Consider the following 230,686-nt stretch of genomic DNA (forward strand, 5'->3'; position numbering starts at 1 on the left):
AGCATCGACATGAAGATGAACAAGGTCAGCAGACGCGCTTCCGGATCGTTCCAGACCTCCGCGATACTCTCCTTGAAACTTCCGGCGTTCTTTCGATCCTGGTCGCTGATCAGTGTCGGCTGCTTCTCGATCCCGGCGATGGCGAGTGCGGAGATCGACAAAACGACCAGCCCGGTTAGCGCGGTCACGGCGACAAGCCGCACATGGGTGTAGGGATCCAGATTGATGCCCGTCACGATCGATGTGACGACAATTCCCGCGATCATCAGCATCCACGTGATCGTCGCCGCCGACGCGCGCCGTTCAGGCGCGGTCTTGGCTGCCATCAGGGCGAGAAGAGACGTTCCGCTTGCCCCTATGCCAATGCCGATCAAGGTGTAGGCGGCGATAGCTGCGGCAAGCCCGACGGCGTAAGACGTTTCGAACAAGAATGTTGTCCCGGCAGCGGCGGTTCCGCTGACGGCCAACAGAGCCAGTCCGCCGAGGATCCAGGTCGTTCTTGACCGTCCGACATCCGACCGGTGACCCCACAGGGGGCGAGACAACTGGACTGCATAATGAATGCCGACCAACAGGCCGGGAATGATTGCTGCCAGGCTCAGTTCCACGACCATGACCCGGTTGAGCGTCGAATTGGTCAGCACGACAATCGAGCCAAGCGATGCCTGGACCAGGCCAAGGCGAACGATCGCAAACCAGCTTAATCCCTGGACTTGTTGCTGTGACGCTGCGCGACCAGCGACTTGGCGAAACATCGGAATTCTCCCCTACATCACAGAAAGGCGGGTTGCGAGAGCGTGCGCAGTCCAAAAGCCGAAATCATCATGCCGGTGACATAAAGTCCGACGCCGATCGCCGAGTACCAGACGGCAAACCTGACCGGATCCCGTACAAAACGGACCATGCAACCGATCTGCAATGCCAACAGCACCCCGATCGCGATCGCGAAGAGCGGCAATCCGACGAACACCAGCAATGCACAGACACCTGCCTGGGTCGCAGCCATGATGATGCTGGCAATCGTGGCGGCCGGCCGCGCGCCATGGAGAACGGGAAGGGTGTTGATGCCCATTTCCCTGTCACCCGCGATTGCCTTGAAGTCGTTCAGCGTCAGGATGCCATGCGCCCCAATGCCGTAAAGCAGCGCGACAATCCAGATCATTGCATTCGGGGACACTCCGGTCATGACGGTCGCCGCCGTCAGCCAGGGCAAGGTCTCGTAGCTGAAGCCGACGACACCGTTTCCGATCCAGCCGTTTTGTTTGAAACGCAGGGGCGGCGCGCTGTAGCCCCAGGCAAAGCACAATCCGATCAGCGCGGCTGCAAAGATGAGCGCACCCAGCATCGCGGCGACGATCATCGACAGCGCCGACATGATCAGGGCGACATAGAGCCCCCATTGGCCGGGCATGCGCCCCGAGGGAATAACGCGATCAGGTTCGTTGATGGCGTCGACATGGCGGTCAAACCAGTCGTTGACGGCCTGGCTGGTTCCGCAAAGAAGCGGACCTGCGAGCAAAACGCCGCAAAGAACAAAAAACCATCGGTCACCGAAGTTTGCGCCGGTTGAGATCGCGCCGCAGGCGTAGGCCCACATCGGCGGAAACCAGGTGATTGGCTTGAGCAAGGCAATGACAGCGCCGGATGAGGGCCAGCTGTCTTGCGGTCGGTGCCGGGTCAGTTCCATGGCGAGAATGGTAGGCCCGCTGCCCAAAAGTGTCAATTAAAATTGACACTTTTGGGCAAGGCATTCTGCCTTTTGTCATAAGGAATTTACAGCGTGGATCTTCGGAACGGCGGGGCCCGGGTTATGAGCCGGGGCGGTAGTTTTCAAGTCCGTGCCTGCGGAGCTTGATGTAAAGGCTCTGCCGGGAGAGCCCAAGCATCTCGGCCGCACTTGCCCTGTTTTTGTTGGTCTGGTCGAGGGCCGCCTCGATGCAGATCTTCTCAACGACGTCCAGGGACTCTCTGATCAGCTCCTTGAGGGGAACCTTTCCGACAAGGCTTGCAAAGCCTTCGGCCTGCTCCGGGGTTGCCGGGGTGCGCAATCCGACGCGCTCGGTCTTGGCCGCGTGCGGGACGATGATCAGTTGCACCGTTTCCGATTTCGGATCGCCATGAGCGGAGACGGTCACCGTCTGTTCACCGCCAATGCTGTCATTCAGGACAGTCGAATACCCGCGCACCGTTCGCTCGTCGCTCGTCCTAGCATAAAGCACGTTCAGGTCCACAGCGGACTTGCCAATCCAGTTGCTGGCATTCCTTCCCAGAACCTGATTGAGCGTCGGTGCCTGAACAAGATCCAGAAACAGTGCATTGGCCGAAATCAGATTGCCGTCATTGTCGGTTTGAATTGCAGCTTCGGGAAGGGCATCAAGATCGACAGCGGCAAAGCCGGGTACGCTTTCGCCTGCATGGCGCTCCGACTGGGCGGCGTCATCTTCAGACCAGAGCGTCAGAATCAGGTTGGCCGCGCCGTTCTCCCGATACGCGCGCAGCTTTGCCTGCAGTTTCGTGCCCCTTGCGCTCGTTAGCGCATCAACGAGAACGGTTTCGCCGCTGTGCCTTGCCTCGCCGATGGCATCTCCCAGTCTGTCCCGGTCCTGCTTGTTGAACAATTCGCGCACGGGCTTGTTGATCAGGTTGCCGGAGTTGCCGGCCAGGAGGGCTATTGCGGCGGAATTGGCTTCAAGAACCGTTCTCTTTTCACCGTCAAGCATGATGTCGGCGGTTTCCGCGAGCTTGAAAGCGGTCCGGTACCTTGCCTCGGCCTGCCGCAAATCGCGATAGTCGGCCTCCATGGCGATCTGCGCTTCGACCAGCCGCTGCTGGTCCTGCATCTGTTGCTGCATCTCGCGGCCGACGACGATGGTGAACGGCAGTCCCTTTTTGGAAAAAGAGGAATAGGCGACCGGCAAATCCGGTTTGCCCGGCGCGCTGTGGTTGACCTGGTACCCGCGGGCCGGGCGCTTCCGACCCGGCTTGAGCATGGCGTCAATCTTGGAGACAGATTCGATCGTAACGCATTCACGGAGCGTCTTGCCCACGAAGCTATCAAGTCCGTAGGCGTCAAAATCCGGGTTCTCGAAATGTGAGTGGGTAATTGTCCCGTTCTTGTCGACCAGAAAAACGATATCCGTACCCAGCCCTATCAGCGAAACCAGCCCTTCGGCCTCGAGTGTTTTCTGCAGTTCACCCGCAACCGCAATGCCTTGCTGTCCGCTATTAGGGGCGCGTGGGGTCATGGGTTTCGCCAATCAATCCTTCTTGTTTTTGCGTAGTGTCCGCTGTGGACCTTGGGCGGGACAAAATCCATTTTTTCCAAATTGTTGAAATTATCCGCAATTTTAACCGCTGAATACGCAGTATCGCAAATGCAGTCAATCCCCATTTCCACAAGGAACTCAACCGATTCGAGTGCGGCAACTCCACCTGCAATCAAAGATTGATTTCGATCGGGTGCATACAACCTGATATCGTCAACTAACTGCCTTACCTGTGGTCTGAGGCGTGTGTTGCTCCAGCCAATGCAGATTGCGTCGGCCCTGCCAACGACACCTGCGAACTCCTGCCGTGACGGCTGATCATGCGTAAGCACCTGATGTTGCCACCCGAATGCCTGAAAAAACGCACCCGTCAAATGGGCCATCAGGCTGTGCTGCTCGTCCCTGGGAAGAAGAATCGCCGCGAATGGAGCGGGATGGGCGCTGATACGGTCAGCGGCCTCCATGGCCAACGCCTGAGCGAGATCCTGCAATCTCGTGGAGGCGATTGTGACATCAATGAAACTGGATGTGTCATCAGACCATTCCCGGCCCAGCTGTCTCGCAACGGCCTCAACTGCAAGGACCTTGAGTGCTGGCGGTGAATTTGCCGGCAGTGCGTTTTCAAGGCAGGAGAGCAATTGATCGAGCCGGGTGCCGGGTTCCAGAATAAGTCGGTGGAGACCGGCAATCGCCTGCTCGTAGCGGGGATTGTTTTCAAGGCCTGTGTCCAGGTCAACAGACAATTGCTCAGCTGTCATAGCTGCCACCGGCCCTTCAATAAGGTGACGAAGCTTGTTCTTGTCGCTTCTGTGCAAACGGTCCCGTTTTAGCACCTGTGCGTCACGATTGACAAAAGTTTCAGCGCAGGCGTCAGTTCTCGACTGTTCGCGCTCTTCACCCGATGTGGAACCAATTGTGCCGGTTATCCTCACTTTGCATCGGGCCTCCCTGACCGTTGCCGTTGGGACATGCACGCAAGTGTGCCCCTCTTGCTTGCTGCAACTGCGAGCGGCCTTAGCATGACTCTGTTGTGCGCGAGTGTAAATAAAAATATACGTCATGTTTAGTTGACACTTTTGCGCCAGAAGCGTTACGCTTCCTTATCTGCCGGACCCTGCTCTCTGGGTTCGGGGGGAGGAGCACATGTCGTTGAGCGAAGCAGGTAAGGTGGTCGAAGCCACGGTGCTGTATACCGAGCAGGAGCGGAAACGGCGTGACGCGAGCGTTTGGACACTGGTTCAAGGAATACTCGCTCCGGTCCAGTTCTTCGTCTTCCTGATCAGCCTCGGATTGATCCTCTATTTCCTGACAACCGGCAAAGGGCAGGGGCCCGCGGAGATCTCTGTCGTCATCAAGACGTTCACGCTTTATGCCATCATGGTTACGGGCTCGATCTGGGAAAAGCATGTCTTTGGCTGCTATTTGTTCGCGCGGCCCTTCTTCTGGGAAGATGTCTTTTCGATCCTCGTGCTGGCGCTGCACACAGCCTATCTGGTGGCGCTCTTTACCGGCAGCCTTGCTCCGGCGCATTTGATGTGGCTCGCGCTTGCTGCCTATGCGACCTACGTCGTCAATGCAGGTCAGTTTGTCTGGAAACTGCGATTGGCCCGCCTGGATCAGGCTTCGCGGGAGGCGGCCAGAGAGCGTGAAAACGCCTCCGCTCCGGGCGGCCTGCAGGTTGCGGGGTCGGTGCAATGAACCAGCCCTTCAGACCTGGATGCGACAGGCCTCTCCCCATTCGAGAACGCGGGCAGCACGAGGTCTTCTGCGGACTGACATCGATCATCTGGCTGCACCGCAAGGTTCAGGATGCCTTCTTCCTGATTGTGGGATCCAGGACCTGTGCCCACCTGATGCAATCGGCTGCCGGCGTGATGATCTTTTCGGAGCCGCGCTTTGCCACCGCGATCATGGAAGAGCGGGATCTGGCCGGTATGGCCGACATGCACGATGAACTCGACGGCGTTGTCGAAAAGCTGCTGGCGCGGCGGCCGGATATCAAGATGCTTGTCCTGGTCGGCTCCTGTCCGTCGGAAGTGATCAAGTTCGACCTCGGCAAGGCCGCGGAACGTCTCAATCGTGTTTACGCGCCGCAACACCGGGTGATCTGCTATTCCGGCAGTGGAATCGAAACCACATTCACGCAGGGCGAAGACAATTTCCTTGCAGCCCTCGTTCGCGATGTACCTGCCTCCGGCGCGCGGACAGACGGAACTCCGCTCGTTGTCGCCGGTTGTCTGCCCGATGTTGTCGAAGACCAGTTCCAGCGCCTTTTCAGCAATCTTGGCATCGAGCATGTCCATTTCCTGCCTGGCCGGACAAGCGGCGAGATGCCGGTTGTCGACGCGTCCACGCGATACGTGCTGGCGCAGCCCTATCTCGGGGCGACCGCGCATGCACTGGAGTCGAGCGGGGCGCGCAGGATCAATGCCATTTTCCCGCTTGGGGAAGAGGGAACCACCTGCTGGCTGAAAGCCATCGCCGATGCCTTCGGTGTTTCCGATGCGCATTTCGAGGCCGTTGTCGCGGCGCCGCGCACACGCGCGCTGTCAGCCATGGATCACTATCGGCATCTGTTGTGCGGCAAGCGTATCTTCCTGTTTCCCGACAGTCAGCTCGAACCTTCGCTGGCCCGGTTTCTGAGCCGCGAAATCGGCGCGGAGATTGTCGAGGTCGGTAGCCCATATCTGCACCGTGACCATGTTGCGGGCGAGCTTGCGCTCCTGCCGCCGGGCGTTTCTCTTTCCGAAGGACAGGATGTCGACCTGCAGATCGACCGCTGCCGCGCGGCCGACCCGGACCTGATCGTTTGCGGTATGGGTCTCGCCAATCCCTTCGAGGCAGAGGGCCGGCTCACGAAGTGGTCGATCGAGTTCGCGTTCACGCCGATCCAGGGATACGAGCAGGCCGGCGATCTGGTCGAACTCTTTGCGCGCCCCCTGATACGCAGGACCGCCCTGAATGACGAAACCGCGAGAGAGGAGGGCGCGCCGTGCAGCTGAGCATGTGGACCTATGAAGGCCCGCCGCATGTCGGTGCGATGCGCATTGCGACCTCCATGGAGGGTTTGCATTACGTCCTGCATGCGCCGCAGGGCGACACCTATGCCGATCTTCTGTTCACGATGATCGAACGCCGGAAATCCCGTCCGCCGGTAACCTACACGACGTTCCAGGCGCGCGATCTGGGCGCGTCCACGGCCGACGTTTTCAAGTTGGCCTGCCATGATGCCGTGGAGAGGTTCAAGCCGGAGGCGCTCCTGGTCGGCGCGTCCTGCACTGCCGAACTTCTGCAAGATGACCCTGGCGGGCTCGCCAGAACGCTTGATCTCGACATCCCGGTCGTGCCGCTCGAGCTGCCGTCCTACCAGAAAAAGGAAAACTGGGGCGCGTCGGAGACCTTCTACCGCCTGGTCCGTGCGTTCGCCGGCAACCGGCAACGGCCTGAAAACATTCCTCCAAACAGCTGCAACATTCTGGGGCCCACGTCGCTGGGGTTCCGCAACCGGGATGATGTCCGCGAGATCACGCATTTGCTGGGCGAAAACGGCCTTGATGTCCGGCTTGTCGCTCCACTTGGCGCGCGGCCCGTGGATCTTGCGCATTTGCCGGACGCTGCCTTCAATATCGTTCTTTACCCGGAAATCGCCGAGACGGCGGCGCGCTGGCTTCAGAAGGCGCACGGCATGCCATTCGTTTCGACCGTGCCGATCGGCGTGGAGGCAACACGGCGTTTCATCGGTGAAGCGCGTGCGCTCGCGGGTCAGGATGACATGCCGCTCAAGGGTTTCGAGGCGGACCGGCTGAGCTGGTACTCGAAATCGATCGACAGCAATTATCTCACCGGCAAACGTGTCTTCATTTTTGGTGATGCCACACATGCCATTGCAGCAGCCCGGATCGCCAGCAACGAGCTCGGCTTCAAGGTCTGCGGTCTCGGGACCTACATGCGCGAATTTGCGCGCGATGTCCGGGCCGCGGCACGGGAGTACGATGTCGAGCCGCTGATCACGGACGATCATCTTGAAGTCGAAGAGGCAATCGTCGAGGCCCGCCCCGAACTGGTGCTCGGAACGCAGATGGAACGGCACATTGCAAAGCGGTTGCGCGTACCCTGCGCGGTGATTTCGGCGCCGGTACATGTCCAGGACTTTCCTGCACGCTATTCGCCCCAGATGGGCCTTGAAGGGGCGAATGTCATTTTCGACAGCTGGGTTCATCCGCTGATGATGGGCCTTGAGGAACACCTTCTGTCGATGTTCCGTGATGATTTCGAATTCAACGATGGTGCGACCGCGTCGCATCTTCATGCGCACAGTCCTGCCACGGACGAAGTTCGGGCAGGGCACGACGTTCTTGAGACCGGAGCGGTTGGCGAAGAGGCGATCAACATTCCTGTTACGGCATCGCTCTGGACCGACGAGGCCGAACGCGAGCTGAAAAAAGTGCCCTTCTTCGTGCGTGGCAAGGCCCGCCGCAACACAGAAACCTTTGCCGCTGACAAAGGCATTCACCCGATAACCGTGGAGACGTTGTACGATGCGAAAGCCCATTTCGCCCGATAGCGACCGCTCCATTCGGGTGGTCTTCGTCACGTTGGACAATCATGTCGTTGCTGCGGTCGATGACGCGCGTGCACGTTTGAACAATGAACTTCCGGGTCTCTCGTTCACTGTTCATGCTGCGACCGACTGGGCTGACAATCCCGAAAGCCTGGCCACGTGCCGAGAGGCGATCCGGACCGGCGACATCATCATCGTCTCCATGATTTTCGTCGAGGAACACGTCAAGGCCATCGCCGATGTCCTTGAGGAGCGCCATCTGAACTGCGACGCCATGGTCTGCTGCATGTCCGCCGGCACGATCATGAAATACACGGCGATGGGCCGGTTCCGCATGAGCGGTGAGCAGAAAGGCCCGCTCGCGCTGCTGAAGAAATTGCGCGGCAGCAGTTCCCGCGGTGGCAAGGAAAGCGGCCGGACGGCCGGAGAGCGGCAACTTGCCATGCTGCGGCGCTTGCCGAAGCTCCTGAAGTACATTCCGGGGACCGCGCAGGACGTCCGCAACTATTTCCTGACGCTGCAATACCGGATCGCGGCTTCAGATGAAAACATCGCCAACATGGTGCGCCTGCTGGTCAGCAAATACGCGTCCGGCGAGCGCAAGCCGCTGCGGTCATCCGTTTCCGCCAAGTCGCCTGAAGAGTATCCGGACATGGGTCTCTATCACACCAGGGCAACGCCAAGGGTGGTCACAGAGCTGAAAGATCTGGCAAGGGTTTCGAAGGCCAAAGGCACAATCGGTCTGCTCCTGCTGCGCACCTACATCCTCTCCGGAGACACCGGCCACTATGATGGGGTGATTGCAGCGCTGGAGGCTCGTGGCTTCAACGTGGTTCCGGTGTTCTGCTCGGGGCTCGATATGCGAGCGGCGATCGAGCAATACATGACGGATGGCAGCGGGAATTCGACCGTTGACGTCTTGTGCTCCCTGACCGGTTTCTCGCTTGTCGGTGGCCCGGCCTACAGTGATGCCGCCGCAGCTGCAGATACGCTTCAAAAACTCAATGTCCCCTATCTTTCCGCCTGCGTCACGGAGTTTCAGACGCGGGATGGCTGGCAGGCGTCAACGCAAGGATTGACGCCGATTGAGACCACTCTGATGGTCGCGATTCCCGAACTTGATGGTGCCGTCGGGTCGATGGTCATCGGTGGACGCAGCGCCTCGACCAAGTCTTCGGAAGCCTGTATTTGCGCCCGCCAGCTGGGAATCTGTCCTTCGGGCCGGGCCTGCATGCGTCCCGACGACGAACGGGTTGGTCTTCTGGCTGATCGCATAGCGGCAATGGCCGGGCTGCGCCGGACGCCGCGCGCGAAACGCAAGATCGCGGCGACGCTGTTCAACTACCCGCCCAATGGCGGCAATATCGGCACAGCGGCTTTTCTTGCCGTTTTCGAGAGTCTTCTTGAAACCATGAAGCGGCTGAAGGCGGAAGGCTACGATGTCGACGTGCCGCAGGATGCCGAGACACTCAAGGACATGCTGCTGACCGGCAATGCGGCGCAGTTCGGAACAGAGGCCAATGTCCACGCGACGGTCAGCGCCGACGATCACGTCCGCCAGGAACAGTTTCTTGCCGATATCGAGGACCAGTGGGGACCTGCACCGGGGCGTATCCTCAGCAATGGCCGCGGCATTCATATTCTCGGCCGTCAGTTCGGCAATCTGTTGATCGCACTGCAGCCACCCTTCGGGTACGAGGGCGATCCGATGCGTCTCCTCTTTGAAGGCGGTTTTGCCCCGAACCATGCCTTTGCCGCCTACTACACCTATTTGCGGGAGACATTCGGGGCGGACGCGGTTCTTCATTTCGGAACGCACGGCGCACTGGAATTCATGCCCGGGAAGCACACCGGATTGTCCGGAACATGCTGGCCTGACCGTCTGCTTGGCAGGTTGCCGAATTTTTATTTCTATGCGTCGAACAATCCCTCGGAAGGCTCAATTGCCAAGCGCCGCTCGGCGGCGACGCTGATTTCCTACCTGACGCCGTCAATCACCGAAGCCGGTCTCTACAAGGGGCTGCACAGTCTCAAGGCGAGCCTGGACCAGTACCGTTCGACAGCACCCGAAGCACAGGCTGAGCGCGAGCGCCTGCTGGAGGTCATCCGAGTCCAGGCCGAGGAACTGGATCTTGCCGGCGAAACAGCCGGGCTGTCCACGGAAGCCTTCATCCAGCACCTCGTGAATGCGATCACGGAAACGGAATACGCGCTTATTCCGCATGGATTGCATGTTGCCGGTCGCGGCATGGAACAAAGCGAGCGTGCTGAAACGCTTGCCCATATCGCCTCCGCGATGCCGGAAAATGAACGCATCGGCGACGCGTCCAACCTCTGCAGGCTGATTGTTGCCGACGACGATGCGGCTCTTCAGGAAGCCGTCTCGGATCTTGACGATCAGGCACGCGAAACCGTCCGGCACCTGAAGGCAATCAACGACAACCTGAAATCCAACGAGGAACTTGATGGTCTCGTGGGCGCACTGGACGCCAGCTTTGTGCCGCCTGCGCCATCAGGCGATCTGTTGAGAACACCGGATTTGCTGCCGACCGGACGGAACCTGCACGGATTTGATCCCTTCGGAATACCGAGCAAATTCGCGCTGGAAGACGGCGCGCGGCAGGCAGCTCGCATCCTGGATCGGCATCTTAAGAGTGATGGCCAGCTCCCTGAAACAATTGCGATTGTCCTGTGGGGGACCGATAACCTGAAAACCGGCGGTGCACCGCTCGCTCAGGCCATGGCACTCATGGGAGCGCGGCCGAGGCTGGACGCCTATAACAGGGTCTGCGGCGCCGAACTGATCCCGCTTGAGGACCTGAACCGACCGCGCATCGACGCAGTCATGACGCTTTCCGGCATTTTCCGCGACCTGCTACCGATCCAGGCAAGCATGCTGGCGGAGGCAAGTTACCTTGCAGCGACGGCGAACGAGCCCTCGGACCAGAACTTCATCCGCAAACATGCGCTTGCCTATTGCGAGGCCAACGGTTGCGATCTGGAGGCCGCCGCATACCGTGTCTTTTCCAATGCGGACGGTGCCTACGGGTCGAATGTCAACATGCTGATCGGGTCGTCCGCCTGGACCGATGACGAGGAGATCGCGGAGACCTACACCAGCCGGAAAAGCTATGCGATCAACCGCAAGGGTAAAACCAGTCATCAGGCAGAGTTGCTCGACGCCATACTGGGCGACGTCGACATGGCCTACCAAAACCTGGAATCGGTCGAAATCGGTGTGACGACCATCGAGCAGTATTTCGACACGCTGGGGGGATTGTCCAAGGCGGTTTCCAAAGCCAGGGGCGGTGCCGAAATTCCGGTCTACATTTCGGACCAGACACATGGAGACGCCAAGGTCAGAACCTTGGGCGAACAGGTGGCTCTGGAAACAAGGACCCGGACCCTCAACCCGAAATGGTTCGAGGGCATGCTTCGGCATGGCTATGAAGGTGTGCGGCACATCGAGGCCAACGTGACCAACACGCTGGGCTGGTCGGCGACGACCGGAGGTGTCGATCCCTGGGTCTATCAGAAGATTACCGAAACCTACGTTCTCGACGAAGACATGCGCCGGCGCCTCGCAGACCTCAACCCGGCTTCGGCGGCGCGTGTCGCCTCACGGCTGATGGAAGCGCATGAGCGCAACTACTGGCAACCGGATGCTGAAACGCTGGAAGCCCTGCAACGGGCCGGCGAAGAACTGGAAGACCGGCTGGAAGGCCTGGTGACGGAGGCTGCCGAATGAATATCTACACCCATCCGAAGACCGCCGAGCAAGAGGCGCGCCAGGCCGCGAAACTGCGCGAACGCGCGGACGGCGAAGGCAGTGTCCAGGTGCATCTCGATCCGACGATGGAAATTGACGGGGCCAAGGTCTTCGCGATCTACGGCAAGGGCGGGATCGGCAAGTCGACGACGTCATCGAACCTCTCCGTCGCCTTTTCCAAGATCGGCAAGCGGGTTCTTCAGATCGGCTGCGATCCGAAGCACGACAGCACCTTCACGCTGACGAAAAGCCTGATCCCGACCGTGATCGACATCCTCGAGCAGGTCGACTTCCACACGGAGGAACTGCGCCCCGAGGACTACATGGTGGAAGGCTATAACGGCGTGCAGTGCATCGAAGCCGGCGGGCCGCCTGCCGGGACCGGTTGCGGTGGCTATGTGGTCGGCCAGACCGTCAAGCTTCTGAAGGAACACCACCTTCTGGACGACACCGACGTGGTCATCTTCGACGTGCTTGGCGATGTCGTCTGCGGCGGCTTTGCCTCACCGTTGCAGCATGCCGAACGCGCGGTCGTGGTCGCTGCCAATGACTTCGATTCCATCTTCGCCATGAACCGCATCGTTGCGGCGATCAAGGCGAAGGCGAAGAACTACGAGGTACGCCTCGGCGGCGTCATCGCAAACAGGTCACGCGAAACGGATCAGATCGACCGGTACAACGCTTCCGTCGGGCTGAAGCGACTGGCACATGTGCCCGACTCCGATCACGTCCGCCTGAGCCGCCTGAAGAAGAGCACGCTTTTCGAGATGGGCGACACGGCGGAAATCGCCGCCATTCAGAATGAATATCTCCAACTCGCCGAACAGCTTTGGGCGGGGACGGAGGCCTTGAGCGCTGAACCCATGAAGGACCGCGAGATCTTTGAATTTCTCGGATTCGAGTAAGAGGGCTGACACGACGATGACACGGGCCAACTACCTGCAGCGGATCGGTGAGATCGAACATTATTTTGATCGTACCGCGCTGGATGCCTGGAAAAAGCTGACGGGCGATCAGCCGGTCAGCGGCATTCGTGCAACCGTGCGGCAGGGCCGGGAAGACATGCGCAACACGCTCGCCGGATGGCTGCCGCAGGATCTGACCGGCTGGCGCATTCTGGATGCCGGATGCGGGTCCGGGGTGCTGTCGCTCGAACTCATGGCCCGCGGCGCGGATGTCGTTGGCATCGATCTGTCCGCCCGCATGATTTCCTATGCGCGGCAACGGGTGGCGGACCAGCGCACTGCCGGCAGCTTGCCGCAGACAGGCTCGGTCGAATTCAAAAGCGGCGACATGCTTGATCTGACGCTCGGCTCTTTCGATGCCGTCGTCGCCATGGATGTCCTGATCCACTACGCGCCGGATGATGCCAAGCGGGTCCTGGAAAGCCTGGCGATGCGCACCCGGCGCAGTCTGCTGTTCACGCTCGCGCCCAGCTCCCATCTGCTGCGGGCCATGCTGTTGGTTGGCAAGGCCTTTCCGAGGGGAGACCGGGCGCCTGCCATTTATCCGACCCATCCCGAACGGCTTGTGCACCAGCTCGTCCAGCAACCGCATATGACCGGCTGGCACGCGGGCCAGACACACCGGATCTCCGTCGGGTTCTACACCTCTCAAGCCATGGAGGTGGTCCGGTCGTGATGCTGAACGCCGCAAACAGAAAGATGATCGCGCTCTGGCAAAAGGCCGGAACGCGTTTCATGCCGTTTGCGGATGCGGCCTCGGAAGACGTGCCCCTTTCCCGCCTGCTGCGGCTCGCCCTGTTCCAGGTTTCGGCGGGCTGTGTGCTTGTTCTTTTGACCGGAACGTTGAACCGGGTCCTGATCGTCGAACTCGGCGTTTCGGTTGCGCTTGTCTCCGCCGTGGTCGCGATACCCGTGCTCGCAGCCCCGCTGCGCCTTTTGATCGGACACCGGTCCGACACCTACAAGTCAGTGCTCGGCTGGCGGCGCGTTCCCTATATCTGGTTCGGCAGCCTGCTGCAGTTCGGCGGTCTGGCCATCATGCCTTTTGTTCTGCTGCTGCTGCACACCCAGACCGTTGGTCCCGGCTGGGCTGGGCCAGTTGGCGCAGCGGTTGCCTTCCTTCTGACCGGGTTCGGGCTCCACACCGCACAAACAGCGGGTCTGGCACTCGCAACGGATATCGTGCCGTCCGCGAAACGGCCGCGGGTCGTCGCGCTGCTCTATGTCATGCTGCTTGTCGGCATGATCTTGGCCTCGGTTTTCTACAGCATTTTCCTCGTCGATTTCTCGCACAAGCAGCTCATTCAGGTGATCCAGGGAACGGCCCTGTTGACCCTTGTGCTCAACGTTATCGCGATCTGGAAGCAGGAAGCACGGGACCCGAGCCGGACCGCGTCCGACAGGAAGCTGGTCGGGTTCTTCGAAGCTCTCTCGGACTACCGTGCGCACCCCGGTACCATGCGGCTGTTGCTGGCCGTGGCGCTCGGATCCGCAGCCTTCTCCATGCAGGACATCCTGCTCGAACCTTATGGCGGCGAGATCCTCGGAATGAGCGTTGCGCAGACGACGCTGCTGACAGGCCTCTGGGCTGCAGGAACCATGGCCGGTTTTGCCTGGGCCGCCTACAGCCTGAATCACGGCGCGCACATGTACCGCGTGGCAGCGCGCGGACTGCTGATCGGAATAGCCGCGTTTTCAGCCATCATTCTCGCTGCGCCGCTTGGCATGGACGCGCTGTTCTTTGCAGGTGCGGCGGGGGTCGGGCTTGGCGGCGGGCTGTTTGCGGTGTGCACGATGCTGGCTGCGATGGGAATTTGCAAGACATCCGACAGCGGCATTCTTGTCGGGGCCTGGAGCGCGGTCCAGGCGACGGCGATCGGTGTCAGTCTGCTTCTGGGCGGGGTGATCAAGAACGTCGTTAATGCGCTTGCATTCGAAGGCGTTCTCGGTCCGGCGATGAACACGGCCGGCACGGGATATCTCTTTGTCTATCACCTTGAAATCGGGCTTCTGTTTCTTTGCCTGGCGGTTCTCGGGCCTCTGACCGGCCTTCGCTACAGGCAAACCCAGGAAAATGACACGCGATTTGGACTGGCCGAACTGCCGGGGTGAACCCGCACGGCCGAGAACTGAATGGAGGAATTGACATGACCGGTTCCCTCGGCGGCAGCCTGGATGTCGCGCAAGTGGTGCTCTATGCGTTCTGGATCTTCTTTGCAGGCTTGATCTGGTACATCCGCCAGGAAGACCGTCGTGAAGGCTATCCGCTGGAAGACGATGTCACCGGCAAATACAGCAAGGACCCCTGGCTGTTCGTGCCGGACAAGAAGACCTTTGTTCTCCCGCACGGTCAGGGCGTGAAGAAAGTCCCAGATCTGCAGCGGGATGAACGCCCCCTCAACGCCAAACGAACGGCGAAGGGGCCCGGTTACCCGCTCGTGCCGGAAGGCAATCCGCTCCTTGCCGGTGTTGGGCCAGGGTCATGGGCCGAGCGTTCCGATACGCCCGATCTGACCGCCCATGGCGATGCCCGGATCGTGCCGATGCGCACGGCGGAAGGCTTCGATATCGCAGAAGGCGAGACCAATCCGATCGGGCTCACGGTCATCGGCTGCGACGGCAAGGCTGCCGGCACGGTCAAGGATGTCTGGGTCGACCGCGCGGAACATCTGATCCGCTACTACGAAATCGAGGTTGAGGGCGGGTCGGCCAGCACTTTGTTGCCGAACAATTTCGTCGTGATCAAGGGCGGCAATGCCCGGGGCAGGGCGCCTCATCTTTACGTCCATGCGATCACGTCCGGACAGTTTGCGGATGTTCCTGCACGGGCCAAGGACGAAACGGTGACTCTGCTCGAGGAGGACAAGATCGCAGCCTATTTCGGTGCCGGCCTTCTCTATGCGCTGCGTGACCGTCAGGAGGCGTTCCTGTGAAACAGTTTGTCACCCGGGAACATGAACTTGAGCCCGTGCCGGGTTTGCCGGGGACCCTTCCGGAGGGCGAGCAAATGCTCTGGCAGGGTCGCCCGTCCGCGCGCCTTGTGGCAAGGCACGTTCTCAAAAACCGCTGGATTGCGGGGTATTTTCTTGTGCTTGCGGTCTGGGCGGTCGTCGGCGGGCTGTATGATGGCAGGCCTCTTGCCGGCATCGTGTTTTCCGTTGCGGTCCTCACTGCGCTGGCAGCCATCGTGATCGGCATGCTGGAACTGTTTGCATGGGGGGTTCACAAGACGACCCTCTACACGATCACATCAAGCCGGGTCGTGCTCCGGTTCGGTGTGGCGTTCTCGATTACGCTCAACCTGCCGTTCAAGCAGATTGGCGCGCTCGCTCTGGCTGACCAGGGCAACGGCGCGGGCAATGTGGCGATCCAGCTGTTACCCGGGCATCGCCTGTCCTGGCTGGTCCAATGGCCGCATGTGCGCGGCTGGCGGTTTGCCAATGTCGAACCCAGCCTGATCTGCCTGACGGACGCGAAGAAAGCCTCGGATGTTCTGGCGCTGGCCCTCAGCCAGCATGCCTCGGTGCATTCAGGACACGCGCGGCTGACACAGGCCGGCCCCGCCAAGGGGACGCACGCCGGACCGGCAGCGGTGGAAGCAGCGGAGTAGGAGTTGGAAATGGGATCGGTCTCGCAGCTTGGATATTTCGGTGAACGCAAAGGCAAACGCACCAACACGTTTCCCAAGGGCGTTCTGCTGGGTGCCGTTGCGCTGCTGGTCTTCGCGGCAGGAGCCATCGTGTTCGGCCAGACAACCGGTATTGGTGTCATCAAGCATCGTGCCGGGTCACCCGTCGCAATCCGCGACGTGACGATTACCAGAACCGCCGACGACAGCGTGATGGTCAAGGACGCACGCAGCGGTGCGCTGATCGCTGCCTATGAAAAAGACAGGGGCGGCTTCGTGCGCGGCTCGCTGCGGGCGTTCGAGCGCATGCGCATGGTCGCCAAGGTCTCGGAAACCGCACCCTACCGGATCATCAAATGGGAGGCGGGGACCGTCAGTCTGTCGGACACGGCAACTGGCGAACGTATCTACCTGGAGGCCTTCGGCAAGGACAATGCCGCGGCCTTCGAGGTGCTGCTTGGTCAAAGGAGAGGAGCAAGCCAATGAAACCGATATTTGCATTCTTGAGATGGAAGGAGAACGTCGACTGCACCGTTGAGATCAACAATACGTTTGATCAGCTAGGTGCGCATGTCCGCTTTGACAACGGTGTTGTCGTGCACCCGGGAGACGAGGTGTTCGTACATGGCGCTCCGATCTCGATCCCCTACGGCGAAAGCGAGAGCTTCCGACGCAAGGCGACCATCCGGCGTGCCGGTGCGCTTGAGCGCGCCTGGACCCGGGCCACGGGCGATTTCGAATTCATGGAATTGTGCGAATTCAGCTTCACAGAAAGGGCATTGTCATGAACAAGACCGTATCGCCGAAGGAGCTGGCCGCCAACGAACCGACGCTTGAAAAGCGCATGGCTGCCCAGAACGACACGACGCGCAGCGCCATGGTGTCCACCATGCTGACACCGCGTTTCTACACAACCGACTTCGATGAAATGGACAAGATCGATGTCGAACCGGTGCGTGAGGAGTGGGATGCGCTTATTTCCCAGATGCGCAGTGATCCGAACCGGGGCCATTTCAAGCGGAACGAGGAGTGGGAAGACATCGACATCGATGCTCTTCCGGATGAGCTTCGCGAGGAGCTGATCGACTTCCTCGTCTCATCGCTTACATCGGAGTTCTCAGGCTGCGTTCTCTACAAGGAGATGAAGCGCCGCGGAAAGAACAAGGAGATCTGCGAACTGTTCGGCTACATGAGCCGGGACGAATCCCGTCACGCGGGTTTCATCAATGATGCGCTGAAGGATTTCGGCATCGGCGTGAACATGGGCTTTCTCGCCAAGGCGAAGAAGTACACCTACTTCAAGCCGAAATTCATCTACTACGCGACCTACCTTTCCGAGAAGATCGGCTATGCGCGTTACATCACCATCTACCGGCATCTGGAGCAGCATCCCGACAAGCGCTTCCACCCGATCTTCAAGTGGTTCAAGCAGTGGTGCAATGACGAGTTTTCGCACGGAGAGGCGTTTTCGCTGATCATCCGTTCGGACAGGCGGCTGCTTGAGGGCCGGAACAAGCTCTGGATCAAGTTCTTCCTGCTTGCGGTGTTTGCGACCATGTATGTGCGCGATCACATGAGACCGGCCTTTCACCAGGCGCTGGGCGTGGATATCGACGACTACGACATGAAGGTCTTCCGGCTGACATCGGAAATCTCCCGGCAGTGTTTCCCGCTTGTGCTTGATCTCGACAATCCGTCGCTGGTCGAAGGGTTCCGGCGCATGGAACGCATCAACCGGAAAATGCAGGCCGCCACCGAAAAGGGCGGGTTGACCGGTGCTGCCGGGAAGGCCTGGTGGGGCGCGGCGGCCGGGCTGAATTTCCTGCGCATGTACATGATACCGGCGAAACAGAACGACCTGCCGGAAACGTCCCGGCTGCAGCCTGTCTGGTAAGGAAACCGCGATGAACCTTGCGAACCCGGTCACGGCAATTCTGGTAGCCATCGGCGTCTGGTGGCTGTCGACCGGGCTCGTGCTGGCGATGGTTCACTGGTCGGCAAAGCGGAAGCTCGAACCCTGGCAGCTCCTGCCGATGGTGACCGTTTTCGGCGTTGCCGGGTTTCTGCTCATGCTCTACGGCAGCCGGAACCTGACGCCACTTGGATCTTATGCGGGCTTTTTCGGTGCCCTGCTTGTCTGGGCCTGGCACGAAACCACGTTCCTGACCGGTATGGTCACCGGCCGCCGGAAGGAGGAATGTCCGCCGGGCCTGGCGGGCTTTGACCGTTTCAAGGCGGCCTGGAAAGCGGTTTGCGACCACGAAATAGCCATCCTTGTAACGGGCGTCTTCCTTTGGGCGACGCTGTCAGGCGGGAGCAATCTGTTCGGGCTTGCCACTTTCGGCCTTTTGTGGGGCATGCGCATCTCGTCAAAGGTTCTGATTTTTCTTGGCGCGCGCCATGCGGTCAGCGGCCTGATGCCACCGGCGATCCTGCACCTGCGGAGCTACTTCAATACCGGCAAGACGACACGGTTGTTTCCCGTTCTTCTGGCGATCGCCACCGGTCTGTTTGCGACCCTTGTGGTGGGCGCCGCGCAGGCCAATCTCGACTATTCAATTGTCGGCCATATTCTGCTCGCAACCTTTATGGCACTGGCAATCTTCGAGCATCTCATTCTGGTTTTGCCTTTGTCCGATACGGCGCTCTGGCGCTGGGCGGTGCCGAAGGCAGTCCCGGCCGAGGCTGCGTCAACAAATGCGACACAGTCAAACCTGTCATCCGTGCATGTAGCGGCCAAGGGCCGCGCCGATGCGCAATGACCGGAACGATTTCTCAGGGAGAGGAGAGACCGATGAACATTTTTGAGCACATGGAGACCGCCCTTTCCGATTTGCACACTGCCGGAAACTACCGTGTCTTTGCAGAACTGGAGCGGCATTGCTCTGCTTTCCCGAAGGCAACCTTCCATGACGAGGACGGGGCGACACGGGACGTGACGGTCTGGTGTTCCAACGACTATCTGGGAATGGGGCAGAACCCGGTGGTCACGGAGCGCATGACCGAGATCATCCAAAAATGCGGTGCAGGTGCGGGTGGAACACGCAATATTTCCGGCACGAACCACTATCACGTTCTGCTGGAGCGCGAGCTCGCCGACCTGCATGCCAAGGAAGCCGCGCTGATTTTCACCTCCGGCTATGTGTCGAACTGGGCGGCGCTCGGAACGCTGCTTGCCAAGATCCCCGGGATCATTGTCTATTCGGATGCGCTCAACCATGCCTCGATGATCGAGGGCATTCGCCACTCACGATGCCAGAAGCGCCTGTTCCGGCACAACGACCCGGGCCATCTGCGGGAACTCATGGCAGCCGACGATCCCGAGGCTCCGAAGCTCGTCGCCTTCGAGAGTGTTTATTCGATGGACGGGGACATCGCGCCGATCGAGGAGATTTGCGATGTCGCGGATGCGTTCGGGGCCATCACTTATCTCGACGAAGTCCATGCCGTCGGCATGTACGGTGCGCGCGGGGGCGGGGTTGCCGAACGCGAAGGCCTCATGGACCGCCTGACGGTTATCGAAGGCACATTGGGCAAGGCCTTCGGGGTGATGGGCGGTTACATCACCGGACCGGCCGTCCTGATTGATTTCGTGCGCTCCTTTGCGTCCGGTTTCATTTTCACCACCGCACTGCCGCCGGCGCTTGCGGCTGGCGCGACCGCGTCGATCCGGTACCTGAAGGAGAGCACCAGGGAACGGGAAGCGCATCAGGCCGTTGTCGCCAAGGTTCGCGCGGCGCTTGATGCGCGGGGCATTCCGCACATGGACAACCCGAGCCACATTGTTCCGGTGCTCGTCGGAAATGCCTCCAAATGCAAATGGATTTCCGATGTTCTTTTGAGCAGCTTCGGCATATACGTGCAGCCGATCAACTATCCGACGGTTCCCGTGGGAACCGAGCGGCTTCGGATCACGCCGACACCCCTTCACAGCGATGCCGATATCCGGCAGCTCTCCGAGGCGTTGTGTTCGCTCTGGTCGCAATGTGCCCTGGCGCGTGCGGTTGCCTGAAACCTAAAGGTGGAATCTGGATTAGATGAACAGGCACATAATCATTCCGGCGGTCGCCGATGATGGCTCGCTGTTTCCGGTCGAAAAAATGGCCGCGCATGTCCAGGGCCTGCTGCATCTGGCTGTCTCGGTGTTTGTCTTTGACGGGGACCTGCTTCTCATTCAGAAGCGTGCGGCGATGAAATACCATTGCGGCGGGCAGTGGGCCAACACCTGTTGCAGTCATCCGCACTGGGACGAGACCGTCGAGGCCTGCGCGGAACGCAGGCTGCAGGAGGAGCTCGGGTTTTCCCTGTCCCTGACGCGGCACCAGACGGTCGAATATGAAGCCAGCGTTGGCAACGGCCTGAGCGAGCATGAGCGTGTTACGCTGTTCACCTCAGAAGTCGACCGGACGAGGCTCGACATAAAGCCCAACCCCGAAGAAGTCGATGACATTCGTTGGGTTGATGCGAAGACGTTGCATGCCGAAGTCGCCGAGACACCGGACGCGTTCACGCCCTGGTTCCGCATCTATCTGGAACGTTTTCCGGACCTGAAATTCAGCGCCTGACGTCATTTGTTTTCGTGACAGACGCAGAGAAGCGGCAGACCGGTGGTCCACCGCTGCCATTTGCCATTGCGCCAAAACCGGTTCACACTGAATGCGAAAAAGAAAGGGAGCCCGAAAGGCTCCCTTTCAAGTAACGGTCCCGCCGGCGCGGGGTTAGTTTCCTGCATCCGCGACTGTGGTTTGGAGAGGCAGCGCGGATGAATTTGCCGGCGTTCCCGCACCCATGACCTGGGTTTCCCCCGGAACATATGTGGAGAAATCAGGTACGTCGGTCGGTCCCTTCTTGTCGAGCGCGTCGACATAGTCCTGCAGCATCGACTGGCCGTAGAGCGGTTTTTGAACACCGTTGTGGCAGGTCGAGCAGCCGATCTTGAGAACGTCGCCCTCCGGCCCCAGCCGGTTTTCCGGGAAGACGGGTGTCAGCCCGACCATGTAGTCGACGTTCAACGCCCTGGTCATGTTGATCCCGTGCCAGGCCGTGACACGCTGGGGCGGGCTCTGATCCCAGTCATTGAAGGCACGCGAATTGTGGCAGGTCACGCAATTGACCCCCAGACCCTCGGACATGTGCATCATCAGGGCCCAGGTGCTTTCGGTTTCCTTGGTGCCGGCCGGGTTCGGACTGTCCGGATCGGGCAGGGCGGTCAGAGAATGCACGCGGATCGACTTGTCTTCGAGCAGATAATCCATGAGCGCGTTTTGCGGCATGGAGGTGTTGCCGACGAATTTGCCGACACCGCCGTGGCGGCTCATGGCGCTCGCCGGTTTCGGCTCCTGATCGTCGTACCAGTAGTTTGCCGGTATGTGCTGACCGCGGTGGCAGGTGTAGCAGGTCACGCCGACATCGCCGACATGGTCGCCCCAGTCCACATTGATGGTCTGGTTCATCTGGATCATGCGCCGGGCGACAACCTTCGTGTACACCTCGTCCGAGGCGAAGTTCTCTGCGTTGTGGCAGTATTCGCAGCCTTCCTCGGGTGAGATCCATTCCGTGATCGCGGCCATGAACTGGTTGAACTGATCATCGGAAAGATCCCCCAGGACCTGGACGTTCTCGTACAGCTCGCTCGCGCGGTCTCCTTCGGGATCAGCCTCCCAGGGAGCTTCGGGGACGACGTTCGCCGCCATGAGCGCCTTTTCCTTTTCAATGTCCTTTTCCAGGTACATGCCGGTGCCGCGGTAACCGATCTGGACCGATTCAACCGGCGGTGCGTCCCAATCCGCACCGACAAAGCTGGCGATGGCAAGGAGCGTTCCGGCGGATGCTGCAAATGGTATCCAAAGTTGCATTTTCCCTCTCCTTACTGCGCCATCGGGTCAACGACGTCCGGATAAATGTCCGGCAAGGGTGCGACGATGCCGTGCTCGATGCCCCACAGGTACCAGTTGTCGACAACGGTGCCTGTCAGAAGAATGCCGATGCCGCCGGTCAGCGGTGTCAGGATGGCGAACCACCAGGCCCATCTGTGAACAGATTCCATGGTCGCGTTGAAACCCATGGTCCAGCGCCAGAAAAGTGCTGCGCGCTCAGAGGCGGTGCCCCGGTCGGTGATCTGCTCCAGCTCCCGTTCACCGCCGTATTTTCCGACGGCCAGGATGGTTGCGCCATGCATGGCGAAGAGCAGCACCGAGCCGTAGAGGAAGACGATCGACAGACAGTGGAACGGGTTGTAGTAGAGGTTGCCGTACCGGATCGAGAAAGCGGCGGTCCAATCAAGATGCGGGAAGATCCCGAACGGCACGGCCTCGGAGAAATTGCCCATCAGGATCGGCCGGATGAAGCCGAGAACGAGGAACAGGAAGATTGCCGAGGCGAAGGCCCAGGCAACGTGCGTTCCCATCTCGAGTTGCCGGGCCCGCCGGTAGACGCGTACCCACCACAACAGGATGGACGCGGTCAGGAAGAAGCCGGCGATCAGCCACCAGCCACCGTCGTTCAGGGGCGGCATGGACAGGCCGTACTCGGCGGGCGGCGGCTCGAGGCCGAGCCAGAACAGCTGGCGGACGAACTGGATGGGATCCCAGCCGACCGACGCCCACATGTTGAGGCCGATGATCTCGAATGCGATCAGACCGAAAACGAGTGACAGTGTTCCCAGATAGCCGAGATAGATGGGACCGAGCTGGGCGTTGCCGATCCAGCCCAGCAGTCTCGACATGATGGGCGTTCCGGTGCGCGGACTGTCATCCTTGGGGAGCGGCATGCCCTCTTCGGCAGGGCCGCTGATTTGAACGATCGTGAGAATGTTCTGGTATTGGGTCATGACGTTTCCCCTCAGTTCCAGATCGGCAGGTCAAGCCACCAGTTCCACCATTGCGGCCAGCCCTGGTTCCAGAAAGGTCCGCTGATGACGATGCAGACAGCACTCCAAAATCCCGCGTTCAACGCCAGGATCAGACCAAGCCGGTGAATGCCGAGCGTGCCGATGGAGTAGCCGATGATGTCGCGGAAGAAGGTGTCTTCATATTCAGGTGTCTTCACCTCGGCCTGCTGGCCGCCGCCTTCCATGGACGCGCCGGGATTGGCAGCCGAGAGAATGAGACCGCCATGAAGCGAAAGCGCAAGCGTCGTCGTGAAGAAGAACGTCACGGCGATCATGTGCGCAGGATTGTAGTGGAAGTGCAGGTACTGGTAGCCGACGTTGGACACCCAGTCGAGATGACTGAAAATGCCGTATGGAAAGCCGTGGCCCCAGGCGCCGAGAAGCAGCGGGCGAATGACGACAAGTGTCACGTAGGCGAAAATCGCGAAGGAGAACGCAATCGGGACATGGTATCCCATCCCGAGTTTGCGGCAGATCTCGACCTCGCGCAGTGCCCAGGAACCGAAGGCCCCGATCGCGCAGATCGTTATGATCTGCCAGAGGCCGCCTTCCTTCATGGGGGCGAGGGCGAGACCATAGGAAAGATCGGGAGGGGCGATCGAGATTTGCCAAATGTTCCAGGTTGGTCCGATCGCTGCGCCGTAGATCACCAGGGCTGTGCCGAGAATAATGAAAAAGGCACCGGTAATACCAAAGAAGCCGACATAAAACGGGCCGACCCAGAAATCGAAGAGATCTCCGCCAAGCAGCGTTCCGCCGCGTACGCGGTACTTTCTTTCAAAGCTGAGCAAAGCCATGAAGTCCTCCTTAGCCGCTGCATAACGGTGCATCAGCGCAGCTACTCTCTTGAAGCAGGGCTTGGTGGCGGAAGACGCTGAACGCCGCGTGAGCGAGGGACTGCGGGACCCTCCGCCACCGATGATGTTGAACCGTCCTGGTCGTTCAGACCAAGGCGGTGTTCTGGTCCGGATGAAGCAATTCGATTTGCGATCCGGGTCCCCAAAGAGCGGCGTTGTCCAGCCAGTTGTACTTTTCCGAGCTCAGCAGGATGAAGTGAATCAGCACTGCCAAGGTGAAAAGGAACACCGCGAGGCCAACGAGCACTCGACGCGGATCGAAGAGGAGCCAAACTCTCCACATGTCTTCACATCCTTATCTGGTGTGGACCCTAGAGCCACGGTTGGTAGAGCCACATCGAAATGTGGGCTAGGAAGGGAAAGAGCGACATCAAGATCGCGCTTTTGACGAAGTATCGATGAAACTCCTGCGCCTCCTCGTGCGAAATCCCCGTCAGGGACTCTTTGTCTGAAGCCATTGAAATGACCTCCGATGCTTGCCTTTCGGCGGTTACCGCGCACAACCCTCGCGGCAGGGGTCCAGTGAAGTCGGTAAACCGGTTCCTCTGGGCTTTTGCCAACGCCTTAGGCGCCGGCAAAACGGGGGGCTACACGTGAAAGGCGTAACCCAAGGCTGCATAGGCCGATGCTTTGGCTTCCTCGAAAACGGAGCCCTCGGCGCGGCCGTCCCGCGCGCTGAATACGGTGCTGATACGGACCAGTGCGATCGCGATGAAGCAAATCGGAAAAACAAGGAAAAACAGGCGCTTCATCATGAGACGGTCGGCCTCTCGCTCCTGATACCGGCTGCGGACAACCTGTTCCTGGTGTGTTGTCGAAACCATGCTACTTCTCCTTGGTCTTTTGAACCGGATGTGACGTTTCGTTTCTCATGCCGGAGCTCCGGCCGTCTTTGCGATCCTTGCGACATGGGCGAATGTGACCTCGGTCGCGTTGTCGGCCCATGCTTCCAGTTCGGCTGCCTCACGCAGACGCTTGGCGGCCGATATGCGCGCGAGTACCGGTTCCCGGTTGATCCGCGCGTCGAGTGCGGCGAGGGCATCCGGATGCCACTGGTATTCGGTCTTCTGGCGCGCGGAGGTCGCCTCGATCGCGTCGAGCTCACCGGCGCGCGGAAGGATTTCGAAAAGCACGTCGAACAGGGCGTTGCAGATTTCCTGAATCAGCCAGCAGGCGCCCGAGTAGCCCATGACAGGCGTCCCGGTGTGCCGGCGAACAATCGCCCCCGGATAGGAAAGCTGGATAAATTTACCCCGAGAACCCGCCTCCGCCATGTACATGCGTTCATTGAAGGAACCGAACATGATCATGGGGGCATTGCTTGCGGTGAGTTCCGCGACTTCCGGATTGTCCGTCTTGGTGCCGGCCTTGCGGGCAACTGCAAACGTGCAGGGCAGTCCCATCTCGCCTTCAAGGAAGTTCTGGACGCCGCGCACGTAGGTCTCATTCGCGACAATCGCGAAATTAGCGGTCGCAAAGAAGTCCTGGGTGACGGAGCGCCATAGATCCCACAGGGGTTTGAGCGTTGTGTGCTTTTCCTGTTCGATGAAGGGCTGAGGGTCGAGATCGAGGATCTCGCCGAGTGTTTCCAGGAAGGCGGTCGTGGAGTGAATGCCGATGGGGGCTTGCAGGTAGGGCCGCTCCATTGTCTCGCAGAGCAGACGGCCGAATTCGCGGTAGAGGCAAATGTTTGCGTCGGCATCGCCAAGCTTCCGCAGGTCTTCAACATGGCTTCCAAGCGGGAAAACCATGTTGATTTCCGCACCGATCCCTTCAACCAGCCGCCGGACCTCGTGAAGGTCGGAAGGCATGTTGTAGGTGCCGTAGATCGGACCGATGATGTTGACCCTCGGCTTTGCGCCTTCCTTGCGCTTGCGCGGTTTCGGAACACGTTTGGGTCCGAATTCGGTCCAGAGCCATTTCAAGGCGCGATCCGCGCTTTGCCACTGGTCTTCATCGATTGTACGCGGCAGGAAGCGCTTGATGTTTGAGCCTTCCGGCGTAACACCACCGCCGATCATTTCCGCAATGGAGCCGGTCACGACGACAGCCGGAAGATCCGGATCGAGCACCTGGCGGGCGCGCTTGATCGCGCTTTCGGTGCCATGTTGACCGAGCTCATCCTCGGAGAGGCCGCTGACCACGATCGGCAACTCGTGTGGTGGCAGCGCATCGGTGTAGTGCAAGACCGAGGTGACGGGCAGGTTCTCGCAACCCACCGGGCCGTCGATGATGACTTGGAGCCCCTTGATGGCCGTGAAGGCGTAGACGCTTCCCCAGTAGCCGCCAGCCCTGTCATGGTCGAGGATCAGCATCCGACGCTCTCCCCGTTATCGACCGCGTTCTGTGACTTCTTGAGGCGTGCGGCATATTTCTGGCGATAGCCGCTTTTGTCTTCCGGTACCCCCTGCCAGATACCGGATGTGTCCCCTTGGCCAACCCCTTCAAAGAAGTCCTGCATCTTCAGGAACCGGTCCTTGTTGGCGATCGCGGTGGAGATGACACCGGGCAGCGACGCGGTCCCGGCCGGCCCCATCAACGGCCGGGCCGAGATGAGGTTCGTGAAGTACAGAGAAGGTGTTGCACTTTCCTTCGCCTTCTGGACGACCGGCGTCGTGCCGATTGCCAGGTCAGGCTCAAACGCCTCGAACGCGTCCAGATCCTGTTCCAGCGACGCGCGGAACCGAACCTCGACGCCATGTTGTTCCAGCCACTGGGCATCTTCCTCGCTGTAGGGGGTTCTGGGGCAGGCGGTTCCCACATAGCGCAGATCGGCGCCGAGTTCGACGAGCAGGCGGCCGACGAGCAGTTCGGATCCCTCGTAGCCCGAGAGGGTGATACGTCCGTCGATCCGATTGGCACCAAGGGCAGCGGATATCGCACCGCGCATCGCGTTGCGGCTGGCGTTGGTCCTGTCTGCAGCAATGCCGCACTTTTCACCGATCGCCGAAAGCCAGGCATCGGTGCCTTCAAGGCCGATCGGAGCAGAGCCGACGATTTCGCGGCCCGCGGCTTTGAATTCCCGGAAACTTGCGGTGTAGAACGGATGAATGCCGGCAACCACCGCACAGTCGAGCGCCGAATAGAGTTCGCGCCACTCGCGAACAGGAACGGTTGGTCCGGCGGCCAGTCCCATGGGCTCGAGCATGCCGCCGATGACAACGGGATCGGCCGGGAAAACTTCACCCACAAGCGTTACTGTCGGTTTGTCCTTCAATCCGTCACGCGGCGGCAGGACAGGGCCTTCGGCGGCTTCCTGCCGCGCATAGGCGAGCATGGCAGCTGACAGGACGTCCTTGGCTTCGGCGTGTGTCGGCACTCCGAAGCCAGGCACGTCGATACCGACAATGCGCACCCCGTTAATCTGGCGCGGCAACATCTGCAACGGCACGCCGGATGCTGTCGGAACGCAGAGATTTGTCACCACAACAGCGTCGAATTTCTTCGGATCCGCCATTGCATGAACCGATTCGACAATGTCCTCGAAAAGCTTGCCGGTCACCAGCGTTTCGGAATCGAACGGCACGTACCCGACGGACCGCTTGGCACCGTAGAAGTGGGACGTGAAGGTCAAGCCGTAAACGCAACAGGCAGAACCGGAAAGTATGGTTGCAACCCGGCGCATGCGCAGACCGACCCGCAGCGATCCAAAGGCCGGACACATGGACTGTGGCTGGTCGTGCGGACCCTTGGGATAGTCTGCCTCCAGCCGATCCATGAGGTCCGCATTTCCAAGAGAGCGTGCGGAGGCTTTTGAAAACTCGGCCTTGCTGTGGCAACCGGCACCTTCAGCCTTGAGATCCGAGGACGCATCCGGGCGCGCGGCCTCGTCAGCACCGGTGGCGTCAGCGCTTCCTGCATGATCCGGCTCGCGTTCCTTCGGGTGCGTTTTCATGATCCTGTCCGGTCTTAAATCGTGTCGTAAACCACCTCGAGAGATGGCTTGTCGGCCGCGCCGGCCGCACACATGTCTTCGGGTGTCGCGGGTTCGAGTTGATAGTCGGCACCGGTTTCGCTGGAATCGAACAGGTTCAGCAGGCCGTCCTGATCAAGCGGGTCGGGCAACACCGGCGGCGCTTCCGCCAGGTTGATGGACAGCGACTCAAAGAGTGGTCCCCAGGTCCCGCCCGGCATGCCGATGATCTGGTAGTTCGCGCTTTTTCGGCGAATGTCCTCGTCCTGCGGGATCGACGCCAGAACCGGAATGCCGACGGCGTCCGCGAAGGCATGGGCTTCGCCCGTGCCGTCGTCCTTGTTGACGACAAGTCCGGCGACACCGACATTGCCACCAAGCTTGCGGAAATACTGCACGGCCGAGCAGACATTGTTGGCGACATAGAGCGACTGAAGATCGTTGGAGCCGACAACGACGACTTTCTGGCACATGTCTCTGGCGATCGGCAGTCCGAAACCGCCGCAGACAACGTCACCGAGGAAGTCCAGCAGGACGTAGTCGAAGTCCCAGTCGTGAAAGCCGAGTTTCTCGAGCGTCTCGAAGCCGTGAATGATACCGCGTCCACCGCAACCGCGTCCGACTTCAGGACCGCCGAGTTCCATCGCGAACACGCCGTCCCGTTTGAAGCAGACGTCTGAAACTGCGACCTCAGCCCCGGCTTCCTTGCGGGTCGATGCCGTCTGGATGATGGTCGGACAGGCGCGTCCGCCGAAGAGGAGCGAGGTGGTGTCGCTCTTGGGATCGCAACCGATCAACAGGACCTTCTTGCCAAGTTGTGCAAGCATGTAAGACAGGTTGGCCAGGGTGAAGCTCTTGCCGATGCCGCCTTTGCCGTAAATCGCTATGATCTGCGTTTCCTTGGTAACCGGTCCGGTTGCCGGGGCATCCGGTTCCACCGCGGCCTCCTCCCGGAGAAAGTCCTGCATCCGGTAACGCTGACCGGGCTGGTTTTCGAGGATCATGAGGGCTTCCTCCAGTCGATGACCATTTTCAGACAGGAAGGATCGTCAAAGGCGGTTCGATAGGCCTGCGAAGCTTCCTTCGGATGTGCGTGATGGGTGATGAGGCCTTTCAGCGAAAGGCGTCCGTCCGCGACAAGATCCAGAACGGCATGGGTGTCTTCCGGCGTGAACTCGGCGGAGAGCGCGATATTGACTTCGCGCATGAATGCAGGCGGGAAGGCGAACCTCACCGTATCCCCGTAGAAGCCGGCGAGTACCAGGACGCCATTTCGGTGCAATCCCGCGATCGCGCTGTCGATGGCGCTGGGGTCACCGCTCGCGTCGATGGTGCAATAGCTTGCCGCTTTCGAGGCGTTGCCGGCGGGGCTCAGAACGTCATACCCTTCCGCGCCCCTGCGCCGTTCGGGACTGGACTCCACCACACGCGGTGGCGTCTGGCCTTGCGCAATGGCGATCCGCGCCATCAAACGTCCAAGGACCCCGTGGCCAATGATCACATCGACCGGCTCCTGCGCCCGGCTGAGGGCGCGATGCGCCGTCGCGGCCAGCGCGAGCAGAACGGCGTCCTCCGCAATGTCTTCCCGGACCGGTATGGTCCGATTGCCGGGCACAACAAGGCGGTCCGCGGAGGCTCCGAAAAGGCCGGCGGCATTGGCGTAGCAGTTCGCTCCGGGGACGAATACGGTCTCGCCCGGCCGCCGTCCGGACCCTGATCCAGCCTCAACGACGGTGGCAATCGATTCGTAGCCGGGCACCAGCGGGTAACCCATGCCGGGGAACTGCGGCATGGAGCCTTCGAAAAGCATTTTCTCGGTGCCGGTGGATATTCCGCTGAAAAGAGTTTCGACAACCACGTCGCACGTGTCCGGCGGTGTCAGTGCCAATTGCTTCACGCTCAGCGTGCCTGGCTCTTCAAAGACAATTGCCGTGGTGTCCATCTTTGTGCCTCCCGCACATCGGATCCAGCAGTTACAACTGTCATTTTAAATTGACGCTCAAAAGTGTCAATTAATATTTACACATTTTGCAACAATGGCCATGAAAATCAGCGTTCAGCGACCACCAGAGTTGCCAGCAGGGGATTGTTGGTCTTGATTGTGCGCGGCTTGTTGAAGCCGCATTCAACAAGCATTGCCTTGATGTCCGCGTCGCTCCTGCACCGCCCGGACCCCATGGCGAGAAAGTAAAAACTGAAATAGACGGCCGCGAGCCGGGCGCCTTCCGATGGGCCGGACATTGCCTCGGCAATCATCAGTTTCGTGCCGGGCCGGAGCGAGGCATGCAGGTTCCTGAGGATGTCCCGAACGCGATCGTCATCATGGTCGCACAGGATACGGACGAGGCTGACGCAGTCGGCCGTGTCCGGGATCGGACTGCTTACAAAGTCTCCGCCATGCACACTGGCCCTGTTTGCCAGTCCATTCGCGTTCAGATTTCCGCGTGCCAGATCGGCAACGACCGGCAAGTCGAACAGATGCAGATGCAGGTCCGGGTGCCGCGCGGCGCAGGCCGTGAGGAAACTGCCGTCTCCGCCTCCGACATCGAGGATTGATCCGTATTTGCCGAAGTCGTGCGCATCCAGAATGCAATCGGCGAGCATGCTCTGGCTGCTTCGCATCAGGGCAGAATAGTCTTGTGCCGTATCTTCGTTCAGGTCGAGCGTTTGCCTGCCGCGCGCATATGCCCAGAACGATTTCAAGCGTGTCTCTTTTTCCGGGTTTTTCAGAAGGTCTTCGGGCGAATCAAGGTCCCGGTAAAGCATCTCATGGTGCAGGACCATCTGTCTGATACCCTCATCGCCGGCCACGACCGCACCGGCATCGTCAAGCATCCAGGATCCCGGCTCAACTTGGGTTACGAGATCCAGCCGCTCCGCTTGTTCGAGGAGGAGTTGCATTTTGTCGGGCAGGGTCCCGCTTGCGTGTGCCAATTGCTCCGCTGACCGGGGGCCTTTCTCAAGCTGCTCGAAAACACCCAGCCTGACGCAGGTGCTGAGCACCTGAGTGAAGACGAAACCTGCCGTTAGACGAAACAGTGCTGCGGCTTTGCGGTTGGCAATGACGCGCAAGCCCGGGATGCGCATGATCCAGTTCCGAAAGCTTTTCGATGCGATTTTGCGGTTGCGCCAGTGCCGAAAGCGAACGGCGCGCCGGGACAAGCGCTTTCCTGCCTCCTGATAGAGGGGTGCAGTGGATGGCAGGCTCAAGTCGGGGGCTGTGCCTTCGTCGTTTCTGCTTGTTGCCACTTTCTGCTCCGTTTGGCGGCCTCAGGCAGCGCTTGCCGCGAGTTTCTTCGGCATCAGTCTCTTCGCTTCCTTGTGGATCATGGCTCTGAGCATGTCGGACCCACGGCAGTCGGGAACACTGTCAGCGGCCTGCAGAACGAGGTTGTGCAGCTGTTTCATCGCACCTTCCAAGCCCAGTTCCGCCACCAGATTCGGCTTTCCGTTCGCCTGATCCTGTCCCGCCGGTTTGCCCATGCTGCCATCGTCATCCATGGCGTCGTATAGATCGTCGGCTGCCTGATAGGCGGCTCCGAGGGCGTCGGCCAGGGCGTACCATTCGAGTGGGTTTCCATTGGAGGAAAGTGCGCCGGTTGAAACCGCACCGGTGAAAAGCGATGCCGTTTTCGCGCGATGATAGGCGGTTATGTTGATTTCCGGTTCACTCTCCCAGGCCTGCCCGGCGACCAGCCCATAGGGGGAGCCGACTGCGTTCGCGATGGTCGAGATGAGCGGGGCGGTCAGTTCCGGGGCATGCTGGGTTTCCCGCGCGACGGTTTCAAAGGCGCTCACGATCAAGCCATCGCCGACCAGTACGGCGATCTCTTCGCCAAATTCAATATGGACCGACGGTTTGCCGCGCCGCGTTGCCGCATTGTCGAAGCAGGGCAGATCGTCGTGGACCAGCGAGGCGCAATGCAAGAGTTCGATTGCCGTCGCAGCAGCCGTTGCCACTTTCGGGTCGCGGTCACCGCATGCAAGCGCAACAGCGATAGACAGTCTGGGGCGGATGCGGGCGCCTCCAGGGAAAACAGCATATCGGAAAGCATCGGAGAGTTTTTGAGGGCACCCATTCGCGGTGGCGTAGCGTATGGCTGCTTGCATCCCGGTTTCGATGCGATCCGACAGGTCCATGGAGCCACTCCTCAATTTAGCATGGATGTCAATTTTGTTTGACGTTATACTGTCAATTAAGAGTGACACATTGCTTTGAAATGTCAACTTCAAGGACCGCGTTGTGGGCAATATGCCGGAAACCAGGGTCGTGATCATCGGAGCCGGTATGGGCGGTCTTGCCGCGGCATTGCGCCTGGCCAATACCGGTGTTTCCGTAACGGTGCTTGAGGCCGCGGCCGCGCCGGGCGGGAAAATGCGTCAGGTGGCGGCAGGTGGCCAGTCCTTCGACGCCGGACCGACGGTTCTGACGATGAAGTGGGTCTTCGACGACGTGCTGTCGGACTTGGACACCAGTCTGAAAGACGAAGTCACACTGGATAAGGCGGATCTGCTTGCCCGGCACTATTGGACCGATGCCGCCGCGCTCGATCTTTATGCCGATGTGGAGAAAAGTGCAGATGCGATCGGAGCGTTTTCAGGACGGGAAGATGCAGCGGGCTATCGAGCCTTTGCCGCGGACAGCAAACGGGTTTTCGAGACCCTGAAGGACACGTTTATCAGCGCGTCCAGGCCCAATCCGGTGACATTGTCCCGGCGGATCGGATTTCACAGGTTTGCGGACATGCTGGCGCTGCGTCCGTTCTCGACATTATGGACGGCCTTGGGGGGCTATTTCTCCGATCCGCGTCTGAGACAGCTCTTCGGGCGCTATGCAACCTATTGCGGGTCTTCTCCCTATGCGGCGCCGGCGACACTGATGCTTGTCGCACATGTTGAACAGGCCGGTGTCTGGATCCCGAAAGACGGCATGCACGGGATTGCGCGCCGTTTTCAGGCCTTGGCCGAATCCTATGGTGTGCTGTTTCGTTTCGGTGCCCGCGTCGATCAGATTGAAACAGATGGGTCTGACCGCAAGGTCACGGGTGTCCGCCTGTCATCCGGCGAGGTGATCGAGGCAGATCGGGTTATTTTCAACGGCGATGTCAGTGCGCTCCAGGACCTTCTGACGCCGGCGCGCGGAAAGGCCTACAAGAGAGTATCTGCCGCGAAGCGCTCCCAATCGGCGCTGGTTTCGTGCGGCCTGGCGGCAACGGAGGGTGTGCCGCTGACACATCACACGGTCTTTTTCTCAGATGATTACGACGCCGAGTTTCAAGCCGTCTTTCGAGATCGCGCAGCCCCGGCAGATCCCACGGTCTATGTTTGCGCACAGGACCGCAACAGCTCTGGCGACATCCAGTCTGCCGGCCCGCAATCAGGCCATGAGCGCATTTACTGCCTTATGAACTTGCCGGCCGACGGCGACACCCACAGCTATTCGACAAGCGAGTTGGAGCAATGCCTCACAGCGATGGACCGCCGGTTGGCGAAGAACGGATTGACGCTTCACAGAGACCGGAAAGCGCAGGTTCTGACAGCGCCGGACGGGTTCAACAAGCTCTTCCCGGCAACCGGAGGCGCACTTTACGGTCAGGCCTCTCACGGCTGGATGGCGTCATTCAGCCGGATGGGGGCGAAGGGCAAGCTGGTGGGGCTCTATCTGGCCGGGGGCAGCGTCCACCCGGGACCGGGGATACCGATGGCCGCGCTGTCGGGGAAACTGGCAGCCGAACAGCTGATGGCGGATACCGCTATGACCGGTCGGTTCCGCCGGGCGGCTATCAGTGGTGGTATGTCGACGCGACCAGCGACTGCGGCACCTACGCCCTCACGGTCATTGCCTTCATAGGGTCCGTGTTTTCTCCCTACTACCATCTTTCCGGCCGCAAGCAGCCGGAGAACCACGTGGCATTCAACGTGGCGCTCTATCAGCCCTCCGGAAACATCTGGGCAATGACTGAACGCGGCTCAAAGAGCCTCGCCCGCACCTCCAGCAGCCTCTGGATCGGGAGTAGCGGCCTGGGCTGGTCCGATGGCGGATTGGAACTGGAATTCGAAGAAACGGCGCTTCCCTGGCCCGGACACAGACTGTTGCCCCGGCGGTTCGCGGGTCGCATCCGTCTGGAGCCGGAGTTTCTGCACTTGAAGCCGCTCGACCTGGATGCGGATGGCCGTCACGTGTGGTGGCCATTGGTCCCGCAGGCACGGCTAAAGGTGGAGTGCGATCTTCTTCCGGGCGGCGGCTGGGAAGGGGAGGCGTATCACGATCTCAACTTCGGGTCCCGTCCGCTCGAAAGCGATTTCACGTCCTGGGACTGGGCGCGTGGACGGGCGCTGGGCGGGAGGACGATCGTTCTTTACGACGCCAAGATGCGCAACGACGAAGAGCGCACGCTTGGTCTTGCTTTCTCCGCCGGGCGTGATGCCGAACCGATCGCTTTGCCGAACCGACAATCCTTGCCGCGCGGGGCATGGGGCATACGCGGCAACATACACTGCGAGGAAGCGGCCAGACCAAGCAGGTCAAGACGGTTGGAAGACACGCCGTTTTACACACGGTCGCTGGTCGAGACGACGCTGAAGGCAGAGCGACTCCAGATGGTGCACGAGACCCTTGATTGTACGCGCCTTGCCAATCCGTTCGTACGGATGATGCTGCCTTTCAGGATGCCCAGAAACACCAGGAGTTAAGTCCGTCAGTGGCTGGATTTGCCGCGTCTCACGTCAGCCTTGCCGCGCGCTGCCGCGCCGCCAGTTTGTGGAAGCGAACATCCTGCCGGCTTTCGTTTTGTAGCCGGATCAAGAGGCACAGCAACCGTTCAGACGAGGAAACGTCCGGCAGCTCGTTTGACTGAAACGATTTTTTGGCCTTGGCGATCGAGAAGGAGCGGGCAGCTGCATTGACGAGCCCGGCTGCCGCGGGATCGGCTGCTGTCTCCCTCGCTTGCTTTGCGCTGGCGCTTCGGTCTGTAGCGGGCCTGCGCGCAGCCGCCAGGAGCGAAACTTTGCGCATCAGACTTGTGTGCGCCCTTTGCGTCACGCTGTCATACCCGTTCGCCACGATCTCCGTGCCAATCTCTTCATAGATGAGAGCTGCAGAACGGATCGCGTGCCGGCAATCTGACGGAAGAGCGGAAATGCCTGCATGGCCCAGGCGATAGTGACGGTTGGCTTCCTGCAACAGGCGCTTCACGACCTGACCGATCTCGGGGGAAAACCGGGGAGATACAAGGAATGTCTGCGGATTGATCCCGTGCTGGTCGAGCCAATCCATCGGCAGGTAGATACGCCCGTTTCGCGCGTCTTCACCGACATCCCGGGCAATATTGGTGAGCTGCATCGCAATGCCGAGGTCCGCGGCCCGGGCAAGGTGTTCCGGCTCGCCGGTGCGCATGAGAAGAGCCATCATCAGGCCGACGGTTGCTGCAACGCCTGTTGCGTATTCCTTCACGTCTTCCAGTGTCCGGTAGGTTCGCTTGGAAATGTCCATTTCAAAGCCGTCGAGCAATGCGGCGGGGATACACTTGGGTATAGCGTAGTCTCTGACGGTCTTCTGAAAGGCACGGTCGCAGGGATAGTCTGCCGGCGCACCCCGGTAGATAAGGTCGAGCCTTTCTCGCAGTTGCTGAAGCGAGTGCCTGTCCGAACGAGGATCGTCGATCAGGTCATCCGAATGGCGGCAGAACGCATAAAGTGCAACGGCTGCCTTTCGGGTTTCGGGGGGCAGGAGCAACGAGGCAAGGTGAAACGACTTGGAGCCTTTGCGAATCGATGCGGTGCAGGCATTCAGGTCGCTCCTGTAGCGTGAGAGACCGTAGCGCTTGTCGGAGGAGTCCAGTGCGCTTTTTGCGTGAAGTGCAAAGGGTTCGAAGCCTTCCAGCGCACTCTGACTGACCTTGTTCATCCCGATTCCCCCGCGCTTTGCCCGGATTGAACCAACGATGCGGGATCGGGCACGAGGTCCGCCACGATTTGCGCCGAACAGACAACGCCGGGCAATCCTGCTCCAGGATGTGTTCCGGCTCCACACAGGTAGAGGTTCTCAAGTTCCTCGCTTTTGTTGTGCGGCCGGAACCAGGAACTCTGGAGCAGTTTGGGCTCAAAGGAAAACGCAGCGCCCTGCCAGGACAGGAGGCGCTCGCGAAAGTCCACTGGTGTCAGAACACGCGAACTCACCACATGCTTGGAGAGCTCCGGCAACACCGTTTCTTCAAGCTGCGCTTCAATTTTCTTTCGGTAGGTTTCGGCAAATGCCGTCCAGTCCGTGCCGCTCGCCAGGTTGGGAACGGGGCTGAGAACATAGAACGCGTCACAGCCCTGCGGGGCGACCGACGGATCGTTGGCCGAAGGACGGTGCAGATAGAGGCTGAAATCTTCCGCCAGGTGTTTCTTGATGAAGATATCTTCCAGCAGCCCCTTGTAGCGTGGCCCAAAGAGCATCGTGTGATGACCGACATCGTCATAGCGGCGGTCGGTGCCGAAATACCAGACAAACAGGCTCATCGAGAAGTCGCCGCGCTTGATCTTGCGGTCGGTCCAGCGTTTGCGCGGGTGGTCTTTCAGCAGTTTGCCGTATGTCATCGCGGAATCGCAGTTGGAGACGACGATATCCGCAGGAACAGTCTCGCCGGACGCAAGACGGACACCCGTCGCCCTCTTGCCGTCGGTCAGAATTGTTTCAACAGTCTCGTTCAGACGGAGGGTGCCATTGTTCCTTTCAACGAGGCCCGCAATTCCGTGGGCGAGCTTGTTCGTTCCGCCCATCGCATAGTGAACGCCGTGCTTGCTCTCGAGATGCGCGATCAGGCAGTAGAAGGACGTTGTCGTGAAGGGGTTGCCGCCAATGAGAAGCGGATGAAATGAGAAGACCGACCTCAGTTTGTCGCTCTTGAAGTGCTTCTTGACGACGCTGTAGACCGATCGGTATCCCCCGAGCCTGACGAGTTGCGCAAATGTGCTCAGCGTGAAAGCCAGGCTGTGAAACGGCTTGTCGGCAAGTTCCAGAAAGGCATACTCGTATATCTGGCGGCTTTCTTCCATGAAGCTGCGGTATCCGGCCACGTCATCGGGCTCGAAGCGCGCAATCTCCGCTTCCATGGCGGCTTGGTCTCCCGAATAGGTGAACACCGAGCCATCGGAGAAACGGATCTTGTAGAACGGGTTGTTCTCGCGAATGTCCAGATCATCTTCCAGTCTGCCGCCGCAATCTGCCCAGAGCTTTTCGAACAGCCATGGCGCGGTGATGATCGTCGGCCCGGCATCGAAGGTGAACCCGTCCTGCCGGTAGGCGTAGGCGCGCCCGCCCGGTACGTCCAGAGGATCGAAAACCGTTACCCGGTAGCCCCTTTTGCCCAGGAGGGCCGCGGCGGACAGTCCGCCAACGCCCGCCCCGATCACGACGGCGTGGGGCGCTCGTGCCCTGTCCGGTTCCGCGATCGTTGATGGAATGTCCGGGGCAATGTTCACGTTTGTGCTCCTTTCCCCATCGATCCGGCCTGGCTGGACAACAGCATGTCAATCAGGCTCTTCCCTTGTGTAAATTTTAGTTTACACTTTTCTGTCTCAGAAAGAAGACCCTTTCAGATTATTCTGCGGCATCCAGGTCGAGAGGCCTGCCGCTGGGAGGTCTTGCAGTCCTGTTCAGGAAACGACGGCTGACTTGATAACGATGGTAGAAGATCAGTGCCAGACCGGTTGCAAGAGGGATCGCCCAGAGCCCGGGCGCGAGCGCGAGTTCCGGCATGAGGCGCACGGCGCCGAATGCAAAGAAGGCCGTGTAGACCGAGATCCCGGTGCCCACGATCGCCTTGATATGTTCCAGCAGCCACTCGACCGGGCCCGGATTGCGTTTGAGCAGGAACCAGACATTCGTCGCAACCGTCGCAAATCCGACCATGGAAATGCCAATCATCATGGGCTGCGCGATCAGGACTCCCTGCAGCGCGCAGTTTGCGGAGGCAATGAACAGCGCGGCCTGCAGTCCCCAGTTCAAAGGCGTCTGGTTTTTGCGCTGGTCCCGTTTGTTGACGGCGCAAAGCCAGCCGTACCAGGCAAGGTTGACTGTCAGAAGCCCGAGATAAAGCATCATCCAGCCGAATATCCCGCGGACCAGAACCGGATCGGAGAACTCCGCGTGGTGGACGAGATGGGGGTGGGTCGCCATCGGGGCAATCAGCGTGAGCGTCGCCATCAGCATGGCGACCGTGCCGGTGAACAGCATGGCCGCGGCGAAAAGCCGGCCCCACCACCGGTGTCTTTCCCCGCCCTTCTTGGCAAAAACCGGCACCCAGAAACCGATCAGTCCCGGCGCGCCCGTCGCGATATGAAGGGCGATGAACACTTTGAAGAGGTCATAAACGGTCATGGGTGGAGATCTCCCGTGATGGCCTGCAACACCTTGAGGCGCGGAGGAAAAAATGTCGGCAGCTGAGATCTACGTTCCCCCGCGCCCGTCGCGTTTGCCGCCTGTCATGGCGCTTTTGCGCACGGTCTGGAACGGGGAGGGAGACCTTCTCAGTCTTCTGCCCGGTGCCGCCTTTGCCATGGATGCCGGGGAACTCGGCTATTCGCGGCGTTCGATCAAGTTGTTCAACGATCCTGAACTTGTGCGTCAGATCCTTCACGATGCAGACGGCATCTTTCCCAAGAGCGACCTCATGGTGGGGGCGCTGGAGTCTCTGATCGGCGACTCCATTTTTGTCTCGGACGGGGCCAAGTGGCGGCGGCAAAGGGCCATGATCGACCCGGCCTTTTCCAAGATGCGCCTGACGCACGCCTTCACGGCGATGCAGAAAGCCGTCGACGCCTATATCGAACGCCTGCGATCGAGCGCCGAACGCGGCGAAGTCCTTTCGCTCGACCGGATCATGAGTGAGCTGACGGCGGACATCATCTGCAGGACGGTGTTTTCGACATCTCTCGACACCCAGATTTCCAGAGACGTCTTTGATGATTTCGAAGTCTTTGAACGCGGTGTCGCGCAGGTGAAGATCTGGCGGCTGATCATGGACCCGGCCTGGACAAAGGTGCCCCAAAGCTCCGAGGTGCTGGCCGCGTGTAAGCGCATCCGCCATCATCTGGGCGGTCTGATCGATACGCATACCGGCCCTGATGCCAACCGCTTCGATGACATCGCCAGCGCGGTCATTTCCGCGCGGGACGCGGAAACCGGTGAGCCCTTCACGCGTGACGAGCTTATCGACCAGCTTGGGGTCTTTTTCCTCGCCGGGCACGAAACAACGGCGAGTGCGCTCACATGGGCTTTTTACATGCTCGCGATGTGTCCCGACGTGCTCGCGCGGCTGCGGGGTGAAGTCGACGCTGCCGCCGAGGGCCGGGAACTCACCTTCGAGGCGACGCGCTCGCTTACCTACACCAGGGCCATTTTCCGGGAATCTCTGCGGCTTTACCCGCCAATCACCTTCATGCCTCGCGTTGCTCTCAAGGCAACACGGATCGGTACCTACAAAGTGCGCAAAGGCGCGCTCCTGATGATTTCCCCCTGGACGCTTCATCGGCACACGCGCTACTGGAAGGATCCCGATCGCTTCGATCCCGATCGTTTCATGCCGGAACGGGAGAAGGAGGTTTTGCCCGGAACCTACATTCCCTTCGGCTCCGGACCTCACACCTGCGTCGGTGCCGGCTTCGCGGCGATTGAAAGCGCATTGATCCTGGGGCGCTTGACGCGCGCGTTCGACTTTTCTCCGGTCGGAACCGGAGAGGTGAGGCCGGCGGCGCGCCTGACAACGCGGCCGTCGCAGGAAATCCAGGTGCGGGTCAAGAACAGGAACCATGGGCACTAACGGGTTTGACTGCCGGCGATGAAGCGTCGCTCCGGACGGATCTTTGCGGCGGCCAGGCTATGTCGCGTGTTGCAGCTTCGCCGAAGGTTCGGCCGCGAAACATCACCTGTTTGAGAACGGGCCAGGAGTAGGGTGTCATGAGCGCAAAAGGGGCGGGGTCGGCAAGGGACCAAAGGACGTCCCTTGCGCCCAGCATCGCGCGAAGATGATGCAGAGCCTTCTTTGGCCGGAAGATGTTGCCATAGACCTGCAGTAGCGTCGTGTGTCCTTCCTGAAACCTCTTTTCTGCCTTCAACCCGACTTTTGCTACCGTATCGAAGCCGATTATCGCCTCGGCTATATCGGCGGGCTCCATGAAGTGGATTCCACTGGTGAGGCGCGGATTGCATTCCAGCGGCCAGGGTCTCCCATCGTCATCCACGATGAAGTCGAAGGCCACGAAGTAGGACCAGTTGCCGGACCGGGCGAAGTCCGCGACCCATTGCTCCACCTGAGGCAAATCGTCTACGCGTTGGAAACAGACCGCAACCGTGCCGGCGAAGACGTTGCCTTCGTAGGTGACATGCGCGAGCACTTCGCCATTTCGGCAGAGGCTCAAGGTGCTGACCTCCCGCCCGAAAATCCGCTTTTGAATGATGGTGTCCGCGTTTCCAAGCGGCTCCTTCGGGAGGCTGTCGGGTTTCAGCATGCGCAATTCCTGTCCGGAGCAGCCGAGCCTCGGTTTCAGGACAGTGTCGCCAGACTCTGCAAGGCGCGATGCCTGCTCGTCGGAGGCAAGATACGTTTCGGGGACTTTTAACCCTGCGTTTTCAACAGTCTGGGTGAAAGTATATTTGTCATGGAGGGCCTGAAGAACTTCGTTGGATAACGCGAAGAGCCGGGTTCCTTCCGGCAGCCGGTTCTTCAAGAGGCTGACATGAAGTGCTTCTTCTGAAACGGGAAGGACAAGGTCGACCTTCTCGCGCGCGACTATATCGAGCAGGCCGGCAAGGTATTGTTCCTGGTGGCTGTGCGGCGAAGGCGTTTTACAGGATCTTTCGACAGCGTTCGACGCGCGGCAAAGGTGAAAGCCGAAAGGATCGGCAACCAGCACCCGGCATCCGGCTGCAGTGAGCGCACGCGCGAGTTCGAGCGCTTTCGGCAAGCGCCCAAGCGTCAGCAGAACGGTTATGGATTTGCCGCGCGACATCACGCACATCTCCAGCAGTGCGTGCGCCTGGAAGATCTGGCTCTTTTCAGCGGCGTTTCGAAGGGGGGGCTTTTGCGCCTCATGCTGCGTCCGCCCCATTCGACTGGCCGTTCGGGACGATGGTTTCGATCCAGTCGACAACGGTCTGCGGGTGGCATTCGTGGACCAGGTGCCCGCCTTTGGGTGTCAGGGTGAGACTGCCGTGCCTTGCAAGGCTTGCTGCTCTCTTCGAGCTTGTGGCCGGAACCATCGGGTCGTCTTCTGCCGCAAACAGATCGAGCGGCGTTGGAAGGCGCCGAAGCATGGCGTTGAGATGGGACAGGTCCCAGGAGGCCATCATGCCGAGCGCGCCGCGCACGTGTCCGGCCGATCCCAGCAGCCGGCGATAGATTTCTTCACCGTGTGCATCGATCGGAGACCCAGTTGCCGTCAAGAGGTTTTGACCCAGTGGCGTTGACTTTGCCAAAAGGGAAAACATCGAGGCCGATAGCGGGTTCGCGAAAAGCGCTTTTGCCATAGGAGACAGGACACGATTTCCACGGATCGGTTTGAGCGCTCCGTTTATGCCAAGAACGCGGTGCGAGTGTCGGTCGTGCTCCATGGATTTTTGAGCGGCAGAAACGAGCGAGACACCAATGACTGCGCCCGCCGAATGGCCGATGATGGTAAGCGGTTGGAAAGCCAGCTCATTCAGGAGAGACCGGATCGAGGTTGTCATGCCTTCAAGGGAGAGGTCCGGGGTCGCAGTTGGGCGCGTGAAACCATGGCATGGGAGATCCGGTACGATCAGCCTGAAACGGTTCTCCAGAAGCGGCACCACATTGCGCCATGAAAACGAGGCAGCACCGGTGCCGTGGATCAAAAGGACACAGGGCGCGTTCGGCTGTCCAAGATCCTGAACATGCCAGCGATACCCTGCAACCTCGACAAACCGGCTGGCATTGCGAAACGGCCAATCGGCTCCGTCTCTTTCCCAGTCCAGCCAGTCACGATCCCGCGTCATCCTCTTGCCTCCTGCAAGGAAGCATCGACAACGTCCGACATCGATCCGGCATCCGCGTGGCGCAGGACGTGCAGGTCCGCTCCCATGGTTTCGGCGAGTGAGGCGACGGATTCGCGCGGCCGGCGGGCAATGTCGATGCAGATCGAGCGCATTTCCAGGCTCCGGTATTGACCGGCGACAAGCCCGAGTTCTTCTTTGGCGCGGTTCCTGTCCGGTTCCCCGTTCCGCGCAATGTTTCCGCGACCATCGGTCAGCAACACCATGACCGGCGTGCTGCCCTGCCGGCGGACGGACAAGGCAAGTTCCAGCCCCTTTTCCAGTCCGGAGACCAGGGGTGTCGGGCCTCCACCCGGCAGACCCGCAAGTTTGCGTTTTGCCATGACCAGTGAGCGGGTCGGCGGTAGTACCGTTTCTGCGCTCCTGCCGCGAAATGCAATCATGGCGACCTCGTCGCGGCGCACGTAGCACCTGGACAGCAACTGCTCGATCGCACCCTTGGTTTCACCGAGGCGTTCAAGAGCCGTTGATCCCGATGCATCCACCATGAAGATGGCGGTTGAAGGCGTTTCATGACGCAAACGCTGGAAGCGATAGTCATCCCGTGTGATCAGCGCGCGAGGCTGTTTCACCTGCCGTTTGTCCTGATCAGACAGACGCGCGAGCAGCACGGCCCGGTTCTGGCTGCGGATCACCTGCCAGGGGGCTGCAGCGCGCAGCGTCGCAATAATGCTCGGCCGCGCGTCCGGGAAGGGCGCTGTACGGGAAACGGCAACCGGCCGGCCGCGACGGGCGTTCTTCTGAGGCGTTCCCGCCTTCCCCGTCCGGGAAGTGCTGGACCGCGCCGGACTTTTGCCCGCAAGCTCGGGCAGTCCAGAGATGGTTCCGGCCTCGACCGCGGATAGCAACTCCGTCAATTCGGTCAGGTCCTGCGGCGAGTTGGTCCGGTCCTCATCTTTCAACTCGGGCTCGGCCGGTTCGGACTGTTCGGCCTGGCATCCATCGGGAGACGGTTGTGCGCGATCTTCTGGACCCTGACCTTCTTCCTCAACTGGCTGCGCCTGCAGACTTACACCAAGGCACAAGCGCAGAGCTCCCAGCGCATCAGCTTCGACAACACTTCCTCTGCTTTCCATGGCCGCCAGCATGCGAGCGACCATTGTGAGGTAGCGCAATCGACGTAAAGAAGAGCTGCCGACCGCACCGGCGACCTGGGCCAGCAGTTCTGCGATTGCGGTCGAGATTTCAACGTCTTGCCAGCTCAGATATGCATCTTGCCGCGCGCCCGGGCTTGTTTCGAAAACTTCGCTCCAGGAAACGGCATGCAGATCCACGATCAGCCCGAGACGGTCCGAAAGCGCACAAGGCAGATGCTCGTCGGGTGAGGCTGATTCATCAATTGCAATCACCTGAAAGCGTGTTTTCACCTGCATGGCGCCACGATCCTTCGACTGCAATGGCGAGCGGCACACTTTCGTGTCGATTGCGTCGCCGATGACGGCTGCAGTTGCAGCGTCCAGTCTTTCGGCCATGGGCAGGAGCAAAATGCCCTGGTCTGCGCGTGCCAGCAGGCCTGGCATCGTGACAACCCGTCCAGTCTTGGCAGTTCCCGGGATGTCGATGCTGCCCTGGAGGGCGGAGTGACCGACGGAATTGGGAACCCTGATCCAGTGCGTTCTCGAGCCGAAACTTTCCTTCAGGTGCGCAATGTAGGCGTCACGAACGCCGCCGGCACGCGCTTTCAGCCACAGGCCACCCAGTTGACTGCCGCCGGTCTTGAGAAGTCTCGCTGCAAGGAGAGCGTCGTCCCAGGCACCGGACCGATCGGGGCCCGGAACGGGTTCAAAGCCGCATCCTGCGCCGGATTCAGCCATGGACGGCGTCCGCGCCGACAGCGGCAATAGCCCGCTCCACGCGTGGCGCACTGCCGGCATCGTCAAGTGGATCGCGGCGCAGGCGGTGGCAAAGCACGAGCGGAGAGATCTCGGACACGTCGCTCCAGGAGACTTCCAGACGTCCGCCAAGTGCGGCAGTGGCTCTGCAGGCGCGCATCAGGGTCAATTCACCGCGCATCCCGTCTATGCCAAGCCCCATACACAATTGCGACATGCGGGTCAGGACATCGTCGGGAATGTCCACGTCGCGCAGGATCTTGCGTGCCTTTACGACGCGGTTACGGATGGCGGCATCCTTGCGCGCCCAGCTCTGGCAAAACCCATCCGGATCCGCCTCGAAGGCGTCCCTGCGCCGGATCACCTCGATCCGCTGTTTCAGATCATCGATGGTGCGCACATCCACGGCGAGACCGAACCTGTCCAGCAACTGCGGTCGCAGGTCGCCTTCTTCCGGGTTGCCGCTGCCCACGAGTGCGAAGCGTGCGGCGTGACGGATGCTGAGGCCTTCGCGTTCAACAACGTTGACACCCGAGGCGGCCGCGTCGAGCAACAGATCAACAAGGTGATCTTCCAGCAGGTTGACCTCGTCGATGTAGAGAAAGCCACGGTTAGCGCTTGCGAGCAGTCCCGGCTCGAAGTCTTTCTCGCCCGCTACGAGGGCTTTTTCCAAGTCGAGCGCGCCGCAGATCCTGTCCTCTGTTGCCCCAAGCGGCAAGTCGACCATGGGCGTTCGGGTTTTGGTCACTTTCGGCGTTTTTGGAGCGTTTGGTGCACTACAAACAGGGCAGGCGTCCTGTGGGCGCCCGGGCTCGCAGTTAAACCGGCAACCGGCGCGGGTCTCGATTTTCGGAAGCAACTCCGCAAGGGCGCGGACCGCAGTTGATTTGCCGGTGCCCCGGTCGCCAAAAATGAGGACGCCGCCAAGAAGGGGCTCAACCGCTGCCATCAGCAGTGCCTTCTTCATATCCTCCTGGGCGACGATTGCCGAAAAGGGAAACGGTTTGGACATGGTTCCCGCCTGTCTTGAGTGTCAATATAAGTTGACACATTTTGAGCGCAGAATGAAGTCTATTCTTTGTAATGAGGGTTTTCGCCGAGCTGGCCGCACTCACGTCGCGGCCGGGAAATGTTGGTTCCCCACCAGAAGAATTGGGACGCGGCCGAGGAGCGCGCGCTCGCAAACACCGAAAGATGCCAGAGCGTTGATGTGTTCACGCCAGCGTTTGTGGATTTCGGCGTGCGACAATCTTTGGGAGACAGTTGCGTGACAATGGGGTCAGCGACCCGGTTTGCATTTCCCGAAGGCCGTCATTGCGAGCCGGCAGAACTTAAATCCAAGCCCAAGTGAAAAAAGAACCCGGCAAAGGGCCGGGTGCAGGTGGGCTGCCTTGGGAGGCGGGTTTGTTCGAGGGGGGCGGGCGTTCAGTGGGTGAGCACCTGTTCGAGGAAGGTCCTTGTTCTCGGATTGGTGGGGTGGTCGAAGAAGGAAACGGGATCCGCCTCTTCGACGATCTGACCGGCATCCATGAAAATGACCCGGTCGGCGACCCGTTTTGCGAAGCCCATTTCGTGGGTGACGCAAATCATGGTCATCCCCTCTTTTGCAAGCGTCTCCATGACATCCAGGACCTCGCCGATCATTTCGGGGTCGAGCGCCGAGGTCGGTTCGTCGAAGAGGAGAATGTCCGGCCGCATGCACAGCGCCCGCGCGATCGCGACGCGTTGCTGCTGACCGCCCGACAACTGCCCCGGATACTTCTGCGCCTGGTCGGCGATCCGGACTTTCTCCAGGTACTGCATGGCATGTGCCTCGGCATCCGCCTTGCTTTCCTTGCGCGCCAGGACCGGCGCGAGCGTGCAGTTCTCCAGGATCGTCATGTGCGGAAACAGGTTGAAATGCTGGAACACCATGCCGACGTCGCGGCGGAGCAGTTCGATGTTGTGGGCCTCGGCGTAAATCTCGTCGCCATGGATCAGGATCTTTCCGGACTGGTGTTCTTCCAGCTGATTGATGGTCCTGATCATGGTTGATTTTCCGGATCCGGACGGTCCGCACACGACGATTTTCTCGCCCTTCGTGACGGACAGATCGATGTCCTTCAGGGCATGGAACTCTCCGTAGTACTTGTTCACTTGTCGGAGTTCGACAGCCGGCATGTCCATGTCATGATCCCTCCTTGATGGCGGCCGTGACGATAATCTCGACCTTGAGCACGTCGCGCGCGAGACGCGCCTCTCCACAGGCGCGCGCCGGGGCGAACCCTTCCGGAACCCAGTCGTCCCAGACGGCGTTCATCTCCGCGAAATCAGCCATGTCCGCGAGCCAGACGATGGCCTGGAGAATGTGTTCGCGATCCGACCCCGCTTCCAGGAGAAGCGCGTCGATGCGCGACAGGCAGTCGCGCGTCTGGTCCGCCACGGTTTCGCCTGCACCGACCTGGCCGCACAGATAGGCAGTGCCGTTGTGCCTGACGATCTTGCTCATGCGCTTTCCGGTATGAAGCCGTTCGATCATGCCGTTCCCTTTCCATAACTGCGTCTTGAGAGTACGCCGGATATCTCGTCGAGAATGGCCGGATCGTCAATCGCCGCGGGCATCTTGAAGTCTTCGTTGTCGGCCAGCTTCTGCATCGTGCCGCGCAAGACCTTGCCGGATCTGGTTTTCGGAAGCCGCTCGACTTCCATCGCGGTTTTGAAAGCCGCAACCGCGCCGATCTTTTCGCGCACCAGCGCAACCAGTTCCCGTTCCAGTTCGCCCGGATCGCGCCCGGCTCCGTCGTTCTGGACAAAGAACCCGATCGGCATCTGCCCCTTGAGCGCATCAGCAGCGCCCACCACCGCGCATTCGGCAATGTCCTTGTGGGCGGAAATGACTTCCTCCATCGCGCCCGTGGACAGGCGGTGCCCGGCGACATTGATGATGTCGTCGGTGCGGGCCATGATGAAAACATATCCGTCCTCATCGATGATCCCGGCATCGGACGTGGCGTAGTAGCCCGGAAACTCTTCCAGATAGGCCTTGAAGAAACGATCTTCGGCGTTCCACAGCGTCGGCGTGCCCGAAGGGGGCAGCGGCAGTTTGCAGACGATGTTGCCGAGCGTTCCGGCGGGCAGGGGATGTCCCTCGTCGCTGAGGACTTCGATCTCGTAACCCGGCATCGGAACGCCGGGCGATCCCGGTTTCACCGGAAGCGTACCAAGGCCGACCGGGTTGCCGGACATCGGCCAGCCAGTCTCGGTCTGCCACCAGTGATCGATCACCGGACGCTGCAGTTTCTGCTGCGCCCATTTTATGGTTGCCGGGTCGGAGCGTTCTCCTGCGAGAAACAGCGTGCGGAACCGGCTGAGGTCGTGACGGCCGATCAGTGCGCCGTCCGGATCTTCCTTGCGGATCGCGCGAAACGCGGTCGGCGCGGTGAAGAGCGCGACGACATCGTGATCGTCGATCACGCGCCAGAAGGCACCGGCGTCCGGCGTCCCGACGGGTTTGCCCTCGTAGACGACCGTGGCGCATCCGTGAAGCAGCGGTGCGTAGCAGATATAGGAGTGTCCGACGACCCAGCCGACATCCGAAGCCGCCCAGAACACTTCGCCCGGCCTGACATCGTAGTGATGTTCCATGGACCACTTCATGGCGACCATATGTCCGCCGGTATCGCGGACGACACCCTTTGGCTGTCCTGTCGTGCCGGAGGTGTAGAGAATGTAGGCCGGATCGGTTGCCTTGACGGGGACACAGTCGGGCAGCGTTCCCCTTGCCGCGGCGACCTCTTCAGCGAAATCGAGATCCCGGGCCGGGTTCAAGTCCGCCACAAGAGCGTCGCGCTGCAGAATGAGGCAGGTCTCGGGCTTGTCCGCCGACATCTCGATGGCGGCATCGAGAAGCGGTTTGTAGGCCACGATCCGCGTGGGTTCTATGCCGCAGGATGCGGAGACAATGACTTTCGGCCTGGCGTCATCGATGCGCGTCGCGAGTTCGGCCGCGGCGAATCCCCCGAAAACGACCGAATGGATGGCGCCCAGCCGTGCGCAGGCCAGCATGGCGAAGATCGCCTCCGGCACCATCGGCATGTAGATGATGACCCTGTCACCCGTCTCGACGCCGTTCCGACGGAGAACCTCGGCCAGCGCCCCGACTTCAGTTTGCAGTTGCGAAAAACTGAAACGCTGAACGGTGCCGGTGACCGGACTGTCGTGCACAAGGGCGAGCCGATCCCCGTGCCCGGCTGCCACATGCCGGTCGACCGCGTTCCAGCAGGCGTTGCAGACGCCGTCCGGGAACCATCGCCCATAGGCACCGGCGCCCGGATCGAAGGCCGTTTCGGGCTTCCTGATCCAGTCGATGTCCTGTGCCGCCTTCATCCAGAAGGCGTGCGGGTCGGCGGACCATGCGGCGTAGGTTTCCTTGTACTGGCTCATGGATCAGACCGTATAGTTCAGGCCAAGGCGGCCGCCATCGACATAGATGGTCTCGCCGGTGATGTAGCTCGCCTTGTCCGACGCCAGGAACGCGACCGTGTCGCCGATCTCCCGCGCCGTTCCGACCCGGCCGATCGGTGTGCGGGACATCACCTTGGCGAGCGCTTCCGGGTTTGCGTTGACGCCCGCCATCATGTCCGTGTCGATCGAACCGGGGCCGACCGCGTTCACGCGAATACCGTGCGGCGCCAGCGACAGCGCGGCTGCCTTGGTGAGCTGGTTCACACCACCCTTGGACGCGCAATAGGCCGGAATGGCGGGAATGGCGACCTGGGCATTGATCGACGACATGTTGACGATGGAACCGTGAATGCCGTTCGCGACCATGGTCTTGGCGGCACGCTGGGTCGCGGCAAAGACGCCGACGAGGTTCACGTTGATCACCCGGTTGAAGTCCTCGAGCGCATAGGTCAGGAAATCTCCGGGCTGCGCGATGCCGGCGTTGTTGACAAGCACCGAAACGGGGCCGATCTCGGCTTCGATGCTGTCGAACATTGCGGCAATCCGGTTCGTGTCACCCATGTCGCAGACATATGCGTGGCCGTCGAGTTTTGAGGCCGCCTCGTGCACGGTCTCCTGAATGTCGGACAGGATGACCCTGCACCCGTCTTCGGCAAGCGCCTGGGCGCAGGCGAGGCCGATGCCCTGGGCTGCGCCGGTTATGAGGGCGATTTTCTCGCTCATGAGTTTTCTCCAGAATATCCGTAGTCTTCGGCAGCCTGATCGGCAGAGACCAGTCCTGCCTCGACGTCTGCCTTCACCTGCGACCTGTCCCGCCTTGCCGGGTCGCCAAATCCGCCGCCTCCGGGAAGGCTGAGCCGCAACCGCTGACCGTTGCGCACCAATTGCCTGCCTTTGGATTTCAAGGGGGTGCCGTCGGTCAGCTCCACGCGCCCGGGAGCACCCGGTCCGCCTCCGTCGCGTCCGCGGGCAGGATTGTCGACCCTGTCGAACATGGCGTTGAACCAGAAATCATATCCCGCGCGCGCTTCGATTTCGATGACCTGACCAAGGCCGCCGCGGGTCTCACCTGCGCCTCCGGAGCCTTCGCGCAGATCCTTGCGCCAGACCGTGATTGGTCCGACATGCTCTGTCGCCTCGACGCTCATCGTGGACACACCGGACGGGAACGCGGTGGCGGAAAGACCGTCCACGAAAGGACGGGCGCCGGTGCCGCCGGAGTTGAACATCAATATCTCGGCGCTGTTCAATCCGCTGTCCGGATCGTTGGGGCGGGCCGAAATCTGAATGTTCCAAAGGGCTGAGGCGCCCTCGGCAGGAACCGTGCCCGGCATGGCCTGGTGAAGAGCACCCAGGACAACGTCGGGCACGAGGTGTCCCAGGACATGCCTGACGGAGACCGGGGCCGGTCGCTTCGCCGCCAGAATGCAGCCTTCCGGCGCCGATATTTCAAAAGGCTCAAGGGACCCCGTGTTGTTGGGAACGCCGGGGGCAATGGCGCATTTCAAGCCGTAGCACGCATAGGCCCTGGTGTAGACTTCCGGCACGTTGACACCGAATGCGCTCATTCCGCTCGTGCCGGTGAAATCCGCGCTGACGCGGTCACCTTCCACCTTGAGCGTGACGACCAGTTCGACCGGCCGGTCATAACCGTCAACCATCATCCTGTGCCGGTAAGTTCCGTCGGGAACTTTTGAAATGGCTTCCCGGGTCGCCTTGCGGCTGGCTTCGGTGAGAAAGCCGGACAGACCTTCCAGGTCATCAATGCCGAATTCCTCCAGCATCGCCTGCAGACGCCGGTCGCCCGCCTCGTTGCAGGCCGCAAGGGAGTACATGTCGCCGACCGTCTGGTCGGGGGTCCTGACATTGGCCCGGATGATGGAGATCAGAAGCGGGTTGACCGTTCCCCGTTCCGCGAACTTGGTTATCGGGATCAGCAGGCCTTCCTCGTAGACCTCGCCCGCATCGGGGCCGAACCCCCGCCCGCCGATATCGACGACATGCGCCGTGCAGGCAAAGAAGCCGATATGCAGACCCTTGCGAAACACGGGCGTGACCACGGTGATGTCATGCAGGTGTCCGGTGCCGAGCCAGGGGTCGTTGGTGATGAAAACATCTCCGTCGAAGATGTTCTGCATTCCGATCTCGCGAACGAAATGCGTGACGCTTTCCGCCATCGCGTTGACATGTCCGGGCGTGCCCGTGACCGCCTGGGCCATCATCCGGCCCTTCCGGTCAAACAGACCGGCCGACAGATCGCCGGCTTCGCGCACCGAGGTGGAGAAAGCTGTCCTTATGAGCGTTGTCGCCTGTTCTTCGACGACGGCGATCAGCCGGTTCCACATGATCTGATAGTCGATTGCGCTCGGCATCAGCTAACGTCCTTTCGGATCAGGAGGAGGCAACCGTCCGGTTGGCGGATCGCCCGATAGGCGGATGTGACGATTGTCGTGGTTTCGGCCTCGACGATTGCCGCGGGACCGTCAACCACCGTGCCGGTTTCCATTGCATGGCGCTCGACCTCCCGTGCGTCGACATTCCGGCGCAAGGCAGCATCGAAGATGGGCCTGGTGCGCACAGCTTCAGCCTCCGTGCAGCCGTCCCGGCGGCGGACTGCATCCGGTTCCGGCAGCACGGATGTGACGATCAGCGACCAGTTGGTGATTTCGGGCGCAAGCCCATCAATGGTGCGGCCGAAGAGCGTTCGATAGGCCTCCTCGAAAGCCGCAAGGATGGCCGGTGTGTCGCTGCGGGAAAATGCCCTGTAGGGCAACGGCACGGGTATTTCCCAGCCTTGTCCGGCATAGCGCATGAACGCGGTGAGGCGGGTGGTTGTCCGGCCTTCTTGAATGCCCTGTTCCACGAATTCTCTTGCCTCGGCTTCCATGGCCTGTAGCGCGGCGTTCACCGCCTCTGCATCGAAATCCGTGAGAGTCTGGAAGAGGCCCCGCGTTGCCTCGTAACTGAAGGGAGCGCGCAGGAAACCAATCGCGGAACCGACACCCGCCCCGGGAGGAATGAGCAGGGCGCGGATCCCCAGTTTCTCGCAAAGCCGGCAGGCATGCAGCGGGGCGCCGCCGCCAAATGCGATCATGGTGAAGTGCTCGATGTCGCGGCCGTTTTCGACGGTGTGGACCCGCGCTGCGTTGGCCATGTTCTCATCGACCATCTCGGTCACGCCGAAGGCCGCCTCGGCGACGTCCATGTCCTGCATCAAGGCGATCCTTCCGGAAAGCGCGGACGTTGCGTTCTCAACGGAAAGGGGGATTGCGCCACCGGCGAAATTGTCCGGATCCAACCGGCCAAGAACGAGGTTCGAATCCGTGACGGTCGGTTCGACGCCGCCACGCTGGTAGCAGGCGGGACCGGGTTCTGACGCAGCCGAACGCGGTCCGACCTGGATACGGCCCATCTGGTCGATCGACGCGATTGATCCGCCGCCGGCTCCGATCTCCACCATCTCCACCACAGGTGTGGACACGGTCATGCCGGAGCCTTTCTTGAAGCGGTAGGTTCGGGCGACCTCGAACGTGCTCGCCGTTTTCGGCGAACCATTCTCGATCAGGCAGATCTTTGCAGTCGTTCCGCCCATGTCGAATGACATGACCTTGTCGAGCCCATGCGCGCGTGCGAATTCCGCGGCGAAGATGGCGCCACCGGCTGGCCCGGATTCCAGTAGGCGCACCGGCTGTTCGGACGCCGTTTCGACCGAAATCAGGCCGCCGCCCGAGTGCAGCATGAAGACCGGCGCTGCAATGCCACTGCCGTGGAGCCTGGTGACAAGCCGGTTCAGATAGGTCGAGACCTGCGGCTGCACATAGGCATTGGCAATCACCGTGTTGAAACGCGGCAGTTCCCGCATTTGCGGGGAAATCACGGATGACAGCGAAACGGAAAGGTCTGGAGACAGGTCTTTCAAGGCCTCCGCCATCATCTGTTCGTGCGTATCGTTCGCGTAGGAATGCATCAGGCCGATTGCCACCGCCTCAAAACCACCTTCCACGATGCGTTGCGCCATCTGCCTCGCCTCAGCCGGATCAAGCGCGAGCAGCACGTCTCCCTTCGGTCCGATCCGCTCGTTCAGAGTGAAACGGTGCTTCCTTTGCACCAGCGGCCTGGGCAATTGCAGGTTCAGGTCATATTGCTCGAACCGGTTTTCGGACCGCATCTCGATGACGTCACGAAATCCTTCCGTCGTGATAAAGGCCATGTCTGCGCCGCGGCGCTCGATCAGTGCGTTCGTGACCAGGGTGGTTCCATGAATGACCTGACCGATATCGGAAAGCGGGATGCGCGCGTTTCGGGCGGCCTTTTCAATGCCTGTCAGGATTGCCCGTTCCGGCTCGGCGTAGTCCGTGAGGACCTTGCACGTTTCCGTGCCGCCCGGATGGTCGAGCGCGACGTCGGTAAACGTGCCGCCAATATCCACGCCAACGCGAATGTCGGACCTGGTCATGCTTGTCAGAATCCCTTGATGAACTGGTTGGCCGTGAAGGCGATATTGTAGAAGCGGGACATCACCGGCGCGCTGGCGACAGCGGCCATATCGGTTGTCGGAAGCGGCAGGTCTTCCAGTTCCATGCCCGTCAGAAGGCCTGCAATGCCCTGTCCGAAAATGGTTCCCGTGGTAATGCCGCGGCCGTTGTAACCGATCGGCGTGAACAGGCCTTCGTCAAGCACGTGAATGCGCGGCAAGTGATCCGGCGTCATGGCGATCTGGCCGTGCCAGGCTTCTTCAAAACGAATGTCGCCCAGGTCCGGAAACAGCCGGGAAAGCCGCTTCCTGGCCCACCTTTGGGAAAGCCCCCTGGACTTGTCACCATGTACCTTGCCCATCGATCCGATGATCAGCCGGTTCTTGTTGTCCCGCCGCAGCGAAAACATCACGGGCGCGGTGTCCCAGAGCCCCTGCAGGCCTGGTAGAATGTGCGCCGCCCGTTCTCCCAACGGCTCGGTTGCCAGCTGGAAGTAATGGATCATCGTGTAGGTCCTGTTCAGCCCGGGCCAGAGACTGTCCGTATAGGCGTTCGTGCCGAGTACAACCGCCTTGGCGCTGATCTGCCCATTGTCGGTGAGAACGGCCCAGCCGTCCGCCGTTTTCTGCAAGGATGTCACCTTGACTCCGGTGCTGATGGACGCACCTGCGGCCTTGGCCGCCCGGGCAAGACCGCGGCAATATCCCATCGGGTTGATTGTGCCTGCGCGGTGGTCGACAAGCCCGCCGTGAAAGGCACTGGTTCCGATCTTTTCCGAAATTTCCTCACGGCCGAGCAGATCGACCGGTTCACCCATGGAATTCCATTCCTTCCACCTGGCTTCCAGATCTCGAAAACCGGAGGGGGCATGGGCTGCGTGAATGGTTCCGCTGCGTGTCGCTTCGCAGCGGATCTGGTATTTTTCGATCAGATCGAACACCATTGAAGGTCCGTTGCCGAACCGCTGCAGGAAACGCGGGCCGTAGGTGGTGCCGAGCTTTTCGCGGACCTGCGTGGGAGGAAGCCAGATGCCGGCGTTGACAAGACCCACATTGCGGCCCGATCCGCCAAAGCCGACATGATTGGCCTCGATGACACAGGCCGACAGTCCGGCCTCGCTGCAGTGAAGTGCGGTCGACAGGCCGGTGAAGCCGCCGCCGACGATCGCGACGTCAAACCTTTCTCCTTCCGGCAATTGGCCTTCGAGGTCACGTTCCTCAGCAGAAACATCCCAAAGGGAAACAGGCATTGTCCGGGTCAAAGCGACAGCCTCCTTTTGCAGCCTTCGAAATTTCGGGCCTTCTGGATTACTTGCAAACAACCATACTGCGTGTCAATATAAGAAATAAATGTTTTATATATCGGAACAGAGAGCGGTATGAAAAAACTTGCCAGAAGTGCAGCGAGCATGGTTGCGGACGCGCGGTCGCGCATTGAAGAAGTCGAAATTCAGGACCTGATCGCGGCAATGGACGACCCAGGTGTGGTGATTGTCGACATCCGCGACGTGCGCGAGCGACAGCGCTCCGGCTTCATTCCCGGAAGCGTACATGCCCCCAGAGGCATGGTGGAGTTCTGGGTCGATCCGGAAAGCCCCTACTTCAAGGACGTGTTCGGTGAGGACAAGAGGTTCGTCTTCCACTGCGCCTCCGGTTGGCGTTCGGCGCTGACGGTGGCAACGCTGCAGGACATGGGCTTTGACGCGGCGCATCTGCGCGAGGGATTTTCCGAGTGGGTCAAGCAGGGCGGTCCGGTCGAGATGCCTGAGCCGAAGTCCTGATCCAAACGTCGGCAGAAGAGGGCGGCCTTGCCAAAGGCACCCGGCCTCTCTTACCCGGCGCCAGTTGGCCGGGTTCACCGGCCGGCTGCGGGGTATTCCGTGTTTTCGATGGGGCTACACCCTCGAGAGTTTGCGGGAAATCGCTTCAGCCGCATGTGCGGAAAGCGAGCCGAACCGTTCTTCCCCGTTGTCGGGCAGGTTGACATTCGGAACCGAGATGCCGATGGCGGCGACGGCTTCGCCGTCGGGGAGTTTGATCGCGGCGCCGAAACTCAGGATCCTGTCGCGAAACTCTCCGGTATCATAGGCATACCCTCTCATCCGCGTGGCTTCGATGTCCTCGTCGAGCTGGCTCAACGTCGTCAGCGTCTTGTTGGTGAAGGCCTCGAAGGGTTCGGAAAGCTTCTCGCGCAGGCTGATGTAGTTTGCCGCAAGGATCGCCTTTCCGGTGCCGACACAATGGATCGGCGCCGATCCCCCGATCGGGTTCCACGAGCGGATCGGTTTCCTGCTTTCGATCTTGTCGATATAGACCACGTTGAACTGTTCGGGGACGGCGAGGTAGATCGTTTCTCCGGTCTCGTCGGCAAGGTAGGCCATCTCGGGCGCGGCCAGCTCCCTGAGGTTGAGACTGTCGACGGTGCTGCGTCCCACTTGCCACATCTTGAGGGTGGCCGCGTAACCACCGTCTTCCTTCTGCGAAACATAACCGAGCCGTGAAAGTGTCTGCAGCAGGCGGAAGGTGTTGGACTTGGTGAGATCAAGAGACCGCGATATCTCGGTTACACCGAGCGACTTGCGCGCTTCGGCGAGTTTTTCGAGGATCGCCAGGCCTTTGGAAAGCGTTGAATCAACTTTTGCTTCAGTCGGTTTTTTTTCGGACATATTCAGTCTTCGTTGGCGTTTGTGCGCAATGTAACGGACGATTTGGCAAAGGTAAATCTCGGCGGCTCGTGCGCTTCGACGTCACCGGGATCACTGTCAAGCCGTCTCAATCCGACCTGGGTCGAGTGCGCTGCGGTGCTCTGGGTCAGGGATGATGTCCGCAGATCATGCGTCAGCACATTGGGGTTGCCGTGCCGGTCGCGGTGATCAGGTTCGGCAAAATCCGGATCATACCAGGCTCCCGTCCACAGAAAGACGCACCCTTGCCGGATGTCGTCCGTGACGCGTGCGCCTGCGAGGCAGCGGCCGCGATTGTTGAAGAGCTCGACCACGTCGCCGTCCGAGATCCCGCGTTCGGCCGCGTCGAGAGGGTTGATCAGCACGGGCTCCCGCTGCCTGACCTTGGCGGCAAGGCTTGTCGCGCCGTTGTCGAGCTGGCTGTGCAGGCGTGTTCCGGGCTGTCCCGAAAGCAGCGCAAGCGGATGTCCGTCCAGGTCGGCCGTCTGCCAGTCTCTTGGTTCGAACCAGCTTGCGTGGCCGGGGCAATCGGGAAGCCCCATCTCGGCGATCGTCCTTGAAAAGAGTTCGATGCGCCTGCTTGGCGTCGGTAGCGGAGCGGCGTCCGGGTCTTCGCGAAATCCGGCGAGGAAGACCTGATCCGGGGAGGGGTCCGGCAGGGTGACGACGTCACCGGCAATGAACCTGTCCCAGTCCGGCAGCGCGATGCCATGCCCGGCCGCGGCGGCAACGGTTTCGTCCCAGAGCCGCAACAGCCAGCCCTGTTCGTCCAGCCCGTCCGAGAAGGCATCCAGGCTGCCGAGGCGCTTTGAAAGCGCACGGTAGATGTCGAATTCGGTTCTTGCTTCGCCGGGCGGGGCGACGCTGGCGGGCATTGGAACGAGGGCATTGTCGGATTTGCCTGCGCCGAAATCGGTTCGTTCGGGCGGCGCTGCGACGGGAAGGACGATATCCGCGTGCCGCGCTGTGGCTGTCCAGTTGATCTCGTTGACGACGATGGTGTCCGGCTGTGCGAAGGCCTTGCGAAGCCTGTTGAGGTCCTGGTGGTGGTGAAACGGATTGCCGCCCGCCCACCAGACCATCTTCGCGTCCGGCAGCGTGCGGGTCTTTCCAAGGTAGGAATAGTCCTTGCCCGGATTCAGCAGCATTTCGGAAATCATGCCGACCGGTATGAAATCCGGTATCGGGTTTTTGCCCTGCGGCATCGCTCCCGGCCGGAACAGGCGCTCGATATTGCCGATGTTGCCGTTCACGGCATATCCGATCGTGAACCCGCCTCCGGGCAATCCGATCTGTCCCAGCATGGCTGCAAGCGCCACCGTCATCCAGAGGGGCTGCTCGCCATAATCGGCCCGTTGCAGGCTTGCGGCACAGGAAATCATGGTGCGCCCGCCGGCCATTTCACGCGCCAGCCGGCGCAGCCGCTCCGCCGGAATTCCGGACCTCAGTTCCGCCCAGGCCGCCGTCTTGGCAACGCCATCGGCCTTGCCGAGCAGATAATCCTCCAGCTGCCGGAAGCCGACCGTGTAGCGCTGGAGAAACGCCCGGTCATGGAGATCTTCTTCCAGGAGCGTGTGGGCCAGCGCCATCATCACCGCCACATCCGTGCCGGGTCTTGGAGCAAGCCATTCCGCGCCGACCGTTTCGGAAACATCGCTTCGCAGCGGACTGAAGTTCACGAACCGGACCCCGGCGTCTGCGCATTTTTCCAGATTGCCGGCTTTGCGATGCCGGGCAATCCCGCCGTCGCTTACCTGGCTGTTTCGGAGAGCGAGCCCGCCGAAACACACCACCAGCCGGGTGTGTTCGGCGATGACCGACCACCGCGTCGCGCGGGCGACGTGATCGCGAAAGTTTCCGAGAATGAACGGCATCAGGCCGAGAGCGGCGTTGTAGCTGTAGTTTCCTTCGGAGCGGACAAATCCGCCCTGCGTGTTCAGGAACCGCTTCAGCTGGCTTTGCGCATGATGAAACCGGCCGGCGCTCGACCAGCCATAAGAGCCTGCGAAAATCGAACCGTTGCCGTAGCTCTGCTTCACGCGTGTCAGTTCGGTGGCGAGGATCTCGATCATCCGGTCCCACGAAACTTCGACAAACGGGTCCCTGCCTCTTTCGGCGGGGCCGGGTCCATTCTCGAGCCAGCCCCTGCGCACGGCCGGGCGCAGGACGCGCGCGCGTCCGTTCAGGCTGGAAGCGATGTTTCCGTTGATAGGTGAGGGAGCCGGATCGCTCGGGTGTGCGGCGACCGCGACAATCCGTCCGTTGTCGACCTCGACCTGGCCGATACCCCAGTGGTTGGATGTTAGATGCATTTCTGTTTCATTAAATAGAACGTATTTTCTGTATATTGACACAGAAAGACTCGAGTGTCATCAATTCCAGCCACACTCTAATGGAGGAATGTCCCAGAATGAATTCCGCACGGCTCGCCGATACACTTGTTCACGGCGGAAGACCTCACGGCCCGTCGGGCCGGCAGGTGAACTGGCCTGTGGAGATGGGCTCTACGGTTGTTTTCGATACGCTCGATGCGTTCGAGGCCGCGCGGGATGCGCGCTATGAAGGCGGTACGCCCTATTACGGCCGGTATGGGAACGATGCGACGTTTTCACTGGAAACCCTTCTTGCCGAGCTGGACTGTGCGGACGGCGTCACGCTGACGTCTTCCGGCGTTTCGGCGATCACCTCGGCCCTGCTTACGGTCGCCAGGCCGTCGATGCATGTGCTTGTCGCCGAGAACCTTTACGGAAACACGAGAGTGTTCTGCGACGGGCTGCTTGCGGCACTGAACGTGGATATTGAACCGTTCGATCCCCTCGAAGGGATTGGCGGCAGGCTCAGGGACAATACCTGTGCCGTCATGGCCGAAGCCCCGGGCTCGGGCACATTCGAGGTCTGTGATCTGCTGGAGATCTCCAGGGCCGCCCGGCAACGGGGCATACCGGTGATCTTCGACAACACCTGGGCCTCTCCCGTCTTTTGCAAACCGCTGGCACTTGGAGCGGATATCGTCGTTTATTCCGGCTCGAAGCATCTGTGCGGCCATTCCGATGCCATGCTGGGTGTGATTGCGGCGAACGGGGATTACCACGCGCAGGTTCGCCGAACGGTCATGTCCCTCGGTGACAAACCCGGCGCGCAGGAGGTCTTTCTGGCCCTTCGGGGTGCGCGGACGCTGAAAATGCGCATGGAACATCAGGACAGGGCGGGCAGGGAGATCGCCGCCTGGCTGGCGGATCAGGACTGCGTCGCACGGCTGTTGCATCCGGCGTTCGACAGCTGTCCCGGGCATGAGACTTGGAAGCGGGACTTCACGGGGGCTGCCGCTCTGTTCTCCGTCATATTCAAACCCGTGCCCGAAGACCGGTTCCGCACGTTTGTCGACAGTCTCACGTGTTTCGGCATCGGCGTCAGCTGGGGCGGTTTTGAAAGCCTTGTCCTGCCAATGACTTCCGAGCGGAGCCGCCGCATCGCCGATGGCCCCCTGCTGCGTTTCAGCATTGGTTTCGATGACTTGGAAACGCTCAAGGCCGACCTCACCCAAGCCTTCAAACTCCTTCAGGATTGATCCCGGCAATGCACAACAAAATCGACCATTTCGCCATCGGATGTTCCAGCCTCGCCGCCGGCGTCAAGGACATGGAAAACGCACTTGGCGTCACCGTGCCCGGAGGCAGCAAACATGCCGCCATGAGCACCCACAATTGCGTGATGCAGGCCGGAGACGAGAGCTTTTTCGAGCTTATCGCGATCGACCCGGATGCGCCCGATCCCGGCCGGGCAAGGTGGTTTTCACTGGATGATCCCGTCACGCAGGTCCGGCTCACGGAGCGGCCCCGGGCGCTGACCTGGGTCGTCAACACCTCGGATCTTGACCAGGTGCTGGAAAACAGTCCGCTCGATCTCGGGGAGGTCGTGCATTTTGCGCGCGGGGACAGGACCTGGCGGCTGACCGTGCCGAGGGACGGCAGCCTTCCAGGTGACGGCCTGCTTCCCGCTTTCATCGAATGGTCGCCAGGTCCTCACCCGTCGACGGGACAGCAGGATCTTGGCGTGCGCCTGCTGTCGGTCAGGCTGTCCCATCCCGATCCCGATCGCATCAGGAAGTATCTCTCGGCCCTGAACGTCGATCACCTGGCGGACGTTTCCGCAGGTGAGACGGGTCTGAGCTTTGAACTGCGGTCCCCAAACGGAACCGTGGTTCTGGACTGAAGATGGGTCTCTCGCCGATATCTCCGGTACGGGAATAGGTGTTGCCGCGGCCCCCTGATGTCGTTCCCCGCAGCAAGGGGCGGTCCTGAAAGTAACGCAACTGCAGCTTCTTGATCGAATGAACGGCACCCGCCGCACCCGGCGCTGCGGATCGCGTGGCGCTGCACGATACCGCGTTGTGCAGCGCTTGGGCGTTTTTGTTCCGGGCTGCCCACTCATCAGTCATTTCGATGAAAATTTGGCCTGTTCCCCCGTGAGTACGAGAATTCACTTGACTCAAAAGCGCGTGCTCGTAACCTATTAAATGGAACACGTGTTCCGATATATAAAACAGGGAACAGCAAAATGGCAACCAACATTGCTAAATTCGCCTGCGCGGTTGCGTTCGCAGCAGGTGTTGCAGCCCCCGTTACCGCTTTTTCGAAAAGTGCAACGGTGGCGGCGATCGAAGAGCGGGGAACCCTTCTTTGCAGCGGCCACAACGGCAGCTACTTCGGTTTCGTGGAAGTCAATGACAAGAATGAGTGGAAGGGGCTGGACATCGACATGTGCCGTGCCCTGACGACCGCCATACTGGGTGATCCCGAGAAGGCCCAGATTGTTCCCTTGAGCTGGGCACAGCGCTTTCCGGCCCTTCAGTCCGGCGATGTCGACGTCATCATCAAGGCGACCGGCTGGACGATGGGACGCGATACCGAAGTCGGGCTTCAGTTCAGCCTGCCTTATTTCTTCGGCGGTACCCAGTTCATGGCGCATGGCGATCTCGGGATCACCGAGGCAAAGGACCTCGAAGGCGGCACGATCTGCGTGGAGGCGGGCACGACAATCGAGAGACTTGCCGGCAACTACCTCAAAACCATCGGTGTCGAGCACACGATGGTGTCCTACGAAAAGGCATCCGAACTGCGCGCTGCCTATCTCGCGAACCGCTGCGATGCCTTTGCGGCGTGGGGACCGTTTCTTGCCGTGTTGCGGGCAACCGAACTCGAAGAGCCGGATGCGCATGTCATCCTGTCGGACCAGTTGTCCAACGAGCCGATCGCGGCTGCCATGCGCCAGGGCGATGAGGAATTCGTCGACATGGTCAACTGGATGATCGCTGCCCTTCTGATTGCGGAAGAAGAAGGCGTCACATCTGCAAATGTCGAGGAAATGACCGCAAATCCCCCCAACCCGAAAATCGCGCGGCTTCTCGGCGTCGATCCCGGCATGGGCGAGCGTCTCGGTATCCGCGATACCTGGGCGCGCGAGATGATTGCCGCTACCGGCAATTTCGGCGAGATCTATGACCGGAACCTTGGCGAGGGGTCTCCCTACAAGCTCGAGCGGGGCCTGAACAATCTCTGGAGCCACGGCGGCGTCCTTTACGCACCGATCCTCGACTGATCACCACTCCCCGTGCGGCGAGGGTTCCGAACCCTCGCCGTCTCACACCCATGTTGCGGTCAGGAGGCTTCGGAAATGGATGCTGCGGCTCTCAAGGCGAAGCGGAAGCGACGCGATCTGTCTCTGCAGTTGCTGCTGATTGCGTCAGTGGTGCTGGTCTTATGGGTGGCGGTCACGACCGCCCAGACGAAGCTCACGGAACTCAACATGGCGAGCGGCTTCGGTTTCCTGGAACGGGCGACCGGCTGGGCCTATTCCTTTTCACTGATCGATCGGAGCATTGACGACAGTTACGCCAAAACGCTGCTCATCGGGTTCATGAACACACTGTTCCTCGGGCTGATCTGCATCGTGCTTTCCACCATTCTCGGGTTTGCGATCGGAACGGCACGCGATGCCCGCCAGCTTGGGTTCAACGCGCTGGCGACGGTTTACATCCAGCTTTTCCGTAACCTGCCGCTCATTTTGCAGCTGGTGTTCTGGTATGCCGTTCTCATCCATATGCCAGGGCCCCGCCAGGCGTTTTCGCTGGGCGATACCGTCTTTCTGTCGAACAGGGGCCTGATGCTGCCGGCGCTGAATGTCGCCCCAGGTGTCGTTCTGGGAATTTTCGCGGCCGTCGTGGGTCTTGGCATCATCATTTTCCGGCTCAAGAGCCTCCAGTTTCTCAGCAAGCTGGTGCTCTGGCTTGCGGCCTCTGCCGGCTTGACACTGGTTGTTGCAACGATGTTCGCTCCCGCGGATGCGTCCGTCTTTTCGATCCCGGCACAAAAGGGGTTGCGCTTCCAGGGCGGTCTGACCGTCTCGATCGAGCTTGTGGCCATGATCGTCGCGATCACGCTCTACGGCTCCGCCTATATCGCGGAAGTCGTTCGCGGCGGGCTTCACGAGGTTCCGAGCGGCCTGACAGAGGCGGGCAAGGCCCTTGGCCTGTCGGCGAGATCCATCTGGTTCCACATCAAGATGCCGATGGCGCTGCGCACGATCATGCCGCCGCTCGGCAATCAATGGATCTTCATCATGAAGGCGACGACACTTGGTGTCGCCATCGGCTTCAGCGATCTGTTCTATATCGTGTCGACATCCATCACCCAGTCCGGCCAAACGCTGGAGCTCATGGGACTGCTGATGCTGTCGTTTCTTCTGATCAACTATTCGCTGGCGCAGATCGTCAACTTCATGAACGCGCGCCTGGCGCTGAAAGGTCACTGACATGGCGATGGCAATCGATTATCCCGGATCGCCCGGCCGGTGGGGTCAGCTCGCCAACACCATGAAGAGACGCGCATTTCGCAGCCCGAGCGATACGTTCACGAGCGTTTTCATTTTTGGACTGATGCTTTACATGGCCTGGCTGCTGCTCGACTGGGCCCTCTTCAGCGCTGTCTGGCGCGCCGAAGATGTCGGCCAGTGCGCGGAAGCGGACGGTGCGTGCTGGTCGGTGATCGCGGCGCGGCACCGGTTGATCCTGTTCGGTCTCTATCCTTACGATGAGCACTGGCGGTCCACGCTCGCCTGTGTGGCGATCATCGCCACGGTGGTGCTGTCCTGCCTGCCGTATTTCTGGAGCATGGGCAAGCTAGTCGCGCTCTGGATCGCCGGTTTCGGAACTTATGTGCTCTTGATGGACGGGACGCTGATCGGGCAGGCGCAAGTCACCACGGATCAGTGGGGCGGTCTGGCGCTCACGCTCTTCATGTTTGCAGCCGTTGTGCTGCTCGGCATGCCCATGGGATTGCTGCTCGCGCTTGCACGGCGCTCGAAACTGCCGGCCGTGAAAGGCGCGGCCTCGCTTCTGATCGACTTCATCCGCTCGTTGCCCCTGCTGACCACGCTGTTCGCGGCTGCCGTCGTCATTCCTCTGCTCCTGCCGGATTGGCTCAACGGAGACAAGATCTGGCGTGTCATCGTCGGCTTCGCGCTGTTTTTCGCCTGCTATCAGGCGGAAGTCTTCCGGGGCGGGTTCCAGGCCATTCCAAAGGGCCAGTTCGAGGCGGGCAAGGCCCTGGGCCTGACCTCGTTCCAAATCCTCTCGCGCATCGTGATGCCGCAGGTTTTTCGCCATGCGCTGCCGTCGACCATCAACATGGTCGTCGTCACGTTCAAGGAGACCGCGATTGTGATCATCATCGGATTTTTCGATGTGCTCGCCTCGGCAAACGCAGCCTTCGGCACAGTCGAATGGGCGCCTTACTACATCGAGGTTTATGCCTTCGTCGGTGCAATCTACTGGATCTTCATCTTCTCGCTGAGCCAGTACGGCGAGTATCTGAAAGGCCGCATGGCCGTTGCCAAGAGATAGGCCGGGTGCACCGCGCGCAGGCAGGCTGTCAAAAGAGCCCTGTCTGCCCTAGATCCAGACCGCAAAGCCCACGCATTCATGCAAAGTTGCCTGTGGAACCCGGTCCCTTGTTGCACGGCCTCGCGGTAAGGACGCAGAACGGGAAGCGGGTTTGCCATGCCCGACCCAAGTGTCGAATTTTCAATTTTAAATTGAATCTCATATTTAAGCAATCAAGAGGGATGGGGCGATCGGTGAAACGCGCTTGAGACCGTAAAAAATGCAGATCCTAAGCGATATTACTTACGTTCTTATTCGTGCTATGTTGTGCTGTTAAATTTTCGTTATTTCGATGCTAAAGTCGAAGCGGTTCGACACAAAACAACGCTTCTTTTTCTCGATCTGATTTTGTGTTGCGCTATGTGCCTATCGTTCTAATCTTTATTTTGATTTTTAAATCAAAATCCAAAAAAATTATATCTGAAACTCCTGCGAGTTCTGCCTAACGGGCAGGCCTCCCCATTTCGTATCGATAGGTTATCGATTGTCGAATCGGGGAATGATCGTGGCACCGGCAAAAGGAAGCCTTGTTTCGAACAGGAATACGCGGATCGCAGAAGCGGTCCGATGCGTTCATACCTGTTCCGGATACCGTGAAAATGCCGGTCCGTTTCGCGGGCGAAAGAGCCCGGACGCGGTCACACCCGACGTCAATCAAATTTGCTTCGAAACCGGTTCTTGTCCTCACGCTGCGGCGGCGGATGCGGAAACGATGCGCACTCGCTCGAGTGCCGATCCGAGGTTCGACATGGCGTTGCATGACCGTTGCGACCTTCTCGCAAGGGGGGCGTGCGGGGGGCGTCAGGTCGGATGTCGCCGCCCATCCGGGCAATGCACAGGCTCTCATGAGAAAGGTCCCCCACACCTGTCTAGGTCCTGTGGTGCCCGGGTGGGCGGTCCGTTCAACCGCCTTGCCTTTCCGCCTTCTGGCCAGCTGCGGCGAAGACCGGCTGACGTAAAGGCAGAGGCGCCGCGCAGCGGTTTCCTTCGATCCCGTCAGCCTGAAATGTCGCCGGCACGCCTGTCCGCCGGCGCATTTGGCCGCCTTGGTCCGGACACGATCGCGCGTCGGAACATATCCGGTTTCGCGTGAAAGACCCGGTGTCTGGAGATCCGAAGCAAACCCGATGAGGTGAAGAACGTCATTCCGAAAGTGGTTCGATGAATGAGCTGGTTGAATTCAATAAACTTGAAAAGTTCGAAGAGCTGAATGTCGATTCTTCTGTTCTTTACAGGTGTGACAGCAATGATCTCGAGCACCATGCGAGCCTGTTCAACGGTATAGAACTGGAGAGTATTCAGCTCAGCCCCGGAGCTTTTGAAAGCAGCGTCATTTTTGCTGTTGTGGATCGGATCTCGATCCACGTGTCCAAGAGCATGCAGGCCATCGAACAATGCCTGAAGGTCGATGCCGACAAGTTTCTTTTCTGCATTTGCCTGTGTGAGGCTTGTGAGGAAACGGTCTTTGGCGTTCAGGGGGCAGGCGCCTGGGTTTATGTCCTGCCGCCGGGCGGCGAGGCGATTGCGCCGACGCCGACACAGTGCCCGCTGCTTCTGATGACAGTGGAATGCGAAGCGCTCCTCGAAAACGAAAATCTGGTTCCCGAAGTGGGCAACTGGTTCAAGAGACTGAAGCAGGACGGTGAATTCGTGAAGTCTCGAAGATTGGCGGGGCGGATCCAGGATGACGCGCTTATGACGCTGCAAAGCGCGAAGGGCATACCTCCAGCCAACGAAACAAAGACCGCCAGGATCATTCACCAGGCGATGATATCGAGCATCACGGCGGGTTTCTCGCTGGAATGGCTGGAGCGGGGAGGCTTTGCCGTCATCCATCGGACACCGGCACTGGATCGCTTTCTAAAGGCCAGAAATCTGCTCGCCGCGCGGGATTTCTACCAGGGCAGCGAAGGCAATCACGCATTGTCGAAACTGGGTTCAAAGCGATCCGTCGAACAGGCCTTTTCCGAGCACGTGAACATGGGACCGCGATCCTACGCCCGGATTGTGCGGTTGCACAACGCACGGCGAAAACTGCGAGAAGAACGCTATTTCGATGAATCGATCGGCAACATCGCCGCGCAGGAGGGGTTTTGGGACTGGAGCAGATTCACGGCCTATTACAGCAAGCATTTCGGTGAATTGCCTTCGGCGACGCGACGCAAGGCCATGTCCAGGAACTGAAGGTCAAGATGCGATGTTGACCTCGGCGCTCCAACGATTGAACGCGTTGTCGAACACTGAAACGGCAAGTCGCGGGGGCGCCGTTTCAAATCCAGTATCTATAGTATTCGAGAGTATCAAGATAAAATGCACGGCAGTATACTCATGTCTTATACCTGTGTTAATATAGGTGTTGTACATCTCAAGATGTGTGGGGGACGTCTGACAATAGAGGCGTCCAGGCATGTCTGAAATCTCCCGAATTTGTTGTCACCTCAATCCCGGGATGTTCCGGTTACTTTCAGCCGGACGCTGCGTGTTCGGTCGCGAGGCGGAGCTTGCGCTATGCACCTACGTACCGCTCGAAACGCTGAAAGCGGCAAAAACGTGCTGCTTTTACAACGCCTTTGCCGGTTGTAAACCGAGACTTGTCCCGGGAATGCGGGCACAGGGGTGCAGGCCCAACGGGCAGGGTCCCGAACGAGAGATCTTGCCCATCAGCAAGTGTCGATCTGGCGTGGGGCAAAGATGAGCAGGATCGCAATCGTTTCGGCTGATCGTGTCAAGGCAGCGCGGCGCTATGGGATCATCGCGTCCCTCTTTCCGATTGATTTTCTTGACGTGAAGGGGCTTGCCTCTTCTCCGGTCCACCCCGGAACCGTCTTGATCGTGGATTTTCTTGGGCTCAACGAAGACGATGTTCAGTCCCTCAAGGCTGCACTTGACTCGGGGAGCAAGCTGTCGATCTCGGTCCTGGACCAGCGGAACCGGAAACAGGTGTTCCAGGCGCACGAATTCGGGTGCCAAAAGCTGGTGGACCGGCGAGAGAGCTTGTCCGTGCTGCTTGCAACTCTGCGGGAAGCCGTTGGCGACTACTACAAGCCAAACCTGTCAACCGACTTTCCCGAAGACATCCGGAAAGCCCTGGACGGGGCGTGCCGGACGCTTGCCACGGTCTCCCTCTCCGCGGTTCTGGGCAGGGATCTGCCAATTGCCAAACTGACTGACGCGGCAAGGAGCGTCACCGAAACGATTGCGAAAGAAGGCGTCGGGGCATGGCTGGAAGCCGCGCAAGCGCATCACAGCCACAATTACCGGCACATTCTGTTGGTGACGGGACACGCGGTCTCGTTCGCAAGCGACCTGGGGCTTTCCAAGGAACAACAGATGCTTGTTGCCCTGAGCGCGCTTGTCCACGATTTGGGGAAGGTGAGAATACCCTTGTCGATCCTCGACAAACCCGGCCGGCCAACCACCAAAGAGCAGGCGTTCATCAAAAGGCACCCGGAGTTCACGCGCGAGATCCTCAAAACGAACAAGACTCTTCCGAAAGCCGTGGTCGATGTTGCAGTCTGGCACCACGAAATGCTGGATGGGACGGGGTATCCCGACGGGTTGAAAGGCGACGAGATCCCTTTTCTGGTGCGGATGCTCACACTGTCTGACATCTTTGCCGGTCTCACCGAGAATAAGGGCGGCAAGGACGGCATGTCTCCGCGGCAGGCGATCCAGGAGATGGCAAAAATGCCGGAAAAACTGGATGCCAACCTGTTCAAGGTTTTCAAGAAGTCGGTGCTCGATACGGGCTACGGCCGGATCAGGCGCAAAAAGATGCAAAAGGTCGCGATTTGATCCGGGGAATCCACAGGCGGCCGATCCCGGGCCGCAATCATCGGGCTGTGCGCGTTCCCTGATTTTGGGCACCCCCTGTCAATCTGCTCCTCTGCCCGCACAAGCGGTCGAGAAAACTATTTTTTTCCATACGGTTGGACAGACGCGAGCAGTCCGGGGTTCCGGAATAGCGCTCCGGCCCGTATGTTGCCGTTCTGCTGATTGAGGCAAATGATCGGGTTGCTGCCATCCATGGCGGCACGCCCGGTTTTTCCTGTTCTCCAGGGTTTTCTCGTGATTTTTAATGATGCCTTTGAGGGCGCGCTGCCGAGACCCGTTTCTAAGTATATGTTTTATTAACCATAACGAACAAAAATTCTCATATCAAACGTGTGGGGGACGTCCGACTCAAGAGACGTCCGGAATGGCAAAAACATTATGTTGGCCCTGGCTGACATCGGCTTGTGCCGGAGCGCTGCTTGTTGCCCCGGCACCATTTTCACGCGCCGGCGAGGTCATCACGTCGCCTGTCACACACACGCAGGTTCTGCTCGGCGATACGCGCCTCGTGATCACGGAGACCGGCAGCGTCGCGACAACTGCCGTGCTGGACAATGCCGTCGAAAGTCTTGGCGACAGAAACGTCATCACCAATCTGGGACACATCGCAACAAGCGGAGTGAGTTCCTTCGGGATCTTCACGGTGGGAAACCACGGTACGATACTGAACATGGGGACAGTTCGGACGACTGAAGACCTCGGTTTCGGCATCACGAATTTTGGCACCAATACCAGGATCATCAACACGGGTACCGTCGTTACGGCCGGAGCGAACACCTCTGGAATAGCAAATTTCGGCAGCGATACCACGATCTCAAACAGCGGTGCGGTCAGAAACTCCGGGACCGGCAGTGCAGCGATCTTCAGCCAGGGCACAAGCAGCAAGATAGTCAACACCGGTCAGATCATCTCGGAACGGGCCAGCGCCATCCAGATCGAGGGCGTCTCGACAGGGACTTCCGTTTCCCTGAAAGCTCCCGGCTATCTCGGCGGGGCGATTACCTTCAATTCACCTGCGTCGCTCGATATCACCACCGGCGCATCTCACTCCGTGTTCTGGAAGCTGCCGACGAATCTTGCCGGTGGTCGGGCAAATCCGGCCGGCCCGGTTCCCTGGTTCTACAATCCGGCGACGGGACAGTTCGCCACATTCGATCCGACCGGTCCGACGGCGCGCTTCAATCAGTTCGCCGATACGGCAGATACCTTGGCGCGGCTTGGACGGAATGGTCTGGAAATGGCGGACACGGGCGGGACTGGCGAAGGCGCACCGGGAGCGCTGCCGGCATCAGATCCAAGGTCGGAAACCAGTTACGGTCTTCGGTTCGGGCGCTTCTGGATCAGCGGTTTTGGCGGCACCGCTCACTATTCCGGTGACGACACCACGCTCGATCAGGCGATCAGCCAGGTGGGCGCCGCAGCCGGTTTTGCGTGGCAACACGCGCCTGCGACGCGCCTCGGTTTGATGGCCGGCTACCTCAATGGAACGATCGCCGCGCAAAGCCAATGGGCTGATGCACAGGATATCAAGAGCCATGGCGTCTTTGCCGGCGTTTTTGGCGATCACCGTTTCGGGGCGGTCACTTTCGGCACGGGTGTCGCCGGGGGCTGGCAGGAAAACGACAGCAGCCGCTTCATCAATGACAACACCGCGACGACAGGCGGGCTCACCGTCGGCGAGAGCAGTGCCGCTGCTTCTTATGACAGCTGGTTCCTGACCTCGGAAGCCACGCTTTCCGCCGATTTCGATCTCGGAACGACCGGTCTCACCGTCATCCCGGGCCTGCGCGGACGCCTCGGCCTGCAGCACACGGGCGTCTATTCGGAGACCGGCTCGGACGCCAATGCCAGGGTTGGCGCGCATACGCTGGGACTGATCGAAGCTGATCTGGAAGTCGCGGTCTCCAGGCACATCGGTCCGGCAACGTTGACCGGTCGCTTCGGATATCTTTTCCGCAGCTCCTTCGGCAATGACGATGTCAGGGTCACGCTTCTCGGCATCTCGAATTCCGTCGAGGTCGTGCCCTCGGGCCGCTCGGCCGTGAGCCTTGGTGGGACGATCGATGTCGACCTTGGATCGCAGGCGCGTTTCACCGTGGACGGCCGGGGAAGCTTTTCGAATGATGCCGAGGTTCTGCAGGGCACGGCACGCTTTGCGATCCGCTTCTAGGAGGCCGTACCGTCCGGGTCGGGAAACCCTGTCGAATTCACGTCGGTGCCAGGTCGGGATAGGGAATTGTTTCCCGGCTTGCCGTAGAAGCGGCAAGATCGGCGTCCGGTTCGCCCAGTGGCCGGAGACTAAGAGAGGCGGGGAAATCCTTTGGTTGCCGGGTTCCGGCCGTCTGCTTTGCTTCAGCCGGAATGACACCTGCACTCACTGGCGATCGCCTCGCGAGGTCCGCTTGGAGTCAAACTGCAGAGTGTTGCAACCAAGTAGAAGTGTCACCAAATGGCGTGACGGCAGCGAGGCTTAGCAGCCCCGAGACCTCAAATATCGCAGGGCTGAAAAGCCTTGCGGGGCACAGAGCTTTATCAATCGATGAATGTCATGGCGGGCCGCATTCTTTCGGCAGGAAAGCCTGTTTCATCAGAGATGATCTTCGTCATTGCCGCCCAAACATCAGCCGCTTTCCACTTCCCACCTTCGGATACAAGTTGGCCGATGTTTTCCTCAGAAGCTTGCGTTGAGAGATCAGCAAGCGTCCCTCTGAATATCCAGACGCGCTGATCGATAGTTGTGACGAACTGCCAGACCGCGATGTTCAAACCGAAGATTAGGATTCCAAAGGCAATGGCATAGAAACCAGAAAACAAAATTGGCCCGGCTGCCCACGTCCCGAGGACTGACCAGCCGAGCATGCTCACCCAAGCGCTTGAGGTCGTTAGAAACGGAAGTTGCAATCCGCTTCCTTCCTCTAATTGCTGCTGAAATTCTCGCGGGCGCATTGCTTCAGGTGCTTCGACGCGTTCGGACGGCTTGGCCTTTCCATGGTCCTGCATTGCACGGTTCAATCTGTAGTACGCCATGGCAGTGAGACACTTTGTTTGCTCGTTCTCGTCATGTGGCAACTTGGAACAGATCACCGAATGTGCGTCTTCCAATGTCCGAATGCTCTCAGCTTCGTTGTCCATAATCGCAATTTTGAAAACATCTTCGATGGCTTCGATGATGGCGACATCGTCACCGTCGCCTACAACGCCGACGGACTTTGGCTGTTTGTCGCGGTTAAGCATTCGCAATCACTTATACTTCGACGCTTTTCTCGTTGAGGATACTCCCTCCACGATCCTAAACCAAGGTCATTGCGTGTCCGCGCCGGACTGACGTTCAGGACAAAATACGCCCTATTTGCGGAAAGCGCCCTCGGGCCGGTACTTGTCCATCACCCTGTCGAGCCGCTCGTTGCTGATGGCCGGGCTGGCATTTTGCAGGCATGGCAACAGGATTGCCTTGTTGGCGCGCTGCTCCTGCCCGGAGGGGTATTTGTCGGGTTCCGGATTAACCGGTTTGAAGCATTCGATGAACACGTCTTCCTCGATCCCGAGATCCGCCGCGATCCTGTCAGTCGGCCGGTTCGGATCCTGATCTGCAACGACCGGCGTTACAAGGAAAAAGACCAGTATGAAACAGAAAGCCCGGAGCTTTTTTGCACGGTTCAGCGTGACCTGGGACTGGTGCTGCGCGAAGCAGGTGACGCTGCTGCGGTCGCGAACGGCGTGCAGTCTCCTGCGGCCTGCAAGCCCCGGTTTGGCAGGCTCAGTCACTTAGCGCCAAATGTGCAAGTAGCTGTTTCGACTTCCGCGTCAGAGCGAGTGTCCGTTTGCCACGGGTCTTCGTCAGGTATCCCCGCTCCGCGAGGGAGTTGACCTTGTGATGTATCGCCACGGCACTTTGCGAGAGAGTCTCTCCGATCTCTGCCAGCGATGGGCTGTGACCATTCTGGCTGATGTAGTGTGAGATGCACTCAAGACATTCCTTTTGCTTAGGAGTAATACCCGTCACAACAATCTCCGTATCTGGAACGCGAATCTCTGGCTCGTTCAGACCGTATCGGAGCATGGAAACCTGCTGGAGTGTTATGCTTTTAGCGCAGGATGGGCCCCGTCGCCGCGTCATCTGCCGCGCCCCGGCGCCGTCAAAAAGGGGTCTGTCCGGTTCAGTCCGCTGGCCGGTTGCCGAAATTTGCTATCCGGCAGAAACGGGTATGGGCCGGCTTGCCAACCTGTCTTGCGCAAATCGCGCCTGATCTCAGGGTGGCAGGCAAGTCGACGTCTTCTTAGGGTGTATACGGGTTTGCCTAAACCACAGATTTAGCTCGGGCCGTTTTTTCGACCGATGGCCGATTTTTTGCGCTAACTGCATAACCGGTCTGCTGGGTTCGACTTATTCTCGTGTTAATAATTTATGAAAAAACAGAGCTGCTGAAGGTGGCGGTGCCGCCTTTGATGAGCGATATGTTGTGCGAGAATGCGGCCTGATCGGTCATGATCGGGTCAGAGTTGGTTCCAGAGCGTTCCGCAGGACTGTCGCAAGCGACTGATCGACTGTGGGAACGACAATGTTGGCTAACTGGTTTCCGGCAACCAAATTTTCGGACAAACACGACTTCATTCACGATGAAGAGTTTTTTGACTGCGACCAACAGGCGGTGCGTTTCGGGAACAGATCCGGCTACGTGCAACTGGGTGCAGGGCCGTTTAGCGGCCGCTTTTTTTCGGCCGATGTCGGCGCTGTTTCGATCTATGTCGAGTACAGCAATCAGCCCCTCGAAAAGGAGGTGCTGATTTCTCCGGATCACTTTTCTTTCGTAACGGCGATAAGCCGGAGTGAACCGGACGTCGCATTCGGGGGCGTGACGAAATCCACCGACTGGCTGCAGGTTGCCGCGCCCGGGGGCGAGCACGTCGCGCTCGTTCCGTCCGAGTGCGTGCTGGTGCTCGCGCGGATTGAAAAGGACTGCCTGCTCTCTCATTCCGCCTTGCTGCCCGAGGTTGCCGACTGGCTCCACACTCTGCCCAGACATCCCGTGTTCGTGAATTCACCCTGGCTCGCCCGGCGCTTCCGGTCCGATGTGCAGGTGGTGCTCGAATGCGTGATTTCCGCAGCGGGCGGGGTCTGCCGGGCCGCGGCCGACAAGGCCTTTGTCTCCACGCTGGTGAACAGCTTCAACATGGAGCTGCTGCGGCAGAACACGATTGCGACACACAAGATTTCGCGCGCGCGCGAGCGCTTCCTGCTTGCCAGGAAACTGCTGCTGGAGGCGCACGAAGACGTAACGGAACATTTCAGGATTGCCTCACGGAAACTTGGCTCGCAGCGTCTCGTCGAACAGGCATTTTCCAACCAGGTGAACATGGGGCCCCTGTCCTATTCGCGGGTGACGCGGCTGCACAATGCCCGGCGGAAACTGCTCGACAAGACCCTCGTGGAGGAAAGTATCGGCGATATCGCGGCTGAAGAGGGCTTCTGGGACTGGAGCAGGTTCACGTCTTATTATCGCCGCCAGTTCAACGAGCTCCCCTCCGAAACGCGCATGAGAGCCGATTGCCCGGCCGGCTAGGAACCCCTTCCGGTTCCAAAGGCAGACCCGTTCCCCAAAAAAGGCAAAACCAAAGCCAGGCAAGCTTCGGCAAACGAAAAGAACCATGCTGCATAGCGAACAATTTCATTCTATCGCTCACGCACCGACTTGCCGGGGGATCCCCGGCACCGGAAAAAGACGTTGTGCTACAGGCTCGGCGGGGTGGGGGCTGACAGCACATCGCTCGGTCCCGCCGGTTCCGCGCGCGCAGGCAGGGAGCACCTGGCCATGAGCGACATCTGGTTTCCGCCTTCGGCCCGGTCGGGGCACCATGACTTCGTCTCCTATCTCGAGCTGAACGACAGTCATTCGCAGCTTGATCTCATGCTGGACAACTACAAGTCCATTCAATTGACGCCCGGCCGGTTCAAGGGGCGCCTGCTTGCCGCGCAGACCGGCCAGGTATCGGTATTCGTGGAGAATTACAGCCGGGCGCTTGAGGTGGAAATGCTGTTGCCCGACGGCGCGTTCACCCTTGTGGCGGCCGTCAGCGGATTGACGGGCGACGTGTCCTTCGGCGGTGTCACCGACGCGACCGACTGGGTCCTGGTCGGGCCGCCGCGGACGGAACATCACACTGTTCTGCCACCTGACTGTCTGGCCGTTGTCGTGAAAGTGGACATGAACGCGCTCCTCAGGCATCCGGTCCTGCTTCCCGAAGTATTCGACTGGTTCGGCAGCATGCGCGATCGGCCGGTGCTGGTAAATTCGCTTTGGCTTGCGGAACGGTTCCGCGAGAATGCCCATGCGGTACTTGAAAGCATGGTGTCAGGCCTTGCCGCCGACCTGCGCCAGGTTGTGGATCAGACGTTCCTTCTGGGGCTAGTGACTGGGTTCAATCTGGAGTGGCTGCGGCAGAGCAGGTATTCGACCTACACGGCGTCCAGGGCGCGCGAACGCTTTCTTCTGGCGCGCAGGCTGCTGCTCGACGCGCAGGAAGACATGTCGCGGAGTTTCAGAACCTCAATCAGCAAACACGGGTCGCAGCGGCTTTTCGAAAAGGCCTTTGCCAACCAGGTGAACATGGGGCCGCTCTCCTATTCCCGGTTGGTGCGGCTGCACAACGCGCGGCGGAAACTTCTCGACGAGACCCACGGGGAAGAAAGCATCGGCGACATAGCGGCGCAGGAGGGTTTCTGGGACTGGAGCCGGTTCACGTCCCACTATCGGCGGCAGTTCGGCGAATTGCCTTCCGAAACGCGGCACAGGCCGTCGAGGCCGGTCGGGTAATCGGCGACAAAAGGCACTTTCTGTCGGTCGCGTTCATGGACGCGGAACGTCTTGCGCCGGCGGCTGCGTCATCGCTGAAGACGTTTGCAAATTGATGCATCCCGGCGCAGTGCCGGGATCCAACACAGCGTGCCGCAAGATGGCTGCTGGGGTGATGGAGCAAGCGGCGCGCCGCGCGCATTCAGCACATGCTCTGCAAACGCGTGGACCCCGGATCTCCGCTGCGCTGCGTCCGGGGTGACGACCGAGGGGAGGGTGACCGCTCACGTCCCCTGACCTCATCCTGAGGAGCGCGAATACGCGTCTCGAAGGATGGGCCGCGAGTTCTGAGCCTGCCGCCCATCCTTCGAGACGGACCGCTGGTCCTCCTCAGGATGAGGGTGGTGTTGAAACCGGGGTGAAGGTCAGGTGGAAGGTGCCTACACCCACCGGCGTCATCCCGGACTTGATCCGGGATCCATTCCGATTGGTTTCCGCCGCGAGGGGCATGTGGTTTTGGTGTTCGCTTCGCTCACGCTCATGTCTGGATTCCGGCTCGGCGTCCGGCTTCGCCGTCCTTGTCCGGAATGACGGGCGTGCTGGCCTCGCCACCTCCACCGGCGTCATCCCGGACCTGATCCGGGATCCATGCGGTTTAGTGTCCGCATGCCAGTGCGTGCGTGGTTGAAGCGGAAGGGCATGGATTGCCGGATCAAGTCCAGTAATGACGGAGAGGGACGGTCTGTGATCGACACCGGTCATTCGTCACCCCGGCCGAGCGGAGCACGTGCCGGGATCTGGGAGGCACAGGCGATAACGTTCTGGCCGGAAGCAGTCGCCGGCGCGGCGGCTCTCCGGCCCCGGATCTCCGCTGCGCTGCGTCCGGGGTGACGACCGAGGGGAGGGTGACCGCTCACGTCCCCTGACCTCATCCTGAGGAGCGCGGATGCGCGTCTCGAAGGATGGGCCGCGAGTTCTGAGCCCACCGCCCATCCTTCGAGACGGACCGCTGGTCCTCCTCAGGATGAAGGGGTGTGTCAAATCCGGGGGAAGGTCATGGGGAAGGTGCCCATATCCACCGGCGTCATCCCGGACGTGATCCGGGATCCATGCCGCGTCGCATCCGCTTGTGGGGGCGCTTGTGGTTTTGGTGTTCGCTTCGCTCACGCTCATGTCTGGATTCCGGCTCGGCGTCCGGCTTCGCCGTCCTTGTCCGGAATGACGCCCGCGCAGACCTCGCCACCCCCGAGCGGCGTCATCCCGGACGTGATCCTGGATCCAGTCCGGTGCGCCGCAACCTGGGAGAAGGTGTGCTTCAGACCGATGCCGGCCGCAAGCCGGGACGGCCCCTTCTAACGCAGGAAGACCGTCGGGTTTTTCGGCAGCACGTTCTGGGACGTGTTGATGCTGATGATGTCCTTCAGGATGGCCAGGGACTGCAGAGTGAAGCTTTGCGGATCTTCCCGCAGTCCGTGCGTTCGAATGCCGAAACGCTCGCCGTCGACCTTGACCTCGATCGCGCTGCCAGGGCCGAAGGGGCCGGTCACCACCTCGAAGACCGGTATCTTCCGCCCGTCCGGCCCGATCAGCCTCGGGCCCGACCTGTGCCGGTGCATGGCGCGGACGGCGCTGCCGAGATATTGCAGGATCTCGTTCGGGGAGCGGAGCGCATAGTCGCTGTCCTTGCCGAAAATCAGCGTTGTCGAGGACGCGTCCTGCCGGCTCGGCCGGGCTGCCGATTTGGCCGCGCCGCTCGTTGCAGCTGCGGCAGTTGCCGACGCGACAGTTGCCGATGTGTTCCCGGCCGTCTTCTCCTGGTGCAGCTGCTCCTGCGCGATCAGCGTGATGGCGCCCGGGGCGCTGTTGCGCAGAAGGGCGGGCTGCAGGATCGTGATGGCTTCCATCAGATGCCGAAAGCGCACATGGGAACAAGGGTTGGTCGGATCGCTCCGCAACAGCACCTTTTCCCGGCTGTTCGCCCGCAATGTGCCAGCGCAGGCGGCATCAGCCACCGTTTGCGGATAGGCCGCGCAGACCGCGCGCAGTTCCCGGGAATAGGTGTGGGCTTCCCGGCTGCAGGCCTCCAGCGCCGATGTTCTGATGCGCATGACGGTTGCCTCCGGTATCAGGATCCACTTCACCGCGAGCACGGACAGAAGATCGAGCCGCTGGCGCGAGCGTCCTTCCGCCAGAAGAAAGAACAGCTTCGGGCTGAGCGGCGTCAGCATCGCCTGTACGAAGGTTTCCGATTCAAGGGAGGAAACATTCGCATTGCGGCCGAAATCGCGGCTCGTGCTGGCGCTCAGGTCGAGATCGCTGAGCAGGAGTTCTCCCAGTTCGCCGCTGACGGAAAAGTCGCTGCTGATGGATGTGTCAGCGTTGGCCGAGTAGTCGCCGACGGCGGAAAAATAGGTCGGCAACCCCTTGGCGGAGCGGATGACATTGGCAAGCAGAAGGTCGTTGTAGGACTGTTCAAGGCCGCGGTTATAGTAGACCCCGCTGTCGGTGACGATATTGCCGGCGCACGCACCGAGGAGGAGAGAAGCGGCCAGCAGGCCCGGCAGGGAGCCGCGCAGCCGTTGCCGTTCAGGCCCGCGCCGCAACCGGAACAGCTCCCGGATCCCGTTCAGGTGGTTCGTTACGCCTGGATATCCGCTCATTCTCAATTGCTGCCGTTCCCGGGTCCGGTCAGTTTTCAAAGCCGTCGCGAAGGCCGCTGTCATGGCAGTCGTTCTTGTCGGCCGCGATACCAGGCGCAAATGCGGGCATTCTCATGGTGACGGTTCCCTACGCAGGATGTGTTTGGCGCTCGGTCCCGGCCGTGTTTGCCGGACGTGGCGAAGCCGCCTTGCGGGAAACATCGGCGTTTCCCGCAAACCGGCCGAATGGGAGCGGATCGGGACGCTCCCACAGCTTTCCGGTCGCTCAGATGACTGCGCTCACGGCACCTCGCGGCTCGTTTTCAGATTGACGCAGGTGCCCTTCAGCACCACTTCGGTCTGGCCGCTCTGGATGTCTGAGGAAGACACATGCTGCTCCTTGTTGGGGCAGCCGGAGACCTCGATGTGGAATTCGTAGTCGCACATGGGATTGTATTCGACGTAGAAGCCGTTGCCTTCCGAGAGGTTGGCGTCATTGGACTTGTCGATCTGGTCGCAGCCGTTCTGCGACTGCTGGTTGACCTTGACCTTGGTGACGACGACGCCCGCCTCGTTCTTGAAACCGCCCTTGACCTGGGGCACGCCGGAGGGAACCGGGAAACTGATCGTGTTGGTCGCGCTGGCGCCGGTCACGCAAGCAAGTGCGAACAGGATGGAAAATGCGAGAGTTTTAAGTCTGTTCATTGGATGTTTGCCTTCCTTGTGGCAAAAATGGATGCGGCATTCGGGCCGGGCGTCCTTGCGAAACCGCCGAAGGATGCTGGTCGGCCAGAAGTCTGCGGATCGGGCATTGCGCCCGCGTGCGCCGTTCAGATGCAGGTTGGCATACACGGTCCGGCGTCCCCGAGAGGCCTCGCCGAACGTGACGGCCCCGACTTGATGGCCCCTACGTGACGACCCCGACGTGACGACCCCGGGGTTTGCTTCCCGTGCCGGCGTCCCCCGAATTCTGCCTGGCGCAAGTTTATTGGTATCTCAACCATCAATTGAAAGTTATGCAAATAGCGCAATTTTTAAGGGTGTAAATGTTTCGGTAGTAGCTGCGCTTTTCCGGTCAATTCCAGGCTGCGAGCCGTAGTCATTTCATGTGGAAAACTGTTTTAAATCATTATGATAGACGAAGATCAGGTGATCCATTCATGTTGATTTCAGCCACGTCGGGCCGGATCTGTTTGGCGTGAGATGCACGCTCACAAAGACCGATTATGCAATTTGCGCAACTTTTGAGTGATTTTTGATGTAGTGCAATCTAACCCATCGTCATCCGCCCAGGCGCAGCGGAGCGCGCGCCGGGATCGGGGAGGCACGGGTTTTGGGGTTTCTGCCATGACCAGTCGCTTGCGTTGCGGCTCTCCGGCCCCGGATCTCCGCTGTGCTGCGTCCGGGGTGACGAACGAAAGGGAAGGATGACCGGCCCCGCCACCTGACCTCATCCTGAGGAGCGCGGATGCGCGTCTCGAAGGATGGACCGCGCGTTCTGCGGCCTGCCGCCCATCCTTCGAGACGGACCTCGCGGTCCTCCTCAGGATGAGGGGGAGATTGAAACCGGGGTGAAGGTCAAGGGGAAGGGGGCACCAACCACTGGCGTCATCCCGGACCTGATCCGGGATCCATACCGTTTCGTGTCTGCCTGGCGGGGCGCGTGCTGAAGGTTTGTGGAATGGAGCGTAGGGTCAAGCCCTGCAATGACCCGGGCTGGAAACGTTTGGTCGAAATCACACTTCGTCATCTCGGCCAAGCGGAGCGCGTGCCGGGATCGGGGAGGCACGGGTTTTGGGGTTCCTGCCATGACCAGTCGCTTGCGTTGCGGCTCTCCGGCCCCGGATCTCCGCTGTGCTGCGTCCAGGGTGACGAACGAAAGGGAAGGATGACCGGCCCCGCCACCTGACCTCATCCTGAGGAGCGCGGATGCGCGTCTCGAAGGATGGGCCGCGCGTTCTGCGGCCTGCCGCCCATCCTTCGAGACGGACCCTTGGTCCTCCTCAGGATGAGGGTGGTGTTGAAACCGGTTGGAAGCCAGGGGGAAGGTGCCCAAACCCACCGGTGTCATCCCGGACTTGATCCGGGATCCATGCCGTTTCGTGTCTGCAAGGCAAGGCACGTGGTTTTGGTGTTCGCTTCCCTCACGCTCATGTCTGGATTCCGGCTCGGCGTCCGGCTTCGCCGTCCTTGTCCGGAATGACGGGCGTGCAAGCTGCGCGCGCCTAGGTCATCCCGGACCTGATCCGTCGCGGCGATCGAGTGGATCGTTGCCTTGATGCTGCGCTATTCGCGCATCGGACTTCGGGTGCCGCTGCGGGAAGGGTGACAAATCTGCAACGGTGCCGAGGTTTGTGCGGTGAAAGCTGGGCCGTTCAGGGCTCTGGCCATGACGCGTGATTGGTGCATTGTCAATCCAGAAAGTTCATATTTTTCAGGTTCTTGTAGTAGGTTTCCGCGATCGGGATTCAATCTTGCCTCCGCAGTTCCACCGTGAAGATTCGCGCAGGTGGAGGGTCGTGTGATTGCAATTGGCGGCGCTTTTGGACGCCAGAATTTTCGCTAAATGCGTAATTGCAATTCCTGCAGCAGCTGAAATCCAACAAAATCAATAACTTGGCTGTCCGGAGTGCCAGCCCGGAGCCTGCGCTCAGCGGCATAACGCGGGGGCAGGGAAATCAGGGAGATTGAGGGCAACCTGTATTACCGGCTGGGAATAAATATCAATGCTGAAGCACTCAACGTCTCTTGCAACGCTGTTTGGACGGTCTGTTTGTCCGCTGTTTCTGGCCACCGCGCTTGTTGTCGCGCCGGGTGTGGCGAATGCGCAGAACGTTACGATCGACAACAGCGATAACTTGAATGAAACGAACGGGGACTGGCCGGGCGGGACCAACGAACTGACAGCTGATGGCGGCACGCTGACCGTTGAGGAAGGCGTCACGATGAACATCGACGAGGATGGCGCCGGTCTGTCTGTCGACGGCTGGGCTGACGTTGTCATCACCAACAACGGGTCGATCTACACGACCGGGACGGCCAACAACTACGGCTACACTGTCGGGCACGCAAGTTACAACCAATCGGCCGTAAGAAGCTTCGGCTACGGCGACGCCATATCTGTCTGGAACGCCACCAACGCGATCGTCATCAACAACGGCCTGATCGATGTCGGCGATTTTAATGCCGCGGCTACAGCCCTCTTCTATGCGGATAACTCCCTGAACATCAACAACGGCGTTATCGCCCTGCGCTATGAAGAGGCGTACGGTCTCTTTACCTCGCGCTCGGATGCAGCAACGCTGGTGAACAACAGCTCGATCTACAGTTACAGCGAGTCGGGTACGCGGCTGATGCGCATCGCCGCCCTTGACCCGAATGCCGCGAGCAACTTACAGGCGGATGCCGCAAAGACCGGCCATCTCATGGTCAACAACGGGTTGCTCCAGGCCTGGAAAGGCTCGGGCAACTCGGACATCCGCGCGATGGAGCTTGAAGGCTTCCAGACTGAGGCTACCGCTCTTAATAACGGTCTTACTATCCCTCTCTATGCTGACGACGACTTGAACCGTTATATTGTCGATGCGGCGATGTACAACTATGGCACCATCAACATCATCGCGACCACTCCGACCGGGACGAGTACATCCAGAAGTGAAGTGGCCGGCATGTACGTGAATGCGCATGATGTCGATGCCTACAATTTCGGCAGCATCTATATAGGGTCGATCGGCATCGGCATGGAAATGCAGGGGTCCGGGCTCAGGCAATACAATTACGGCAACATCGTCATCGACGCAGCCAACGCCGGTTCCCCCGCTGATCCCAGCATAAACCCGATTTCCGCCGGCATCGAAAGCTTTTTGAGCCGGGCAATCTACGATTACGCGGACCCGTTACCTGGGAGCGGTGCTCCGTCAGTTGACGACCTCAACATCCTTAGAGACAACGCCAGCAGCTACAGGAACTTGGTCGTCAATGCCGGTCTGATCCAGATCAACAATGATCGGGACAACGGCATGTCCGCCGGGATCATAACCAGAGGCGGCTCTGGTCACGATGTCTATAACTACGGCGAAATCCGGACTCCCAACGGCTGGTCGATCCTCTACGAAAACGATGGGCAATTGGGCGTCAACGGCTACAACAACACCTACCTGTTTGACGGCTCTATCCTTGTCGGCGATCTCTATATCAACCCGACAGCCAAGAACTGGAACCGGTTCCACCTGGGAGACGGCTATAATGCGGCCCTGCAGTTCGACGTCAGCTGGGGCAAGTTCGTCAACGGTGTCGATGGTCCGAACGTTAACCTGATTTACTCTCCCAACGGGCTCGTTCTGTTGAATGATACGATTTACACCTTCGACCTGGAATCCTATGCGCAGCAGGATCAGGCGGCCTGGTCCCTGGTCTCCATGATCCAGAATACGGTTGACGAGGAAACCGCATCCCGGTTGCCGTCGGGCGATTTCGGTTTCAACGGTGACGGCGAGGCGGGCCTGTCGAACAAGTGGGCGCGCATGTTCACCGGCTGGGTGCAAGAGGAGGGTGATGGTGCCGTGGTCGTCGGCGACGATATCAACGATGAGCGCGATGGCGGCTATAGCGGCTATTCGGCCGGGACCATCGTCGGCGTGAACAAGCCCGACCGCAGCTATTTCTTCGGTGCCGCCTACGGCTACCTTGAGAGCATCGACGAAATGGACAACGACACCGGCTACGACACGCACTCGGCCACCCTGTTTGGCGGCGTCGCCGGCACGTTCAAGGACCGGTTCGACCTGTCGCTGATCGCGGGCCTTACCGCCAATCACACCCAGCGGGACGTTGCCGACAACCGGGTATTGAGCGGTATTGACACGGTCGATGCCAATTACGGCTCGGTGTTCCTGTCCCCCTCGCTGCTTGTCGACGGTCCCTGGGGCAGCAGCCTGCGCCTGAACTATCTCGGCAAGTGGACCCAGTCCCACACCTATGAGCTCTACGGCGGTGAGGACCTGAAGGTTGACCAGCGTTTCACCAGCATTGTCGGCACGCAGTTTCAGATGACGCACGACATCCCGATGATGCAGAACGTCCCGCTGATCGGCGCGCAGTATCGGGCGCGGGTCCGCTACGGTGTCGAAGGCCACTATGCCTTTGCTCCCGATATCCGCGGCACCGTAACGCTCGGAGGGCTGCCGAAGACCGGTCCCGGCCTGGCCACGCCCTATGACGACGGATTTTCCGCGCGCGGCTATGCGGGTCTCGATATCGGCCCCGTCTTTTTCGAGGCCGGCTACACCACGGACGAGCAGGTCTCTGTCAACGCGGGCCTGAAAATAAGGTTCTGACGCAAACCGCGCCGCCATATGGCCCCGCTCCGGCGGGGACCTCCCCAGAGCTGGCCGCCGGCGGACCTCCAGGCGGCCAGCTTCTTCTGTTTCAAAGGAGGGTTTATCTGGGCCAGAGCCGCTGCACCAACCGGCGTCATCCCGGGCCTGATCCGGGATCCATGCGGTTCCGTTTCAACCGGACTGGGCTCGCGCTGAAGGTTTGTGGTTTTGGTGTTCGCTTCGCTCACGCTCATGTCTGGATTCCGGCTCAGCGTCCGGCTTCTCCGTCCTTGTCCGGAATGACGCAAGTGTGCATCCCCCGGGTGCCCGTACCCACTCAGCGTCATCCCCGACTTGATCCGGGATCCATTCCGTTTCGTTTCAGCCGGACTGGGCGTGCGCTGAAGGGTCGTGGTTTTGGTGTTCGCTCCGCTCACGCTCATGTCTGGATTCCGGCTCAGCGTCCGGCTTCGCCGTCCTTGTCCGGAATGACGCAAGTGCGCATCCCGCGGGTGCCCGTACCTACTCGGCGTCATCCCCGACTTGATCGGGGATCCATTCCGTTTCGTTTTCGCATGTCAGGGACTGCGCGGTTGAAGTGTCAGGGCATGGATTGCCGGATCAAGTCCGGCAATGACGGAGAGGGAAATGTATTGGATCGACACCGGTCGTTCGTCATCCCGGCCAAGCGAAGCGCGCGCCGGGACCGGGAAGGCACAAGCGTTGGCGTGCTTGCCGGAAGCTGTCGCTGGCGTGGTGGCAGCCCGGCCCCGGATCTCCGCTTCGCAGCGTCCGGGGTGACGGTTGAGGGGGGAAGGAACCGCCACGCCCCTGACCTCATCCTGAGGAGCGCGAAGGCGCGTCTCGAAGGATGGGCTGCAAGTCCTGCATCTGCCGCCAATCCTTCGAGACGGACCTCGCGGTCCTCCTCAGGCTGAGGGGAGTGTTAAATCCGGGGGTGACGTCCGGGGGTGACAGTCGGGGAGAAAACGAAAACGCGGCAGAGCGTTCGCGGAGCGAAACAAAAAGAGGAGACGCAGAGTGTCCGGACCAAAAAACATCAAGGCGAGCAAGCTCAAGGCCACGCGTGCGCGGGCCGTTGGCAAAGCCGTGTCGTCAAAGATCGCAGATGCCGACAAAACTGCGCCGGAAAAAACCGAAACCAGGCTGGAAATTTCCTGTTCGCCCGGCATTGTCCGTTGGCTGCTTCGCAACAAGTGCTCGCTGGCGTTTACGTCCTACAAGACCGGCAAGCTGCTTCTGATCGGTGTGATGAAAACCGGGGCGCTTTCGTTTCACCAACGGAACTTCGACAGGGCCATGGGGCTCTGGACCGATCCGGCGTCTCAACGCCTTTACCTCGGAACACTGCACCAGTTCTGGCGCTTTGAAAACATCCTGATGCCGGGGAACATCGCCGACGATACCTTTGACAAGTGCTATGTTCCCCGCCAGTCCTTCGTCACCGGAAACGTGGCCGCGCATGACCTCGCCCTGGATGTAAATGGCCGGATCATCTTCGTGAACACGGCCTATTCCTGCCTCGCGGTGACGGATCCTGTGCATTCCTTCCGTCCGCTGTGGAAACCGCCCTTCATTTCCGAACTGGCCGCCGAAGACCGTTGTCATCTCAATGGTCTCGCCATGGAAGATGGCCACCCGCGCTACGTGACCGCCGTTTCACGAACGGATGTTGCGGCGGGCTGGCGGGAACACCGCAATGACGGCGGCCTGATCATGGACGTCACCACCGACACGATCCTCGCAAAGGGATTGTCCATGCCGCATTCGCCCCGGCTTTACCGGAACGGTCTTTATGTCCTCGACGCCGGGCGGGGGCATCTGTGCCGGATCGACCGGACGACCGGTGCGATGGAGCCGATCGCTTTTTGCCCCGGGTTCCTGCGCGGGCTCGCCTTCCACAACAACAACGCCATTGTTGGCCTGTCGCTGCCGCGCGACGAGTCCTTTGCCGGGCTGGATCTCGATGCGGCTCTGAAGGTCCGGGACGCGGAGCCCTGGTGCGGCCTCCAGATCATCAATCTTCAATCGCGCGAAACCGTCGAATGGCTGCGCATTCAGGGAGAGGTTGATGAACTCTACGACGTCGTCGTCCTGCCCGATGTGCAATGTCCCATGGGATTGGATTTCTTCGAGGAAGGCATTCAAAGGGCGATCACCTTCGGACACGGCTTCGCAGAAATGACGCATCCCTGCACCGCTGACGCAGACGTGGCGCTCGCAGCCGGGTGAGGATTGAAGAGCGCGACCCCTGATCCCGTCGTCATCCCGGCCAAGCGCAGCGCGAGCCGGGATCGGGGAGGTGGGAGCATAGCCGATGTTCCCGTATCTGACAGCGGATCGCGGCACCCCGGCCCCGGATCTCACGGTGTTCGTCCGGGGTGACAGTGGCGAGGCGGGTGACCTTCACGTCCCCTGATCTCATCCTGAGGAGCGCGGACGCGCGTCTCGAAGGATGGGTCGCGAGTTCCGAGCCTGCCGCCCATCCTTCGAGACGGACCTTTGGTCCTCCTCAGGATGAGGGTGGTGTTGAAACCGGTGTGAAGGTCGGGAGGGGGGAGGGAGGTGGCCACCCCCACCGGTGTCATCCCGGACTTGATCCGGGATCCAATCCAGTGCGCCGCAACTCGGAAGACACAGTGCTGGAGAACGACACCGGCAACGAGCGAGAACGACACAGGCTCTGGAAACGAGTGGGCCCCGGATCTCCGCTTTGCTGCGTCCGGGGTGACGACGGAAGGGAACGGTGAGCTGCCTCACACCCACCGTGGTCAGCCCTATTCTTCGCCTCATCCTGAGGAGCGCGGACGCGCGTCTCGAAGGATGGGCCACACACGCCTGCGCCTGCTGCCCATCCTTCGAGACGGACCCATGGTCCTCCTCAGGATGAGGATGGTGGTAATCTCGAAGTAATGGTGAACGGAAATAAGGGGTACTGAACCCCGGTGTCATCCCGGACCTGATCCGGGATCCATGCCGTTCCGTTTCTGTCTGGCAGCGCGTGTGCGATTCAAAGGCCAGGGAATGGATTGCAGGGTCAAGTCTGGGTTGGAAAGCGTGTTGTCGACACCGGTCGGATGTCATCCCGACAGCCACTGCATCAGGCTGCCGGTCCATCCGCTCACGATTCGTTTCTCCACCGGGCTCAAGCAATGGCATCCGCGCCGAACAAGGTCCGTGCCCACTACGTTTGCGCGCCCCGTTCAAACCAGCCTGGGTCAGGACGCTCCCTCGGGTATTCAACAAATCCGAGCTATATGTTTGTAGTGAATAATAAATCTCAAAATAATTTATCCAAGAAATATCTCGTCTATTCAAAATAATTCTGCATGTACATCTTTTTTACCTTTTTCTTGCTAAGAATTCGCGTGTGTGGGGGCGTCTGTCAATTGAGGCGTCCGTATAATGATGACAGAGTTTTGCTGGCTTCACTTGAGGTCCGCGCAGGAGGCAGGAGGTGGCCGCATACCGCTGTATCTGGCACCAGCCTGGCCTCTTCTGCCGCACCTGCCACCGTCTACTGACGCAGATATCACAATGGATAGGCCCGTTTTCGCGTGCGCGGCAAGGACAGTGTCCAGCTGCGCCGAAAGATCGCAAGGCGGTCCGACACGCCTGGTGTTGCGGTCCCGGGCGGCGCGTAAAACATCAGTTTCGCAAGAAAAGACACGTGTCTTTGGACAGGGTGGCAAACCCAGGGTGGCAAACCCGCTGACGGGTCAAGCCGATGATTGAATTCCGACCCGAAACACGCCGCGTTCGGACGACCGAGTCTGATCCTGTGGACGGCTGGCCGGACAAACCGAAGCCAGGCCGAGGCGAGGTTCTGATCAGGGTGCATGCTGCCGGCGTCAATCCGGCCGATTTTCTTGCCGAAGACGGAAAGAAGTCCTGTATCGTGAAAACGAAATATCCGCATGGCCGCGGGCTTTGCATCTCCGGCATTGTCGTCGCGAAGGGCGCAAACGTGGCAACGCATGATCTTGGCAACGCGGTTTTCGGGCATGTGCCGAAAGTCGGTCTCGACACGTGCGCGGCGTTCGTATCGGCACCAGCGGCTCAGGTCAGGGAGATGCCGGCAAATACCGGCTTTCGCGAGGCCGCCGGTCTTCCGCTTATCGGCAGCGTGGTCATCCAGGCGTTCGAGCGGGCCGGGCTCAGGGCGGGTGACCACGTCCTGATCCACGAGGGCGGCGGTGCTGTCGGATCATTTGCAATTCAATATGCAAAATTCCTTGGTGCGACGGTCTTTACCACGACAAGCACGGAAAACGCGGACTGGGTCAGGGGGCTCGGCGCCGACAACGTCCTCGACTATCAGCTCGTGGACTACCGGGACATCGTGCACGATCTGGACATCGTGCTGGATACGCTCGGCGGAGACGCGACCTTTTCCGCCTTTGACGTGATCAGGCCGGGCGGCGCAGTCATCAGCCTGTTTGGCCCGGTTGACGACAAGGCTGCAAGGCGCCTGGGTCTCAATCCGCTCGTGCGGCAAGTGCTCTGGTTCAAGGCACGCGACCTCAGGCGCAAGGCCAGGGAAAAGGACGCCAGGTACAGGTTCGTTCCGATGATGCCAGAGACCCGTCATCTTGCGACACTCAAGGAGCTTGTTGAGGCCGGAAAGGTCAAGCCTGTTGTCGACGCCACCAGCTTCGCGCCTTCCAGCGCCACGGACGCCCTCGCATACCAGGAGAAAGGCCGCGCCAAAGGCACGATCGTCGTCGATTTCGCGGGCTGAGTAGAAGGATAGCGAACCCACACCAGCAGCGTCATCCCGGACTTGATCCCGGATCCATGCCGTTTCGTGTCCGACCGGCAAAGCATGCGGTGTTGGTGTTCGCTTCGCTCACGCTCATGTCTGGATTCCGGCTCGGCGTCCGGCTTCGCCGTCCTTGTCCGGAATGACGGATGTGCGCTTCCCGCGTGACCTCCACCAGTATCATCCCGGCCAAGCGCAGCGCGCGCCGGGACCGGGGACGCATAGGCGTCAGGGTTTTTGCGGGCGGAATTGGCCAGCACAGCGGCTCTCCGGCCCTGGATCTCGCTCACGTTCGTCCGGGGTGACGATGGAAGGGAACGGTGAGCTGCCTCACGCCTACCGCGGTCAGCCCTATCCTCCGCCTCATCCTGAGGAGCGCAATCGCGCGTCTCGAAGGATGGGGCACACACGCCTGCGTTTGCCGCCCATCCTTCGAGACGGACCCATGGTCCTCCTCAGGATGAGGATGGTATTGAAACCGGTGTGAAGGCCGAGGGGAGGGAGGTGCCTACACCCACCGGTGTCATCCCGGACTTGATCCGGGATCCATGCCGTTTCTTGTCCGCTTTTCAGGGGCATGCGGTGTTAAAGCGTCAGGGCATGGATTGCCGGATCAAGTCCGGCAATGACGGAGGTTGAAAGGTATGTGATCGACACCAGTCGTTCGTCATCCCGGCCAAGCGCAGCGCGCGCCGGGACCGGGGCGGCACAGGCGTCAGGGTTTTTGCCGGGGTAACTGGCCAGCCTGGCGGCTCTCCGGCCCCGGATCTCACGCACGTTCGTCCGGGATGACGAACAAAGGGGAGTGGGACCGACCTTGCCAGCTCACCTCATCCCGCGCCAAACGCATCAGTTTCATCCGTGCACCTTGCCGGGATGACGGGGAACGTGGGACAGGTGCCGCTTCGAGCCGGTGAGGAAGGTGGCAGGCCAGTTGTCGCGCGGGCTCTTATTCTTTTCTATACTGCCCGTGAAACACAGAAGACGTGATTTGACGAGGGTGGGGACATGACGGGTTCGAGCGATGCAGAAACGGGCACCGCGGACGAGGCAGCTTGCCCGTTTTCACGTGCGGCCGCCGAGTTCGATCCGTTCGACGCGCCTTACCAGGCGGACCCCGCCGAGGCGCTGCGCTGGTCGCGCGAGCAGCTGCCGGTCTTCTTCAGCGAAAAGCTCGGTTACTGGGTGGTCAGCCGGTACGAGGACATCAAGGCGGTCTTTCGCGACAACATTCTCTATTCGCCCTGTATCGCCCTTGAAAAGATCACGCCGGCGCCGCCGGAGGCGATGGAGGTTCTGAAGAGCTACGGCTATCAGCTCAACCGGACGATGGTGAACGAGGACGAGCCCGCGCATATGGAACGGCGGCGCGTCTTGATGGATCACTTCCTGCCGGAAAACCTGGAAACCAAGCAGGAGATGGTGCGCCGGCTGACGCGCGAGAAAATGGATCAGTTCATCGATAGCGGCCGTGTCGACCTCGTCGACGCGCTTCTTTATGAGGTACCGCTCAATGTCGCGCTGCATTTCCTGGGTGTGCCGGAAGATGAGATCGCGGTCTTCAAGACCTTCTCCGTCGCCCATTCCGTCAACACATGGGGCAAGCCGACAGACGAACAGCAGATCGCGGTTGCCCATTCCGTCGGGCAGTTCTGGCAATATGCCGGCAAGATCATCGAGCGGATGAAGCAGGAGCCGGACGGCACGGGGTGGATGCATGAAACCATCCGAAAGAACGCACAAATGCCGGATGTGGTGACCGACAGTTACGTGCATTCCATGATGATGGCGATCATTGTCGCCGCGCATGAGACGACCTCCCTTGCGTCGGCCAACATGTTCCGGACGCTCCTGAGCCACCGCCAGGCATGGGACGACATATGCGACGACCCGAGCCTCATTCCCAACGCGGTCGAGGAATGCCTGCGCTACGCCGGGTCCATTGTTGCCTGGCGCAGGCAGGTGACCGCACCGGCCCGTCTCGCGGGAGTGGAGCTGCCGGTGGGGGCCAAGCTTCTCATCGTCCAGGCCTCGGGCAATCAGGACGAGCACCATTTCGAGGACGGCGACAGGTTCGATATCTACCGGGACAATGCCGTCGATCACCTGACATTCGGCTATGGCAGCCACCAGTGCATGGGCAAGAATATCGGTCGCATGGAAATGCGGATCTTCCTGGAGGAATTCACGCGCCGCCTGCCGCATCTGAAGCTTTGCGAGCAGACGTTCTCCCATGTTCCAAGCACGTCTTTCCGAGGACCCGAAGAGGTCTGGGTTGCCTGGGATCCCGCCGGCAATCCCGAGCGGCGCGATCCCTCACTGTCCCGGAGCGAGCGGCACTTCCCCGTCGGTCCGCCGCTCCGGCGGGACATTTCCCGCAAGGTCAAGGTCGCCGCGGTTCGCCGGGAGGCAGACGGCGTCGTTGGCCTGACGCTCGTGGATGCGCGCGGCCGGGCGCTTCCGAAGTGGAGCGCCGGAGCGCATGTCGAGCTTGTGGCCGGCGGTTACGACCGCAAATATTCCCTTTGCGGGAAGCCGGGAAACGGCGGCTACGATCTTGCGATCCTGCGCGAGGATAACGGACGTGGAGGCTCCGCCCATATTCATGATGCGGTGAATGAGGGGATGGAGCTGCGGCTGCGCGGTCCGCACAATCTCTTCCGCCTGGATGAAGACGCGGAGCAGCATGTCCTTGTTGCCGGAGGCATAGGCATCACGCCGATCATCGCCATGGCTGATCGCCTGAAGGCGCTGGGCAAGTCCTACCATGTTCACTATTGCGGGCGCACCAGGCAGACGATGGCGTTTATCGAACGGCTTGAGCGGGAGCACGGTTCCTGCCTGACGATCCATGCGGGCAACGAAGGGCAACGCGCCGATCTGCAGCAGATCGTCAATGGCCTGCCCCCGGGGGGGCAGATTTACGTCTGCGGGCCGCAGCGGCTCATCACCGCGCTCGAACAGCTGACCGCGCATCTGCCCGGCGGCAGCTTTCATTTCGAGTTCTTCGCCGCCGGGAGCGCCGGCCTCGATCCCGCCCGTGAAAGCGGGTTCGAGGTCGATCTGGCGGACTCGGGTCTGAAGATCACGGTCGGGGCGGACGAGACGCTGCTCGACGCCATTCTCGCGACCGGGATCGATGTCGCCTGCGATTGCCGGGAGGGCCTGTGCGGCAGCTGCGAAGTTACGGTGCTCGACGGTGAAGTCGACCACCGGGACATGGTTCTGACGAGAAGCGAACGCACTGAAAACCGGCGCATGATGTCTTGCTGTTCACGGTCGGCGAACGGCGGCAAACTCAAACTGGCGCTTTAGGGTATCGATCTTTTCGGGCGAACCGCAGCGGTTTCCGGCACAGAATTCGGAAACGAGCGGGGCCCGGATCTCCTCTGCGCTGCGCCCGGGGTGACGATGGCGGGGGAGGGTGAAGTGCCCCACACCCACCGCGGTCAGCCCTATCCTCTTCCTCATCCTGAGGAGCGAAATCGCGCGTCTCGAAGGATGGGCGGCAAGCGCAGGCCTCGCGGCCCATCCTTCGAGACGGACCTGGCGGTCCTCCTCAGGATGAGGGGGGAGTTGTTGGCAAATTGCATTCCGCACCACACCCACTCAGCGTCATCCCGGACTTGATCCGGGATCCATGCCGTTTCTTGTCCGCTTGTCGGGGATTGCGTGATTGAAGCGTCAGGAGGGGTATGTGGTTCTGGTGTTCGCTCCGCTCACGCTCATATCTGAATTCCGGCTCAGCGTCCGGCTGCGCCGTCCTTGCCCGGAATGACGGATGTGCGCATCCCGCGCCACCCCCACCAGCGTCATCCCGGACCTGATCCGGGATCCATGCGGTTTCTTGTCCGCTTGTCAGGGACTGCGTTTTTGTAGCGTCAGGGCATGGATTGCCGGATCAAGTCCGGCAATGACGGAGAGGGAAGTGTATTGGATCGACACCTGTCCTTCGTCATCCCGGCCAAGCGGAGCGCGCGCCGGGATCGGGGAGGCACGGGCGTTGGAACAGGTTCTCCTGGTGCGGGTTGCGAGACACGGACTCTCCGGCCCCGGATCTCACTCACGTTCGTCCGGGGTGACGATGGAGGGGAACGGCGCGGTGCCCCACACCCACCAGCGTCATCGCCGTTCAGGAGCCACCGCGACGCGGTGGCTGGCGCTTCGCCGGTCTCTGGATCATAATGATCGCGTTCGTGCACGCACGGCAGCCAGCAGGGCAATTTGCTCTGCGAGCCAATAAACTGACACCGGGAGGAACAACATGTGTCAGATCTTTGCGGGACAGGATCCCGAACGCTATGCCACGCAGACACGCAGCATGCGTCTGAACGGGCAAAGCACCAGCATCCGGCTGGAAAACGCCTTTTGGGAGATAATTGACGAGATCGCGCGGCGGGACAATGTCTCGACACCGACCTTCATTTCCACGCTGCATTCCGAAGTCTTGCAGCTGCGCGGCGAGCCGACGAACTTCACGTCCCTGTTGCGTTGTGCTTGCCTGAAATTCATCGAAGTCAACCCGGGCATCAACGTTGCAGACATGATGCCGACGACCTTTGAAGAGCCAAAGCCGGAGAAAAAGTTCCAGGTGGTATAAGTATACCACCCACCCGCACAGGCACCTTCTACCCTTCCGCCTAGTCACAGCAGCGGGAGGACGGTCTCTTGGCCAAAGCAATTCACTCCATGATCCGCGTTCTGGACGAAGAGCGGTCGCTTGCCTTTTACGAGAAGGCATTCGGTCTGACCGTCAAGGATCGCCTGGATTTCCCCGAATTCGCGCTCATCTATCTGAGCAATGCGGAGAGCGAATTCGAGCTGGAGCTTACCGTAAACAAGTCGCAGACCGCCCCCTATGACCTCGGCGACGGCTACGGGCACTTCGCGGTTTCCGTCGAAGATGTCGACGCCGAACACGCGCGCTTCGAGGCCGCGGGGCTCAATCCGAGAAAACTTGTCGAATTCGCGCCGGCCGGAGAGCTGGTTGCCCGGTTTTTCTTCGTTGCGGATCCGGACGGGTACCAGATCGAGGTGCTCGAGCGGGGCGGCCGCTTCAAATGACGATCAAGAGGGAGGAGAGAAAATGAGAAAGGCAGACGGGCCGAGAGGCCTCAGCCGCAGGCAATTGCTGTTGAGCGCAAGCGCGGCGGGCGCTTCGTTCGTGATCGGATCGGGTTTCATCGCTGCCAAGGACGCAGCCTGGGCGGCGGAAGTGACGACCTTGAAGCCAGAGACCTTTGCAACGCTGGTGCAGATGGCCCGGGACATCTACCCGCACGACCGTATCGCCGACGAGTTCTATGTGATCGCGGTCCAGGGCTACGACAATGCGGATCTTGCCGAGGAGGTCGAAGCCGGCATTGCGGCCCTTGACGCTGCGGCGCAAGGCAAAGGGCATGACGGATATCTTGGTGCCGGATGGGAGCGCGACCGGGTGGATATCCTGCGCAACATGGAAGAGAGCGCGTTTTTCCAGAAGATCCGCGGCGGCCTTGTCACCGGGCTCTACAACCAGAAAGCGGTCTGGCCGGTCTTCGGATATGAAGGCGAGAGCTATTCCAAGGGCGGTTACATCGACCGCGGTTTCAACGACATCAACTGGCTTTGAGCCGTAGGGGAGGACAGAACTATGGCTGCACCATTTGATCTGAACGACGACACTGTTGTCGTTGTCATCGGAACCGGCGCCGGCGGCGGCGTTCTTGCCAACGAGCTGGCGCAGAAAGGCGTCAGCGTGGTCGCCCTGGAAGCGGGGGGACGGTACCTGCCGGAGGACTATGTCAACGACGAGTGGGAGAGTTTCGGGCAGCTTGCCTGGGTGGACCCGCGCACGACCAGTGGCGACTGGCGGGTTTCAAAGGACTTTTCGGGACTTCCCGCCTGGATCGTGAAGGCCGTCGGCGGCACGACCACGCACTGGGCCGGGGCGTCCCTGCGCTTCCAGCCGCATGAATGGAAGGCCGCCACGACCTACGGCGATGTTCAGGGCGCAAGCCTGCTCGACTGGCCGATCGATGCCGCGGAGATGGAGCCCTGGTACGCCAAGGCCGAAGACAAGCTCGGGGTGACCCGCACGAATGGCAGGCCGGGTCTTCCCGGAAACAACAACTACCTCGTCTTTGAAAAGGGAGCCCGGGAACTCGGCTACAAGGATGTTCATACAGGCCGTATGGCGATCAATGCCGAGGACTTCGACGAGCGTCTGCCTTGCCAGCAAACCGGCTTCTGTTTCCAGGGTTGCAAGTGGGGCGCCAAATGGTCCGCTGCCTATACCGACATTCCCCGGGGCGAGGCGACAGGCAACCTGGAGGTGCGCGAGCGTGCCCATGTTGCCAGGATCCTGCACAATCCGGACGGAAAGGTGACCGGGGTCGAATATTTCGACAAGGACGGCAACCTGCAAATGCAGAAGGCTCGCATCGTCTGCGTCGCCGGCAACTCGTTCGAATCTCCGCGTATGTTGCTCAATTCGGCCTCGACGCTGTTTCCGGACGGACTGGCAAATTCCTCCGGGCAGGTCGGCCGGAATTACATGCGGCACATGACGGGGTCCGTCTATGCCGTGTTCGACAAGCCCGTCCGGATGTGGCGCGGCACGACGATGGCCGGGATCATCCAGGATGAATCGCGCCATGACCCGTCACGCGGCTTCGTCGGCGGCTACGAGATGGAAACGCTGGCGCTCGGCATTCCGTTCATGGCCGCGTTCCTTGACCCGGGCGCCTGGGGCCGCGAATTCACCTCTGCGCTCGACCAGTATGAAAACATGGCCGGGATGTGGCTCGTCGGTGAGGACATGCCGCAGGAGACCAACCGGGTGACGCTCAACCACGACGTCAAGGATCAATGGGGCCTGCCGGTCGCCAATGTGCATTTCAGCGACCACCCCAACGACATCGCGATGCGCAACCACGCCTACCGGCAGGGCGCAGCGGTGTACGAAGCGGTCGGCGCGACGCGCACGTTCCCGACGCCGCCGTATCCGTCGACGCATAACCTCGGCACCAACCGCATGTCGGAAAACGCGCGGGACGGGGTGGTAAACAGGTGGGGGCAGACCCATGACATCGCCAACCTGTTCATTTCGGACGGCTCGCAATTCACGACCGGTGCGGCCGAGAACCCGACACTGACCATCGTTGCGCTGGCGATCCGGCAGGCGGATCACATTGCCAGGGAAATGGGTGCCGGCACGCTCTAATTCGCACCACGCCTCGAACCTCCGGGGGCCTCGCGGCCTCCGGAGTTGATGTTTGGTGCACTGCTGAACGTCTTTCGCGCGTTGATCCGGCTCAGGCCGGGATCTGCAGGAACAAGAGTTCGCGCCGGATGTTCCGGAACCAGCGGCTGCTCGAGGGGCCTTCGCCCGGTTCGCGTTCGCCCGGGCCGTTGTAGTCGAGCCGGTCGTTCATGACACGGGACCCGTCCCAGAAGTCGATGTGGTCTCCGGCAGAGCCGTCCGTCCGCTGAAAACAATCCTCGAAATAGATGATACCCGGACGGCCGGAGATCGCCTGCTCGATCTGCGCGGCCGTGAGCGCGTTCGCGCCGGCTTTGGAGTATCGCCGGAAAGTCCAGAAATCCTGGAGATATGCGATCAGGCGGGACGCGCTGGCATTGTGCGCTACCCCGGTGCCGCATCTCCTGTTCGATGCGGTATGTGTATAGCGGATGCGTGTGCGGTCGAAATGAAAGCCGATGTCGCTGCGCATGAGTGCGACGCTCATCCGGATGGCGCACTGGTTGGTAATCCCCTGTCCGCAGGGCAAGCCGTTGACGTCCCTGAAACGACGGTACTCGCGCAGGAGCACGGCTGCCGTCGGGGTTCTGACCGACCCGGGTCCCAAGGTCTGTGGGCTCTCGGCGGGAGGCGTGACGACGGGCGCAGGCGCGATGCTGACCGGCACCGGCCGGTGCGGCGCTTCCCGGTCCAGGGCCTGCCATGTCAGGCGTCCGGCGATGCCGTCACCTCGGCCCTCGTCGGCCTGCCCCTGCATTTCCTGGAACCTGGAGACGGCGGCGACGGTTTCGCCGCCATAGTCACCGTCAAGCGTGCCGTCCGACCGGATGGAACGCCGCATGGTGGCGGCATTCACGGCCATCAGCGCATTCTGCAAAATGCGGACTGCTTCGGTATCGCGTTCACCCCGGCGCATGGGAGGCGCATTTTCCGCAGCGTTGCGAATTCGTTGATTGTCCCGGAACAATGGATTCGTGAGTGGCATCGTAGAGTTTCCTCAATGAATTTCCGGATCGCATTAGTTCAGTCTCTGCATCAAGGGCGTGATTTTCGTCACGTTTGAGCGCAAAACAGCTTTGGATCTTTTTGTTTTCTCTTTTTTTAGAAGATTACGCAGAGGAAATCGAGGTGCACGCGAGGAGTGACCGGGTAAACACTTCCGATAAATTTTCCCTGAAATAGGCAAGAACCGGCGCCGGAAGGGATGAAAAATACAACCTGAAAACGACCGTACGTTGCGTTTTGTCTTTGCGACGGTACAGTAGCAATGCAGGAATCTCTGAGATCAGCCTAGATGAGCAGAGATCATGAAATGTAACGCAAAGCAAAAATTACCTATGGTCAAATAGATCGTAGAAAGTCGTCTAACAGAAAAGCGAAGCTTAAAATTCTTATAATTTTCGCGGGTAAAGTTTTTTCGCATTTCTTAATAAGGCAGAGCGGTTTATTTAAATTCCAACTGTCCGTATTTTTCTCTTGTTTTGATATCGTAATATTTCACGACAGAAGTGTAATTTTCTCAAATACAGGTTATTAATACTTTCGTACTACCTTGGGTGCATGGCGCTTGTTTGTGCGCTGCACACTCTAGGGAGACTTCAAACGATGTCTACATTGCGAAATGCACTTGTTTCTACGCTGGCCGCATCTCTTATGATGTCGTTCGGTCCGGCGCTTGCTGAAGATGGTGTCAGTGACACCAAGATCTTGTTCGGCCAGGCGGCTGCTCTTGAAGGCCCGGCAGCAGCACTCGGTACCGGTATGAAACTTGGCATTGAGGCAGCTTTTGCAGAGGCGAATGCTGCAGGCGGCGTACATGGCCGCATGATTGAACTGGTCAGCATGGATGACGGCTACGAGCCGGATCGTTCCATCGCTGCGGTGAACACCCTGATCAACGACAAGAAAGTTTTCGGCCTGATTGGTCCTGTCGGAACGCCGACATCCAAGGCGACCCAGCCGATTGCGACCGCCGCCAAGGTCCCGTTTGTCGGTCCCTTTACCGGTGCAGGCTTCCTGCGCGATCCGGCGCATGGCAACATCGTCAACGTCCGCGCAACCTACGCCGCTGAAACCGAGGCATGGATCGAGCATCTGCATGGTGCGCTCGGCCTCGATAAGATCGCCATTCTCTATCAGGACGACGGATTTGGCCGTGTCGGTCTCGCCGGTGTCCAGGCTGCCATGGAAAAGCGCGGGCTGGACCTGGTTGCAGAAGGCACCTACCAGCGCAACACGACAGCCGTGAAGTCTGCCCTGCTGGAAATCCGCAAGGCAAAGCCGCAGGCCGTGGTGATGGTCGGCGCCTACAAGCCGATTGCCGAATTCATCAAGCTTGCCAAGAAGGTCAAGATGGACGCCGAGTTCGTCAACATCTCCTTCGTCGGTTCGAAAGCTCTGTCGGCTGAGCTCGGCGATGCGGGCGAAGGCGTCATCATCTCGCAGGTTGTCCCGTTCCCGTGGGACACGACTGTTCCGCTCGTGAAGGAATACCAGGCTGCTCTGAAGGCGAAAGATCCGTCTGCCGAGCCCGGGTTCGTCACGCTGGAAGGCTATGTCGTCGGTCGCCTGGCTGTCATGGGCCTGGAGAAAGCCGGCAAGGACGTGACCCGCGAGAACTTCCTGAACGCTTACTGGAGCACCGGTAACTTCGACATGGGCGGCGTAACACTGTCCTTCGGTCAGGACGACAATCAGGGCATGAACGACGTGTTCCTGACGACCATTCAGAAAGACGGCGGTTTCTCGCCGATCGACAAGCCGGCCAGCTAAGCCGGAAGCGTTCGCTGGCCCGGATGCCCGGGCCAGCGAATTCCTTTTTTCCATCTGGGGTCAGGTAATAGGGCAGACGTTTGTTCTGAGAGGACTGTCGGGGACATGGCTGGGTACAGAAACATCTTTTCGGGTTTGCTTCCAAAGGGTTCGGCGCTGAAGCTGAGAACCAGGGGCAAGCTCTTCTCCGCATTTGCAGGTCTGGTCCTGCTGACCGCGACAGCGATCGGCATCGGGCTTTTTTCGTTTCAGCGGGTGGAGAGCGGTTTTTCGGACCTTTCTGAAAACAGGCTGCCCTCGATCGAAAACGCGGCCCAGCTGGCGCTCACCAGTACGGAAGTCGCGACGGCGGCAGCCGCGGTCGCCAACAGCGTTACGCTCCAGTCGCAGGAAGTCTCTTTCCGAGCCCTTCAGAATTCGGTGTCCCTGATCGAGCAGATCGAATCCAGTTTTATCGCGTCGGACGCGAACCGGGACATCGTCAACGAGCTGTTTTCGCAGAGCCAGACTTTCCAGGAGCGCCTCGGCGTTCTTGACGAGGCGACGAAAGAGAAAATTGCCGCCCGCGAAGCCAAGGACGCGCGCATGGCGGCCCTGTTCAAAGCCTATGATGGCGTGAACAGCGCGATTACGCCGATTGTGGACGATGCCTATTTCACGGTTGTTCTGGGCGGCGAGGATGCCGCAGCGCAGAGCAGGGACCTGGTGGACAATCTCGCGAACAAGGAAATGGCCAAGCTGAGGCTCTATCTTGAGCTGCGCGCAGAGACGAACCTGCTTGTCGGCCTCGCCGAAACGGTCGCCTTTGTCGATGATCCGGCGTTGCTGACACTGTTCGAAGACAAGATCATTGCCACGCAGACGAAGATAGCCGAATATCGCGACGAGCTTGCGTCCATGGAACTGGTCACCGGCGCAGAAGAGAATTTCGACCAGCTCACCGCACTCGTTGAAAAGACGCTTGCCAAGAGCGGTTCGGGCACGATTTCGTCGCACCAGCAGAAAAAGACGCTCCATGAAGCCATCGGGTTGCAGAAGGCCATTGACGATGCGCTGATCATGCAGATTGACGATCAGCTGTTCACCCTGACGATTGATACCGAAGAGGCTGTCACCGAGAATTCGGCAATCATCTCCGATCTCCTGAACAACCAGGTCGGCCAGCTGAAAACCACGCTCGAAGCGCAGGCATTCGCAAACAAGTTCGTTGCGACCCTTGTTCAGGGCGGCCTCACGGAAGATGCGGCCCTGCTCGTGCCGCTGCAGGAGAAGGTCACCGCGGATGCGAAACACATGCGCGACGGGCTGGATGCGCTGGGGTCCGCAGATATCCAGGCGCAGCTTGAACAGCTGCTTGCCTATGGCGATCCGAAAAACGGGCTTCTCAGCGATCACCTCGAGGAGCTCAGAAGCACCCAGAAGTCGAACGAGCAGGTGACGGAAATGTTCGCCGCGGTCGAGCGCATCGGCCAGTCGGTAGCCTCGCTCATCGAGCTGGAACTGGCGGCCGTCGACCAGGCCACCGATCAGATCAACGCGCTTCTCGACAACGGATCGATGGCATTGATCGGGATCGGAATCGCGAGCCTTGTCATCGCCGCTGCCATCGGGCTCTTCGTCGTCGACCGGGGTCTCGTCAAGCCATTGCTGGGTCTCGTCAACATCACGCGGGATCTTGCGGACGGTCACCTTGACGTTCATGTCGCCGGAACCACACGCAATGACGAAATCGGGGATCTTGCCAAGGCAGTTGAGGTCTTCAAGGAAAATGCCATCGAGCGCAGTAACCTTGAGGCCGTGTCGCGCGAAGAGCAAAACGCACAGCTGGAGCGGCAGGCGCGGATCGACACGATGATCACGGAGTTCCGCGACGAGATTGAATCCGTCCTCGGAAACGTCACCGCGAACATGGAGCAGATGCAGGCTACCGCCCAGGTGCTGAGCCAGATCTCCAGCGAAACCACGTCGCAGGCCTCCGAAGCGGAAAGCAGCTCAACGGCCGCATCCGACAATGTCGGATCCGTTGCAGCTGCCACCGAGCAGCTGGCGGGATCGATCGCCGAAATCGGCGAACAGGTCTCGCGGGCGACCGAGATCGTCACCAACGCATCACGCAGCGCCCGAATGACGACCGAAAAGGTGTCCGAGCTTGCGGAATCGGCGAACAAGATCGGCGAGGTCGTGACCCTGATCCGCGCGATCGCGGAACAGACCAACCTCCTGGCGCTCAATGCCACGATCGAGGCCGCACGGGCCGGCGAGGCCGGGAAAGGCTTCGCCGTGGTCGCCGCCGAGGTGAAGGAACTTGCGACGCAGACGTCGAAGGCAACCGAGGAAATCGCTACCCAGATCGAAGCGATCCAGTCGTCCACCGCCGACTCCGTGGTCGCCATCCAGGAAATCCGCGATACCATGGAGCAGGCAGACGAAACAACGTCAGCCATCGCTGCAGCGGTCGAGGAGCAGGATGCCTCCACGGCGCAGATCTCCCGCAATGTCCGCGATGCGGCGGAGGGCACGCAGGGTGTTGCCAACAACATCTCCGGCGTCATGAACGCGGTTGCCGAGGCGGCCCAGTCCGCCGGCCAGGTGGAAGTGGCCTCCAACGAAGTCGCCGATCATGCGCGTCACCTCAAGGGTGTCGTGGACGACTTCCTGGCAAAGGTTGCCGCGGCCTGAGGAAACATTCACAGCCGTTGCACTGTCCTTTCAAACAGGCACGACAATCCTGAAAAAGAAAGAGCGGCACCCCGTGCCGCTTTTTTGCTGTCCGGGATTCGATGTCCCGGATTTAGCCACCTGCGATGTGGCGTGGATGGATTGATTTCTGAAGCAGCATTGATATGTTATCGATAACAAGTCACCTATCAGGAGCTGACATGAGTTTTGTCCGGGAAACGAAACTGCTGACCCATCAAGGTGCGCTGGCGGTCTTGCTGGCGGCGGTGGAAAAGGCGGAGGCGATGGGGCAACCCCAGTGCATCGTCATCGTCGACGCAAATGGCGAGGTTCTGGCGGAAATCCGCATGACGGGCGCAAAGTTCCTGAGCCGGAAAAGCGCGCTTGCGAAGGCGCTGACGGCAGCCTCGATCGGCAACGAAACCCTGAGTATCCCGGAAGCCGTGCGCACCGCCATCGGGCTTGCCACCGAAGGCAGGGTCACCGGACTGCCGGGCGGGCTGCCGATCCGGCTTGACGGCGTGCTCCTGGGGGGCATTGGCGTCGGTTCCGGATCGGGCGAGCAGGACATCGAGGTGGCAAGGGCAGGGCTGGCCGCCATCGGGGCTTAGCGCCAAAATCGCAAAGCCCTGATGACATTCATGCGGTTGACTGTCAGGCGAACGCGATTTGCGCCTTGACGGCCCGGCTTCTGTCGCTGGCAAGTTCAAATGCTTCCACGGCCTGGTCGAGAGGCAGAGTCTGCGTGATGAACGGCTTCACGTCGATCAGGCCCTTCTGCATCAGGCTCACGGCCGTGAAGAACTCTTCGTGAAAGCGGAAGGATCCCTTGAGTTCCAGCTCCTTTGCGGTAATCGCCATCATCGGCAGGCTCATGTCGCCGCCGAGACCGAGCTGGATGATCTTCCCGCCGGGCCGCATGGCGGCAATGCCTGCCGTGAGCGCCGGTGCGGCGCCGGAACATTCAAACAGAACCTCGAAGGTGCCCTTGTCCGCGGTAAAGCGGTCCAGGCCATCTGAGTTTTCAGCCATGTTGATCGTCAGATCCGCAGCGGCGGTTCTGGCCATGTCCAGCGTGAACGGACTGAGATCCGTCGCAACGACCAGGTCGGCACCGGCCCTGCGGGCGGCCAGTATGCAGAGGATGCCGATGGGGCCGCAGCCGGTGACCAGCACGGATTTACCCATCATGTCCCCGGCCTGCCGGGCGGCATGCAGGCAGACAGACAGGGGTTCGGCCATGGCGGCCTCGCCGGATGTCAGGCCGTCTGCGGGCGCGCATTGCGATGCGTCGGCCACAAGCACCTGACGGAACGCGCCCTGGATATGCGGGAAGGGCATGGCGCTACCGTAAAAGCGCATGTTGAGGCACTGATTGTGACGGCCCTCGTTGCAGAAACGGCAATTGCCGCAGGGCCGGGACGGGGAGACGGCTACAAGCTGTCCGACCGAAAGCCCCGTAACGCCGGCCCCGAGCGCGGTGATGTGGCCGGAGACCTCGTGCCCCAGGATCATCGGCTCTTTGAGACGGATCGGGCCGAACCCGCCGTGATTGTAGTAGTGAAGGTCCGAACCGCATATGCCGCCTGCCGCCAGCCTGATCTGAACTTCGCCCGGACCGGGCTGCTGTTCTTCCTGCTCTTCGATCCGCAGGTCTTTTTCAGCGTGAATGACGATCGATTTCATGGCTGCCTCACAGAACCGGGGTCAGCAGGTCCTCACCTGCAAAATGTGCCTTGAGATTGTCGCGGACCAGCTTGCCCATGGCCTTGCGTGTTTCAAACGTTCCGGAGGCATGGTGCGGCTGTAGGAGCACGTTGTCCAGTTCCAGAAAGCGCGGATTGAGCGCGGGTTCGCCCTCGAAGACGTCCAGCGCCGCCGAGCCCAGGCCCTTGTTTTCCAGCGCATCCAGCAGTGCAGCCTCATCGATGTTGGATGCCCGGCTGATGTTGATGATCATGCCCTCCGGGCCGACGGCCTCGATGACCTCGCGGTTGACGATGTGGCGTGTCTGCGCGGATGCCGCCAGCGTCACGAACAGGAAATCCGACCGTTTGGCGAGTTCGACGGGATCTGCAATGAACGTCCAGTCCGGCGCATAGTCCTTTGCGGCGATGTCGGAATAGGCGATCTCAAGATCGAAGCCCGCGAGCCTCTTGGCGACCTCGAAGCCGATGCGGCCCAGACCGAGAACACCAGCGCGTTTGCCCCAGACCCTGCTTTTCAGGGGATAGAGGCCCTTTGCCTGCCAGCTGCCGTCCCGGACCCAGGTTTCCGCGCCGATCATGCCGCGCGACTGCACCAGCATCATGGCCACGCCGAGGTCGGCAACATCGTTGGTCAGGACATCAGGCGTGTTGGTGACGCGGATGCCTTTTTCCCGGCAGGCTTCGAGATCGACGGCGTCGTAGCCGACGCCGTAGACGGAAACGACCTCAAGGTTCGGGCAGGCCTCGATCATGGCGCGATTCGCCCCGAGTTCACCCCGTGTCGCGATTCCCCTGATGGAACTGCCGACGCTTTGCAGGAAGGCGGAAGCGTCAGGCGCTTCAAAGTATTTGTGCATGTTGAACGCGTCTTCCAGCGGGATCTGATCCCAGTCGGGGTAGGGGCCGACCTGAAGAATGTCTGGCTTGCTCATTTTGGCTACTCTCGGGTTGACAAGTTATGTTATCGATAACATAACAAAAGAAAGTGTCAATTGTTTCTGTAGAGGAATTCAGATGAGTCTCGCCTTGTTCGACCTGTCCGGCAAACGGGCATTGATCACCGGATCGTCCCAGGGGATCGGTTTTGCGCTCGCCCGCGGCATGGCGCTGGCCGGTGCGGAAATCGTGCTGAACGGACGCGACAGCGCGAAGCTGGCGACAGCATCCGAAACGCTGAAATCGGAAGGTTTCAAGGTCAGCGAACTGGCCTTCGACGTGACCGATCACGATGGCGCACGGAAAGCCATCGATGATTTCGAGGCGGGGACGGGCGCGATCGACATCCTGGTAAACAATGCCGGCATGCAGCATCGCACGCCGCTTGAAGATTTCCCGGCGGACGCCTTCGAACGGCTTCTGCAGACCAATATCGCTTCCGTCTTCCATGTCGGGCAGGCGGCCGCGCGGCACATGATCAAGCGCGGACGCGGAAAGATCGTCAACATCTGTTCCGTCCAGACCGCGCTCGCGCGCCCAGGTATTGCGCCCTACACGATGACCAAGGGTGCGGTGGCCAACCTGACCAAGGGCATGGCGACGGACTGGGCCAAATACGGCCTGCAGTGCAACGGCCTGGCGCCGGGTTATTTCGACACGCCGCTGAATGCAGCCCTCGTCAACGACCCGGAATTCAGTGCGTGGCTGGAGAAACGGACGCCCGCCGGGCGCTGGGGCAAGGTGGAGGAACTCGTCGGGACCTGCATCTTCCTGTCTTCGGACGCGTCGTCCTTCGTCAACGGAACCACGGTCTTTGTCGACGGTGGCATCTCGGTGTCGCTGTGAGCGATGCCTACGTGATCATGGGCGTGTCCGGATGCGGCAAAAGCAAGATCGGACAGGCGTTCGCCGAAGCTGCCGGTGCCGACTTTTTCGACGGGGACGACCTGCATCCCGCTGAAAACATTGCCAAGATGAGCCGGGGTGAGCCACTGAACGACGCCGACCGCGCGCCGTGGCTGGACAAGGTCGGCGACCAGCTGGCGCAAGCGCGCGGACCGATGGTGATAGCGTGCTCCGCGCTCAAGCGGATCTACCGTGAGCGCATCCGCGCCAGCGCCGGCAAACCGGTCACCTTTCTCTACCTGGAAGGCACGCGTGAGGTGTTGAGCGAACGCATGAAGCACCGCGACGGCCATTTCATGCCGGTCGCCCTTCTCGACAGCCAACTTGCGACGCTGGAAGCGCCTGATGCCGATGAGCTGACGGTCAAGGCGTCGATCGATCAATCCCCCGAAGCGGTGGTTGCAGAGCTGCTTTTGAAACTTCAAAGGGAAGCAAAATGAGTGAAAACGTCGCCTTGATAGGCGCCGGCGCCATGGGTGGCGCCATTGGAACGCGCCTTCTGGAAACGGGAAACAGGCTGTGCGTATTCGATCTCGACAAGGAGAAAGTCGACGCGCTTGTTGAAAAGGGGGCGGTTGCTGCCTCGTCTGCCGCCGATGCGGCCCGGCAGTCCGACTTCGTCATCACGAGCCTCAACTCCGCGCGGATCGTCGACATTGCCGTTTTCGGCGATAGCGGCGTGGCGTCGGGGGCAAAGGACGGTACGCTGGTGATCGACATGTCGTCGATCGATCCGGAAGCGACCAAGGCCCTTGCGGAAAAAGCCTCGGCCAGCGGCATTCGTTGGGTGGACAGTCCCCTGTCGGGCGGAGCGCCCAAGGCGCTGATCGGCGAGTTGACGCTCATGGCCGGCGGCGCAGAGCAGGATGTCAAGGACGCTCACAAGGTGCTGCGGCATGTCAGCTCGAACTACACGCATATGGGGCCCTCAGGTGCCGGTCAGACGACCAAGCTGATCAACCAGGTCCTGTGCGGGCTCGGCTTTCTCGCCGTTGCCGAGGCAACGCAGCTTGCGCTTGATGCCGGCGTCGACGCCGCCAAGATCCCGACCGCGCTCAAGGGGGGACGCGCCGACAGCGCGCTGCTTCAGGAATACATGCCGCGTTACGTGGAGCGCGACTACCGCCGCACCGGCCGGATAGACAACATGGTGAAGGACCTCAACGGTGCGCTTGATCTTGCACGGGTCAACAACACGGCCATGCCGCTGACATCGCTGTGCGCGGAGATCCACCGAATGCTGACGGCCGCCGGTCTCGGCGGGGAGGACGAGGCCGCACTGATGGAGTTTTTCAAGGGGCCCGATAAGGAGCAGTTCAAATGATCACGCGTTTCGCCTTGTTCGAAGGCAGTGTCAAATCCGGCAAGACGCCCGAATTCCGGGCCGCCGTCACCGAACGGCTCGTGCCGCTCTGGCGGCAGTTTCCCGGCAACAGCGATGTGCGGGTGATGTTCGGTGAAGAGCGGGACGAGGGGGCGCCCGAGTTTCCGCTCATTCTGGCCATCACCTACCCGGACAAGGAGGCCATGGCCGGTGCGTTGCAAAGCGACGCCAGAAACAAGTCGCGCGACGTGACCGGCGAAATCGTCGCCGAATTCTTTGACGGGCGCATCCATCATCATGTGACCGAGGCGAACGAATACACCGGGTAACATCGGACGGGCATCATGCCGGCAACTTCAAATCCTGTGTCCCTCCCAGGCGGGTCCTTCGCTGCGATTGCAGCGGCGGGCCCGTTTTGCGTATTTTGGGGCAACAAGAATCGTGTGAGGGATGAATGCAGCGCGCTGTGACGATGAAGGATGTTGCGCAACAGGCCGGCGTGTCCGTTATGACGGTGAGCCGCGCTTTCAAGCAACATGCTTCCGTGGGTGAAGAGACCCGGAAGCGGATCCTCAGGATTGCCGAAGACCTCGGTTATGTCTTCGACAGCAACGCGGCGACGTTTCGCTCGCAGAGGACCGGGTTTGTTGCCGTCGCCATTCCGTCCATCAACAACGCCAACTTCGCCGACACGGTCGGGGCGATGTCGGAAGTCCTCAAGGAGGCGGACCTGCAGGTCCTTTTGGGCTACAGCAACTATGACATTCAGGAAGAAGAGGTCATCGTCGAACAGTTCCTGCGGCGGCGGCCCGAAGCGATCGTGCTGACCGGGGGACGGCACACCGAGCGCACACGCCGGTTGCTCGACCGTGCCAACATACCGGTGATCGAGACCTGGGATCTGCCGGAAGACCCGATCGGCCACGTCGTCGGCTTTTCCAACGCGGCCACGATGCATGACCTGGTCGGACACCTGGTTGCAAGCGGGCGCGAACGGATCGCCTTCATCGGCGGCGATACGGACGGGGATACGCGCGGCGCCGACCGCAGACGCGGCTTTATCCGGGCCATGGAAGAAAGATCCCTGTCCGCGGATCGGCTGATCGGTGCGGGCGATCCTCCGATCTCCATGCGCGAAGGTGCGGACGCAATGTCGCTTCTCCTTGAGAAATACCCCGACACGCAGGCCGTGATCTGCGTGTCGGACCTGTCCGCCTTCGGGGCGCTGACCGAGTGTGCCCGCAAGGGCGTGAGCGTTCCCGAAGATGTTGCCGTTGCAGGCTTCGGCGCCTACGACATTTCGTCCATCTGCGTGCCGACGCTGACGACGGTCAATCCGCGACCGGAGGAAATCGGCCGCAGAACCGGGGAACTGATCCGGAAACTGCTGAGAGGCCCGGGCGATGGAGACGGGGCTCCGGTGCGGATCGGCATCGAGCCTTCATTGAGCATCGGTGAATCGAGCACCTGATCCGCGCGTAGAACCGTCCGTCAGACCGTGTCTCCGGGCACGAGCCGAAAGCCGACATCGCTGACGGCATTGGCGGTATCCCCGGATATCTTCAGAAGCAGGTTTTCCGCGGCAAGCTGCCCTATGCGCAGATGGTTCACCTGGACCGTCGTCAGGCGGTAGGGGAGGACAGAAGCGATCGGCAACTCGCCCCACCCGGCAATTCCGATGTCTTCCGGAATGCGGATGCCCTGCGCCTGGCAGAAGTGGACCGCACCAATTGCCATATTGTCGTTCTGAAAGAATATGACCTCGACATTCGGATCGGACGAGAGCAGCTGTTCGGTACCGTAGAACCCGGGATAGAACCCGGGAATATCGTTCAGGCAGAGCTGTCTCGTGAGTTTGCCACCGCCGTCCTCAATGGCCTTTGCATAGCCGTTCAGCCGCGATGTCGCGGCATTGGCCGCATCGTGGGACGTGCCGACATAACCGAAGCGCGCATATCCCTTCGACAGGAGAAAACGGCCCATGTCGTAGCCGCTATCGAAGTGGTTCAGTCCGACGCTCATGTCGATCGGGCTGGAATTGAGGTCCCAGATCTCGACAAGGGGGATGTTGGCGCCTTGCAGGAGCTGCACGGCGCGGCGCGTGTGCGCGCGTCCGGTGAGGATCAGGCCGGCCGGTTTCCACGACAGAACGGTCTCGATCCAGTTCTCTTCCTCGCCCAGTTCATGCTGTGTCATGCCGAGAACCGTCTGATGATTGAAGCTGACAAGCTTGCGGTCGATCCCCTCCAGCACATGTGTGAAAACCTCGTTGCCGAGGTCGGGGATACTGACGCCGACAAAGGTCGTGCTCTTGTCGCCGGCAAAGACGGTCGCGATCCGGTTGGGCAGGTATCCAAGGCGCTCCACTTCCGCCATGACCTTGACCCGGGTCTTTTCCGAATACCCGCCTTCCTCGCGCAGGACCCTGCTGGCGGTCATTTTTGACACGCCCGCCGCCTTGGCGACCTCTGATAGGCTTATCTTGTTGGTTTTGCTTGCTATTTTCGGTCTCGTTAATTTTTACGTTATCGATAACTTTTTTATTGACTTCGATATGTGACAGGCGGATGATAGTCCTACGTTACCGGTAACTCAACTCCGTTACGACAACAAGGCGGAGATCAGGGGGCAGGTAGCGATCGGGAGGAAACCAGTGCCAGGCAGTTTGAAAAACCGTCTCTTCTTTGACGGCATTCAGAAACACTTTGGCGGCACCTATGCCGTCCGCGATGTTTCGCTCTCGATCGATCGGGGCGAGATTGTTGCGCTTCTGGGTGAGAACGGCGCGGGCAAGTCCACCCTCATCAAGATACTTGGCGGTATCCACAAGGCCGATGAAGGCCGTGTCCTGATCAACGGCGACCCTTACGAGCACCGGCCGGGCGGGTTCGGGCAGCGTCAGGCGGTCGCGTTCATCCACCAGGATCTCGGCATGATCGAATGGATGACGGTTGCCGAGAACATGGCGCTCGCGCTCGGGTTCTCAAAACAGTTCGGGCTGATCAAGTGGAACGACGCGGAGACCTTTGCCGCGGAAGCGCTCGCCAAGGTCGGCTGCGATTTCTGCCCGACAACGCGTGTCCAGGATCTGTCGCGCACCGAGAAATCCCTGGTCGCTATCGCTCGTGCACTTGCCGTCGATTGCGATTTCCTGGTTCTTGACGAACCGACTGCATCGCTGCCGACCGACGAGGTCGCGCGCCTCTTCGACGCGCTGCGCCCGCTTCGCGACCGCGGCGTCGGCATGATCTACGTTTCCCACCGCCTTGATGAGATCTTCCAGATTGCGGACCGCGTTGCGGTTTTGCGTGACGGTGAACTCGTGGGCGTGCGGGCCATCCAGCACACCACCACCGAAGAACTCGTGCACATGATCGTCGGGCGGAAAACCCGGCAGGTCAGCAAGCTGAACGAGGCTCCCGGCGAGCCGGTTCTGACGGTCCGCGATCTGAAGACCCGCTCGACGGGCCCTGTGGATTTCACGCTTCACCGCAACGAACTTGTCGGGCTGGTCGGCCTTCGCGGGGCAGGGCACGAAGAGGTTGCCCGCGCGCTTTACGGTCTTGGAGAGCATGCCGGCGAGATCGACCTTGCAGGGATCGGCGCTCCGGACCTGCGCTCACCGAAGACGGCGCTGGATTCCGGCGTCGGACTTGTTGCCCGCGACAGGACGGAAGAATCCGTCGCGATGCCGCTGACGATCCGTGAAAACACCTTTCTCAATCCCGAGGCAACGGGACGCGGCCTGTTTTCGATCCTGTCGCCGGGCGAGGAAACCCGCATGGCGGAGGAAATCGGCCGCGAGGTTGCCCTCAGTCCGAATGATCAGACCATGGCGATCGAGGCTCTTTCGGGCGGCAATCAGCAGAAAGTGGTGATCGCGCGCTGGCTGGCGACCAAGAGGAAGCTGTTGATCTGCGAGGATCCGACCGCCGGTGTCGATGTCGGCGCGAAGGCGGAAATCTACGCGCTCCTGAACAAGGCGCTTCTTGAGGGTGTCGGCATCCTGCTGGTGTCGACGGACTTCGAGGAAGTCGCAACGATCTGTCACCGGGCGATCGTCTTCAGCCAGGGAAAAATTGTCGGTGAGCTGGCAGGGACCAAGCTGTCGACGGAAAACCTTATCCAGGCCGCGTCGGCCAGCAACGTCGCTGCTGCTTGAGGAATAGAAAATGCAGTCACTTGAATCCAATGCTCTGGAACCAACCAAGTCGGAAATCGAAGGTCTTTCGATCCGCGGCAAGCTGCTGCGTTTCCTTCCGGTCTACGGCCTGGTGATCCTGACGCTGTTGCTGATCCTTGTGTTCTCGGTGCTTTTGCCGAAGACGTTTCCGACGCTGCTGAACCTCAGGGCGATCATTTCCGACAAGGCCATCATCGCGCTGCTTTCGCTCGGGGCGATGATCCCGATGGCCGCAGGCCGCATCGATCTGACCGTCGGCTACGGCATCGTTCTCTGGCACATTCTGGCGATCAGCCTGCAGACCCTCCTCGGCATTCCCTGGCCGATGGCCGTGGTGATCGTGCTGATGCTCGGCGCCATGACCGGTTTCTTCAACGGTCTCCTGGTCGAAGTCGCCAAGATCGACAGCTTCATCGCGACGCTTGGAACCGGCACGGTGCTCTATGCAATCGCGCTCTGGCACACCGGAGGCCGCCAGATGGTCGGCGTCTTGCCCGACGGGTTCTATTCCCTCAGCACCACATTCGTGTTCGGGCTTCCGATCACGGGATACTACCTGATCGCGATCACCGTGTGCATGTGGCTGATCCTCGAATACACCCCGGTCGGCCGGTATCTCTATGCCATCGGCGCGAACCAGCGCGCGGCGCAGCTCAACGGTATTCCGACCCGCAAATACGTGATCGGCGCCTTCATGGCCTCCGGCACGATGACCGCGCTCGCCGGTGTCCTGCTCGCGTCCAAGCTCAGGATCGGTCAGGCGAGTGTCGGACTTGAGTTTCTTCTGCCGGCACTGGTCGGCGCATTTCTCGGATCGACAACGATCAAACCCGGCCGCGTCAATGTCTGGGGCACGGTCGTCGGTGTTGCGATCCTGGCCGTCGGGATCTCCGGCATCCAGCAATTCGGCGGCTCTTTCTGGGTCGAACCGCTCTTCAACGGTGTCACGCTGCTGATCGCGATCGGCATCGCAGGCTATGCGCAGCGCCGGAAAGGCGCAGCGAAAAAGTAAGTTTTTTGCAAAGGGAGGAAACTATGCAAAAACGCGATTTTCTGAAAACAGTCCTGGCGACAACCATGCTCGCAGGCCTCGGCTGGCCGGCATTCGCCGAAACCGCCTGGGACGGGCCGACCACCGGACCGGCGGCAGCGGACGGCAAGACCGTCGTCGTCGTCGCGGCCGACCTGAAGAACGGCGGCATTCTCGGCGTGACCAATGGCGTTGAGGAAGCCGCGGCAAAAATCGGCTGGGACGTCAGGGTTCTTGACGGTGCCGGGTCGATCCAGGGACGTACGGCCGCCATCGGACAGGCGCTTGCGCTGCAGCCGGATGGGATCGTCATCAACGGGTTTGATGCCGTGGAACAACAGGCGGCGCTGGAAGGCGTTGTTTCGGCCAACATCCCGATGGTTGCCTGGCATTCGGGCCCGAAGATCGGCTGTGATGCGCCGGGCGGAATTTTCGCCAACATCTCCACCGATGCCATGACCGTCTCCGAGGTTGCCGCGAACTGGGCGATCGAAGACGGCGGCCAGGATATCGGGGTCATCATCTTCACAGATTCCACCTACCAGATCGCGATCGACAAGGCCGACCGGCTGAAGGAAACCGTCGAGGCGGCGGGTGGCAAGGTGCTTGAATATGTCGATACGCCGATCGCCGACACGTCGACCCGCATGGGACCGCTGACAACCAGCCTCCTGCAGAAATACGGGGACAGCTGGACGCACGCGCTGGCGATCAACGACCTCTATTTCGACTTCATGGGACCGGCCCTGGCATCTGCCGGCATCTCGGCAGCGGACGGGCCCCAGGCGGGCTCCGCAGGCGATGGGTCCGAGGCCGCATTCCAGCGTATCCGCACCGGCGGCTACCAGACGATCACGGTTGCCGAACCGCTCAATCTCCAGGGATGGCAGCTGGTCGATGAACTCAATCGCGCCGTCCAGGGCGAACCGTGCTCCGGTTACGTGACGTCTCCGGCGCTGGTCACGCAGACAGGCCTGGAAAAGATGGGCGACAGCAACGCGTTCGACCCGGACACGCCTTACCGCGAAGCCTACTCCAAGATCTGGGGCAAGTAAGTCTTCGCAAAACAGGTCGCCTGGAGCAGCCCCGGGCGACCTGCTGACTGAACGAAACCGAGTAACGGACCGTCTCCCTGGCGCGGGTCTCCGCGAACGGGAGAGGTCTATCGAAAAGCAGAGTGGAAACATGTCTTCCGGCGAGCAAAATTCCGATCCCCTGGTGACGATGCGCAATATCTCCAAACGTTTTGGAGGTGTGCACGCGCTGACACAAGTCGATCTCGATGCCTATGCAGGAGAGGTCCTAGCGATTGTCGGCGACAACGGCGCGGGCAAGTCGACCCTGATCAAAATTCTCACAGGGGTCTACCAACCGACCGAGGGCGAGATCTTCGTCGGCGGCAAGAAACTGACAATGAACAGTCACTCGGATGCGATCGACGAGGGTATCGATGCCGTCTACCAGACGCTCGCGCTCGCCGATCATCTCGATCCGGCATCGAACATGTTTCTCGGCAACGAGCTGACACGCTCTTTCCTGGGCATCACCGTACTCGACAACAAGAGGATGCGGTCCGAAACGGAACGGGTCCTGTTCGAGCGCCTCGGTGTCCGGCTTCGCTCGCTCGATGTTCCCACGTCAAGCCTGTCGGGAGGCCAGCGGCAGGCGGTTGCGATTGCGCGAGCGGTCTATCACGAGGGCCTCAGGGTCCTCGTGATGGACGAACCCACGGCCGCGCTCGGACCTCAGGAAACCGCACGGACCCTGAAACTCATAAAGGCCCTGAAGGCACAGGGTCTCGCAGTCATCCTGATTTCCCATTCGCTCGACGACGTGTTCGAGGTCGCGGATCGGGTTCATGTGCAAAGGCGCGGCAGATGCGCCGGTGTCGTTCATGTTTCGCAAAGCTCGCAGCAGGACGTTCTCGCCCTGATCGTGGGTGCGGAAGAAGCGGCATAAGGGGGTAGAGATGACAACGGCAGCACAGTCAAACGGACCGACGCGGTTCTCCGAAAGGATCGAACCGTTCCTGGCGATCATCGGCCCCATGGTGATGATCCTCGCCATTCTCCTGTTCATGGGGGTCGCGGAGCCGGCACGTTACTTCCGCCTTTCGAACCTCAATCTCATATTGCTCGACGCGGCGCTCTACATGCCGATGGCCATGGCGATGACCTTCGTTATCACGCAGCGCGGGATCGACCTGTCGATCGGTTCCGTCGCGGCGCTGACGTCGATCATTATGGCGTTCCTGATCAAGCAATACGGATTTTCCGCCCCCGTCGCGATCATCATAGCGCTTTTGCTCGGCGCGATTTTCGGCCTGATCAACGGTCTTGTGATCACCAAGTTCAAGGTGCCCGACCTGATCGGCACGCTTGCGATGGATCTGGTCTACAGGGGTTTTGCACTCGTGATCGCAAAGGGACTGGTGCTGGCGCGCTTCCCGGAAATCATGACCGAAATCGGTCGCGGCCAGATCCCGGGCTTCATTCCGGTTCCGGTGGTGATCGGCCTTCTGACGATGGCGCTCGGCTACTGGCTTTTGAAAAAGACCTATTTCGGCCGCTACACCGTTGCGATCGGGTCCAATCCGGAAGCCGCCGAGATGACCGGCATCGCGGTCGACCGCTACAAGATCTATGCCTATGTGCTCATGGGAGCCTGTGCAGCGCTTGCCGGCGTCATGCTGACCGGCAAACTCAACGCGATCCAGGCGACATCCGCACCCTATTTCAACCTGCATGTCATCGCTGCCGTCGTGGTCGGTGGAACGTCGCTCTTCGGCGGGCGTGCCTCGATGCTCGGCTCGCTGGCCGGTGTCCTGCTTCTGTCCATGATGATCAATGCCCTGGTGACGCTCAGGATCGAGTTTTTCTGGCAGTCGGTCGCATCCGGCGTGGTGATCGTGTCTTCGGTCGCGCTCTACACCTGGCTGCAGAAAAAGGACCGTGACGGTGCCAAGGGCATTCTTGATGCGTTGAAGACCCCGGAAAGCATCCGGCTGCTGCGCCTGTCCGGCGGTCTGATCGCCGCACTTGCACTTCTGCTTCTCATTGGAACTCTGCTCGCCGGCGCTCCGGTTGCCAGCGGCTGAGTTCCCGTACTGCGGACTTCATCAAAGGGAGGAATTTGAGATGAAACTGCTGAAATCTACACTTTGCGTCCTGTTGCTGACCGGCACGAGTGCCCTTTCACAGGGTAACCTGCCACTCAAGGAATTGCCGGGTCATGCCGACCGGGACTACTGGGTGCCGGGCGAGGTGAACGCGGAAGGCAAGCTTGAAGCTCTGCAAGCCGTTGTCGGTGGCGAGGGCGTGAAGTTCTCCGGAACGCAGGACAAGCCGGTCGAGATCGCATTGATCTACCCGTCTGCCGACACGTCCGATTTCTGGGCCCGCAACTATCTTGCCATGACCAAGCGGCTGGAAGAGCTGGGGATCGAGTACAACACGACCGAATTTGCCAGCCGCCAGATCGAGCACTCGCTGCAGTCGACCTATGCGAACCAGGTCCTGCAGGACGGTGACATCTACGACTATGTCATCTTCGGCCCGTCGGAACTCGCCATCCAGGCCGACAACATCGACAAGCTTGCCGGAAATGACGACTTCAGGACCTATGTCTGGGCGTTCCACACACCGCTCAAGGATCTGAAGAACCAGCCGGACGTTTGGTTCGACTTCTCGTCGGCAGCCGGTGCCCTGGTCATGTGCGACTACATGCTCGAGCGGCTCGGCAATGGCGTGACCATGGCGATGAACCGGGGTATTCCCGGTATCACGGACAACCAGCGCTCGGGCGACTTCAAGGACTGCGTCATGGAAAAGGGCGACTGGAAGGTCGCTTACGAACACTATGGCGAATATCAGCGCGAAGGCGGTTTTGAAGGCACCAGCCTGATCCTTCAGGCCTATCCGGAAGCGACGATCATCCACAACGCGAACACCGCCATGGCGATGGGCAGCGTGGAAGCGCAGATTGCGGTCGGCAAGGAAAAGGAAGTCTTCTCGACTGGATGGGGCGGCACGGGCCTTGAGCTTGACGCGATCCGGCGGGGCGAACTGGATGCCACCCCGATGCGCATGGGCGATGATGTCGGTGCGGCAACGGCCGAAGCCATCAAGGCGGACCTGGAAGGCAGGGCGGACGAGCTGCCGCTGGTCTTCCTTGGCCGGATCACCGTTGCCCATGACCAGCTGAGCGCGGAAGAGCTCGATGCATTGCAGACGGAGGCTTTCCGTTTCTCCGGCGTCGGTGCGCTCGAGCGCTAGCAAGTCCGCACGTTCTGCCGGCGATCCGGTCGGAAACTGACCTAACGGATTGATCAGACGTGCAAAACGTTGCGCTACCGGTATACTCCTCGCCGGTAGCGCGACTCTTTTGAGCCCTAGGCTCCGAACGGGGAATTCAATTGGCAAGGGACGGCGGAAAACAGGGACCGGTCACGATGCGCGATGTCGCCCGGGCTGCAGGCGTGTCCCGGATGACCGTGTCGCGTGCCTTGCGGAAGGACAGCCCCGTTTCCCTGAAGACGCGGGAACATATCCTCAAGGTGGTCCGGGACATGAACTACGTGCCCGACCAGATGGCCGGCAGTCTGACAACGCGCAAGTCAGGTTTCGTCGCCACGCTGCTTCCGTCATTAAACAACCTTCATTTTGCCCTCACGGTTCAGTCGCTTACGGAAGAACTTGAAGATATCGGTTTGCAGATCCTGCTCGGGCATACCGACTATTCAGCCGAACGCGAGGAAGAGATCCTCGAGACGATGCTGCGGCGGCGCCCGGAAGCCATCGTCCTGTCCTATGACGGTCATACCAGGCGGACCGCGGACCTCATGCGCGAGGCAAACGTTCCCGTTATCGAGATCTGGGAAACACCCGAGAACCCGATTGAACACACGGTCGGCTTCTCCAACTTCGAGGCAGCCCGCCAGATGACGGAACAGCTCATCGGGTCGGGATACGAGCGGATCGCTTTCCTGGGGGAGGGCCAGGACGACTGGACACGCGGTGCGGCCCGGCGGAACGGCTATCTCAAAGCCATGGGCGAGGCCGGTCTGTCGGCGCATCGCATGGTCCAGTATGGCATTCCACCCCTGACGATCGAGGCCGGGTCGGAGGCCGCCGGCCAGATCCTCCAGGACTACCCGGATACGGATTGCGTGTTCTGCGTCTCCGACATCGCCGCATTCGGTGTACAGAGCCGGCTGATCTCACAAGGTTACAAGGTTCCGGACGACATTGCGGTTGCCGGATTTGGCAATTTCGAAGTGTCGCGTTTCGCCGTGCCCAAACTGTCGACCGTCGTTGTGGATCCGGTCAGCATCGGACGCGAAACAGGCAAGCTCCTGAAAAGGCTTCTCGTTTCCGATAAGTCCCTAGAAGCCCCCGCACAGCAGATCCTCGTTCCGGCCGAGGTTGAATTCCGCGAAAGCACCTGATTGCCACGCGGCTGCCGGGTCCAGATGAAAATTTAACAAAATTTCTCTTGTTACCGATAACACATGTGATATTGTGACCGGTAACAAATTGGAAATGTGACCGGTCACATAGCGCTTGCATCGTCAATCGGTGCCCCGGGAGGAAAAATGCCGCGCATCAGACTTGAAAACCTCGTGAAGCGATACGGGAACTTCGAGGTGCTTCACGGCATCAATCTGGACATGGAGGAGAATGAGTTCACCGTTCTCGTCGGCCCGTCCGGATGCGGGAAATCCACCACGTTGCGCATGATCGCCGGTCTGGAAACCGTCAGCGACGGCGAAATTTTCATCGACGACAAACCGGTCAGCAAGCTCGAGCCGAAGGCGCGCGACCTGGCGATGGTGTTTCAGGATTACGCGCTTTATCCGCACATGAATGTCGCCCGGAACATGTCGTTTGCGCTGCGCCTTCAAAGGCGTCCGAAAAAGGAAATCGACGAGAAAGTCGGCAAGGTGGCCGACATGCTCGGGCTGACGAATTTCCTTCACCGGAAACCGGGTGAGCTGTCCGGCGGGCAGCGGCAGCGCGTTGCGATGGGACGGGCGCTGACGCGGGATGCGGGCACGTTCCTGTTCGACGAACCCCTGTCGAACCTGGATGCGAAGCTGCGCGGACAGATGCGTGCCGAGCTGGCGCTCATGCGCCAGAAGGTCCGCAAGAACATGATCTACGTGACGCATGACCAGATCGAGGCGATGACGCTCGGCGACAGGATCGTCGTCATGCATGGCGGATACATCCAGCAGCAGGGCACCCCGGAAGAGCTCTTCAAGCGGCCTGCGAACAAATTCGTCGCCGGTTTTCTCGGCTCGCCGCCGATGAACTTTCTGGAAGCCGAAGTCCAGGATCTCTCGGGACGCTCGTTCGTCTCCGGCAACGGCTTCGAACTGGTTCTGCCGGAGGACAAGGCGGCCGCCGTCGCATCGCTGTCCTCCAACGCCATCACGCTCGGCATCCGTCCCTCCGATCTGCACTACAGCCCGGACGCGCCGGATCATGAATCCATCGACCTCAAGGTGATCGTCTCCGAGTACATCGGCGCCCAGTCCGTTCTCCTGTGCGATTGCGGCGGCCAGAAAGTCGAGGTCGAACTCAAGTCCGAAACGCCCATTGCCCTGGGCGAAACACTGAGATTTGCGGTCAACAGGGAGGGCATACACATGTTCGACCGCGAGACAGAGGTTGCCATCAGGTGATCTGAACCTTGCTTCTAAGGGAGGAATGAATGCTGAAATACCTGAAAACGACAGTCTGTGCCGTCGCCGGGCTCGCGCTTGGCGCAACAGCCGCGCTCGCCAATCCTTACGAGGAGTTTGCCGGCGAGACGCTTGTGGTCAATTTCCCCGCGCACCCGCATTTTGATGCGGTGATGAAGGTCCTGCCGGAGTTCACCAAGGAAACCGGGATCCGGGTGGAAGTCGACCAGCTGCAATATCTGAAAATGCGTGAGCGGCAGACACTGGAGCTGACGAAGAACCGCGGCGACTACGACCTGATTGCCTATGTCGTGTTCTCCAAGGCCGACTATGTCTATGCCGATCAGCTTGAAAACCTGGCGCGCTTCTTCATGAACCCGAAACTGGCTGACCCGAACTATGAGGCAGAAGACCTCATTGACGGTTACGTCGCCAATATCGGTGTTGCCGGCGGCAAGAAAGGCTATCTTCCGGGCCCGACCGGTTCGCTTTTCGGACTGCCCTTCGGCTCTGAGACCTCGATCCTCGGCTATCGGAAAGACATTTTCGACAAGCACGACCTGAAAGTGCCGGAAACCTACGAGGAACTGCTGGAACTCGTCTGCCTGATCCCGGAACTGGAACCCGGCATGGGCGGTCTTGCCTCGCGCGCGGCCTCCGGCCACCACGCCAGCCACGCGTTCCTTTTGCACCTGGCACCGCTCGGAGGGCGGATCTTCGATGACGAATGGAAGCCGATCGTCAACAACGCGGAAGGCGTGCAGGCAGCGGAAGCCCTGAAGAAGATCGTCAATTGTGGCGCGGAAGGTTCCAAGACCTTCGGTTTTGCCGAAGCAGGCGCGTCCTTCCTGCAGGGCAACTCGGCCATGTTCCTGGATTCCACGGTCTTTGCCGGTCAGGTCAACAATCCCGACAAGTCCAAGGTGGTCGGCCTTGTTGAGTGGGCGCCGCATCCCGTTGGCGTGAGGGCCGGTTCCCAGACGGGCGGCTTCGGCATCGGTATTCCGAAGAATGCCCAGAACAAGGACGCGGCCTTCCTGCTGATGCAGTGGCTGACCAGCAAGAAAGCCGACAAGCTGATCGCCATGGCCGGCGGCAACCCGTCCCGCTATTCGACCCATGCCGACGCGGACGTGAACGAGAAGTTCCCGCACATGGCAACCTTCGGTGAAGCGCTCAAGAACGCCGATCCGGACTGGCGTCCGATCATCCCGGTCTGGGGCAAGATCAATGCCGATCTCGGCACGACGCTCTCCAAGATCATCACGGAAGACGCACCGGTTCAGGAGTCCCTTGACGGTGTCGCCGAGCGCACGCAGGCGCTGATGGATGATGCCGGGTACTACACCTGGACCCAGTAACCCAGACGCTGCCCCGCGGCCTGGCCGCGGGGCTCTCTAAAAATCCTCACTGAAAGCGATCCGCAATGAGCGTTGCGATCAAGGCCAATCGGCTGACCCCATACATGTTTCTGGCGCCGGCAGGGATCATCCTGGTTTTCGCGCTGCTCTATCCGATTGGATACATGGTCTATGCCAGTTTCCTGGATTGGAGCCCGAGCCAGCGGATCGGCCAGGCCGAGTTCATCGGGTTTCGGAACTATGTGAACCTGTGGAACGACGATGCCTTCCGGGAAAGCTTCTGGGTGACCATCCGGTTTGCCGCGATCGTCGTGACACTCGAAATGATCCTTGGTGTCGGTCTTGCCCTGCTGCTGGACCGGAAACTCAAGGGCATGGCTGTGCTTCGCACGGTCTTCATCCTGCCGATGATGATCGCGCCGATCGTGGTCGGCCTGATGTGGCGCTACATGTATCACCCGACCGTCGGCATCTTTAACCGCACGCTCAAGAGCTTCGGGTTCGAGGGTATACCCTGGCTCTCCGACAGCACCTGGTCGTTCATTGCGATCGTGATTGCCGATGTCTGGCAGTGGACGCCGTTCATCTTCATCCTGGCGCTTGCCGCGATGCAGTCGCTGCCGCGCTCGGCGCTGGAAGCGGCTGAGATCGACGGTGCCAACGAGTGGCAGAAGATCTTTCTGATCAAGTTGCCGCTGATGATGCCCGTCCTGATCGTCACGCTTCTGCTGCGCCTGATCGATGCCTTCAAGGTGCTGGAGGTGATCCTGGTCCTGACCAATGGCGGTCCGGGTCTCTCCACGGAAATTCTCGCGCTTCGCATTTTCCGGACCGCACAGGAGTTCCAGGAGCTCGGAGAAGCAGCCGCCATGTCGAACCTGCTGCTCATGTTGCTGATGGCGCTGACCATCGGAATGTTCTTGTACAACCGCGTTCAGGAAGCCCGTGCCGCCCGCCAACGCGCAGCCGCCGAAAAGGACGACACCTGATGTCCGTGCAATCGGAAAAACAGAACCCGGCCTTTTATGCCCTCATCGTTGCGCTTGTGGTGATGAGTGTCGGCCCGATCGCCCTGATGCTGGCAACCTCGTTCAAGACCAATGTCGACGTCTATGACGCCTCGGTGTCCGCCTTCTTCTTCTCGCCGACGATCAAGAACTACGAGACGGTGCTGTGCAATTTCCTCTGGTACGAACCGGAGCATGTGGACTACTGCGACCCGACCTTTGGCCGCGCGCTGGTCAACTCGCTGATCGTCGGGCTGATCTCGACCGGGCTGACGCTGACCATCGGCTGCATGGCAGCCTACGCGCTTGTGCGCTTCAAGTTCATGGGACGCGGCGCCGTCTCCATGACGACGCTGCTCATGCGCATGGTTCCGCCCGCTGTCCTGCTCGTCCCGGTCTTCGGTATCTGGACCTTCCAGTATGGCCTCGACCAGACCTATACCGGCATCATCCTGATCTACACGGCGATGAACTTGCCCTTCGTGATCTGGATCCTTCAGAGCTTCATCGTGCAGGTGCCGATACAGCTCGAAGAGGCCGCGCGCATGGACGGTGCCAATCCGTTCCAGGTGTTCTTTCTGGTCGTGCTGCCAATCATTCAGCCCGGCCTTGCCGCCGCCGCGATCTTTACATTCCGGATTGCATGGAATGAATTTCTTCTGGCAAACGCCCTGTCGGGACGTTCGACACGCACCGTGCCTGTCACGATCGTGAATTCGATCACCGAGTACGACATCAACTGGGGCGTGATCATGGCGACGGGCATGCTGCTGGCGATCCCGCCGATCCTGTTCACGTTCGTGGCCTCCAAGCAGATCATCACCGGCATGACGGCAGGGGCCGTGAAGGGATGATGATGGAGTGGCTGATATCCCCGATGGATGCGGCCAGACCTCATGAAATCGGCCTTGCCTTGTCATGGCATGCCCGGTTCATGGTCCTGGGCTGGGGCATACTTGCCCCGCTGGCGATCATGATGGCGCGTTTCTTCAAGGTTCTGCCCGGTCAGGATTGGCCGCGCGAACTGGACAGCAAGATCTGGTGGCGCAGTCACTGGATCTCCCAGTCTCTTGTGATTGCGCTCTCCATTGTCGGGCTCGTGCTTGTCCTGATGTCTTCCCAAAACACCGGCACAGCCCTGGTTCATCGGCTCTTTGGCTATTCGGTCCTTGCCCTGGCAATGGTTCAGGCGTTTTCCGGTCTCTTGCGCGGAAGCAAGGGCGGCCCGACAGACAGGCGCGCTGACGGTTCCCTAAGGGGAGATCACTACGATATGACCCGTCACCGGTTGATTTTTGAAGCGGTTCACAAGGGTTGTGGTTATCTTGCCCTGATCCTCATGGCCGGAGCGATCGCAAGCGGTCTTTGGACGGCAAACGCGCCAAACTGGATGTGGCTGACGCTTGTTTGCTGGTGGAGCATTCTTCTTGTCGCGTCGGTCTATCTGCAACGGCTCGGATGCGCGGTCGATACCTATCAGGCAATCTGGGGGCCTGACCCGGGGCATCCGGGAAACAGGATGAAACAACAGGGATGGGGGACGCGGCGGCCCGACTTCCCGCAACAGGCATTCGATAAGCAACGGGAAACATGATGTTTGGCGTTTTGGAAGGAACCGGTTTCGAAGTCATAGAACCGGAATTTGAAGACTGTTTCGTTGGACATGTGCGGGTCGAGCGCCTTTGGTCGGGAGCGCGCTGGTCCGAGGGTCCCGCCTGGTTTCCGGCGGGCCGCTATCTCGTCTGGTCCGACATTCCCAACAACCGTATCCTGCGCTGGGACGAAACCGACGGATCGGTTTCGGAGTTCAGGCGCCCGTCCAACAATGCCAATGGAAACACGGTGGATGCGCAAGGCAGGCTCGTGACCTGCGAGCACCTGACACGGTGCGTGACGCGGACCGAGCATGACGGCTCGATCAGCGTCCTTGCTTCGCACTGGGACGGCAAGCGGCTGAATTCGCCCAATGATGTCGTTGTCAAGTCGGACGGCTCCGTCTGGTTTACAGACCCGTCCTACGGGATCCTGATGGATTATGAGGGCGACCGCGCGGACAGCGAGATCGGCAGCTGCAATGTCTACCGGGTAGACCCGGATACCGGTGCCGTGGAGCTTGTCGCCGACGGCTTCTTCAAGCCCAACGGTCTTGCCTTCTCCGGAGACGAGGAGTGGCTGTTCGTCTCGGACACGGGTATCACGCATGACGCGGACGGACCGGCGCATATCGAAAAATTCAAGATCGGGAGCGACGGCAAGTCGCTGGAAGACCGCGGTGTGTTCGCGTCCTGCACGGCCGGCATTTTCGACGGGTTCCGTCTCGATCGGGGCGGCCGCATCTGGAGTTCGGCGGCCGACGGCGTTCATTGCCTGAATGCAGACGGCGTTCTGATCGGAAAGATCCGCATTCCGGAAATGGTCGGCAATGTCTGTTTCGGCGGTCCGAAACTCAACCGGCTGTTCATCGCCGGTACAAGCTCGCTCTATTCGGTCTATCTGAACGTGAACGGCGTAAAGTGAACCGGAAGCCCTGCTAGTCACCTGAATCTGAAGTTCGACTCCTTTTGCAGCAGGCTTCGAACGAACTTCCGATTCAAACCGGTGACTAGCCAGGGTCCTTACCCTGTCCTTGCGGGACGCAAAAACGGCTTCGATCTGCACCGTCAAACCGCTCACCTCGAAGCGACAGGCGCCTCGCGGCGGCACAACTCGGCTATCGAATACTCCCCGCGCAAACCTTCCAGCACGATGCGGATCTTCTCCTCGGCCGAGAATTTGAGCGAAGTCTTCCGGCGAATGTCTTTTAATTGCTTTTCGGCCGGATCTTGTGGCCCGGATTTCTGTCTCATGGTTTCTGATCGGGCAGCTCTGATGAAACCTTGTTTCAAATTAGTTTTCTCGGGTTCCTTAGGCCGATAGGCCTCTTGCTTTGATGGATCAGGTATAAGCGCCCACGCCGGACGTAAGCGTTTGCAGACCTATGCTTATCCATAGCTTGTCGACCAGAAGCCGCTGTGATCAAGTGATCGGAATAAGCGAAGAAAATTTTCCTATGACAGCATGGGATCTTTCTTTAGCTCGGATCAATTTACTTTGGAATGCTAGGCAACCAGTCGCTACTAGATTCAGTATCTATAAAAATCTGGTGGCTACTCAGGTAGTTGACCTAGCTACGCCTTGCCCATGATCATCACATTTACTTTAAGCATTGAGAAATCTGTCGGCCTCAGCGGCAGAAACCTGAAGGCCGACGTCATGGCCATTCAAATGCGCATCAATGAATTGATGCCCCGCATTGGGGAGCCGCTTTCCGTCGACGGGATCGCAGGGCCCTTGACCCAGGGAATGATCGCCGACTTTCAGGCCGTGGCGCTGGGCTTCAGTCGGCCTGACGCACGGGTGGATCCAGGCGGGCGTACGGAACGCGGGCTGAACAATCCGGCATCGGCTGCGGCATGGCGTTGGACCGATCCAAGTCATGACCCCCAGCAATACATCCCCGCATTGCCGAAAAAGGCGAATGCGGCAAAGGGGAATACCGACACCGGTAGACGGGCGGCGGGCGGGGGCGAGGGCAGCCCCCAGGCCAACGGTGGCAGAGGCAACGGGAGCGTGCCGAAAGTGGTGGTTCCCAAGAACAAACCCTACCGCGACAAGGAGGGACATCTCGTTGTCGCCAAGGGGGCGGAGGCGCTTCGGGTCGCGCAGGGGAATCTCTCGTGGCTCCAAGACGTACAGGGATCCACGACCGGCCTTATCGGCGGCAGCTACGCCGTTCCGAAAGGCACGGTCGATCTTAAGCTCAAACAGGTGATTGTGGGTCAAACCGGCGGCGATACCGGCAAGGTATTCTGGATCCGCGGCAACACGCTTTACGCCAGCCGGGGGCTCGACTTCATCGTAAACCTGGAATCGTCAGGTCTTTTCAGAGAGATCAACAACCAGACACGGGCAGTGAAACCGGCCAGCAACGCCATGGCGGCCTTTGTCATGGGCTTCGGTACGACGATCATCGGAACGCCAGGTCTTGCCGTGACGGCGATCATTGTCTTTACCAAGGGTCTCGTCTTCTACAAGACCAGAGAAAAGCAGGTGAAAAGCGTCGCCGCGGTGATGCCGGACATCGTTGAGGGCTTCAAGTTCTTGAGGGACAAATGTCCAAACTTCTGGACCCACCTTCTTCGAGGTCTCGGCACGGCGTTTTCGACCGCTCTTTCGTCGGTACCCCAAGGCTTCACTGCCCAGCATGTCGCCAAGTTCATGGGCAAGATGATGGGGGGGCTGGGCGCGGCAGAAGAGGTCACCGTCACGGCCACGTTGAAGGTTCTGGGAATAGTGCTCGCAACCACCTTGCCGCTCGTTGCAGCCACTGGAACTGCGCGAAATGTGCAGCAGATCGTGAACTCGCTGACCACGTCCTTCGCGAAGGCGGGCATTCCGATCACCGAAGCGGACGCTCGCAAAATGGCGGACGAACTGGGCAAGCCCGGTGTCTCGCAACAGCTCGTAAAGCTGCACGCTGCGATGAGCAATGTGGATGGCCTGCTCCTCGATTTGGCTAACCACTGGCTCAAGGCAGACGGGCACAACGCAGTCCGGAAAATCTCACAGGCGGATAACGACATCTGGACACGCTTTTGACAATCGTGTTTTGCGTCGCGAACCTTGAGTATCCGTTTCTAGCGCGGTTTTGGTATCTGAAGTTCGCTGCGGAGACTGCTGGAGCAATGATGCGAACTTCAAATTCACCGCACTAAACGTCTGGCCCACCTGGCCGGGCCGCCTTGAGCCGGCGTGCGTAGAGAACACGTTCCCGGTAGAAGATGATCAGCCCGGAGGCGACGATGATGGCCGCGCCGATGATCGTCCACTGATTTGGCAGTTGATCGAAGACAAGATAGCTCGCAACCGTCAGATACAGGATGAAGACATAACCGAAGGGCATCAGCAGGTTGGCCGGCGCGAAGCTCATCGCGTTGGTCAGAAACTGGTGCCCGAGCCATCCCAGGATGCCCAGCCCGACCAGGACGCACCATTGAAAACCGGTCGAGGGGTTCTGCCATTCGAGAATTGCAAACGGCACCAGCGCGAAGGTTCCGACAAACCCGGTATAGAACTGCATCGTGTCCGGGGAGACGACGCCTGCCAGTTTCCGGGTCAGGATGGAATAAAGGGCAAAGCAGAAGGCAGCGGCCAGCGACAGCAGGACGGCAAAGTGAAAGTCCTCGTCGAACGGCCGAATGGCGACGGCGACACCTGCGAAGCCGAGCGCAACAGCGAACCAGCGGACCAGCCCGACGCGCTCGCGCAGCAAGGGCCAGGACAGGACGCAGATCATGATCGGTGACGAGAACAGGATGGTCGACGTGAGCGTCAGCGGCAGGTAGCGCAGGGCTGCGAAATTGAAGACCGTCGATCCGGTCAGGAGGGCGCCGCGCAGGAGCACCAGCCAGATCCGCTCGCAGCGCAATTGCCGGAAGTCGAAATCACTCGCGGCGAACAGGCCCAGTGAAATCACGAAATGGCCGAAGTAGCGCATGAACGACAGTTGCAGAGCGCCCAGACCCAGGACGCCCAGCCACTTCGAGCCCGTGTCGATGAAGGCGAAGGTGAGGTAGGCGACGAGGATCAGGACGATGCCGAGAAACGGCTTGTCTTCAACGGTCCGTGAAGCAAATCGCGCCATGCCTTACCGGTTTAGTCCTTGTCACCCGCCTTGAAGTGATCCACGAAGAAGTCGACCTGCAAGGGAACGAACTCGTCGCCTCTGCCGGCTTCGATGGAGAGGTCGAGCGCCTTCTTGGCTCCCGCCGCCATGATCGACTCCACGCCAAGACTTTCGGCCATGTCCGTGTAGTAGCCGACATCCTTGCGCGCATTGCGGATCGAGAAGGCGAGCTTGTTGGGATCGTTGTCGATCGCGTAGGCCTTGACGAAATCCATCATGCCGGAATGCAGCGGACCGGCTGCCATCACGTCATAGACCTTCTGACGATCGACACCCGCCTTGTCCGCCATGGCAAAGGCTTCCGACATGCCGTTCGCGACCGCCTGGGCGAAGAAATTGTTGATCAGCTTGATCGTGTGACCGGTGCCGAGCGCGCCGAGGTGGAAGACATTTTCGCCCAGGTCGTTCAGAACCGATTCCACGCGCGCATAAGCGGCCGCGTCTCCGGAACACATGAGGTTGAGCTTGCCTTCCAGGGCATGGGAGGGCGTGCGCCCGATCGGGCAGTCGAGGTAGGTCGCGCCGGCTTCGGCGACGGCTGCGCCGATCGTCTTCGTGGACGCGGGCAGGGAGGTGCCGAAGTCGATCACGATCTTGCCCGGCGTCAGCCCGGCGATCACGCCTTCCGGACCGTACATGCGGCTTTCCACCGAGACGGAGGTGTCGACGCAGAGCATGACGACATCGCTGGCCTCTGCCACTTCACGTGCGGATTTCGCTTCACCTGCACCACGGCCGACAAGCGCATCAACCCGCTCGCGCGACCGGTTGGCGACAATTGTCAGTTCATAGCCCTGGTCGAGAAGGCGGTTGCACATGGCCGCGCCCATCAGACCGATGCCGATAAAGCCAATCTTCGGTTTGCTCATGATCGTTCCTCAATTCATAAAGTTGTCAGACACTGTTTGCGTTCTGCGCCGGGCCTTCCGCCACGACAGGACGGCCGGTGCGCGCCGCCGTACGCACGGCTTCGACAAGGCGCAGCGCTTCGAGCCCGTCACGGCCGGAGACTTTCGGTATAGTGCTTTCCTGCCGGATGAGGCTTGCGAAATGCGTCAATTGCTCGTGAAGCGGATTGACCTTTTCGGTTGCGATCACCTCGTGTTTGAGCGGACGCGACCAGTCGCCTTCCTCATCTTTCGCATCTGTCCAGACACGCAGGGCCGGAAACTCGAAACTGCCCGCCGTGCAGCCGATGCGCCACGACGAAATCCCGGTCTCCGCGATGTTCGGGTTTTCACCGCTGGCGCCTTCGAAGCTCCACGGGGTCAGGGCCGCATCGGTCAATATGGCGGTGGCAATGACGCCGCTTGCGAAACGGATGTTGATCGCGGCGCTGTCCTCAACGGTGCTCCCGCGGGCATGGTGGGACACCATGGCCTGGACTTCCTGAACGGGACCGAACAGACCGACCAGCAGGTCCGCCTCGTGGATGAAGTTGATGAGCAGCGGACCGCCGTCACTCTTGCGGCGCCACAGCCCGGCCTGGAAGTAGCTGTCCGGTTTGCGCACCGCCCAGATCAGCGAGGCAGACACGGCATTGCCGAGGGCGGCGGTGTCGAGCAGTTCCTTCGCCTTCTCGACGGACGGGTGATAGCGGCGATGGTGACCGACCAGCAGGGGCAGGCCGCGCGCTTCGAACGCGCTGACAAGCCGCTCGCCGTTTTCGACAGTGTCCGCCACGGGTTTTTCAACCAGGGTCGCCCAGTTCCTTTCCAGGCAGGCCAGTCCGCTCGGCAGATGGTCCGAATTGGGTGTCGCGATGACGGCGGCGTGGCAGTCGGCAGCCGGCACACTGTCAAGGTCCGGCGCCCACCGGCAGTTCAGTTCCTGTGCCAGGGCCTGCTGATCCGGATTGGGGTCGACAATCCAGGCAAGGTCGATGTCCGGGTGCTCAGCCGCATGCCGCGCATGCCTTTGTCCGACAAGGCCGGCCCCGATGACCACGAGGCGAATGGGAGTGTTACGGTTCAATTCCCGTCTCCAACCAGAACGGTTGTTTGCTTGGTGTGCGTTCTTAAGCGCAGTAGGGCGCGTCGTTGCCCCAGCGGTGCTGAGGAATGTGCTCGCTGTGTGCGAGATGATGGCGGGTGTCTTCCCACATCTTCCTCCAAAGACGCCAGTCCTTGAGTTCGGAGCCGGGATTGCTGCGTGACCTTGCGACAAATTCGGGGAAGTGGCTTCGTCCCGACGGCTGTCCCGTCACGTGATAGCGCAGATCGAACGACCAGCGGTAATGATCGCTCTTGTTGGCGAGCGACCCGTGCGGGGTCAACGGGTGGAAGATGACGGCACCGCCGGCCTTGACGGGAACCGGTGTGGCGTCGTCCTTGGGCAGAAACGGTTCGGCAATTCCGACCTGAGACCTGGAACAATGCGGCAGCATTTCCTGGTAGGCTCCGGGGGCGACCTGCAGGCAGCCGTTTTCGATCGTGGCGTCCGTGATCGCCAGCCAGACGGTCACGAAGGTGGTTTCGTCCGCTTCTTCCAGGGTCACGCCCTGGTCCTGGTGCCAGTCGGTCGCGATGACATGGGCGCGGTTCTCGGATGCCGCCACGGCGTGCTGCGGCGGCTTTATGCGGACATGCTGAATCGGATTGGAGGAGATTTCCGGTCCGATAAGGGCTTCGACGCAATCCAGAATATTGGCATTCGTGGCCATGTCGAAGACGGCCGGGCCGAAATGCATCGGCGTGTCGTCCGAAATGCCCGAGTGCGGCAGGCTGATGTCGAAGGGTTGATACCACTCGAACCCGCCCCTGTAGGCCCTGTCCAGCTTATCCCAGAAGCCCATTCCCTCGTCAGGCTGCGGGACCTTGCCGTCCTTCTGCCACGAGCCGTAGAGATCGTCCATGAGGGAACTATACTCGTTGCGGACGCTTGTCAGGGCATCCTCATCCAGCAGGCCCTCGACAACGAGGTAGCCTTGTTTACGGAACAGATCGACATCGCCTTGACTAAGCATGATGTGAGGTCCTCAAAGCAGAATGGTGACAATCGTCGGCCAGATCAGCAACACGGCGAGCGCCACCAACTGTACACCGATAAAGGGGAGAAAGCCCCGGAAAATATCGGTGAGCGAAATGTGCGGAGGCGCGACCGATTTCAGATAGAACGCGGCAGGGCCAAAGGGCGGCGACAGGAAACTGACCTGCATGTTCATGCAGAAAAGAACGCCGAACCAGATCGCGACATGCTGCGGCGACAATGTGCCGAGGAAACCGATCTCGTCAATCGGCAACCGCTTCACGATCGGCAGGAACACCGGGATGATCAGCAGAACGATACCGACCCAGTCCATGAACGCCCCCATGAACAGCAGGATCACCATCATTGTCAGGATCACAAGCATCGTCGGCATTTCCGCGCCGATGATGAGCTGGGCGATATAGGTGGGGCCGCCGGCAAGCGTATAGGCGCCGGCAAGCGTGGCCGCGCCGATGGTCACCCAGATGATCGTGCCCGTTGAGCGCAGCGTCCGCATCATGGACACCCAGAGCAGGTCAACGGAGGCTTCGCCGCGGAAGAGCGCGATCAGGAAGACCGCGACCGCGCCCATGCCGGCCGCCTCGGTGATCCCCGTTACGCCGCCGTAGATCGATCCGAGAACGATGCCGATGACGGCGAGCGGCGGAACCAGGCCCTTGCCGTGCTCCCAGCCGGAGGCGGTCCTCTGGCGTCCTGCGACCAGGAAGATGAACAGCAGCGCCAGAACACCGATGCCGATCAGCCAGGGGAGGTCGGAGACCATCCCGAGGGGCGGTGGCTCGAAACCCTCGACAGAGGGATCGTTCCGGCCCATGACCGTCAGGAAGGCGATCCGCGCGAGCAGGATTGCCGAGATGCCGGCAACGACGACACTGACGAACCCGCCGAACATGACCAGTTTTTCGCCGCCTTCCGGGTCGCCTTCGCGCGGCTCGGGCAGGGGAGCCTGGGACGGGTCCAACTGCGTGCGGACAACGATATAAATCATGATGAAGCTGGCCAGCATGAAGCCGGGAATGAAGGCGCCCGTGAACAGCGCCTTGATCGACGTTTCGGTGATGAGGCCGTAGATGATGAGAACGATCGATGGCGGGATCATCGTGCCGAGCGAGCCGGACGCACAGATGGTGCCGATCGCCAGGTTCTGGTTGTAGCCGAGACGTAGCATCTGCGGCAGGGCGATCAGGCCGAGAAGCACGACCTCGCCGCCGATGATGCCGGACATGGCCGCCATCAGAACGGCCATGATGGAGGTCACGATGGCGACACCGCCGCGCGCCCGGCTCAGCCAGAAATCCAGACTGTCATACATCTGCTTGGCAATGCCGGAGCGTTCCAGCAAGGCGGCCATGAAGATGAACAGGGGCACCGAGATCAAGACGTACTCGGTCATCAGGTCGAAGATCTTCTGGGTCAGAAGATACAAGGGGCCGGTGCCCGGATTGCTCGTGAGAAGGCCCGTGCCGAAACTCGTCGGGTCGGTGAGCAGCGTCGGCTCGAACTTCATGATCATGACCAGCGCGGCCAGGATGGCCGAGGCAAAGCCGAGCGGCATGCCGATGCCGAGCAGGAAGAGAAGTCCGAATACCAGGACTATTGAGATCGTGCCGACGTCCATTACTTTGCACCCACGCTTTTCTTGATTGCTTCGAGCTCTTCTTCGTCGATGATGTCAGGCTCTTCCATTTCGGTAGGCTGCTTGTCCCAATCGGCAATCAGATTGGCGACGGCTTGGATGGCGACGAGCACGGCGACGATGAGGATCATCGGCTGGATCGTCGCCGGGATCGGCGGATCAAACGCCGTCCCGAACATTTCCCAACGGTGGAACTTGATGGCGAAGACCTGCTTGTAACTGCCGTAGACAAGGAAGAAGGCGAACAGACAGATCATGAGCACCGAAATGACATCGCAGGCGTGGCGCAGCGGCCGCGGAAGGATGTCGTAGAGAATGAAGATGCGGATGTGGCAGCGCTGCTGCATCGCATAGAGGCCGGACAGCAGGAACACGAAGCCGGCGATCCAGAGCGTCAGTTCATTGGCCCACAGGGTTGGCGCTTCGATCACGTAGCGCAGGAACACCTCATAGAGCATGACGAGCGTCATGATGATGATCAGGAGCATGACCACGCGGCCGATGAACAGCGCGAAATAGTCGAAGCGGGTGTAATCGGGGTATTCCATCTGGGCGTGAACGACGCTGCGCATGCCAACGACAAGCAGAATGGGCAGAAGCAACAGGGCGGCCCAGTCGATGATGTCCATGATGCCGCCGAACATGCCCGACAGTCCCGGAGACACATCCTTGCGCTCGTGCAGTTCGGTGATCTGCGCGGTCATGCTTTCGTTTGCGTGCGGGAAGAAATCGAGAATATAGGCAGGACCGTGCCAGATGACCCAGCCTGCGCAAACCGCAAATGCGACGGGAATGACCCATTCCCGCAATCCGCCGGACTTTTGCTCTTTCATCTTTTCCCCCGATAGGAAACGCGTAGATCCGCGCGCATGGGCTGCCCCTTAGTCTTCCCGTATGTTTAGTCACGCAGCGCCATGCGCCGGTGCCAGAAACAGAAAATTCAGATGAATTGCCAAGTGCTTCCGGCAATCCTCACCAACCCCGGCATTTGGCTTTCTGACCGGTTTTCGAAGTGCATCCGGGGGTGGGTATGGCGGCGGAGCCGTGCTCCGCCGCCACAGTATTGTCGACTGGATGCCAGCCTTACTGCATTGCGCCGAGATCGCGCAGGAAGTCCAGGTGGCTCTGCAGCAGTTCCTGGGACTCAGGCGTGGTCGCGAACTCTTTCCAGCTGTCCTGAACGGCCTGACGGTAGATCGCCAGATCTTCGTCGGACCAGGTGTTCAGTGCGATGCCTTTTTCACGAAGTTCCTTCGCCGTCTGGGCGTTCTTCACTTCGTTGATGGTGGAGTTCTTCAGGGCCAGTGCCTGCATTCCGACCTTCAGGATCGCCTTGTGGTGATCCGGCATTGCGTCCCAGACGTCCTTGCGGCAGGCAAGGTGGTCAGCCGGCATGGAGTGGAAACCGGGATAGTTGGTTTCCGTTGCAATATCATAAAGGCCGAGGCCGACATTGTTGGTGATGTTGGCGGCGTCGGCGCCGTCAATGATGCCGGTTTCAAGCGCGGTGAAGATCTCGTTGAAGTCCATCACGATCGGCGATGCGCCCAGCTTCTCGAAAATCAGCGTGATCACGCCCGGAGGCGAACGGAACTTCCAGTTCTTCAGGTCATCGACGCCCTTGAAGGACTTCGTCGAGGACAGGGACTCAGGGCCCGGGATCCACCAGCCGATGAACTCCATGTTGTTGGCATTGTAGAGTTCGTTCAGCTTTTCATAGCCGCCGCCATGCAGCAGCCAAGCATATTGCTGATAGGGGTTCTGGTAACCACCGGTCAGGTCGCCGGCAAACTGGAAGGCCGGGTTCTTGCCGGTCTGGTATGCACCGCCGGTCATGTCGCAGTCGAGAATACCTGTTGCCGCGGCGTCGAAGGTCTCAGCGGACTTGACGACGGAAGAGGCAAAGAACATCTCGATTTCGATTTCACCGTTCGACATCGCTGTGACGTCGTCGATGAACTCCTGAGCCATCTGGCCGGAAAGCGTTTCCGTGGAGAAGTGCGTCTGGATACGAAGTTTCGTGCTGTCCTGAGCGTTGGCATCCATTGCCGCGCCCATGGAAAGGGCGAGGCCGGCGGTTGCCACGCCTGCGAGCATGGTTCTCGTCAGTTTCTTGAGCATTCCTTATTCCTCCCAAGTTGCTCCAAATGACCGGCGATTAAGTCTGCGCCGGTCGTATTTGCTGGTGTTCCAGCGATTTGCTCCGTTCGGCCGGGCGGCCTTCACGAAGCTTGTTCCCCCTCGGCCGATCATCCTGATGCGGCCTTGAAAGCTGCCTGCGTCACGGCGCTTGCGCCGCTCTGCCTCAGGCAGCTCCCCGTCTCTCCCTGGACAGCAAATCCTCTGCTTCCAGTTTTGTCCAATCGAAAATGACACCGATGCCCGGTTGGTCGGGTGCAACGGCCAGCATGTTCTCAACAACCAGGGGCCGCTTCGTGTATTGTTCGATCGGAAATGAATGCACCTCAAGCCAGCCATCACCGCCCATCCCGGCGAGCAGGCTGACATGAAGTTCCTGCATGCCGTGGCTGCAGACCGGGACGCCATGACGTCCGGCGAGTTCGGCTGCCTGAAGGAAACCGGTGATGCCTCCGCAATTGGATGCATCGGGCTGAATGAAGCTGAGTTTCGACTGCTCGAGTGCATAGCCGAACTCGTGAATGGTGTGCAGGTTCTCGCCCATCGCGAGAGGTGTGCCCGTTGCCTCGGAGATCGCCGCATATCCCTTGTAGTCGTCGGGAATGGTCGGTTCCTCGAACCACAGGATGTCAAACGGGCTGAAGGCGTTTGCCGCGGCAATGGCCTCTTCCACGCTCATTGCGTAATTGGCATCCACCATAAGGGCGACATGCGGACCGATGAGGTTCCGAACGGCAGCGACGCGGGCGACATCCTCTTCCAGGGTCGGCTGACCGACCTTGATCTTCACGCCGTTGAAACCGCGGTCGAGATAGCCCTGAACGCTGTCGAGAAGCTTCGGCAAAGGGAAGCCGAGGTCAATGCCGCCGCAATAGGCCTTGCAGGTTCTTCCCTTGCCGCCGGCCATCTTCCAGAGGGGCAGGCCTTCCTTCTGTCCGCGCAGATCCCACAGGGCGATGTCCACTGCCGAGATGGCAAAGGATGCAATGCCGCCCCTGGCGACATAGTGGACGTGCCACTGCATTCCCTCGTAGAGGGCTTCCACGTTGTCGGGATTTTTTCCAAGCAGGAACGGCGTAAGGTCGTGCTCGATCATCGCGGCAATCGCATGACCGCCCTTGCCGCCGGTATAGGTATAGCCGGTTGCCGTGCGCCCGTCGTCAAGCGCAAGGGTCGCGGTCACCAGCTCGAAATGGGTATGATCGCCGTGCTTTGCATCAACAAGTATCTCGGCAAGCGGTATGTGGAACAGCCTGGCGGATACGCTGACGATGGTTGTCAAGGTATCCCTCCCAAGATGCCAAGAACACTATGTTATTTGTTTTGGTTCGACCAAGTACGCAGGGAGCAGAGCGCGAATTGAAAGGTGAGTCAAGAGCGTTTCCCGTCAATCCATTTAAATCGATTTAAAAAATATTTTAACCATCTGTTTTTTCTGGATTTTTTTTATAGTGATCAAATGATGTGCGGAAACGCTTGCTTTCGCCCAATATGGGGGCATAGCATTGTGGTCAAAGCAAACAAGAGTTTGGTACAACCAATTGGCTACCGCCACGATGCCGGACAAACAGGGAGAGAAACGGGCTGCGGACACGATCGTGACCGCGCTGGAAGCCCGCATCGCGTCGGGTGAATTGGCGAACAACAAGCCATTGCCGCCCGAGCGCGATCTCATGGAGGAATTCGGCACGTCGCGGACCGTCGTGCGCGAGGCGATCTCGGCCCTTGCCAATCGCGGGCTGATAGAATTGCGGCCGCGATTCAGGCCCGTAGTGCGAAGGCCCGACTATGGCACGCTGCTCAATGCGACCGGCACGATCGTGCGTTATCTTCTGAACGAACCTGGTGGTGTACAGAACCTTTACCAGAGCAGGGTGTTCATCGAGCGTGGTCTTGTCAGGGAAGCTGCTCTCAACGCCACCAAGGATAATATTTCCGACCTGAAGGCCGCGCTCCAGGCAAACGAAGCTGCACTTGATAATTCGGAAGAGTTTTTCCGGACGGATATTGCCTTTCACGGCGTTCTCTATCGCATCGGTAGCAATCCGATTTTCCCGGCAATGCACGAGGGCTTCACGGCTTGGCTGTCACCGAACTGGGCGCGCATGACGCGGTCCGATGACCACAACAGATCCGTCTATCTGGATCACAAGGCCATCTACGACGCGATCCTGGAGAGGGACCCGGCGCGCGCCGAGGAAGCCCTTGTCGCGCATCTGAGCGCAGCCTGGAAATATGTGGAGGAGACGTTCTAGAGACGAGGCATGCCTGCCGACGTGCACCAGCGTCGCAATGACGCTCGCCGAGGCCGGCAAGACGACGTCACATGGGCAGCGGGTGTCTTCCGGACCCGCCCGGCGCCGGTTGCTCTTCATGGGGGCCGCCGTTTGAAATCCCGCATATCGATGCCGGCATGGGACATCCTGCCGGCCTATCTCGTTGTGCAACCGGAGGATTTTGGATGCAAAAGACAGGTGTGATCGGATTGGGGGACATGGGCTCGGGGCTCGCGAAGAACCTGATCGCAAACGGTTTTGAAACCAGGGGATTTGACCTTTCCCCCGACAGAATGAGCGCGTTCGAGGCGATAGGCGGAACCCTTGCGCAAAGCGCGGGAGATGTCGGTGCCGGATCGGACGCGGTCTTCGTGATGGTGATGAATGGCGACCAGGTCAAGGACGTGATTTTCGGCGAGGGTGGGCTGCGTCAGACCATGGCGCCGGGCAGTGTCATCATCCTGACGGCGACTATCAAGCCAAGAGAAGGCCGCGAAGTCGGTGCGATGCTGGAAGGCAGCGGCATCCACCTGATCGACAGTCCTGTTTCAGGTGGATTTCCGGGTGCGCAGGGTGGCACGCTGACCATGATGGCGGCCGCACCCGATGCGGTTCTTGACGAATACAAGCCTGTGATGGAGGCCGTGTCGGCAAACATCCACCGCGTGGGAAGCCGCGCGGGTGATGGCCAGACGGTCAAGGCCTGCCTGCAGTCGCTGATCGGATCCCAGTTCTCGGCAACGTTCGAGGCCGCGGCGCTCGCGGCTAAGGCGGGCGTGCCCGGCCAGGTCATCCTCGACGTGTTTTCCACGTCCTCCGCCGGGTGCGGTGTGGTCAACAACGCCTTGCAGAAAATCATCGACCGCCAGTTCGAGGAAACCGGGAGTCATATCAATACGATGCACAAGGATCTTACCATTTCGATGAACCTTGGCGAGGAGCTCGGTGTGCCGCTTCACACGGCTGCCGCCGCCATGCAGATCTTTCATGCGGGCAAGACCAAATACCCGAATGGCGACAACTGGATCTGCACACGGGTGATCGAGGAGATCATCGGGGCTGAACTCCATCGCGAGGGGGCCAAGAAAGCATGAAACTCGGTGTCATTTGCGACGGCATCAGCCGTGATCTCGATCACGCGCTGACCGTGATGGACGAGTTCGGCCTGGACTATGCCGAGCTTCAGTTCGTCGGAGAGAAAGAGGTCGGCGATCACTCAAGCCAGGAGATCGCCGCGATCAAGGCCCTGCTGGAAAAGCACGGCAAGCCGGTCAGCTGTCTGTCCCGGCATGTCTTCGCCGGCATGACAACGGCAAACAAACCGGGGGATGCACTCCATACAACGCACATGGACGCCCTGAAGCGTGTCATGGACATGGCGCATGAGCTCGGCTCGCCGCTGGTACGGATCATGACCAACAAGAAGGAACAGATCCTCTGGGGCAAGGGCGGCGCCGAAAGGTGGAACGTCGCCAAGGGCGCATGGGAGGCTTCGCTTCCTCTGATCGCTCCGGCGGTTGACCTGGCAAGATCGGAAGGTTTGACGCTTGTTGTTGAAACCGGCAACGGCACGATGGTCAACTCCAACTACACCGCGCGCAAGCTGATCGACGATCTCGACGCCAAGGATGCGCTCAAGGTCCTGTGGGACCCGGCGAACAACTGCTGGTGCCACGAGCGTGCCTATCCGGACGGCTATGAGGAGTTAAAGGGCGGCTATCTTGGCCATGTGCACATCAAGGACGTGCTTGTCGACACGCCGCGGGCGACCCTGGAAGTCAGGCGGATGGGCGAGGGGCAGCTCGCGGATCAGTTCGCGCCGATGGCAGCCGCGCTGAAGGCCGATGCCTATGACGGCGTGATCTCCTTCGAGAGCGTCTACCATCCGGGCAATGGCGATTTCGAGGCGGGCTTCCGGCTCTGCATCGACCGGTTCAAGGATCTCTTCGGATAAGGTGAGCATTCCATTGCTCATCTGCCCGGCGCTGAATTCAGCGCCGGGCTCTTTAAAGGCCACGCCGACTACGCGTTTTCCAATTCTGCGATCAGCTGATCTGTCGTGACTTGGCGGCAATAACCCCTGATGGTCTTCAGGGAATTGTCGTGCCTTTCCTGAGTGTAGGTCAGGCAGGCATCAGTGACCTGGGTAACCAGATAGCCGAGATCACAGGCGTCGCGGATGGCGCTTTCAACGCATTGATCGGTGACGATGCCGCTGATCACCAGTTGCCGGATGCCGAGATTGCCGAGCACGTAGTGAATATGGGTGGAAACGAAGACGGAGGAGGAGGACTTGGGAAACAGGATTTCATCCTCGCCCGGTTCCAGTTCATCGATCACCTTTCCGTCCCATGATCCCCTTGGCACATTGAATCCGGTGATCTTGTAGTCAAGACTGCGGTCGCGTCCGTCTTTCGTGAGACTTTCGATCGTCGTGTACATCACTTCGATGTTGCTCTTGCGGCACGCTCTCTGAAGCCGCTGCATGTTGGGAACCACGCGGGTCTTCATTTGCGAGAAGAACCAGCCGTATTTCCGGTCGAATGCCTCGTCGGAGAGCCCCTCGAATTCAGCGCCCCTGCGATGCGCGGCAAAGTTCTGGACATCTATGAAGAGCAATCCGGATTGCTCCGGGACAAGCGGCACTTCGCGTGTGAGCATCATTTCCTTTTCTCCAGGACGTCCTTGAAGGCGGCGGTCAGATGACCGGCCCAAAGATCCTGGCCTTGCTCGGTGTCTATGAGATCATTGCGGATTTCAACAAGGCAGTGGGCGAGACCGCGCGGTTCGGCATGACGCGGGATGAACCAGTCGCTGTCTTCCTCGATCATGTAGGGCACATTCTTGCCGACAAGCATCCGGTTGTCGCGCTTTTGCATGGTTGCCGCAATGATGTCGGCGGTTTCGGGGTCCGTTCTAGAAAGAAGACCCAGGTGCCAGGGGCGGTGCTTGCCCAGATAGACCGGCGTGAAGGAATGGATCGCAAATGCGGCCCGTTTCGGCCGTTCATCCAGGATCGCGGTCAGCGCGGCATCGTAGGGATCGAAGATCACCCGTTTGCGGATCAACCGTTCTTCGTCGGAGAGGTTCTGGTTGCCGGGGATCACACTGTCCTCGCTGACTTCGGGCGTTGCGTCGGGTGCCTCGAACGGACGGTTGCAGTCATAGACAAGGCGTGAATAGCGCTGTTTTACCAGATCTGCGCCAAGATTTGCCGCGATCCGTTCCGAGACGGCAAGAGCGCCGATATCCCAGGCAATGTGCCGGTCCAAATCTTCCGATGACAGTCCGAGGGTCCCGAGCCTCTGCGGTATGGCGCGGCCGGCATGTTCGCACACGAGCACAATGTCCGCTCCTTCCCGTCCCCTGATGCAGTCGACCGGTTCGGGATCCGCGTCGGCGAGGAGGGTTTTGCCCATATTTTCCGCGGAATATGCCGCTTCCTTGAGCATGAGGAGCTCCACAAGGGTTTTGATAATCTTTTTTCATTTCGTCATAAATGGGAAAGCTTGACAAGATTTTTTTATCAGATCACTGTGCAAGGCATGGTAGCTCACAGCACAATCCGTGATCTGATTACCGGAACGTCAGAGGCGTTGACCGGGGCGGAGCGCAAGCTCTCGACAACGCTATTGTCGGACTATCCCTTTGCCGGCCTGGAACCCATCCAGGTACTGGCCGAACGCACGGGCGTTTCGTCTCCGTCGATCTCGCGGTTCGTGTCGAAACTGGGATTTCAGGGCTACCAGGACTTTCAGCGCAGATTGATCCGCGAGCTTAAAGCGAGCCAGCGTTCGCCCATCGAACTGATGGTGGTGGAGCGGCAGGTCGACGGCTCGTTTCTTGGCGATTTCACCAGACGCGCAAATGCGCTTATCGACGAGATGGCGCAGAGCATCACCGACGCGCAGTTCGAACGTGTCTGCGGCCTTCTAAGCGATCCGGGACGGCGGGTTTTCGTCATGGGCGGGCGCGTGAGCGATCTGGTGGCGCAGCATCTCAGCCGCCATCTGAAACGGTTGCGCGACGATGTCTTTCACATGGATCCGGACCCGGAAACCTGGCCCGACAGTCTCCTGCGGATGCGCGGCAAGGATGTGCTCTTCGTCGTGGATTTCCGCCGTTATCAGAAAACCGTCACCGATCTGGCGAAGCTCGCGGCAACGGAAAGAAAGGCGAATGTCGTCGTTTTGACGGACAAGTGGCTGTCGCCAGCCGTGACCCATGCGAGCGAAACGCTCGCCGTGCCGGTTGAGAGCGGAACCGTGTGGGACAGCTACGCTGCCGGTTTCACGCTGATGGAGGCCATCATGACGCGGGTTGCCGAGACGGACTGGACCAAGCACAGCAAGCGCGTGTCGGCTTGGGACGCCCTGACGGAGGGGAGGCAGGAACTCAGACATGATACGTAAGCCGATGATATTCGCCGCGACATCCGATCTGTCGGGAAAGACGCGCGGCAAGGCCTTTCCGGCGGACGAGCTGAACAAGCGGCGTGAACGCGGCATGGGCTGGGTGCCGACGAATGTTCAGATCACCTGCTTCGATACCATCGCAGACAGCCCTTTCGGTTCATTCGGTGATCTGGCCCTGATCCCGGACCAGTCGGCGGATGTCACTGTGGATTTCGAGGACGGAACGCCGCCCGAGCGTTTCATGCTGTCTGACATCCGGACACTGGACGGCCGGCCCTGGGGGTTTTGTACGCGCTCGATCCTGCGCGCTGCCCTTTTGCGCCTGAAGGAGCTGAGCGATGCCCGGCTGCTGGCCGCGTTCGAACACGAGTTCCAGTTCGCCGGCGGTTCGACCCTGCCTTATCAGGGCTTCGGATTGCAGGGGCATGCCGAACATGCCGGATTTGCCGAAACCCTTTCGGCTGCGCTTGATGAGGCCGGCCTGAGGCCGGACAGTTTCATCTGCGAATACGGGCCGGACCAATTCGAGGTGACGGTCGCACCGGAAGAGGGCGTGAAAGCCGCAGATGCAGCGGTGATCACGCGCGAGTTGACCCGCATGACCGCGCGCAGGTTCGAGCAGAAGGCGACATTCACGCCCATTCGCGACGTTGCAAGCGTCGGCAACGGTGTTCACATCCACATGAGTTTCATGGGCGATCACGGGCCGCTGACCTACGATGCGGCGGGTGCGCACGGACTTTCGCCGCTGACTGCGGCTTTCGCCGCGGGCGTGCTGAAATACATGGACAGCATACTCGCGCTGACTGCGCCGTCCGTCATTTCCTACGAACGGCTGACACCGCACCGCTGGAGCGCGGCCTACAACAATCTCGGTCTTCAGGATCGCGAAGCAAGCCTGCGCATCTGCCCCGTGACCGCGAAGGATCCGGACGCGATCGCGCGCCAGTTCAACATCGAGTACCGAGCCGCGGACGCCGCAGCGTCACCGCATCTGGCGCTTGCCGCAATCGTTCACGCGGGCTGTCAGGGGATCGAGGAAAGTCTCGCTGCACCGCAGGTGACAGAGGAAGACCTCTCGCTCCTGAGTGCCGCGGAACTCGAGCAAAGGGGCTTCGTGCGCCTGCCGGAAACGCTGGAAGATGCGCTGCAGCGGTTTGCGGCGAACAAGGTCGTGACCGGCTGGTTCGATCCTGACTTCGCGGCGGTTTACGTGGCGCACAAGACGGCGGAAGCGGCCTTTGTTCAGGACATGGACACGGCGCAGAAATGTGCCGCCTACGAGGATGCCTATTGATGCTCGTGCTCAATGACATTTCGAAACAGTTTGGCGGTGTAAGAGCCGTCAGCGATGTCAGTTGTGAGGTGGTTGCGGGAGAAGTGCGCGGTCTCATCGGTCCGAACGGGGCCGGAAAGACCACATTGATCAACCTGATTTCCGGGCTTCTGACGCCGTCCAGCGGCACCATGTCCCTTGAGGGCGACATTCTGGACGGCACGGGAGCGGCTGCGAGAACCCGCAAGGGAATTGCCCGTACGTTCCAGAATCTGCGTATCTTTGAAAACCTTTCGGTCGGACAGAACATCGAGGTTGCCCAGATCACCGCCCGGTCCGAAGGACACGACGACAGCACCGCCGTCGGCGAGGCCGTCGGGCGGTTCGACCTTGCGGGCAAACTGCACATGCCGGCAAACGCGCTTTCCTATGGACATCTTAGGCGGCTGGAAATCGTGCGCGCGCTGGCGCTCAATCCCAAGGTTCTGATGCTCGACGAACCGGCAGCCGGAATGAACGAACAGGAGACACACGAGCTGGCCGAAGCACTCGACTGGGTCAAGACCCGCTTCGGCTGCGCCACACTGGTCATCGATCACGATCTCAAATTCATCATGACGCTCTGCGACAGGATCACGGTCCTGAACATGGGAGCCGTGATCGCTGAAGGAACGCCCCGAGAGATAACAACAAACCAGGACGTCATAGATGCCTATCTGGGCGAGGACCATTCCAATGCCGCGTGAGGCGGCGCAAAACAGGAGAGGGACAGTGAAGAAAATCGGACTTACACTCGCCGGGCTCGCAGTTGCTGCCACCCCGGCCTTCGCCGCGGATACGGTCAAGATCGGTCTCGCAGTACCCATGACCGGCGACTACGCACCCTATTCGGAATTCCAGGGTGCGAAGTGCATGGCGGAAAAGATCAACGCGGACGGCGGCATCAACGGCATGCCCATCGAATTGTTCATCCAGGACACCGGCTCGGACACGCAGACCGCCGTCTCGCTCGCGCAGAAGTTCCTGGACGACGGGGTGGTCATGCTCGGCACGATCCCGTTCTCCGACACGATGATCCCGGTCGCGCAGGTTGCCGCTGGATACGGTGTCTCGATCTTCCAGCCGCAGTCAACGCAGGTGGAGATGCATGCAGGGATTGTCGACAACTTCTTCACCGGCGTGTCACCCGACCCGTTCACGGCCACGGCGGCGGCAAATCATGCGCTCAAGCAGGGTGTGAAGAATGTCGTCCTGTTCACATCGGATGAAGGCGGCTCCTGGTCTGCGCGCACGCCGCTCTGGTTCGGAGACGTGATCGAGGAAAATGGCGGCAAGGTCCAGGCCAAGCTCAATTTCAGCTTCGGAACGTCCGACTGGTCGCCGCAGATCGCCGAGATCAAGGCGCTGGATACACCACCCGACGCGGTCTACATCTCCTCGATCATGCCCGATGTCGGCGTTCTTGTCCGCCAGTTGCGCAGTGCGGGCATTGATGCCTGGGTCATCGGGTCGGATGGCTTCGACGATCCCTCGCTGGACGCGATCGGGTCGGACGATCCGAGCCTTCTGGACAAGGTGTTCTTCGCGACGCTCGCACCGAGCCACGCGGACAGCGCGGTCGTGAAATTCATGAAGGAATGTGAGGACATGGGCTTTGAGGTCGGTGGCCTGTTCCCGGCAACGGGAGCGGACACGATCATGGCGGTGAAATTCGGCGTGGAAACCGCCGGCAGCCTTGACCCGGCAGCGGTCTCGGACGCCATCCGGTCCGCCGACAGCGTCCCGGTTCTGACCGTGGATTCGATTTCGTTCAAGGACACCAAGACCTACGCTCAGCGAACGATCCCGGTCATCGGGTACAAGGACGGCAAGCGCGTTCTGATCACGAACGAGATCCCGGCCAACGTTCCGACAGACTGGAACTGACGATCCCGGCGCGGCCTTCTGTAAACGAAGGCCGCGCCAGCCAGGCGGAACGCATGCTCACCATCCAGGATCTCCATGTCTATCACGGGCCGATCGAAGCGGTTCACGGCATTTCCCTCACCGTGGAAAGGGGCAAGTGCATCTCTCTCCTGGGGCCGAACGGCGCAGGGAAGACATCAACGATTTCCGCGATCACGGGCATTGCACGCGCGACCGGGTCGATCCTGTTCGAGGACCGGGAGATTTCCGGCGACAGCGTGGAGGCGCGCATTGGCTCGGGCATTGCCGTTTCCCCCGAAGGGCGGCGCGTTTTCTCCAATCTGACAATCCTGGAAAACCTCACGCTGGGCGCCGCCTTGCAGAAAGACCAGAGCGAAAAGGGCAGGGACATCGAACACTGGTTTTCGCTCTTTCCCATTCTTGCCGAGCGCAGGGATCAGGCTGCCGGGACGCTGTCCGGAGGAGAACAGCAGATGCTCGCGATCGCCCGCGCGCTGATGGCGAGACCGAAGATCCTGCTTCTCGACGAGCCGAGCCTCGGGCTCGCGCCGAAGATCGTCCGGCGGATCTTCGATCTGATCGGCACACTGAAAGACCAGGGCATGACGATCCTGCTCGTTGAACAAAACGCGACACAGGCGCTCAAGCTCGCGGACTACGCTTACCTCATGAGCTCGGGCCGGATCGTCGCCCACGGAACCGCGGACGAACTCGGAAGGAGCGACAAGCTGATGGCAGAGCTGACGGGGGTCGCCTGATATGGAATATGTCATTCAGCAGGTTCTGAACGCACTCAGCTTCGGAGCCGAATACGCGCTGCTGGCCCTCGGTCTCGCAATCGTTTTTTCGATCATGGGACTGGTCAATTTCGCCCATGGCGAGATCATAGCGGTCGGGGGCTACACGATGGTCGCCTTCGCCGCGCTTGCGATCGGAAATCCGGTGATCGTGATAGGCGGCGCGGTGATTGCGGCAATGCTGGCCTCCCTGACCCTGGAGCGGGTCGCCTTCCGGCCGGTGCGCAAAGCCGATCCGACCACCGGGCTCCTGACCGCCTTCGGCGTCTCGATCGTGCTTCAGAACGTTTTCCTGATGTTCGTGTCTCCACGTCCGATTGCCGTGACCTCGCTCTACTTCCTCGACTGGCCGATCGAGATCGGCGGGATACGGCTCGCCTCGCTTCAGGTTTTCGAAACGCTGACAACGATCATCGTCATCGTGGCGCTGATGCTGTTCCTGCGGCGCACCGTTCTCGGGCTGGCCGTGCGCGCCGCGTCTCTCGATTTCGAAATGGTGCGGCTCACCGGCATCAAGGCCAACAGGGTGTTTGCGATGGCGTTCCTGATCTCCGGTCTTCTGGCCGGTCTGGCGTGCATCTTCATCATGGCCCGGCGCGGCAGTGTCGATCCGCATCTTGGGTTCGACCCGGTCCTGAAAGCGTTTGTCGCCTGCGTGGTCGGCGGTTTTGGAAGTCTTCCGGGGGCCGTGCTGGGCGGGTTTCTGCTGGGAGCCGTCGAGGTGGCCATGCTTGTGATGCTTCCGCAGAGCCTTGGAGGCATGACCGACGCCTTCGTGTTCATGATCGTGGCGCTGATCCTGATCTGGCGGCCGGACGGCATTCTTTCTCCTGCCATCGAAAAGGGAGACAAGTTGTGATTCGGCTGAGCCAGAGCCAGAGATCCGGCCTGGTGGGGGCGGCGTTGCTGGCGTCAGTGCTGGTCGTGATCGGCATTGCCACGCTCTATTTCGGATCGCGCTACCAGATCCGCCTGGTCTACTCGGCCTATGTCAACCTGATTGTCGTTCTGGGTCTTCAGGTTTTCATGGGAAACGCCCGGATCACCAATCTTTCGCACAGTGCCTTCATGGGGATCGGGGCCTATGCGGCCGCCCTTTGCGTCACGCCCGAAAACATCAAGAAGATTTCCCTGCCGGCGGCACCGTGGGGTCTGGCAGACTTCTCGCTCGACCCGGTGCTTTCCGCGGCGATCGCCCTCCTGATAACGGCGGTTCTGGCGTTTTTGCTTGGTCTTTTCATTGTCCGGCTGACCAGTATCGGCGCGACCATCGTGACGCTTGCGGTACTGGTGATCGTGCATGCGGTGTTTCTCTACCGGACCGATATCTTCAAGGGAAATCAGGCGTTTTTCGGCATCCCTCAGGTGTTCGATCTGAGCTGGGTGGTGGGTATCGCCATCCTGACGGTCATCGTGTGCCGGCTGTTCCGGGAAAGCCGGTGGGGCATCCAGCTCAGGGCCAGTGCTGACGACGAGGTCGGCGCGGCCGCGATGGGCGTCGAGATCTACAAGCTGCGCCTGATCGCCTGGGTGCTGGGTGCGGTCATCCTGGCTGTCGCCGGTATCTGCTACGCCTATTTCCTTGGTACGATTTCCGCGCGGCCCTTCTATTTCAACCACGTCTTCCTGACCCTGGCGATGCTGATCCTCGGCGGTATGCGCACGGTCACCGGGGCGGTTCTCGGGACATTCCTGATTTCGTTCGGACTGGAAGGCGTCCGGTATCTGGAAACGGGACCCGTGCTGCTCGGTATCGAACTGCCTGAAGCGCTGGGCTTGTCAGGGATCGCGCTGGGTGCGGTCATCGTCTTGACAATGGCGCTCAGACCGACGGGTATCATGGGGAACCGGGAAATCGAGACGCTGTTCGTCCGCAAGACTTTCTAGGAGGAAGACGTGGCCTGCAATCACACGATCCACAAGCACGCGCATCACTTCGGCTGGGACAATTCGATCGATCCGATCCTCAGTGTCGCACCCGGCGAAACGATCGAAGTCGAAACGATCGACAGCTCCGGTGGCCAGTTTAACGCGCATTCGACGGTTGCCGATCTCGGCAATCTCAGCTTCGACAAGGTCAATCCGGTCACGGGTCCGATCTTCATCGAGGGCGCTGAACCGGGGGATGCAGTTGCGATCACCTTTCTGGATTTCAAGCCGTCCGGCTGGGGCTGGACTGCCAATATTCCCGGCTTCGGACTGCTGACCGACCAGTTCCCGGATCCCGCGCTGCATATCTGGACATACGATTCAGTCGCCATGAAACCAGCGCTCTACGGGCCGGGCGGGGCCGTTCCCCTGAAACCCTTCGTCGGCACGATCGGGCTGGCGCTCGCCGAACCGGGTCTTCATTCGGTGGTGCCGCCGCGCCGGGTCGGAGGGAATCTGGACATCCGGGACAATGCTGTCGGAACAACGCTTTATCTGCCGGTCGAGGTTACCGGGGGCATGCTGTCGCTCGGGGACACGCACGCGGCTCAGGGCGACGGTGAGATCTGCGGGACGGCGATCGAAAGTCCGATGGATGTCGCGATCAAGGTGGACCTGATCAAGCAGGCGAACTACGCCTTTCCACGTTTTGAGACGGATGGGCCGGTCACCCGGCATTTCGATGCCAAGGGTTACAAGGCGACGACAGGTGTCGGCGAGGACCTGATGCAGGCAGCCCGGGACGCGGTGTCGGGGATGGTCGACTGGGTTTCCGCAACGACCGGCATGAGCGCGCTTGATGCCTACATGCTGTGCTCGGTCTGCGGTGACCTGCGCATTTCGGAAATCGTCGACATGCCCAACTGGACCGTTTCCTTCTATTTCCCGAAGAGCGTCCTCGGCTGACATCCGTGCCAAACTTAACTTTGGCGTAATGCCATTTTCGCGACGCGCGATCTCGACCGCCTGGAATGACCACCCAGGATTGGCGCAATGTATGCATTGAACATGCCTTTACGGAAAAAAATCCTGTTTAAGGTCTTGAGTTGGCGTCAATTCCCGAACCGACTCTGATACCATCCCGCCCTGTCGTCGCAACCTCCACGGTGGGGGCGGTTGTTGACCGACGCGCAATACCGAGTTGCAGATCGTGTAATCGGACGTCAATCGGGCTGAAAGATCCATGCAAAGACTGGATTTTGAGTTGGACAAGGCTCAGGTCAAGCGCGCCTGGGGCGTGATCGACCGGGAGTTCCAGTCTCTCGGTCTTGTCCTGCGGCGCGGCTCCGATTTCGATCTGGTCGAAGCCATGGCCGCGGAAAGCGGGTTTCCGCCGCTTGAAGGCCATTTCACGCCGACACTGAACACCTATACGCCGTCGCAGGCCTTCTGGCTCGCCCTGACCGACAAGGACGGCAAGATGGTCGGGCGGGTCTGCGCGCGTTTCGACAGGATGGAATATCCGATGACGCTCACCGATTTCTGGCGCAAGTACTTTCACCGCTGCTATCCGAATGCCCTGGGCGGACAGGTCGTTCTGGAAGAGGACCAGCCGCGTGTCGGACGGCGGATCACGGGCGATGTCGTCTATCTGGGAGGCACCTATGTGGCGCGTGACTGGCGACGCCACAAACTTGGGGGGTTGCTCAACCAGCTCGCCCAGATCGAGGCCTTGCACGACTGGGGAGCCGGTTTTTACTATGGCTGGATCCAGGGGCACACATTCCTGGACGGTTTCTGGCGCGAATGCGGCTTTACCAGATGTTCCCACCATGCATTGCGCTGGGCAGAGCCGCTGCCTGGTACGCTGGATGCCAATCTGATTTTTGCCGGCAATAGCGTTGATGATGTGTGTGATCTGATAGATCGCGTCGCTCGTGGATTTCCAGCAATTCCATCAGACAGAATATTCTCACAATCCCCGAACGGGTCTCGAACCTGACCAGGAGCCTCTGGAGCGTCATGTCGGGAACGCCGGCGCCCAGCCGATTGCCGGTCCGCTGGATATCCAGCCACGGATCTCCCTTGAAGACCGTCTGATAACCGTCTGCGACGCCCTTGCGGTAAACCTGCGGCAGGAAACTGGTTGCCGGTTTCTGCGCTTCGGGATCCAGCGCGTGCGGGAAGAACCGCCTGAACGTGGTCTCCTTGCCCGCAAAGGTGATCGTCGGAACGTCGCCCGGGTTGGCCGAGGGCAGCGTGAGAAGGAGCCACGGGCTCAACTTCGTCATGCGGCTGTCCCGGATCATGACGCCACGGTTTTCTTTCCAGGTGTTCAGCAGGAACTGAGCCCGCTCACCGGCCAGTCCGTTCTCTACATTTGAGAGCGGAAGTGGCTCAACAAAGGTATTCTTGCTCATCTATCTGTCCAAAGGGTCCCGGGTTGGGCTGGAATCCGCGCTGGATTGCTTCGGCGAAAATGTCGCCTCGGGCCTCAACGGCAAGTTCCGCACGCTCCGCATCCGTCAATAGACTGGTCTGGTCGTGATTGAACATGTTGAAACAGTGAAAGTCCAGCAGATACAGGCAGTCGTATCTGGCTGCAATTTCAAACAGTTCAAGGAACTCGAGCTGTTCCTTCGTAAATTCCTGCACACTCATGGTTTGTACCACTTACTTTTTCAGTTTGACGAGAGCCTCATATACAAAGAAAACGCTTTCCAGAATTTCGAACTGGTTCATGCGTTGATGTTCCGGTTTCCGGTTGTTCTGTTCAACAACGCTTTCCAGAGCCTTCAGGTAGAGTTCCTTGTCCAGGCTCTGGCGATCCCGGCCAGGTTCCTGGGGAACTTCACCGGGCAGCGGCGCTTTCAATTCCCTTGACAGCAACAGCATGTGTTCTGCGCTGAGAGCCTGTTTTCCCTTGCGGATTCGAGACACGGATGCCGGCGTCAGGCGCAGAAGATCCGCGACCTCGGTATTCTTCATGCCACTGGCTTCTATGGCGTTGTTCGCCCAGGTTGTAACGTCGAAGCCGTTTTCACCCGCAGGTGATTCCATGTTACGCGTCCCGTAAGATTTATTACCAAACTCTTAACGAATATTACGTGATGCGACATAAAATGCAACGATAGACTCTCCTTGCGGAAGCTGATCCCCGGAGAATCTGCGATTGTGCTTAACGGCCGGAAAGGATGTTTGACGAGCCGGCTTCGGCGGCACAGTGCGTGGGGAAGGCTGTATATCTGCATGCCTTGAAGCCGGTCGTGGCTGTTCAAGCGGCTCACGGTTCACGGATCGGCGGGACATCCATCCGCCTTGCGGATGCGTATCCTGATGGACAAAAATCGGATGCAGGCCTTGTTGAAAGATGTGATGATGAAGGCCAAAGACATCCCGAGGGTTGACCGGATGAAGCGTGTAATCGCCAGACTTGCAGTTGTTGTTTCCTTTGTGTTTTTGCTGCCGGCGGCAGCCTTGGCCGATGAAATGCTCGACAATGTCCGCTGGCTGTTGTCATCGCCCGAGAGACTGCCGCTGATCGTCGAGAAACGGCGGAACGAAATCTCCGCCTTTTACAATTCCGACGAGGCACAACTGCTCTGGCTCGACCATCCGCGCAGCCACGAACTCATCAGCGAAATGCAACTGGCCTATCTTCAGGGTCTGCGTCCGGAGGACTATCCGGCCGCGGTGCTCGAGGACGCTGCCGCTTCGCTCAACAGCCTTTCCTCGGCAGCCGACATCGCCTGGGTGGAGCTGCTCTACACCGGTCACTTTCTGGATTACGCGCATGATCTGAGGGCAGGGCGCGTCTCGCCCCGCGTGCTCTATCCCGACGCCTACATGCCGTCCAATTCGATCGACACGGTCGACGCCCTGTCGAGACTGATATCATCGGAGGAGATGTCCGCGTTTATCGATGTCTGGCAACCGCAGGACGACACCTACAGACGTCTCAAGGGGCACTTGCAGCACCTTCATGATATTCAGGATTCAGGTGGCTTTACCTTCCTCGATCCGGCCTCCGTGCCGGTTCCCGATCTGCGCCGGCGGCTTTTCGAGGACGGCCTACTGGCGGAAGCATCCGGGGATACCGCCTATGACAAGCGCCTGGCCTTTGCGGTGGGGCAGGCGCATCTGCGTTACGGGCTTGAGATTTCCGGCCAGGTCACACCCGGACTGATCCGGGCGCTCAACATCCCCGTGGACCGGCGGATCGAGCAGCTCACCAACGCGCTGGAACGCATTCGATGGCTCCCCAATGAGTATTCCCGGCTGCAGCTTTACGTGAACAAGGGCGAAAACACCTACGTTTTCCTGGAGAACGGACGGGTCGTGCGCGAAGGGCAGGCCTATCCGAATTGCCCGGACAGGAACCACACGACGCTGGCAACGACAATCGAGGCGGTGACCTTCCACCCGACCTGGCAGGTGCCGTGGGAGTTTTTCGGCAAGGAATTGCTGCCGCGCCTCAAGCAGGACCCCGAGCAGGTCGAGGCCGCCGGCTACTATCTGAAGCGCAGTGGTGCCGACGTTCCGCTTGATGCGCTGCCGTGGAAGGAAGCCAGCCTGCGCGATATCGAGCGGGCCAGCAACCGGGAGCAGTATGCTCTCTATCTGCCGGCGTCCAGCGAGAACCCGCTCGGACAATATGCCTACCGGCTGCGGCAGGAGCAGAGGTTGCAGCTCTTCGATCTCGAGGCCACGCCGGACGATGACCTGTTCTGCAATCCCTACCTGCCGAAAACGGCCTTCGGCATCGTCAACGGACTGGATATCCTGGACCAGATCATCGAGCCGCGGGTGCTGCCGGCCGACGGCATCGAGGACCGGATATCCAGACAGGACACGGTGACGTTCCCGGCTCGCGGTGGATTGATGGCCGTCGTTTCGCACCAGTCCGTCTGGGTTCAGAGACAGGGCCTGATCCGCTTCGGCAACGACCCTTACCTGGAGGACGCACGCCTCACGGCTGCGCTGTCCGGGCGGCCGAAGCCCTGACGGAGGCCTTTTTGTCCAGCGCGGACGGGCGCAATATCCGTCAAAGCAGCATGATCAGGGTGCCTGCGAGTGTGAGCAGTACGTTTGCAAGGGCATAGGTGCCGGCATATCCGAGCGCCGGAACTGTGCTTTTTGCCGCCTGCTGCACGATCCCGAGGGCCGGTGTGCTGGTCATGGCCCCTGTCAGCGCGCCCAGCAGCAAGGCCGGGTTCATGCCAAGGGCCAGCCGCCCGAAGACGTAACCGCAAAGAAGGGGCAGGCAGGTGACGACAACGCCTGACAGGAACAGCACCGGGCCCACCGAGCCGATCGCAGCGGCGATGCCGCCACCGGCGTTCAGTCCCACCCCGACCATGAACAGGAGCAGGCCGAGTTCCATCATGATGAAGCGGGCCGCGGCCGGCATGCGGCCGAATGTGGGACGGTTGGCGCGCAGGAAACCGACACAGATGCCCGCGATCAGCAGTCCGCCCGCGGTGCCAATGCCCACATCGATGTCGCCGACCTTGACGGTGATTTGACCGAGCAGCAAGCCGAAGACGATCCCGGCGGCGAAGGTCAGCAGGTCCGTTTCGACGGCCTTCCGATCCTCCGCGCCAAGTTCGGCAATGGCCCTGTCGAGCGCCCGGCGTTCGCCGGTCAGGATCATGACATCCCCGCGCTGGGCAACGGTTCCGGGTGCCAGGGGAAGCTGGATCTGGGATCGTGTCATGCGTGTCAGGTAACAGCCGTGACGCTCGTAAATGCCCAGCTGCTCAAGCGACTTTCCGACGGCATTCGGGTTCGTCACGACAACCTCGGCGACATCGACGACGGCATCGATCAGGTCCCGGTCCAGGACTTCGGCACCGAGGCGATACTGGCTTCTGGCCCTTGCGTGTTCTTCGGGCGTTGCGAAAACGGCGACCTTGTCGCCTGCCTCGATCACCGTATCGGGTTGGGGGTCGATCAGTTCGGTCCCGCGTTTGATCTTGTAGAGCGACCTGACGCTGATGTCCTTTGCGGAGCGGGCGACCAGGGCCTGCGCGATTGTCAGACCGCTGACCTCAAGGTCGTCGATCAGGTAGGCGCGCAGGATCGGTCGGTCGATCGTGTCGTCAACATTTTCCTGCTTGAAACCGCGTTCGCTGGCAAAGGTTTCTGCTGCTTCCGCGAGATCGACACGCAGAAGGTTCGGCAGCAGTTTCACGACCAGGAGCAGTCCAACCGTTCCGAAGATGTAAGTGATGGCGTAGGCGACGCTGATGCTTTCGATGAGGCTGTTCGGGGTTTGTCCGGCAGCCGGCGACACGAGACCGGAGGATACCGCGTTCTGAGCGCCGACAAGGGTCGGTGTGCTTGTGAGACTGCCGGCCATCAACCCGGCGGAAAAGGCGTTGGAAAGACCAGTCAGCCAGGCGAGACCAAGCACCAAAAGGAAGGAACCGCCCGCCATGAAAACGGTCAGGACCAGATATTTCGGCCCGTCCTGCCGCATCACGTTGAGGATCTGCGGTCCGGCCTGCCAGCCGACGGAATAGATGAACAGCGTGAAGCCGATCGCCTGAACGATCGGGTCGATCTTGTAACCGTAGTGGCCGAACATGAGCGCGCAGAGCAGCACGCCGCCGGTCACGCCGATCTCAAACCGGGCGATGCGGATGTTGCCGATCAAGTACCCGATCGCGATGATCGTGAAGATGACCAGCACGGAGTCCTGCTGGAAGATCTGCGAAAAATCGATGGTCATGTTTTTGTCTTGCCTGGCGCGACGCCATTGCCGGTCAGGTCGGTTGGCCGCCGGTCAACTGCACGCACTGTCGTAAAGTCGGCCCCTCCTGATCGCCTGTTGCGTCAAAATGATGACGACAGGCCGACAATCGGCCCCGCCTGCGGCCAATCATCGGTCAATTCCCGCCGATTGAAGAGGGGTGGATCAGGCGCTTGCCTGTTCGGGCTCGGGGCGGTGCAGGTCCTGCTTTTTCGCCGCCGCATTCAGGTTGCGGATCTCGCCCGATGCGGCGATCTCATGCGAGGTGGCAAACCGCTCGTGGTTCTGGGCGACCTTGGGAAGGTCGTAGAGGTAGTTCACCATGACCCCGGCCGATTGCGCGCGTCCCTTGGCGGACGTGTCCGCGACGGCGTGGACAGCATGGATCATCGCCCCGTTGCCAAGGTGAAAACGGGCAACGGGATCCAGGGGCTCACCATCGGGCCGCTTTGCCGACATCAGATAATAGGCGGCAAGGAGCCTCAATTGCTTGGTGTCCGCGTCTTCATAGGCAATATCTTCCGAATCCAGCCACTTCGTCAGCCCCGGGATCGGCGACAAGGTGACGAAGGCCTTCAGGCCGGGGAGTTCGGCCGACAGGTCAGATGCGACCTGCTTGATCAGCGAATTTCCGAACGAGATCCCGGCGAGCCCCGCCTGGCAGTTGGAGATCGAGTAGAAGACGGCCGTTTTTGCCGTGTCCGCGGCAATGATCTCGCGTTCGTCGGTGAGCAGATCCTGAATGGAACCCGGGATCTCGCCCGTCAGGGCCACTTCAACAAAAATCAGCGGTTCGTCCGGCATGGTGGGGTGAAAGAATGCGAAGCAGCGGCGGTCGTCCGGCACCAGCCTGTGGCGCAGGTCCTCCCAACTGGCGATTTCGTGCACCGATTCATAGGCGATGATCTTTTCAAGGATATGTGCCGGGCTTTCCCAGCTTATCGGCCGCAGAACCAGAAAACCCCGGTTGAACCAGGACACGAACAGGTGCCTGAAATCCTGATCGAGCGCCTGTAGTTTCGGATCGTTGCCGCCAAGGGTGAGAAGATCAGCGCGCATTCGCACCAGGATTTCGGTGGCACCCGGGGTCTGGTTCAAACGCCGGATGAGTTCCTGCCGGTCCGGTTCGACAGCCGTCATGAAGGCACGGTAGCTCTGCTTGCTCGGGTTCTTCTCATAAGCGTCGAGCGTGGTACGCACCTTGTCGGGATCAATGTTCATGTCGCTCGCCAGATGCTGGAAGAAAGCGAGTTTTTCCTCGTCTGTCATCGCCTGGTAGCGCTTCAGGATGTGATTTGCGGCCGAGAGCCCGGTAATCTCGCCGGTCGCGCCGACAAGAGCCGTGATCAGTTCCTCCATCGAGCGGGAGTCAGGCTTGTCGAGCGCAGCAGCCAGATACCTGCGTTCGAAAATTGTCGACAGCAAATCTCCCAGGATGGTCATCGTGTTCTCCAAGGGCCGTAAACGTCTCGACGCCGCAGGGGTGACGTCTCAAGGTGCACATCTCCGGCTGCGCCGGAAACATGCACACAAACCATATGCCGTGCTTCGCACCTTGCCCAATTGTCCTTTTGGCGAGCCGACGGCGCGGATGCCTTCACCTCAGGACAGGTTGACCTGCTTGGTGGACAGGCCGACGGACAAGGTGAAACTGCCTTCGTTTATCAGCCAGCGGCGAACCGTGAACGTCCGGACACCCTTCGCGTGCATCGGATCTTCAGCAGCGTAACGCCTTGCGTCTTCCAGTGAGGGCGCCCTGTAGATGATCATCCCTTCACCCTCCAGATTGTCGCCGGAAGCATCTGAGACCGGACCCGCGAAAACGAGTTTGCCCTCCTGTTCCATCCGGGCCTGGTAGGCAAGATGATCGGGCAGGGTCCCGGGCAAATCTGCGTCCGGTCCGGAGGGGACCGTGTTCACGACATAGAGCTCGAGCGCGAGCGATCCCCGTTCCCGGGCCATGCGTTTGTAGTCGTTCCATTTCGGCATGCGGTACCTCCAATTTTTCTCACATTAAAAAAATCGATATTATTTGACAATCTTAAAAATAGTCGTCAAAGTCAGAAAAAATTTGGAAACGCCGAGGCAAAAATGCGATTCATAGTTGGGACAGGTTCGTCGGGGCAGGGTGTCTTTCTCGTGGAAGGGGAATGGGGCTGGAACCTGACAGCGGCAAACGGAAGTGTCGGAACGGATCTGAGCGCGATGGCGGCTGGCCGCATCGCCATGGACAGTCTGGAAGCGATGAAGGAAAGCGTGGACGCGGAGCCGCTTTCCTCGATCACGCCGGGCCTTCCGATCGAACGTCCCGGCAAGATCATGTGCCTCGGTCTGAACTATGTCGACCATATCAAGGAAGGGGGCTACGAGGTTCCCTCCTATCCCGCGCTGTTCATGCGCTGCAACACGTCCATGATCCCGGCAGGCGCGCCGATGGTCCGCCCGAGCTGCTCGGAGCAACTGGACTACGAAGCCGAGCTGATGGTGATTATCGGCAAGGGCGGCAAGCATATCAGCGAGCAGGATGCGCTGGACCACGTGTTCGGCTACACCATCTTCAATGACGGCTCGGTGCGGGAATACCAGCGCAAGACCCACCAGTGGACACCCGGCAAGAATTTTGACGGCACCGGCCCCATCGGCCCGCTCATCGTGACGCCGGACGAACTGCCCGAGGGGGCGGAAGGCCTCAAGATCGAGTCCCGCGTCGGCACGGAAATCCTGCAGAGCGCAAAAACCTCCGACATGCTCTGGAGCGTTGCGCGCACGATCGCGACGGTTTCCGAATTCACGACCTTCGAATCCGGCGATCTGCTTGCCATGGGAACGCCTCCCGGGGTCGGGCATGCCAAGACCCCCCAGCGCTGGCTGCGGCCGGGCGAAGTTGTTGAAGTCGAGATCGAGGGCATCGGTATCTGTGCCAATCCCATCGTCGCCGAGGAAGACATGGTTGCGACGGAGGCCGCGGAATGACAGTGGCGGTCTCTCATGCACCGACCGGTGAGGCGCTGGAAAAGCTGCGCGCTGAAGCGCATGCGCATATCCGTGATCTGCGCGCGCGCATCGGCAAGCTGGACGACGACGGCATCGACCTGATCCTGCGGACCGCCAGGTCGCATTACGCCTGGCAGGACAGGCCCGTGCCGCGCGACGTCCTTGAGGTGATCTACGAGATTACGGCCGCAGGTCCGACAAGCATGAACACATGCCCGGCGCGGTTCTATTTCGTCGAAAGCCATGAGGCCAAGACCCGGCTTTCCAAGGCGCTGAAAGACAAGAACATCGACAAGATGATGTCTGCGCCGGGAACGGTCATCATTGCGCATGACCTTGATTTCTGGAAGGAACTGCCGTTCCTCTTTCCCCACGAGGACCGCCGGCCGCACTTTGAAGGAAAGCCGGAACACGCCGAGACAACCGCCTTTCGAAACGGGACGCTTCAAGGGGCCTATTTCATGATCGCGGCGCGCGCGCTCGGTCTTGATGTCGGGGCGATGTCCGGCTTTTCCAACAAGATCGTGGACGAGGAGTTCTTTGCCGGAACCACGCTCAGATCGAATTTCCTGTGCAACTTCGGCTATGCCGACGAGACCGCGCTGTTCCAGAAACTGCCGCGACTTCCGTTCGACAAAGCCTGCAAGTTCCTGTGAGGCAGACGCATGGCGCTGAAGGCAAAGACAGTCGTCAAGCTACGGTCCTCGGCAAAGGGGATCAGCCATTCCAGGACGGATGTCGGTATCCGTGACCTGACATTTTCGATCGATGAACCCGAGGCACGCGGCGGAACCAATCTCGGCCCCGCACCGACGGAGGCAGCGCTGGCCGCCCTTGCCGGATGCACCAACGTGATCGGCAACAAGTGTGCAGGCAAACTGGGCGTCGATATCGGACACCTGTCGATAGAAATAACCTGCGAGTTCGACCGCAGGGGCGTCACCCTGGAGGAGGAAATCGACGTTCCCTTTGTCGCGCTGAGCCAGGTGGTGACGAGCGACGGGACCGCAACGGATGACGATCTCGCACGCGTTGCGCGGGAAGTCGCCAAATACTGTCCCCTGTCGAAATTGTTCGAACAGTCGGGGACCGCACTTGAGACGGTCTGGCAAAAGGCCTGACCGCTCTGAATTTTGGGAGGAGAATGCCATGTTTGGAAAAATGACGAGACGGGGCGCGCTTGCTCTTGCGCTTTTGAGTGCAACCTCGCTGCCCGCTTCCGCGACCGAGACCATCAAGGCCGTCGTCATCGACGGCTATCCGGCGCGTGCCCTCTGGGTAAAGGAATTCACCAACTTTTTCATTCCTGAAGTCGACAAGCGGCTTGCGGAATCCGGCAACTACAAGATGGACTGGCAGGAAAGCTACGGCGGCTCCATCGTGAAGCCGAAGGGTGTCCTGGAAGGCATCAAGCTGGGCCTCGGCGATATCGGCATCGTGACGACGATCTTCCATTCATCGAAGCTGCCGAGCCAGGCGATTTCCGCGGTGACACCGTTCGTTGCACCGGATTCGCGCGCGGTCGCCAAGGCGGTTGACGAGATCGCCAAGGAATTCCCGACCATGCAGAAGGAATTCGAAAAACAGAACCAGGTGTATCTGGCGACGGGCGTCGTGCTCGACACCTACCAGGTGTTCTCGAAGGACCCGATCAACGGTATTTCCGACCTTGAAGGCAAGAAGGTCGCCGGTGCCGGCATGAACCTGAGATACCTGGAAGGCATTGACGGTGCGGCCGGTGTCCGCGGCGGTCTGACAGATTTCTACAACATGCTGCAGACCGGTCTCGTCGACAAGGCGATGCTGTGGCCGGAAGCCGCCAGTACCTTCAAGATCGCGGAAGTCGCGCCCTACATGCTGAAGGCTGATCTCGGCGCGGTGAACTCCAAGACGATCACCGTGAACAAGGACTACTGGGACGGTCTGCCCGATGAGGTCAAGAAGGTTCTGCAGGAGGTTGCCGTCGAGTACCGCGACCATGTCGCAGGCATTGCCATGGACAGGGCACAGGCCAGCCGCGACAAGTATGTCGAAGCCGGCGGTACCATCGTGGAAATGGACCCGGCCGAACGCGAAGCCTGGGCGGCCGCGATCCCGAACCTTGCCGTGGAATGGGCTGCAGACCTTGATTCCAAGGGTGAGCCGGGCAGTGACATGCTGAAGGCCTACATGACCAAACTGCAGGACTCGGGCTTCACACCGACCCGCGACTGGTCTGCGGAACTTTCGCAGTAAGGCGGCGACAACAAGCGGGAGCGCCGGAATGCTGCGACCAATCCGTACTGGCGTTCGCGCCCTTTCAAACCTCGCCAGCTGGGTTGCCATGGGTGCCAACGCGGTTGGCACCCTCATCGTGCTCGGCCTCGTCCTGATCGTGAATTATGACGTGGTCGCGCGCGGTCTCTTCAACGCCCCCTTCCGGGGGGCGTATGAAGTGGTCCAGTTCTCCATGGTGCTCATTGTCTTTCTGCAGCTGCCCGACGTGGTGCGGATGAACCGGCTGACGCGCTCCGACGGCTTCCTGACCATTCTGTCGACGTCCCGGCCACGATCCGCCGGAACGATCCGGCGCACGATCAATTTCGTGTCGGGCGTGTTCATGCTGCTCGTGGCCTATGCGATCTGGCCGGAATTCGTCGAGATGTATGAAACAAAAGACTTTTTTGGTGTGCCGGGTATCTTTACCGCGCCCTGGTGGCCGATCAAGCTCGCCATCTTCCTGAGCGCCACCCTGTGCATGGTCCTGTTCTTCATCAAGGTCATCATGCCGGATCCCGCCGTCGAGCCCGTCCGCCTTAACGAACATGCCGAGGAAAACGCGTGACACCTTTTGAAATCGGCATCCTGTCCGTCATCGCGATCGTCGTCCTTGTCTATGTCGGCGTCTATATCCCGATCGCGCTCGGCCTTGTCTCGTTCGTCTCGATCCTCCTGATGCGGGACAATTTCGACCTCGCGATCAATCTTTTGAAGATCGCGATCGGCGACAGCGTGATGGAATACACCTTCGCGACGGTGCCGCTCTTCACCTTCATGGGGCTGATCGTCTCCAAGGCGGGGCTCGGCGCCGACATCTACACCGTGATGAATTCCGGTTTTCGCAAGGTCAAGGGCGGCATCGGCATGGCGACCGTCGGTGCCAATGCCGTCTTTGCCGCCGTGACCGGATCGTCCATCGCTTCCGCGTCGGTGTTTTCGAAGGTCTCCGTGCCCCAGATGCTGGCCTTCGACTACAATCCGCGCTTTGCGGTCGGCGTCGTTGCCGGTTCGTCCGTTCTGGGCATGATCATTCCGCCCTCCGCGATGCTGATCATCTATTCCTTCGTTGCCGAACAGAGCGTCGGCGACATGTTCCTTGCCGGGGTGGTGCCGGGTCTTCTCTTGGCCGCGGCCTATGTGATCGCGATCTTCCTGATGGGACGGGTCACGCCGAAATATGTCGGCGGCCGACCGGCGGAAGAAACCGAGTGGATGTCCCCGATGGAAATCGCGGACAAGACCCTGCCGACACTGATCCTCATCGTTGCCGTCCTCGGCGGTATCTATACGGGCTGGCTGACGCCGGTCGAGGCGGGGGCGACCGGGTCGCTGCTCGGGCTGGTGATCGCCGCTTTCCGAAAGAAACTGACCTTGAAGACGCTGTGGCAGGCGCTTCTGGAGACCGGCCACATCACCGCCTCGATCCTGTTCCTGATCACGGCGGCCTCCATCTACAGCCGCATGCTCGGACTTGCCGGCCTGCCGAACGAACTTGGCGATCTTCTGACCGACACGCAGCTGACCTTCTTCTGGATCATGGTCATTTACGTCGCGATGATGATCTTTCTCGGAACGATCCTCGACACGGCCTCCATCATCCTGATCGTCGTGCCGCTGTTCCTGCCGCTGGTCGAACCGATGGGCCTTTCCCTGGTCTGGTTCGGCATCATCACCGTTGTCGGTGCGGAAATCGGTCTGCTGACGCCTCCGCTCGGCATTTCCTGTTTTGTCATCAAGGCCACGCTGAACGATCCGCGCATCTCGCTAAAGGACGTTTTTGTCGGGGCCTTTCCGTTTGCGCTGGTCATGTTGATCGTGCTGGTCGCACTGATCCGCTGGCCGTCGCTGAGCCTGGCTATCCTGAACTAGAAGGTGTCCCATGCGTCACGTCACGAAAGACAACATAACCGATGTTTTCATGGGATATTTCGGCCCGGACACCGATCCGCGCCTGAAGGAAATCCTGAAGAGCCTGGTCACGCATCTGCATGACTTCGCCCGCGAGACCAATCTCACCCACGAGGAATGGCGCAAGGGCATCGAATTCCTGGAAGCAGCGGGAAACATCTCCGACGCCGAGCGCCACGAATTCGTTCTGCTTTCCGACGTCCTCGGCCTGTCCTCGCTGGTGGACATGCTGCATTCCAGCCCGAAAGGAACCTCGTCGAGCGTGCTCGGGCCGTTCCATATCACCGGTGCACCGCCCCTTGCCATCGGCGGGGACATGCGCCGCGATTTTGGCGGCGAGGTGCTTCTCGCAAAAGGCACGATCCGGGACGAGGACGGCAACCCGATCGAGGGGGCCGAACTCGATATCTGGCAGACGGCTCCGAACGGCATGTATTCCAGCCAGGACCCGGACCAGGATACCTATTCGTTCCACGGCATCCAGACGACGGGTCCGGATGGCCACTACGGTTTCACGACGGTCAAGCCGGTAAGCTACACCGTGCCGAGCGACGGGCCGGTCGGCGACATCCTGAGAGGCAGCGGCCGTCATCCCTGGCGTCCCTCGCATCTGCATTACATCGTCAAGGCGCCCGGTTTCCGGACGCTGGTGACGGAGATCTTCCCCGACGATGATCCGTATCTCGACGAAGACACGGTCTTCGGTGTCCGCGAGGATCTCGTCATGACCTATGTCGAACAGCCGGCCGGCTCGTTCCCGTCCGATGGCTACGTGCTGTCCGGCAAGGTCGACGGCACCTGGCTGCTGGCCGACTTCGACCTGGTCCTGGTGCGCGACGGGTCCTGAGACGGCCCCTGCGCTTTTCCCCTTTCGCAAGCTCCTCTTCCCGAGGTGCGGAGGATGGGCGGTTTGTTCCTTGAACCTGCCGCCCATCCTTCGAAACGGGATTGGGCTTTTTGCCTGTGTTTGCCGTCCCGGTTTGCCGCGAAAGCGGCAAGACCGGGAACCCGTAATCCTTGTGGCCGGAGGCTGTATCAAGACGGAAAGTCAGGTGGTTGCCGGGTTCCGGCCTTCCGCTTTGCTTCAGCCGGAATGACAAGTTCATTGGCTGCGGACCGCTACACCAGAACACTTCCACGTCATGCCATGGCTTGACCATGGCATCCATGCCGTTCCCTTTCCCGCTACACAGCTCGCCTCGTCGAGAGGCTGTGGCATGGATTGCAGGGTCAAGCCCTGCAATGACGAACAGTGGAGGAGGGGCCAGGAAAGAAACTCTCCCCTGGTCATGCCATTCGCTTTCCTGCTACACAGCTCGCCTCGTCGAGAGGCTGTGGCATGGATTGCAGGGTCAAGCCCTGCAATGACGAAAAGTGGCGGAGAGGGCCAGGAAAGAAACTCTCCCCTGGTCATGCCATGGCTTGACCATGGCATCCATGCCGTTCCCTTTCCCGCTACAAAGTCCGCCTCGTCGAGAGGCCAAGGCATGGCTTGCCAGATCAAGTCTGGCAATGACGGCTGAAATCAAGGGAATGAATTCGCGGATTTTGACCTCAAGCACATCCTCATCCTGAGGAAGCGCGCAGCGCTTTCTCGAAGGATGGGCGGCTCGCTTCGGGTTCTCGGCCCATCCTTCGAGACGGACCTTCGATCCTCCTCAGGATGATGGAAAGTCTTCAAGAACGAGTGGATCGACACGCCTCGAAACGTCATCCCCGACTTGATCGGGTATCCAATCCACTTTGCGAAAGTGTGTTCTGCAAGAGGTTTGAAACGAATGGCTCTGCTGACTGTGCTTGAGCAAACGCTCTGGAAACGAGTGGATCCCGGATCTTCGTTGCGCTGCGTCCGGGATGACGCCACGGGATGACACGGCTTGCTTGGCTTCAAACTGAGGAAGCAATCTGTGACCCGGCCAGCTTTCACCTCCAGCTACCATCCTGGCCACGAACAGGTGGCCGGAGAATTTTCGTGCTGAAAGCGTGCCCGCTCGCAGACGGCGCATTCGAAAACTGCAGAGCCTACTCGGCGGCTTCCACGGAGAAGTGTTTTTCCAGAAATGCACCGGTGTTGCGGTAGTGGTCGAGCAACAATTTGCAGGCAAGGTCGGTGTTTCTGTCGACGGCCGCATTCATGATGTCGCTGTGTTCCCTGCCGATGTCGCGGGCCGAATAGTTGAGAGCCTGTCCGGCCAGGTAGCGGTAGCGGATGTTGAGGTCATAGAGCTGGTTGCAGAACTTCAGCAGCACCGGTGAATGGCAGCCGTTCAGAAGGTTCATGTGAAAGGCCTTGTGCAGCTCCTCGAAGCGCTCCACGTTGGCGCGCGGTTCGCGCATCATGCGGTGATGGCTGATCACGAGCCGGTCTTCCCAGGCGTGGTCCGCATTGGCAAGGCTTTCCCGCAGCGCCATTTCTTCCAGGTGGCAGCGCAGGTTCAGAATTTCCGCAAAGTTCGAAGGGCTGACATCCGACGTCCGGAAGCCGCGCTGATCCAAACGTTCGACGAGCAGATCCGACACGAGCAGAGTGAGGGCTTCCCGGATCGGGGAGCCGCCCATATCGAGAATCTGCCGCAGCTTCTCGATCTTCAGTTTTTCGCCCGGCGCCAGTTCGCCAACCAAGATCATCCTGCGGATTGCAAGATACGCACGTTGCGTAGAGGAAGGTTCTTGCGATGCGTCCATCTGCATTTGTATAGCCATGGGTAAATAATATCGATTTTCTGACCAGAATTCCAGTTTTAACTAGGATGATGCGCGCGCGCGTCAAGTCAAATCGAACATGAAATGCTCAACAGTTTTTCGCCAATACGCTTGACCTCTCAACGCTTTTGGCCCGTTTTGCGCCCGAAGCGGCCGACAATCACCTGATTTACGGAAAAATACGTGTCCTGGAATTGACCATAATTGTTCTAATTAATAATAAACAAAACAACGAGCTTGGAGGCAAAATGTCCGTAACCCCGATCTTGCAATTCGGAACCAGCCGGTTTCTTCAGGCACATGTTGATCTTTTCCTATCCGATGCGCTCCGGCAAGGCGCGGCGATCGGGCCGATCACCGTGGTTCAATCGAGCGGGGATCCCCGCCGCGCGTCCCGGCTCGCCGCCCTTTCGGCGGCGGAAGGCTTCGAGGTGCAGGTGAGGGGCGTGGATCGCGGACAGCTGATCGAGACCCGGACGCGGGTGACCAGCGTGGCGCGGACGCTGTCTCTGCCCGCCGATCTCGAGCGGGTCCGGAATATCGCGGTCAACGAGGCACGGATTATCCTGTCAAACACGGCCGATGCAGGCTTCCGTCCGCGTGAAGCGGACCGTCTCGCAACATTCGACCAGGCAATGTCCTATCCTGCGAAGCTGACCTGGCTGCTCTTTCAGCGGTTTCGGGAAAATGCCGCCGCGATACAGATCATGCCGACGGAACTGGTGCCGCAGAACGGCGAGGTGCTGCGCGATCTCGTCTTCGGGATCAGCGACCTTTATCCCGGGAGCTTCCGAAAGTGGCTGGAGACTGAGGTCATCTGGGTAAATTCTCTCGTCGACCGCATCGTGTCCGAACCGCTCGAACCGGCAGGCGCGGTGGCCGAGCCCTATTCACTCTGGGCGATCGAGGATCAGCCCGGTCTCCTGGTGCCCTGTTCGCATCCGGACGTGCGCATTGTTCCAGGCCTTGAACCGTTCGAAACGCTTAAACTCTTTATCCTGAATCTCGGCCACACCTATCTGGTGTCCCGCTGGCTTGCCGACGAGAGCAAGCGCCACAAGTTTGTTCGCGACATGCTCACCGACCCGGCAGCTGCGGCAGATCTGGAAGACCTCTATGCCCGTGAGGTCGTGCCCGGATTTGCGGCGCATGGCCGGAAAGAGGAGGCGGAGGCCTATGTCGAGACCACGCTCGACAGGTTCAGGAACCCGTTTCTCGACCACAAGCTTGCCGATATCGCCCAGAACCACCCGGAGAAAATCGAGCGCAGGATCGGCGCATTCCTGGCCTGGGCGAGACAGGCGGATGCGTCATTTTCCGCACCGAGACTGGACGCGATCTCCACCGCGCCTGCCGAGGTTCACATGCTCTAGGTCATTCGAAACGGCAATGGCCGGACCCACTGCCGTCCAAACGCTTCAGCGTCACCCCGGACAAGCGTCTGTGCTGCTCCGAGGGTCCACTCGCCTGTCAGCTTGCCGCACGGTGTGATTGTGTCCGGTCCGCCGTTTCCCATTTGAGGGCTCTGGGAACGAGCGGGTCCCGGCTCTCGCCGTGCTCGTCCGGGATGACAGGGAGAGGCCGTGCTATCGGGACCATCCTCACATCCGCAAGACCTCATCCTGAGGAAGGCCACAGGCCTGTCCCGAAGGATGGGCCATAGGGCACTGAATTTGCCGACCATCCTTCGAGACAGCGCTGACGCGCTTCCTCAGGATGAGGGAGAGGTTTGAGCGCATGCATGCGGAAGGTGATCATTTTCGCCGTCCAACCGCTTCTGTGTCACCCCGGTCCAGCGTCAGCGCAGATCCGAAGGCAAAAAGTGGCAAAAAAAGTGGCTTCAGGCGCGTTTGTGGTCTTTCAGGGAGGCCAGGAGCGTTTCCTTGGAACGGCGCAGGTGCTTGAGCGCGGCTTCCTCGGAGTGAAGACGGTCATGCGCGAGCATGGCCCTGATCCACTCCAGGTGTTCCTCGATCGCCGCCGCGTTGCGCTCCCGCTCGTCATGTTTGTCCCACATGTAGTGATAGTGGAAGATGAGCGAGATCAGTTTCTGGGCTTCCAGAACGAAGCGGTTTTTCACCACGCTGTTGACCGTTGAATGAAATTTCTCGTCCAGTGTCGAGAAGTCGTGATACCGGGTCTTGAGGTCCTTCTTGAGCTCCTCGTGCTCGTGTTCAAGCTCCTTGAGCTTCGGCCAGATGTCATGGTCTTCCGGCAGCGACAACAGTTGCCTGACGGCATTCATTTCCAGAACGAGCCGGAAATCGGAGAGTTCGACCGCGAACTCCGCCGTGAAACCTGACAGGATCCAGCCTCCCTTGGCCCGCCGTTCGACAAGCCCGAACCGGCTCAGGCCGGACATGAACTCCTGAAGGCTGTGCGCCGGGACACCGAACTGTCGCGACAGCTGGGCAATATTGAGCGATGTGCCGGCGGGCACATCGAAGCGCAGGATCCACTCGAAGAACAGCTGTTCCAGTTCCTCGTCCGAAGGTGCGCTTTCGGACTGAGACAGGCGATGGCTTTGTTCGGGGCGCCTGATGAGCGTCTTCTGCCGGCCTTCCCAATCGATCAGGTCTTCTTCATCAAGTTTTTGCAGCGCGGTTCGCACGATGGTGCGGCTCACCTCCATCTGCTCGGCCAGAACGACCTCCGCAGGCAGTTGGCTGCCGACATCCATTGTGGCGCAAATATCCAGCAACTTGTTGTAAGCGCTTCGAAAACGCTCGTCTGTACGGGCCATGGCGCGAAATTAGCACATCCTTGGCGAAGAACAATTCCCGAAATTTAGTATGAAAAAATAAAAAACAATTGACGATCGGGAATTCGAGTGCAATTCTGTTTTTAATAATTAAATTCAATTTTCGCCCGGGAGGACACATGGCGAATCTTGATAGGGGGGCGTATCCGGTGCCTGCGGCTTTCAGACTTTCGGCCGGGTCGTTTCACAAGCTATCGGCTGTTCTGACCCTTTTGGCGCTGGTGATCGCGTTTTCGTTCGGCAACGATGCGTTCCTTAGCGTCAACAACGGTCTCACGGTTCTTCTTCAGACTTCGGTGATCGGTCTGCTCGGCATCGGCATGACGATGGTCATCATCACGGGCGGCATCGACCTCAGTGTCGGCTCCGTGCTGGCATTGTCGGGCGTGGTGACCGGTCTTTCCATAAAGGCTGGCGTTCCGACCGCGCCGGCCATGGCACTCGGGATTGTCGCGGGCTCATTTTGCGGGTTCCTGAACGGCTTCGTCATCACCAAGATGCGGATCACGCCCTTTGTCGCGACGCTCGGAATGATGCTGATCGCCCGCGGCGTCGCGCTGCAGCTCACTGGCGCAGCGCCGATTTCGAGGCTCGGAGAAGCCTTCGGCGTCCTGGGGAACGGGTCCCTTTTCAGGATTGTCGAAAAGACCGGCGGCATCTTCCCGAAGGTGGTGTTTCCCGGCATTCCCTATCCAGCGATTCTGCTCGCGGCGGTCGCCATCGCCGCCGCCTATCTTTTGAACAGGCGCCAGGCCGGGCGGCATATCTATGCGACCGGGTCCAACGAAGAAGCCGCGCGGCTTGCCGGTGTCCTGGTCGACCGGACCAAAATCTTCGCCTACACGCTGTCGGGCGCCCTGGCCGGCCTTGCGGGCAATGTCCTGATGTCGCGCCTCGTGACGGTGCAGCCGAATGAAGGCGTGATGTACGAGCTTGACGCCATCGCCGCAGCGGTGATCGGCGGGGCTTCGCTGATGGGCGGCGTCGGCAACATATCCGGCACCATGATCGGTGCATTCATCATCGGCGTCCTGCGCAACGGCCTGAACATGGCGGGTGTCTCCGCCTTCATCCAGCAAATCGTGATCGGCGTGATCGTCATTCTGGCGGTCTACATCGATCAGATCCGAAACCGGCGCTGACAAGCCGGGAAACCAACAAACGTGTCTTCAACCGGAGGAAATAATCCATGAAAAAGCTGATTTCGACGATGATGATGGCAAGTGCACTGGTGCTGACGGGCGCCGCGGCACAGGCAGGTGAAATCGCGGTCATCGTCAAGACGACCAACTCGAATTTCTGGCAGAACGTGAACAAGGGCGCCAGCGCCGCGATCAAGGGGCAAGAAGCGCATACGATGACCTTCAACGGTCCGGCGTCCGAGTCCGCGATTGCCGATCAGGTGAGCCTTGTCGAAAATGCCATCAACCGCGGTGTTTCGGGTATCGTTCTTGCCCCGTCCGATCCGGAGGCACTGACGCCGGTTGTCAAGAAAGCCTTCGAGGCACAGATCCCGGTGGTCATCATCGACTCGGGCCTTGCCGACAACGCCAAGGACTATTACCAGGCCTTCCTTTCCACCGACAATTGCGCGGCCGGCAAGCTGGTGGCCGACAAGATGCTGTCCGAAGTCGGCACCAAGGGCAAGGTCGCGGTGATGTCCTACGTTGCCGGTGTCGGGTCCGAAATCGGCCGGGTCGGGTGCTTCGTCGAGCACATCAATGAGAAGTCCGACATTGAAATCGTCGGCCCGTTCTATTCCCAGTCGCAAATGGCAACCGCCCTGAACCAGACCACCGATGTTCTGGCCGCCAATGACGATCTCGTCGGCATCTTCGGCGCAAACGAGCCGACGGCAATCGGCATGGGCCGCGCGATCGTACAGGCCGGCAAGGCCGGCAGCATCACCGCGCTCGGCTTTGACGGCAATTCCGACCTGCAGGACTTCGTGCGCGACGGAACGCTTGCCGGCACCGCCGTCCAGGGGTCCTTCCAGATGGGTGAACTCGGCGTTCAGACCATCATGAAGCTGTTGAACGGGGAGAGCGTGTCCGACTTCATCGACACGGGCGTCGTGCTGGCCACGAAGGAAAACATCGACCAGCCCGAAGTTCAAAACGTCCTTTACTGACAAATCCCAACTTGCCGGGGACGCACTCCTTCCTTGTGTTCCCGGCACTTTTTTATTGAAGGGCCTTTCGTCATGAGCTTCGACAGCGCTTCCCAGCCCCTTGTTGAGATGAGCAACATTGAAAAGCATTTCGGCGGCATTCGCGCGGTCAACGGTGTTTCGCTCGACCTTTATCCGGGTGAGGTGGTCGGTGTGCTCGGGCACAACGGGGCGGGAAAGTCGTGCCTGATGCGCATCCTGTCGGGGGCGATGATCGCGAATGAAGGCACGATCAAGGTCAATGGCGAACGCGCCGAAATCCAGAACCCTCACGACGCGCGCGACCTGGGGATCGAAACGATCTACCAGACCCTTGCGCTCGCCGATCACCTGAATGCGCCCGCCAATCTCTTCCTCGGACGGGAGCTGAAGACCAGGCTCGGCAATCTCGATGACCGGAAGATGATGGCCGAGACACAACGCGTCCTGCGCAAACTCAACCCCAATTTCAAGAACCTTGACGATCCGGTTGCAAAGCTTTCCGGCGGCCAGCGGCAGGTTATTGCGATTGCACGGGCAATCTATTTCAATGTGAAGATACTGATCATGGACGAACCGACGGCAGCGCTCGGTCCGTCCGAGACCGCGATGGTCGCCGACCTCATCAAGGGCTTGCGGTCAGACGGGATCGGCATCCTGCTTGTCAGTCACGACATGCATGATGTCTTTGAGCTGTGCGACCGCGTGGTCGTGATGAACAAGGGTAGGAATGTCGGGACGCATCTGATTGAAGATGTGACCAAGGACGATGTGCTCAGCCTCATCATCAAGGGCGAACTGCCCGGGGACTGGGTGCCGCGCGGCCGGGAAAGACTGCAATGAAGCATGAGACAGCGCCACCAGCAGACGGGAAGAACGCACGCATGCCCTGCGGCGTTGTCGTGGAACCGGGCGTGTTCCAGCTGTCGGAGCAGGACCTGCCGCTGGAGGCACCGGAGGGTTGGGTGCTGGTCGATATCCGGGCCGTGGGCATCTGCGGGACCGACTATCACATATTCGAGGGCAAACACCCGTTTCTGAATTATCCGAGGGTGATCGGTCACGAACTCAGCGGCCGGGTTGCCAGGGCAACCGGTCCCTTCAAGGACGGCGAGCTGGTGGTCATCAACCCCTATCTTTCCTGCGGAACATGCCGCGCCTGCAGAAAGGGCAAGCCGAACTGCTGCGAGAACATCGAGGTTCTCGGCGTCCACAGGGACGGCGGCATGTGCTCACGCATCAGGGTGCCGGAAACGAACCTCTACCGTGCCACCGGCCTGAGCGAGCTTCAGGCGGCAATGGTCGAGTTCCTGGCGATCGGGGCCCACGCGGTGCGGCGTGCCGGCGCGCTGAAAGACGAGCGCGTGCTGGTGACCGGGGCGGGTCCCATCGGCCTCGGCACGGCGCTTTTCGCACGCATTCAGGGCGCTGATGTTCATCTGCTCGATCTCAGCGCGGCGCGATTGCGACAGGCCGGCGAGAAGTTCGACTTTGAAAAGCAGCATCTTGCCGGGACGGAGCTTCTGACCGGGCCGCTCTCCGACGGCTTCGACGTCATTTTCGACGCAACGGGAAGCGCGGGCGCGATCGAAGCGGGCTTTCCGCTGCTGGCCCATGGCAGCCGCTACGTGCTGGTCAGCGTCGTCAAGGACCAGATCCGGTTCGATGACCCGGAGTTCCACAAGCGGGAAACCCAGATCATCGGCAGCCGCAACGCGACGGCCGAGGATTTCGAAACCGTGATGCAGGCCATACGCGACGGCTTGATCGACACGGATGCGCTCTGCTCGCTCACGATCCCGGTCCAGGACATCGCCGGTCGGTTCGAAGTCCTGTCCAGTGACCGCGAGACGCTGATCAAGGCGGTGGTGACGTTCTGAGACACTTTAAAGCCGCACGGCCTCGAATCTCATTTGTCCGCTTGGGGTGACCTAAGGGTACGGACCCATAAATGAAGGCAATTTGGTTTGGATCGTTTTGACCAGCTGCGAGGAGCGAAAGCGCAGGAAATGTGGTTCATTTTCAAGCCTTTCGCGACGCGGCAGATGGCCAAAACGGCCAAATCCGAAGGACGGCAAAATGGCTTTACCTCGCAGCGTCACCGCGCTTGACCGGGCAAAAAGCCCGCTCTGCGCACGCTTCCTCGCGAGATCTTGCCATTTTTGCCGCCAAATCGGCTTCATTTATGGGTCCGTACCCTAGAGGAAGTGACGTTTTCCAGGTCGATACGATCCAAAGCTGCCGCGCCTTCGGCGCGACATACATCTGGTTTCCGGATCGGCGCGCAGCTGACGCTGCACTGGTCCGGAATGACTGCTTCTTCCAACCGTTGGTCATCCCGGTTTGCTGCAAAGCGGCAAGACCGGGGGCCTGTGTGTTAGAAGCGTGCTTAACTGGAGTGGGCGGGAGGCCGCCGGGATCCGGGACATGTCACCAACGCACCCGGGTACCGAAACGATCGCCCCTTCCGACTGCAGGCGTCAGATATTATGCGGACTTTTCAAAAAGGGGGCTCTCGCTGTATAGAGGGCGCCGAAAGCTCCGGACCGCACCGAGGGTCTCCCTCCGCCGCGAGCGCTCCCTTAAGCAAAAGAACACGCCCGATGAACGAATTTCTCGTTGCCGCCCTTTATCTGTTCACGCGTCTCGACGACTACGAGGAAATGCGCGATCCGCTCAAGGCTTTCTGCGTGAAGAACGATGTGCGCGGCAGCCTGCTGCTGGCGAGCGAGGGCATCAACGGCACGATCTGCGGGCCGGAGGAGGGCGTCAGGGCGGTTCTCGATCACCTGCGCACGGACCCGAGACTGACGGCGCTGACGCACAAGGAGGCCTGGACGCACCGGCACGTCTTCAAACGCATGAAGGTGCGGCTGAAACAGGAGATCGTGCGCCTGGCGGTCGACGGCATCGATCCGAACGAAATCGTCGGGGAATATGTCAAGCCGGAGGACTGGAACGCGCTGATCTCCGATCCGGACGTGGTCGTGATCGACACGCGCAACGACTACGAGTTTGCCTTCGGAACGTTCGAGAAGGCGCTCAACCCGGAAACGCAATCGTTTCGCGAGTTTCCGGAGTGGGTCAATGCCGAGGAAAATCTTGAGAAGAAGCCGAAGGTCGCCATGTTCTGCACGGGCGGAATCCGCTGTGAAAAGGCAAGCGCCTGGATGCTCAAGAATGGCTTTGAAGAGGTCTACCACCTTGAAGGCGGCATTCTGAACTATCTGGAAAAGGTGCCGGAAGAAGAAAGCCTCTGGAAGGGTGAGTGTTTCGTTTTTGATGACCGGGTTTCGGTCGATCATCAGCTCCAGCCGCGTTGGGGGGAATGGGTGCCGGAAGAGGCGCGCCATATCATCAACGAAGACACAGATTACGAAAAAGGCCCGAAGGAACAGACCTGAACAGAAGAGGTTCGGCGCGCAATCTCTTAACGGGCGTTAACTTTTTGCTTTAATGCCTTGTCAAATTTCCCTAAAATCGGATTGCAGGACATTTTCCTGCACCAGACTGGGGGATGAGTTTATGCGTCGCAGTTCCTGGAGCGCGGTCATCGCGCTGGCTATTACACCTTTTCTTGCATCTTTTGCCCATGCAGGCGGCAAGGCGCTCGCGTGCTATCAGCAGGCGACGGTTCCGGCTGTCTATAAAACCGTTCACGAACGTGTTCTGGTCCGGGCCGCGACCCAGAAGGTCGTGAAACGACCGGCGGTCTACGGCTATCAGAAGCGCCGCGTTCTGGTGCAGCCCGAGCGCGTCAGCTACCGGAAAACACCGGCGGTCTATCAGACCCGTCACCGCAAAGTGATGGTGCAACGCGCCAGCGTCGGCTGGGAATACCGGATGATCAAGGGCGTCAAAACGCTCTGCAAGGTCCAGCACCCAGCGGTCTACAAGACCGTCAGCGAGCGGGTTCAGGTGCAGGCGGCCTCCAAGGTCGCCGTCCGCCATCCGGCGATCTACAGCACCGTGAAGGAAAAGGTGATGCTGCAACCGGCATCCAGCCACGTGATCAGGGAACCGGCCGTCTACAAGACCGTCAGCCGCCAGGTCATGGTGGAACCGGCCCGCACGGTGTGGCAACCGGTCAAGGTCAGGGGCTGCCGGCACTGAGCGAGCCGGCGATTTCATACGTTGACCAGGGTACGCACCCATAAATGAGGCTGTACCCTAGACGGTCCTGAACCGCTCCGTGGTCAAGCCCTTGCGCCCGTGGCCTTCCACGAGGAAGAGGCCGCCGGAGAGCGTGTCCGGTTCGATGGCGGTGGGGTCGGTCGGCTGCTTGATCGTGGTGACGATCAGCTGGTCGAGCTCCGGGCCGCAGAAGCAGGGCATGGTCGGCTTGGGGACCGGCATCTTGATCGCTTCCAGAAGGTTGCCGTCGGGCGCGAAGCAGTTGAGCAAACCTGCGGAGACCCCGGCGCTCCAGTAATTGCCGTCCGCGTCCACGGTCGCACCGTCCGGGCGGCCGGTCTCGTTTGTCTGCTGGGCGTAGAGCATCTTGGAGCCGAGCGCACCCGTTGCCGGGTCGAAGGCGTAACACTCGATCCAGCCGGGCGTGGAATCGGCGTGGTACATGTAGGTTCCGTCGGCGCTCCAGGCGAGGCCGTTGGAGCATTGCAATTCGTCGCGGATATGTTCGACGTTGCCCTTGCCGTCGATCCGGAACAGTCCCGCGATCGGTTCGCGCGGGGAGGCGGTGTCCATCGTGCCGATCCAGAACGCGCCGTCCGGGCCGATCTTGCCGTCGTTGAGACGTGTGCCCGGGCGATCCGCCTGCACCTCGGCGAGGACTTCACTCTTTTCCGTCTTCGGATCGAACAGCAGGATCTTGTCCCAGACACCGACGACGAGGCGATCATCATCCGTCAGGCCGAACGAGCCGACCTCGTTGTCGAAGTACCAGGTGGTGATGTCGCGCGTCGACCAGTCCATCGACTGAATGGTGCGGCCCTGAATATCGACCCAGAGGAGGCGGTTGGTGCGCTCATCCCAGGTCGGGCATTCGCCAAGCTGATAGGTTGTGTCGAGAAAACGGGTGATCGTGTGGGACACCGTGGCAGGATCCTTGAAGTGCCAAGCAATAAACGGATGCGGACTATATAACCGACTTCACCTGCCGTCGAGACTGCAATCGTTCCTGCCGGTTCGGTGGCCTGTCGTGGAGCCATGCAGCTGAACGCCTCAGGTTTCAGCCTCCAGCGGAATCGCTGTCCGTTTCACGATCGGGCGAATGGCGAAGGAGGATTTCATCCTCAGGACGCCGGGAAGCTGGGACAGGTGATCGCGGTGGATGCGTTCAAAGTCGATCGGATCGGCGGCGGTCAGCCGCAATATGTAATCGGCGTCGCCGGCCATCAGGAAACATTCCATGATTTCGTCCGACCGGGCGACCGCGCGCTCAAAACTCTCGAGCGTTTCCTTGGACTGGCCGGTCAGCGAGATTTCAACGAAGACATCCATCCGGCGGCCGAGTTTGCGCTGGTCGAGCAGGGCCACGTAGTTCTCGATGACGCCGGCTTCTTCCAGGCCGCGCACGCGCCGCAGGCACGCAGATGCCGACAGTCCGACGACGTCGGCGAGGTCTGCGTTGGCAATCCGGCCGTCCTTTTGCAGCACGTCGAGGATTTTCCGGTCGAGGCGATCGATTTTCATTATGTTGCACCGCACATATTGCGTTAAACTTTGTCCATGATCGCAGAATCTGCGATAACTTTCCAGATTTGCGCAATAAAATTGTTCAATTCTCGTTTTCACGTCGTGCGAACGCAAGCACATTCGAGGGAAACAGGCGTACACTTAAAGGCAATCAACAATGCTTCCTGAGGAGACGTGGTCATGCGCATTGGTGTGCCGAAAGAAATCAAGAACCATGAGTACCGGGTCGGGCTGACGCCTGACAGTGTTCACGAGATGATCGCTCACGGGCACGAGGTGCTTGTCGAGACCAATGCCGGGGTCGGGATCGGTGCAAGCGACGCGGACTACCAGGCCGCTGGCGCCAAAATCCTTGGCACGGCCAAGGAAATCTTCGACGCCGCCCAGATGATCGTGAAGGTCAAGGAGCCCCAGGCAGTCGAGCGTGCCATGCTACGCCCGGATCACATCCTCTTCACGTATCTGCATCTGGCCCCGGACGCGGATCAGACTGCAGATCTGGTCAAGTCCGGTGCAACCTGCATTGCCTACGAGACCGTCGTCGACGCAAAGGGCGGCCTGCCGCTGCTGGTGCCGATGTCCCAGGTTGCCGGACGTCTTTCGGTCATCGCCGGTGCCAAGGCGCTGGAAAAGGCCCATGGCGGTTCCGGAACCCTCGTCGGCGGCGTGCCGGGTGTCGAGCCTGCCAAGGTGGTGGTGATCGGCGGCGGCGTCGTCGGATCGCATGCGATCACCATGGCGATCGGTCTTGGCGCAGATGTGACGGTTCTGGACAGGAACACAGCCGTTCTCGGCCATCTCGCCCAGACATTCGGACCGGCTCTGAAGACGGTTTATTCAACCAAATCCGCGCTTGAGAAACACGTGCTTGAGGCCGACATGGTCGTCGGTGCCGTTCTGGTTGCCGGCGCGGCTGCACCCAAACTGGTCTCCAGGGATCTTGTCAGCCGCATGAAGGCGGGTTCGGTTTTGGTGGATGTCGCCATCGACCAGGGCGGCTGCTTTGAGACCTCCAAGGCAACCACCCACTCCGATCCGACCTATATCGTCGACGACGTGGTGCATTACTGCGTTGCCAACATGCCGGGCGCCGTGCCGAAGACCTCCACCTATGCGCTCAACAATGCGACACTGCCTTTCGCGCTGGCGCTTGCCGACAAGGGCGCACAGAAAGCGCTGCTCGACGATCCGCATTTCCTGCCGGGCCTGAACGTGATCGGCGGCCAGGTGACCTGCGAGGCGGTTGCCGAGGCGCTCGGATACGACTACGTCGATCCGGCGACTGCGCTTGAACAGAGCGACGCCAGCCAGGCCGCATAAGGCCGGCAGGGTTCAGTTGATGAAAAGGCCGGTTCAGCGACCGGCCTTTTTTGTTGTTTTGGACGGGGGTGGCTGGTGCTTTCAACCCGCGGCCTTGCGCAGGTTGGACAACCCTTTACATCTGCTTTAAACGTCCAGAAACAAGCAGGAGGAGATGCCGGATGAATGGTGCGGAAGCGCTGGTTGAGACAATGCTGGCTTCCGGCGTTTCGGTTTGCTTTGCCAATCCGGGTACGTCCGAAATGCATTTCGTTGCGGCCCTGGATACCCATCCGGAAATGCGCTGCATTCTGTGCCTGTTCGAGGGCGGTGTGACCGGAGCCGCAGACGGCTACGCCCGCATGAGCGGCAATGTCGCCGGCACGCTGCTGCACCTCGGACCCGGTTTCGGCAACGGCTGGGCCAATCTCCACAATGCGCGCAAGGGGCAGTCCGGCGTCGTCAATATCGTCGGCGACCATGCAGGCTATCACCTGAAGCACGACGCGCCGTTACAGGCGGATCTCGACGGCGTCGTCGGCTCGGTCTCCCATTGGGTCCGGCGCGCGACGGACAGTTCCACGGTTGCGGGCGCGGGGGCCGAAGCGATCCGGATGGCGCGCAGCGGCCAGATCGCGACCGTCATCCTGCCGGCGGACTCCGCATGGGGCGACAGCGGGACGGGACCGGCGACTGAGCTTCCGCCGCTGCGCAAACACCGTCCGGACGAGGATCGGATCAAGGCGTCCGCTCATGCGCTGACGCTTCCCGGAGCCGCTCTTCTGGTCAGTGGCCCGGCGCTCTACGGCTCTGGAGCCGAGCTGGCCGGCAAGATCGCGGCGCGGACCGGATGCCGGCTGCTGGCACCTTTTTTTGCGCCCCGTATCGCATTGGGCGAGGGGGCCGTGGCGTTCGAGATGCTGCCTTACAATGTCGACATGAGTTCCGAATTCCTGTCCGGCCTGAAGCACATCGTTCTGGTCGGGGAAGATCCACCCGTCAATTTCTTCGCCTATCCGGGCAAACCCTCGACACCGGAGCCGGCGGGCTGCGCAATCGGCCAGCTGTGTTTCGGCGACTGGGATGTCATGTGGACGCTCGAAAAGCTCGCCGAAGCCGCCGGCGTCGATGGCAGCGAAGACGTTGCCAGGATCGCGCATGACGTTCCGCCGCTGCAAAACGGACCGCTTTCCGCGGAGGGAATCGGGCGCGGCCTTGCAAACTTGCTTCCCGAAGGCGCGGTCGTGGTGAACGAAGCGGTGACCGCCGGGCCGGGCATATGGCCGGCGGTGAACCGGTCCCGGAACCATGACCGGATCAACAACACGGGTGGCTCCATCGGACAGTGCCTTCCGAACGCGCTGGGGGCAGCAGTCGCCTGTCCGGACCGCCCGGTCGTCGCCGTTTCCGGAGACGGGTCAGCCATGTATCAGGTCCAGTGCCTGTGGACGGCTGCGCGCGAGGGCCTGAATATCACGTTCGTGATCATCGCGAACCGGGGCTATCAGATCCTCCATGCCGAGCTGCAGGCGCAAGGGGCGCCCAAACCCGGACGCAACGCGCGCGCGATGTTCGATATCGAGGATCCGCTGATCGACTGGGTCGCGCTGGCGGCCGGTCACGGTGTGCAGGCCGTTCGGGCCGATAGCGAGGAAAGCTTCGCCGAGGCGATGGAAATGGCTGCGGCTTCGCCCGGACCCTTCCTGATCGAAGCTGCGATCTAGACCCCTCTGGCGGTTGCCGCCGAGACTGAAATCAGGTTGTCAGGAAAGACCAGTCCAAGGTAAGGCCCCTAAGGGCATCTGACCTTGTACGGCGTGCCGTTCAGATCGTGGGCGATGCAGTTGCGCGGTGTCGTGACGACACCGATCAGCCCGCCTCCAACTGCGCCAAGGGCTGCGCCTGCGATTGTCGCGTTGACCGTTGAACCTGCCACGGCACCGATCGTCGCGCCGGTCGCTGCACCCAGCCCGGCTCCGATCAGCATTCTGTCGCGCTGGCTCTCCGTATTGACGCAGCCGGCCAACAGGAAGGCGAGGGCTGCAACGGCAAGAATCGGTTTCATCCATGCTCCCCAGCAATGCAATAAGCCTCGCTAGCGTGGAGATGTATGGTTAACAGATTCTTACCAGGCGCCGGTTATCCAAGCTTTCTCAATGCGCTCGGAGGAACTCTTGATCCGGTTATCTCGGTGTTGTGGCCGCTCCGATCGCGGCGCCACCCGCGGCTCCCAGGGCTGCGCCGGCAATAACGGGTGCTGCACCAGCGCCCACGGCCGCACCGACGATCACGCCGGTTGCGGCGCCGAGACCGCCGCCGATGATTGCCCGGTCTGTCTGTCTGCTTGATGAACAGCCGGCGAGGAGGGTGGCCACCGCGGCCACGACCAGAATTTGTTTCATGTCGGTTACGACCTCAAAATGCGTGTGATCTGGCGTCGGCTTCGGCTGGGTCCGCATGGGATGGCCACGGCAGATGAAATCGATCTGCCCGGCACGCCGCTCCTACGAGATACAGCCGAATCGGCGTCAATCGATGTTGATGGCCGAGACCTGAAGCCGCCGTTCGTCGAAGGTGACGCCGCACGCGCGCACGCACCTCAGGCCGTCGAGGCCGGTCAAGACACTCAAAACCAATTGGTCACATTATGGATTGCGTAACCTAAATGGCCCGTTAACGCAGGGGCCATTCTGGTGCATTTCGATCAGGGGCAGACGACGCGGTAGGGGTTTCCATACCGGTCATAGGCGACGCAGTTCTTGGGAGTTGTCGCGGCGCCGACAATGGCACCACCCGCGCCACCGATTGCCGCACCGGCGAGGGCCGGACCGACGCCGCCTCCGGCTGCGGCACCGATGATGGCACCGGTCGCGGCTCCGAGGCCGCCACCTACAAGTGCCCGGTCAGTCTGGCTGTCCGACTGACAGCCAGCAAGAAGCGCCGTAGCGGCAGCAACAAAAAACAGTTTTCTCATGATTTTATCCTACCGATCCGCGGCATTGTCACACAGTCAGGGCTGCAAGTTGTTTGTTACGGGCAGGCGACACGATACGGGTTGCCGTAGCGGTCATAAGCCACGCAGTTTTTCGGTGTCGTTGCTGCGCCGACGATCGCGCCGCCCGCCGCACCGATTGCACCACCTACAAGCGCACCGCCGACGTCGCCGGTCGCTGCGGCGCCGATTGCGGCACCGGTTGCTGCGCCAAGGCCACCACCCACCAGGGCTCGGTCCGTCTGGCTGTCAGACTGACACCCTGCCAATGCAACGCCGATTGCAGCGAGCAGAACAAACTTCTTCATTAAAGGTAACTCCCTTCAAGACCGCGCGGTGCGGCAATTCCAATATTTTAAAGTCTTGCCAAGGTTAAGCTGCTTTGCGCGCCGGGGCAATCTATCAATTCCTACAGTACACAAAACCCAACTTGCTGTCCGGGCAGAGTCTTCGAGTGCTCAGGAACAGATAGCGCCCGTTGGGCGAAAGTATGGCGGTTTCGATCAGTTCTTCAGTGCGGAAAGCAAGCCACGCGTGGATGCATCTTTGCCCTCTGCCGAAGCCTCGCCCTTGACCATGGGCAGGAGGGCGGTCGCCAGTTCCTTGCCGAGTTCCACGCCCCACTGATCGAAGGAGTTGATGCCCCATATGACCCCTTCGACAAAGACGCGGTGCTCGTAAAGCGCGATCAGACGACCGAGTGCGTAAGGGGTCAACTTGTCGTAAACGAGCGTGAAAGACGGGCGGTCGCCCGGGAACACCTTGTGCGGTGCAAGCCGCTCCACGTCGCTTTCGGACATCCCCGAAGCCGCGAGCATGGCTTTCGCCTCCTCCAGCGTCCGTCCAAGCATCAGCGCCTCGGACTGGGCAAGGCAATTGGCCGTCAGCAGTTCGTGGTGGTTGTGCAGGTCTTCCTCGTGACCCTGCTTCGCGATCAGGAACTCGCAGGGAATGACCGTCGTGCCCTGATGCAGCAGCTGGTAGAAGGCGTGCTGGCCGTTGGTGCCCGGCTCCCCCCAGACAAGAGGGCCGGTGTCCATGCCGACCGGGCTTCCGTCCAGCTTCACGCGCTTGCCGTTTGATTCCATGTCGAGCTGCTGCAGATAGGCAGGCAGGCGCGACAGCCGCTGGTCGTAGGGCAGGACGGCCCTTGCGCCGTATCCCAGAACATCCCGGTGCCAGATGCCGATAAGGGCCATCAGGACCGGCAGGTTGTCTTGAAGCGGTGCGTCCTGGAAATGACCATCCATTGCGTGAGCGCCTTCCAGAAAGTCGCTGAACGCATCCGGACCGATTGCGATCATCAGCGGCAGGCCGATCGCGGACCAGATGGAGTAGCGCCCGCCGACCCAGTCCCAGAATCCGAAGACGCGGGCGCTGTCGATGCCGAAGGCCGCAACCTTGTCCAGCGCGGTCGACACGGCGGCAAAATGCTTGCCGACCGCCTCTTCACCCAAGGTCGACGCAATCCACTTGCGGGCGGTCGCCGCGTTGGTCATCGTTTCGATGGTCGTGAAGGTCTTCGACGCGACGATGATCAGCGTTGTTGCCGGATCGAGCTTTTCGAGCGTGTCAGCAATATGCGCCCCGTCCACGTTGGAGACGTAGTGCAGCTCCGGGCCGTCATGATAGGGCGCCAGTGCAAGCGTGGTCATGACCGGGCCGAGATCGGATCCGCCGATGCCGATATTGACGACGTCGGTGAAGGGCGCTCCCGACGAGGACACCAGTTCGCCGGACCGGACGGCTTCCGCAAAGTCGGCCATGGCGTCGAGCACGGAGCGGACATCCGGCATGACATCCGCGCCGTCGACCATGACCGGCTTGTCCGACCGGTTGCGGAGCGCGGTATGAAGCACCGCGCGTTTTTCGGTTTCGTTGATCTTTTCGCCTGCGAACATCGCCGCACGGCGGCCTTCGACGTCCGCCTTTGCGGCAAGGGCCACAAGCTCGGACAGGGTGTCGCTGTCGATCTTCGTCTTCGAATAATCGAGCAGAAGATCGCCGGTTGTTGCCGAGAATGTCCCGAAGCGATCCGGATCGCCGGCGAACAGGTTTCGAAGCGTGGTGCTGTTCAGCTTTTCAGCCTGGCGGGTGAGGGACGCGAGTGTCGCTTCGAGTGTCATGAGACTTCCTCTTAAATCGATTTAACCAACTGGATTCCGGTCACGGCAGACAGCGCTCCAATTAGCACAGCAATCTGACGTAGTGGAGATTTTTCTGAAGAGCGTTTGGCCGGTCCGCCGGCAGCATGTGTGGCGTTGGCGTGTCCTTGTCACGAGACTTTGCCGGATTGACGGGAAATTAGGAGTTTTCAGCTAGCCTCCCATTTGCGTGCTTGCTCAGCACAGGTGATGAACAGAAGACGATTTCAGGTGTTTTAACCCCATGAGCAACGAGAATACGGATCCCGCTCTGACGCATCTTCAGGAAAATCCTGAAGCCAGTGAAAACGTTCAGGTTGTCGATTTCGACACGCTCGCCATCATAGAGGCCGTGATCACCAACGTGAACGAATGGGGCTGCAAGGTCACCTCGGACCATGTCGAGGATCTTTACAAGAATATCGGTATCCGTTTTTCGGGTGCGCGCAAGCTTTCCAAGGCCCAGGTGACGTCGGTCAAGGGCAATGACGCGTCCGTCGTGTTCGTGACCAGTGAAAGCAAGGTCAGCGACAAGCGTCGCGAGAAGCGGAACGACGTCAAGATACCGGTGAAGATCGCAGACCTGGAAGGCATCACGGAAATCGAGGGCACCATCGTCGACGCCGCCAAGAACGGCTGCAAGGTCAAGGCGAACGGGCTTACCGCCTTGCCCGAGGAAGTGCTGCTCACCATGAACAAGTTCAACAAGCCCGTGGTTGCCGAATTTGCGTGGCGCAATGACAAATCCGCCGGCATGCGGCTCCTCTGGGACAGAACACTGGAAGAAACCGAAGCCCCGGACACGTCCGGCAGCATGGAAATGCCTGCCGCCGCGACCGAAGACGCCTGAGCGTCAGCGCTGTCCCGGCCCTCAGGCCGGCATCAAGCCGTCAGCTGGTCAGGCCGCTTGCCGCGCGCGCCCTTTCCTCGATACCCGCCCAGTCCTCTGACGCGATCGCCTTGGCGTCCGCGATCCAGGACCCGCCGACGCACAGAACATTCGGAAGGGCAAGGTAGTCCGGTGCCTTATCGATGCTGACACCTCCCGTGGGGCAGAACTTCGCGGCTGCCAGGGGAGAGGAAAGCGATTTCAGGTAAGACGCTCCGCCGGCCTGCTCGGCCGGGAAGAATTTCAAACGCCTGTAACCGCGTTCAAGAAGAAACATGACTTCGGAGGCCGTTGCCGCGCCGGGAAGCAGCGGCACGCTGTGGGCTCCTGCCGCATCCAGAAGGTTCTGCGTGGCCCCCGGAGAAACGATAAATCTGGATCCGGCCGAGACCGCGGCATCATATTGCCTGCCGTCGAGCACCGTGCCCGCGCCGACGATGGCACCCTCGACATGCCTGCTGACCGCTTCGATGGCCTCCAGGGCGCGTTCCGTCCGCAACGTGATCTCGATCGCGGGAAGGCCACCCTTCACCAGGGCCGTCGCCATCGGCACGGCCTTTTGCGGATCTTCGACGACCAGAACCGGGATGACGGGCGCGGCGCACATCACCGTTTCTATTTTTTCGATATCCTGTGCCATTGAATTCTCCCGGATTTCCTGATTATGCGCCGAACACGTGCGCGCCGCTGTCGGCCGTGCCGACATTGGCGCGGAAGGCAGTGAAAAGATCGCGGCCGACGCCGAACTGATGCGCGCTGAGGTCGGCAACCGCAGCCGGGCGGGCCTCGAATTCCTTCTCATCCACGAGAACCTTCAGTTCGCCGGTGACGGCATCGATGCGGATCATGTCGCCGTCGCGGATCTTGGCGATCGGTCCGCCGTTTTCCGCTTCCGGCGTGACATGGATTGCCGCCGGCACCTTGCCGGATGCGCCCGACATGCGGCCATCGGTGATCAAGGCGACCTTGTAGCCCTTGTCCTGCAGGATCCCGAGGCACGGTGTCAGCTTGTGCAACTCGGGCATGCCGATCGCCTTCGGGCCCTGAAAGCGCACGACCGCGGCGACGTCGCCTTTCAGTTCCTTCTTGTTGAAGGCATCGAGGAAGGCGTCCTGGGAATGGAACACGCGTGCAGGCGCTTCGATGATGTGACGGTCCGCGGCAACGGCCGAGACCTTGATCACGGCCTTGCCCAGGTTGCCGGTGAGCATCTTCAGTCCACCTGTCGGCTGGAACGCTTTGGAAAGCGGTGCCAGAACGGTTTCATCGCCGGAGGTCCTGGGTGCATCTTCTCGCAGGATATCGCCGTTTTCGTCCAGTTTGGCCTCCACCGTGTAGCCGGCCAGATCCGTGCCGTAGACGGTCTTGACGTCCTGGTGCAGATATCCGTCAGACAGAAGCTCCCGGATCAGGAAGGCAAGGCCGCCGGCCGCCTGGAAGTGGTTCACATCCGCCTTGCCGTTCGGGTAGACCCGGGCAAGCAGCGGCACGACATCCGACAGATCGGAGATGTCGTCCCAGGTGAGCTTGATGCCGGCGGTCGCCGCAATGGCGACCAGGTGCATCGTGTGATTGGTGGAGCCGCCCGTGGCGTGAAGACCGACCACGCCGTTGACGATCGCCTTCTCGTCGATGATCTCGCCGGCCGGGGTGTACTCGTTCCCGAGCGCCGAAATCGCAAGGGCGCGCCTGGTGGCCTCCCTGGTCAGCGCATCGCGCAGCGGAGTGCCCGGATTGACGAAGGAGGAACCGGGCATGTGCAGCCCCATGATTTCCATCAGCATCTGGTTGGAGTTCGCCGTTCCGTAGAACGTGCAGGTGCCGGGCGAATGATAGGCCTTGGATTCGCTTTCAAGCAGCGCGTCGCGTCCGACTTTCCCTTCGGCGTAGAGCTGACGCACTTTCGCCTTGTCATCATTCGAGATGCCCGTTGTCATCGGACCGGCGGGAATGAACACCGCGGGCAGGTGGCCGAAGGACAGGGCGGCGATCGCGAGACCGGGAACGATCTTGTCGCAGATGCCGAGGAAGACCGCTGCGTCGAACATCTGGTGCGACAGGCCGACGGCTGCCGCCATCGCGATGACGTCGCGCGAGAACAGCGAAAGTTCCATGCCGTCCTGACCCTGGGTCACACCATCACACATGGCCGGTACGCCGCCCGCGACCTGCGCGACTGCGCCGACTTCATGCGCCGCCTGGCGGATCATCGCCGGGTAGGTCTCGTAAGGCTGGTGCGCCGACAACATGTCATTGTAGGCCGTGATGATGCCGAGGTTCGGTACGACATCACCGGAAAGCGCCTGCTTGTCCGAGACGCCGCAGGCGGCAAACCCGTGCGCAAGGTTGCCGCACGAAAGCCGGGAGCGCTGCGGCCCCTGTTCGGCAGCCTTGCCGATCCTGTCCAGATACAGGGAGCGGCTGTCGTGACTGCGCTTGACGATCCGTTCCGTGACATCGGCGACGCGATCCTGGATTGTCATTGTTCTGATCCTTTCCTGGCCACATGTGGCTGGGTGGGGTGTCTGTCGGCAGACAGGGCCTTTGCCCGTTTGCCTTATTTAATCGATTTAAAACCAGCAATGCCCTGAAGCCAGGGCTGCGCGATCCCTCTAGATTCCGTCCTCTTCCGACCACGTGCGCCCGTCACGCTCCACGAGCGCGATGGCGGCCGACGGACCCCATGTCCCGGCGGTGTAGCCCTTGGGCGTTTCCTTCGATGCGGCCCAGGCTGCAAGGATCGGGTCCACCCACGCCCACGCGGCATCGACCTCGTCGCGGCGCATGAACAGGGTCTGGTTGCCGCGGATCACATCCATGATGAGACGCTCGTAGGCGTCCGGATTGCGCACCTTGAAGGCGTCGGCAAAACTCATGTCGAGCGGCACCTGCCTGAGGCGCATTCCACCCGGGCCGGGGTCCTTGATCATGATCTGCATCTGAACGCCTTCGTCGGGCTGCAGGCGGATGATCAGGCGGTTGGCGGTAATCTTGCCCGTTTCCGTGTCGAAAATGGAGTGGGGGATCGGTTGAAACTGAACGACGATTTCCGAAACCCGCTGGGCCAGACGCTTGCCTGTGCGCAGGTAGAACGGCACACCCGCCCACCGCCAGTTGGCAATGTCCGCCCTGAGGGCGACGAATGTTTCCGTCCGGCTCTCGTCGTTGCCCAGTTCTTCAAGATAACCGGGCACGGCGCCGCCGGCGGATGCGCCGGCACGATACTGACCGCGCACGGTCAGCTTGTCGACGCTCTGGGCGTCGATTGGCGTGAGGGCTTTCAGAACCTTCAGCTTTTCATCGCGGACGCTGTCCGCATCCATGGATTCAGGTGGTTCCATGGCCACCAGGCACAAGAGCTGGAGGATGTGGTTCTGAACCATGTCCCGCAGCGCACCAGCCGTGTCGTAGTAGCCGGCACGCCCGCCCGTTCCGAGGGATTCGGCGACGGTGATCTGGACATGGTCGATATGCGCGGCGTTCCAGAGCGGCTCGAACAGGGCATTGGCAAACCGAAGCGCCATTAGGTTCTGCACGGTTTCCTTGCCGAGATAGTGATCGATACGGAAGATCTGGTCTTCCTTGAACACGGCGCCGACGGTGTCGTTCAGCGCCTTCGCGGAAGCACCGTCCTTGCCGATCGGCTTTTCCATCACCACGCGGGCGTGCCGGTTCACGACGCCGATCCTGCCGAGATTTTCGCAAATGGTGCCGAAGAGATCCGGCCCGACCGCCAGGTAGAAGGCGCGGATGACATCCTCGCGTTCATCCAGGACCGTTTTCAGGCCCTCGAAGCCGGTGCCCGAGGCGACGTCGATTTTCACATAGTGCAGCCGTTTGAGAAACTTGGCGAGATGGTCGTCGTCAAGATCCTTGACGTGTTCCTTCAGCGCGTTTTCCGCCCAGTCCCTGTAGTCGTCATCGGTGTAGTCGCGGCGTGCGCTGCAGATGATACGGGCATTTTCCGGCATTTGCCCGTCGGCATCGCGGTGATAAAGAGCGGGAAGAAGCTTGCGGTGTGCCAGATCACCGGATGCGCCGAACACGACCAGGTCGAATTCCTCAACTTCAATGACGCGTACCGCCATGGGACACTCCTTCCAACAGCTTTTCCGTTGCCGGGCCTCTTGCGGCTCCAGCTGAACCCGGAGGGCTTTTAAATCGATTTAAATGTTTTGTCAGCCCCTCAAATGAGCTTTGACCATTCTTTTTGCAGTTCCGCAATGCGCGGAAGATCGGCGCCACGGCGCGAACATGTGATCGCCGCGGCCTCAACGGCAAATCCAAGAAGACGATTGACGCGCTGTTCGTCAAGCTCGGCAAGTGACGTCCGGTCGATTGCTCCGAGCTTCTTGAGCCCCGCTAGCAAGGCCGCCTGAAAGGTGTCGCCCGCGCCGACGGTGTCTTCCACCTTGACCTGAACACCGGGACAGCCCGTTTCAAAGGAGCGGCTGAAGGCGAGGGCGCCTTCGCCGCCGCGGGTGACGATGACAAGCGCGGTGCCGCCGGCAACCCACCTGCGGGCAATCGCGGCGATTTCTTCTTCCGGTGCGATCAACGCCAGGTCCTCGTCGCTGACCTTGATGACATCGGCAAGCGGTGCAAGGCTTTCGGTATTCTGCCGCCACCGGTCCAGGTCAGGTTCCACCGTCGGGCGGATATTCGGGTCGAACGAGACCAGCGTGTGGGTGCGGTCGCGTTCGATCAGGGCCTTCAGCGTTCCCGCGACGGGTTCGACCAGCGCGGTATAGGATCCCAGATGCAGGAACAGCGGCGGTTCGTCGAAGTCAGGCAGATCGTCCAGTGTGACCATTCGATCGGCCGCATTTGCACCGTAGAACGTATAGGCGGGATGGCCCTGATCGTCCTTCTGCACCAGGCTCAGCGTGGTAAGGTAGTCGGTTCTGAGGATGTAGCGCTCAGACACGCCCTCCTTCCGGAATTTCTCGACGAGTTTCGCCCCAAGGGTGTCGTTCGAGATACCGCCGAAGAACGCGGCCTCCTCACCGAGACGGGCGAGGCCCATGGCAACGTTGAATGGCGACCCGCCTATTCGCGCATCGAATCTGGCGCCATCTTGGACACCTTCGTCGCCGAACAGGTCGAACAGGGCTTCACCGCAGATCAGGAACATGCAAAGTCCAGACTTTTGTCGTTCTCACAAGGGAATGTTCCGGCGGTCCGCTCGGCACGGGCCGCCTTTCTCGACGTCATGCAGCCGCGTCTTTCGGCGGTTCCATAGCTCCCGTCATCAGCGCAACCGCATCGGACATCGAGCAGTCTTTCGGTTTGACGGTGCAAAGCCGTTTGCCCAGCCGATGGATGTGGATGCGATCCGCGACCTCGAAGACGTGGGGCATGTTGTGGCTGATCAGAACGATCGGTATTCCCCTCGACTTCACGTCCTGAATCAGTTCCAGAACGCGTCGGCTTTCCTTGACACCCAGCGCGGCGGTCGGCTCGTCCATGATAATGAACTTGGTCGCAAAGGCGGCGGCCCTGGCCACGGCCACACCCTGCCTCTGTCCGCCTGACAAGGTCTCAACTGTCTGGTTGATGGATTGCACGGTCATAAGGCCAAGCTCCGTGAGCTTTTCACGCGCAAACTTTTCCATCGCCGGCCGGTCGAGTTGCCGCAGAAATTTTCCCATGAAACCCGGTTTGCGGATTTCGCGCCCCATGAACATGTTGTCCGCGATCGACATCGCCGGCGACATGGCGAGAGTCTGGTAAACGATTTCGATCCCCATGTCCCGCGCCTGCGTCGGCGAGGTGAAGTGGACCGGCTTACCGTCGATCAGGATTTCGCCCTCATCCGGTACCGTGGCACCACAAATCGCCTTTACGATCGAAGACTTGCCAGCGCCGTTGTCTCCAATGACAGCCAGGATTTCGTTGTTGCGCAGTTCAAAATCGGAATGGTCGATTGCGGTGACGTGACCATAACGCTTGACGATACCGCGCCCCTCTACAATTGGAACACTGTCAGTCATTATGCCGATACCTTTCTGATCCACTGGTCAGCTGCCACGGCAGCGATAATGAGAAGTCCGATGAGGAGAAAGGTCCATTGCGCATCAGCACCGAGCAGCCTTAGCCCAAGCGTGAACACGCCGACGATAAGGGCCCCGAACAGGCTGCCCAGGATCGAGCCGCGGCCACCGAACAGGGATATGCCGCCGATCACGACCGCGGTGATACTTTCAATATTCGCGAGCTGTCCGGAGGTCGGTGACACCGATCCGATACGACCGATCAGAGCCCACCCGGCAAAGGCGCAGATCAGTCCGGAAAGCATGTAGACCGACATCAAGGTTCTGTGCACGTTGACGCCCGACAGGCCGGCAGCTTCGGGATCGTCACCAACAGCATAGACGTGCCGCCCCCAGGCCGTGTGACGAAGCGCGTAGGCAAGCACAAACACCAGGATCAACATGAAGACCACGCCGACCGTGAACACGGCACCACCGATGTTGAACTTCGTTCCAAAGAACTGGAGAAACGGCGCGTTGGCTTCGATTTCCTGCGAACGGATGGTTTCGTTTGCCGAGTACAAAAAGTTCGTCGCAAGCACAATCTGCCACATCCCCAGGGTGACGATGAACGGCGGGAGCTTGACCCGGCTTACCAGCCAGCCGTTCAAGGCGCCAATCATGGTACCAGCGGCAAGGCCGCAGGCAACGGCAACCGGAGCAGGAATTCCATAGCGGAATGTGAACTGTCCCATGATCACCGAAGAAAAGACCATGATTGCACCGACGCTCAAGTCGATACCAGCCGTCAGGATAATCAGACTCTGTGCAGCTGCCACAATGCCCACGATCTGCACCTGCTGCAGGATCAGCGTCATCGCAAAGGGCGAGAAGAACTTGGACCCCAACAACAGACCGAAAACGATAATTGCCACGATGAGAACTATCAGAGGCACGAGTGACGGATTGGCATGCAGCGTGTGCTGCACCTGTCCAAGAAAGCCGCGGCGGTGATCTTCGAATTCAGCGACCGAGTCCGCTCTGTTGGCGGCAGCTTCGAAGTTCTCGGTGCCTTCCTTGGTTTGAGACATCTCTTCCTCTCCCGCGGCGGATCAGACACTCACGCGACCGCCCACCCTTGTCGGTTATGATCCAGATTTCGAGAAAACCCGGGAGGCAAGTCTTTTGCCTCCCGGATCCTTCGTCTCTTTAGCCCCAGCAGAGTTCGGTGCCCTTGGCGGTGTCGATGGACTCCACGCCGTCGACCGGCTTGTCGGTGACCAGAGCCACGCCGGTGTCAAAGAAGTCCTTGCCCGGTGTGTTTTCTGGTTTGGAGCCGTCGTCGGACCACTTTTTGATGGCTTCGATCCCCAGGGAGGCCATCAGGAGCGGGTATTGCTGCGAAGTCGCGCCAATCACGCCGTCCTTGACGTTCTGGACACCCGGGCAACCGCCATCGACGGAGACGATGAGAACGTCGTTTTCACGACCGATGGCCTTCAGCGCTTCATAGGCACCTGCGGCGGCAGGCTCGTTGATGGTGTAAACGACGTTGATCATCGGGTCTTTGGCAAGAAGGTTTTCCATGGCGCGGCGGCCACCTTCCTCGTTGCCCTGGGTCACGTCGTTGCCGACGATGCGCGAATCCGTCTCATCACCCCATTTGTTGGGGTCGCCGAGGTCGATGCCGAAGCCCTGCAGGAAGCCCTGGTCACGCAGAACACCCACGGTCGGCTGGCTGATGGCAAGATCGAGCATGCCGATCTTGGCGTCGGCGGCCTTGTCGCCGAGTGCGCCGGCAGCCCATTTGCCGATCAGTTCACCGGCCAGGAAGTTGTCGGTCGCGAAGGTCGCGTCGGCGGCATCGATCGGGCTGAGCGGTGTGTCGAGCGCGATCACGAGAAGGCCGTTGTCACGGGCCTGCTTTACGGCCGGCACGATCGAGGACGTGTCTGAGGCGGTCAGCAGGATGCCTTTCGCACCGTCGGCAATGCAGGTTTCAATGGCGGCAACCTGGGTTTCGTGGTCACCGTCGACCTTGCCGGCAAAGGACTTCAGCTCGATGCCGAGTTCTTCAGCCTTGGCGGTCGCACCTTCCTTCATCTTCACAAAGAACGGGTTGGTGTCGGTCTTGGTGATCAGGCAGGCTGAAATATCTGCCGCAGCTGCCGGTGCCGCCGCCATGGCGGCAAGGACTGAACCAGTCGCAAGTAATTTGCGGATCATTTGTTTTTTCCTCCCTGGCCTATTTCAGTTTGAGCGGTTGGGTTCGGCCAGATGTGACCCCAATCTCGCTGCCCTTGCCGGAAAGCTGGCTTTGTCTTCCGTACTGCCTGCTCCGGCGGGACCCTTGTCTTTCCCACCCGTCAGAATCGCTGCTCTGGGCGAGAAATTGAAGAACTGAGGCAGGCTCGCCGCGCCGATGGCGCCGGCATCGTGGGCGAAACTGCCGATTTCGATTTCAGGTGACTGCCGCTCCTCGGGGGCGGCACTTTCCACGGCGGACTTGACCTTCTGCCTGAAGGTTTCGGGAAAGGAGCCTCTCAGATCGCTGTCGATCACCACGAGCGAAACGTCCAGAAGCGCGTAGGCCGAGCGCAGCGCCAGACCGATCGCGGCGGCGCAGTCATCAAGCCATTCGACATATTTCGGATCGTTCGCTTCCACGGCTGCCTGCAAGTCCGATCGGTCGAGCTCCTCAAATCCGTCCGGCGAGAGATGCCGGGCAAAGGACACGAGCGACGCACGCGTCAGCAGGAGGTCCCAGGTCTGTTTCGGTTTCGGTGCCGTCGGCAGGACGCTGGGCGGAACAGGCATGAACGCGACGTCTGCGGCGTTGCCGGACATGCCCTTGACCACGTCGCCCTTGAGCACCAGTCCGCCGCCGATGGCAGGACCCAGAAACAGATAGAGGAAATTGTCATGCTGACGGCCCTGGCCGTAAAACAGTTCGGCGACCGCTGCCGCCGTTCCGTCGTTTTCACTGAAAACGGGCAGGGCCATGGCGTCCTCAAGCGCCACGGCGAGGTCGAAGCCGTCCCATTTCTTGAAGTCCGCCTCCGGCAGGCCAAGTTCGTGCAGCCACGCACCGAGGTTGAACGGTTGCGCCAGACCGATGCCGGTGATCCGGTCCTGCATCTCGTCACTGAGATTGGCGCGCAGATCGTTAAGATCCCGCGAGAGAATCTCGACCGTCTTTTCCGGGGCGGGCAGGATCATGTCATGGATGCGCCGGTCGATGATCTTTCCGGAGAAGTCCATCAGGACTGTCTCGATATTGGTGCGGTCCAGCCGAACGCCGAAGGAATAGGCGCCGTCAGGTGCGAGCTTCAGGATCGTTGCGGGCTGTCCGCGGCTGCCGTCGTGACGCTTGCCTGCCTCGAAGATCAGACCCCCTTCGATCAGGTCCTGTATGATCGCACCGATCGCCGCGTTGGTGAGTTGAACGGCGCGGGCGAGTTCAGGCTTCGAGGCTTCGCCGGCGCGTCGCAGGATCTGCAGCACGATGCGTTCGTTGTACCGGCGCAACTGTGCGGAATTCGATCCTCGACCTGACGTTCGTGACCCGTCCACCTGCCGTGCTCCTCCCAAGGGGCTGCCTTGTTGGTCTGGCAGCTTCATAATAATTAATTTTGATGAAATTATTCGATGGCCGGAGCGATCTGTCAATTCATTATTTGTTTTGCACCGCACGGTTTCGATGTTGTGCTGCAGCAAAATCCTGACAGACAAGGAGTTTTCAGATCGCAGTCTAGCAGAGAAATTTACGTAAGGGTACGGACTCATAAATGAGGCGGAAATGGATTGAGGCGGATTGCTTATCCTCAAGGAGCGGAAGCGAAGGAAATGTGGTTCATTTTCAAGCCCTCCGCGACGCCGGGGAGACGCAATTCGGCCAAATCCGCAGTCCGCTCTTTGACACAATCAACACGATAGTGTGCATGACCATTGCCGGAAGCGGCAGGATTCGTATTGTCGGATGAGATGCTGGAAGTGGAGTGAGTCTGAATGCCGGTCATACATGACGAGGGGTTTCTCAAACGCGCGATTGAAGCGGGGGCAGGCGACGCGCCTGCCGATCTCGTCCTCAAGAATGTCAAGCTTTTCAATGTGATCGATGGATCTAGCAAGGAAACGGATATCGCCGTTGTCGGCGACCGGATCGTGGGCACCTATGGCAGCTACGAGGGCAGGGAGACGCTGGACGGCGAGGGGCGCGTCGCCGTGCCGGGTTTCATCGACACGCATCTGCACGTTGAATCCTCGCTGGTCACGCCATTCGAATTCGACAGGTGCGTGCTGCCGCACGGTGTGACCACCGCGATTTGCGATCCGCACGAGATATCCAACGTTCTTGGTGCCGAGGGCATCCGGTATTTTCTGGATGCATCGCTCGAAACGCTGCTGGATCTAAAGGTCAATCTGTCGTCATGTGTTCCCGCGACGTCTTTCGAGACGGCCGGCGCGTGTCTGGAGATCGGGGATCTCCTGCCCTTCCGTGACCATCCGAACGTGATCGGCCTTGCCGAATTCATGAATTTTCCGGGCGTGCTGGCGTGCGACCCGAACGTCCTTGCCAAACTCGCCGCCTTTCAGGATGGACATATTGACGGGCATGCACCGCTGCTTTCCGGGCTCGGCCTCAACGGCTACCTTGCGGCCGGTATCCGCACGGATCATGAGGCAACAAGCGCGGAAGAAGCGCTTGAAAAGCTCTCCAAGGGCATGACCATCCTGATGCGGGAAGGCTCGGTTTCCAAGGACCTCGACGCGCTGGCTCCCATCCTCACACCGGATGTGTCCGCTTTTGTCGCGCTCTGCACGGATGACCGCAACCCGCTCGACATCGCGGAAGAGGGGCACCTGGACAGCATGGTCCGGCGCCTGATCGCCAAGGGCATCCGCCCGCTGGATGCCTATCGCGCGGCCAGCTGGTCCGGGGCCAATGCCTTCGGCCTGAAAGATCGGGGCCTGCTTGCCCCCGGCAAAAGGGCGGATATCGTGCTGCTGGATGATTTCGAGGATTGCCGGGTCAACCGGGTCGTCTGCGGCGGCCGGATGGTGAGCGACGCCGCGTTCGAGGCCCGTGGTTCCGTTGCACCGGTCGGACTTGCAAGCGTCAAGGCGCAGCCCGTTGCGGCACGCGATTTCGACATCGCTGCAAGGAACGACGAAACCTCCGTGATCGGGGTTCTGCCGGGGAAGATCATTACCGAACACCTCAAAAAACGTCTTCCCTTCACCGACGGCAAGACGCTGCCTGACCTTGAGCAGGATGTTCTGAAGGTCGCCGTTGTCGAACGGCACGGAAATAGCGGCAATATCGGCCTCGGGTTCGTGCACGGTTTCGGCATGCAACGCGGCGCGATCGCAAGTTCGGTCGGCCATGACAGCCACAACATCTGTGTCGTCGGGGCGGATGACGCGTCCATTGCAACCGCGGTCAACCGCGTGATCGCGATGAAGGGCGGTTTTGCGGTCGCAGAGAGTGACAGCGTAATGGCCGAACTCGCGCTGCCGGTGGCAGGTCTGATGAGCCTGGAGACGTTCGAAACGGTCAGACGCAACCTGGAGACGCTGCGAACGGCGGCCAGATCGCTTGGCTGCACGCTGGAAGAACCGTTCCTGCAGGTGGCCTTTCTGCCCCTGCCGGTCATTCCGCATCTGAAGATCACGGATCACGGCGTCTTCGACGTTGACCGGTTCGAGTTGGTCGATCAGGGGAGCTGAACTTGAAAGGTGCCTCTCAGTAGTGCCGCATGTGGTTTCTGAAACGCGACCATTTCTGAGCGGACCGGTAACCCAGGAAAAAAGCAACGGCAGCAATCGCGACGGACCAGACCAGGACCCTCGCGTCGAACCAGAACTCAGCCAGGAGATCCGAAGGATGCGCAATTTTCGGGTTGGCACCAAGATAGGTGACAGGGATCCATTCGGAATGAAGCCGGGCGGACCAGGTGTCGGGCACCCTGAAGGTCAGGGCCAGCGGATCGTTGCCCGTCGGATTGATCTCCACGATCATCGTGCCGTGCGTCTCGAAGTGCCTGCTGTTCTTGAACGTATCGCGCGGCGACGCGTGCAGCGCCTCCTTGAGTGTCAGGCTGTCCCCGTCCGCATCCTGAATGTTCAGTATAAACGCTTGATCTTCCTCACCAAAATATTCCAGCAACCAGTATTTCAAACCGCTGTCATAATGGATGTAGATAGACAGCAGGCAGGCGAATCCCACGAAACAGAATATCGCGAGATTCAGTGCATAACTGTCCTCGGTCGCTTCTTTCGGGTTCAACATGTCTGCACCACCATGAAGAGAATTCGGCAGACTATGCGCGCATCTGCGGGATGTGTCCACTCAGGGAGGTTTCGGTTCGCATGATCCTCACGCTGGCTGTTTCCGGCTATCGGTCGCTACGGGAAATCGTTCTGCCGCTCGACAGGATCACGCTCGTGACCGGTGCGAATGGCAGCGGCAAATCGAGTCTCTACAGGTCGATCCGCCTGCTGGCCGAGGTGGCGCAGGGCCAGGCGATCGCCTCGATCGCGGCGGAAGGCGGCCTGCAATCGACACTCTGGGCAGGCCCCGAAGCCATCTCGCGGCGCATGAAAAAGGGCGAAGTGCCGGTCCAGGGAACGGTGCGCAAGAACGTGATCAGCCTGAAACTCGGCTTTGCCGACGAAGATTACGGCTATGCCATCGATCTCGGGCTTCCCGCGGATGCCGGACGTTCGCTGTTTTCCATGGATCCGGAGATCAAGAGCGAGGCCCTGTGGGCAGGCGAAGCGCTGTCGCGCTCCAACGAGATCGCGGGCAGGAACGGGCCGACGGTGCGTGTCCTCAACGCCCAGGGGCAGAGGATCCCCGTCTATCAGAACATGGCGCGCTTCGACAGTATGATGACCCATGCCGCCGATCCGAAGGACGGGCTGGAACTGCTGGTGATGCGCGAGCGCATGCGCGCCTGGCGCTTCTACGATCATCTGCGTACGGACCGGGATGCGCCGGCGCGCTTTCCGCGGATCGGCACGCGCACGCCCGTGCTCAGTGCTGATGGCGGTGATCTGGCGGCTGCCCTGCAAACCATCGTCGAGATCGGCGACGAGGTTGCCCTTGCCGAAGCCATCGATGACGCGTTTCCCGGTGCGTCGATCAGTGTCAGCGTCAACGAGGGCTATTTCGAACTGTTCATGCAGCAAAAGGGGCTGCTGCGGCCGCTCCGGGCCAGCGAGTTGTCCGACGGGACGTTGCGGTACCTGTTGCTGACGGCGGCGCTGCTTTCTCCCCGTCCGGCACCGCTGATTGTCTTGAACGAACCGGAGACCAGCCTGCATCCCGACCTGCTGGAGCCGCTGGGACGGCTGGTGACCAGAGCGGCAGAGAAAACCCAGGTCATCGTGGTGTCCCATGCGCGCGATCTGGTCGACACGCTGGCCGCTCTTCCAGGGTGCCTGCGCTATGAATTGCGCAAGGAACTCGGCGAAACGGTGGCTGACGTTGAGGAACTGCCACGGTGGAACTGGCCGAAACGATAGCCGTTTCTGTCACGAAGCTCTTTTGCTCAACACGCTGTTTTTACTTGTACTTTCCTTGAATCTTCTGCCGAAAGGCGCGGAGGGATTGCCTCTGCGCACAAAAAAAGTGACGGGGTGTCGTAACGTCGTGAGTTGACGTGAACGGAAGGTTGCGTCATGTCAAGAAGAAGCAAGAAGAGACGCATTCAATGCGCCTGGCGCCGGGAAGGAGGTGTCCCGCCGCGGCTGGTGCCGCGGTCAACGGACAATTCGGCTGGCCAGGCCTCAAGCGTTGAAGCGGAAAATAATGCGTTGGAGAACGTTATGACGACTGCGGAGGAGTGGAACGCGGCATTCGAGCCCCGTCCGGTGCACGAATATCTGGAAAACACTGTCTCGAATTTCGGCGGATCCCCGGCTGCTGATTTCATGGGCAAGGTCTGGACCTATGACGAGCTCGGCGAGCTTGTGAATTCCACGGCGGCCGGCCTGCAGGCCATGGGGGTCGGGCCCGGTGTGCATGTGGGGCTTTGCCTCCCCAACACGCCGTTCTACACGATCTTCTACTTCGCGATCCTGAAGGTCGGGGCGACGGTTGCCAATTTCAATCCGCTCTATGTCGAACGTGAAATCAGCTTCCAGGCGCGTGATGCCGATGTGCGCATCATGGTCACGATGGACCTGAAGGTGATCTACGACAAGGTCGAGGCGGTCCGCAAGGAACGTGTGCTCGACAAGATCGTCGTCTGCCCGATGTCGTTCTGTCTGCCGACAATGAAGAAGGTGCTGTTCAACCTCTTCAAGCGCAAGGAACTTGCCGTCATTCCGCGCGACGAAGCGCATGTCTGGTTCGACGAGTTGCAAACGGAGGGAGCCGCGCCGGAACCGGTCGACATCGACCCGGAGGAGGCCATCGCGGTGCTGCAGTATACCGGCGGCACAACGGGTGTCCCGAAGGGCGCCATGCTCACGCACAAGAACCTGTCGGCGAATATCGAGCAGATGCGCTGCGTTTTCGAGAAGGCGCAGCTGGGCAAGGAAAAGATGCTCTGCGTGTTGCCCTTCTTTCACGTCTTCGCCATGACCGTTGCCCAGAACCTGTCGATCATTCTTGCCGCTGAGATGGTGCTGCAGCCGCGTTTCGAGCTGAAGGCGCTGCTCGACGCGGTCAAACGCAAACAGGTGACGTTGTTCCCCGGCGTGCCGACGCTCTATACGGCGATCAACAACTCGCCGCTGACGCCAAGCTACGACCTGTCCAGCATCTCGCTTTGCATTTCCGGAGGCGCTCCGCTGCCGGTGGAGGTCAAGGAGAGCTTCGAGACGCTGACCGGCTGTATTCTCGTGGAAGGCTACGGTCTGACGGAATCTTCCCCGGTTGCCGCGGTCAATCCGCTGGACGAAAACCGCCGCGCCGGTTCCATCGGCCGTCTCGTGCCGGGAACGAGCGCGCGCTTTGTCAGCATCGAAGACCGTGAAACGGATGTGGCTGAAGGCGAGAAGGGCGAATTGTTGCTGCATGGCCCGCAGGTCATGAAGGGATACTGGAAACGGGACGACGCCACGGCGGACACGATCACGCCGGAAGGATATCTTCACACCGGCGATGTCGGTTACCGCGATACGGACGGCTTCATCTACCTTGTCGACCGGATCAAGGATCTCATCCTGTGTTCCGGCTACAACGTCTATCCGCGTGTGATCGAAGAAGCGATCTATCAGCATGCAGCCGTTGACGAGACAATCGTCATTGCCATCCCCGACGAATATCGCGGCCAGTCGCCAAAGGCATTCGTCAAGCTGAAGGACGGCGAGACCCTGACCGGTGAAGAGCTTAAGCAGTTTCTTAAGGAACATCTCTCAGCCATTGAACTCCCGAGAGAATTCGAGTTTCGAAATGAGCTTCCAAAAACCATGGTCGGGAAACTTTCCAAAAAGGAACTGGTCGAGGAAGAAGCCCGCAAACGTGCCCAGGCGGAGGCGAAAAGCGCTTGATGATCGATGGCTGCCTCCCTCGCGGAGAGCGGTTATGTCCGTATGCTAGTGGGATTCGCTGCGGCCTTCGGCTGCACGTGCCAGTTCGCGTCCCCGCTTGGCTTCCCGGCGGACCGTGTAGATCGAGGCGGCAATGATGATGGCGGCGCCGATCAACGTTTCGACGCTTGGCCACTGACCGAAGACCAGCGCGCCGAAAATGGTCGCATAAAGCAGCCGCGTGTAATCGAGCGAGGCGATGGCGGTTGCCTCGCCTGCCTTGAATCCCTTGATGTTGGCGAGCTGCGCTGCCCAGGACACGATGCCGATAACGATCATCAGGCCCCACTGATGCAGCGTGGGGGATTGCCAGTTGATGATCGCCGGGACGAGCATGATGAGACCGACGCCGAGCGCCTGATAGGTGAGGATCGTCACCGGACTGTCGGTGCGGGTGAGGATGCGCACGACGATCATGACCATTCCGGCGCAGCCCGCGCCCGCGATGGCGAGAAGCGCATAAGGATCGACGATCCCTTCCGCGCCCGGCCGCAGCATCAGGAGGACGCCGAGAAAGCCGACGATGGTCGCGCCCCAGCGGTGCACACCCACCGTCTCGCTCAGAAACCAGATGGCGAAAATGGTGATGAAGAAGGTGCGGGAAAAGCTGATTGCGGTGACGTCGGCAAGGGGCAATTCGATAAACGCCGTGAAGCCGCAGAGCATCGCCGTGGCCGCCAGCAGGACACGGGCAAGCTGAAGGCCGGGCCGTTGGGTCGACAGGGATGTCGGTAACCCGCGCAGGATCGTCGGTGCGACGATCACGAGCATCACGGCCTGGCGCACCACAAGGATCTGAAAGACGCCGATGTCCTGGCCGACAAACTTGATCAGCGTCACCATGACCGTGAAGCCGAAGGCCGCCAGCAGCACCCAGAGGGCGCCGACCGTATTGGAAGGCAATCCGCCGGTGATCGCTGTCAGCTTCTGTTCGACCCGTTTCAGCAAGTTGAAGTCCTTTGACGTCAGGCGTCCGGTTCCGGGCCTGCCCTCTCGATGCGCTTTTTCGTTTTTTCAGGTGCGAACGAAAACCGCGAAAGCGGCGCGATGCGGGACGCGCGTGAGGATCCGTTCGATCGGTCTGGTGGTGGCGATGCGCTCAGGCTAAGCGCTTTTGCGCCGGAAGGAAAGCAGTCGCGGCAATGTTTGCCTTCTGAGCGGAACCGGTTATATTTCGAGGAGCACGCCTGTTCCGGAGCGCGAAAGGCAACAGAACCACTGGCTACGGTGGCCTTCGGAACATACATGGGTGCATATCCGTTGTCTTCGGTATTCTGATTTCCAGGGAAGTCCTCCCAAAACACAGGTCCTGATTCATGAACCAGATGGTCACTCCGAAATTCGGTGTCGGCGCACCTTTGCGCCGCAAGGAAGACGAGCCTCTCATTACGGGAGAGGGCATTTACACCGGCGACTACCAGCCCGAGGGATGTCTGCACGGCGTCGTTGTCCGCTCCGCCATGGCGCATGCCCGGATCCGCGTGGAGAATGCGGCCGACATTGCGGCGATGGACGGCGTTCATCTGGTCTTCACGGGGGCCGATGTCGACGGGCGCACGCTGCCGACCATGGCACGGCTGAAGCAGATCGACGGAACGGACCACTGGCTGCCGCCGCAGCCGCTCCTTTGTACCGATGAGGTCAGGTATGTCGGCGACGCAATCGCCTTTATCGTTGCCGACGACGTGAACACGGCGCGGAACGCGGCGGAAATGCTGGAAGTGGACTATGAACCGCTCGATGTCGTGATCAGCATCGAGGACGCGCTGGCGCCGGACGCGGTGAAGGTCTGGCCGGAACACGGCTCCAACCTCGCCTTCACGTTCGGCCACGGCAGCGAAGCCAGAACAGACGAAGCCTTTGCCAACGCGTACAAGACGGTTTCCATTGAAATCGTGAACAATCGCATTGTCGCCAACTACATGGAGCTGCGCGGCTGCGTCGCGGAGTTCAATGCGGACAGCGAGCGCTACAAGCTCACGCTCGGCACGCAGGGCGGCCATGGCATGCGCGATGTCATCTGCAAGGTGCTCGGGCTGGAAAAGGACAGGATCCAGGTGATCACGCCGGAGGTTGGCGGCGGTTTCGGGACCAAGGCGTTCTGCTACCGCGAATACCCGCTGCTGATGATCGCGGCGGAGCGGCTGCGCAGGCCCGTTCGCTGGACCGGCGAGCGCATGGAGCATTTCGTGACCGATGCCCATGGCCGCGATAATCTGAGCACCGCCGAGCTGGCGCTTGACGAGAACGCGAAGATCCTCGGCCTGCGGGTGCTCGTGAAGGCGGCCATGGGCGCCTATCTCAGCCAGTTCGCACCCTTCATCCCCTGGGTCGGCACGGCCATGTCGTCCGGGCTCTATGACATTCCGGCCGTGTTCGCCAAGACCGAGGGCGTTTACATGCACAACGTGCCGACGGATGCCTTCCGCGGTGCGGGCCGGCCCGAGGCCGCCTATCTGATCGAACGCCTCATGGACAAGGCCGGCGAGGAAACGGGACTTGGACCGATCGAGATCCGCAAGCGGAATTTCATCAGGGCCGAACAGTTGCCCTACACCACCCAGACCGGCCGCATGTACGACACCGGCGACTATGCGGGACATCTGGAAAAGGCCCTTGAAGTTTCGGACTGGGCGGGCTTTTCATCCCGCCAGGAAGACAGCGCCAGGGCGGGCAAATACCGCGGCATCGGCTTGTGCTCCTATATCGAGGCCTGTGCGTTTCCCGGCGGTGAAGAAGCGACGGTCGAGCTCAGCGAAAACGGGAACCTGACCCTTCTGATCGGCACGCAGACCAACGGTCAGGGGCACGCCACGTCCTATAGCCAGGTCGTTGCCGAGAAATTCGGCGTGACGATCGACGATGTCGAGGTGATCCAGGGGGATACCGACCGCGTCGAGAATGGCGGCGGCACCGGCGGGTCGCGCTCGATCCCGCTCGGGTTGCCTTCGGTGCGCGATGCCAGTGACGCGCTGGTCAAGAAGGTCAAGGAGCTTGCCGCCGACCGGCTGGAAGCGGGCGTCGAGGATCTGGAATTGGAAAGCGGGATCGTGCGCGTCGTCGGGACCGACCAGCAGGTCAGCCTGGCGGAGATCGTCGCAACCGCCGGAGAAACGCTTTCGGCCCGCGAGGAGGTTCGCCAGAACGAGGCGACCTATCCGAACGGAACGCATGTGTGCGAGGTGGAGATCGACCCGGAGACCGGCGACGTGTCTCTGGAAAACTATGTCATCATCGATGATTTCGGCGTGACGGTGAACCCGCTGCTCCTCGAAGGCCAGGTGATCGGCGGGGCCGCGAACGCGGTCAGCCAGGCGCTGTGTGAGCATACCGTCTACGATGAGGACGGCCAGCTTCTGACCGCCTCGCTGCTGGACTACCGGCTGCTCCGGGCGGCGGATCTTTCCGACATTCATTTCGAAACGCGGAACGTTCCCTCAACCACCAATGCCATGGGCATCAAGGGGGCCGGGGAGGCCGGGACCATCGGCGGCTGCGCGGCTGTCATGAACGCGGTTCAGATGGCGCTCAAGGACGGCGCTGGCGTTACCGAGCTGCTCGACATGCCTGCCACCCCGCTCCGGGTCTGGGAAGCGATCCAGGCGGCAAAGTAGAGGCAGTCGAGACCAACAAAAAAGGCGCCGGTTCCGGCGCCTTTTTCATTTCCGTTTATGCCGTTCGTATCACTCGGCCGGCATCGGAGTGGGTGTTCCGCCGTCCGCCTCGTATTCCCAGATGTGATGCTCGAAGGCGCGCAGACGCTTGTAGACGGAGATCAGTTCCACGATCGTAGTCCAGGCATTGACGAGATACTGGAACGAACTTTCAACCCGGTTGAACGCCCGGACGATCTGCTGCATCACGCCAAGGGTGATCGCGCCTGAAACGATTGTCGGTGCCAGCGCAACGTAGGGGACGAGAACGGTCGCCTGCAGGTAGGACCACCTGGCAACATCGAAATAGAGGTAGTGAAAGAAGAGCCTGAAATAGTTTTTGCGAACGGCTCCGTAAAGTTCGACGACCGACGGCGGCGACGCCCTGTCCTCGTTGTCTTCGCCGTAGACCAGTTCCTTGCGGTAGGCGGCTTCCACTTTCTGATTGTTGAATTCAAGGCCGGGCAGCTTGATGCCCACCGCCGCAAGCAGAACCGTTCCCGACGCGGCCGACAGAATCGCAACATAGACCAGCGAGTGATCGATCGGACCGATCCAGGGGAGCGCCGTGACGTTTTTGGACAGCTCCCAGAGGAGCGGCAGGAAGGCAATCAACGTCATCACCGAGCGCATGAAGGAAACGCCGAGGCCTTCCATGATCCGCGCGAAGCGCATCGTGTCTTCCTGGACGCGCTGGGCTGCGCCTTCGATCCCGCGTACGACATGCCAATGCGACATGTAATAGTCGTTCATGGCTGTTCGCCATCGGAAGATGAAGTGCTTGATGAAGAAGTCGAGAACCACCGCGATCGCGACATAGAGCGCGGCGATCCAGAAAAAGGTCGAGAGTTCCGCCATGTATTCGTTCATGGTCACGGCACCCGGCTCAGCGAGCGCTTTCTGGATGGTGTCGTAGAACGAGCCGAACCATTCGTTGATTTCCACGTCCAGCTGAACCTTGTACCAGGTTACCCAGAGGATAAGGACGGAGCCGACCCAGGCCCATAGGAACCACTTGCGGTTCTTGAAAAACGAACGGAACATGGCTGTCTGCCTCTCGAATCTGTGTTTCCTGAGATTATAGGTAGCTGATGTGGCAAAGGGAGACCGGTAAGGGGTCATGAGCCACTTGTGAAGAGATTTTGACGGTTCCGCTCAATTTGCAGGCCTGTCATGCATCCCCAGACGCCACTTTTGCGACTTCGCAGATTGCATTGTCGCCATCTTCGCGGGATATTGCTTGCATCTAGCCACTCCATAACACGGCTCCCACCCGTTTCTGGCTCAGAAATTGACCGCAGCGGCAATTGTTGCAGCGCGCAGGGGGCCGCTTGCCGCTCTTTCCGATCCTTAGGCCCGGTGCGTCTGGGGAGAGCAACTCCTTTTGCGCCGGTCCCGGATGTTCCAGATGGCATTCAAAAGCCTGCGATCCCGCTTCACCGGAGCCCCGGCTCCCACCGGTATGACGCGACATGCGCCGCTCTTGGGAATATCCCTGAAGCTCGGATCGACGTTCACGTTCTTTGTCATGGCGACCGCACTCAAGATTGCCGCCGAGGACGTTCCGATCGGCCAGCTTGTCTTTGCGCGCAATTTCTTCGGCCTGTTCCCGGTTCTGCTCATGGTCGGACTGCGCGGAGAGCTCGGCCTGGCATTCAAAACCAGTAATCCGCGCGGTCACCTCACGCGTGCGGCGGTGGGGCTCTCTGCAATGGTATGCTCGTTCACTGCGCTTTACCTGCTGCCATTGCCGGATGCGACTGCCATCGGCTTTGCAACGCCCTTGTTCGTCGTCGTCCTGGCCTATTTTCTGCTGGGCGAAACGGTGCGGATCTACCGGTGGAGTGCCGTCGGGGTCGGCTTTTTGGGGATCCTGATCGTGTTGTCGCCGCATCTCGGCGAGGAGGAACTGGACAGCGCCTCGACCGCTGGCGCGGTTCTGGGCATCATGGCCGCCGGTTTCGCGGCACTTGCGATGATAACGGTGCGAAAACTGTGTGAAACGGAACGGACCTCCACCATCGTCACCTGGTTTGCCGCGTCTTCGACGGTCCTGTCTCTCCTGACTTTGCCGCTCGGTTTCCTGCTTCCAGGGCAGGCCTGGGTCATTCCGGATCTGTCGACGGCGGGGCTTCTTCTGGTGATCGGACTTGCCGGCGGCGTCGGGCAGATCCTGCTGACACAGAGTTACCGATACGCCGAGGCCTCGACGATTGCGCCGTTCGACTACGTGAACATGTTGTGGGCGATCCTCGTCGGCTGGGTGATCTTTTCAGAAGCACCCGTGCCGGAAGTGCTCGCGGGCGCGGCGATCGTGATCGCGGCCGGCGTCTTCGTCATTTACCGCGAGCACAAGCTCGGTCTCGACCGCACCAAGGACCGCAGGGCGTCGACGCCGTCGCGGTCCTGAGGCCTGTTGCCGCCTGTTCGCTGCTGTCCGAGTTAACCGGACTGGGATCTCGTGAGGCGGTCCGCAGACGATGAACTTGTCATTCCGGCTGAAGCAGAGCGAAAGGCCGGAAACCAGTAATCACCTGTTTCCGCTTGTTCTTTCAACTTCTGGACTTCTGGCCACTTGGAGTACTGGTTCCCGGTCTTGCGGCGCGTGCGGCAAATCGGGACGACAAATCTGGGAAACAGTGACTGCCTATTGCGGCTTGTACTGGAACGTCTCGACGGGGCTTTTCGTTCCGTCCGGATAGATCAGCTGCACGCTGATCGACTGGGTCGAGCCGGCGGGCAACTCGATATAGGGCTTGTCCTTCAGAACGGCGTTCGGGTTGTCCGGATTGCAGGGATCCAGTTCCCACATCTGATCGAGCGGACTGCCATTCAGACCGTAGAAGACATAATCGATGCCGCATTTCCAGGCTTCGAGATGCGTGAAATAGATCAGTTGCTGACCCTGCCAGTCCCGAAACGAGACCCAGCTCGTCTTGGTCATGTCGAGGATCTGCTTGATCTGCTCCGGCGGCATGCCCTGCGCCTTTGCCTCATCGGACAGGACGGGTGGCAGCACACTCAAACCGGCGGCGATCATGGCTGAGATCACGAAGCGCATTGAACATCTCCCTGGCCGTAAAGCGGCCCCTGAGCAAAAGACCCGTCCCGGAAGCCGGTCAGAATGCCTTGAACGTGATGATGGTCTTGGTGTCCTGAATGCCGCCGATCGGGTGGACCTTTTCGTTGACGAAATGCCCGATGTCGGCACCGTCATCGACATAGAACTTCACGAGAAGGTCATAGTCACCGCTGGTCGAATAGACCTCGGACGCAATTTCCGCATCCGCGATGGCGTTCGCGACCTGGTAGGTCTTGCCCAGCTGGCATTTGATCATCACGAAAAACGGAACCATGCGACACTCCGGCAGTTTTCATTCGAATGGAATGCCCAAGGACATCGCCCATCTGACCGCGTCAGTCAATCGCAGATGACACACGTAGATCAACGAGGACGGGGTCCGGGGCTTGCAATCGGTTACCGGGCTTGTTAGCAGTGCGGAAGTCTCATGGGGGTGCCCGGCGAATACGACCGGGCTGAGAGGCAAAGCGCCAACTCCTTGAACCTGATCCGGTTGGTACCGGCGGAGGGATTTGAGATAAGACCCATGGCCACCCGGCCGCGCGCCTTTCTTTCATCCCTTCGATTGAAACGTCCTTGTTCGGAGGAGATGCATGAGCCTTACGGTTGCTGCTTCAACACAGCCCCTTGCGGCCGAAACCGTCTTTGACCTGCTGCAGAAGGTGCGCGAGAAGGCCCCGCGCGTTCATGCCATCACGAATTCCGTGGCGCAGCACTTCACCGCAAATGCCTTGCTGGCAATCGGCGCGATCCCCTCCATGACGATCGCCCCCGAGGAAGTCGCCGGCTTTGCAGCGGGTGCCGACGCGCTGCTGATCAACCTGGGAACGCTCGACGAAACGCGCCGGCAGGCGATCCCTGTCGCGATCGAAGCGGCGAAGGCGGCCGGGCGTCCGGTCAGTCTCGACCCGGTTTTTGTCGAAAGGTCTCCGGTCCGCTGCGCTTACGCGCGCGATCTCCTGGGTCTGAAACCCGATCTTGTCCGCCTGAACGAACGGGAACAGGCGGCCCTTTTTCCGGACCGGGCAGCGGTTGAACACCTGATTGCCGACGGCACGGTGCTGACGGTGACGGGTGAGGAAGACCGGGTCGAGAGCACACAGGAAGACTTCCGTCTTCGAAACGGCCATCCGCTGATGGCGCGCGTGACCGCGACGGGGTGCGCGGGCGGTGCGGTGCTGGCCGCTTTTGCGAGCATCGAGACCGACACGGCCCTGGCTGCCGCTGCGGGACTGTCCGTCTTCAACATTGCCGGCGAGATGGCGGCGAGCGAGGCGCGGGGTCCCGGAACGCTTGTCCCCGAATTGCTGGATGCGCTCTACACGATGACCTCGCGCGATATCGAAGTCAGGTTGAAGAGCGCCTGAGCGTCTTGAACGGAATTGCACTATGAGGAGGTTCTCATGACCGCGATTGCGGTGACCATTGCAGGCTCCGACAGCGGAGGCGGTGCCGGGATACAGGCAGATCTCAAGGCGTTTTCCGCCAACGGTGTCTACGGTGCCAGCGTGCTGACGGCGCTGACGGCTCAAAACACCCGCGGCGTCAGTGCCATCCACGACGTGCCGACGGAATTCGTGCGCGCCCAGATGGATGCGGTCTATTCGGACCTCAGCGTCAAGGCCACGAAAATCGGCATGCTCGCCAGCGCGACCATCATCGAAACGGTCGCGGCGGGCCTGAAGGCGCATGAAACGGGGCCGATCGTGCTTGACCCGGTCATGGTGGCGGCGAGTGGCGACCCTCTGCTGGCCGAGAGCGCGGTCGCCAGTCTCCTCTCCGAGCTTGTTCCTTTGGCCGACGTGATCACGCCCAATCTTCATGAGGCCGCGCGCATGCTGGACGCACCGATCGCGGCGGGCGAAGCAGACATGCTGTCCCAGGCCGAGCGACTGATGGGCCTCGGTGCGCGTTCCGTGCTGTTGAAGGGAGGGCACGGTACAGGCGACGACAGCAATGACCTGTTCCTGACCGCAACGGGGGAACCGGTCTGGTTCCGTCAGACACGCATTGCAACGGAAAACACGCACGGGACCGGATGCACACTTTCATCAGCGATTGCGGCAGGGTTGGCAAGGCAGATGGTGCTGGGAGAGGCCATTGCGGCCGCCAATCAATATGTGCACGGCGCGATTGCGGCTGCCGATCAGCTGGAGATCGGATCCGGCCATGGCCCCGTGCACCATTTCTATCAGATGTGGAGCGCTTGAGATGTCCGGCAAGAAGACAGAAAACGACAGGCAATTGAACCGCCGGGCGCTGCTCGGGGCAACGGCAGCAGGTGGCGGGGGGCTCCTGGCAGCCCCTGCCTTGGCACAAGGCACTGCGACGATCGAGTGGAAGATGGTGACGTCCTGGCCGAAAAATCTGCCCGGGCCCGGCGTTACGGCGCAGAGGATCGTTGACCAGGTTTCGGCCATGACCGGGGGGCGCCTGCGCATCCGGCTCTATTCGGCCGGCGAACTTGTGCCGGCGCTCGAGGTTTTCGACGCGGTGGCGTCGGGAACGGCACAGATGGCCCATACGGCCTCGTTCTTCTGGCAGGGCAAGATCCCGGCCTCGGTCTTCTTCACGGCGATCCCGTTCGGTCTGCTTCCCCATGAACACATCAGCTGGATCGAGAGGGGCGGCGGGCAAGCGCTCTGGGACGAGCTTTACGCGCCGTTTGGGGTGAAACCGGTGATGGCCGGCAATACCGGCGTGCAGATGGGCGGGTGGTACAAGAAGGACATCAACAGTCTGGACGATCTGAACGGGCTCAAGATCCGGATGCCCGGACTTGGCGGCGAGGTCATGCGCCGTCTCGGTGCGACGCCGGTCGGGCTGCCGCCGGCCGAACTGTTCCAGGCGCTTCAGTCCGGCGTGCTCGATGCGACCGAGTTTCTCGGTCCCTGGTCCGACCGCGCCATGGGGTTCCAGAAAGTTGCCAAGAACTATTATTCGCCGGGGTTTCACGAACCCAATGGAACCGGTGAAGCGTTGTTCAATCAGGTTGCCCTCGAGGGCCTGCCGGAAGACCTGCGCGCTGCCGTGCTGGAAGCGTGCCGCGCGGAGAATGGACGGGCCCTGGCCGAAAGCGACTGGGAAAATGCGGGCAGCCTGAAGCTGCTTCAGGAGGAAGACGGCGTTGAGGTCAAACCCTATCCGGACGAGGTTCTGGAGGCCCTGCGCAAGACGGCGTCTGCCGTGCTTCAGGAATTTGCGGAAAAGGGCCCGCTCAGCAAACGCATCTACGAAAGCCATGTTGCCGCGCGCGCGCGGCTGGCGCCGTGGAGCGATGTCGCAATGCGGCGATTTCTGAGCGCGCGGGACACCGGCGCCTGACGCAGCCTTCCGGCCGTGCGGTCAGCGTCCCGCACATGACTTGCACGTAAGCGCGTCGATGAAACCTTAATGACGCGAATCTGACTGCGCCTGGCAGGTCCGGATACACCCGGGCCTGCAACTTCGAGGACTTCTCCTGCCAGGAAAAGCGCGGTTTCCAGCGGCTAGATCATACGAAGTCATCCACAGTGCCTCGGGCCTTCCGTATGGGTAAGTGTGGCAATGCAGCAACGATCCCCGAATAATTGACGTTAAAGGAAGGTTAATGATTGTTTGCCTATTTTTTAGGCATTTTTACGTATGTGTGTCGCGTTCGTGACAAAGCGGCGTCAGCGAAGACCTTTCCGCGCCATTTTGCTTCTTTTGCACGCCGACAGTCCCTGTTTCTTGGATTATTTTGCGTTGCAGCATGAAGAAATGTGCCATGGCGGCGGTGAAATCTTGTCTTGCAACAGCCCGCAATCTTGGAAAAACCTGTTCCTCGAAATCAGATTTCCTCCGGCGGGAGGGGGATGGGAGAAAACACCATGAAATGGGCAAATAAAAACACGATTCTATTCGCCTCCACGGCAATAGCCTTTTCGATTGCAGCCACCGCTGCCCACGCGGGCGCCTTTGCGATCCGCGAGCAAAGCGCCTACTTCCAGGGAACATCGTTCGCGGGTTACGGAACATCGGGCGAGACGATTTCCGCGATGTACTGGAACCCGGCTGCGCTCATCGGTGCACAGATGGGCTGGACTGTCGAGACACACGGATCGCTGATCATCCCGAACTCGGAAATCGATGGTACGCTGAGCGGCGGGTTCCTGGGGACCTCTTCTATCGGAAGTGGTGACATCGGCCTGGATGCCGTTGTCCCGGCAACCTACATTTCCTACCGGCCGGATGAAAAATGGATCTTCGGTGTCGGCATCAATGCGCCATTTGGCCTGACCACCAAGCCGGAGCAGAATTGGGCTGCGCAGTTCTATTCGCGATCGTCGCGGGTCTTTTCAATCAACGTCAATCCGAGTGTTGCCTACCAGGTCAATGACATGATCGCCCTGGCTGTCGGCGTTCAGGTTCAGTACCTGGATGTCAGCCTGAAATCGGCGGATGCGACATCGGGGGCAGGATTCCCGCGCTCCAACGAAATCTATGGAGACGGTTTCGGTGTCGGCGTGACCGCCGGTGTCACCCTCAAGCCCGTGGATGGAACCGAGATCGGCATCGGATACCGGTCGGGGGTCGGACACAGCCTGAACGGACAGCTCTTTGCCGGCGGCAGCCGTGCCGAAATCGACCTCGGCGTTGTCATGCCGGACATGGTCAACATCTCGGCGAAACAGAAGATCACCGACAAGATGCGTTTGCTCGGAACGGTGGAGTGGACCAACTGGAGCCGTCTGAAGTCACCGGTGGCGACCTCCACGATCACCGGAACCGCCCTGACCACCTTGCACTTCAACTACGATGACGGCTGGTTCTTCTCCGTCGGCGGTGAATATGATTTCAACGAGAAGCTGACTTTCCGCGCGGGTGTCGGTTACGAACTGTCCCCGATCGACGAAGACATCCGCTCCACGCGGCTTCCGGACAACAATCGCTGGTGGCTGTCAGCGGGTGCAAGCTACAACTTCAACAAGCACATGTCCTTCGACATCGGCTACACGCACATCCTGACCGAAGACACGAAAATCAACATCGATCCGAGCCACCAGGACTACAACGCGGTCTTCGGAACCTACACGGGCGACGTCGACAGCAACGTGAACATCCTGTCCGCATCGCTGCGCTACAAGTTCTGACCAAAACCGATTTGCAAATGAGAAGGCCGGGAACTGTTCCCGGCCTTTTTTGTTGCGACGGTTTGCTCAGAAAGCTGCCGGGTAGAGGCCGCCATCCATCAGAAGGTTCTGACCGGTGATGTAGCCCGCGTACCGGGAGCACAGGAAGGCGCAGGCCTGCCCGAATTCTTCCGCGTTGCCAAAGCGTCCCGTCGGGATCTCCGCCGCCTGCTGCGCCCTGATGTCATCCAGGCTCGTGCCGGTCTGCTGCGCGGCCCGTTCGAAACCACCTCTCAGCCTGTCGGTGTCCATCTTGCCGGGCAACAGGTTGTTGATCGTCACGCCGTGGGGCGCCAACTGTCTGCACACACCGGCCAGAAACGCCGTCAGGCCGGCTCTTGCACCACTGGACAGGTCCAGACCCTCGATCGGCATCTTCACGGACAGGGACGTGATGTTCACGATCCGGCCGAACCCGCGTTCCTTCATGCCGGGAGCGACGGCCTGAATCAGCTCGACAGGCGTGACGAAATTCTGGATCGCGCCGTCGATCATGGCTTCGCGGTCAAGTTCCGTGTAGTCCCGTCTCGGAGGGCCGCCGTTGTTGTTGACGAGAATATCCGGATCCGGACACGCGGACAGAAGCGCGCGCTGGCCTTCCGGAGAGGAAACGTCGGCGGCAATGCTGAGAACCGACACGTTGTATCTGTCCTGAATTTCCTTGCGCGTTTCTTCCAGAACAGCTTCGGTGCGGCCGTTCAGAACGATATCGCAACCGGCTTCAGCCAGCGCCTGCGCGCAGCCCTTGCCGAGACCGCGGCTCGACGCGCACACGATCGCCTTTTTCCCTGTGAGACCCAGATCCATGAAAAACCTCCATTTTTCCCACCCATAGCATATGGGAGCGAGAGCGCTATATTGCTGTTGATGAAAAAAACAGATTTCGGGAACTGCCACGGAAGTCTTCGCATTTGTCATAATAATGCAACCTGAATCGCGTCTATAGCGCTGCTAATGGAATATGGAGAAATGCCATGTCTACCGCAGAGGCATCGCGACACTACCGGTCCCTGTTCATTTCGGATGTGCACCTCGGCACCCGTGGTTGCCAGGCCGAACTCCTGCTGGATTTTCTAAAGGACCACGACGCCGAAACCATCTACCTGGTTGGCGACATCGTCGACGGATGGCGGCTGAAACGGTCCTGGTACTGGCCTCAGCTGCACAATGACGTTGTGCAGAAAGTCCTGAGAAAGGGCCGCAAGGGTGCCCGCATTCACTACATACCGGGCAATCACGACGAGTTCTTGCGCAACTTCCTCGGAACGCATTTCGGCGGTGTGGAAGTCAGCGACAGCATTGTGCACGAAGCCGCCAACGGCAAACGCTATCTGGTCATTCATGGCGATCAGTTCGACGTTGTCATCCGCCATGCCAAGTGGCTCGCGTTTTTCGGCGACAAGGCCTATGTCACTGCCTTGAGTGTCAACACCTGGGTCAATTTCATTCGCAGGAGCCTGGGACTGACCTACTGGTCCCTGTCCGCGTGGGCGAAGCTCAAGGTCAAGAATGCCGTCAGCTTCATTGGCCGTTTCGAGGAAACGCTGTCCGACGAGGCCCGCCGGCAGGGGGTCGACGGCGTGATCTGTGGTCACATCCATCACGCCGCTGACCGCGACATGAACGGCATTCACTACATCAACACCGGCGACTGGGTCGAGAGCTGTACGGCTGTTGCGGAACATCACGATGGAACGTTTGAGGTAATCCGATGGGTGGATCAAACCCAGGAGGGACCGGCACCGGCGAAATCCAAGGAAGCTCCGGTCGCCGCATGAGTTCCATCTTGATCGTGACGGATGCCTGGCATCCCCAAATCAACGGTGTGGTCAGATCGCTGGAGCGGACAGCCGAAGCGCTCGTCGCGACAGGTGTCAGGGTCGAATTCCTGACGCCCCAGGCCTTCAAGACATTGCCCTGTCCTACCTATCCCGAAATCCGCCTCTCCCTCACGCACAGGGGGATTGTCCGCCGGATGATCCGGGACTTTGACTGCGAACACCTTCATATCGCGACAGAAGGCCCACTCGGCATACTGGCCGCAAGCGTTGCCAGGAAAGCGGGCGAGCCCTTCACGACGAGTTACCACACCCGTTTTCCCGAATATGTCTCCGCGCGCCTTCCGGTGCCCCTGTCCTGGTCCTACAGCTGGCTGCGCCGGTTCCACAATTCAGGTTCGGGATGCATGGTGGCGACCCGGTCCCTGGAGAACGATCTGCGCACCCGCGGCTTCAAAAACCTGATGCGCTGGTCGCGCGGTGTCGACGAGGACCTGTTCAAGCCGTATGAGGGCTCCGTTCTGCCGGACGATCTGCCACGGCCTGTCTTCATGTATGTCGGGCGGGTCGCGGTCGAGAAGAACATCAAGGCCTTTCTCGACTTGACGCTTCCTGGATCGAAAGTGGTTGTGGGGGGAGGTCCGCAACTGGAGGCGCTCCGGCGCGATTATCCGGACACCCACTTTACCGGTGCCAAGCTCGGCGAGGACCTCGCCCGTCACTATTCGGCAGGCGACGTGTTTGTTTTCCCGTCGCTCACCGACACGTTCGGAAACGTTCTGCTGGAGGCGCTCGCCTGCGGCGTTCCGGTGGCCGCCTATCCCGTGATGGGGCCGCTCGACGTCATCGGCGATACGGGAGCGGGCGTGCTTTCGGAAAATCTTCAGGAGGCGGCTGAAGCCGCCCTGGACATCCCGCGGGACCATTGCCGGAACATTGCCCTGAATTACACATGGGCCGCCAGCGCGCAGCAGTTTCTGGACAATTGCATTGCCGCGCATGACATTCACAACACTCTGGCGGACCGCGCAAAAGCCGCCGAGTAGACGCTGCAGACGGCGCTGCGCGGGCGGGACCCGGAGCATCCGTTGCCAAAGACGCTATCTGCATATTGAGTTACACCCAATACCTGATAAGTCATCGGACAACTCCACGTGTTCAAAGGTGACACCGATGACGGATGCTGTTGTTCCAACCGGTCGTGACGTGCTGCGGGATTATTCCGGCAAGGCGGTCACTTTCGATGATGTGGAGGCTGCCGCGCGCCGCATTGCCGGGTTCGCGGTAAAGACGCCGCTGCTGCGCCACCCCGCGCTCGATGAACGCACCGGTGCGACCGTGCTCGTGAAGCCGGAAAGCCTGCAGCGTAGCGGATCCTTCAAGTTCCGCGGGGCGTTCAATTGCCTGACCCTGATACCGGAAGAGCAACGTTCGAAAGGCGTGGTTGCGTGTTCCTCGGGAAATCACGCCCAGGGCGTCGCCGCCAGTGCGGGTATTCTGGGAGTCGATGCCACGATCGTGATGCCGGCCGACGCGCCCCGGATCAAGCTCGAGCGCACGCGTGCCTTCGGTGCGAAGGTCGTCACCTATGACCGCGAGACGGAGGACCGGGACCAGATCGCTGCCGCGCTGTGCGCGGAAACCGGCGCGACATTCGTTCATCCCTTCAATGACCCGGCGGTGATCGCGGGGCAGGGGACCGTCGGTCTGGAAATGGCGGCGCAGGCCGGGGACATGGGTCACGGTCTGGACGACGTTCTGGCCTGTACGGGCGGCGGGGGTCTTTCCAGCGGCATTGCGCTTGCCCTTGCACACACATCACCGGACACGCGTTTTCACACGGTGGAACCGGCTGAGTTCAACGACTACAAGCGCTCGCTCGAAGCAGGAGCGCTGCTTTCGAACACGCGCAAGTCCGGCTCCATCTGCGATGCGCTCCTTTCCGAAACCCCGGGCGAAATCGGCTTTTCAATCCTGCGCCAGCTCGCCGCGGAAGGACTGACCGTAACGGACGAGGAGGTGCTCGACGCCGTCGCCTTCGCCTTCAGGGAACTGAAGCTGGTGGTCGAACCGGGCGGTGCCGCGGCGCTTGCAGCTGTCCTCAAGGGAAAACTCCCGCTGCAGGGGAAAACGGTCGGTCTGGTGCTGACAGGCGGGAACATAGATCCGGACATGCTGGCGCGGGCCTTGTCGCGCTAGGGTACGGACCCATAATTGAAGCCGATTTGGCGGCAGAAATGGCAAAATCTCGAGAGGAAGCGTGCGCAGAGCGGGCCTTTGCCCGGTCAAGCGCGGTGACGCTGCGAGGTAAAGCCATTTTGCCGTCCTTCGGATTTGGCCGTTTTGGCCATCTGCTGCGTCGCGAAAGGCTTGAAAATGAACCACATTTCCTGCGCTTCCGCTCCTCGCAGTTGGTCAAAACGATCCAAACCAAATTGACTTCAATTATGAGCCCGTACCCGAGGGTGAGGACCGCAGCGGACGGATCGTCTCCGCCCATGGTGAAACAAGACGTTGCCGCTCCGCTGGACAATCGCGCAGTAAAAACAAAAAACGCGGCTCAGGGCCGCGTCTTCAATCAGGGTTCGAAAAACTGGGTGCTCAGTTGAAGAGCGCCTGGCGTTCTGCTTCGGAGAGCTGCTGAAGCGGATCGTCGGTGATTTCCTCATCCGATGCAGCTTCGTCTTCCAGTTCCCAGGCAACATCGGCTTCGGCCTCGAGTTCAGCCTCATCTTCGATTTCGGCCTCGGCCATGAGGTCTGCCACATCTTCGGCGTCAGCTTCAGCGTCAATCTCGACGTTAGCCTCGGCTTCCGCTTCCGCTTCAACCTCGACTTCGTCGGCCACGGAATCCACTTCGGTGTCGAACAGCAATTCGATCGCTGCCTCGTCGAGCGTGGCGTCCGGATCGATTTCCCCGTCTTCGGCTTCCGCTTCGGCATCATCTTCGGCTGGTTCTGCCGGCGCCGCCGCGAACATGTCGTCGATCGCGGACGCATCCATCGGCGCGTCCCCGCCGGCCATGATGGCATCAACGTCGGCCTCGCTTGCGGTGGCCGGGACGTCCTGAGGTGCGGGTGCCTCGGAGGCGGCGTCCGTTCCGGTTTCCTCCAGGGCCGCGTTGAAGACATCGTCGCTGACCGACATCAGTTCATCAACGCTGTTCTGGCAGACGCCGCGCCCGGATCTCTGCGGACCGTTCAGCAGGTGCGCATCCGGACGCGTGTCGACGGGCCCGGCCGTGTCTTCCGCTTCAACACCTTCGATGCCCCAGATGCCGATCATGAGATTGATGCGGCTCTCCAGGTATCTGAGCACCTGCACGACCTTGTTCGTCCGCTGACCGGTGAGGTCCTGGAACGAGCAGGCCATGAAGATTTCCGTCGCCTTGGCATCGATCTCGTCGCAGGCGGCATCGTCGGCGCCGTTCTCGCGCAGGACCCAGGCCTGTTCCTGAATCTGTTCCGCAGCCTCCAGGATCGACTGGGTCGCGCCTTCGGTCTGTGTGACGATCGCATCGAGCTCGTGGGAGGCATCGACGAAGCGGTTGCTGTCGTCGTCCCCCTCGGCCTTGATATTCGCGATTTCAGCCTTGGTGCGCTCGATTGCCTCGTGCATCTCGGCGATGTCGAGACGGATCTTGTCGAGATCCGGAACAGTCCGTTCGCGTGTGACGACCTTTTCAAGCCGCTGGATCGCGCCAAGGATTTCCGTTGTCTCAGGCGTTTTGTGGCGATTGAGATATTCTTTCAGAAACCGACGCCCGCGATCGGATTCCAGCAGGGTTTGCTCTAGAGTGTGATATTCGGCTTCGCCGATCAACTCCGGTTCTTGCTGTGTTGCTGCCGCTTTCATATGGACGCGATTCTCAACTTGCCTAAGGATCGTGTGTTGCCGTATCAGAGGCAACTTCACCCAGATCGTAGGGTGAAATTCGTTAACATCCCTTTATTCCGTCGCGGTTCCGGACCGTTTCAAAGGTCAAATGACAGATTTGTCCAACAGTGTTAGCGCAAGGGTTGCGGCCCTGTTTGCCTGCCACTTCTTCGGCTTCGGACTTTTTCTTCCCTTTTTCCCGCTGGTGCTGGAATTTCGGGGCGTCAGCGCCGCGGAGATCGGCTTTATTCTGGGAGCGGGAACGATTGCCCGGATTGCGGCCAGCCCGTTGCTTTCCAACATAGCCGACAGGACGGACCAGCGGCGGCTCTCCATCCTGATCTATTCGATCATCGGGGCGGGCTTCATTGCCCTGATCTACCTTCCGGGCGGGCTGATTCTCGCCGGTACGGCGATGATCGGCTACATGGTGATCAAGGCGCCGATCCTGCCGCTGAGCGATGCCTATGCGCTTGATGCAGCGCGTAACACCGGTGCCGATTATGCGCGGATGCGTCTTTGGGGGTCGGTCGGCTTCGTTCTTGCCAATCTCGCCGGTGGCGCGCTCGCGGCGGAGAGCACGGCGTGGCTTATCGTGACGCTGACGGTTGCCGCATCTGTGGCCACCGGCTTCGTGGTTCTGTCCCTGCCGCGGCAAGAGAAAGACCCCGGCGACAAGCCAAACGAGGGCAAAGGCGCCGCGACGCCGTTTGCAAAACTCTGGTTCTGGCCCGTCCTGGCGCTTCTCGGACTGTTTCAGGCAACGCATGCTGCCTTTTACGGATTTGGCACGCTTTACTTGCGGTCGATCGATGTGCCCGATTTCACGATCGGCCTGCTGTGGGCTGTCGGTGTCGTCGCCGAGATCGCTTTGTTCACCATTGCCGGAAAACTGTCGCTCCGGTTCGATCCACCGGTGTTTCTGCTTGCTGCCGGTATCGCGGCGATTGTTCGCTGGGGCCTGTTTCCATTTGCGGACTCCGTCATCTTCATGAGCGCCTTGCAAGTCCTGCACGGGCTGACCTTCGGCGCGGCGCATCTCGGCGCCGTCGCGATCCTGGCAAAGGTCGTGCCGCCGCGCTGGTCCGGTACGGGACAGGGGCTACTCACCGCATCGATCGGTGTTCAGACTGCGATCGGACTTGCGGTTTCAGGCGCGCTGTTCCAGATCAATCCGCACATGCCGTTCTATCTGATGGCTGCGGCGGCTTGCGCCGGATGTGTTGCCCTGGTGTTCGCAACTCCGGTGATCCGGCGCAACATCCGTCTTCAGGACGCTTGAAGCCGGGCGGCTAGCCCCAAAGCGCGGGTTCCGGCGGATACAGCGTGCTGTCGTCGAACCGCAGCCCGGGTGTGCGGTCCTGAGAGAGCAGCAAGGGGCCGTCCAGGTCGACATAATCCGCGGTCTGCCCGATCAGCACGGCAGGCGCCATGGCAAGCGACGTTCCGAGCATGCAGCCGATCATCACCTTGAAATCCGCCTTGCGTGCTGCATCGAGCAACCGCAGCGCCTCGGTCAGGCCGCCAGCCTTGTCCAGCTTGATGTTGACCGCACCGTACTTGTCTCTGAGGCCGTCCAGTCCCTTGCCCGGAGACAGGCTTTCGTCCGCACAGATGGTGATGGGAGACTGAAAGGCGCGCAACATGTCATCGGATTTTGCGGGCAGGGGCTGTTCGATGAGTTCGACACCCACCTCGGCGCAAGCTGCCATGTTCGTGTCGAAACAGCTTTCGTCCCAGGCTTCGTTGGCATCGACAATGAGCTTCGCAGCGGGCGCGGCGCTGCGCACCGCGCGAATGCGTTCGTCGTCACCTGGGCCGGCCAGCTTCACTTTCAGGAGCGGGCGATGGGCCGCTGCAGCGGTTTTTTGCGCCATCGCATCCGGCGTGTCCACGCTGATGGTGAAAGCCGTCGTCACCGGGTGGAGAGCGCTCAGGCCGGCAAGCTCGGATGCCGTCTTGCCGGCGCGTTTCGCTTCCAGGTCCCACAGGGCGCAGTCAACGGCATTTCGCGCAGCGCCCGCCGGCATTGCTTCCAGGAGGGCCTCCCGGGAGAGACCGGTCTTCAGCAGAGGGGTGACCTCCTCGATCTGCGTCTGGACCGTTTCAAGGGATTCGCCATAGCGCGGATAGGGCACACACTCGCCGCGGCCGGACACAGGCCCGTCCGAAATCGTGACGACAACAACCTTTGCATGTGTCCGGGTTTCGCGCGAGATCTTGAAACCGCCTGCGATTTCAAAACTCTCCGCCTCGATGCTGACACGTTGATTCATGGCGCGCCGAACTCTGCAGACACCTTGTCGACAATCGCTTCCATGCCGAAACGCACCGGATCGGTGGCTGGAAGGCCGTGCTTTTCACCGACTTTCGCCAGAAATGCCAGCGCTTCGTCTTCGTCGAGTGCGGCCGTATTGACCGCAATCCCGATACAGCGGATATCGGGATTTGTCAGCGAGCCGCACTGGATCGTCATGTCGATGACCTGCTGGATTGTGGGAAGCGGCGTTTCAACGCCGCGCATCTTTGTCCTGGTCGGCTCGTGGCAGACGATAAAGCCATCCGGCTGCGACCCGTGAAGAAGACCAAGGGTGACGCCTGCGAAGGAAGGATGGAACAGCGAGCCCTGGCCTTCGATGATCTGCCAGTGATCGGCCTCGGTTTCAGGAGAAATCCACTCCGCGGCACCTGAGATGAAATCGGCGACGACCGCGTCCAGGGCAACGCCCCGGCCGGAGATGAAGACACCTGTCTGGCCGGTTGCGCAAAACGAGCTGTTGTAGCCGCGCTCATTCATGGCGCGGTCCATGGCGAGCGCCGTGTATTTCTTGCCGACCGAGCAGTCTGTGCCGACGGCGAGGATGCGCTTGCCCTGCCTTTTCGTGCCCTTGCCGGTGGCGAAGGTCATGGAATTGTGGCGCACGTCGTGAAGCTGGCGGCCGTTGCGTTCCGCGGCCTCCCGGATGGCCGGTACGTCGCCAAGACGCACGTGGAGCCCCGAGGCCACATCCATCCCCGAATCAAGCGCTTCGATCACGGAAGCCACCCAGTGATCGGGCAGACGGCCTCCCGCGTTCACCGCGCCGATGATCATTGTCTTTGCGCCCGCAGCTGCGCCCTCGGCGATCGACATGTCTTCCAGACCGGTATCGGCGGCGCAACCTTGCAGCCTGACCTGGCCGAGACACCAGTCTTTCCGCCAATCCACGATGCCAATGGCGGTTTTGGCAGCCAGAGCGTCAGGGACATCCCCGAGAAACAAAAGATAAGGATGAGCGATTTCCATGGACAAAGCTTTCAAGTGGCTGCTGGACGTTAAAGTTCTCCATCAGGTATACGGGGGATATCGAACTAGCGGCAAGAGGGCAGCCATCCAGAATGGCATTCTTGGAAAAAAAGATTGATCCGGAGATGAAACTGGAGGCCGACGGTCCCGAGCACCAGTTTCTGGCTCTCTCCGGCGACTGGACCGTGAGCACGATCGGCGATGCGGAATCCGGGCTGAAGCAGCTCGACGTTGCCAAGGATCGGCTGACCTGTATCGACGTTTCCAAGATCGAGCATCTCGATACCAGCGGCGCATGGCTCATCCACCGGACGCGCGGCCGTCTTGAATTCGAGGGGCGGAAGGTCGGTCTCACGGGTGTGACGCCCGTCCGTCAGCAGCTCTTCGACGAGATCGAACGGCATCACCCGCCGAGCTACAAGCCGGACCGCAGCGGCTTCACCATCGTCGGGTTCCTCGAGGCGACGGGTCGCACGATGGTCGAGGCTTACAAAGACGGCCTGGCGATGATGCACATCCTCGGGTCGCTCGGGCTCGTCCTGACAACGGTGGTGATCAACCCTCGGCGCCTGCGCAGCATCTCCATCGCCGTCCAGTTCGACCGGAGCTGCATCGGTGCGGTGCCGATCGTTGCCCTGATGAGTTTTCTGATCGGTGCCATCATTTCCCAGCAGGGTGGCTTCTACCTCAAGCAATTCGGTGTCGATATCTACGTCGTCGACCTTGCGGGTATCCTCATTTTGCGCGAGATCGGGGTCATCCTGACGGCCATCATGGTGGCCGGACGGTCCGGGTCCGCCTTTACCGCCGAACTCGGGGCGATGCGAATGCAGGAGGAGGTGGATGCCCTTCATGTCATCGGTCTGAGCGTGACGGAAGTTCTTGTTCTGCCGCGCATTCTGGCGCTCATGATCGCCTTGCCGGTGCTGACATTCATCGCGGACATGTCGGCCCTGTTCGGTTCCGGCCTGGTCACCTGGGTCTATCTCGATATTCCGCCTGCCGCGTTTCTCACCCAGCTGCAGGTGGCGATCACGAACGAAACGCTCGCCGTGGGTCTGGTGAAGGCGCCCTTCATGGCGCTGATCGTCGGCCTGATCGCCTGTGTCGAGGGCCTGAAAGTGGGGGGATCTTCGGAATCTCTCGGCCGTCACACCACGCTGTCGGTCGTCAAGGCGATTTTCCTCGTGATCGTCGTTGACGGTTTCTTCGCCGTGTTTTTTGCCGCAATCGGGATTTGATCGACCGTATGACCATCACAGAGGCTGCACAGAACGGGAGCGAGACGGTATCGACCGGCGACGACGCGGATTTTGTCCTGTCCGTGCGCGATGTGACGGTGGGATTCGGGTCGAAGATCGTCTTGCAGAGCCTCGATCTCGATGTCCGGCGGGGCGAAGTCCTCGGGTTCGTCGGCGGCTCGGGCATGGGCAAGTCGGTCCTGATGCGGACGATACTCGGCCTCACGCCCAAGCGGTCCGGAACGATCTCGGTGTTCGGCCACGATCTCTCCACCGCCAGCGACAAGGAACGGAAGAACATCGAACGGCGCTGGGGTGTGTTGTTCCAGCAGGGCGCCCTGTTTTCCTCGCTGAGCGTGAAGCAGAACATTCAGGTGCCGATGCGCGAGCATCTCAAGCTGTCACCGCAGCTCATGGACGAGCTGGCCACCTTGAAACTGGAACTTGTCGGGCTGCCCCAGGATGCGGCGGACAAGTTGCCGTCGGAACTGTCCGGCGGCATGGTCAAACGGGCCAGTCTGGCACGTGCGCTTGCGCTCGACCCCGATTTGGTGTTTCTGGACGAGCCAACGTCCGGATTGGACCCGATCGGTGCGGCGGCATTCGACACGCTGATTCAAAACCTGAGTTCAACTCTCGGATTGACCGTCTACATGGTCACGCATGATCTCGACAGCCTGCATTCGATTTGCGATCGCATCGCAGTTCTTGGGAATAAACGGGTTCTGGCTATCGGAACACTTGAAGATATGATGAAAAATGATGATCCCTGGATTAAGGAATATTTCAGGGGTCAACGGGCGCTGCGCCGAGTATAGGTTGGACTGAATGGAAACCCGCGCGAGCTACATACTGATCGGTTCCTTCATGGTTGCCGTCCTGGCGGCTGCGTTCGGGTTTGTGTACTGGAAGGCCGCGACGGCCGAATCCCGCCAGAACGTCGAACTCAAGATCATTTATCCGGGGCCGGTCACGGGCCTGCCCGTCGGCGGCCAGGTGCTGTTCAACGGGATCAAGGTCGGCGACGTCAAAAGCCTCGATTTTGCGCCGGACGATCCCACAAAGGTGGTCGCGACTGTCGGTATCAAGCCTTCCACGCCGATCCGTGAAGACACCAAGGCGACGCTGAACTTCACCGGTCTGACCGGCATTGCCTATGTCGATCTGTCCGGCGGAACGTCGTCCTCGCCCCTGCTTCTCGGCAAGGATGACGGCAAGGTGCCCGTTCTCTACGCCGAAAGATCCTTCTTCGACGATATTGTCGACGGCGCGCGCGACGTGCTTAAGCGCGCCGACACGACCATGAAGACGATCGAGGAAGTCCTTGTCGAGAACAAGCCGCTGATCAACGACACCATCAAGAATGTCGAGACGTTTTCCGCAGCCCTTGCCGCCAATTCGGACGGCGTGAAGGACTTCATGGCAAGCATCGGCCAGGCGTCCGAGGCGTTTTCCAGCCTGTCCGGGCGGCTGGAGAAGCTCGTGGATCAGGGCGAGCGCCTCCTGGCGGCTGTACCGTCAGACAAAGTGACTGCGATCGTCGATGACCTGACCACGTTTTCCAACAGTCTCGGCAAGGCAAGCAAGGACATCGATCTCCTGATGTCCGATGCGCAAAGCGCAGCCAAGGAACTGGACACGTTCACCAAGAAGCTCAACGAAGGCCTCGACAACGTTCAGAAGATCGTTCAGGCGGTCAAGCCCGAGGATGTCGAGAAGGTCATGACAGGCGCCGCCGCGCTGGGCGGGGTGCTTGAAACCAAGAGCGAGGATATCGGTAAGCTGATCACCTCAACCACCACGACCATGCAGAACATCGACAAGATCGTCGCTGTCGTTCAGGAGCGCGAAGGCGCCATCTCGGAGATCCTGGAAGGCGGCCGGGACGTCGTCGTGAAGGTCGATGCCATCATGTCGCGCGGTGTCGAGATTGCCGCCGCCATCGACCCGCTGCAGATCGAACAGGTGGTCCAGTCCGTCAGTTCGTTCACGACGGGCATAAATGCGTCTCTCGTGCGCGTGGACGAGGTGCTTGCCAGTGTTGACCCCGAGACGGTCGAAAGCGCCGTGGATGGTGTTGCCAGCGTCATCGAAAACATCAACAACCAGCAAAGCCAGATCAACGAGATCATCGCTTCGACCAAGTCGACGATCCAGAATTTCGAGGCCGTTTCCGCGACCGTGCGCGATCAGGACGATCGGATCGCGGCTCTGATCACCGACGTCCAGGCTGCTGCCGAACGGTTTGCCGAAACCCTTCAGACCGCCGATGGCCTGCTGAAGGCGGTGGATCCGGAAAAGGTCGCCAATATTGTCGGGTCCGTGGAAACGACGGCGTCGGAGCTCGCCAGCCAGGACAACGGCATCCCGGCCATCCTTCAGAGCGCTCAGAAAGCGGCCGACAATGTTCAGGAGATGACCGCGAACCTGGCCAAGCGCACGCCGGATGTGGACCAGATCATCACCGATGCAAAACAGATGACGGCGACCCTGAACGCGACCTCCGTACGGGTTGAGAGCCTTGTGGAGAAAGTGTCGACGATGGTCGACGGCGACGGCGAAGGGCTGATCAAGGAAGCAACGCAGGCCGCGGAGGCGATCCGCAAGGTGGCGGTCGCGTTTGAAAGCCGGGCCGATTCAATCGCCGGCGGGCTTTCCAAATTCGCAACACAGGGCTCGTCCGACTTCACGGCGGCACTGGCGCAGCTCAACCGGACGCTGGTGTCGATCCAGCGCGCGGCGGAGAGTTTCGAGCGCAGCCCGAACCGGGTGATCTTCGGCGGCGAGGATGTTCCGACCTATTCCGGCGGACGGCGCCGATGAACGGGAAAAGCAACAAGGGCAAAGGGTGCATGACAAAGGCAACAGCCAAACTGACCCGTCGGGGGGTGCTGGGCGTCATGGGCCTTGGCGCGCTCGCCGGTGGCTGCGCGAGCACGGCTCCTTCAGCGTTCTACAGCCTGACGTCAGCGGATGTGGACAGCCTGCGTGGTCGGTCCAGCCGGGTGCAGGTGCTTGTCGCACCGCCACGTGCGCTGAAAGCGCTGGATACCAGCTATATCGCCGTCGTCGATGATGGGCCCATCTACAGCTACTACCCGAAGTCGGCCTGGGCGGACACGCTGCCCAACGTGGTTCAGAGCAAGCTCCAGGAGACGCTTCAGAACACCGGCCGCCTACGCGGTGTCGGCCTGCCCGGTGACGGCCTCTTGATCGACTATCAGCTGCAGACCGAGATCCGGGCGTTCGAGCTTCAGGTCTCCGGCAACCGCGGCGTGGTTGAAATCTCCGCCCGCGTGGTCAACGACCGGAACGGGCGCACGGTTGCCACCAAGGTCTTCCGCGCCGAAACGCCGGCTGGCAGCTCGTCCGTGGACAAGGCGGTGGAAGCGATGAACCGCTCAGCCGACCGAGTCTTTGCCGAAATGGCCGCCTGGACGCTCCGCAACGTCTGATCCGTTTCAGATCAAATCAGCATCAGGGACAGCGCCGGTACCGCAATCAACAGCGCGAGCCGGACGATATCGGCTGCCCAGAAGGGCAGGACCCCGGCGAAAATCGTCCGGAGCGGCACGTCCGTGAGGACGGAACGCAGGACAAAGACATTGAGACCGATGGGCGGCGAGATCAGGCTGATTTCGGTGACCACAACGACGACGATGCCGAACCAGATCAGCACCATGTCCGGATCGCTGAGGATGCCGGTTCCGAAATCCAGCGACGTGACCAGCGGGAAGAACACGGGCACTGTCAGAAGGATCATGGACAGGCTTTCCAGCACTGCGCCGAGCACGATGTAGATCAGCACCAGGACAAGCATGACCACATAGGCGTTGACGTCGAGCGACTGGACGAATGTCAGAAGCGCATCCGGGACGCCGGCGTAGCTGATGAAGTTGGAAAAGACTTCCGCGCCGATGATGATCGCGAAGATCATCGCGGTTGTGCGCGCACAGTTGAGCCCGGCGGTGAAGAGCTTTTCAAAGGTCAGGCCACCTGACAGGAACGCAATGATCAGCGCGGTCGCCGCCCCGATGGCCGCTGCCTCGGTGGGCGTGAAGAAGCCGCCATAGATGCCCACCATGATGACGGCGAAGAGGCCGAGTACCGCCAGCACGCCCCAGACATCCTTGCGTTCCAGCGCGATATCGTCATGTTCGGAGGGGGCGAGGGCAGGCTTGAAAAGAACGGTGACGTAGACGGCGGCGAGATAGAAGACCACGCCGAGCAGCCCGGGGATGATCCCGGCGATGAAGAGCTTGCCGATATCGGCCTCCGTCAGGAGGCCGTAGATGATCAGGATGACGCTCGGCGGGATGAGAATGCCGAGCGTGCCACCGGCGGCGATGGAGCCGGTCGCCAGGCTGTCGGCATAGCCCGCCCTGCGCATTGAGGGCATGGCCACCTTGGACATGGTCGCTGCAGTTGCGAGCGAGGAGCCACAGACGGCGGAAAAGCCGCCGCAGGCAACGATCGAGGCCATGGCGAGGCCGCCGCGCATGCGGTGCAGCAGGCTGTGCGCGGTGCTGAACAGCGACTGGCTGACGCCCGAGATGGTCAGAAGGTTGCCCATCAGGATGAACAGGGGGATCACGGAGAGCGTGTAGGAGAGGCCCGTGTCGAAGGCTGCATTGCCGAGCAGGTTCAGCGCCGCGTTCCAGTTTCGAAGGGCGGCGAACCCCAGAGTGCCGACAATCACCATGGCAACGGCGATGGGCACGCGCAACAGAACGAGGCCGAAAAGGGCAACGAATCCAATCAGTGCTTCAATCACGTATCAGGCCTTTTCGCGCAAACGGCTGAGTGTCCAGAAAACGGCGACGACAGCGGAAACCGCAAAGGAGGCGGTGCCGAGCCAGCCGATCAGGTAGAGCGGTACTTCCAGGGAATCGGTCACCTGGCCGCGGCGCTGCAGTTTTTCTGCGTGTTCGAACAACTCCCTGGCGATGATCAGGAAGACGGCGACGGTCGCCACGCCTGCGCAGAGTGCGCCCAGATACTTGAAGACCCGGCTCTTGAGCCCGTCCAGAAGCTCCACCTCGATATGTTCGCCTGCCGCAGTCGTGAGCGGCAGGGCGAGAAAGATCAGCGAGGCCAGCAGCAATTGCGTCAACTCGTAGGCGCCGTTGACCGGGCTGTTGAAGAGATACCTCGCAACGACGTCCACGCAGGTCAGCCCGATCATGGCCGCCAGCACCAGGAGACAGGCAAGACCGAGCAGGAAGGTGGCACCACGCCGGAAGCCGCTGGTCCGGCGTGATGCGCCCTTATCGGGATCAGTCGGCGTCATCAGTTGCTGATACCGGTCTGGCTACGGAACTCGGACAGGGCTGCTGCCCCGTCGAAGCCGGTTTCCTTGACTGCGTCCGCCCAGGCGGCTTCGTGCGCGGCCGCAAGTTCCCGGATCTTGCCGAGGACAGGCGCGGGTGCTTCGTAGACTTCAACCGACTTGTCGGCAATGAACGCGTTTCCGCGCGCATCTGCGCCGTCCCAGACACTGCCGGCAAGCTCCGCAAGCGCGGCTCCAGATACTTTCTCGATTGCCGCCTTGTCCTCGTCGGACAGGCCGTCCCAGATATCCTCGTTCATCACCATGAACCAGGAGGTGTTGTAGATGCCGCCGGGGACGCTCATCGAGGAGGTGATGTAGTCCGTCAGCTTGAAGGCCTGGAGCGCCTCTATCGGGAACGTAACGCCGTCAATCACGCCCCGGGAGAGCTTTTCGTAGACCTCGCCCGGTCCCATGAATTGTGTCGTGATCCCGAGATCCTGAGACAAATCAGCGATGTAGCCGCCCGGCGTGCGGATCTTCAGACCCGAGAAATCCTCCGGCGTTTCAATCCTGCGCTGGTTGTTGTGAAACATGCCGGGGCCGTGGATCCAGAGACCGAGGAGTTTCGTGCCCTGGTGCTCGGCCTGGGCGTCGAGCTGTCCGCCATAGACATCCCAATAGGCCTTGGATCCGTCCGTTGCCGTGTCGGCCATGAAGGAAAACTGGCCGATGCGCGAGCGCAGGAAGCGATCGTCGCGGGTGAAGGAATGCAGGCCATAGGTGATGTCGGCAACACCGTCCGCTGCCAGATCGTAATGCGCGGGCGGTGGCCCGAGCGGTTTCGGCAGGATGCGCACGGTGACACGTCCTTCCGTCGCCTCCGCGACCTGCTCTGCCCAGGGCTCCATGACACCCGTCACGATCGGGTGCTTCGGCGGCAGCCAGGACGAGAGAACCAGTTCGTCGGCCACGGCGCTTGAAAAAGCGCCCGACAGGGCGGTCGCCGTCAGGCCGGCCAGAATAGAGAGACACTTGATCGATTTCATGGTTTTCCTCCCACTTGCCTGCCGAGATCCGATCACTCCCCGATCGGGATACAACCCGGCATTCGATGCTCGAAAATAGTTGCAAATGAAACTAAGTCAATCCTAAAATGGGGAACCCGAGACTTGCGGCCGAGACATCATGACCAGACCCGACAACAGCAACGCCAAGAAACCGATGGAAAGCCGGGAGGGTGAGAGCGGCCCCGCTTTCGAGCTGCAGAGGTTTTTTCCCTATCAGGTGAGGGTATTCTACAGCGATGTCACCAATGCCCTGTCCGCCGTTTATCAGCGCGACTACGGCATGATGCCGGCCGAGTGGCGCACCATGGCAATCCTGGGAGCAGCGGGAACCGGTCTTCAGGCAACGGATATCGTGTCGCGCTCAAGCATGGACAAGGTCGTTGTCAGCCGTGCCGTCAAGCGGATGGAAGAGCGCGGATACCTGAAACGCTCCACGCATTCTGAAGACGGAAGAAGTTTTCTTTTGGAGCTCAGCGCCGAAGGCCGTGCAGTTTATGAAGACCTGGGGCCGAAGCTGCTTGCCGTCGAACGCAGGATGCTAAACGGACTGAGCGAAGACGACATATACGGTTTCCTGGCGATCGCACAGCGCATCCGGGACAACCTGTCGGAGGACGCGGAGGCGCAGGATTAGGGTACGGACTCGCAAATGAAGCTGATTTGGCGGCAGAAATGGAAAAATCTCGCAAGGAAGCGTGCGCAGAGCGGGCTCTATGCCCGGTCAGGCGCGGTGACGCTGCGAGATGAAGCCATTCTGCCGTCCTTCGGATTTGGCCGTCTTGGCCATCTGCATCGTCGCGAAAGGCTTGAAAATGAACCACATTTCCTGCGCTTTCGCTCCTCGCAGTTGGTCAAAACGATCCAAACCAAATTAACTTCATTTGTGAGTCCGTACCCTAGGCCCGGCCTTTGCGGTTGCCTGCGGGCAGTTAAAGCAAAAAAGGCGGCTCGTGGCCGCCTTTTTCATGAGTTGTCCGTCCAGATCTAGTCGAGACGGCCGCTTGCATGTGCCAGCATCGTGTAGACCTTACCGGTATCCGAGGTGAGGTAGGTCTGACCCAGCATGTTGTCCCGATCATTGCGCGAGACCTGGGCCAGCAACTGTTCGAAATCAGACACGTACCTTTCGACCGCGGTCCGGAATTCCGGGTCACGCGCATATTTCTGACGGATCTCGTCAAAGGTCTGCTGACCCTGGAGCGTGTACAGCCGGCGGGTGAACACGTTGCGTTCGCCGTTCCGGTACCGGTTCCACAGATCGATGAAGGTCTCATGGTCAATCGCGCGGGCGATGTCGACCGAAAGCGAGTTGAGACTTTCGACGGTCTGCAACGGTGTGCGCGCCATGCTCGTGTCGGCGCTCGCATCCTCGTCACGCGATGCCCGGCGCAGAAGATCGGCGACCCAGCCCTTGCCTGCGGGGTTGCCACCCTGGTTCTGTGCCGGCGGCTGACGCCGCAACTCCGCAGGACGCGGCTGCTGTGCAGGACGCTGGTCTGCTTCGGGTGCCTGCCGCTGGGGTGCCAGCGGTTCGGGCGCGAAGTTCTGAGGGGCGGGGGCAGGCTGCGGAGCCGGTGCACTTGCGGCAGCGGCCTGGGCCTGCGGACGTGAGACATCAAGCGAGTTGGACTGCTTGGCCACGATCTCCGACAGCTCCGTGAGCGCACGGATCTGCTCGTTCACGACCTTGCGCAGGGCCGCGGAGGACTCCTCGGCTTCGTCCGGAAGGTTGAGAACGCCCTGTTTCAGTTCGTTACGCGTCGCCTCCAGTTCGTGGTGCACCTCGCGGGCGACATCGCGCATCCGTGCCGCGGCATCGTTGAAGCGGTCCGAAGCGTCGCTGACCGTCTTGGTCATTTCGGAGATGATGTCATCCTGCGCCGAACGGATGGCATCGCGGGCCTTCTGGCCTTCCATGCCCGCCGTGAGGCGCATCGACTCGAACTGTTCGGCGACCTGCTTGGAGGCGGCCTCTGCGGCAGCTCCGAGCATGTTTGCAGCTTCGCGTGCCTTGTCGTCGGCCGATTCGAGCGTGTCGGACAGATTCTGCGAGAACGACCGCATCAGGGTGTCGACTGCTTCCGTCTTGGCCAGAAGCGTATCGGCAACTTCCTCGATCGCCGTGCGGCGTTCGGAGACCCGGCCCTCCACCGACTTGTTGGTGTCTTCCAGATGACGCGCAGCACGTGTCAGTTCTTCCGACTGGTCGCCGAACCGGTGGGTCAGGTTCTGGATGTCTGCGAGCGTTATCTGGGTGACATCGCGCAGGTTGGACACCTGCTCGTTGATGAGCGACGTGGTCTGGTTGGTCTCCTGGACGGCGCGGTCGACAGCGGACCGGAACTCACCGGCCCGGCGGGCAAGATTGCCTTCCACTTCTGTGAGGTTTTCACCCGCCGTCGTGACGATGCCCTGAAGGTTGGTGTTGGATTCCTCGACCTTGTTGAGGATCTCGGTAACATCGGCTTCCAGCCGCTGTTTCGTGTCGCTTAGGAGTGACGAGGCCCGTTCGCTGCGTTCATTGATGCTCGCAATGATCCGGTCTCCCGCTTCGACGAGCGTCCGGGTCGCATCAAGGCCGGTATGGGCAAATGTCTCCGTGACGTCGCGGCCCTTGACCGTGATGGCATCGAGAATGGCACCATGTACCTCCGAAAGACGCCCGGTCAGGTCGTTGGCGCGGGCCTCGATGGCATTGATCAGGTCGTTGCCGTCGGTTCCGACGATACGCGCCAGTTCGCCGCTGCGTTCGCCAAAGGCCTCGTTCAGAGACGTCGCCTTTTCCATCAGTTCGTTGGCGACATCGTTGCCGCGGCCGACAAGCAGCTCGGCGGCTTCCGAAACCGCGCTGTTGACGCGCGCGCGGACCATGCCGGCTTCGCTCGACATCTGTCCACGGATGTCTTCCAGCGTTTTGGTGAGCGTCGCGCGGGCCTGTTCGCTTTCGGCCGACAGGTTTCCGGAGATCTCCGCTATCACCTTGGCAAGATCGCCGCGGATCTTCTCGCTTTCGCCCGAGAGCGACCCGGTGAACTCTGCAAGCGTTCCGGCATAGAGCGTCCGTGCCTTCTCGCTTTCGGCGGCCATGGCACGTGCCGCGTCGGCCACTGCGGACAGGACCAGTTCGCGGATCTTGGTGCTTTCGCCGGACATCGCCCCGGTTGCCTGGTGCATCGCATTGCTGACCACGTCGGCTGCCTTCTGGCTTTCGCCTTCCAGGACGCCACGGGCTTCACCCACGGAGCCAAGTACGATCTGGCGCATGCGGTCGCTTTCGCCGGCGAGCTTCTCGGTTGCCTGGTTGAGAGCGGTGTCGACGACTTCCACGGTTTTCGTGCGCTCATCGGAGAGCGATGCCGCTGCGGCCGCAACGGCCTCCTGCACGGTGTCGCGAAGACGCGTGCTTTCTGAGGAGAGCGTGGCCCCGGCTTCGGAAATCACGGCCGTCAGAATGTCGCGTGCGCGCTCGCTCTCACCGGTGAGGGTGCCGGAGATGCTCTCCAGGCGATCGTTGAGAATGGTTTCAAGCTGGTTCGCGCGGCTGTCCAGGGTTTCGGCGACCTCGAAGACCTTTGCGCCAAGCGACACATTGATTTCGGCAATACGCTCCGACAGCGACTCGGTGAGCTGCTCGCTCTGCTTTCCGAGCACGTCCCCGGCCTCGGAAAGGCGGGTGTCGAGCGCGGTGGTCATCTCGTCCTGACCGTCGACGAACGCCTTGGCGATCTCCTTGGTCCGTGAAATGAGCGTTTCGGAAATCTGGCGCGCACGCGCATCGAGGGTTTCATCGATGCGATCGGTACCGCTGGTCATGGAGGCGGAGAGAAGCTCGGCTTTCTCGGCCATGGAGGCAGCGGCGCCGTCGACGCGCTCCGAGAGCGTGTCGCCGATTTCCGTCGCACGTTCGGCGAGGGACTTGCCGGCGGTCTCGATGCGCTGGCCAAGTTGCAGCGTGATGGCATCCGAGCGATCTGCCAGAACGTCGGTGATGTTCCGGGTCTTCTCTTCCAGGGCGTCGCTGATACCCGTCGTGCGATTTTCGATCGCGTCAGACAGAATCTGGGTGCGTGCCTCAAGCGTTGCCTCGAAGGAGGCGGTCCTCTGGTCGAGGGTCAGATCAAGCGTGCTGATATGATTGCCGAGGGACGAATCCATCGCCGTGATCCGCTCGCTGATGGACCTGTCCATGGTGGACAGGCGGTTTTCAAGCGCTGCGTCCATGGTCGTCACGCGGGCGCCGAGCGAGGCATCCATCGTGTTGAAGCGGCTCTCGAGAGTCGTGTCCATGAAGGAGATTTTTTCTCCAAGGGACATATCCATGGAGGCAAAACGCTGCTCAAGCGACCCATCGAGCGTGCTGATGCGGTCGGTAAGTGTCGCGTCCATCGACGAGAAGCGGTGCTCAAGCGATGTGTCCATGGTGCTGATGCGGTTTGCAAGCGTTGCATCGATGGCGTTGTTGCGCTGCTCCAGGGACGCATCCATGGTGCTGATGCGATCGGTGAGGGTCGCATCCATCGACGTGAATTTCTGCCCAAGTGTCTCGTCCATCAACGAGAATTTCTGTTCGAGCGACGTGTCCATCGAGCTGATGCGGTTGGTGAGGGTCGCATCAATCGCGTTGTAGCGTTGTTCGAGTGAGCTATCCATGGTGGCGATACGTTCGCCGAGAGCGGAATCCAGGGACGCGATGCGCTCGCCGAGAGAGGCGTCGAGAGCCGTGCCGCGCTCACCGATCGATGCGTCGATCGCTGCGGCGCGTTCGGTAAGGCTGGTGTCGATTGCCGCAAGCCGGTTCCCAAGCGTGGCATCGATCGAGGCAGCGTGATTGCCAAGAGACGTGTCGAGTGTCGTCGTGCGTTCGGTGAGCACGGCCTCGACAGCCGCCAGCCGGTCGGTCAGCGACGTGTCGATCGCGGCTGCATGGTTGCTCAGGGAAGCTTCGAGAGTTGCGGCGTGACCGCCGACGGCAGCATCGAGCGTTGCGGCATGGCCGCCGACGACCGAGTCGATCGCCGCGATCCGGTTGCCAAGGGAGGCGTCCATCGTATCGATGCGCGACGCAAATGTGGCATCAAGCGTGGACAGGCGGGAGTCCATGGCTTCCGAAAGAAGCAGGGTTTTCGTACCGAAGGCTTCGATCAGCTGACCGCCGCGCTCGCCGACAATTTCCTCGAGCTCGGACAGACGTGTGGAAAGACCTTCGTTCAGGGCACCGCCACGCAGTTCCAGCGTTTCGGCAATCTGACCGCTGACCTGGTTGATATCGTTGGCCACCCGGTCGCCGCGTGTGCCGATGAGCTCGGCAAGCTGAGTGCCGGTTTCGGCGAGCGTCTGGGTGAGGGTACCGGTTTGCTCTCCGAGCCCGGCCGCGAACTGGCTGGAGACGCTTTCCAGCGTGTCCCTGAAGCCGACGGTCTGCTGTTCCAGCATCGTCGCCATTTCGTTGCTGCGGGCCGTGAGGCGTTCGTCCAGCTCCGTTCCGTTGATGGAGATCGCCGTATAGATTCGCTCCGAGATGCTGTCCAGCTTCTCGGCAAGTTCGCCGCCGCGGACAGAGATTGTCTGCGTGAGGGAGCCGGCGGTCTCGTCGAGTTTCGCCGCGATTTCGCCGCCGCGAAGGGACAGGTCAACCACGATGCTCTCGCCGGTTCCGCGAAGGATTTCAGCAACTTCCGTTGAACGGCCCGACAGGGTCTCGACAATCTCGGCGCCGCGGATCGAAATCGTGTCGGTCACGGCCTGACCGCGTTCCGAGATGCTTTCGACAACGCGCGTGCCGGTTTCAGCCAGCGACTCGTCGAGATTCGTGACACGTGTGTCGACCGTGGACACGAGTTCTTCGGTTCTGGAGGTGATCGTATCGATCAACCGGCCCGAGGTGAGGGACAGGTTGGCATTGATCTCTTCGCCGCGCTGGGTGATGACGTCGCCCACCGTGACGCCGGTGTTTTCCAGCGTCATGCGGAATTCGTCGGCCTTGCTGCTGAGCGTCGCGACAACGGAGGTGCTGGAAGAGGCCAGCGTTTCGTTGATCTCGGTTCCACGCGCGGTCAGCGTCTCGACAAAGGCATTGGCGGTTTCGGCAAACTGCTCGTTCACCTGGTTGCCGCGCGCCGACAGGGTCTCCCACATTGTCGCGCCGGTTTCCGACAGGTTGTCGACCAGTTCGTGGCCCGTCAGCGACAGGCGGGAGACGTAATCTTCCGCGCGCACCGTCAGGTTGTCGACCAGTTCGTTGCCGGAGGCGTTGAGTGTCGCACCGAGGGACTCGATGCGGCTGTCGACGGTCGAAGTCAGTTCTTCAACGCGGCTGTTGACTGCGTCGATCATGCGCTGTGACGCCTGGTCGACGGTCTCGCCAAGCTCGTTGGACGTTCCGGAGAGCTGCGAGGAGAATTTCTCGTGTGCGCCGGCAATCGTTTCGCGCACGCGCTCGGCATTGATGACGATCGACTCGCGCTGGCTGACGAGCTCCTCGATCAGCGCACGGATCTTGAGTTCGTTGTCGTTGTAGGAACGCTCGAGCGACGAAACTTCATTGTGAACAAGCACTTCGAGTTCGCTCGCGCGTGCGATCGCGCGCTCGATACCGTCGCCCATCGCGGCGACTTCGCGCCGGATCGCTTGACCGACGCTCAGGATCGACTCCTTGGCCATGTCTTCGGGTTCGGCAAGACGGAGGGCGACTTCGGTCATGCCGCGCGCGACGATGCGCATTTCCTGCGCGCGCCAGATCATCATGGCCATGACAAAGAAGAAGATGATCGGAACAAGAATTCCGACGGCGGCGAGGATGATTTCAGGCGAGGAAAGCAGGGCCTGCGCGTCGAGCGTGGAGACCTGTTCGGAGAACGTGGAGAAGAAAAGGCTGCCGCCAAGAGCCGCCCAGACGGCGCTCAGGGCCAGTGCGCCCCAGAACGGCGCAGAGGAGGGACGGCGTTGCAGGGCGTAGATCAGGTTGCCGATGCTCCGGCGATCGTCATTGGCAGCCGGCGGACGTCCGCCGCGGCCACGCCGGCGCGGTGCGCGTTGTTCTTCGCGAGCAGGTTCGCTCGAGGCGGGCGGTTTGGGCTGTTTTTCGGGTTCCGTTTCCGCTGCCGCGCTTGCTTCCGGGGCCGCGTCATCAAAATTGAAAGTCGCGTCCGGGCCGCCGAAATCGAGCTTCAGGGCTTCTTCAACTGCTGACAGGGCCGCTTCCGCAGGATCCTTGGCCTTTGTCGGATTTGCCATTTATGGTCGCCTCACGTCCGTACTCATTACACGCCGGGAATACTCGCTAGCCGCGCGCTGCGGCTGTTCCCAAGTCTATCTGATGCGTCATTCCGCGTCTGCCATTGGACACACGACATCGCGGAACTGCTTTTTTGCGAGGGGGGCCGCCGCTGACCAACCGCCATTATTTCACCAGACGGTCTGCTCCCCATCTTGCCGCATCACCAACTGTAATGGCACAATCTCTCCTAACGAACAAGAAACTGTAATGGCGTGAATCACTTAGGGGGCGGTTTCGATGCCGAAATCGAAGAAGGACGGTGTTGTGGAAGAGGGGCCTTCGGTGCCTTCTCAAACGACACTCAGGCTCGGAACTCTGACCGCTGTTCAAAAGCGTTGGTTGAAAAAAGGACTTGAACAACCTGGTGGCAAGTTGCCTCTTTTCGATGAAAACGGACGGGAAATTCCGGCGCGAACGATCAAGGCTTGCATCGATGCAGGGTGGGCAGAGCCTTGGTTTTCCAACCCAATCAAGCCCAACTGGCTAGTTTGCCGGCTGACCCCTGCTGCATTTGAAGTTCTCAATTCAAGTCGTATTCGCAAAAAAAGTTAACGGCTGATCCCGGTTCCTCCGGCGGCGCGGATTTGAGAAACGGCGGAAAGGCAACGTTTTTTTTCAAACCGGCTTCGGTCGCGGATTTTGCGCCGTTAACCAAACTTTCAGTTTTTTGGGGACATTCGGTCGAGTCGGGCGTTTGTCAGCCCTGTTTAACCGGGTGTTTGGGTCTTGGGCGCACACTTTTGAGCAGTCCAAGCCGCCGGCGAGGTGCCGCGCGGTGCGTATTGAGTAACTTGGAGCCCGACAATGGCCCCTTCATCGATGGCCCGCGTCAGCGGCCGCTGCGGTCCCGAAGCGCCGATAGACCTGGTGCAACTGGCGACGAACACACTCGGGAACCGGGACCTCGAAGTTCAGGTTCTTCATCTTTTCAAATCCCAGTCGTCCTCAACGCTTGAGCGTCTCGCAAAGGAGACCGACACGAGCGTCCGGCTGGATCTCGTGCATACGCTCAAGGGATCGGCGCGTGCAATCGGCGCCGGCCGGGTGGCGGAAGTGTGCGAAAGTCTCGAAGGGCGCATGAAACAGACCCCCGGTTCGGCAACGGAAGGACTGGTGGCGGCGGTCGACGAGGCCAATACCTACATCCGGGACCTTCTGGCGGGCTGACCCAGGACTGCTTTCGGGCCAGTTTGTGCCCGGAATACGTCATCGTCCTTGACCTTTGCGGTGGAAGCTTTATTTCGGATCAGCTGAAACCCGCAATTCGAGGCTTGGACGCGACTGATGCCGAAAATCACTTTTATCACCGCCGATGGAAACCAGACCGAAATCGATGCCGCGGAAGGCACGACGGTGATGGAGAATGCCATCAAGAACATGGTCCAGGGTATTGAAGCCGAGTGCGGCGGTGCCTGTGCCTGCGCAACGTGTCATGTCTATGTCGATGAAGCCTG

General features: G+C 60.4%; 199 protein-coding genes, 1 pseudogene and 1 riboswitch (2 of these 201 cut by a window edge). Of the genes and pseudogenes, 112 read left to right on the forward strand and 88 right to left on the reverse strand.

Annotated elements, in window-relative coordinates; all coding sequences use genetic code 11:
• The 4 genes from ACO08A_RS20200 to ACO08A_RS20215 all read right to left on the reverse strand — a co-directional run.
• On the reverse strand, window positions 1–755 hold the 5' portion of the coding sequence (locus ACO08A_RS20200) for a BCD family MFS transporter (protein WP_422037730.1). 616 nt of this gene lie to the left of the window's left edge; the window shows 755 of its 1,371 coding nt (coding positions 1–755); the start codon lies at window positions 753–755; the stop codon falls past the left edge of the window.
• A gap of 17 nt (window positions 756–772) precedes the next feature.
• The gene (gene chlG, locus ACO08A_RS20205) at window positions 773–1,723 is read right to left on the reverse strand and encodes a chlorophyll synthase ChlG (protein WP_422037731.1); all 951 of its coding nucleotides are present in this window, start codon (window positions 1,721–1,723) and stop codon (window positions 773–775) included.
• Between the two features lie 85 nt (window positions 1,724–1,808).
• Window positions 1,809–3,245: a transcriptional regulator PpsR gene (gene ppsR / locus ACO08A_RS20210; protein WP_422037732.1), complete on the reverse strand. Its 1,437-nt coding sequence runs from the start codon at window positions 3,243–3,245 to the stop codon at window positions 1,809–1,811.
• The gene (locus tag ACO08A_RS20215; protein WP_422037733.1) at window positions 3,242–4,198 is read right to left on the reverse strand and encodes a cobalamin-binding protein; all 957 of its coding nucleotides are present in this window, start codon (window positions 4,196–4,198) and stop codon (window positions 3,242–3,244) included. The genes ppsR and ACO08A_RS20215 overlap by 4 nt, the downstream gene beginning before the upstream one ends.
• A gap of 211 nt (window positions 4,199–4,409) precedes the next feature.
• Between ACO08A_RS20215 and bchF the strand changes: the two genes are divergently transcribed.
• Genes bchF through idi form a run of 15 tightly spaced genes read left to right on the forward strand, consistent with a single transcriptional unit; the run spans window position 4,410 to window position 20,754 of the window.
• Window positions 4,410–4,964: a 2-vinyl bacteriochlorophyllide hydratase gene (gene bchF, locus ACO08A_RS20220; protein WP_422037734.1), complete on the forward strand. Its 555-nt coding sequence runs from the start codon at window positions 4,410–4,412 to the stop codon at window positions 4,962–4,964.
• Window positions 4,961–6,268: a ferredoxin:protochlorophyllide reductase (ATP-dependent) subunit N gene (locus tag ACO08A_RS20225; protein ID WP_422037735.1), complete on the forward strand. Its 1,308-nt coding sequence runs from the start codon at window positions 4,961–4,963 to the stop codon at window positions 6,266–6,268. Before bchF ends, ACO08A_RS20225 begins: the two co-directional genes overlap by 4 nt.
• A complete protein-coding gene (gene bchB / locus ACO08A_RS20230) occupies window positions 6,259–7,830 on the forward strand; it encodes a ferredoxin:protochlorophyllide reductase (ATP-dependent) subunit B (RefSeq protein WP_422037736.1) in 1,572 nt (523 codons plus the stop codon). Before ACO08A_RS20225 ends, bchB begins: the two co-directional genes overlap by 10 nt.
• Complete coding sequence (locus ACO08A_RS20235; RefSeq protein WP_422037737.1) at window positions 7,805–11,575, forward strand: magnesium chelatase subunit H; 3,771 nt, start codon at window positions 7,805–7,807, stop codon at window positions 11,573–11,575. The genes bchB and ACO08A_RS20235 overlap by 26 nt, the downstream gene beginning before the upstream one ends.
• Window positions 11,572–12,501, forward strand: coding sequence for a ferredoxin:protochlorophyllide reductase (ATP-dependent) iron-sulfur ATP-binding protein (gene bchL / locus ACO08A_RS20240; protein ID WP_422037738.1), 930 nt, complete (start codon window positions 11,572–11,574; stop codon window positions 12,499–12,501). Before ACO08A_RS20235 ends, bchL begins: the two co-directional genes overlap by 4 nt.
• A 16-nt stretch (window positions 12,502–12,517) precedes the next feature.
• Complete coding sequence (gene bchM, locus ACO08A_RS20245) at window positions 12,518–13,237, forward strand: magnesium protoporphyrin IX methyltransferase (RefSeq protein ID WP_422037739.1); 720 nt, start codon at window positions 12,518–12,520, stop codon at window positions 13,235–13,237.
• A complete protein-coding gene (locus ACO08A_RS20250) occupies window positions 13,237–14,673 on the forward strand; it encodes a BCD family MFS transporter (RefSeq protein WP_422037740.1) in 1,437 nt (478 codons plus the stop codon). Before bchM ends, ACO08A_RS20250 begins: the two co-directional genes overlap by 1 nt.
• A gap of 35 nt (window positions 14,674–14,708) precedes the next feature.
• Entirely contained in the window at window positions 14,709–15,494 is a 786-nt protein-coding gene (gene puhA / locus ACO08A_RS20255) for a photosynthetic reaction center subunit H (protein WP_422037741.1), read from the forward strand.
• Window positions 15,491–16,171 (forward strand): photosynthetic complex putative assembly protein PuhB, encoded by a 681-nt coding sequence (gene puhB, locus ACO08A_RS20260; RefSeq protein WP_422037742.1) that lies wholly within the window; start codon window positions 15,491–15,493, stop codon window positions 16,169–16,171. Before puhA ends, puhB begins: the two co-directional genes overlap by 4 nt.
• A 9-nt stretch (window positions 16,172–16,180) precedes the next feature.
• Window positions 16,181–16,675 carry a photosynthetic complex assembly protein PuhC gene (gene puhC, locus ACO08A_RS20265; protein WP_422037743.1) on the forward strand — a complete coding sequence of 165 codons (495 nt, stop codon included), beginning with the start codon at window positions 16,181–16,183 and terminating at the stop codon, window positions 16,673–16,675.
• Window positions 16,672–16,977, forward strand: a complete 306-nt coding sequence (locus ACO08A_RS20270) for a hypothetical protein (RefSeq protein WP_421983995.1) — start codon at window positions 16,672–16,674, stop codon at window positions 16,975–16,977. The genes puhC and ACO08A_RS20270 overlap by 4 nt, the downstream gene beginning before the upstream one ends.
• Before the next feature lie 56 nt (window positions 16,978–17,033).
• Window positions 17,034–18,083 (forward strand): magnesium-protoporphyrin IX monomethyl ester (oxidative) cyclase, encoded by a 1,050-nt coding sequence (acsF, locus tag ACO08A_RS20275; protein WP_422041786.1) that lies wholly within the window; start codon window positions 17,034–17,036, stop codon window positions 18,081–18,083.
• A 10-nt stretch (window positions 18,084–18,093) separates the two neighbouring features.
• Entirely contained in the window at window positions 18,094–18,951 is an 858-nt protein-coding gene (gene puhE, locus ACO08A_RS20280) for a putative photosynthetic complex assembly protein PuhE (protein WP_422037744.1), read from the forward strand.
• 32 nt (window positions 18,952–18,983) lie between these two features.
• The gene (gene hemA / locus ACO08A_RS20285) at window positions 18,984–20,201 is read left to right on the forward strand and encodes a 5-aminolevulinate synthase (protein ID WP_422037745.1); all 1,218 of its coding nucleotides are present in this window, start codon (window positions 18,984–18,986) and stop codon (window positions 20,199–20,201) included.
• 25 nt (window positions 20,202–20,226) lie between these two features.
• Window positions 20,227–20,754, forward strand: a complete 528-nt coding sequence (gene idi / locus ACO08A_RS20290; RefSeq protein WP_422037746.1) for an isopentenyl-diphosphate Delta-isomerase — start codon at window positions 20,227–20,229, stop codon at window positions 20,752–20,754.
• Window positions 20,755–20,907: 153 nt separating this feature from the next.
• Here the strand turns inward: idi and pufC are convergent, their stop codons facing one another.
• The 12 genes from pufC to ACO08A_RS20350 form a co-directional block, all read right to left on the reverse strand.
• Window positions 20,908–22,044, reverse strand: coding sequence for a photosynthetic reaction center cytochrome PufC (gene pufC / locus ACO08A_RS20295; RefSeq protein ID WP_422037747.1), 1,137 nt, complete (start codon window positions 22,042–22,044; stop codon window positions 20,908–20,910).
• Between the two features lie 11 nt (window positions 22,045–22,055).
• On the reverse strand, window positions 22,056–23,018 hold the full coding sequence (gene pufM / locus ACO08A_RS20300; RefSeq protein ID WP_422037748.1) for a photosynthetic reaction center subunit M: 963 nt from the start codon (window positions 23,016–23,018) through the stop codon (window positions 22,056–22,058).
• 11 nt (window positions 23,019–23,029) lie between these two features.
• The gene (gene pufL, locus ACO08A_RS20305; RefSeq protein ID WP_421983990.1) at window positions 23,030–23,875 is read right to left on the reverse strand and encodes a photosynthetic reaction center subunit L; all 846 of its coding nucleotides are present in this window, start codon (window positions 23,873–23,875) and stop codon (window positions 23,030–23,032) included.
• Between the two features lie 145 nt (window positions 23,876–24,020).
• A complete protein-coding gene (pufA, locus tag ACO08A_RS20310) occupies window positions 24,021–24,218 on the reverse strand; it encodes a light-harvesting antenna LH1, alpha subunit (protein ID WP_353995535.1) in 198 nt (65 codons plus the stop codon).
• A gap of 28 nt (window positions 24,219–24,246) precedes the next feature.
• Complete coding sequence (locus ACO08A_RS20315; RefSeq protein ID WP_296594192.1) at window positions 24,247–24,393, reverse strand: light-harvesting protein; 147 nt, start codon at window positions 24,391–24,393, stop codon at window positions 24,247–24,249.
• A gap of 129 nt (window positions 24,394–24,522) precedes the next feature.
• Window positions 24,523–24,759, reverse strand: coding sequence for a hypothetical protein (locus ACO08A_RS20320; protein ID WP_420333158.1), 237 nt, complete (start codon window positions 24,757–24,759; stop codon window positions 24,523–24,525).
• A 45-nt stretch (window positions 24,760–24,804) separates the two neighbouring features.
• Complete coding sequence (gene bchZ / locus ACO08A_RS20325) at window positions 24,805–26,250, reverse strand: chlorophyllide a reductase subunit Z (RefSeq protein WP_422037749.1); 1,446 nt, start codon at window positions 26,248–26,250, stop codon at window positions 24,805–24,807.
• On the reverse strand, window positions 26,244–27,830 hold the full coding sequence (gene bchY, locus ACO08A_RS20330; RefSeq protein ID WP_422037750.1) for a chlorophyllide a reductase subunit Y: 1,587 nt from the start codon (window positions 27,828–27,830) through the stop codon (window positions 26,244–26,246). The genes bchZ and bchY overlap by 7 nt, the downstream gene beginning before the upstream one ends.
• A 14-nt stretch (window positions 27,831–27,844) precedes the next feature.
• Window positions 27,845–28,852: a chlorophyllide a reductase iron protein subunit X gene (locus tag ACO08A_RS20335; RefSeq protein ID WP_422037751.1), complete on the reverse strand. Its 1,008-nt coding sequence runs from the start codon at window positions 28,850–28,852 to the stop codon at window positions 27,845–27,847.
• Window positions 28,849–29,790 (reverse strand): chlorophyll synthesis pathway protein BchC, encoded by a 942-nt coding sequence (gene bchC / locus ACO08A_RS20340; RefSeq protein WP_422037752.1) that lies wholly within the window; start codon window positions 29,788–29,790, stop codon window positions 28,849–28,851. Before bchC ends, ACO08A_RS20335 begins: the two co-directional genes overlap by 4 nt.
• Before the next feature lie 107 nt (window positions 29,791–29,897).
• Entirely contained in the window at window positions 29,898–31,097 is a 1,200-nt protein-coding gene (locus tag ACO08A_RS20345; RefSeq protein ID WP_422037753.1) for a methyltransferase, read from the reverse strand.
• Window positions 31,098–31,118: 21 nt separating this feature from the next.
• The gene (locus tag ACO08A_RS20350) at window positions 31,119–31,988 is read right to left on the reverse strand and encodes a polyprenyl synthetase family protein (protein ID WP_422037754.1); all 870 of its coding nucleotides are present in this window, start codon (window positions 31,986–31,988) and stop codon (window positions 31,119–31,121) included.
• Window positions 31,989–32,100: 112 nt separating this feature from the next.
• Between ACO08A_RS20350 and crtD the strand changes: the two genes are divergently transcribed.
• Window positions 32,101–33,699 (forward strand): 1-hydroxycarotenoid 3,4-desaturase CrtD, encoded by a 1,599-nt coding sequence (gene crtD / locus ACO08A_RS20355; RefSeq protein WP_422041787.1) that lies wholly within the window; start codon window positions 32,101–32,103, stop codon window positions 33,697–33,699.
• Window positions 33,700–33,755: 56 nt separating this feature from the next.
• On the forward strand, window positions 33,756–34,541 hold the full coding sequence (locus ACO08A_RS20360) for a carotenoid 1,2-hydratase (RefSeq protein WP_422037755.1): 786 nt from the start codon (window positions 33,756–33,758) through the stop codon (window positions 34,539–34,541).
• 28 nt (window positions 34,542–34,569) lie between these two features.
• Here the strand turns inward: ACO08A_RS20360 and ACO08A_RS20365 are convergent, their stop codons facing one another.
• The 3 genes from ACO08A_RS20365 to ACO08A_RS20375 form a co-directional block, all read right to left on the reverse strand.
• A complete protein-coding gene (locus ACO08A_RS20365; RefSeq protein WP_422037756.1) occupies window positions 34,570–35,754 on the reverse strand; it encodes a phytoene/squalene synthase family protein in 1,185 nt (394 codons plus the stop codon).
• Window positions 35,751–37,316 carry a phytoene desaturase gene (locus ACO08A_RS20370; RefSeq protein WP_422037757.1) on the reverse strand — a complete coding sequence of 522 codons (1,566 nt, stop codon included), beginning with the start codon at window positions 37,314–37,316 and terminating at the stop codon, window positions 35,751–35,753. Before ACO08A_RS20370 ends, ACO08A_RS20365 begins: the two co-directional genes overlap by 4 nt.
• Window positions 37,317–37,434: 118 nt before the next feature.
• Window positions 37,435–38,214: a hypothetical protein gene (locus ACO08A_RS20375; protein ID WP_422037758.1), complete on the reverse strand. Its 780-nt coding sequence runs from the start codon at window positions 38,212–38,214 to the stop codon at window positions 37,435–37,437.
• A 52-nt stretch (window positions 38,215–38,266) separates the two neighbouring features.
• On the opposite strand from ACO08A_RS20375, the gene ACO08A_RS20380 reads away from it, so the two are divergent.
• Entirely contained in the window at window positions 38,267–39,655 is a 1,389-nt protein-coding gene (locus ACO08A_RS20380) for a cytochrome P450 (protein WP_422037759.1), read from the forward strand.
• Here ACO08A_RS20380 and ACO08A_RS20385 read toward each other — a convergent pair.
• The 11 genes from ACO08A_RS20385 to ACO08A_RS20435 all read right to left on the reverse strand — a co-directional run bounded on the left by ACO08A_RS20385 (window position 39,630) and on the right by ACO08A_RS20435 (window position 53,903).
• Window positions 39,630–40,943 (reverse strand): ATP-grasp domain-containing protein, encoded by a 1,314-nt coding sequence (locus ACO08A_RS20385; RefSeq protein ID WP_422037760.1) that lies wholly within the window; start codon window positions 40,941–40,943, stop codon window positions 39,630–39,632. The two genes, ACO08A_RS20380 and ACO08A_RS20385, sit on opposite strands and share 26 nt — an antisense overlap.
• Window positions 40,924–41,847 carry an alpha/beta fold hydrolase BchO gene (gene bchO / locus ACO08A_RS20390; RefSeq protein WP_422037761.1) on the reverse strand — a complete coding sequence of 308 codons (924 nt, stop codon included), beginning with the start codon at window positions 41,845–41,847 and terminating at the stop codon, window positions 40,924–40,926. Before bchO ends, ACO08A_RS20385 begins: the two co-directional genes overlap by 20 nt.
• Window positions 41,844–43,718: a VWA domain-containing protein gene (locus tag ACO08A_RS20395; protein WP_422037762.1), complete on the reverse strand. Its 1,875-nt coding sequence runs from the start codon at window positions 43,716–43,718 to the stop codon at window positions 41,844–41,846. Before ACO08A_RS20395 ends, bchO begins: the two co-directional genes overlap by 4 nt.
• Window positions 43,711–44,748: a magnesium chelatase ATPase subunit I gene (gene bchI, locus ACO08A_RS20400; protein ID WP_422037763.1), complete on the reverse strand. Its 1,038-nt coding sequence runs from the start codon at window positions 44,746–44,748 to the stop codon at window positions 43,711–43,713. The genes ACO08A_RS20395 and bchI overlap by 8 nt, the downstream gene beginning before the upstream one ends.
• Before the next feature lie 413 nt (window positions 44,749–45,161).
• The gene (locus tag ACO08A_RS20405; protein WP_422037764.1) at window positions 45,162–45,902 is read right to left on the reverse strand and encodes an amino acid ABC transporter ATP-binding protein; all 741 of its coding nucleotides are present in this window, start codon (window positions 45,900–45,902) and stop codon (window positions 45,162–45,164) included.
• Window position 45,903: 1 nt separating this feature from the next.
• A complete protein-coding gene (locus tag ACO08A_RS20410; protein ID WP_421983973.1) occupies window positions 45,904–46,254 on the reverse strand; it encodes a RidA family protein in 351 nt (116 codons plus the stop codon).
• Entirely contained in the window at window positions 46,251–48,158 is a 1,908-nt protein-coding gene (locus ACO08A_RS20415) for a propionyl-CoA synthetase (protein ID WP_422037765.1), read from the reverse strand. Before ACO08A_RS20415 ends, ACO08A_RS20410 begins: the two co-directional genes overlap by 4 nt.
• A gap of 3 nt (window positions 48,159–48,161) precedes the next feature.
• Window positions 48,162–48,902 (reverse strand): SDR family NAD(P)-dependent oxidoreductase, encoded by a 741-nt coding sequence (locus ACO08A_RS20420; protein ID WP_422037766.1) that lies wholly within the window; start codon window positions 48,900–48,902, stop codon window positions 48,162–48,164.
• Entirely contained in the window at window positions 48,899–50,551 is a 1,653-nt protein-coding gene (locus ACO08A_RS20425; RefSeq protein ID WP_422037767.1) for a hydantoinase B/oxoprolinase family protein, read from the reverse strand. The genes ACO08A_RS20420 and ACO08A_RS20425 overlap by 4 nt, the downstream gene beginning before the upstream one ends.
• The gene (locus ACO08A_RS20430; protein ID WP_422037768.1) at window positions 50,551–52,635 is read right to left on the reverse strand and encodes a hydantoinase/oxoprolinase family protein; all 2,085 of its coding nucleotides are present in this window, start codon (window positions 52,633–52,635) and stop codon (window positions 50,551–50,553) included. Before ACO08A_RS20430 ends, ACO08A_RS20425 begins: the two co-directional genes overlap by 1 nt.
• A 5-nt stretch (window positions 52,636–52,640) precedes the next feature.
• Entirely contained in the window at window positions 52,641–53,903 is a 1,263-nt protein-coding gene (locus ACO08A_RS20435) for an NAD(P)/FAD-dependent oxidoreductase (RefSeq protein ID WP_422037769.1), read from the reverse strand.
• A gap of 129 nt (window positions 53,904–54,032) precedes the next feature.
• Here ACO08A_RS20435 and ACO08A_RS20440 point away from each other — a divergent pair, with 129 nt between their 5' ends.
• Window positions 54,033–54,434, forward strand: a complete 402-nt coding sequence (locus tag ACO08A_RS20440) for a rhodanese-like domain-containing protein (RefSeq protein WP_422037770.1) — start codon at window positions 54,033–54,035, stop codon at window positions 54,432–54,434.
• A 114-nt stretch (window positions 54,435–54,548) separates the two neighbouring features.
• Here the strand turns inward: ACO08A_RS20440 and ACO08A_RS20445 are convergent, their stop codons facing one another.
• Entirely contained in the window at window positions 54,549–55,319 is a 771-nt protein-coding gene (locus ACO08A_RS20445) for an IclR family transcriptional regulator (protein ID WP_421983966.1), read from the reverse strand.
• A gap of 2 nt (window positions 55,320–55,321) precedes the next feature.
• A complete protein-coding gene (locus ACO08A_RS20450) occupies window positions 55,322–57,649 on the reverse strand; it encodes a molybdopterin-dependent oxidoreductase (RefSeq protein WP_422037771.1) in 2,328 nt (775 codons plus the stop codon).
• Window positions 57,650–57,747: 98 nt separating this feature from the next.
• Between ACO08A_RS20450 and ACO08A_RS20455 the strand changes: the two genes are divergently transcribed.
• The 8 genes from ACO08A_RS20455 (at window position 57,748) to ACO08A_RS20490 (ending at window position 69,280) form a co-directional block, all read left to right on the forward strand.
• Entirely contained in the window at window positions 57,748–58,905 is a 1,158-nt protein-coding gene (locus tag ACO08A_RS20455) for a trans-sulfuration enzyme family protein (RefSeq protein ID WP_422037772.1), read from the forward strand.
• Window positions 58,906–58,913: 8 nt separating this feature from the next.
• Window positions 58,914–59,549 carry a VOC family protein gene (locus ACO08A_RS20460; RefSeq protein ID WP_422037773.1) on the forward strand — a complete coding sequence of 212 codons (636 nt, stop codon included), beginning with the start codon at window positions 58,914–58,916 and terminating at the stop codon, window positions 59,547–59,549.
• A gap of 345 nt (window positions 59,550–59,894) precedes the next feature.
• Window positions 59,895–60,935 (forward strand): amino acid ABC transporter substrate-binding protein, encoded by a 1,041-nt coding sequence (locus tag ACO08A_RS20465; RefSeq protein WP_422037774.1) that lies wholly within the window; start codon window positions 59,895–59,897, stop codon window positions 60,933–60,935.
• A gap of 75 nt (window positions 60,936–61,010) precedes the next feature.
• The gene (locus ACO08A_RS20470; protein WP_422037775.1) at window positions 61,011–62,147 is read left to right on the forward strand and encodes an ABC transporter permease subunit; all 1,137 of its coding nucleotides are present in this window, start codon (window positions 61,011–61,013) and stop codon (window positions 62,145–62,147) included.
• A 1-nt stretch (window position 62,148) separates the two neighbouring features.
• Window positions 62,149–63,237: an amino acid ABC transporter permease gene (locus ACO08A_RS20475; RefSeq protein ID WP_422037776.1), complete on the forward strand. Its 1,089-nt coding sequence runs from the start codon at window positions 62,149–62,151 to the stop codon at window positions 63,235–63,237.
• A 1,200-nt stretch (window positions 63,238–64,437) separates the two neighbouring features.
• Entirely contained in the window at window positions 64,438–65,460 is a 1,023-nt protein-coding gene (locus tag ACO08A_RS20480) for a helix-turn-helix domain-containing protein (protein ID WP_422037777.1), read from the forward strand.
• A 507-nt stretch (window positions 65,461–65,967) separates the two neighbouring features.
• Complete coding sequence (locus ACO08A_RS20485) at window positions 65,968–67,071, forward strand: HD-GYP domain-containing protein (RefSeq protein ID WP_422037778.1); 1,104 nt, start codon at window positions 65,968–65,970, stop codon at window positions 67,069–67,071.
• 403 nt (window positions 67,072–67,474) lie between these two features.
• Window positions 67,475–69,280, forward strand: a complete 1,806-nt coding sequence (locus ACO08A_RS20490) for an autotransporter domain-containing protein (protein ID WP_422037779.1) — start codon at window positions 67,475–67,477, stop codon at window positions 69,278–69,280.
• A gap of 362 nt (window positions 69,281–69,642) precedes the next feature.
• Here ACO08A_RS20490 and ACO08A_RS20495 read toward each other — a convergent pair whose 3' ends face one another.
• The 3 genes from ACO08A_RS20495 to ACO08A_RS20505 all read right to left on the reverse strand — a co-directional run bounded on the left by ACO08A_RS20495 (window position 69,643) and on the right by ACO08A_RS20505 (window position 71,227).
• Entirely contained in the window at window positions 69,643–70,344 is a 702-nt protein-coding gene (locus ACO08A_RS20495) for a hypothetical protein (protein WP_422037780.1), read from the reverse strand.
• Between the two features lie 111 nt (window positions 70,345–70,455).
• Complete coding sequence (locus tag ACO08A_RS20500) at window positions 70,456–70,875, reverse strand: hypothetical protein (RefSeq protein ID WP_422037781.1); 420 nt, start codon at window positions 70,873–70,875, stop codon at window positions 70,456–70,458.
• Complete coding sequence (locus ACO08A_RS20505; protein ID WP_422037782.1) at window positions 70,868–71,227, reverse strand: LexA family protein; 360 nt, start codon at window positions 71,225–71,227, stop codon at window positions 70,868–70,870. The genes ACO08A_RS20500 and ACO08A_RS20505 overlap by 8 nt, the downstream gene beginning before the upstream one ends.
• Before the next feature lie 442 nt (window positions 71,228–71,669).
• Here ACO08A_RS20505 and ACO08A_RS20510 point away from each other — a divergent pair, with 442 nt between their 5' ends.
• Window positions 71,670–72,671, forward strand: coding sequence for a helix-turn-helix domain-containing protein (locus tag ACO08A_RS20510; protein WP_422037783.1), 1,002 nt, complete (start codon window positions 71,670–71,672; stop codon window positions 72,669–72,671).
• Window positions 72,672–72,920: 249 nt separating this feature from the next.
• The gene (locus ACO08A_RS20515; protein ID WP_422037784.1) at window positions 72,921–73,922 is read left to right on the forward strand and encodes a helix-turn-helix domain-containing protein; all 1,002 of its coding nucleotides are present in this window, start codon (window positions 72,921–72,923) and stop codon (window positions 73,920–73,922) included.
• 1,331 nt (window positions 73,923–75,253) lie between these two features.
• Here ACO08A_RS20515 and ACO08A_RS20520 read toward each other — a convergent pair.
• Window positions 75,254–76,561, reverse strand: a complete 1,308-nt coding sequence (locus tag ACO08A_RS20520) for a hypothetical protein (protein WP_422037785.1) — start codon at window positions 76,559–76,561, stop codon at window positions 75,254–75,256.
• Window positions 76,562–76,840: 279 nt separating this feature from the next.
• Window positions 76,841–77,245 (reverse strand): hypothetical protein, encoded by a 405-nt coding sequence (locus tag ACO08A_RS20525; RefSeq protein WP_422037786.1) that lies wholly within the window; start codon window positions 77,243–77,245, stop codon window positions 76,841–76,843.
• Between the two features lie 2,021 nt (window positions 77,246–79,266).
• Here ACO08A_RS20525 and ACO08A_RS20530 point away from each other — a divergent pair.
• The 8 genes from ACO08A_RS20530 (at window position 79,267) to ACO08A_RS20565 (ending at window position 93,845) form a co-directional block, all read left to right on the forward strand.
• Window positions 79,267–81,876, forward strand: a complete 2,610-nt coding sequence (locus tag ACO08A_RS20530; RefSeq protein ID WP_422037787.1) for a hypothetical protein — start codon at window positions 79,267–79,269, stop codon at window positions 81,874–81,876.
• Window positions 81,877–82,899: 1,023 nt separating this feature from the next.
• The gene (locus tag ACO08A_RS20535) at window positions 82,900–84,111 is read left to right on the forward strand and encodes a TIGR03032 family protein (RefSeq protein ID WP_422037788.1); all 1,212 of its coding nucleotides are present in this window, start codon (window positions 82,900–82,902) and stop codon (window positions 84,109–84,111) included.
• Window positions 84,112–85,606: 1,495 nt separating this feature from the next.
• Window positions 85,607–86,620: an NADP-dependent oxidoreductase gene (locus ACO08A_RS20540; RefSeq protein WP_422037789.1), complete on the forward strand. Its 1,014-nt coding sequence runs from the start codon at window positions 85,607–85,609 to the stop codon at window positions 86,618–86,620.
• A gap of 1,029 nt (window positions 86,621–87,649) precedes the next feature.
• The gene (locus tag ACO08A_RS20545; protein ID WP_422037790.1) at window positions 87,650–89,956 is read left to right on the forward strand and encodes a cytochrome P450/oxidoreductase; all 2,307 of its coding nucleotides are present in this window, start codon (window positions 87,650–87,652) and stop codon (window positions 89,954–89,956) included.
• 949 nt (window positions 89,957–90,905) lie between these two features.
• Entirely contained in the window at window positions 90,906–91,241 is a 336-nt protein-coding gene (locus ACO08A_RS20550; RefSeq protein WP_422037791.1) for a ribbon-helix-helix domain-containing protein, read from the forward strand.
• Window positions 91,242–91,309: 68 nt separating this feature from the next.
• Window positions 91,310–91,705 carry a VOC family protein gene (locus ACO08A_RS20555; RefSeq protein ID WP_422037792.1) on the forward strand — a complete coding sequence of 132 codons (396 nt, stop codon included), beginning with the start codon at window positions 91,310–91,312 and terminating at the stop codon, window positions 91,703–91,705.
• Window positions 91,706–91,727: 22 nt separating this feature from the next.
• Window positions 91,728–92,252: a Twin-arginine translocation pathway signal gene (locus ACO08A_RS20560; protein WP_422037793.1), complete on the forward strand. Its 525-nt coding sequence runs from the start codon at window positions 91,728–91,730 to the stop codon at window positions 92,250–92,252.
• Between the two features lie 21 nt (window positions 92,253–92,273).
• Window positions 92,274–93,845: a GMC family oxidoreductase gene (locus ACO08A_RS20565; protein ID WP_422037794.1), complete on the forward strand. Its 1,572-nt coding sequence runs from the start codon at window positions 92,274–92,276 to the stop codon at window positions 93,843–93,845.
• A 91-nt stretch (window positions 93,846–93,936) separates the two neighbouring features.
• Here the strand turns inward: ACO08A_RS20565 and ACO08A_RS20570 are convergent, their stop codons facing one another.
• On the reverse strand, window positions 93,937–94,869 hold the full coding sequence (locus tag ACO08A_RS20570; RefSeq protein ID WP_422037795.1) for a T6SS effector amidase Tae4 family protein: 933 nt from the start codon (window positions 94,867–94,869) through the stop codon (window positions 93,937–93,939).
• A gap of 620 nt (window positions 94,870–95,489) precedes the next feature.
• Here ACO08A_RS20570 and ACO08A_RS20575 point away from each other — a divergent pair.
• From ACO08A_RS20575 to ACO08A_RS20585, 3 genes are all read left to right on the forward strand, one after another.
• Entirely contained in the window at window positions 95,490–96,656 is a 1,167-nt protein-coding gene (locus tag ACO08A_RS20575; protein ID WP_422037796.1) for an ABC transporter substrate-binding protein, read from the forward strand.
• 105 nt (window positions 96,657–96,761) lie between these two features.
• Window positions 96,762–99,335, forward strand: a complete 2,574-nt coding sequence (locus tag ACO08A_RS20580; protein ID WP_422037797.1) for a methyl-accepting chemotaxis protein — start codon at window positions 96,762–96,764, stop codon at window positions 99,333–99,335.
• Window positions 99,336–99,535: 200 nt separating this feature from the next.
• Entirely contained in the window at window positions 99,536–99,946 is a 411-nt protein-coding gene (locus ACO08A_RS20585) for a GlcG/HbpS family heme-binding protein (protein ID WP_422037798.1), read from the forward strand.
• Between the two features lie 43 nt (window positions 99,947–99,989).
• On the opposite strand, the gene ACO08A_RS20590 is transcribed toward ACO08A_RS20585, so the two are convergent.
• Together ACO08A_RS20590 and ACO08A_RS20595 are read right to left on the reverse strand one after the other, a co-directional pair.
• Entirely contained in the window at window positions 99,990–101,021 is a 1,032-nt protein-coding gene (locus tag ACO08A_RS20590; RefSeq protein ID WP_422037799.1) for an L-idonate 5-dehydrogenase, read from the reverse strand.
• 7 nt (window positions 101,022–101,028) lie between these two features.
• The gene (locus tag ACO08A_RS20595; protein WP_422037800.1) at window positions 101,029–101,976 is read right to left on the reverse strand and encodes a 2-hydroxyacid dehydrogenase; all 948 of its coding nucleotides are present in this window, start codon (window positions 101,974–101,976) and stop codon (window positions 101,029–101,031) included.
• An 82-nt stretch (window positions 101,977–102,058) separates the two neighbouring features.
• Between ACO08A_RS20595 and ACO08A_RS20600 the strand changes: the two genes are divergently transcribed.
• From ACO08A_RS20600 to ACO08A_RS20620, 5 genes are all read left to right on the forward strand, one after another.
• Window positions 102,059–102,826, forward strand: coding sequence for an SDR family oxidoreductase (locus tag ACO08A_RS20600; RefSeq protein ID WP_422037801.1), 768 nt, complete (start codon window positions 102,059–102,061; stop codon window positions 102,824–102,826).
• Window positions 102,827–102,843: 17 nt separating this feature from the next.
• Window positions 102,844–103,326, forward strand: a complete 483-nt coding sequence (locus ACO08A_RS20605; protein WP_422041788.1) for a gluconokinase — start codon at window positions 102,844–102,846, stop codon at window positions 103,324–103,326.
• Window positions 103,323–104,210, forward strand: coding sequence for an NAD(P)-dependent oxidoreductase (locus ACO08A_RS20610; protein WP_422037802.1), 888 nt, complete (start codon window positions 103,323–103,325; stop codon window positions 104,208–104,210). The genes ACO08A_RS20605 and ACO08A_RS20610 overlap by 4 nt, the downstream gene beginning before the upstream one ends.
• Window positions 104,207–104,539, forward strand: a complete 333-nt coding sequence (locus tag ACO08A_RS20615; RefSeq protein WP_421983933.1) for a hypothetical protein — start codon at window positions 104,207–104,209, stop codon at window positions 104,537–104,539. Before ACO08A_RS20610 ends, ACO08A_RS20615 begins: the two co-directional genes overlap by 4 nt.
• A gap of 125 nt (window positions 104,540–104,664) precedes the next feature.
• Window positions 104,665–105,681 carry a LacI family DNA-binding transcriptional regulator gene (locus tag ACO08A_RS20620; protein WP_422037803.1) on the forward strand — a complete coding sequence of 339 codons (1,017 nt, stop codon included), beginning with the start codon at window positions 104,665–104,667 and terminating at the stop codon, window positions 105,679–105,681.
• 20 nt (window positions 105,682–105,701) lie between these two features.
• Here the strand turns inward: ACO08A_RS20620 and ACO08A_RS20625 are convergent, their stop codons facing one another.
• A complete protein-coding gene (locus tag ACO08A_RS20625) occupies window positions 105,702–106,649 on the reverse strand; it encodes a LacI family DNA-binding transcriptional regulator (protein WP_422041789.1) in 948 nt (315 codons plus the stop codon).
• 214 nt (window positions 106,650–106,863) lie between these two features.
• Between ACO08A_RS20625 and ACO08A_RS20630 the strand changes: the two genes are divergently transcribed.
• The 13 genes from ACO08A_RS20630 to ACO08A_RS20690 all read left to right on the forward strand — a co-directional run bounded on the left by ACO08A_RS20630 (window position 106,864) and on the right by ACO08A_RS20690 (window position 120,993).
• Complete coding sequence (locus ACO08A_RS20630) at window positions 106,864–108,372, forward strand: sugar ABC transporter ATP-binding protein (RefSeq protein WP_422037804.1); 1,509 nt, start codon at window positions 106,864–106,866, stop codon at window positions 108,370–108,372.
• A 10-nt stretch (window positions 108,373–108,382) separates the two neighbouring features.
• Window positions 108,383–109,405 (forward strand): ABC transporter permease, encoded by a 1,023-nt coding sequence (locus tag ACO08A_RS20635; protein WP_422037805.1) that lies wholly within the window; start codon window positions 108,383–108,385, stop codon window positions 109,403–109,405.
• Window positions 109,406–109,428: 23 nt separating this feature from the next.
• Window positions 109,429–110,478 (forward strand): substrate-binding domain-containing protein, encoded by a 1,050-nt coding sequence (locus ACO08A_RS20640; protein WP_422037806.1) that lies wholly within the window; start codon window positions 109,429–109,431, stop codon window positions 110,476–110,478.
• A 130-nt stretch (window positions 110,479–110,608) separates the two neighbouring features.
• Entirely contained in the window at window positions 110,609–111,382 is a 774-nt protein-coding gene (locus ACO08A_RS20645) for an ATP-binding cassette domain-containing protein (RefSeq protein ID WP_306144652.1), read from the forward strand.
• Window positions 111,383–111,392: 10 nt separating this feature from the next.
• Window positions 111,393–112,520 carry an ABC transporter permease gene (locus ACO08A_RS20650; RefSeq protein WP_420333080.1) on the forward strand — a complete coding sequence of 376 codons (1,128 nt, stop codon included), beginning with the start codon at window positions 111,393–111,395 and terminating at the stop codon, window positions 112,518–112,520.
• A 40-nt stretch (window positions 112,521–112,560) separates the two neighbouring features.
• On the forward strand, window positions 112,561–113,697 hold the full coding sequence (locus ACO08A_RS20655) for a substrate-binding domain-containing protein (protein WP_422037807.1): 1,137 nt from the start codon (window positions 112,561–112,563) through the stop codon (window positions 113,695–113,697).
• 140 nt (window positions 113,698–113,837) lie between these two features.
• Window positions 113,838–114,869, forward strand: a complete 1,032-nt coding sequence (locus ACO08A_RS20660) for a LacI family DNA-binding transcriptional regulator (RefSeq protein ID WP_422037808.1) — start codon at window positions 113,838–113,840, stop codon at window positions 114,867–114,869.
• 147 nt (window positions 114,870–115,016) lie between these two features.
• A complete protein-coding gene (locus ACO08A_RS20665; RefSeq protein ID WP_421983925.1) occupies window positions 115,017–116,108 on the forward strand; it encodes an ABC transporter ATP-binding protein in 1,092 nt (363 codons plus the stop codon).
• 29 nt (window positions 116,109–116,137) lie between these two features.
• Entirely contained in the window at window positions 116,138–117,469 is a 1,332-nt protein-coding gene (locus tag ACO08A_RS20670) for an extracellular solute-binding protein (protein ID WP_306144647.1), read from the forward strand.
• A 65-nt stretch (window positions 117,470–117,534) separates the two neighbouring features.
• Window positions 117,535–118,458: a carbohydrate ABC transporter permease gene (locus tag ACO08A_RS20675; RefSeq protein WP_421983924.1), complete on the forward strand. Its 924-nt coding sequence runs from the start codon at window positions 117,535–117,537 to the stop codon at window positions 118,456–118,458.
• Window positions 118,458–119,330: a carbohydrate ABC transporter permease gene (locus tag ACO08A_RS20680; RefSeq protein ID WP_422037809.1), complete on the forward strand. Its 873-nt coding sequence runs from the start codon at window positions 118,458–118,460 to the stop codon at window positions 119,328–119,330. Before ACO08A_RS20675 ends, ACO08A_RS20680 begins: the two co-directional genes overlap by 1 nt.
• Window positions 119,330–120,070 (forward strand): cytochrome b561 domain-containing protein, encoded by a 741-nt coding sequence (locus ACO08A_RS20685; protein ID WP_422037810.1) that lies wholly within the window; start codon window positions 119,330–119,332, stop codon window positions 120,068–120,070. Before ACO08A_RS20680 ends, ACO08A_RS20685 begins: the two co-directional genes overlap by 1 nt.
• Entirely contained in the window at window positions 120,070–120,993 is a 924-nt protein-coding gene (locus tag ACO08A_RS20690) for an SMP-30/gluconolactonase/LRE family protein (protein ID WP_422037811.1), read from the forward strand. Before ACO08A_RS20685 ends, ACO08A_RS20690 begins: the two co-directional genes overlap by 1 nt.
• A gap of 158 nt (window positions 120,994–121,151) precedes the next feature.
• Here the strand turns inward: ACO08A_RS20690 and ACO08A_RS20695 are convergent.
• Window positions 121,152–121,322: pseudogene (locus ACO08A_RS20695) on the reverse strand (IS3 family transposase); the annotation flags it as partial.
• A gap of 406 nt (window positions 121,323–121,728) precedes the next feature.
• Between ACO08A_RS20695 and ACO08A_RS20700 the strand changes: the two are divergent.
• Window positions 121,729–123,114 carry a hypothetical protein gene (locus tag ACO08A_RS20700; RefSeq protein ID WP_422037812.1) on the forward strand — a complete coding sequence of 462 codons (1,386 nt, stop codon included), beginning with the start codon at window positions 121,729–121,731 and terminating at the stop codon, window positions 123,112–123,114.
• Window positions 123,115–123,226: 112 nt separating this feature from the next.
• Here ACO08A_RS20700 and ACO08A_RS20705 read toward each other — a convergent pair whose 3' ends face one another.
• The 8 genes from ACO08A_RS20705 to ACO08A_RS20740 all read right to left on the reverse strand — a co-directional run bounded on the left by ACO08A_RS20705 (window position 123,227) and on the right by ACO08A_RS20740 (window position 132,246).
• Window positions 123,227–124,159: a DMT family transporter gene (locus ACO08A_RS20705; protein ID WP_422037813.1), complete on the reverse strand. Its 933-nt coding sequence runs from the start codon at window positions 124,157–124,159 to the stop codon at window positions 123,227–123,229.
• A gap of 11 nt (window positions 124,160–124,170) precedes the next feature.
• Window positions 124,171–125,070, reverse strand: a complete 900-nt coding sequence (locus tag ACO08A_RS20710) for an NAD(P)-dependent oxidoreductase (protein WP_422037814.1) — start codon at window positions 125,068–125,070, stop codon at window positions 124,171–124,173.
• Window positions 125,071–125,095: 25 nt separating this feature from the next.
• Window positions 125,096–126,175 carry a Gfo/Idh/MocA family protein gene (locus ACO08A_RS20715; RefSeq protein WP_422037815.1) on the reverse strand — a complete coding sequence of 360 codons (1,080 nt, stop codon included), beginning with the start codon at window positions 126,173–126,175 and terminating at the stop codon, window positions 125,096–125,098.
• Between the two features lie 43 nt (window positions 126,176–126,218).
• Complete coding sequence (locus ACO08A_RS20720; protein ID WP_422037816.1) at window positions 126,219–127,166, reverse strand: phytanoyl-CoA dioxygenase family protein; 948 nt, start codon at window positions 127,164–127,166, stop codon at window positions 126,219–126,221.
• Between the two features lie 12 nt (window positions 127,167–127,178).
• Window positions 127,179–128,807, reverse strand: a complete 1,629-nt coding sequence (locus tag ACO08A_RS20725) for a TRAP transporter large permease (RefSeq protein ID WP_421983915.1) — start codon at window positions 128,805–128,807, stop codon at window positions 127,179–127,181.
• Window positions 128,807–129,658 carry a TRAP transporter small permease subunit gene (locus tag ACO08A_RS20730; protein WP_421983914.1) on the reverse strand — a complete coding sequence of 284 codons (852 nt, stop codon included), beginning with the start codon at window positions 129,656–129,658 and terminating at the stop codon, window positions 128,807–128,809. Before ACO08A_RS20730 ends, ACO08A_RS20725 begins: the two co-directional genes overlap by 1 nt.
• Before the next feature lie 250 nt (window positions 129,659–129,908).
• Window positions 129,909–130,946, reverse strand: a complete 1,038-nt coding sequence (locus tag ACO08A_RS20735; RefSeq protein ID WP_422037817.1) for a TRAP transporter substrate-binding protein — start codon at window positions 130,944–130,946, stop codon at window positions 129,909–129,911.
• Between the two features lie 184 nt (window positions 130,947–131,130).
• Window positions 131,131–132,246, reverse strand: a complete 1,116-nt coding sequence (locus tag ACO08A_RS20740; protein WP_422037818.1) for a mandelate racemase/muconate lactonizing enzyme family protein — start codon at window positions 132,244–132,246, stop codon at window positions 131,131–131,133.
• 274 nt (window positions 132,247–132,520) lie between these two features.
• Between ACO08A_RS20740 and ACO08A_RS20745 the strand changes: the two genes are divergently transcribed.
• The 3 genes from ACO08A_RS20745 (at window position 132,521) to ACO08A_RS20755 (ending at window position 135,194) form a co-directional block, all read left to right on the forward strand.
• Entirely contained in the window at window positions 132,521–133,219 is a 699-nt protein-coding gene (locus ACO08A_RS20745; protein WP_422037819.1) for an FCD domain-containing protein, read from the forward strand.
• Window positions 133,220–133,425: 206 nt separating this feature from the next.
• Window positions 133,426–134,334, forward strand: a complete 909-nt coding sequence (locus ACO08A_RS20750) for an NAD(P)-dependent oxidoreductase (protein WP_422037820.1) — start codon at window positions 133,426–133,428, stop codon at window positions 134,332–134,334.
• A complete protein-coding gene (locus tag ACO08A_RS20755) occupies window positions 134,331–135,194 on the forward strand; it encodes a sugar phosphate isomerase/epimerase family protein (RefSeq protein ID WP_422037821.1) in 864 nt (287 codons plus the stop codon). Before ACO08A_RS20750 ends, ACO08A_RS20755 begins: the two co-directional genes overlap by 4 nt.
• A 68-nt stretch (window positions 135,195–135,262) precedes the next feature.
• Here the strand turns inward: ACO08A_RS20755 and ACO08A_RS20760 are convergent, their stop codons facing one another.
• A complete protein-coding gene (locus ACO08A_RS20760; protein ID WP_422037822.1) occupies window positions 135,263–135,904 on the reverse strand; it encodes a cysteine hydrolase family protein in 642 nt (213 codons plus the stop codon).
• Window positions 135,901–136,692 (reverse strand): N-formylglutamate amidohydrolase, encoded by a 792-nt coding sequence (locus tag ACO08A_RS20765; RefSeq protein WP_422037823.1) that lies wholly within the window; start codon window positions 136,690–136,692, stop codon window positions 135,901–135,903. Before ACO08A_RS20765 ends, ACO08A_RS20760 begins: the two co-directional genes overlap by 4 nt.
• Before the next feature lie 93 nt (window positions 136,693–136,785).
• Here ACO08A_RS20765 and ACO08A_RS20770 point away from each other — a divergent pair, with 93 nt between their 5' ends.
• From ACO08A_RS20770 to ACO08A_RS20810, 9 genes are all read left to right on the forward strand, one after another.
• Complete coding sequence (locus ACO08A_RS20770; protein WP_422037824.1) at window positions 136,786–137,652, forward strand: MurR/RpiR family transcriptional regulator; 867 nt, start codon at window positions 136,786–136,788, stop codon at window positions 137,650–137,652.
• Window positions 137,642–138,952: a glutamine synthetase gene (locus tag ACO08A_RS20775; protein ID WP_422037825.1), complete on the forward strand. Its 1,311-nt coding sequence runs from the start codon at window positions 137,642–137,644 to the stop codon at window positions 138,950–138,952. The genes ACO08A_RS20770 and ACO08A_RS20775 overlap by 11 nt, the downstream gene beginning before the upstream one ends.
• On the forward strand, window positions 138,952–139,677 hold the full coding sequence (locus ACO08A_RS20780) for an ABC transporter ATP-binding protein (protein WP_422037826.1): 726 nt from the start codon (window positions 138,952–138,954) through the stop codon (window positions 139,675–139,677). Before ACO08A_RS20775 ends, ACO08A_RS20780 begins: the two co-directional genes overlap by 1 nt.
• 25 nt (window positions 139,678–139,702) lie before the next feature.
• A complete protein-coding gene (locus tag ACO08A_RS20785) occupies window positions 139,703–140,857 on the forward strand; it encodes an ABC transporter substrate-binding protein (RefSeq protein ID WP_422037827.1) in 1,155 nt (384 codons plus the stop codon).
• 53 nt (window positions 140,858–140,910) lie between these two features.
• Window positions 140,911–141,615, forward strand: coding sequence for an ABC transporter ATP-binding protein (locus tag ACO08A_RS20790; protein ID WP_422037828.1), 705 nt, complete (start codon window positions 140,911–140,913; stop codon window positions 141,613–141,615).
• Between the two features lies 1 nt (window position 141,616).
• Window positions 141,617–142,513 (forward strand): branched-chain amino acid ABC transporter permease, encoded by an 897-nt coding sequence (locus ACO08A_RS20795; RefSeq protein ID WP_422037829.1) that lies wholly within the window; start codon window positions 141,617–141,619, stop codon window positions 142,511–142,513.
• Entirely contained in the window at window positions 142,510–143,541 is a 1,032-nt protein-coding gene (locus ACO08A_RS20800; RefSeq protein ID WP_422037831.1) for a branched-chain amino acid ABC transporter permease, read from the forward strand. Before ACO08A_RS20795 ends, ACO08A_RS20800 begins: the two co-directional genes overlap by 4 nt.
• 9 nt (window positions 143,542–143,550) lie before the next feature.
• Window positions 143,551–144,489 carry an acetamidase/formamidase family protein gene (locus tag ACO08A_RS20805; RefSeq protein WP_422037832.1) on the forward strand — a complete coding sequence of 313 codons (939 nt, stop codon included), beginning with the start codon at window positions 143,551–143,553 and terminating at the stop codon, window positions 144,487–144,489.
• 277 nt (window positions 144,490–144,766) lie between these two features.
• On the forward strand, window positions 144,767–145,525 hold the full coding sequence (locus tag ACO08A_RS20810; protein WP_421983899.1) for a hypothetical protein: 759 nt from the start codon (window positions 144,767–144,769) through the stop codon (window positions 145,523–145,525).
• A 395-nt stretch (window positions 145,526–145,920) separates the two neighbouring features.
• Here the strand turns inward: ACO08A_RS20810 and ACO08A_RS20815 are convergent, their stop codons facing one another.
• Window positions 145,921–146,196, reverse strand: coding sequence for a hypothetical protein (locus tag ACO08A_RS20815; protein WP_422037833.1), 276 nt, complete (start codon window positions 146,194–146,196; stop codon window positions 145,921–145,923).
• Window positions 146,197–146,583, reverse strand: coding sequence for a helix-turn-helix domain-containing protein (locus tag ACO08A_RS20820; protein WP_421983897.1), 387 nt, complete (start codon window positions 146,581–146,583; stop codon window positions 146,197–146,199). It lies immediately after the preceding gene.
• A 315-nt stretch (window positions 146,584–146,898) separates the two neighbouring features.
• On the opposite strand from ACO08A_RS20820, the gene ACO08A_RS20825 reads away from it, so the two are divergent.
• Complete coding sequence (locus tag ACO08A_RS20825) at window positions 146,899–148,527, forward strand: hypothetical protein (protein WP_422037834.1); 1,629 nt, start codon at window positions 146,899–146,901, stop codon at window positions 148,525–148,527.
• Window positions 148,528–148,567: 40 nt separating this feature from the next.
• On the opposite strand, the gene ACO08A_RS20830 is transcribed toward ACO08A_RS20825, so the two are convergent.
• The 3 genes from ACO08A_RS20830 to ACO08A_RS20840 form a co-directional block, all read right to left on the reverse strand.
• Entirely contained in the window at window positions 148,568–150,256 is a 1,689-nt protein-coding gene (locus ACO08A_RS20830; RefSeq protein WP_422037835.1) for an aspartate:alanine exchanger family transporter, read from the reverse strand.
• Window positions 150,257–150,442: 186 nt separating this feature from the next.
• Complete coding sequence (locus ACO08A_RS20835; protein ID WP_422037836.1) at window positions 150,443–151,720, reverse strand: malonyl-CoA decarboxylase; 1,278 nt, start codon at window positions 151,718–151,720, stop codon at window positions 150,443–150,445.
• A 159-nt stretch (window positions 151,721–151,879) separates the two neighbouring features.
• A complete protein-coding gene (locus ACO08A_RS20840) occupies window positions 151,880–152,266 on the reverse strand; it encodes a YciI family protein (RefSeq protein ID WP_422037837.1) in 387 nt (128 codons plus the stop codon).
• A 102-nt stretch (window positions 152,267–152,368) separates the two neighbouring features.
• On the opposite strand from ACO08A_RS20840, the gene ACO08A_RS20845 reads away from it, so the two are divergent.
• From ACO08A_RS20845 to ACO08A_RS20875, 7 genes are read left to right on the forward strand one after another with little or no spacing between them, the layout of a single operon-like run.
• On the forward strand, window positions 152,369–153,250 hold the full coding sequence (locus ACO08A_RS20845) for a fumarylacetoacetate hydrolase family protein (protein ID WP_422037838.1): 882 nt from the start codon (window positions 152,369–152,371) through the stop codon (window positions 153,248–153,250).
• Window positions 153,247–153,927, forward strand: a complete 681-nt coding sequence (locus ACO08A_RS20850; protein WP_422037839.1) for a malonic semialdehyde reductase — start codon at window positions 153,247–153,249, stop codon at window positions 153,925–153,927. The genes ACO08A_RS20845 and ACO08A_RS20850 overlap by 4 nt, the downstream gene beginning before the upstream one ends.
• A 9-nt stretch (window positions 153,928–153,936) precedes the next feature.
• Entirely contained in the window at window positions 153,937–154,392 is a 456-nt protein-coding gene (locus ACO08A_RS20855) for an OsmC family protein (RefSeq protein ID WP_422037840.1), read from the forward strand.
• Between the two features lie 28 nt (window positions 154,393–154,420).
• A complete protein-coding gene (locus ACO08A_RS20860; protein WP_422037841.1) occupies window positions 154,421–155,506 on the forward strand; it encodes a C4-dicarboxylate TRAP transporter substrate-binding protein in 1,086 nt (361 codons plus the stop codon).
• Window positions 155,507–155,534: 28 nt separating this feature from the next.
• Window positions 155,535–156,095, forward strand: a complete 561-nt coding sequence (locus ACO08A_RS20865) for a TRAP transporter small permease subunit (RefSeq protein WP_422037842.1) — start codon at window positions 155,535–155,537, stop codon at window positions 156,093–156,095.
• Complete coding sequence (locus tag ACO08A_RS20870) at window positions 156,092–157,399, forward strand: TRAP transporter large permease (protein WP_422037843.1); 1,308 nt, start codon at window positions 156,092–156,094, stop codon at window positions 157,397–157,399. Before ACO08A_RS20865 ends, ACO08A_RS20870 begins: the two co-directional genes overlap by 4 nt.
• Before the next feature lie 10 nt (window positions 157,400–157,409).
• Window positions 157,410–158,285 (forward strand): dioxygenase, encoded by an 876-nt coding sequence (locus tag ACO08A_RS20875; RefSeq protein WP_422037844.1) that lies wholly within the window; start codon window positions 157,410–157,412, stop codon window positions 158,283–158,285.
• Window positions 158,286–159,460: 1,175 nt separating this feature from the next.
• Here ACO08A_RS20875 and ACO08A_RS20880 read toward each other — a convergent pair.
• Window positions 159,461–160,066 carry a GntR family transcriptional regulator gene (locus tag ACO08A_RS20880; protein WP_422037845.1) on the reverse strand — a complete coding sequence of 202 codons (606 nt, stop codon included), beginning with the start codon at window positions 160,064–160,066 and terminating at the stop codon, window positions 159,461–159,463.
• Window positions 160,067–160,389: 323 nt separating this feature from the next.
• On the opposite strand from ACO08A_RS20880, the gene ACO08A_RS20885 reads away from it, so the two are divergent.
• On the forward strand, window positions 160,390–161,514 hold the full coding sequence (locus tag ACO08A_RS20885; protein ID WP_422037846.1) for a mannitol dehydrogenase family protein: 1,125 nt from the start codon (window positions 160,390–160,392) through the stop codon (window positions 161,512–161,514).
• A 467-nt stretch (window positions 161,515–161,981) separates the two neighbouring features.
• On the opposite strand, the gene ACO08A_RS20890 is transcribed toward ACO08A_RS20885, so the two are convergent.
• The gene (locus ACO08A_RS20890; protein ID WP_422037847.1) at window positions 161,982–162,884 is read right to left on the reverse strand and encodes a GntR family transcriptional regulator; all 903 of its coding nucleotides are present in this window, start codon (window positions 162,882–162,884) and stop codon (window positions 161,982–161,984) included.
• 137 nt (window positions 162,885–163,021) lie between these two features.
• Between ACO08A_RS20890 and ACO08A_RS20895 the strand changes: the two genes are divergently transcribed.
• The 4 genes from ACO08A_RS20895 to ACO08A_RS20910 all read left to right on the forward strand — a co-directional run bounded on the left by ACO08A_RS20895 (window position 163,022) and on the right by ACO08A_RS20910 (window position 166,931).
• Window positions 163,022–164,044, forward strand: coding sequence for an ABC transporter permease (locus ACO08A_RS20895; protein ID WP_422037848.1), 1,023 nt, complete (start codon window positions 163,022–163,024; stop codon window positions 164,042–164,044).
• 47 nt (window positions 164,045–164,091) lie between these two features.
• Entirely contained in the window at window positions 164,092–165,033 is a 942-nt protein-coding gene (locus ACO08A_RS20900; RefSeq protein ID WP_421983880.1) for an ABC transporter substrate-binding protein, read from the forward strand.
• A gap of 72 nt (window positions 165,034–165,105) precedes the next feature.
• Complete coding sequence (locus ACO08A_RS20905) at window positions 165,106–165,894, forward strand: ATP-binding cassette domain-containing protein (RefSeq protein WP_422037849.1); 789 nt, start codon at window positions 165,106–165,108, stop codon at window positions 165,892–165,894.
• Between the two features lie 41 nt (window positions 165,895–165,935).
• Complete coding sequence (locus tag ACO08A_RS20910; protein WP_422041790.1) at window positions 165,936–166,931, forward strand: zinc-binding alcohol dehydrogenase family protein; 996 nt, start codon at window positions 165,936–165,938, stop codon at window positions 166,929–166,931.
• A 51-nt stretch (window positions 166,932–166,982) separates the two neighbouring features.
• Here the strand turns inward: ACO08A_RS20910 and ACO08A_RS20915 are convergent, their stop codons facing one another.
• Complete coding sequence (locus tag ACO08A_RS20915; RefSeq protein WP_422037850.1) at window positions 166,983–167,234, reverse strand: hypothetical protein; 252 nt, start codon at window positions 167,232–167,234, stop codon at window positions 166,983–166,985.
• 420 nt (window positions 167,235–167,654) lie between these two features.
• Between ACO08A_RS20915 and ACO08A_RS20920 the strand changes: the two genes are divergently transcribed.
• Together ACO08A_RS20920 and ACO08A_RS20925 are read left to right on the forward strand one after the other, a co-directional pair.
• Window positions 167,655–168,455, forward strand: coding sequence for a rhodanese-related sulfurtransferase (locus ACO08A_RS20920; RefSeq protein WP_422037851.1), 801 nt, complete (start codon window positions 167,655–167,657; stop codon window positions 168,453–168,455).
• Between the two features lie 121 nt (window positions 168,456–168,576).
• Window positions 168,577–169,164: a hypothetical protein gene (locus ACO08A_RS20925; protein ID WP_422037852.1), complete on the forward strand. Its 588-nt coding sequence runs from the start codon at window positions 168,577–168,579 to the stop codon at window positions 169,162–169,164.
• A 57-nt stretch (window positions 169,165–169,221) separates the two neighbouring features.
• On the opposite strand, the gene ACO08A_RS20930 is transcribed toward ACO08A_RS20925, so the two are convergent.
• Together ACO08A_RS20930 and ACO08A_RS20935 are read right to left on the reverse strand one after the other, a co-directional pair.
• The gene (locus ACO08A_RS20930; RefSeq protein ID WP_422037853.1) at window positions 169,222–170,106 is read right to left on the reverse strand and encodes an SMP-30/gluconolactonase/LRE family protein; all 885 of its coding nucleotides are present in this window, start codon (window positions 170,104–170,106) and stop codon (window positions 169,222–169,224) included.
• Window positions 170,107–170,235: 129 nt separating this feature from the next.
• Window positions 170,236–170,706: an Lrp/AsnC family transcriptional regulator gene (locus ACO08A_RS20935; RefSeq protein ID WP_422037854.1), complete on the reverse strand. Its 471-nt coding sequence runs from the start codon at window positions 170,704–170,706 to the stop codon at window positions 170,236–170,238.
• Between the two features lie 183 nt (window positions 170,707–170,889).
• Here ACO08A_RS20935 and ald point away from each other — a divergent pair, with 183 nt between their 5' ends.
• Window positions 170,890–172,029, forward strand: coding sequence for an alanine dehydrogenase (gene ald / locus ACO08A_RS20940; RefSeq protein ID WP_422037855.1), 1,140 nt, complete (start codon window positions 170,890–170,892; stop codon window positions 172,027–172,029).
• 161 nt (window positions 172,030–172,190) lie between these two features.
• A complete protein-coding gene (locus ACO08A_RS20945; RefSeq protein WP_422037856.1) occupies window positions 172,191–173,732 on the forward strand; it encodes an acetolactate synthase large subunit in 1,542 nt (513 codons plus the stop codon).
• 68 nt (window positions 173,733–173,800) lie between these two features.
• On the opposite strand, the gene ACO08A_RS20950 is transcribed toward ACO08A_RS20945, so the two are convergent.
• The 5 genes from ACO08A_RS20950 to pgi form a co-directional block, all read right to left on the reverse strand.
• Window positions 173,801–174,073, reverse strand: a complete 273-nt coding sequence (locus ACO08A_RS20950) for a hypothetical protein (RefSeq protein ID WP_421983873.1) — start codon at window positions 174,071–174,073, stop codon at window positions 173,801–173,803.
• A 118-nt stretch (window positions 174,074–174,191) separates the two neighbouring features.
• A complete protein-coding gene (locus ACO08A_RS20955) occupies window positions 174,192–174,410 on the reverse strand; it encodes a hypothetical protein (RefSeq protein WP_319382941.1) in 219 nt (72 codons plus the stop codon).
• 302 nt (window positions 174,411–174,712) lie between these two features.
• Window positions 174,713–174,982: a lipoprotein gene (locus tag ACO08A_RS20960; protein ID WP_422037857.1), complete on the reverse strand. Its 270-nt coding sequence runs from the start codon at window positions 174,980–174,982 to the stop codon at window positions 174,713–174,715.
• A 56-nt stretch (window positions 174,983–175,038) separates the two neighbouring features.
• Window positions 175,039–175,308 (reverse strand): glycine zipper domain-containing protein, encoded by a 270-nt coding sequence (locus ACO08A_RS20965; protein ID WP_299474122.1) that lies wholly within the window; start codon window positions 175,306–175,308, stop codon window positions 175,039–175,041.
• 195 nt (window positions 175,309–175,503) lie between these two features.
• The gene (gene pgi, locus ACO08A_RS20970; RefSeq protein WP_422037858.1) at window positions 175,504–177,126 is read right to left on the reverse strand and encodes a glucose-6-phosphate isomerase; all 1,623 of its coding nucleotides are present in this window, start codon (window positions 177,124–177,126) and stop codon (window positions 175,504–175,506) included.
• Between the two features lie 262 nt (window positions 177,127–177,388).
• Here pgi and ACO08A_RS20975 point away from each other — a divergent pair, with 262 nt between their 5' ends.
• Window positions 177,389–177,994: a PilZ domain-containing protein gene (locus tag ACO08A_RS20975; RefSeq protein ID WP_422037859.1), complete on the forward strand. Its 606-nt coding sequence runs from the start codon at window positions 177,389–177,391 to the stop codon at window positions 177,992–177,994.
• Window positions 177,995–178,034: 40 nt separating this feature from the next.
• Here ACO08A_RS20975 and eda read toward each other — a convergent pair whose 3' ends face one another.
• The 8 genes from eda to ACO08A_RS21015 all read right to left on the reverse strand — a co-directional run bounded on the left by eda (window position 178,035) and on the right by ACO08A_RS21015 (window position 187,578).
• Complete coding sequence (gene eda / locus ACO08A_RS20980; protein ID WP_422037860.1) at window positions 178,035–178,673, reverse strand: bifunctional 4-hydroxy-2-oxoglutarate aldolase/2-dehydro-3-deoxy-phosphogluconate aldolase; 639 nt, start codon at window positions 178,671–178,673, stop codon at window positions 178,035–178,037.
• A gap of 22 nt (window positions 178,674–178,695) precedes the next feature.
• Window positions 178,696–180,516, reverse strand: coding sequence for a phosphogluconate dehydratase (edd, locus tag ACO08A_RS20985; RefSeq protein ID WP_422037861.1), 1,821 nt, complete (start codon window positions 180,514–180,516; stop codon window positions 178,696–178,698).
• Window positions 180,517–180,645: 129 nt separating this feature from the next.
• A complete protein-coding gene (zwf, locus tag ACO08A_RS20990; protein ID WP_422037862.1) occupies window positions 180,646–182,121 on the reverse strand; it encodes a glucose-6-phosphate dehydrogenase in 1,476 nt (491 codons plus the stop codon).
• A 98-nt stretch (window positions 182,122–182,219) separates the two neighbouring features.
• The gene (locus ACO08A_RS20995; RefSeq protein ID WP_422037863.1) at window positions 182,220–183,167 is read right to left on the reverse strand and encodes a carbohydrate kinase family protein; all 948 of its coding nucleotides are present in this window, start codon (window positions 183,165–183,167) and stop codon (window positions 182,220–182,222) included.
• Between the two features lie 76 nt (window positions 183,168–183,243).
• A complete protein-coding gene (locus tag ACO08A_RS21000; protein WP_422037864.1) occupies window positions 183,244–184,050 on the reverse strand; it encodes an ATP-binding cassette domain-containing protein in 807 nt (268 codons plus the stop codon).
• The gene (locus ACO08A_RS21005) at window positions 184,026–185,096 is read right to left on the reverse strand and encodes an ABC transporter permease (protein ID WP_422037865.1); all 1,071 of its coding nucleotides are present in this window, start codon (window positions 185,094–185,096) and stop codon (window positions 184,026–184,028) included. The genes ACO08A_RS21000 and ACO08A_RS21005 overlap by 25 nt, the downstream gene beginning before the upstream one ends.
• 118 nt (window positions 185,097–185,214) lie before the next feature.
• Window positions 185,215–186,231: a sugar ABC transporter substrate-binding protein gene (locus tag ACO08A_RS21010; RefSeq protein WP_422037866.1), complete on the reverse strand. Its 1,017-nt coding sequence runs from the start codon at window positions 186,229–186,231 to the stop codon at window positions 185,215–185,217.
• 24 nt (window positions 186,232–186,255) lie between these two features.
• The gene (locus tag ACO08A_RS21015; protein ID WP_422037867.1) at window positions 186,256–187,578 is read right to left on the reverse strand and encodes an ROK family transcriptional regulator; all 1,323 of its coding nucleotides are present in this window, start codon (window positions 187,576–187,578) and stop codon (window positions 186,256–186,258) included.
• A 435-nt stretch (window positions 187,579–188,013) separates the two neighbouring features.
• Here ACO08A_RS21015 and ade point away from each other — a divergent pair, with 435 nt between their 5' ends.
• Window positions 188,014–189,735: an adenine deaminase gene (gene ade, locus ACO08A_RS21020; RefSeq protein ID WP_422037868.1), complete on the forward strand. Its 1,722-nt coding sequence runs from the start codon at window positions 188,014–188,016 to the stop codon at window positions 189,733–189,735.
• Between the two features lie 16 nt (window positions 189,736–189,751).
• Here ade and ACO08A_RS21025 read toward each other — a convergent pair whose 3' ends face one another.
• A complete protein-coding gene (locus ACO08A_RS21025; protein ID WP_422037869.1) occupies window positions 189,752–190,297 on the reverse strand; it encodes a hypothetical protein in 546 nt (181 codons plus the stop codon).
• A gap of 80 nt (window positions 190,298–190,377) precedes the next feature.
• Between ACO08A_RS21025 and ACO08A_RS21030 the strand changes: the two genes are divergently transcribed.
• A complete protein-coding gene (locus ACO08A_RS21030; RefSeq protein ID WP_422037870.1) occupies window positions 190,378–191,535 on the forward strand; it encodes an AAA family ATPase in 1,158 nt (385 codons plus the stop codon).
• A 303-nt stretch (window positions 191,536–191,838) separates the two neighbouring features.
• Window positions 191,839–193,509, forward strand: coding sequence for a long-chain-fatty-acid--CoA ligase (locus ACO08A_RS21035; protein ID WP_422037871.1), 1,671 nt, complete (start codon window positions 191,839–191,841; stop codon window positions 193,507–193,509).
• A gap of 45 nt (window positions 193,510–193,554) precedes the next feature.
• Here the strand turns inward: ACO08A_RS21035 and ACO08A_RS21040 are convergent, their stop codons facing one another.
• On the reverse strand, window positions 193,555–194,496 hold the full coding sequence (locus ACO08A_RS21040; protein WP_422037872.1) for a DMT family transporter: 942 nt from the start codon (window positions 194,494–194,496) through the stop codon (window positions 193,555–193,557).
• Between the two features lie 368 nt (window positions 194,497–194,864).
• Here ACO08A_RS21040 and ACO08A_RS21045 point away from each other — a divergent pair, with 368 nt between their 5' ends.
• Complete coding sequence (locus ACO08A_RS21045; RefSeq protein ID WP_422037873.1) at window positions 194,865–197,162, forward strand: xanthine dehydrogenase family protein molybdopterin-binding subunit; 2,298 nt, start codon at window positions 194,865–194,867, stop codon at window positions 197,160–197,162.
• A 69-nt stretch (window positions 197,163–197,231) separates the two neighbouring features.
• Here ACO08A_RS21045 and sbmA read toward each other — a convergent pair whose 3' ends face one another.
• A complete protein-coding gene (sbmA, locus tag ACO08A_RS21050) occupies window positions 197,232–198,245 on the reverse strand; it encodes a peptide antibiotic transporter SbmA (protein ID WP_422037874.1) in 1,014 nt (337 codons plus the stop codon).
• 364 nt (window positions 198,246–198,609) lie between these two features.
• Here sbmA and ACO08A_RS21055 point away from each other — a divergent pair, with 364 nt between their 5' ends.
• Window positions 198,610–199,611 carry a DMT family transporter gene (locus tag ACO08A_RS21055; protein WP_422037875.1) on the forward strand — a complete coding sequence of 334 codons (1,002 nt, stop codon included), beginning with the start codon at window positions 198,610–198,612 and terminating at the stop codon, window positions 199,609–199,611.
• Window positions 199,612–199,848: 237 nt separating this feature from the next.
• On the opposite strand, the gene ACO08A_RS21060 is transcribed toward ACO08A_RS21055, so the two are convergent.
• A complete protein-coding gene (locus ACO08A_RS21060; protein ID WP_422037876.1) occupies window positions 199,849–200,262 on the reverse strand; it encodes a hypothetical protein in 414 nt (137 codons plus the stop codon).
• A 58-nt stretch (window positions 200,263–200,320) separates the two neighbouring features.
• Complete coding sequence (locus tag ACO08A_RS21065) at window positions 200,321–200,557, reverse strand: Lrp/AsnC ligand binding domain-containing protein (protein ID WP_299474182.1); 237 nt, start codon at window positions 200,555–200,557, stop codon at window positions 200,321–200,323.
• A gap of 145 nt (window positions 200,558–200,702) precedes the next feature.
• A riboswitch (TPP riboswitch) is annotated at window positions 200,703–200,812 on the forward strand.
• Between the two features lie 64 nt (window positions 200,813–200,876).
• On the opposite strand from ACO08A_RS21065, the gene ACO08A_RS21070 reads away from it, so the two are divergent.
• The 4 genes from ACO08A_RS21070 to ACO08A_RS21085 all read left to right on the forward strand — a co-directional run bounded on the left by ACO08A_RS21070 (window position 200,877) and on the right by ACO08A_RS21085 (window position 205,397).
• The gene (locus tag ACO08A_RS21070) at window positions 200,877–201,650 is read left to right on the forward strand and encodes a hydroxyethylthiazole kinase (protein WP_422037877.1); all 774 of its coding nucleotides are present in this window, start codon (window positions 200,877–200,879) and stop codon (window positions 201,648–201,650) included.
• A gap of 36 nt (window positions 201,651–201,686) precedes the next feature.
• The gene (thiD, locus tag ACO08A_RS21075) at window positions 201,687–202,493 is read left to right on the forward strand and encodes a bifunctional hydroxymethylpyrimidine kinase/phosphomethylpyrimidine kinase (protein WP_422037878.1); all 807 of its coding nucleotides are present in this window, start codon (window positions 201,687–201,689) and stop codon (window positions 202,491–202,493) included.
• Window position 202,494: 1 nt separating this feature from the next.
• Window positions 202,495–203,607, forward strand: a complete 1,113-nt coding sequence (locus tag ACO08A_RS21080) for a TRAP transporter substrate-binding protein (RefSeq protein ID WP_422037879.1) — start codon at window positions 202,495–202,497, stop codon at window positions 203,605–203,607.
• 527 nt (window positions 203,608–204,134) lie between these two features.
• Window positions 204,135–205,397, forward strand: a complete 1,263-nt coding sequence (locus ACO08A_RS21085; protein WP_422037880.1) for an OmpP1/FadL family transporter — start codon at window positions 204,135–204,137, stop codon at window positions 205,395–205,397.
• A 66-nt stretch (window positions 205,398–205,463) separates the two neighbouring features.
• Here the strand turns inward: ACO08A_RS21085 and ACO08A_RS21090 are convergent, their stop codons facing one another.
• Window positions 205,464–206,243: an SDR family oxidoreductase gene (locus tag ACO08A_RS21090; protein WP_422037882.1), complete on the reverse strand. Its 780-nt coding sequence runs from the start codon at window positions 206,241–206,243 to the stop codon at window positions 205,464–205,466.
• Window positions 206,244–206,410: 167 nt separating this feature from the next.
• On the opposite strand from ACO08A_RS21090, the gene ACO08A_RS21095 reads away from it, so the two are divergent.
• The 4 genes from ACO08A_RS21095 to ACO08A_RS21110 all read left to right on the forward strand — a co-directional run bounded on the left by ACO08A_RS21095 (window position 206,411) and on the right by ACO08A_RS21110 (window position 209,823).
• Entirely contained in the window at window positions 206,411–207,214 is an 804-nt protein-coding gene (locus tag ACO08A_RS21095; protein WP_422037883.1) for a UDP-2,3-diacylglucosamine diphosphatase, read from the forward strand.
• The gene (locus ACO08A_RS21100) at window positions 207,211–208,260 is read left to right on the forward strand and encodes a glycosyltransferase family 4 protein (RefSeq protein ID WP_422037884.1); all 1,050 of its coding nucleotides are present in this window, start codon (window positions 207,211–207,213) and stop codon (window positions 208,258–208,260) included. The genes ACO08A_RS21095 and ACO08A_RS21100 overlap by 4 nt, the downstream gene beginning before the upstream one ends.
• A gap of 127 nt (window positions 208,261–208,387) precedes the next feature.
• Entirely contained in the window at window positions 208,388–209,413 is a 1,026-nt protein-coding gene (locus ACO08A_RS21105) for a threonine ammonia-lyase (RefSeq protein ID WP_422037885.1), read from the forward strand.
• A 26-nt stretch (window positions 209,414–209,439) separates the two neighbouring features.
• Window positions 209,440–209,823 (forward strand): hypothetical protein, encoded by a 384-nt coding sequence (locus tag ACO08A_RS21110; protein WP_422037886.1) that lies wholly within the window; start codon window positions 209,440–209,442, stop codon window positions 209,821–209,823.
• Here the strand turns inward: ACO08A_RS21110 and ACO08A_RS21115 are convergent.
• On the reverse strand, window positions 209,816–211,069 hold the full coding sequence (locus tag ACO08A_RS21115) for a protein phosphatase CheZ (RefSeq protein WP_422037887.1): 1,254 nt from the start codon (window positions 211,067–211,069) through the stop codon (window positions 209,816–209,818). The genes ACO08A_RS21110 and ACO08A_RS21115 overlap by 8 nt on opposite strands.
• A gap of 130 nt (window positions 211,070–211,199) precedes the next feature.
• On the opposite strand from ACO08A_RS21115, the gene ACO08A_RS21120 reads away from it, so the two are divergent.
• The gene (locus tag ACO08A_RS21120) at window positions 211,200–212,372 is read left to right on the forward strand and encodes an MFS transporter (protein WP_422037888.1); all 1,173 of its coding nucleotides are present in this window, start codon (window positions 211,200–211,202) and stop codon (window positions 212,370–212,372) included.
• 10 nt (window positions 212,373–212,382) lie between these two features.
• Here ACO08A_RS21120 and dgcA read toward each other — a convergent pair whose 3' ends face one another.
• Together dgcA and dgcN are read right to left on the reverse strand one after the other, a co-directional pair.
• Window positions 212,383–213,366: an N-acetyl-D-Glu racemase DgcA gene (gene dgcA / locus ACO08A_RS21125; protein WP_422037889.1), complete on the reverse strand. Its 984-nt coding sequence runs from the start codon at window positions 213,364–213,366 to the stop codon at window positions 212,383–212,385.
• A complete protein-coding gene (gene dgcN / locus ACO08A_RS21130) occupies window positions 213,363–214,376 on the reverse strand; it encodes an N-acetyltransferase DgcN (RefSeq protein ID WP_422037890.1) in 1,014 nt (337 codons plus the stop codon). Before dgcN ends, dgcA begins: the two co-directional genes overlap by 4 nt.
• 92 nt (window positions 214,377–214,468) lie before the next feature.
• Here dgcN and ACO08A_RS21135 point away from each other — a divergent pair, with 92 nt between their 5' ends.
• The 4 genes from ACO08A_RS21135 to ACO08A_RS21150 are packed head-to-tail and all read left to right on the forward strand — an operon-like array spanning window position 214,469 to window position 219,072.
• The gene (locus tag ACO08A_RS21135; RefSeq protein WP_422037891.1) at window positions 214,469–215,617 is read left to right on the forward strand and encodes an ABC transporter permease; all 1,149 of its coding nucleotides are present in this window, start codon (window positions 214,469–214,471) and stop codon (window positions 215,615–215,617) included.
• Between the two features lie 8 nt (window positions 215,618–215,625).
• Complete coding sequence (locus tag ACO08A_RS21140; RefSeq protein ID WP_421983839.1) at window positions 215,626–216,435, forward strand: ABC transporter ATP-binding protein; 810 nt, start codon at window positions 215,626–215,628, stop codon at window positions 216,433–216,435.
• Between the two features lie 10 nt (window positions 216,436–216,445).
• Window positions 216,446–218,440 (forward strand): MlaD family protein, encoded by a 1,995-nt coding sequence (locus ACO08A_RS21145; protein ID WP_422037892.1) that lies wholly within the window; start codon window positions 216,446–216,448, stop codon window positions 218,438–218,440.
• 29 nt (window positions 218,441–218,469) lie between these two features.
• Window positions 218,470–219,072: an ABC-type transport auxiliary lipoprotein family protein gene (locus ACO08A_RS21150; RefSeq protein WP_422037893.1), complete on the forward strand. Its 603-nt coding sequence runs from the start codon at window positions 218,470–218,472 to the stop codon at window positions 219,070–219,072.
• A gap of 11 nt (window positions 219,073–219,083) precedes the next feature.
• Here the strand turns inward: ACO08A_RS21150 and ACO08A_RS21155 are convergent, their stop codons facing one another.
• From ACO08A_RS21155 to ACO08A_RS21165, 3 genes are read right to left on the reverse strand one after another with little or no spacing between them, the layout of a single operon-like run.
• Window positions 219,084–220,391, reverse strand: a complete 1,308-nt coding sequence (locus tag ACO08A_RS21155) for a TRAP transporter large permease (protein WP_422037894.1) — start codon at window positions 220,389–220,391, stop codon at window positions 219,084–219,086.
• A gap of 3 nt (window positions 220,392–220,394) precedes the next feature.
• Complete coding sequence (locus ACO08A_RS21160; RefSeq protein ID WP_422037895.1) at window positions 220,395–220,907, reverse strand: TRAP transporter small permease; 513 nt, start codon at window positions 220,905–220,907, stop codon at window positions 220,395–220,397.
• Complete coding sequence (locus ACO08A_RS21165) at window positions 220,907–221,935, reverse strand: TRAP transporter substrate-binding protein (protein WP_422037896.1); 1,029 nt, start codon at window positions 221,933–221,935, stop codon at window positions 220,907–220,909. The genes ACO08A_RS21160 and ACO08A_RS21165 overlap by 1 nt, the downstream gene beginning before the upstream one ends.
• Window positions 221,936–222,074: 139 nt before the next feature.
• Here ACO08A_RS21165 and ACO08A_RS21170 point away from each other — a divergent pair, with 139 nt between their 5' ends.
• Together ACO08A_RS21170 and ACO08A_RS21175 are read left to right on the forward strand one after the other, a co-directional pair.
• The gene (locus tag ACO08A_RS21170; protein ID WP_422037897.1) at window positions 222,075–222,590 is read left to right on the forward strand and encodes a MarR family winged helix-turn-helix transcriptional regulator; all 516 of its coding nucleotides are present in this window, start codon (window positions 222,075–222,077) and stop codon (window positions 222,588–222,590) included.
• A gap of 15 nt (window positions 222,591–222,605) precedes the next feature.
• Window positions 222,606–222,944, forward strand: a complete 339-nt coding sequence (locus ACO08A_RS21175; protein WP_422037898.1) for a hypothetical protein — start codon at window positions 222,606–222,608, stop codon at window positions 222,942–222,944.
• On the opposite strand, the gene ACO08A_RS21180 is transcribed toward ACO08A_RS21175, so the two are convergent.
• Window positions 222,941–229,189: an antitoxin gene (locus ACO08A_RS21180; RefSeq protein ID WP_422037899.1), complete on the reverse strand. Its 6,249-nt coding sequence runs from the start codon at window positions 229,187–229,189 to the stop codon at window positions 222,941–222,943. The two genes, ACO08A_RS21175 and ACO08A_RS21180, sit on opposite strands and share 4 nt — an antisense overlap.
• A gap of 280 nt (window positions 229,190–229,469) precedes the next feature.
• Here ACO08A_RS21180 and ACO08A_RS21185 point away from each other — a divergent pair, with 280 nt between their 5' ends.
• From ACO08A_RS21185 to ACO08A_RS21195, 3 genes are all read left to right on the forward strand, one after another.
• Window positions 229,470–229,784: a hypothetical protein gene (locus ACO08A_RS21185; RefSeq protein ID WP_422037900.1), complete on the forward strand. Its 315-nt coding sequence runs from the start codon at window positions 229,470–229,472 to the stop codon at window positions 229,782–229,784.
• A gap of 252 nt (window positions 229,785–230,036) precedes the next feature.
• Complete coding sequence (locus tag ACO08A_RS21190) at window positions 230,037–230,399, forward strand: Hpt domain-containing protein (protein ID WP_421983829.1); 363 nt, start codon at window positions 230,037–230,039, stop codon at window positions 230,397–230,399.
• Window positions 230,400–230,516: 117 nt separating this feature from the next.
• Window positions 230,517–230,686 carry the 5' portion of a 2Fe-2S iron-sulfur cluster-binding protein gene (locus ACO08A_RS21195; protein WP_422037901.1) on the forward strand. The gene runs 151 nt beyond the window's last position, so the window shows 170 of its 321 coding nt (coding positions 1–170); the start codon lies at window positions 230,517–230,519; the stop codon falls past the right edge of the window.

The organism is Roseibium sp., from assembly GCF_965232425.1.
In the GTDB taxonomy this organism is placed as follows: Bacteria; Pseudomonadota; Alphaproteobacteria; order Rhizobiales; family Stappiaceae; genus Roseibium.

What these genes read in the sequence shown, in the direction of transcription:
- idi (WP_422037746.1), top strand. Translation starts at nt 20,227, where the DNA reads ATGAACAGGCACATAATCATTCCGGCGGTCGCCGATGATGGCTCGCTG.
- ACO08A_RS20890 (WP_422037847.1), bottom strand. Translation starts at nt 162,884, where the DNA reads ATGGCCCGTACAGACGAGCGTTTTCGAAGCGCTTACAACAAGTTGCTG.
- ACO08A_RS20250 (WP_422037740.1), top strand. Translation starts at nt 13,237, where the DNA reads ATGCTGAACGCCGCAAACAGAAAGATGATCGCGCTCTGGCAAAAGGCC.
- ACO08A_RS20495 (WP_422037780.1), bottom strand. Translation starts at nt 70,344, where the DNA reads ATGCTTAACCGCGACAAACAGCCAAAGTCCGTCGGCGTTGTAGGCGAC.
- bchL (WP_422037738.1), top strand. Translation starts at nt 11,572, where the DNA reads ATGAATATCTACACCCATCCGAAGACCGCCGAGCAAGAGGCGCGCCAG.
- ACO08A_RS21115 (WP_422037887.1), bottom strand. Translation starts at nt 211,069, where the DNA reads ATGAAAGCGGCAGCAACACAGCAAGAACCGGAGTTGATCGGCGAAGCC.
- ACO08A_RS20670 (WP_306144647.1), top strand. Translation starts at nt 116,138, where the DNA reads ATGCTGAAATACCTGAAAACGACAGTCTGTGCCGTCGCCGGGCTCGCG.
- ACO08A_RS20720 (WP_422037816.1), bottom strand. Translation starts at nt 127,166, where the DNA reads ATGCTTAGTCAAGGCGATGTCGATCTGTTCCGTAAACAAGGCTACCTC.
- ACO08A_RS20730 (WP_421983914.1), bottom strand. Translation starts at nt 129,658, where the DNA reads ATGAAAGAGCAAAAGTCCGGCGGATTGCGGGAATGGGTCATTCCCGTC.
- ACO08A_RS20525 (WP_422037786.1), bottom strand. Translation starts at nt 77,245, where the DNA reads ATGAACAGACTTAAAACTCTCGCATTTTCCATCCTGTTCGCACTTGCT.
- ACO08A_RS20745 (WP_422037819.1), top strand. Translation starts at nt 132,521, where the DNA reads ATGCCGGACAAACAGGGAGAGAAACGGGCTGCGGACACGATCGTGACC.
- ACO08A_RS20950 (WP_421983873.1), bottom strand. Translation starts at nt 174,073, where the DNA reads ATGAAACCGATTCTTGCCGTTGCAGCCCTCGCCTTCCTGTTGGCCGGC.
- ACO08A_RS20460 (WP_422037773.1), top strand. Translation starts at nt 58,914, where the DNA reads ATGCACAACAAAATCGACCATTTCGCCATCGGATGTTCCAGCCTCGCC.
- pgi (WP_422037858.1), bottom strand. Translation starts at nt 177,126, where the DNA reads ATGACACTCGAAGCGACACTCGCGTCCCTCACCCGCCAGGCTGAAAAG.
- ACO08A_RS20415 (WP_422037765.1), bottom strand. Translation starts at nt 48,158, where the DNA reads ATGAGCCAGTACAAGGAAACCTACGCCGCATGGTCCGCCGACCCGCAC.
- ACO08A_RS20605 (WP_422041788.1), top strand. Translation starts at nt 102,844, where the DNA reads ATGGGCGTGTCCGGATGCGGCAAAAGCAAGATCGGACAGGCGTTCGCC.
- ACO08A_RS21055 (WP_422037875.1), top strand. Translation starts at nt 198,610, where the DNA reads ATGGCATTCAAAAGCCTGCGATCCCGCTTCACCGGAGCCCCGGCTCCC.
- ACO08A_RS21080 (WP_422037879.1), top strand. Translation starts at nt 202,495, where the DNA reads ATGTCCGGCAAGAAGACAGAAAACGACAGGCAATTGAACCGCCGGGCG.
- ACO08A_RS20665 (WP_421983925.1), top strand. Translation starts at nt 115,017, where the DNA reads ATGCCGCGCATCAGACTTGAAAACCTCGTGAAGCGATACGGGAACTTC.
- ACO08A_RS20560 (WP_422037793.1), top strand. Translation starts at nt 91,728, where the DNA reads ATGAGAAAGGCAGACGGGCCGAGAGGCCTCAGCCGCAGGCAATTGCTG.
- ACO08A_RS20705 (WP_422037813.1), bottom strand. Translation starts at nt 124,159, where the DNA reads ATGGCGCGATTTGCTTCACGGACCGTTGAAGACAAGCCGTTTCTCGGC.
- ACO08A_RS20380 (WP_422037759.1), top strand. Translation starts at nt 38,267, where the DNA reads ATGTCGGCAGCTGAGATCTACGTTCCCCCGCGCCCGTCGCGTTTGCCG.
- ACO08A_RS20810 (WP_421983899.1), top strand. Translation starts at nt 144,767, where the DNA reads ATGCAAAGACTGGATTTTGAGTTGGACAAGGCTCAGGTCAAGCGCGCC.
- ACO08A_RS20945 (WP_422037856.1), top strand. Translation starts at nt 172,191, where the DNA reads ATGAATGGTGCGGAAGCGCTGGTTGAGACAATGCTGGCTTCCGGCGTT.
- ACO08A_RS21150 (WP_422037893.1), top strand. Translation starts at nt 218,470, where the DNA reads ATGACAAAGGCAACAGCCAAACTGACCCGTCGGGGGGTGCTGGGCGTC.
- ACO08A_RS20700 (WP_422037812.1), top strand. Translation starts at nt 121,729, where the DNA reads ATGGCCATTCAAATGCGCATCAATGAATTGATGCCCCGCATTGGGGAG.
- ACO08A_RS20590 (WP_422037799.1), bottom strand. Translation starts at nt 101,021, where the DNA reads ATGAAATCGATCGTCATTCACGCTGAAAAAGACCTGCGGATCGAAGAG.
- ald (WP_422037855.1), top strand. Translation starts at nt 170,890, where the DNA reads ATGCGCATTGGTGTGCCGAAAGAAATCAAGAACCATGAGTACCGGGTC.
- ACO08A_RS20885 (WP_422037846.1), top strand. Translation starts at nt 160,390, where the DNA reads ATGTCCGTAACCCCGATCTTGCAATTCGGAACCAGCCGGTTTCTTCAG.
- ACO08A_RS20540 (WP_422037789.1), top strand. Translation starts at nt 85,607, where the DNA reads ATGATTGAATTCCGACCCGAAACACGCCGCGTTCGGACGACCGAGTCT.
- ACO08A_RS20780 (WP_422037826.1), top strand. Translation starts at nt 138,952, where the DNA reads ATGCTCGTGCTCAATGACATTTCGAAACAGTTTGGCGGTGTAAGAGCC.
- ACO08A_RS21135 (WP_422037891.1), top strand. Translation starts at nt 214,469, where the DNA reads ATGGCATTCTTGGAAAAAAAGATTGATCCGGAGATGAAACTGGAGGCC.
- ACO08A_RS20565 (WP_422037794.1), top strand. Translation starts at nt 92,274, where the DNA reads ATGGCTGCACCATTTGATCTGAACGACGACACTGTTGTCGTTGTCATC.
- ACO08A_RS20675 (WP_421983924.1), top strand. Translation starts at nt 117,535, where the DNA reads ATGAGCGTTGCGATCAAGGCCAATCGGCTGACCCCATACATGTTTCTG.
- ACO08A_RS20480 (WP_422037777.1), top strand. Translation starts at nt 64,438, where the DNA reads ATGAATGAGCTGGTTGAATTCAATAAACTTGAAAAGTTCGAAGAGCTG.
- ACO08A_RS20385 (WP_422037760.1), bottom strand. Translation starts at nt 40,943, where the DNA reads ATGGGGCGGACGCAGCATGAGGCGCAAAAGCCCCCCCTTCGAAACGCC.
- ACO08A_RS21090 (WP_422037882.1), bottom strand. Translation starts at nt 206,243, where the DNA reads ATGGATCTGGGTCTCACAGGGAAAAAGGCGATCGTGTGCGCGTCGAGC.
- ACO08A_RS20545 (WP_422037790.1), top strand. Translation starts at nt 87,650, where the DNA reads ATGACGGGTTCGAGCGATGCAGAAACGGGCACCGCGGACGAGGCAGCT.
- ACO08A_RS20680 (WP_422037809.1), top strand. Translation starts at nt 118,458, where the DNA reads ATGTCCGTGCAATCGGAAAAACAGAACCCGGCCTTTTATGCCCTCATC.
- ACO08A_RS20910 (WP_422041790.1), top strand. Translation starts at nt 165,936, where the DNA reads ATGCCCTGCGGCGTTGTCGTGGAACCGGGCGTGTTCCAGCTGTCGGAG.
- ACO08A_RS20515 (WP_422037784.1), top strand. Translation starts at nt 72,921, where the DNA reads ATGAGCGACATCTGGTTTCCGCCTTCGGCCCGGTCGGGGCACCATGAC.
- bchY (WP_422037750.1), bottom strand. Translation starts at nt 27,830, where the DNA reads ATGAAAACGCACCCGAAGGAACGCGAGCCGGATCATGCAGGAAGCGCT.
- ACO08A_RS20880 (WP_422037845.1), bottom strand. Translation starts at nt 160,066, where the DNA reads ATGATCTTGGTTGGCGAACTGGCGCCGGGCGAAAAACTGAAGATCGAG.
- ACO08A_RS21140 (WP_421983839.1), top strand. Translation starts at nt 215,626, where the DNA reads ATGACCATCACAGAGGCTGCACAGAACGGGAGCGAGACGGTATCGACC.
- ACO08A_RS21170 (WP_422037897.1), top strand. Translation starts at nt 222,075, where the DNA reads ATGACCAGACCCGACAACAGCAACGCCAAGAAACCGATGGAAAGCCGG.
- ACO08A_RS21100 (WP_422037884.1), top strand. Translation starts at nt 207,211, where the DNA reads ATGAGTTCCATCTTGATCGTGACGGATGCCTGGCATCCCCAAATCAAC.
- ACO08A_RS21095 (WP_422037883.1), top strand. Translation starts at nt 206,411, where the DNA reads ATGTCTACCGCAGAGGCATCGCGACACTACCGGTCCCTGTTCATTTCG.
- bchC (WP_422037752.1), bottom strand. Translation starts at nt 29,790, where the DNA reads ATGGACACCACGGCAATTGTCTTTGAAGAGCCAGGCACGCTGAGCGTG.
- ACO08A_RS20850 (WP_422037839.1), top strand. Translation starts at nt 153,247, where the DNA reads ATGACAGTGGCGGTCTCTCATGCACCGACCGGTGAGGCGCTGGAAAAG.
- pufL (WP_421983990.1), bottom strand. Translation starts at nt 23,875, where the DNA reads ATGGCTTTGCTCAGCTTTGAAAGAAAGTACCGCGTACGCGGCGGAACG.
- bchF (WP_422037734.1), top strand. Translation starts at nt 4,410, where the DNA reads ATGTCGTTGAGCGAAGCAGGTAAGGTGGTCGAAGCCACGGTGCTGTAT.
- ACO08A_RS20860 (WP_422037841.1), top strand. Translation starts at nt 154,421, where the DNA reads ATGTTTGGAAAAATGACGAGACGGGGCGCGCTTGCTCTTGCGCTTTTG.
- zwf (WP_422037862.1), bottom strand. Translation starts at nt 182,121, where the DNA reads ATGGCGGTACGCGTCATTGAAGTTGAGGAATTCGACCTGGTCGTGTTC.
- dgcN (WP_422037890.1), bottom strand. Translation starts at nt 214,376, where the DNA reads ATGGAAATCGCTCATCCTTATCTTTTGTTTCTCGGGGATGTCCCTGAC.
- ACO08A_RS20420 (WP_422037766.1), bottom strand. Translation starts at nt 48,902, where the DNA reads ATGAGCGAGAAAATCGCCCTCATAACCGGCGCAGCCCAGGGCATCGGC.
- ACO08A_RS20640 (WP_422037806.1), top strand. Translation starts at nt 109,429, where the DNA reads ATGCAAAAACGCGATTTTCTGAAAACAGTCCTGGCGACAACCATGCTC.
- ACO08A_RS21190 (WP_421983829.1), top strand. Translation starts at nt 230,037, where the DNA reads ATGGCCCCTTCATCGATGGCCCGCGTCAGCGGCCGCTGCGGTCCCGAA.
- ACO08A_RS20840 (WP_422037837.1), bottom strand. Translation starts at nt 152,266, where the DNA reads ATGCCGAAATGGAACGACTACAAACGCATGGCCCGGGAACGGGGATCG.
- ACO08A_RS20575 (WP_422037796.1), top strand. Translation starts at nt 95,490, where the DNA reads ATGTCTACATTGCGAAATGCACTTGTTTCTACGCTGGCCGCATCTCTT.
- ACO08A_RS21070 (WP_422037877.1), top strand. Translation starts at nt 200,877, where the DNA reads ATGAGCCTTACGGTTGCTGCTTCAACACAGCCCCTTGCGGCCGAAACC.
- ACO08A_RS20315 (WP_296594192.1), bottom strand. Translation starts at nt 24,393, where the DNA reads ATGGCTTCAGACAAAGAGTCCCTGACGGGGATTTCGCACGAGGAGGCG.
- ACO08A_RS20955 (WP_319382941.1), bottom strand. Translation starts at nt 174,410, where the DNA reads ATGAAACAAATTCTGGTCGTGGCCGCGGTGGCCACCCTCCTCGCCGGC.
- ACO08A_RS21160 (WP_422037895.1), bottom strand. Translation starts at nt 220,907, where the DNA reads ATGACGCCGACTGATCCCGATAAGGGCGCATCACGCCGGACCAGCGGC.
- ACO08A_RS21035 (WP_422037871.1), top strand. Translation starts at nt 191,839, where the DNA reads ATGACGACTGCGGAGGAGTGGAACGCGGCATTCGAGCCCCGTCCGGTG.
- ACO08A_RS21105 (WP_422037885.1), top strand. Translation starts at nt 208,388, where the DNA reads ATGACGGATGCTGTTGTTCCAACCGGTCGTGACGTGCTGCGGGATTAT.
- ACO08A_RS20445 (WP_421983966.1), bottom strand. Translation starts at nt 55,319, where the DNA reads ATGTCCGAAAAAAAACCGACTGAAGCAAAAGTTGATTCAACGCTTTCC.
- ACO08A_RS20775 (WP_422037825.1), top strand. Translation starts at nt 137,642, where the DNA reads ATGATACGTAAGCCGATGATATTCGCCGCGACATCCGATCTGTCGGGA.
- ACO08A_RS20510 (WP_422037783.1), top strand. Translation starts at nt 71,670, where the DNA reads ATGTTGGCTAACTGGTTTCCGGCAACCAAATTTTCGGACAAACACGAC.
- ACO08A_RS20790 (WP_422037828.1), top strand. Translation starts at nt 140,911, where the DNA reads ATGCTCACCATCCAGGATCTCCATGTCTATCACGGGCCGATCGAAGCG.
- ACO08A_RS20455 (WP_422037772.1), top strand. Translation starts at nt 57,748, where the DNA reads ATGAATTCCGCACGGCTCGCCGATACACTTGTTCACGGCGGAAGACCT.
- ACO08A_RS21165 (WP_422037896.1), bottom strand. Translation starts at nt 221,935, where the DNA reads ATGAAATCGATCAAGTGTCTCTCTATTCTGGCCGGCCTGACGGCGACC.
- ACO08A_RS20920 (WP_422037851.1), top strand. Translation starts at nt 167,655, where the DNA reads ATGAACGAATTTCTCGTTGCCGCCCTTTATCTGTTCACGCGTCTCGAC.
- ACO08A_RS20270 (WP_421983995.1), top strand. Translation starts at nt 16,672, where the DNA reads ATGAAACCGATATTTGCATTCTTGAGATGGAAGGAGAACGTCGACTGC.
- thiD (WP_422037878.1), top strand. Translation starts at nt 201,687, where the DNA reads ATGACCGCGATTGCGGTGACCATTGCAGGCTCCGACAGCGGAGGCGGT.
- ACO08A_RS20440 (WP_422037770.1), top strand. Translation starts at nt 54,033, where the DNA reads ATGAAAAAACTTGCCAGAAGTGCAGCGAGCATGGTTGCGGACGCGCGG.
- ppsR (WP_422037732.1), bottom strand. Translation starts at nt 3,245, where the DNA reads ATGACCCCACGCGCCCCTAATAGCGGACAGCAAGGCATTGCGGTTGCG.
- ACO08A_RS20795 (WP_422037829.1), top strand. Translation starts at nt 141,617, where the DNA reads ATGGAATATGTCATTCAGCAGGTTCTGAACGCACTCAGCTTCGGAGCC.
- ACO08A_RS21005 (WP_422037865.1), bottom strand. Translation starts at nt 185,096, where the DNA reads ATGTCTCAAACCAAGGAAGGCACCGAGAACTTCGAAGCTGCCGCCAAC.
- puhC (WP_422037743.1), top strand. Translation starts at nt 16,181, where the DNA reads ATGGGATCGGTCTCGCAGCTTGGATATTTCGGTGAACGCAAAGGCAAA.
- acsF (WP_422041786.1), top strand. Translation starts at nt 17,034, where the DNA reads ATGGCTGCCCAGAACGACACGACGCGCAGCGCCATGGTGTCCACCATG.
- ACO08A_RS20520 (WP_422037785.1), bottom strand. Translation starts at nt 76,561, where the DNA reads ATGAGCGGATATCCAGGCGTAACGAACCACCTGAACGGGATCCGGGAG.
- bchZ (WP_422037749.1), bottom strand. Translation starts at nt 26,250, where the DNA reads ATGCTGATCCTCGACCATGACAGGGCTGGCGGCTACTGGGGAAGCGTC.
- ACO08A_RS21045 (WP_422037873.1), top strand. Translation starts at nt 194,865, where the DNA reads ATGAACCAGATGGTCACTCCGAAATTCGGTGTCGGCGCACCTTTGCGC.
- ACO08A_RS20650 (WP_420333080.1), top strand. Translation starts at nt 111,393, where the DNA reads ATGACAACGGCAGCACAGTCAAACGGACCGACGCGGTTCTCCGAAAGG.
- ACO08A_RS20585 (WP_422037798.1), top strand. Translation starts at nt 99,536, where the DNA reads ATGAGTTTTGTCCGGGAAACGAAACTGCTGACCCATCAAGGTGCGCTG.
- ACO08A_RS20530 (WP_422037787.1), top strand. Translation starts at nt 79,267, where the DNA reads ATGCTGAAGCACTCAACGTCTCTTGCAACGCTGTTTGGACGGTCTGTT.
- ACO08A_RS21180 (WP_422037899.1), bottom strand. Translation starts at nt 229,189, where the DNA reads ATGGCAAATCCGACAAAGGCCAAGGATCCTGCGGAAGCGGCCCTGTCA.
- ACO08A_RS20410 (WP_421983973.1), bottom strand. Translation starts at nt 46,254, where the DNA reads ATGATCGAACGGCTTCATACCGGAAAGCGCATGAGCAAGATCGTCAGG.
- ACO08A_RS21030 (WP_422037870.1), top strand. Translation starts at nt 190,378, where the DNA reads ATGATCCTCACGCTGGCTGTTTCCGGCTATCGGTCGCTACGGGAAATC.
- bchM (WP_422037739.1), top strand. Translation starts at nt 12,518, where the DNA reads ATGACACGGGCCAACTACCTGCAGCGGATCGGTGAGATCGAACATTAT.
- ACO08A_RS20625 (WP_422041789.1), bottom strand. Translation starts at nt 106,649, where the DNA reads ATGACCGCCAGCAGGGTCCTGCGCGAGGAAGGCGGGTATTCGGAAAAG.
- ACO08A_RS20905 (WP_422037849.1), top strand. Translation starts at nt 165,106, where the DNA reads ATGAGCTTCGACAGCGCTTCCCAGCCCCTTGTTGAGATGAGCAACATT.
- ACO08A_RS20645 (WP_306144652.1), top strand. Translation starts at nt 110,609, where the DNA reads ATGTCTTCCGGCGAGCAAAATTCCGATCCCCTGGTGACGATGCGCAAT.
- ACO08A_RS20935 (WP_422037854.1), bottom strand. Translation starts at nt 170,706, where the DNA reads ATGAAAATCGATCGCCTCGACCGGAAAATCCTCGACGTGCTGCAAAAG.
- ACO08A_RS20975 (WP_422037859.1), top strand. Translation starts at nt 177,389, where the DNA reads ATGAGCAACGAGAATACGGATCCCGCTCTGACGCATCTTCAGGAAAAT.
- hemA (WP_422037745.1), top strand. Translation starts at nt 18,984, where the DNA reads ATGAACATTTTTGAGCACATGGAGACCGCCCTTTCCGATTTGCACACT.
- ACO08A_RS20465 (WP_422037774.1), top strand. Translation starts at nt 59,895, where the DNA reads ATGGCAACCAACATTGCTAAATTCGCCTGCGCGGTTGCGTTCGCAGCA.
- ACO08A_RS20995 (WP_422037863.1), bottom strand. Translation starts at nt 183,167, where the DNA reads ATGTTCCTGATCTGCGGTGAAGCCCTGTTCGACCTGTTCGGCGACGAA.
- ACO08A_RS20635 (WP_422037805.1), top strand. Translation starts at nt 108,383, where the DNA reads ATGCAGTCACTTGAATCCAATGCTCTGGAACCAACCAAGTCGGAAATC.
- ACO08A_RS20750 (WP_422037820.1), top strand. Translation starts at nt 133,426, where the DNA reads ATGCAAAAGACAGGTGTGATCGGATTGGGGGACATGGGCTCGGGGCTC.
- ACO08A_RS20825 (WP_422037834.1), top strand. Translation starts at nt 146,899, where the DNA reads ATGATGAAGGCCAAAGACATCCCGAGGGTTGACCGGATGAAGCGTGTA.
- edd (WP_422037861.1), bottom strand. Translation starts at nt 180,516, where the DNA reads ATGACAATCCAGGATCGCGTCGCCGATGTCACGGAACGGATCGTCAAG.
- ACO08A_RS20600 (WP_422037801.1), top strand. Translation starts at nt 102,059, where the DNA reads ATGAGTCTCGCCTTGTTCGACCTGTCCGGCAAACGGGCATTGATCACC.
- ACO08A_RS20350 (WP_422037754.1), bottom strand. Translation starts at nt 31,988, where the DNA reads ATGGACCTGTCGGATCGCATCGAAACCGGGATGCAAGCAGCCATACGC.
- ACO08A_RS20620 (WP_422037803.1), top strand. Translation starts at nt 104,665, where the DNA reads ATGCAGCGCGCTGTGACGATGAAGGATGTTGCGCAACAGGCCGGCGTG.
- ACO08A_RS20430 (WP_422037768.1), bottom strand. Translation starts at nt 52,635, where the DNA reads ATGACCAGGTCCGACATTCGCGTTGGCGTGGATATTGGCGGCACGTTT.
- ACO08A_RS20875 (WP_422037844.1), top strand. Translation starts at nt 157,410, where the DNA reads ATGCGTCACGTCACGAAAGACAACATAACCGATGTTTTCATGGGATAT.
- ACO08A_RS20595 (WP_422037800.1), bottom strand. Translation starts at nt 101,976, where the DNA reads ATGAGCAAGCCAGACATTCTTCAGGTCGGCCCCTACCCCGACTGGGAT.
- ade (WP_422037868.1), top strand. Translation starts at nt 188,014, where the DNA reads ATGCCGGTCATACATGACGAGGGGTTTCTCAAACGCGCGATTGAAGCG.
- pufM (WP_422037748.1), bottom strand. Translation starts at nt 23,018, where the DNA reads ATGACCCAATACCAGAACATTCTCACGATCGTTCAAATCAGCGGCCCT.
- ACO08A_RS20235 (WP_422037737.1), top strand. Translation starts at nt 7,805, where the DNA reads ATGCGAAAGCCCATTTCGCCCGATAGCGACCGCTCCATTCGGGTGGTC.
- ACO08A_RS20710 (WP_422037814.1), bottom strand. Translation starts at nt 125,070, where the DNA reads ATGAGCAAACCGAAGATTGGCTTTATCGGCATCGGTCTGATGGGCGCG.
- eda (WP_422037860.1), bottom strand. Translation starts at nt 178,673, where the DNA reads ATGGCACAGGATATCGAAAAAATAGAAACGGTGATGTGCGCCGCGCCC.
- ACO08A_RS20335 (WP_422037751.1), bottom strand. Translation starts at nt 28,852, where the DNA reads ATGATCCTCGAAAACCAGCCCGGTCAGCGTTACCGGATGCAGGACTTT.
- ACO08A_RS21065 (WP_299474182.1), bottom strand. Translation starts at nt 200,557, where the DNA reads ATGGTTCCGTTTTTCGTGATGATCAAATGCCAGCTGGGCAAGACCTAC.
- sbmA (WP_422037874.1), bottom strand. Translation starts at nt 198,245, where the DNA reads ATGTTCCGTTCGTTTTTCAAGAACCGCAAGTGGTTCCTATGGGCCTGG.
- ACO08A_RS20425 (WP_422037767.1), bottom strand. Translation starts at nt 50,551, where the DNA reads ATGCCGAGCGCAATCGACTATCAGATCATGTGGAACCGGCTGATCGCC.
- ACO08A_RS20610 (WP_422037802.1), top strand. Translation starts at nt 103,323, where the DNA reads ATGAGTGAAAACGTCGCCTTGATAGGCGCCGGCGCCATGGGTGGCGCC.
- ACO08A_RS20835 (WP_422037836.1), bottom strand. Translation starts at nt 151,720, where the DNA reads ATGACCATCCTGGGAGATTTGCTGTCGACAATTTTCGAACGCAGGTAT.
- ACO08A_RS20755 (WP_422037821.1), top strand. Translation starts at nt 134,331, where the DNA reads ATGAAACTCGGTGTCATTTGCGACGGCATCAGCCGTGATCTCGATCAC.
- ACO08A_RS20765 (WP_422037823.1), bottom strand. Translation starts at nt 136,692, where the DNA reads ATGCTCAAGGAAGCGGCATATTCCGCGGAAAATATGGGCAAAACCCTC.
- dgcA (WP_422037889.1), bottom strand. Translation starts at nt 213,366, where the DNA reads ATGAATCAACGTGTCAGCATCGAGGCGGAGAGTTTTGAAATCGCAGGC.
- ACO08A_RS21145 (WP_422037892.1), top strand. Translation starts at nt 216,446, where the DNA reads ATGGAAACCCGCGCGAGCTACATACTGATCGGTTCCTTCATGGTTGCC.
- ACO08A_RS20770 (WP_422037824.1), top strand. Translation starts at nt 136,786, where the DNA reads ATGGTAGCTCACAGCACAATCCGTGATCTGATTACCGGAACGTCAGAG.
- ACO08A_RS20960 (WP_422037857.1), bottom strand. Translation starts at nt 174,982, where the DNA reads ATGAGAAAACTGTTTTTTGTTGCTGCCGCTACGGCGCTTCTTGCTGGC.
- ACO08A_RS20395 (WP_422037762.1), bottom strand. Translation starts at nt 43,718, where the DNA reads ATGGCTGAATCCGGCGCAGGATGCGGCTTTGAACCCGTTCCGGGCCCC.
- ACO08A_RS20655 (WP_422037807.1), top strand. Translation starts at nt 112,561, where the DNA reads ATGAAACTGCTGAAATCTACACTTTGCGTCCTGTTGCTGACCGGCACG.
- ACO08A_RS20965 (WP_299474122.1), bottom strand. Translation starts at nt 175,308, where the DNA reads ATGAAGAAGTTTGTTCTGCTCGCTGCAATCGGCGTTGCATTGGCAGGG.
- ACO08A_RS20450 (WP_422037771.1), bottom strand. Translation starts at nt 57,649, where the DNA reads ATGCATCTAACATCCAACCACTGGGGTATCGGCCAGGTCGAGGTCGAC.
- crtD (WP_422041787.1), top strand. Translation starts at nt 32,101, where the DNA reads ATGCCGGAAACCAGGGTCGTGATCATCGGAGCCGGTATGGGCGGTCTT.
- ACO08A_RS20485 (WP_422037778.1), top strand. Translation starts at nt 65,968, where the DNA reads ATGAGCAGGATCGCAATCGTTTCGGCTGATCGTGTCAAGGCAGCGCGG.
- pufA (WP_353995535.1), bottom strand. Translation starts at nt 24,218, where the DNA reads ATGTGGAGAGTTTGGCTCCTCTTCGATCCGCGTCGAGTGCTCGTTGGC.
- ACO08A_RS20855 (WP_422037840.1), top strand. Translation starts at nt 153,937, where the DNA reads ATGGCGCTGAAGGCAAAGACAGTCGTCAAGCTACGGTCCTCGGCAAAG.
- ACO08A_RS20735 (WP_422037817.1), bottom strand. Translation starts at nt 130,946, where the DNA reads ATGCTCAAGAAACTGACGAGAACCATGCTCGCAGGCGTGGCAACCGCC.
- ACO08A_RS20845 (WP_422037838.1), top strand. Translation starts at nt 152,369, where the DNA reads ATGCGATTCATAGTTGGGACAGGTTCGTCGGGGCAGGGTGTCTTTCTC.
- ACO08A_RS21185 (WP_422037900.1), top strand. Translation starts at nt 229,470, where the DNA reads ATGCCGAAATCGAAGAAGGACGGTGTTGTGGAAGAGGGGCCTTCGGTG.
- ACO08A_RS20505 (WP_422037782.1), bottom strand. Translation starts at nt 71,227, where the DNA reads ATGACGCGGCGACGGGGCCCATCCTGCGCTAAAAGCATAACACTCCAG.
- ACO08A_RS20320 (WP_420333158.1), bottom strand. Translation starts at nt 24,759, where the DNA reads ATGGTTTCGACAACACACCAGGAACAGGTTGTCCGCAGCCGGTATCAG.
- ACO08A_RS20865 (WP_422037842.1), top strand. Translation starts at nt 155,535, where the DNA reads ATGCTGCGACCAATCCGTACTGGCGTTCGCGCCCTTTCAAACCTCGCC.
- ACO08A_RS20470 (WP_422037775.1), top strand. Translation starts at nt 61,011, where the DNA reads ATGGATGCTGCGGCTCTCAAGGCGAAGCGGAAGCGACGCGATCTGTCT.
- ACO08A_RS20435 (WP_422037769.1), bottom strand. Translation starts at nt 53,903, where the DNA reads ATGCCTGTTTCCCTTTGGGATGTTTCTGCTGAGGAACGTGACCTCGAA.
- ACO08A_RS20570 (WP_422037795.1), bottom strand. Translation starts at nt 94,869, where the DNA reads ATGCCACTCACGAATCCATTGTTCCGGGACAATCAACGAATTCGCAAC.
- ACO08A_RS21085 (WP_422037880.1), top strand. Translation starts at nt 204,135, where the DNA reads ATGAAATGGGCAAATAAAAACACGATTCTATTCGCCTCCACGGCAATA.
- ACO08A_RS20925 (WP_422037852.1), top strand. Translation starts at nt 168,577, where the DNA reads ATGCGTCGCAGTTCCTGGAGCGCGGTCATCGCGCTGGCTATTACACCT.
- ACO08A_RS20895 (WP_422037848.1), top strand. Translation starts at nt 163,022, where the DNA reads ATGGCGAATCTTGATAGGGGGGCGTATCCGGTGCCTGCGGCTTTCAGA.
- ACO08A_RS20615 (WP_421983933.1), top strand. Translation starts at nt 104,207, where the DNA reads ATGATCACGCGTTTCGCCTTGTTCGAAGGCAGTGTCAAATCCGGCAAG.
- ACO08A_RS20915 (WP_422037850.1), bottom strand. Translation starts at nt 167,234, where the DNA reads ATGAAGCCGATTTGGCGGCAAAAATGGCAAGATCTCGCGAGGAAGCGT.
- ACO08A_RS20685 (WP_422037810.1), top strand. Translation starts at nt 119,330, where the DNA reads ATGATGGAGTGGCTGATATCCCCGATGGATGCGGCCAGACCTCATGAA.
- ACO08A_RS20405 (WP_422037764.1), bottom strand. Translation starts at nt 45,902, where the DNA reads ATGGACATGCCGGCTGTCGAACTCCGACAAGTGAACAAGTACTACGGA.
- ACO08A_RS20475 (WP_422037776.1), top strand. Translation starts at nt 62,149, where the DNA reads ATGGCGATGGCAATCGATTATCCCGGATCGCCCGGCCGGTGGGGTCAG.
- ACO08A_RS20690 (WP_422037811.1), top strand. Translation starts at nt 120,070, where the DNA reads ATGTTTGGCGTTTTGGAAGGAACCGGTTTCGAAGTCATAGAACCGGAA.
- ACO08A_RS20760 (WP_422037822.1), bottom strand. Translation starts at nt 135,904, where the DNA reads ATGATGCTCACACGCGAAGTGCCGCTTGTCCCGGAGCAATCCGGATTG.
- bchI (WP_422037763.1), bottom strand. Translation starts at nt 44,748, where the DNA reads ATGTCCAAACCGTTTCCCTTTTCGGCAATCGTCGCCCAGGAGGATATG.
- puhE (WP_422037744.1), top strand. Translation starts at nt 18,094, where the DNA reads ATGAACCTTGCGAACCCGGTCACGGCAATTCTGGTAGCCATCGGCGTC.
- ACO08A_RS20225 (WP_422037735.1), top strand. Translation starts at nt 4,961, where the DNA reads ATGAACCAGCCCTTCAGACCTGGATGCGACAGGCCTCTCCCCATTCGA.
- ACO08A_RS21175 (WP_422037898.1), top strand. Translation starts at nt 222,606, where the DNA reads ATGAAGCTGATTTGGCGGCAGAAATGGAAAAATCTCGCAAGGAAGCGT.
- ACO08A_RS21120 (WP_422037888.1), top strand. Translation starts at nt 211,200, where the DNA reads ATGACAGATTTGTCCAACAGTGTTAGCGCAAGGGTTGCGGCCCTGTTT.
- ACO08A_RS20490 (WP_422037779.1), top strand. Translation starts at nt 67,475, where the DNA reads ATGGCAAAAACATTATGTTGGCCCTGGCTGACATCGGCTTGTGCCGGA.
- bchO (WP_422037761.1), bottom strand. Translation starts at nt 41,847, where the DNA reads ATGACGCGGGATCGTGACTGGCTGGACTGGGAAAGAGACGGAGCCGAT.
- ACO08A_RS20550 (WP_422037791.1), top strand. Translation starts at nt 90,906, where the DNA reads ATGTGTCAGATCTTTGCGGGACAGGATCCCGAACGCTATGCCACGCAG.
- ACO08A_RS20830 (WP_422037835.1), bottom strand. Translation starts at nt 150,256, where the DNA reads ATGACCATCGATTTTTCGCAGATCTTCCAGCAGGACTCCGTGCTGGTC.
- ACO08A_RS21025 (WP_422037869.1), bottom strand. Translation starts at nt 190,297, where the DNA reads ATGTTGAACCCGAAAGAAGCGACCGAGGACAGTTATGCACTGAATCTC.
- ACO08A_RS20580 (WP_422037797.1), top strand. Translation starts at nt 96,762, where the DNA reads ATGGCTGGGTACAGAAACATCTTTTCGGGTTTGCTTCCAAAGGGTTCG.
- ACO08A_RS20725 (WP_421983915.1), bottom strand. Translation starts at nt 128,807, where the DNA reads ATGGACGTCGGCACGATCTCAATAGTCCTGGTATTCGGACTTCTCTTC.
- ACO08A_RS20900 (WP_421983880.1), top strand. Translation starts at nt 164,092, where the DNA reads ATGAAAAAGCTGATTTCGACGATGATGATGGCAAGTGCACTGGTGCTG.
- pufC (WP_422037747.1), bottom strand. Translation starts at nt 22,044, where the DNA reads ATGCAACTTTGGATACCATTTGCAGCATCCGCCGGAACGCTCCTTGCC.
- ACO08A_RS20375 (WP_422037758.1), bottom strand. Translation starts at nt 38,214, where the DNA reads ATGACCGTTTATGACCTCTTCAAAGTGTTCATCGCCCTTCATATCGCG.
- puhA (WP_422037741.1), top strand. Translation starts at nt 14,709, where the DNA reads ATGACCGGTTCCCTCGGCGGCAGCCTGGATGTCGCGCAAGTGGTGCTC.
- ACO08A_RS21010 (WP_422037866.1), bottom strand. Translation starts at nt 186,231, where the DNA reads ATGATCCGCAAATTACTTGCGACTGGTTCAGTCCTTGCCGCCATGGCG.
- ACO08A_RS20820 (WP_421983897.1), bottom strand. Translation starts at nt 146,583, where the DNA reads ATGGAATCACCTGCGGGTGAAAACGGCTTCGACGTTACAACCTGGGCG.
- ACO08A_RS21060 (WP_422037876.1), bottom strand. Translation starts at nt 200,262, where the DNA reads ATGCGCTTCGTGATCTCAGCCATGATCGCCGCCGGTTTGAGTGTGCTG.
- ACO08A_RS20365 (WP_422037756.1), bottom strand. Translation starts at nt 35,754, where the DNA reads ATGAACAAGGTCAGTCAGAGTGCGCTGGAAGGCTTCGAACCCTTTGCA.